Origin of the sequence: Pseudoalteromonas sp. NFXS39 (assembly GCF_040148775.1) — a bacterium.
GTDB lineage: Bacteria > Pseudomonadota > Gammaproteobacteria > Enterobacterales > Alteromonadaceae > Pseudoalteromonas > Pseudoalteromonas apostichopi.
In genome coordinates this window covers 57672-288357 of sequence record NZ_JAGDEC010000005.1, presented here as the reverse complement: position 1 = coordinate 288357, position 230686 = coordinate 57672, and the positions used below count along the sequence as shown (strand labels likewise).

The window sequence follows — 230686 nt, the reverse complement described above, 5'->3', positions numbered from 1 at the left end:
TTGTGCATTGCCTTGCATGTAACTTCTTTGATCAACACTCAACATAAGTACGTTGTTCAGCTGTTTATGCAAAGCGTCGCTTGTACTTTCAGTCATCATTAACCCATTTGATAGGTGCTTTATTATCTGTGGTAACTGACCAACAGGCGATGCAATAACGAGTACCCCGTGTGCCATAGCTTCTAATGCCACCATAGGTAGACCTTCAGCCCGAGAGCAGATCACCAATACATCAAGTTGTTGCCATATTTTTCGTTGGTCACACTGGCCATGATAACTCACCGCTGACATATCAAGCTCATTGACCATAGGGCCATCACCAAACATATGAAATTTTAAGTTAGGTGTGTTGAATCGTTTGGCTGTTTCAATAAAAATGTCAGGGCCTTTTTCATGGGATAAACGACCAACAAATCCAACGTTTAATTGATCATTATTTTTTATACCTAAAACTTTAGTATGCTCATTTACTGGAATAAAATTTTCAAGTAATTCAGCATTGTAAAGCTCTTCGGTGAGTTTGCTAGAAACAGCAAAGTTAAGTGAAAAGTAACTTAGCAGTTTGTCGAGCTTATTGTAAAAATAAACCTTCCCCGTGCCTGCTTCACCGGCATGATAGGTTGAAATACAAGGGCGGTTTTGCCAACGACACACTAACTTGCCCATGATACTTGCCTTGTACCCATGGGTGTGGAGTAACGCTGAGCGAGGAAACATTTTTAGTATTTCGTTCAAGCTTTTTAAATTTCCGCCAGCAAAACCGAAAGTGATATTTGCATTTTCTAAGCGCTTATATAATTCACGGTTATTATGATCTTGATAAAATAGTACCGAGCTCATAATATTATATCGTTCTAACAGCTTACTCATGGCAATCAAATGGCTTTCGATGCCACCAATTAAGCTTGAATCTACGAATAAAATAACACTATATTTCATATTCACTCCAAGGTGAGACCATGATAGATACTGCGACCTATACGCAATTACAACAGGATGTTGGTGACGACCTAGCAAAACAACTTTTGCAGGTATATATCACTGAGTCCCGCCAAATCGTTGCTGATCTTGCTGACGCAACGAAACAGTCTGAAATCGAAATAAATGCCCACAGTTTAAAAAGCAGTAGCCGTAGTTACGGGGCATTAGCCGTAGGCGGCCTTGCAGAACAAATTGAGCAAAAAGCGAAGGCATCACAATTTGACGATGAACTACAAAGCTTAATAGCCTTACTGCAAGACCAATTTGCACAAACGCTAACTCACGCGCAAAGTTTGATTGCTACTGACTAGTTCCTCAGCTTCTAGGCTTAACGGCATTTTTAATATTTCGCCAAATACATTACTTAGCTGCTCAATGTCGTGCTGCTGGTTTGGCGATTTAACAACATCGTCAAAGTGAGACACAATTTCACTAAGCGCATCTAAAGAGATACTCATGTCACAAAACCGGTAACCAAGCATGCCTTCGAGCCAATCAACCGGTTGCATATCGAGCGATTTAATTACGCTGGCTTCTTTGGCAATATTTTCGATAAACAATCGGCATGCTGATGTTTGTTGCACCGCTTTAGCTATGTCTTCAACTAACATGGCAGGCATTACACTGGTAATTAAACTTCCAGGGCCAATTATTAGCATATCGGCGTTTTCAATAGCTTTAACCACACCAGGAGCAGCATTCACATCTTGTGAGAGCGTTAAATAGTCTGGGAGCTCTTCTTGTGAATCAATATCGCATTCACCAAATACTTTGATGCCTGATGACATAACCGCTAGTAAATCAGTCGGTTCGTCTGACATGGGTAGAATCGTTTCTGAATTACCCAACATAGCATTGAACCATGCAACCGCTTGAGTTGCTGAGTTAGTTTGTTGGGTTAAGCTTAATAAGGCTAAATTACCTAGGCTGTGGCCATTGAGTTCACCACCATCAAAACGGTGGTGAAAAACTTGATGGATTAATGAGTCACTATCAGCTAATTGCAAACAACAACGTCTAATATCACCAAGGGCAACTACATCTTGGCTTTGACGTAATTTACCTGTGCTTCCGCCGTTGTCTGTGGTTGCAACGATAGCTGTCAGTTCGGCGCAGTGAGGTCTAATTGCACTTAACATATGGGATAAACCGTGTCCGCCGCCTATGCATACTATTTTCATAACACTCGCCTTAATTAAGCTTATTTAATATTTAGGAAGCATGGCCCGTACCAAGTGTTCGGATTTATATAACACAATGAAATTTAAATAATTTATTTTGATATTTTTATGGCTAAACTGAGAACTGTTTTCTATATTTGCAATATGCGATGCAATATTAACTAGGAATGGCAATGGCAGAGTTAAACTTAGAGCAATTACAACTTGAGCTAACGGCATTTCATGGCATAAATGATAGCCGTGCATTAAAAGCTCAACTTGAAAAAGTGCTTCTGCCATATTTTTCGTTTAAAGAGTTTTGCTTAATAAACTTCGAAGATTCAAAAGCATCCCTCGAAATGCGTACTATTAAGTACATTGAATTTGACGAAACAATATTAAAGTCAAAGTTACAACAAGCGCAGTCACAGTGGTTATTTAATGAAGATAACTCACTGTTTTATAGTAATGAGTTCGTAAATAACCTAATATTTCATGTTGATATTTCTGAACACACAACGCAGTGCTTGGTCTTTTTCGATATAAAAGAGCAGGCTAGTTTTAATGATAAATCACAAACCGCAATCAAAATCTTATTACAGCAAGTAGCGGTTCAATTAGCTGCGCAAACAAGACTTAACCGGCAAAAGTTTCACTCAACCTCTTTACTAACAAGACTTGGAGAGTTATCAGAACTATTCAGAGACTTCGCCAGCGAATGGTTTTGGCGTACTAATAAAGATGAGCACTTTATTAATGTTTTAACTACCGCCAGCCATAGTAACTTATACAAACGCCATTTTTTACATAAAAATTTTGATGCCATTATCACTGAGCAGGAACAAAATCAGTTAAAAAAATGGTCACACTTTAAACACTTGCTGGCAGATCATGCTGAGTTTTTAGATTTTGAATTTGAAGTTAATTCGTCGCCTCCGGCCTGGGTCTCTTTGAGTGGTAAGCCACAATTTGATTCAAGTGGGAAATTTCGCGGCTATTTAGGCATCGCAAAAGATATCACGGTTAACAAAGAGCGTGAGCAAGCACTACAATTAGCAAAAGAAAAAGCAGAAGAAGCAAACCAAGCAAAGTCACAGTTTTTAACTGTGATGTCCCATGAGATCAGAACTCCTATGAACGCCATTGTCGGCATGTTGGAGTTGTTAGCCGATTCAGAACTTAATGACAAACAAACTCGTTGGCTTGATTACGCAAACTCAAGCGCTGACTTATTGCTTGATTTGATCAGTGATGTACTGGATTTTTCAAAAATTGAAAGTGGCTCGATGGAGCTTGATGTTAAAGCAACAGATATAAATGCGCTGGTTAAAAATATTACTGCACAGTTTCAAGAAACCACTCAAGGCTCTAATGTCTTGTTTACCACAGAGATAAGCGATGGCTTACCCAACAAAATTAATATTGATGGGGTCCGGGTCGGGCAAATTCTGTTTAATATTTTAGATAATGCCTTCAAGTTTACCAAAGTAGGCACAGTTAATTTTAACGCTGACTTCAATGATACCCATTTGTTATTTGAGATAGCAGATACTGGGCAGGGGATCTCTCAATCTCAAATAGCCAGCATTTACGACGCCTTTAAACAGCATGACTATGGTGTTAATCGACAAGTAGAAGGGATTGGCCTTGGGCTTAGCATTACCAAAAGCCTTGTTGATTTAATGAAAGGCGAGATTAGAGTAGCTAGTGCAATCAATATAGGCACTAAGTTTACTATTTATATTCCATATTCTGTTGTTGCCGATGATCAGCAATCAATAGAGCATGAGCAAACTCTTGAACCAATGGCTATTCTTGTTACAGAAGATAACAAAACCAACCAAGTGCTAATCAAAACCTTTTTAGAAAAGCTCAATCACCACGTTACCCTTGCAGATAATGGCCAACAAGCGATCGATAAGGTACAACAGCAACACTTTGATTTAGTTCTTATGGATATGATGATGCCAGTGATGGATGGTATTACCGCAACTAAATACATGCGTGAAGAATTAAAAATGACTTTACCCATTGTTGCCTTAACAGCTAATGCATCACATCAAGATAAAGCCACTTGCCTTGAGGCTGGTATGAACAAAGTGCTGACCAAACCCATTCGCTTTCATGATCTAAACCGCGCACTACGCATTTTGTTTAGCCAATAAAGAAGCCCCAAAATAATGGGGCTTCTTTATTTTACAACACCATTGCCGCAACCCAGCCAGCAACAAGTAGCGGAATATTAAAATGGATGAAAGTGGGCACCACTGAATCCCAAATATGGTCGTGTTGACCATCTGCATTTAGACCGGATGTTGGGCCAAGTGTTGAGTCAGAAGCAGGGGAGCCTGCATCACCTAGTGCTCCAGCAGTACCAACCAGTGCAGCTGTAGCCATTACCGAAAAATTTAGTTCCATGCATAATGGTACAAATAGAGTCGCGATAATTGGCACCGTCGAAAACGAGCTGCCTATGCCCATGGTTATTAGTAATCCAACGAGTAAAATCAATGCAGCCGCAAGAGGTTTATTACCTTCAATGATACCTGCTGCAGAGCTAACTAATGAGGCTACATCACCCGTTGCTTGCATAACTGAAGCAAAGCCCTGTGCAGAAATCATAATAAAGCCAATCATCGCCATCATAGCAATGCCTTTACTAAAAACATCACCATTTTGTTCAAGTTTTACAACACCAAACAAGGTAAATATGGCCACACCAACAAGACCACCAAGGATCATTGAATCACTGATATTTTGTGCGACTAAAGAGCAAAGTACGGCTGTTATGCCCACAACTAATACCTTTTTAGGTTGTTTTATCACAACTTCATTTTGTTGTTCTGTTAAAGTATGCGAGTCGTAACTACGGCGTTTTCGATAAGTGATAAACACCGCAACGAATAAACCAAACAACATTCCAATAGCTGGAATGATCATTGCCATCGGTACTTGTGTATTCACAATTTCTAAGCCATTTTCAGTGAGGTTTTTGTGTAGTATCGAGTATAGGTAAATGCCACCAAAACCATAAGGTAGCACCATATAAGAGGTAGCTAAGCCGAAGGTTAAAATACACGCAATGGCACGTCTATCAAGGCGTAACTTGTTAAACACCACAAGTAATGGCGGAATTAGAATGGGTATAAAAGCAATATGTACGGGTATCAAATTTTGCGACGAAATCGCACACAGCAAAATAATACTTAATATAAGATAACTAAGTGTAGTTTCGCCTTTATGGCTATTGTCGTTTACTTGCTTTAGTAACTTAGACGCTAAAATGCGTGTTAAACCCGACTTCGAGATTGCGACTGCAAACGCACCTAACATCGCATAGCTAAGCGCTATTTCAGCGCCACCCGATAAACCATCATTAAATGCATTAACGGTTTCAGATAAACCTAGGCCTGCGGTCAAACCCGCAACAATAGCGCTTACTGTCATCGCTACAATGACATTAATTCGACAAAGTGTCAGGATCAGCATCAACATAACGCCGACAATTACTGCATTCATATTGTTCTCTATTTGGCTGTTTTGAGAGAGTTTAACAGAACTCGCACGCGGTTTTTGCGGTTTTGGTTATATGAATGCTGTTGATAACGTACTTCGATGATTATTTGCTCAAACTCGCTTAGGTATGCCTCTGATCTAGGCTTTTGCTGTTTAATTAAAGCAATATTTTGTAGTGGCGTGTTAGTGTCTAGAGGCTCTATACCTTGCTTTTTTGCCCACTGATAAAGCTTAGTGATGTCATCAACCAACGGTTCACTACTTCGAATAGGGCGTTTGTTATATAAGAAATACCCAGTAAAGCTCAGTAATAACGTACCTAATACAATTAATGGTGTTAGCCATGCAGACTTATTACCAAACAGTGAATCAAACAAACTTTGCTGAGATTCTTGGTCAAACGTAAGCACCCAGTTAGTCCATTTATAGTCGAGCTCTTCAAGGTGAATTCGCAGCCAGTTTATTGCTTTAAAATGACTCCAACGTTTTAGACCAAAGTTAAGATTGTCGTTAAAGCTTTCGTTTAAATCTCCCAGTTGTGATAACGAACCGTTTAAACGTTCAGGAGCAACAACAGCGGTAGCATCAAAAATATGCCATTTTTCATCAAAGAACACTTCAACCCATGCATGGGCATCATATTGGTAAATGTTAAGCGTAGCGGCTTTAGTTTGTTCTCCACCTAAATAACCTGACACAACACGGGCAGGGTAACCGGCAACACGAAACATAAATGCAGCGGTGCTCGCATAGTGCCCACAAAAGCCACGTTTGGTATCAAATACAAACTGGTCTAGCGTATTATCACCATACATTGGTGTAGGCGTTAATGTGTAAGCAAACTGCTGCTGATTAAAGTAATCAAGTAGCGCGTTAAAGTAACCTTGCGCATTTTCATGCTCAGCAGACAACTGTTTTGCCAGTGCCGTTGTTTGTGGATTGGTTGTTTTAGGTAAGCGAGTGTATAAGCGTTTTTCAAAGTTATTTAGGCTCAGCATAGCCTCACTACTGGTTACCGCGTATTTAATGTTTTTGTTTAAGTTACCTTTGCGTTTTAACAAACCATTGTAGGTTGAGTGCACATCTGAATTAGCACTTTGTGCAAAGCCAAGTGCAAATAGCCAATTTGAAGATGAAGGCTCTGCAATAATCTGATAATTTACGCTATTACTTTGAGTAACTGTACGGCGAATTTGGTTAAATTGTTGAGATTTCAAAATGTCCGATATTAACCATTCACTGCCATTAAACTCATCATGAATAAGGCTGCGCCAGTAATAGGGGGCCTGTAAGGCTTGCCCAGGCTGTTGTTCTACCCGAAAAACCAAGTCATCTGACTCAGCTAATTTCGCAATAGAAAAGGGGTTAACTTGCTCTGATAAACCCGTTTTCGCAAGCTTTGGCCCCGGTAATTGCCAAAACGCCGGTATTTTCGGTAAAAACAAAATCAAAAATGCCGCTATGGGTAAGGCTAGTAATATCGTTTTAAAACTTTGCTTATTAGCAGCCTTAAAGCTTTGCGGGCTGGTCAAATAGCCAAGAACAGCAAAGTTAACAATATAAAGTGCACTCACAATCAAGGTTTCAAATAATCCTTGATGGAATAAATATACCGTCGAAAGATTAAAAAACACCAGTAAACAAACGGTTTGATACTGTTTGACGGTTTTCGCTTGGAGCAATTTAAAGCTACTAGCAAGTAGCATCATCGATACAAATAGCTTTACTGTATCGCCCACGCCAACCAGAACAAATAAGGCAACTAAGCAAATTGCTGCCAACATATTCGCGACCAATCCATTTAGTTTTTTATAAAATTTACCTAAAAACAGGTTTAAAAAACTGAGGCCAGCCAATATGGCTAGAAATGGAGTAGGTACTTCAGTAAACAAAAAACCACTAATAACAATAAACAGAAGTGATAAAACGGTATTAATAAGCGGCGTATTCATGCTTAAAACTCCGCTAAAGCTTTCAGGCAAGTTTCTTGATGACTTCGCCCTAAACCTTTTGTGATATGTTTATTGGGTAAAGTTAACGAAAAAGCGATTTGTTGATCGGTTAACTGGTTTACTAAAAAACATAATTGGCTTAATCGATGCTCGTTATTTCCTGTTAACGTATTGTAATTAAGAGCTAATTCCTGTGATGCATCACTGGTAAACTCTTTCGTTAATAGCTGCTGAGTTTTAGCGTAGTGTTTCCACGACACCTTATTAAGTGCAGTGCCTTGCACAAAAGAAGTGAGTTGATAAAAGTCATCATTACCGGCTTTGATTTGTGCATTATCGCCATCATGTTCGTCATTGTCATGAAGTTGTGTATCAAGCTTTTCTGTGGGTATTGGCTTTGGATAAACATAAACTGTATCTATGGGCTCTATGTAGCTCCAAACCGACACTAAGCCAAAAGGGAAATGACTAATAATTTTCACTCTGTCAAAACCATAAGCACCACGTTCGCTACATTTAAGTGCTATTTCAACCGAGTTTTTCTCGTTGCTTTGTAGTGAAACAGCTTCAGATTCGATGTTATTATTGATTAGTTTTACTAATTCGCAGCGTGATTTTGCTTGTAGTTCAAAGCGTGCTACGGGCGCTTTTGGTGCATAATCTTCCTTCACTGAAAGATATTTAACCAATAAACCTCTGACATTTTTATAGCCAGTTAGTATCGCAAATACCATAACAACAACCATTAAATAAGCCATCGCTAATATAAGGTTATTTTGATAGTTAATACCCATCACAAAGTTAAGTAGGGCAATTATTAGAAACTGCCCACCAAGTTTAGAAGGAAGCACATAAATAGTTTTATGTTGGAGTTCTATTTCGTTTTTTTTATGTTTGTTTTTTAATAACTTATTAAAAACTAATTGACGAAATTGTTTAACAAAAGCAGGGCGCTTTAACATGTTTACAAGCTTACAGGCACATGTTTAAGTGCATAACCACTGTCGCCAGAATTTAACCCCAATCGGTGATCAGTCACGCTAGGAAAAACCGCTTGTACATCTTCAGGCAAAACAAAATCACGACCTTCGATATACGCCCATGACTTTGCAGCACGAGCAAGTGCAATACTTGCTCTTGGTGATAATGGGTTTACAAAATGACTATCTTGGCGAGTAAAAGCGACTAGTTCGAGTATGTAGTCAACAACCGTATGACTTATTGTTACAGTATTAATTTCTTTTTGAATAACAGCGAGTTGTTCTGAGTTAATGCGAACAGGTAAATCATCATAGTTACGGTTGTTTAGACCTAAAATAAGGTTTTTCTCGGCTTGTTTATCAGGAAAACCTAAACTGATACGCATGAAAAATCGGTCTAATTGTGACTCTGGTAACGGATAAGTTCCAGATTGGTGCACTGGGTTTTGAGTTGCAATAACAAAAAATGGTGATGGTAGGGCGTGTTTAACCGAATCCACCGTCACTTGTTTTTCTTCCATTGCCTCTAAAAGCGCACTTTGTGTTTTAGGACCAGCACGATTAATTTCATCACCTAAAACAACTTGGCTAAATACAGGGCCTTGATGAAAAGAAAAACTATGTTCTTTAGCATCAAAAATGTTTGTACCAAGAATATCAGAAGGTAATAAATCACTTGTGAATTGAATACGTTGATACGACAATCCAAGAACTGCTGCAAGTGCATGAGATAAAGTGGTTTTTCCCATACCAGGCAAATCCTCAATGAGCAAATGACCTTCACTAAATAAGCATGCTAAAGCAAGTTTAATTTGTTGTTGTTTACCAAAAATGACCGTAGACAGATCATCAATTATGAGTTGGATTGTCGAATTCATAAACTACTTAATTTGTTATGGTTTCCATCAATTCTAGACGTTTCATAACAGAGTCGACTTTTTTTGAGTTAAAAGGTTTAGCAATAAAACCTCGGGCGCCTAATTCCCAAGTGTTTTGAACATTCTCAAGACTGTTATGACCTGAACACATAACAACGTGAGTATGGGGATGTCGGTCATTCAAATATTCAAGAATTTCCTCACCGTCAGTGTTAGGTAGCTCAATATCAAGAAAGATAACGTTTGGTGACTTTTCTTCAATTAGAGTTTTGGCTGATTCAAAATCTCGACTTTCTAAAATATCGTCAAAACCAAGACCAGTTAAAATTTGATTTAGATAGTCGCGAATATCTTGCATATCGTCGATTATCAGAATAGGTTCTAACGGTTTCACAAATTCCATATCGTTTACATCTTATCGTTACATCTTAAGTTGATAGTTTTAATATATGTCATGCGATAAGTAAGCTCAAGAAACTCAGACTAATAAAATAGATAATATGACAAAACACCATCATTATGTCCGATACCATCTAGTATTGGACTTAGCGTATATAGAGAATAGGTACCAGGATATACCACTGGGTTACTTCCTATAATTTATATTATGTTAAATAGCGTATTTGTCTTTATAAGTAGGTTCATTAGTCGTTAGATTTTAAGGTTTTTTAGCCCCTTTTTTGCTTAATTTGGGTTTTCACGGTTTTATAGTTTTTTATAAACTGCTCATTTTTACTTTGTAAATTTTCAACCAAACTTACTTCATTCCAATAAGACTACAACGATGACTTTTTACAAACCTAGATTTGAAATGCCTTTCTTGTACGGCTTCCCAAAAATATAAAAGCAATTTTTCACTGCCTGTAACCGTAATGGCTTTAAGTTCATTGACTATGATTTACTGTTCGTTATAACCAAAGCCACTTAGATGCCCTACAAATTCAAATTGGGCAGCTGTACGATTTGATTTAAGTAAGTTAGACGCTGAATATCATTGGTAATGAATTAATCAAAATGAGTGATCAACTTCTCTGTAAGAATTTACAATTTCTGAATATAAAAATGATTTATTAATTTTAGACTTTCAAAAATTCCCAGTTACATTAATACGTAGCCAACTACGTACCAGCCAATTGGCCAAAACGCTAACAAACTATATGTGATTAGGTTTGCATTCCTAACTTTAGTCTTAATGTCATTTTTATTGAGTCCGGTATCTGCAAGCATTTTCTTTGAAACTAAAAATTCAGACCACCATGATACAAAATAAAATGGAATAAGTAGGAATAACCCTGCAAATAAAATCATCCAATGTAAGTCAGATTCATAAGGGATTAACCAAGGTGCTTGCCACGTTACTGCTAACATTTTGCCGACAAATGTATCCACGCCATACGCTCCGCCACCACCTGTCAGCATTTGTATTAAAACAAGAATTACCCAAGTTAGAGGAACCCCAACAATTGTAGATACTAAGTTTGAAACAAATGCCGTTTTTGCCGATAGTGCTTTGGTTAAATATAAGCTATTTCGAAGGTATATTGCTTCAATAGCAATTATTGGTAACAAAGAGATCGAATACACAGGCACTGCAAGCATAATCATAGGTAGTCCTGCGTTTGCTGAGGCACCAAAAGAGATAATAACGAGGGGCAATAAAAAGAGAAAAATTATGAATTTATTCAAAACTATCCTTAGTGTTCTGTTCTTCCTTATACTTAACTGTCAATTTAACTTAATGTTATTTCCAAATCAAAGTCTACTCAAACTATCAGTTTCTCTATTAATTTAAGATAGTCATTGGGTTTAGCTTCACAAGCGTTACTCGGTCTTACGAACTTTAAATATGTCTCAGATAGCAATATTTATACTGTAGTTTCGTTATATCTTCACCATATTTTCAATTACGCGCTTTATCGAAGTAATGTCTGTTTTCACTTTGGCAACAGTGGCGAACGCGCCACCAATTTGCACAATGACAATGAAAAGTAAGTTTATTGAGTTTGTATTTGCTGTCATGCCCTACTCTATGTCTAATGCCAAAACTAACTGATTAAACTCAGCCAATGAGTAAAGTATTAAGCTTATTGGCCAAGACATTGCGCGTGAAGTGGTGGGTGTTGTTGTAGCTAACATTAAAAGTAATGGTGCAATTATCCGCTCTATACGTGGCGCTGCTTAGTTGTTAAGTAGTTGAGATTCGTGTAAAAAGGATTCTTTAAGCGAGGGAATGTAATGACTGAAAATAAACCTGAATATTCAGCAAATGTGATGAGGATGTTTGGCTATGGAATAATTGTATTTTTCATATTGATTATTCTTTTTGTACTATTTAAATTTACGGAAGATTTCCCAATATTCACTTGGGATATCAATGATAGAACACCAGAGCAAGTGTTAAATAACTGGAAAGATACATCTTCAATATTGAATAGTCTCCTGTCACCAATACTTCTATTTTTTAGCGTTGTACTTCTTTGGTTAACATGGAGAACAAGCAGAACTGAATTAAGCCTGACGCGAAATATTATCAAAGAACAATTATCTAATCAGAGGAGAAAAGACGACTTAGATATTTTAAGTAGGCAGTCACTTTATCTAAATGAAAAGATGAATGAAAAGCTTAAAGTCTTTGATCTTTTTTATAATAGTTCAGCAAATGTTGAGCTTTTTAATTTTTTAGATGGGCTATACAAAAACTCTAATCCGAGACTCCTTGAGTTTTACAAGTCAATTGGTTTTGACTATGAAGCACAATCCTCAAAAAATGATTTTTCTAATGAACTTTATTTAAAGCTATATCAAATTGAGCAATCTCAAAAAGAACTCATTATCAGAGGAACACACATAAGTGTATGCTATGGACTCAATTTTAATAAATGCAAATACTTAAACAAATTTATTGGACTTGAAGCATATAAAGTTCAGAATATCTTTTTTGATGTCTATTCTGCCATCTACATGGAAAACCTTCTAATTAATCAATATGTTAAATCCACAATGCTACTTTTAAGAAAAATTCACAACACTGAAAGTGTGTACAAAAAAGAGTTAATTCAAGAATTTATGCTTATTTACGATTTAGAAATCGCAAAACGTCTAATCCAATTCAGCGACGATATCCCCGATAATTTTTTTGAATAAAGAATTTATCAGGGATATTAAATAACCACTTAGAGACATCGGCTTACAAAGACGTTTATGAACTTTAAAACTAAACATTCAGAAAAAAAACAACCCCGTATTCCCTTGGGTTTACTTACCGTAATTAGTGCTGCTATTGCATGCTCACTTATAGGGATAGAGTTTTTTAGGCGCTTTTCATTTAATAATAACGCACCTATTGAAAACTGGATTACAACAGCAACATACCTTAACAATGCCATTTCACCTATTTTATTGTTTGCTTCAGTATTATTACTATATAGAACATGGAGTGATTCAAAAAAAGCATTGGAGGTTCAAAAGCAAGAGTTAGAGGCAACAAAAGTAGTACTAAAAGAACAAACTGACACTCAAAACTTTAGCGTGTTCAAGGAAGCCTTATTCGAAATAACAGATTCAATAGATATTCTTTTAGAAAAGAAAGTATTATTTAAGCGGACAGAAGGTGATTCCAGACTTTATACTGAAGGTAGCTGGGGTTTTAAAACAGAATTAAAAGAGTTTCCTGATGATGAACGTTTCATGACACATCTTGATTTTTTATCGGACTATTTTTTTGAAATAAGGAGCATCCAAGTAAAGAATGGTACAGCCAGTGAAAGCTTTAAAAAGCTGATATTTACGGACACTTACCAATATATTGAAAAAATAAAAACCATTGCTTTGCTTTTTTATAAGCAAGAAATGAATGTACATCGCGATACGCTTGAACTGATAATATTCCACCGTCTCCATATTTTTGTTTGGTTAATGTTCTTGGAAATTGCTTACAAGTTATATAGAGAAGAAACAAAAGAAAATTCTCATGAGTCTGCAGAGCTTGTGTTTGAAGTAATAGCTGGTTTAACATGTAGGCAACTAAAAGAAATTTACTGGTTAAAGGCGTTATCACCAGAGCTTGACCGAGAACTTAGAGCTCGCAACCTCCTTTAACGATGTAAACCCCTTTCCAGCCGAAAGCTAATCCCTTAAATTTTATACTCGTTACCAGTGTTTTACTTAAACCCTGGTAACAATGACAGTTCCAATTCCCTTACCCAAACACCCTAAACGCTCTAACTTTAAGTTAGTGCCGAATAGTCAAGTGCATTTAAACAAAGCAAATAACGCCACTGAGGGGTATGATCTTGAAGGTATTTAGGGAATTTCACTTCGCCCAATTAAACGCCCTAGCAACACCTAGCCCAATTTCATGCAGCACTACAAACCCCGCGCCGTAGAGAGTGGCCCAAGCTGGGATAATGATAAAGTCGAGGGTTGAGGTGGATGATGAAACAGCGACTTCTTGGTAATTAGTAAGCCATGGGTAAAAACCTACGCTGTAGAGAATAACAATAGGTGCGGCAAAGAGTACTAAACGTAGTTTTCGTGCTTTAAAAAACGGTATAAATGAAGCTCCTAGCATCAATAATAACGGCACAAACACGTAGACTACAGAGGTAAAATCATTGAGCGTCATGCCTAAACCAACAGTTACAATCAGCATGAATAAAGCAATAAAAATGCGGTAAGCGGCTGTAAAATTCATTGTCATTCCTTGTAATAAACCTACAACCACCCTAGCATGGTAATTTTTAAATGTATATTTTATATGACAATTATCTTATTGCACTCGATACTTTCTACGAAATACTTATCATGGCTTACTACTATAAACCCACCTTTAAAGTCTTGTAATGATTTTGCTAATAACTGTTTTGATTCAAGGTCTAGGTGATTATCAGGCTCATCTAATAACAAGAATGCAGTGCTTTCAATATTACTAACAATACACATGGCTAGTTTCATTTTCTCGCCACCACTCAAAAATGCGGCGTGTTTAAATACAGCATCCTTTCTAAAGCCAATACTTGCAAGTAAAGTTCGCGCGGTGCTCTGGCTTAAATCTTTACAGTAAGTCATGAGATTTTCAAGCATGGTTAGCTCGTTGTTTATGAGTGTAAAATGTTGGTCTAAATAATAAAGAGCTTGGTTGCAATATAACTCCCCTACTTTAGCTGGTATCTCTCCTATAAGAGTTTTAAGTAAGGTTGATTTTCCGGCGCCATTAGCGCCAGCTAAATGAACTTTATCATCACTGTACACCTGAAAAGTTAGCGACTTTTGGGCACCATATGCTAATACTACATCATCCAGGCTGAGTACTTTGTGATGCTTAGCCTCACCTGTTTGCGATAAATAAAATTGTTGGGCTTTCACTTGTTCAAGCTGACTTAAAAATTGTTGTTTATTGCTATTTAGCTTACCTTCTCGCTTAGCGGTATTTTTACTTTGCGAAGATAAATTTGCACTGGCTTTATCTTTTTTCGCATCCATTAACACTTTAGGTTGGCTACCAGACTTTCTAAGTGCTGCGCCCTGAGCTGCTCGCTTAAGTGTTTTTTGCTGTTGTAATTGCTCTGCTGCTTTGAGTATAGTTTGCTGTTTAACAACGTGGTTTAGTTTGTTTGCAAGCGCAGCAACTTGCTTGTGCTTTTGACTTTGGTATTGTGAAAAACACGTACCATATTGTGTTAAACCAAGGGTTGTTAGTTCCCATATTTCATGTGCTTGTTCTAATAATTCTTGGTCGTGACTAATCAGTAATATTTGTCCTTTGAATTTGTTAATTTGCTCTATAAGCCAGCGCTTACCGTGTGCATCTAGGTGGTTTGAAGGTTCATCGAGTATTAAAATATCGTGATTAAAGAAGTTAAATAGCGCCCAGAGCTTTAATTGACTAAACTGGCCGCCGCTTAAATATTTGCTTAATGAGTTAGGGGTTTTGCTTTTTATACCTAACCTCAAAAGCTCTGCCTTAAAGCGCTCTGGTAAGTCCCAATTGTCTTCTAGTAAAGTTAAATTTTGCTCTGTAACTTGCCCTTGGTTTATCGCTTCAAGGGCATTAAACATAGACTCTAAGCCAATAGCCTCTGCAATTGTTAGATTATCAGCCTGATTTACATCGTCTATTTGCTCATAAAAGCCAAGGGTTGAATTACAAACAACCGTGCCAGAGATTGGCTCTCTTTGCTTAGTAAGTATTGACGCTAATATAGATTTACCGCAGCCGTTCCTGCCAACTAACGCAGTAACTTTTGCAGTGAGAGAAAATGAAAGGTCGTTAAATACAACATCGCCATTGCCATGTTGATAACATAAATTGAAAGCTTGAAGTTGTGGCATAGTGCCTCCTGTATTACAGGGGCAGTGATACCAATCCACAATAATACTTAATCATTTTGAGGGATAAAACCTGCCGCTACCTTCTTTAAAAATATCTCATTAAGAACAACTTAATAACGAAATTTTTGCCTTGTTATCGACGATGTTTTATTGCCTCAAAATAGACCACTTAATTAAGAGAATTGGTATTAGGCATTTGATCACACGAGAAGGAATATAATGTAAGTGATAGTGAGCAACGCCTACTAACCCTGTTGGTCCAAAAAGATAAATTGAAATTGGATAACAGGTTTAGATGTTCATGTTGGCGGCTACTCCTAAAAATTGAGCTCTCATAATAACCATCCACTGCCTAAATGGCAACGAGTTATGTTACTCTTAAGCCACTGAACATTTAAAGGAATCTATTTTGAATTTAGTTGAAAGCCAGCATGCCTCACAAAACCCTATTCAAGTTAAGCTGCAAATTGCTGAACATAAGCGTGTTTTTGTCATTGGCGATTTAGATGCAGATTTAGCTAAATTTGAACAGGCGCTCTGCTCTGTCAATTTTAATCCAAGCACGGATATTCTTTTTTCACTCGGCGATGTAATAGACCGGGGTGATAACAGCATTGCTTTATTAAGACGTTTTAAAGAGTTGGGTGTAAACATGTGTTTAGGTAACCACGAGCACATGCTACTTGAATCATTATTAGCAAATAATGAAGATTATTATCGCTTATGGGTTGAAAATGGCGGCCATTGGCACACCCAAGCAACCGATGAAGAGCTTAAATTTGTCTTTCAGCAACTTCTTAAGTGCCCTCTTTCTTATTTTGTTGAATACGCTGGTATAAAAATCGGCCTCTCGCATACCACGTGCGCTGATTGGGATTGGAATAATCCAACAAAAGATAAAGAAAAAGCTATTAGTTTACTACTTTGGGATAGAGCTTTAACCAAAGCAAAGAAGCCAGTAATAAACCCAAGTATCGATTTTTCAGTGCACGGTCATAACACCACTAAAGAGCCTTATTGGCTAGGTAATAGCTATCATCTTGACACTAATTACCTCAGTGGTAAGCCTACTATAGTTGAGCTTAAAACACTGATAAACCAGTTTTCATCAATGTAAGCTTGCCAGTCGTTCGACAGTTTGATCATCAAGGTATTTTTTATAGGTGAGCCGTGCATGCCACAGCTGCTCATCGTTTTCTTGAATGTAAATAATTGGGCCAGCAACTTTATTCGCTAAGCTAGTTAATTTACTGTATTCACGGGTATCAATTATGCCATCGCTGAAGTAGCTTCGTGCCGTATTTAAAAATTGCTCTTCTTTATAGATATCGCTATGCCAAATTAACGAACGATACATACTTGCTGTTATTTCGGATGGCTTGTCATTCGAACGAAAGAGTTTCACTTCTGTATAAATTGAATTACCGGTGATTACAATCCCTATTAACGACAACGTCGTAAGAGTCATCATCCATTTCATGCTCTATTCCTCAAAATTAGGTACTAACCTAACTATAGGTGATGAAGATGAATGTATGCTGTTTATTTAATTAATTAGGATTGGTAAAACTATTTTCAAGATACTTAATTCTTGTTTTAAATGTTGTTTAATGTATTAGGCAAACTAGCCTAATACATTAACATCACTACTAGTGAAGTGCCGCTGTAAATGGAATATTTTTACAGATTTCAGCTTCTGCTATCAAAATTTCTTCAAGGCGAGCATCAACTTCTTGCTTATCGAAATACTCGTAGGCAAGTTCAACGAATAAGTTTTTATGTTTTTCTTCTGATTTAGCAATCGCGACATAAAACTCTTTTTCTTTACCTGCTGGTAAGGCTTCAGCGACAAGCGAAAAACGCTCATGTCCGCGAGCTTCTATAACTCCTGCGACTAATAAGCGGTCCATTAAAAATTCATCACGACCATTTCTGAAAACCGCGCGAATTTGTTTGATGTAAGGATCTTTTTGATCATTACCAAGTGAAACATCACGTTCCATTAGTAATTTTAAAACTTGCTTAAAATGAATCATTTCTTCTAACGCTAAATCAGTCATAGCTTTAACGAGCTTACGACGATCTGGGTAGTGTGAAAGCATAGACATAGCCATACCAGAGGCTTTTTTTTCTGCTGCAGCATGATCTTGTAAAAAGGTATTGAAGTCAGCCAAGACTCCTTCTGTCCATTCAAATGGCGTGTGGTATTTTAATTCAAACATAATAAGGAACAACTTAACTTATAATGGCGGCGATTTTAGCGTATTTTACTTATGATTATAACCAAGAGATTTATCAATTTTACCACTTCGGGTTGATGACACTTTATCTGGGTGTTTTATGTCATTCCAAGCTGTGACCTTGCCCCCAATATTAAGCTGTTTAAAGCTGATTGGTTGTTCCGTGCTTAAAAAATGCTGCAATAGTTGCGGGCTATTAGGGTCAGCAACATTAAGTGTTAGTAATTGATGTTCACAGCCTTTAAAGTAATCTGCTATTTGCTGTTGATGGCGCTGATAACAGGCTGTTAAATACTCATCAGATTCTAAATCTGCCAAACTATAGTGGCCAAACACATCAAGATAACAGCGTTTTAAGTGGATATTAAAGCCACCGTCTGGGCGCATTAAATTAGTGTGCATACGTGTTAATAGCTGCCTGATTGATGGTAGCCATTTAGCTAAGTCGCGCTCAAGATTTATAAAGCGGCTGTTTGCAAAGTGTTTATCGAGAAAAACATATTCACTAAATACAGGGGTGTCGGCAATAACGTCTGCGTTGGTAATTGCTTGTTGGGTATAGGCTGTGTGCGAGGTTTTATAGCCAAGTTCTAAAAAGCTGTTACATATACTGGTTGTGCCGGTTCGTGGTAAACCGATTATAAAAATTTTTGAGCTCATGGCACCTTATCAATAGATAACCACAGCGACTTATCTTCTACTGGGGTTAACCTTGGTAATTCGTTATTGTTCAATTCTATAATAATCTTGTCATGAACGTGGGCATTTTTAATGAAATCACGATTATATTTAAAGAATAGCTCGTCAAATTCACCGTTTTTACGCATAACTTTTAAACCCTCATTCACCGCTTTTGCAATTTCAGGCTTATCTTTGTTAAAAAAGAAATAAATAGGGCTTTTATATTTAAGCATTAGTTGCGGAAGAACAACCAAGTCGATTTTTTTCTCGAAATTAGCCTTTTCCTCCTCTATTTCGAGTATAGAGCGTGGAAATAACTGCCCTCTTCCTTTATCAAGCATAACGAACAATGACTCAAAATCTTGAGAAGTAGCCACAGTTAAATTGTTGCCTTTTAAAATATCTGTGTCAGGCCAGTGCTGGCCTTGTATAAATATAATATTTTTGAGATCGTCGTATGTCTTGATTTGGCTTAGATAAGGTAATTGCCTTTTAGTTGTAAACATTAAACGCCACCCGAACAGTCCTTTAAAAATAGGAATTCTCAATGGCAATAACATTTTTTCACGTTCAGTATTGGTCATACTCCAATACACATTAATACCAGTTCCAGTTGCTATTTCTCTAAGAACTCTGTTTTGTCCTAATAGTCTTGGTGACGGTGTTAAAGTAAAATTATAACCACTTCTCTCAAGTGCGGTACGAAGCAATATAAGAGGATAAAGTAAACTTTCATCAAGGTTTGGCAAAGTCTTAGGGTAAATTACCCTAAGAGTTTCAGGTGGAATAGCAACCGCTTTTTTTGCATTGATTGTTTTTACATTTGCCGAACAAATATTTATTAAAAACAGTAAGGTAAGAGTAAAAACAACTTTCTGCATATTAGAATACCTGTGTAACTAATAACATCACTGCACTGATCAAAATAGTTAAGAAGGTGAGTATCATTCCTAACGCTCGTAATTTCATTATATTATCAACGAGTGCATAACTATGACAAAAACGGCCTGCAACAAGCATTGAACCTAAAATATAGCAGAAATGACTAGGAAGACCCTGATACTCTAATAAAAATAGCAGAATCAATGAAAATGGCACATATTCAATAAAATTAGCATGGGTACGTATAGCTGCTTGTAGGCTTGCATCACCACCATCGCCTAGTGAAATACGTTTTGCTTTACGAAGTTTAATTACACGAAAGCTAAGTTGGATGTATAAAATGGCCAAAATGGCAGCAAAAGTTGAAACAATCACAGTTTTTCCAATTTTTATTTAAAGTTAGACGCTTAGCACTGTTTATTGCTAGGCTGTTAAGTAAGTAGTTAGGTTAGCTCAGTATGATATTTAATGTCTAACAGTTCTTAAGGAAGTGCATGTTTACGCCAAGAAAAATTGCCGATAATTACCGTGAAATGGTAAGTAGTATCGGTTTTTACCCTTCAATGCTCTCTGTCATGTTTTTGATTTTCGGATTAATTAGCATTGCAGTAGAGTACTCTTCACTATCAATGGAGTTTAAAAAGCTGATTGGCGTGTTGTTGGTCGACAGCGAAGAAAACGCCCGAACTATCCTCAGTACGCTTGCAGGAAGCATTATCTCGTTAACGGTTTTTAGCTTTTCTATGGTTATGGTAGTGCTAAACAGCGCCAGTGCTAGCCTTTCTCCTCGAGTATTACCTGGACTAATTACCCGTAAATCGCACCAATTAGTGCTTGGCTTTTATCTTGGTAGTATTATCTACACTATATTAATGTTGATAAACATACGTACCATTGGTGATGGAGATATGGGAATTCCATCTTTGGGTATCTTCTTTTCTTTGGTTTTTGGTTTGATTTCGCTGGGATTTTTTGTGTTTTTTATTCACTCAATTTCTAAAGCGATTCAGGTCGATAATGTGTTAAACGATCTATTTAAAAATACCAAAGGCGAGCTTAAATGCATTATTAATATGCAACAAGAAAACCCAGTTGAGCATTTTCCTGACTTTGATGACTGGCTTAGCATAAAAAGTAAAACAGAAGGCTACTTTAAAGGCGCACATAGCGATAAATTGTGTGCATTGTGCCAACAGCACGGTATAAAAATTTATATCTCGGTTAAGCAAGGCTTCTTTACGGTTAAAGGTTATCCGTTTTTAAAATGTGATACTGACTTATCTGACAACCCAGAGCTTGTAGAGCAACTACTAAACTGTTTTATCTTTTATATCGAAGAGTATATCAGCGACCATTACCGCTACGGTATGACACAAATCTCAGAAATTGCAGTAAAAGCCATGAGTCCGGGGATTAATGATCCTGGCACTGCGGTAAAAGCCATTGATATGCTGAGTATCTTATTGATTTTACGTTTAGATATTTATGATGTTAATTACTCGCTTAAACGATGCGAGAACAATCAACCACACCTTTATATACACGAAACATCATTCGATGAGCTACTGCACGATAACTTTACGCCTATTCGTAACTACGCAAAAAATGACGCCTATGTCATGGTTAACGTACTTGAAGCTTTTAAAAATATATTGTTTAGAGCATCTGATAACCAAAAAGCAACAGATAGTTTGTTTGTTTATTTAGGGGCGATTATTGAAGATATCGATACGCATATTAGTAATGAGTATGACCGAGAACAAATTACTAATATGCTTAAAGCCATAGCCCGTATTTCAGAGCAACAAGGTGAAAAATTGCTGGCAAGCTTCACCAGCAATCAATAGACTAATTTTCTATTAAGTAAACGGCATAGCTACTAGCTGTGATCGTAAGCTCGCCACCGTTGTATGCATCAGGTACATAGTTATCTGGTGCAGCTTCAGCCATAACCATTTTACTTGCACGCATATAAGGCTGGTTTCCTGTTTCTAGTGGGCTATTAGAAGCGGTATAAAGACCTTTAAGCTCTACCCCGTAATCACTGGCAAACTCTTTTGCGGCATCACGCGCATCTTTAATTGCCAGTTTTTGAGCTTGCTTTTGTAACTCTTCATAACGGCTAGATATAAACTGCGTTTGATTAATTTCATTTATGCCCGCGTTCACCAATTGCTGAAGCATAATTGGGTACTTTTTAATATCAGTTAAAGTAACAGATAGACTGCGCGTTACTCTATAGCCGACAAAGTTTTGCTTGCCTGTTTCACGGTTGTATTCTGTTTGGCGGTGTATAGAGATATTAGACGCATAAATGCCCTTTTCATTCACACCTTGGCTTTTAGCAAGCTTAATAGCTTTTGCCATGGTTGCATCGGCTTTGTTTTTAGCGGCAATTAAATCTTTATCTACTTCAACAATACCCACTGTTAGTTTAACGTTATCAGGGATAGCTTTGATAGTTGCGTTGCCTTGAATGTAAATATGCGGTGCATCAGGTGTAGCTTGTGCTAACGCATTAAAGCTTAGCGCGGTGGCCATCGCGGTGAAAATTAACTTACGCATAATACTGTTCCTTAATTATTAACTCCGTTCATTATCACCTTAAAGAGTTAATTGAATATGAACAAGGCCTTTTAAAACAATATAAAAAAACAGGCATTAAAGCCTGTTTTTTCAATAACTCAACGTGTTATAGCTTAGATACTACGACGCTTATAGTTACGGTACTCTGGAAGCCAATAGTTTTTCTCAATTGCAGCCCATAGCGCTTCATCGCTCAGCTCAAGTGCCACACCTTCTTCCATGGCTTTTTTAGCTACCGCAAACGCAATACGTTTACTTAATGATTGGATTTCAGTAAGTGCTGGTAATAAGCTACCTTTACCTGTGTTAGCACGTGGCGAAGACTCTGCCAGAGTTTCACTTGATACAATCAGCATCGCATCTGTAATTCGTGTTGCTTTAGCAGCAATAACACCTAAACCAATACCCGGGAAAATGTAGCTGTTGTTACATTGCGGTATTGGGAAAGTTTGGCCGTTATACTCAACCGGATCAAATGGGCTACCAGAGGCAACAATCGCTTGACCGTCTGTCCACTCAATTACGTCTGAAGGAAGTGCTTCAACTTGCTTAGACGGATTACTTAACGGGAAGATAATCGGTTGTGGGCAAGAAGCGTGCATTGCACGAATAACTTGTTCTGTGAATAAACCAGGTTGGCCAGATACACCAATTAGGATGTCTGGTTGCGCACAGTGCATTACATCTAATAAAGATGCGTACTCACCACTGTATGTCCACTCGCTCAAACCGTCTTTAGATTGGCAAAGGGCTTGTTGGAAGTCACGTAAGCCTTCCATGCCTTCAGTAAGTAAACCAAAACGGTCAACCATGAAGATTTGAGAACGAGCTTGCTCATCACTGATACCTTCAGCAACCATAGTACTGATAATTTGCTCAGCAATACCACAGCCAGCAGAACCTGCTCCGACAAACACGACTTTTTGCTCTGAAAGTTTCGAGCCTTTAACACGACATGCAGCTAATAAAGAACCTACTGTTACTGCAGCAGTACCTTGAATGTCATCGTTAAAGCTACAGATTTCATCACGGTAGCGTTTTAATAATGGCATTGCATTTGGTTGTGCAAAGTCTTCGAACTGAAGTAACACACTTGGCCAACGACGTTTAACAGCTTTGATGAATAGATCTAAGAATTCGTCATACTCTTCTTGCGAAATACGTTTATGACGAGCACCCATGTACATAGTGTCGTTTAGCAGTTTTTCGTTATTCGTACCAACATCAATCATTACTGGTAACGTGTAAGCTGGGCTAATACCACCACACGCTGTGTATAGTGATAATTTACCAATTGGAATACCCATACCACCTATACCTTGGTCACCTAGACCAAGAATACGCTCACCGTCAGTTACAACGATAACTTTTACTTTGCCTTTAGTGGCGTTACGTAAAATATCATCAATTTGGAAACGATCTTCGTAAGAGATAAATAGACCACGGGCACTGCGGTAAATGTCTGAGAACTTCTCACAGGCATCACCTACTGTTGGTGTATAGATAATTGGCATCATTTCTTCAAGATGATCACGCACTAAACGGTAGTAAAGTGTTTCGTTGTTATCTTGAATAGCACGAAGGTAAATGTGCTTGTTTAAATTATCGCTAAAGCTTGAATACTGCTGGTAACAACGCTCAACTTGTTCTTCGATCGTTTCATAACGCGGTGGCAGTAAACCGGCTAAGTTGAAATTTTCCCTTTCTTTTTGTGAAAAAGCACTGCCTTTATTTAATAGTGGCGTTTCGATCAGACCTGGGCCTGAATAAGGAATATAAAGATAATTTGGATCGGTATTTGTAGTCATATTTCCAAGCTTTGATGCGTCATAATTATGATCTGACATTATTACTCTTGAAGGCGAAATTGCAATGACAATTCACCTTGTCAGACCATTGAAGAAAATGAATTTTATGCTCTAAAGAGCTTACTAGATAGTATACATGAAAACTCAGCAGCTTTAAGGCTGCTGAGCTTGTTTTTAGTGGCTTTTATCACTTAAAGCGATGCCTTCACGGCGAGGATCGGCTGCGCCATAAAGCTTACCGTCTTTTACTTCAACAGCATGTAAACCAGAGTTTAAATCTAAGATACGAACTGTATGTCCACGATTAACAAATTCGGCTTCAGCGTTGGCAAGTTCAGTGCCCTTTTCTAGGCTTGTGTAATTATTACGATTAGTAATGCGCGGTAAGTTAATTGCAGTTTGCGCATCTAAGTTCCAATCAAGCACACCCACAACCACTTGAGCAACGTAATCAATAATGCGGCTACCACCCGGTGAACCGACTACCAAGCGTAAGCTGCCATCTTTGTTAAACACCATTACTGGCGACATTGAACTACGCGGACGTTTACCTGCTTCAACACGATTGGCTAACGGCTTACCATTTTTTGTTGGTGATAAAGCAAAGTCAGTTAGCTGATTGTTCAAAATATACCCGTTCACCATTACTGTTGAACCAAATGCCATTTCGATAGAACTTGTCATTGACACTGCATTACCTTGGCTATCCACAATCGATACATGGGTGGTTGATGGTAATTCGTAAGCATCATCCTGTGCATAAGCAAGTGAGTTTGGTGGTGTGCCTGCTTCAGCGTGGGCATCTTTTTCAGAGATAAGCTTTGCTCGACCTGCAAGGTAATCTTTATCAAGTAAACCTTGTGTAGGGATTGGCATAAAATCAGGGTCGCCCATATACACGTTACGATCTGCAAACGCTAAACGCGATGCTTGTGTAAAGTAATGCAGAGCTTGAACTGAATTTGGTTGAAGCTTAGCCATATCTTTGTGTTCAAGTAAGGCCAGAATCTGTAATACAGCTACACCACCACTACTTGGTGGAGCCATTGAACAAACCTCATACTGGCGATAATCAACACATACAGGTGCTCGTTCTTTGCTTTTGTAATTAGCTAAGTCTTCAACACTCAAAGTACCCGGTGCTACCGCTGAGTTTTGCACTGCATTGACAAGTTCTTTTGCATTTTCACCTTTATAAAAAGCATCAATACCTTGTTTAGCAATATCTTTATAAAGTGCGGCAAGCTCTGGGTTCTTCTTAACAGCGCCAACTGCAAGCGGTTTACCATCTGGGAAGAAATAATCACGAATAACAGGTAGCTTTGTAACCCCTGGGTTTAACTCTTTAGCGAGTAACTGATGTAAACGCGGTGATACAATAAAGCCTTTATCAGCCAATTCAATAGCAGGGCCAAACAAGGTTTGCCAGTCTAACTTTCCGTAACGCTTATGAGCAGTGGCAAAGGCATCTAAAATACCAGGTACACCTACAGAGCGACCGCCTACCACCGCTTCAATCCATTTCACAGCTTTACCGTGTTTATCTAAAAAGAGTGTTTCGTCAGCGTTACTTGGTGCAGTTTCTCGACCGTCAAAACTAGTAAGGCTTTTTGTTTTATTATCAAAGTACATCATAAATGTACCACCACCGATCCCCGACGATTGCGGTTCTACCAGTGTTAAAACAAGTTGAGTTGCAATTGCAGCATCAACTGCAGAGCCACCTAGTTCAAGCATTTTTTGGCCAGCTTTAACTGCATAAGGGTTTGCGGCAGCGACCATGTACTTATCGCCTTCAACAACCTGTTTATGAGCAAAGCCTGTTGCGGCTTCAGGTTCGCGAGTCTCAACTTTTGCAGGGGTAGCAAAAATAGCAGTTGAATAAATTAATGAAGTGGACAGAGCTAACAGCGCTTTGGTTTTGAATAACATAAATAAACTTAATCCCGTAGTGTATTTGGCATCTTAAAATTAAACGTGCACAATAGGCGACAATCTCAGATACAATAAAAATAACATGATAAACCTGCCCCTGAAACTAGAATATATTCTGCCTCCTTTGTGTTTAGTACTACTTAGTTCGTTGTTTGCAACTTTCAACTTAAATGAATATCTTGAATTTAACCGTGATTTAGTTGCAAATGGTGAATTTTGGCGTATTTTCACCAGCCAATTTGTACACGCAAATTGGCCCCATTTAGGCCTGAATTGTGCCGGGATTTTATTAATTTGGGCCTTGCATGCTGAGCATACAAGCCCTGCTCGCTATGCGTTTAATATTACTATTCTTGCATTATGGTGTGGATTAGGTGTCTGGCTATTTTGCCCAGATATCGAAATTTACACCGGATTAAGTGCCCTTCTGCATGGTGTGATTATTTGGGGTGCAGTTAAAGATGTACAAGCAGGCATGCTATCAGGCTGGTTATTGTTCGCTGGTACTTGGGCTAAAGTGATTTGGGAGCAAATAGCAGGCCCGAGTGATTCGGTGAGTCAGTTAATCGCCTCTAATGTTGCCATTGACGCCCACTTTATCGGCGCAATTGGCGGCACTCTACTCGCTTTGCCTGTCTTTATAAAAATAATAAGAAATCGCGAGTAACCTTACTCGCTTTCTTATTACAGCTCTTTATTAGCTAGAAAAAGGAACTTTAAATGAAAGAAAATAAAGGCCGCTTTTATCTAAGCCTCATCTTGCTTTGTCTTTATGGCCCATTGCTGCTTGGCTTTTTAAGCTCATATATTAATTTAAATTTTGTATCACCTAGGTATATGAGTGATGTTTCTCAGGTAACCAATGTAATAATACTTAGCTCATCTATTTTAGGCTTTACTTTATTGCTCATGAAATACCAAGAAGTTAGAACGCTTTTTAACAATAGAATATTCGCCAACACCTTAATTATAATAAGCTTTTTGTATGCTTGTTTGATGTTCATGGCAGTGTCCTTAGTTGTATTTTTGGATGCAACTTTCAGCTCAAATAAAGATTACATTTATCAAGAGCAAACTTTTAATAACCGTACTTTTTATGTTTATACAGCAGACCCAGGTGCTTTTGGAAAAGCGCACCATTATGTGTATTTAAAGTGCCCTGCTTCCTTTAATCGCTATGAATTGGAGTTAATAGCCAATCTATCATGGATGAGAGACTATGAAATGAGCCTAGAGGGGGATGATCTAATTTTTCAAAACGACTCAGAGGAAGGTAAAACTGTGCTCGATGTGAGTGAATTTTACTGCAAATAACCCCTTTTAGATAAATTCTATTACAAACAAAAACAGCCACTTAAAGTGGCTGTTTTTCATTTACGCTATTGGATTACAGGGTTTCTTTAAATAGCTTATGAATACGGCGGTATTCATCTAACCAGCTTGATGGTTGTACAAAACCATGTGGTTCAACTGGGAAGATAGCTGTTTCAAAGTTTTCTTTTTCAAGCTCAATTAAGCGCTGTACTAAACGTACTGAGTCTTGGAAGAATACATTGTCATCAACCATAGGCGCATTAATCAATAAATGGCTCTTAAGACCTTCAGCAAAATAAATTGGTGAGCTCTTTTCATAGGCAATTGGATCAACATCTGGGTGGTTTAAGATGTTAGACGTATAAGGACCATTGTAGTGAGCCCAATCAGTTACTGGACGAAGTGCAGCACCTGCTTTGAATAAATCAGGCTGTGTGAATAGCGCCATAAACGTCATGAAACCACCGTAAGAACCACCATAAGTACCTACAGCTTGTGTATCTACATTTGCGTTGTCTGCCATCCAGCTTACGCCATCTGCTAAATCTTGGATCTCAGGTGTACCCATTTGACGATAAATAGCTGTACGCCAATCACGGCCGTAACCTTTCGATGCACGATAGTCCATGTCCATTACTACGTAGCCTTCTGAAGCAAGTAGTGAGTGGAACATAAACTCACGGAAGTAACCAGACCAACCCATGTGTGAGTTTTGTAGGTAACCAGCACCGTGGTTAAAGATAACCGCTTTACGGTTTTTACCCGTTTCGCCTTCTTTATAATCAGCTGGGTAATATACTTTTGCGTAAATTGGCTGATCAGTGTGGCTTGAAGGCACAGCAACAATCTTAGGTGCGATTAGTTTCTTCGCTAAGAACTCATCAGAGACCGTGTGCGTTAACTGAGTTGCTTGGGTATTTGCTTTTGCATCAGCAACATAAAGCTCAGGTGGCGACATAATTTTTGAGTGAGTTAGCAATAGTTTGCTTTCATCTGGGCTTAACTGGTAGTCAGTCATACCATCGAGGTTGGTTACTTGCTCAGATTCACCGTTTGCAGGGTTTACACGATAGATTTCGTAAAGACCTGGGTGCTCAACGTTAGCTTTGTAGTAAATTGCTGAGTTATCATCCGTTAACGTTAAGTTAGAAACAACAAATTGGCCTTTAGTAAGCTGCGTTGCTTTACCGTTTAGTGGCTTTTTGTAAATGTGGCTGTAACCAGACTCTTCAGATAAATAGTAAAGGGTATCTGAGTTGTTCAACCAACCAAAATCATTGTATGCATAGTTTACCCACGCATCGTCATGTAGACGGTGTTGTGAAACAAGCTTGTTGTTTTGTGTATCAACAGTGGCTAACCAACGGTCTTTGTTGTCCCATGCTTCAAGCATAAGAGCCACTTGTGAACCGTCTGTGTTCCATTGGATAGCACTCTGGTCCCAACCCCAATCCATCATTAGGTTGATGGCACGTGGTGCTTTTTCAGACTTATAAGTTTTGCCATCACGAGCGTAGTTTTCTTTCTTAACAGCTGCAAGAACGTCTTCATCAAAACCAGGTAAAGTATCGAATGCTAGGGTTGTTTGCTCGCCTGATTTAAGGTCAATGTAAACAACGTCTGAGCTGATTGGTTTTTCATCAGCAACACGACGGCGTACTTTTTCTGCTTTTACGCGCGCATCATCGGCAATGTAATTAGGCATGATATCGCCTTCATCGCGCCATGAGCGGTTTTCTGTGGTTACTGCAACAAGTGCTTGGCCATTTGGTGAAAGCTGTACATCTGCTAAACGCTTACCTTTACCTAAATAAAACTGTGCATTAGCAATGCTGTCGTTTTGTTCGTTGATTTGTGCTTTACGCTCTTCACGATCTTTTTTGTTTTTATGAGTAAGCGCAATGTAATCAATTAGTTTGTGTTGCTCTTTTGCAATATAAGTGTCTGGCTCTTGTACACCTTTAGGTGCATCATCTAGGTGTAAGTTAACTAATTCAACTTGACGACCCGTTGCTAAATCAACTTTATAAAAAGCATTACCTTGGCGATAAGCAAGGCTACCATCAGTTAAAAACTGTGGTTTTGATTGCTTTGCGCTGTCGTGTGTAATTTGCGTAATTTGTCCAGTGCTTAAGTTTTTAATGAAGATATTACCTTCAAATGCATAAGCCTGTTGCTTTTTATCTGCTGAGTAAACTGCGTTTTTAGCGCCTACAGTGTGTAGTTTATTTAACGCTAATTGTGATGCAGATTGGCTATTTACCGCTTGAACGTATAAATCGCGTAACTCATTGCCTTGTTGCTTTTGTGCATAAACGATACTGTTAGAATCACCGTTCCAGAAAGCACGCTCAGGCTGACGACCTAACCAATCAGGATGAGCCATTGCTTGCTCTAACGTGATTTCAGCTGAACCTGTATCGGCAGGAGTAGCAACAACTGGGGCTACATTGGTAACTTGTTCTTCAGAAGGCGTTGAGGCGGTTGATTGACAACCTGCTAGCATGAAGCTAGATGCGACTGCGAGAGCCACTAACGTTTTATTAGCAGTGGTTTTGAATTTCATAGTGCTTCTTACGGGTTATTATAATTCGCCCTATTTAAGCAGAAGCACTGATGAAATAGCAATTTTTATAGGATAAACAGCCAAACTTTTCCGTTTAATAACAGCTTATTTTAAACTGATATCAAGCCATACCATACGGTGATCAGACGATGCGTTACGATCTTTAATTAAACGGAACAGTTCAGAGCTTTTCTGTGGCCAAAAAACTCCACCATCGTTAATCTCAATACCATAATTTGATGGTAATACGTAATCAGCACGAGCTTGCCAATAAGCGGTATAGTTTTTAGCGAAATCTTCTTTATACGACTCTTTAGCACCTTTGCTTGTTGGCGTAAAAGAGGTATTCACTAATGGGTTTTTTAAAATTTGGTCTGTGGTATTCGGGCGAGCCTTCCCCCCTTCTGGCGCAGCATTTAAATCACCCACAATCACAAAGCGGCTTTTCGCTTTTAAGCCCCCTTTTTGGCCTTTATCATCATAAATATAGTTAGCATTATTGATGTAGTCTGCAATCAGGCGTACTTCATCATGATTACGCTTACCGTTACGGTCTTCATCACCATCAAAAACCGGCGGCGTTGGATGCGAAGCAAGCAAATGAAGCGTTTTTCCTTTTACATCAATTGGTAAATCCCAAAATGATTTAGAGCTTAGGTGAATTGCTTGCCATTCCTCCGCAGAGTACCAGTCTTTACCTGTTTTAGGGTCTATAGGCATTTGTGCATTTGGCATGTCTTTGTATTTGAATGTTTGTAGTGTGCGCGCTTTATCTAAATCGATTGGATAGCGAGACAATACAGCCATTGCATAATGCCCTTCAAAGAAGCCAAAACCTTGAGCATCACCTTTGTAATGCCCCTTTACACCATCGTTATCTAGGTCAAACTCGGTAGCTAAACCGGTGTTAACGGGTGCAATAAAGTAATACGGGTAATCGATAGCAACCTGCTTATTTTGTGATACTTGCAGGTAGTTTTTACGAAATACGTTGATGCCTTTGTCTGCATCAATATAATCAAACTCATTAAGTAAAATAACATCCGGTCTTACACGCTGAATTATTTCGGCAATGTTGCGTATTTGCTGGTGGTTGCTCGCTAAAGCTTTGCTTAAAGCATCTTTATCAATCGCTTCACCTTTTTTTGCATAGTTGGTTGCGTCCATACTTACGTTAAAGGTGGCAACTCGTAAATCAGCAGCCGATACATTGTTAGCAAATAAGCCTACAGTCAGTGCTATTGAAGAAGTTAATAAAGCGTTTTTCATGAAATAAATCCGTCTACAATAAGTAGTAAAATAATACTGCTGACAATGATCCATAAGATCATCGCCATGATAAAAGGTTTAATGCCCGCTTGTTTTAAGACCGAAATTGATAAACCACTTCCAATCAAAAATAAGGTTATTACCAAAACTTGTTTAGCGCCAACATTAAGTGCATGCCAGAGTGTTTGGTACTCAGGGAAGCTTGAGTTGATCAATGCAGCTGCTAAAAACCCAAATATAAACAATGGGATACTGGCTTTTTCATCTGATTTCCAAAAAACACCTGCGATACTAGTATACGGTATGATCCACATCGCTCTAGTGAGCTTGATAGTGGTGGCAATTGCAAGAGCTGATGCGCCATAAGCAGCTGAGGCCCCAACTACACTACTAGTATCGTGAATAGCCAGTGCCGCCCATACCCCAAATTGATGCTCAGTCAGGCCCAAATAATGACCAATCATTGGAAATAACACCAAGCCAAGTGCGTTAAGTAAAAAAACTACTGCTAAAGATATCGCGACTTCGTGATCTTTTGCCTTGATAACTGGCGCCATTGCTGCAATTGCGCTACCACCACAAATTGCGGTACCAAATGATATGAGTACACCGGTATTTTTATTTAACTTAAACAACTGAGATAAAATTTCGCCAAGACCAATAATCGCGGTAATACTGACAATAGTAAGTACAATTGAGCTGCGCCCTACTTCTATTACTTGACTAAAATCAACAGCAAAGCCTAAGCCAATAACAGCTAACTTTAGCATCCATTTACTAATTTTTTGTGACTGAATTGCAAATGGATTACCTAAAACCATAGCAAACAAAGCACCAACAACAAGTGCCGTAGCAGAGCCTACAAAAGGTAAGGCCGATGCTAAAAATAGTGCAATAAAAAGAAATTGTTTTGGGCGTTCGGCTATCACAACGGTGCTCTGATAAATTTATTGGTTAACTTATGAACCACAGGTGCGACTAAAATAACGGTAGGAAATGCGACACAAAAAGCAAAAGCCCATGCTTTAAGCCAAATGGCTGCAATGTTATCGATTAAACCAAGGTTAAAAATACTGATCACTAAAGACATAAATCCAGACATAAACAGCGCCATAAAAAACGCAAATACGACTGTTCTAAATCGAGGATGTAACATAACGAACTAATATTAATATAAAAATATTAGTCTATAGCAAGATGCTCCTGACGCAAGTGCTTTGAGACAAGAGGTACAAAATTAGCGAAGTTTGCGGGTAATACCAATTCGCTTAACTAAGTAGTCTATTTTGAGGCAAGAAAACCTTGTTGATAACAAGGCAAAAATTTCGTTATTTAGTTGTTCTAAATGAGAAATTTTTAACGCAGGTAGCGACAGGTTTAATCCCTCAAAATGATTAAGTATTATTGCGGATTGGTATAAGTTATAGAGATTAAAAAGCCGAGACAAACTCGGCTTTTAAGAATTTAAACTGATTAGTTTAAAATAAGTTGGGTGCTGGTAGCAGCTACACCTGGGTAGTCTTGCTCAGGCAAGATTTCGGCAAGTGCTGCTAAACGCTCACCTAATTGGTGAAGGTTATCAGCAGATACATTGATATGACCCATCTTACGACCCGGTTTAGCCGTTTTACCATACCAGTGACTAGTAACGTCTTGCGTTGCTAGTACTGAGTGTGGGATTGAAGGCTGACCTAATACATTAATCATTGCTGTTGGACGAAGTAACTTTGTACTACCTAATGGCAGACCTGCAACAGCGCGCATGTGGTTTTCAAACTGTGAGCAATGAGTGCCCTGCTGTGTCCAGTGACCAGAGTTATGAACGCGTGGCGCAATTTCGTTAACTAATAACGTACCTTGTACATCAAAAAACTCGATTGCTAATACACCTACATAGTCAAGCTCTTGCGCTAACTTGTTAAATGCCAGCTCGGCTTGTTCTTGAATCGCTGCTTTTTCTTTACCCGCAACTGAAAGCGTAAGCACACCATTGGTGTGTTGATTTTCAGTTAATGGGTAAATAACTGTGTTACCCGCTTTGTCGCGTGCACCAATGATAGATACTTCACGGTCAAATGGGATCATCTTCTCTGCGATAATAGAGTGCGGAGCACTCTCGGTGCCAGATGCAATGAAATCTGCCATTTCTGACCAGATTTGGTCAATTTGGTCATCTGACTTTAAACGCCATTGGCCTTTACCATCGTAACCCGCTTGGCAGGTTTTGATCACAAGCGGCTTGCCTAAGCGCTCTACAGCAGCGATAAGGTGCGCTTTTTCTGTAATTAATTGGTAAGGCGCACACTCAACATTTGTTTTATCAAGTAATGCTTTTTCAAGTGCGCGGTCGCCACCTGTTTTAATTGCCGCTTTACCCGGATAAAACTTATTGCTTTGACAGCACAGTGTTAGTACATCATCAGGAATGTGTTCAAACTCTGCGGTGATAGCGTCTGCGTTATCAATAGCTTGTTGTAATGTGCTGTTACGAACTTCACCAGTTAATGGGTGAATGATTTTTTTACTACCCACATCGTAGGCAACAACATTTAAATCAAGCGGTGCACCCGCTAAGCTCATCATACGAGCTAACTGGCCTGCACCTAAAATTAGAATATTCATATTACTCTGCAGGATTAGGGTTAGCTAAGATTGTGTCTGTTTGTTCTTTACGGAATGCTTCAACTTTTGCGAAGATTTCAGGCTGTTGGCAACCTAAAATTTGTGCCGCTAAAAGGCCAGCATTAGCAGCACCAGCTTCACCAATTGCAAGAGTACCTACCGCAACACCTTTAGGCATTTGGCAAATAGATAATAATGAATCTACACCATTTAGTGTTTTAGATTTAACTGGTACACCTAAAACTGGCAGTGATGTAAACGCCGCAGCCATACCAGGTAAGTGCGCTGCACCACCTGCACCAGCAATAATAATTTTAATACCGCGATCTGCAGCTGAGCTTGCATAGTCAGCAAGTAATTGAGGGGTACGGTGAGCAGAAACAACTTTAGTTTCGTATTCAATGCCGAATTTTTCTAGCATTAACGCCGCATGTTCCATCGTTGGCCAGTCTGATTTGGAACCCATAATAATGCCAACAGTCATAAATACACCTCAGTTAAATTGTTTTCTAAAAAGCGGACTTTTGTCCTTATTTTGTGGCGGGTATTATATACCTAACTCACATCAAGATGCGACTCTAGAAGCACAAAAAAGCCATGACATGCATGGCTTTTAATCACTCATCAGCTAATTAAGCTTCTTTGCTTGCTAGGTACTCAGTGTATGTACCTTTAAAGTCGATAACTTTGCCGTCTTTGATTTCCCAAATACGGTTAGCAAGCGATGATACAAATTGTCTATCGTGTGATACGAACAATAATGTCCCTTCGTATGCTTCAAGTGCTAAGTTAAGCGCTTCGATAGATTCCATGTCCATGTGGTTGGTTGGCTCATCCATTAATAAGATGTTTGGTTTATGCATCATAATTTTGCCAAACAGCATACGGCCTTGCTCACCACCTGAAATCACTTTTACTGACTTTTTGATGTCGTTTTGTGAAAACAGCATACGACCTAAGAAACTACGAACAACTTGCTCGTCGTCACCTTCTTGTTGCCATTGTTCCATCCACTCAAATAAGTTCATGTCTTGTTCGAACTCGTCAGCATGGTCTTGTGCGTAATACCCAATATTAGCGTTATCTGACCATTTAAATTCACCTTGTTTTGGTGCTAAACGACCAGCAAGAGTATTTAACAGTGTTGTTTTACCAACACCGTTCTCACCGATAATCGCAATACGCTCGCCTACTTCAACTAAGCCTTCAAGACCACTGAATAAGGTCTCTTCGAAACCTTGCGCTAAGTTTGTTAGCTCTAACGCATTACGGAATAACTGCTTCTCTTGCTCAAAGCGAATAAACGGACTTTGACGAGAAGATGCTTTAACTTCTTCAAGCTGAATTTTATCGATTTGTTTCGCACGTGATGTTGCTTGCTTTGCTTTTGAAGCGTTCGCAGAGAAGCGCGATACGAACTGTTGAAGTTCGGCAATTTGGCTTTTCTTCTTCGCGTTTTCGCTAAGTAGACGCTCACGAGCTTGCGTTGCAGCGAACATGTACTCATCGTAGTTACCAGGGTAAATACGAAGCTCGCCATAATCGATGTCAGCCATGTGTGTACATACAGAGTTTAAGAAGTGACGGTCGTGCGAAATGATGATCATGGTACAGTCACGCTGGTTTAACACGTCTTCTAACCACTTGATGGTGTATATGTCCAAGTTATTGGTAGGCTCATCGAGTAGCATGATATCTGGATCAGAAAACAGCACTTGTGCAAGTAACACACGCAGTTTAAAACCCGGTGCGATTTCAGACATAGGGCCGTAATGTTGCTCTGTACCAATACCTACACCAATTAGTAACTCACCTGCTTTAGCTTCTGCTGAGTAACCATCCATTTCGGCAAACTCAGTTTCAAGATCAGCCACTTTCATGCCGTCTTCTTCGCTCATCTCAGGTAGGCTGTAAATACGGTCACGCTCTTTTTTTACTTCCCACAGCTCTTTATGACCCATGATTACTGTGTCGATTACAGAAAACTCTTCGTAAGCAAACTGGTCTTGATTTAGTTTTGCAATACGTTCGTTTGGATCTGTGCTGACATTACCTGAAGATGGCTCAAGTTCACCACTTAGGATTTTCATGAAGGTTGATTTACCACAGCCATTCGCACCGATTAAACCGTAACGGTTACCATCGCCAAATTTTGCTGAAATATTTTCGAATAAAGGTTTAGCACCAAATTGCATGGTGATATTAGCTGTACTAATGATAGCGGTACCCTCCAGCGGGTAAAAAAGTAAAAACGAAACTGCGGGCAATTTTAAACTAAAGCCGCTTAGCACGCCATGAAAGTTTAATTAAATACTCCCGCTAATTTTACAAGCTCACACCTAGCGACTACCTTTAATGAGCGCGCTCACTTAACCATATGAGCACGCTCACTTTTAAAATAACCATTTATAAACAGTAGGTTAAGAATGAGCAAACATGCAGATACTCACCAACGTATTTTAGAGGCGGCTTGGAATCTTTTTACTGAGCAAGGGTTTAATGATACTTCAACGAGGCAAATTTCTGCAGCAAGCAACATAGCAGTGGGCACCTTGTTTAATCATTTCTCTGATAAAGTGGCTATTTTAGAAGCATGCCTTGATGATAAATTTAATGATGTGCTGGAACGCGCCAAAGAAACGGATATACACCGCCCTGCTCGCTTAAAGATTAATCATTACGCGCAATATTTTTATCAGTTTTATTGTTTACATCATCGCTTTTATAAAGTGCTTTTTAGCCAGCGATTGTTTTCACAGCCATTCCAGCAACAGCACATGGAGCTAATACAATCATTAGTTTTTGCCGACCAGCCGCAATTTAATAAAGTAAAAGCAGCTATATTACTCGACTGCTATTTTATGACATTGTTATATGGTCTAGGTGCCGAAACACCAAATACTAAATTAATGCTTAGAACGCTAAGCCAGAAAGTGTCTATTTTTTAGCCTTGGTAACTCATTGATAATTCAATATAGTGAACCTAAAATGAATAATTTTTCCTCAAAGACGCTTTGTTGCATGATAATTTTTCACTTTTTACCCTATTTTAGCTTTGATAATCTCCTACCTTTAACTAAATTATACCTATTAGGGACAATAATTAATCAAGGTACTTTATGAAAAGAACACACACTGCCTTATTTGTTGCAGGCATGATTGCCATACCGACAGCCAATGCCATCGAAATCTATAACGACCAAACCAATAGCGTTACTGTTGGTGGCTTTATCGATGCAAGAATTATTAATACGCAAGGCGAAACTGAGGTAGTAAACGGTGCATCACGCATTAATTTTGATTTTAAGCGCCAATTAAAAAACGGCTGGCAAGCTTTTGCTTTACTTGAATGGGGTGTTAACCCTGTTGGTAGCAGCGATATCGTATACAGCAATCGCTTTGAATCAATTCAAGATGAGTTTTTATATAACCGTTTAGGCTATGTTGGTCTTAAACATGACGATTACGGCCAAGTCACTTTAGGTAAACAATGGGGTGTATGGTACGACGTTGTTTACAACACCAACTACAGCTTAGTATGGGATGGTAATGCTGCAGGTGTTTATACCTACAATAAAGATGACGGTGCTGTAAATGGCACAGGTCGCGGCGATAAAGTACTGCAGTATCGCAATACCTGGGGTAATTTTCATTTAGCGCTTCAAGCACAACTGAAATCTGATGACTTTTATACCTGTGATATCGTTGATATATCAATGAGATCATGTGAGGTCCTTTGGAACCAAGGAAATAACGCCGCACAAAAAGTAGAATTTAATTCTACTTATGGCGCCGCACTCACCTACTCGGTTAGCCCTAATTTAAAAGTAACTGCGGGTGTTAACCGCGGTCAGTTTGATATCGTGTATGCAGGTGGGAGAAACCAATCTGTAAATGATTTAATTTATGGTATGGGCATTACCTATGGTGATTTTTATAAACCTGGTTGGTATGCATCAGCGAATATAAATAAAAACGAAAACCACGATACTGACAACTTAGGTCGCTTAATTAAAGATGCCGTTGGTTTGGAGTCTATCTTCAGCTATCGCTTTGATAATGACATTCGTACCTTTGTAGCTTATAACGTATTTGATGCCGGCGATGACTATGTTATTCAGCCAAACTTTAATGCCGATCCTGAAGATGTATTTAAGCGTCAATTTGCAGTAATTGGTGCGCACTACTTCATGGCAGAAGATACCATTTTATATATTGAAGCCCGTAAAGACTTTAGCGACTTTTCGAGTAATGACGCTGAGCAAGAAGCACAGATGTCACAAACAGAAGATGACGGTATTGCCATTGGTTTTAATTACACTTTGTAATCACGATTACCACTAAAGCCCACTTTTGTGGGCTTTAACTCACGATAAAAATACTGCATTACATTTTTCTTTTTTGTCGCAATATCAACCAACAAATGCTATTACTTAACAGTCATAAAACTAAAAAAATGAAAATAATTGAGGTTAATATGTCTAACAGGACCAAACTTATTCTTCTCTGTGCAATCTCTAGCGTTTCATTTCTGCTCTTTTACTGGCTAACACATGTCAGAGAATCGGATACTGTTTTAGGTGTTAGCTCCGATTTATCTGGTGGTTTAATTATGGGCTTTGCTATTGGTGTGATGCTAGTTACATTAAGTACATTTAAATTAAAAAAACATTAAGTGTATTTAAAAACAAAGGTTTAAACCTTTTCCTATCTGTCATTCATCAAGACAAAAAAGATGACCTTAAAGTTTGCAAGCCATTGATATTGCAAATATAGAAAGGAAAAAGATTTTTCATTTATGCATAAGGAATACTTGTGATTATTCCAAATCATTTCACGAGTATATTATTCGTACCCTATCACGCCCTCACCCTGTATATTAAAAAGCTTAAATTTTAGGTTATGCTGAGGTTGAAGTTAAACCAAATAGTGTATGATGTGTTCTTAATAAGACTACTATGTATCACAATGAATAATCACGTTCTACTTTAGCAATACGCGTTGTAAAGGCGTTGTACCATTTGTCTCTGCCGAGCTGTTGGGCGTTTAAGTGCTCAATGTTTTGTTTCCAGGCTTTTATCGCATCTAAGCTTTGCCAATACGATACCGTAATACCCAAACCATCACGAACAGACTCCATGCCTAAATACCCTGGTTGTTGCTCTGCAAGCTCAACCATTCTATTGGCCACTTCTTCATACCCATCGGTATCCTCAGATAAGACATTCGTAAAAATTACGGCGTAATAAGGCGGTTTAGGTGTATTCGCTATCATGGCTATTACTTCGCTCTACTTGGTTCAAAACCATCATAGCATGGTATTTCTGTGTCAAACGTATCCCAGTTTGCTTTAGAACTTACAAAGTTATGGCTGATCGGACGCTCGTTTATATCGCTATCTAACAAACCTAAGCGAATACGTAAACGGCTTGGGTCATCTTTATTCTCACTATAAACTGGTGATCCACAGCAGCTACAGAAATAACGAATTCTACCGGGTTTAAATTCAAAGGCACTCAGATGCTGCTTGCCCTCTGTAAGGTTAAAACCATCTCGTTGAATAAATCCATTGGTTGCGTAGGCTGTGCCTGAATTTTTACGACATAAAGAGCAATGACAATGAATAATTGAGTCTATACCACCAGCAATTGTTACTTTTACTTTGCTGCACAAACAACTTCCTTGATACATAGTCCCTCTCAGATTAAAGATTAATAGCCGCGATGCTTCCAAAAATCAGTGGCTGTACCTTCGGCTTCCTTTAATAAGTTAAAGGATTTATCGGCAATTATATGACCATTTAATTCAATAGTCATGCGCCAAATGCCAACTTTATTATCAACAGGTGCCCATATAGTATCACCTAAATAAAACTGCCAATCGTTTGTTTTAACGTACTGTTCGCCCTCAAATGGTGGCATGATCTCGCCATCTTCATCTGGGATATCTGGATGGTAAACGCAAAACTTTATTTTTTGTCCTTTGGCCTTTTTAATGTTAACAATAAAACCAAATTCAATATCTAACTGTGCCGGAACGTCTGTTGTAAACTCGGTGATTTGAGGCAGGTCTTTCTCTTTTGCATCCCAATGGCTGTAAATGCCGTAACTTTCAATACTGATAATTGGTTTGGCTTTTGCCATCGTTGCAAGCGCTCCTTTTTAAAATGAGACGCCATTTTATAGTAGCAACACTAGCAGAACAAGATTGTAATATTATAGTAATTAGTTAATGTACTTTATCCAGTGAGCTTCATGATTTTGAAAGCCGCATTTTTTTAACAGCTTAATACTTGCACTATTATTTGGATTAACTAAAGCCACCACACTGTTAAGCGGAGTCGCTACAAAGGTAGTCAGTTTTTCAAATAGCATTTCTAATACCTTTTGCATTATCCCCTTGCCAAAGAATTGCGATGACAATTCAAATCCCAACATACCTTGCCCGTTAATTATGTTAAATAGGCCAACACTGCCAATAACTTGCCCACTACTTCTTAAAACAATAACTAAACGAATGCCTTGTTGATTATAAAAACGTTCTATGTCGCCTTGAATAAAGTCATATACGTCACCTTTCGTTATTTCAGCGCTGTAATCATTAAACGATTGAACATGGGGATCTTTTAAAATACCCCAAATCGCTTGACAATCTTTATGACGAATGGGACGTAAGTCAAAGGCTAAGTCATCGTGGTTTGACACGTTAATTTCTTCTTTTTACTTTATGAGCTGGCATTATTGTCTTACTATAAATGCAATTTCAAGCAATTAGATTAAGTTCGATGAGTGAAGAATTTAAAGTAATTCAACCTACCACCACAGTCTACTGTAAAGAACGCGGCGAAGGCTGGACTTTAACAGGGATCACTAGTATTGATGAACACACTTCAGTGATGTTCGATGGTGTAAGATATACCTTACCGGCCCGTGAAATTGTTGAGGTTTTATTACCACAACAACTCGAGCGCGAGAAAAACCAACAATAAAAAAAGCCAGCATCAAGCTGGCTTTTTCGTCTTTACAATTAACGTAATGCGTTAATACGCTCATCAAGTGGTGGGTGCGATGAGAATAACTCGGCAACACCTTTACCGCTTGCAATACCAAACGCCATCATTGAACCTTCTAGTTGTGATGGGTGGTTTTGTTTTAAGCGCTCAAGGGCACTACGCATTTTGTCTGCACCTACAAGTCTTGCTGCACCGGCATCCGCAGAGAACTCGCGTTTACGGCTATAGTAAGCAACAATCACACTTGCTAGAACACCAAATAGCATTTGGAAAATCATATCGAACAAGAAGTAAGTCCAGCTACTACCGCCCTCTTCTTCATCACTATTTAAGAAGTTATCAACAATACCTGCTAATACTTTCGCCATAAAGATAACAAAGGTATTCACTACACCTTGAATAAGAGTAAGCGTTACCATGTCGCCATTTGCAATGTGTGATACCTCATGAGCCAATACAGCCTCAGCTTGATCTTGGTTCATGTTGTGTAATAAACCGGTGCTCACAGCCACCAGTGAGTTGTTCTTGCTTGGGCCAGTCGCAAATGCGTTCATTTCAGGGCTATCGTAAATAGCCACTTCTGGCATCGCGATACCTGCTTTTTTTGCTTGCGCCGCTACCGTCGAAACTAACCATTGTTCTGTTTCAGAACGTGGCTGTTCAATAACATGTGCACCGGTTGATTTTTTTGCCATCCATTTCGACATAAATAACGAAATAAACGAGCCACCAAAACCAAATACGGTTGAAATAACTAAAATGCCGCCTAGACTGCGATGGCTAATACCCAGTACGCTCATCACAATAGACAACACAATACCTAACACTAGCATTACCGCTAAGTTAGTCAGTAGAAACAAAAATACACGCTTCATAAAAACCTCAGAATAAACATACCAATTGTATTAACTAACGACATGGTTAAAAATCGTTAGTTAATAAAATTATCTGGGCTTACTTCCAACTTAGTTTAAGACATATGCAATTGGTCGCAAGGAACTAATTGCAACCAATTGTGACAGAGTATGTCAAAAGCAACAACTCAATTATTATGGGTTGATAGATAAAATTTCAAGTAAGGTTTTGTAAATTTTTAACTTAGGAGTGCCTTCTGTATAAGGACTAATCGCTAAAAGCGGGAAAGGTAATGTTGATTTTAAGGTTTCTAAATTTGCGTCTTGCTCACGCATATTAGGATCTACATGATTTGCAATCCAACCCACACAATTGACACCAAGTGCTTTAAAGTGACTAGCAGTTAATAAAGCATGATTAAGGCAGCCTAGCTTCAAGCCAACCACTAAAATAACATGAAGGTCTTGTGATTTAACCCAATCGCAGAGCAAATCAGTTTCGTTGATAGGCAAACACCAGCCACCAGCACCTTCTGTAAGAATATAATCAGTATTGAGTGCTTTTACATTCGCATAAGCAGCATCGAGCTTGTCAAATGTGAGTCTATCGCCTACTTGAGCAGCGGCAATATGCGGTGCAATGGGTGGCTCATAAGTAAAGGGGTTAACAATGTTATATTTAACCCCAATCGTTGAGCTTTCCATTAAAGTTAAAGCATCATCGTTAACTAGCTGACCAAATGCTTCTTCTGCACCTGCAGCAATAGGTTTAAAACCAACGGCACGCTGTTTATGTTGCGCCAGCAAGTTTAACAACAAACTGGTTACATGGGTTTTTCCAGCATCGGTGTCTGTACCAGTGATAAAAAATTCTTTCATTATTTAATTAATTCTATTTTTCTAGTTCTAAAAGGACAACTTGATAGCTCACTCTAGCATGCCCATCAACCAGAGGGTATGCCTTACAAACACTATTGAGGGCATGCCTCGTTAATAACCCTTGGCGTTTTTGCTTAGTTTGTAGTGATGTAGCGCCAATAGCTTTAATCGAACGCAGGGCTTCTAAGGGTGAATTATAGGTATCTATGTAACATCTATCGGCAGCAAAATTCAGTTTAAACCCCGCAGATTTTGCATACTCAATAACCTTATTAGCACAATGGAATTGATTAATATGACTTTGCTGATCTATGCAACTAAATGCTTGTTTAATTTCTTTAAGCGATCCATCTACAACGCAACTTAAATAGACTTTTCCGCCTATTTTTAAAGAACAAAAAAGGTTTTTAAGCACTTCTTTAAAATCAGCAGACCATTGCATTGCAAAATTACTAAATACACAATCAAGTGTATTTTGTTGTAAAGGTAAGTTATCCATATCAGCACACACTTTTAAACAACGCGGGCTTTGCTCTGTGCTTAGCATGGAATGACTTAAGTCCATTGCCAATACAGTATCAAAATGTGTTTTAAGCATTGCCGTGTTAACTAAAGGCCCTGCCCCTAAGTCAAGGCAAGTACCCTGCTGATGCTTATTTGCCATCATTTTAAATAAGTGTGTAGCAGCTTGTTTTTGAACATTGGCATGACTTGCATAATTTGCAGCGGCTCTAGAAAACTTAGTTTGTGTTGTTAGCTTATTACTTTGACAATTTGTAGCGGCTTGCAGTTGAACAATCATAAACACTCCACTAGCGAATCAACCAGCTGTTTTATATCGTCAGGTTGATGCGCGCTACTTAAGGTGATCCTAAGTCGTGCCGTATTATAAGGTACCGTGGGTGGTCGAATAGCAGTTAACCATACACCTTTTTCTTTGAGCTTATTCGCAACGGCAAGTGTATGTTCTGCATCACCTAGAACCAAAGGTTGTATAGCCGTTGTTGATTCCATTAATGCTAAGTTATGCTCTTTAGCAAGCACTCTAAAGTAGGCAATATTCTCTATAAGCTGAGAGCGTTTCTCATCAGCCTTAATTAACTTTTCAAGTCGCTCAAGGGTACAACTTGCCATCAATGGTGACATCGCTGTTGAATAGATGTATTCACGATTATACTGCAGCATGTAATCAACCATTTGTTTTGACGCAAGCAGGCAAGCACCACTACTTGCAAGTGCCTTTCCAAAGGTGATAATTAATAAATCTGGCTTGATTACCTCACAACTTCCTAAGCCTTGCTCACCCAATACGCCAAAGCCATGGGCGTCGTCAATCATGAGCCACGCATCGTATTGTTTAGCAAGTTTAAACAGTTCTTCAATGGGGGCTTTATCACCATCCATTGAAAACACCCCTTCACTCACAATGAGTTTATGCTTTGCTTTTGACTTTTGTAGCCGAGATTCTAAATGCTTTAGGTCGTTATGATTAAAACGCACCATAGCAGCGGCAGAATGAAGGCCGCCATCAATTAAGCTGGCATGATTGAGCTTATCTTGAAAAATTGCCGATGATTGCGCCACGCTTTTATCTTGAAACAATGCTTTTAATACGCTGCTATTTGCACTAAATCCGCTAGTAAATAACATCGCGCTTTCAAAGCCTAATAGCTTGCATAAACGCTGTTCAAGCTGTTGCTGCGCTTTATTATAGCCATTCACTAGAGCAGAACTGTGGCTACCTAGTTGCTGCGCTTGTATTTCGATAAAATCATCAGCAAAGCCAAGGTAGTCATTACTGGCAAAATTTAAATATTGTTTACCAGCAACTTTTATAAAACGCCCGCTTGATTGCTCAACAAGTTGACGCTGTCTCAGTAATGCATCTGCTTGACGCTCTTCAAGATGCTCGGCAATAAAATCGAAAGCCATTTAAATGTTACGCTTCGTAAAATAGTTCTGATGTTGCTTTATCGGCAACTTTTGAAGAAAGCGATGCTGCAACCGCTTCATCAGAATAATCTTCACGGGTTTCTGGGTTCATACCTAATTTTTTAATCAGCATCATATCAGCGTCTGCTTCAGGGTTTTCTGTAGTCAGTAACTTATCACCGTAGAAAATTGAATTAGCACCAGCAAAGAAACACATAGATTGCATTTGTTCATTCATCGCAGTACGGCCAGCTGATAAACGAACATAACTTTTAGGCATCATAATACGTGCAACTGCGATAGTACGAATGAACTCAAAATGATCTAAGTCTTCTACATCTTCAAGAGGTGTGCCTTTCACCTTAACTAACATGTTAATTGGCACACTCTCTGGCTGTTGCGGCAAGTTTGCTAATTGCATTAATAAACCAAAACGATCAGCAGCCTGCTCTCCCATACCGACTATACCACCTGAACACACTTTCATTCCGGCATCACGTACATTATCAATGGTATTTAAACGGTCTTGATAAGTACGTGTTGTAATGATCTGTTGATAATACTCTGGTGATGTATCAAGGTTATGGTTGTAGTAATCAAGACCGGCGTCTTTTAATGCATGAGCTTTTTCGTTATCTAGCATGCCAAGTGTCATACAAGTCTCAAGCCCAAGTTCTTTAACTTCTTTTACCATTTTAGAAATATATGGCATATCTCGCTCTTTAGGGTCAGACCAAGCAGCCCCCATACAAAAACGTGTTGCCCCTTTTTCTTTAGCAACACGCGCTTGTTCAACCACTTTTTCTACTTCCATAAGGCGCTCACGGTCTAGGTCTGTTTTATAATGACCTGACTGAGGACAATATTTGCAATCTTCTGGGCAAGCACCGGTTTTAATCGATAACAAAGTAGAAATTTGTACTTCATTTGGGTTGAAGTTTTCACGGTGAACACTGGCCGCTTTAAATAACAAATCATTGAATGGCATTTCGAATAATGCTTTTACTTCTTGGTGAGTCCAATCGTGACGGACAACTGCGTGCTCCATAATAGTCTCTTTTTTAAATTATTAGGACGGTTTGATTGGCTTAGTCTACGACTTGACGTAACATTGTCAACGAATTGAAGTGATACAAAGTTTACATATGATTAATAAACAACCAATAGATTTAGATTTTGATCGTGACCATATTTGGCACCCTTATACTTCTATGACTCAACCCCTTCCCGTGTATCCAGTAAGTCATGCAAATGCAAATCGTATTTTCTTAGAAACAGGTGAAAGCCTAATAGATGGTATGGCCTCTTGGTGGAGTGCAATTCATGGTTACTGCCACCCTGTTTTAAATGAGGCAATCACCAAGCAAGTTAGCAAAATGAGCCATGTTATGTTTGGTGGCTTAACTCATGAGCCCGCTGTTGAGCTGTGTAAAAAGTTGGTAAGTATGACACCTGCTTCACTTGATAAAGTATTCTTAGCCGATAGTGGCTCTGTGAGTGTTGAAGTCGCCATAAAAATGGCTTTGCAATACTGGTTAAGCCAAGGATACACCAGCAAGCAAAAGTTAATGACGCCGCTAAAGGGTTATCATGGCGACACCTTCGCAGCCATGAGCGTTTGCGATCCAATAAATTCAATGCACAGCATGTATTCAGGGTTTTTACCTGAACATGTTTTTGTGCCGGCTCCTATTTCTAAATTTAATGAAGAGTTTTGCCCTGCTGAAGCTGATACGCTTGAAAGCTATTTTGCAACTCATCATCAAGATGTGGCTGCTTTTATCATTGAACCCATTGTTCAAAATGCCGGAGGCATGAATTTTTATCATCCTGATTACTTAAAACACCTGCGCATTCTTTGCGATAAGTATGATGTTTTACTTATTTGTGATGAAATCGCCACAGGGTTTGGCCGCACCGGTACCCTGTTTGCTGTTGAACATGCCAATATCGAGCCAGATATTTTATGTATTGGCAAAGCATTAACAGGTGGCATGATGACGCTATCAGCAACATTAACCACCAGCAAAGTCGCTGTTGGCATTAGTGAAGGTGAAGCCGGCGTATTAATGCATGGCCCAACGTTTATGGGTAACCCGCTTGCCTGTGCAACAGCCTGCGCGAGTATTGATTTACTACTAGAGCAACCTTGGCAAGAACAAATTGAACACATAAATGACGTGCTAACATCCCAACTTACTAAATGTAAGCAACTCGATGCAGTCGTTGATGTGCGCACATTAGGCGCTATTGGTGTTGTAGAGCTTAATCAAAATGTTGATGTAGCTAAAATTCAACGCTTTTTTATAGAGCAAGGTGTTTGGATCCGCCCATTTGGCAAGTTAATTTATTTAATGCCGCCATATATAAGCAATGAACAAAGCCTAACGAAATTATGTGATGCTATTTTTGCAGCCATTAAACAACAGGCGTATTAGGGCATGTTGACCCTTTGTGATTAATTTTGCAGCAGTGTGTTTGGTATTTAGGCAAGGCAGAGCCAATGTAGTGTGGTTGTTCCACATAAATAGTTGTTCCACATAAATAGGCGATAACGCAGCATCAATGCCAAACACGCGCTGCCCTTAGGGTTCTTTCTAGGGGCGATTAACTCTTTGTTGCTCGATTTTTACTTAGCCCACTAGGTTACAAATCTCGCGCCCTGATTAAATCGCCCCTAGAGTGAACGAATTTTAATCCACAACGCTCAACACGCCCTAGTAAACTAGGCATTAAAAAAGGAAGCTGATGCTTCCTTTATGCTTCAAACTTTACCATTCAAACATATATGCCATTTTACTGATCATTCGAAGCGGTACTTTATGTTCACAGCGCTTGGCGTAAAGATGCTGCAATGATTTATCTTTAATTTCACCAACGATGACTTCTTTTACTTGATAACCCAATGCAGTGGCAGCTTGTGCGTAAGCGATAAATTCCCACTTTTTGATATTGGTGTTATCAACAATCACTAGCGGAATTTCTTCTGCTAAAGCATTAATAAAGCGCGCAAGGTTTAGATTATGATATTCAGGTAGCTTGTACTTATCAAATTGATATACACCTTCGCTATTGTAAAAATAATCATCTGTTGCGCACACTACATAGTCACTTTCATTACCTGCTACCAACTCATCAGCAAGGCTTTGTGCATAATATGATTTACCTGAACCTGGTAAGCCGCGAAGAATAAAAACTTGTTTCATAGCACCTGTTATACAAATTAATTAAAGACTAAAGGACAGTTATCCTGTTGAGAATTGTTAATAATGCCACAAAATAACCAATTAGCGCAGCGAGAATTTAAATAAACGCAAATTTTACGCAAAATATTGCTGCTATTTTATCCAATTGAAGAAAAACTACTAAAGAGTACGCCTGAATAGTTTTTTTATTTGATTTACGAAGGTAAGATAGTCGATTCAAGTGCAATGCACAGCATTATAATATTAGGCAACTTATATCATTGGAGTGAAGATGAGCCATTTAGCGATTTCAGAGCTATTAAAAGGCAAGGTTGCGGTAGACAGCCAAGTAACAGTAAAAGGCTGGATCCGTACACGCCGCGATTCAAAAGCAGGAATTTCATTTTTAGCCGTTCATGACGGTTCGTGTTTTGATCCTATTCAAGCGGTAGTACCTAATTCACTCAATAATTATGATGAAGTCACACGTTTAACTGCTGGTTGTTCAGTCTCTGTAACCGGTATCCTTGTTCCTTCAGCAGGCCAAGGTCAGTCTTTCGAGATTCAGGCTAACTCTGTTGAAGTATTAGGTTGGGTTGAGAACCCAGATACTTACCCTATGTCAGCTAAACGTCACAGCATTGAGTATTTACGTGAACATGCGCACCTTCGCCCTCGTACTAACATTATGGGCGCAGTAACTCGTGTACGTAACTGTTTAGCACAAGCGATTCACCGTTTTTATCACGAACAAGGTTTCTACTGGATCAGCACGCCTATTATCACTGCAAGTGACTGTGAAGGTGCAGGTGAAATGTTCCGTGTATCTACTTTAGATATGCAAAACTTGCCACGCACAGATAAAGGTGACATCGATTACAGCGAAGATTTCTTCGGTAAAGAAGCGTTCTTAACTGTATCTGGTCAGTTAAATGGTGAGACATACGCATCTGCAATGTCAAAAATCTATACCTTTGGCCCTACTTTCCGTGCTGAGAACTCAAACACATCGCGTCACTTAGCAGAGTTTTGGATGGTTGAACCTGAAGTTGCGTTCGCAGATTTAGAAGATATCGCAAAACTTGCTGAAGACATGCTGAAATATGTTTTCAATGCAGTATTAACTGAACGTCGTGATGACATGGAATTCTTTGCACAACGTGTAGAGAAAACAGCTATCTCTCGTTTAGAAGAGTTCGTTACAAAAGATTTCGCTCAAGTCGATTACACTGATGCTATCGAAATCTTAAAAGCATGCGGCAAGAAGTTCGAGTTCGCTGTTGAATGGGGTGTAGATTTACAATCTGAGCACGAGCGTTACCTTGCTGAAGAACACTTTAACGCACCAGTAGTTATCAAAAATTACCCGCGTGATATAAAAGCGTTCTACATGCGTCAAAACGAAGACGGCAAAACAGTGGCAGCGATGGATGTCGTTGCGCCGGGTATCGGTGAAATCATCGGCGGCTCTCAACGCGAGGAGCGCCTAGATGTACTAGACAAACGTTTAGAAGAAATGGGCTTAGATAAAGAAGACTACAGCTGGTACCGTGATCTGCGTAAATACGGTACTGTTCCACACTCTGGTTTTGGTTTAGGTTTTGAGCGCTTAGTTGCTTATGTAACAGGTATGGGCAACGTTCGTGACGTTATCGCCTTCCCTCGTACAAAAGGCAGCGCGACTTACTAATAAGTAACGCTAGATTATTTAAAAGCCGCTTTCGAGCGGCTTTTTTGTGTGTAAATCATTAAATATTTTAAAAAATTACAGTCTAAAGAATTAGCAAAGCCAGACATATTGCCTATATTGATAAGAAGCTAACTATTAAGGAGTTTGTGTCTACTATGCTATTTCGCTCTATGAAAGCCCTTTTGCTATCTACAACCCTTATCTCTGCACATAGTGCGTATGCAATTGAAGAAAATATTAATTCGAAACCAATTTTTATTGCAGGCTCAACCACAGTGGCAGAATTATTAGTCGATATAAAAGATGACTTAAGCCAAGAGTTTGGCAATAGCATACAAATTAGACCGATGGGCAGTGATAAAGGCATTAAAGCCATTGCCGAAAATGTTATCGATATCGGCACCAGCTCCCGTTATTTATCAAAAGAAGAGCAACAACGCTGGCCTTTTTTGCGGCAAATAATCATAGCCCAAGATGCAATCGCATTTTTTGTAAATAAAAACTTAAACATCACTGAACTTACCACTAAAAAGCTAAGCGATATCTACCAAGGTAAACTAAAGGCGTGGTCTGAGGTTTCACCTTATACACCTGAGCTTAGTGCAAAAAATGATGAGATCCTGCTTTTTAGTAAAGGCACTAACCATGGCAGCTTTGATGTATTTTTAGAATATCTAAATTTAGATTATATCCAAGAACCTGGCAGTAACTTTATACGCCTAAAAATAGCGGGTAACAGAGGTTTATTTTCAGATAAGAAAGTTGAGCTTTACGATCAGTTCAATCAAGCACTGGGGATAGTGCAACGTATACCAAATGCCATTGCCTATGATTCATATGGTGCTATCAGTAAATTAGAAAATGACAGACGCATTAATAAGGTTGCTTTACTACAGATTGATGGTGTTAGCCCTTCAGTCGAATCAATTCAAAATGGCGATTATGCCTTTGTTAGGCCTCTTGTGCTTATTGTTAATACACAATCACCACGCTCAAAAAAGATTGGTAATAGGCTCGATGTAATTGTTAAATCACACAAGATACAACAGAGGCTGCTTGAATTTGGTTACCTTCCGGTAAAACAGTAACCTGAAAATTAAAACGAAAAAAAGCTGCGCACCGAAAAGGTGAACAGCTTTTAACAACCAGAATCGTTATGGGTTACAGAGCGCTTTCTAGCTCTGGTAACACATCAAATAAATCCGCAACTAAACCGTAGTCAGCGACTTGGAAAATTGGTGCGTCAGGGTCTTTATTGATGGCAACAATCACTTTAGAATCTTTCATACCCGCTAGGTGTTGAATTGCACCACTGATACCCACAGCAATATATAGATCTGGGGCAACAATTTTACCTGTTTGACCCACTTGCATATCATTTGGTACAAAGCCCGCATCTACAGCGGCGCGTGAAGCACCAATGGCTGCGCCTAGTTTATCGGCAATACCATTTAACAACGCAAAGTTTTCACCATTTTGCATACCACGACCACCTGAAATAACCACAGGTGCAGCAGTCAGCTCTGGACGTTCTGATTCAGTTTGTTCTTCTGATACAAACTCGCTCAGACCAACTGAACCTTTACCTGTAACACTAGTTGCAGCGACGGGTGCTTGCTCTGGTGCAACATCAAAGCTACTTGCACGAACGGTAATAACCTTTTTGCTATCAAGTGATTTTACTGTCGCAATTGCATTACCAGCATAGATAGGACGCTTGAAGGTATCAGCATCAATCACATCAATGATTTCAGAGATTTGAGCGACATCAAGAAGTGCTGCAACACGCGGCATAAAGTTCTTACCCGTAGTTGTTGCGCTCGCGACAATGTGTGAATAGTTATCTGCTAAAGATAAAACCAGATCCGCGACGTTTTCAGCTAGTTGGTGTGCATAAGCTGCATCATCTGCAATTAAAACGTTGCTTACACCTGCAATTGACGCTGCTTGCTCACTCATTGCAGATAAGTTTTCACCTGCAAGTAATAAATCTACATCAAAGCCTAGTTTAACAGCAGCTGTAACCGTTTTATTGGTTTCAGGCTTTAGAACACCTTTGTCGTGTTCGGCTATCACTAATGTTTTCATTTAGATCACCTTCGCTTCTGTTTTTAACTTTTCTACTAATGTCGCTACATCTTCTACAACAATACCGCCGCTGCGCTTTTCTGGCTCGTTAACTTCAACCAATTGCACGCGAGGAGTAAGGTCTACACCGAGACTATCAGCGGCAATAACATCAAGCGGTTTACGCTTAGCCTTCATAATGTTTGGTAATGAAGCATAGCGTGGCTCATTTAAACGTAAGTCTGTGGTAACGATAGCTGGGAGTTTCAGCGCAACAGTTTGTAAACCGCCGTCTACTTCACGTGTTACATTAACCGTACCTGCTTGTACGTCCACTTTAGACGCAAAGGTACCCTGGCCACGACCAGTTAATGCAGCAAGCATTTGCCCAGTTTGATTGTTGTCAGAATCAATCGATTGCTTACCTAAAATAACTAGCTCAGGTGATTCTTGCTCTACAATCTTGCTAAGTAATTTAGCAACATGCAAAGACTCAAGCTTTTCTTCTGTTTCAATATGAATTGCTTTATCAGCACCAAGTGCTAACGCTGTACGTAATTGCTCTTGAGATGATTTATTACCAATAGTCACAGCAACAACCTCAGTGGCAGTTCCTGCTTCTTTTAAACGAATAGCTTCTTCAATTGCGATTTCACAAAACGGGTTCATCGCCATTTTCACATTAGCTAAATCAACATCCGTTTTATCGGCTTTAACGCGTGCTTTGACGTTGTAGTCAATTACTCTTTTAATTGGAACGAGGACTTTCATCGTGACTCCATCAATTGTGTGTTCTCAAAGTTAACCTTCGCGTCAACTTATTTATTTTATGAATTCAGACTACTTCCTGTTGACGTAAACGTCAACCTAAAATAACCTTAAAGTATTCACAGCCTGTAACGTTTCATTTGCAAGTATGAAATAAGGTTCTTTACAGCAGGTCCGTCACCGAGAAGAGGTTAATATGGTCGAACGCGAAACCATGGAATTTGATGTAGTCATCGTAGGCGCAGGCCCAGCAGGTTTATCAACTGCAATTAGATTGGCTCAACAAGCACAAGAAAAACAACAAGAATTAATGATCTGTGTGGTAGAAAAAGGCTCTGAGGTGGGCGCACACATTTTATCGGGTGCCGTTTTTGAGACTAAAGCACTCGATGAATTACTACCTGATTGGCAGTCATTAGGCGCTCCCGTTACTACTAAAGTAACTCAAGATGACATTTACTGGTTCAATAACAGTGAGAAAGCCACTAGCATCCCCCACTTTGCTAGTCCTAAAACTTTTCATAACGACGGTAATTACATAGTTTCTATGGGTAATGTGTGTCGCTTTTTAGCCGAGCAAGCTGAAAATTTAGGTGTAGAAATTTTCCCAGGGTTTAGCGCGCACTCTCTAATCATTGAAGAAGATACAGTTAAAGGCATTATTACCGGCGATATGGGTCTTGATAAAGACGGCAACGAAAAAGATGGTTATATGCCTGGTATGGAGCTTAGAGCTAAATACACCGTATTTGCTGAAGGCTGCCGCGGTCATTTAGGTAAAGAGCTAATCAAACACTTTGCCCTTGATAAAGATGCGTCACCACAGCATTACGGTTTAGGCTTCAAAGAAATTTGGCAAATCGATCCAAGTAAACACAAAGAAGGCACCGTAGTACATGGTACAGGTTGGCCGTTAACAGGTGATACCAGCGGTGGTGCGTTTATGTACCACAGCGACAACAACCAAGTTGTTGTTGGTTTAATTGTTGATCTGAACTATTCGAACCCGCATTTGAGTCCGTTTGATGAATTCCAACGTATGAAACATCACCCTATTTTTAAAGATGTTTTAGAAGGGGGCGAACGTATAGCTTATGGTGCTAGGGCTATTGCAAAAGGTGGGCTGCGCTCATTACCAAAAATGCACTTTCCGGGTGGTTTACTCGTGGGCTGTGATGCTGGCACATTAAATTTTGCCAAAATTAAAGGTAATCATACGGCAATGAAGTCTGGCATGGTCGCAGCTGATGTCATTTTAGAAGCCCTAGGTGATGGTAAAGAAAATGCTAATTTAGCTGAATATAAAACAGCCTTTGAACAAAGCTGGGCTTATAAAGAGCTATATCAATCGCGGAACTTTGGCCCTGTTATGCATAAACTAGGTAAGTTCTTAGGCGGTGCTTACAATACGCTTGATCAAAACCTATTCGGTGGCAGCTTACCGTTTAATTTTGAAGATAACATGCCAGACCATGCCACCTTAGTCACTGCTGATCAGGCTGAAAAAATCGACTACCCGAAAGCAGATGGCAAACTTAGCTTCGATAAACTTTCATCTGTGTTTTTATCAAATACCAATCATGAAGAATCGCAGCCATGTCATTTAAAGCTAAAAGATAACTCGATTCCCATCAAAGTGAATTTGGTACAATTTGATGAGCCTGCACAACGCTACTGCCCTGCTGGTGTTTACGAAGTTCAGGAAGTCGAAGGTGAGAAAGAGTTTGTTATCAATTCGCAAAACTGTGTTCACTGTAAAACCTGTGACATAAAAGACCCTAGTCAAAACATTACTTGGGTAACCCCTGAGGGAGCTGGTGGACCAAACTACCCTAACATGTAGTAACGCACGTTACTCATTTAATTAAAATTTATCCTAAATTGCAGGGGCTTCGGCCCCTTTTTTAGGCTATGCTGAAAATGTCGTGATTTATTATAAAAGTGAGTAAAGTATGCCGTCTTCAAGTGTAACCTTTCGTTTTTTAGCTGAACCTACCGATGTAAATTTTGGCGGTAAGGTTCATGGTGGTGTGGTAATGAAGTGGATTGACCAAGCTGGTTATGCCTGTGCTGCTGGTTGGAGTGGACATTACTGCGTTACAGTCTCTGTCGCAGGCGTGAAGTTTCAGCGCCCTATTTTGGTTGGCCAAATAGTCGAAGTGAAAGCAAGTATCGCCCACACTGGTAAAACCAGCATGCAAATCTTTATTCAAGTACGCTGTGGCGATCCAAAAACACAAAACCTGGTTGAAACCAATCATTGCGTTATTAGTTTTATTGCCATGGATGAAGCGGGTTACCCAATTGAAGTGCCTTCATATACAGCAGTAACAGATGAAGAGAAGAAAATCGAAAACTATGCGATTAAAATGAAAGAGATCGCGATTGAAACAGAAACCCTTTTGCAAAAAGCGTAAAAATACAAAACAACGCGAATTTAAAATCTGCACTTAGTAACTTCTACAGAGCACCCTGAAATTGTTACGACTGCCAAACTGAATGCCTGATTACAGTTTCAACAACCTGTTCAAAAAAACGCTTAATAAAGCCTAAAAACAATACTTTAGGCTTTATTTTTGCGTTGGCATTGTCATTGCAACACTCCTTGTGAATGACGCGAAACATTCGTTTATTTATTTTATAAAGGAGCTATTAAATGATTAAAGCAATTTCAATTTCTGCACTTTCTTTAGCACTACTGGGTTTTAACAATGCAGCACATGCAGATATTACCGAAATGGATTCTCCGCGTATTTATACCGGTATCGGCTATGGCCAATATTCTTTCGAGTTTGAAGATAGTGAAAATGACACTGACTTCGATGACGACTCGCAAATGCTAAAAGGTTATATTGGTACTCAGTTTAATAAGTATCTTAGCCTTGAACTTGCATACCAAAATTTTGATGAAGTAAGTGATATTGATTCTAAAGCTGAAATTGACGGTGTTTCTCTTGCGGCACGCTTAGCAGCACCAATTACTGATAACTTTTCTGTTTATGCTAAAGGTGGTTGGCTAGAGTGGGACGCTGAAATTGAGCAAGATCTAGGCGAGCTTGGCAGCATTAGTGCTGACACAGATGGCGGCGATGTATTTTATGGTGCAGGTATTGAGTATGCTTTTACAACAAACGTGCAAGTACGTTTAGAATATGAGCGCTATAAGTTAGAAGATGATATTGACCCAGATATGGATGTAGCGTCTGTATCATTCCAATACATGTTTTAATTTAGACTATACAGTCTAAATATTTAAAAGGCAGTCTCGACTGCCTTTTTTTGTGTTTGCATGTAAAATGTCGGCAGATTTTCATAACGACAATGCACAATGAGCGAATACCAATTAACCGCCGTCGGCCACATTCAATCTCCATACAAACAAAAGTTTGCTATACCTCGCCAACCTCGCTTAGTTCCTGAAGCTAAAGCAAAGCTAGTATTTAGTAGCGATTTTAATCGTGAAGAGTTTGTACGTGGTCTCGATGAATTCAGCCATATTTGGTTATTATTCAGATTTCATGAAACCGCTGATAAAGGCTACTCAGCAATGGTTAGACCCCCTCGCCTTGGCGGTAACGAACGAAAAGGCGTATTTGCAACACGTGCCACCTTCCGCCCAAATGCAATTGGTATGAGTGCTGTAAAACTTGAAGGTATCGAGTATAAAAATGGTCAGTTAAGCTTATTACTATCAGGTATTGATTTACTCGATGGCACACCAATTTTGGACATTAAGCCTTACCTGCCGTATTCAGATGCAATGACCGACGCCACCGCTGGTTTTGCCGATACCCGACCAGAAACAGATATGAGTGTCGAGTTTAGTGATGAAGCTCTTGCGTTTATCGAAAAACAAACCGAACAACCTGAATTAAAAGCCTTTATAGGCAATGTATTAAAGCAAGATCCTCGCCCTGCATACAAAAAGCAACGTGACTCAGAGCAAAGCTACGGTATGACCTTATATGATTTTAATATTAGGTGGCATGTTCAGGATAATCATAATACAGTGACCAGCATTGAAAAATGCTAGTTTTTTAACACTTTTTTTAACACATAGCGCTTCAGTGTCAGTGCTTCCACTGGTAAACTTAGCAGCTTGTTATTACTCAAACGTCTTGAGTAAACGATAATAATTTTAACACTACTTGGAATAGAGATGCGTACCAGTCAATATATACTCGCAACACTTAAAGAAACTCCGTCTGATGCAGAAATTGTTTCTCATCAATTAATGCTACGAGCAGGCATGATCCGCCGCGTTGCGTCGGGTTTGTATACATGGTTGCCCTCTGGACTACGCGTACTTAAAAAAGTAGAAAACATTGTACGTGAAGAAATGGATAAAGCCGGCGCTATCGAAATGTTAATGCCTATTATCCAACCTGCTGATCTTTGGGAAGAGTCTGGCCGTTGGGAACAGTTTGGACCTGAATTGCTACGCATTACTGATCGCCACAATCGTCCATTTGCGCTAGGTCCAACTCATGAAGAAGTGATCACAGATTTTGTTCGTAAAGAAGTCAGCTCTTATAAGCAATTACCGCTTACTCTTTACCAAGTACAAACAAAAGTACGTGACGAAGTTCGCCCTCGTTTTGGTGTAATGCGTGCTCGTGAATTTACAATGAAAGATGCTTACTCTTTCCACTTAAGTGATGAGTGTTTAGAGAAAACCTACCAAGTAATGCACAAAGCATACTGTAACATTTTTGAGCGTCTTGGTCTTGATTATCGCCCTGTTATTGCAGATACAGGTTCTATTGGTGGTAGCGTATCACACGAGTTCCATGTCCTTGCAGAGTCAGGCGAAGATGCAATCGCATTTAGTGATGCAAGTGATTACGCTGCAAATATCGAAAAAGCAGAAGCATTAGCACCGACTGAAGAGCGCCCAGCTGCAAGTAAAGAGTTAAAAGCGTTCCCAACGCCTGATGCAAAATCAATTGCTGAGCTTAAAGAGCACTATGGTGTTAAACCTCATCGAGGCGTTAAAACATTAATCGTGTATGGCGCACCAGATGAAAACGAACAACGTGGTTTAGTTGCCCTTGTATTACGTGGCGACCATGAATTAAACGAGTTAAAAGCTGAGAAACATCCGCTTGTAGACTCACCGCTTGAAATGGCAAAAGAAGAAGACATCGTTGCAGCGATTGGTGCAAAACCTGGCTCTTTAGGCCCTGTCGGTCTATCAATGCCAATTATTGTTGATCGCACAGCTAACGTAATGGCTGACTTTGTAGCTGGTGCTAATAAAGATGGTGAACATTTCAGTGGTATCAATTGGGATCGCGATGTAGAAAACTACGAAGTGGCTGATATCCGTAATATCGTTGAAGGCGACCCAAGCCCATGTGGTCAAGGTTCACTGCAAATCAAACGTGGTATTGAAGTAGGTCATATTTTCCAACTTGGTACTAAGTACTCAGAAGCAATGAAAGCAGGCGTTTTGAGTGAAACAGGTAAAAACCAAGTAATGACAATGGGTTGTTACGGTATTGGTGTATCACGTATCGTGGCTGCCGCTATTGAGCAAAACAACGACCAATACGGTATTAAATGGCCGCAACCTATCGCGCCATTTGATTTAGCTATCGTACCTATGAACATGCATAAGTCTCATCGTATTCCTGATATTGCAGATAACCTTTACAAAGGTTTGAAAGATGCCGGTTTAGATGTGTTATTTGATGACCGTAAAGAGCGCCCTGGTGTAATGTTCAACGACATGGAGTTACTAGGTGTGCCTTTCACATTAGTTATTGGTGAGCGTAACCTTGATGAAAACAAGGTTGAGCTTAAAAACCGCCATACTGGCGAAAAGCTAATGCTTGATTTAGATAGTGCCGCTTCCGAAATTGCAGCACTTGTTAAAGGCTAATTAAGTCAGCTCTACAAAATATAAAAAACCGCTTCGGCGGTTTTTTTGTTTTATTTTACCAATTCGCTTAATTAAGTATTATTGCGGGTTGGTATTAATTGTCATAGATATTTCGCTAAAGCGTCTTTTAACTGTCATTGATTCTACCTAGCATTTACTTTATTACACCATGAGTAAATGCCATGAATAACACCACTTGCAGTAGTAAAACCCACTATCCTGCCGTTTGGATTTCCGACGTTCACTTAGGTTATAAAGACTGCCAAGCGCAGTATTTACTAGACTTTTTAAATGCGATTGAATGCGATGTGTTGTATTTGGTCGGTGATATTGTCGATTTATGGTCAATGAAACGACAGTTTTTTTGGCATTCTAGTCATTATGATGTGTTAGCGCTTATTCAACAAAAAGCGAAAGATGGAACACGAGTGATCTATATACCGGGTAACCACGACGAAACATTTCGCCATTATGCTAATGATTCATTATTCGGTATAGAAGTACATAAACAATATATTCATACCACTAAAGCCAACAAACGGTTTTTACTTTTACATGGCGACGATTTTGACTCAGCAACTCGCTACAACAAATTAATAAGCATTGCAGGCGATGCAGGATACGACTTTTTACTATTTTTAAATCGCTGGACTAATCGCATTCGCCGTTTATTTGGCGGTAATTATTGGTCATTAGCCTCTTGGATCAAAGCACGAGTGCATAAAGCACGTGAAGCAATTGATGCATTTGAAAAAGCGGCCATCCACGAAGCAAAAAAACAAGTCGTCGATGGCATCATTTGCGGGCACATTCATCACCCAGCCGTTAAAGTGGTTGATGGAATTTTGTATTGCAATGATGGCGACTGGATTGAAAACTGCACTGCATTAGTAGAAAACAGCTCTGGGCGTATTGAATTACTGCACTGGAGTGAAACACAAAAAGTGATTCACTCTGCTGATATTAGTAAACTAACACCAAAAGCTGCGTTTAATAAAAACCAAGATGCAGCTTAAGACTTCAGCCACATTGATAGCTTTTTGCGCAATGTGGCTTGTTTAATTGGCTTGGTGATATAGTCATTCATGCCAACACTCAGGCATTTTTCTCTATCACCCGCCATTGCACTTGCTGTCATGGCAATGATCACGACATCTTGGTATTTATCACCTGTTTTGCCCTGTCTGATAGCTTTAGTACAGTCATAACCATTTAAGTTTGGCATTTGGCAATCCATTAAGATCAGGTCAAATTGAGTTTCGCTGTTATTCAATACCTCAATTGCTTCAAGACCATCGCTGGCTGATTCAATATGAACATGGCTATCTCTTAAAATGGCTTTGCTCACTTCTATATTAATCATGTTATCGTCGACGATAAGCACTGAACGAGATGTTAAATCAAGCTCAATAATTTCTTTAGTATCTGTATTTTTACGCTCAATAACAGAATCATTGTCATTAAATAAAACCGCGAGTTTATAGGCTAATTCATCAGGAGTGACAGGTTTTGCAATAACAGTACAATTGCTCGGTAATGTTTCTTTTTGTTTAAGTGATGTCATAACACCTAAAATTAATACACAGGTGTCGGGATAGCGATTTGCAAAACTCAACACATTGTTTAGTTCTGGATGTTTATGATCAATGATAAGTAAATCTAACTCATTAAAATCAGTTTCAGAAACATCAGTTAAATGCGTTATTTTATGACTCTGGCCTAGTGTCGCTAGTTGCAGCTCAACATTGTTAGCCAGTAATTCATAATGAATTGCACAGCCTACTTGTTTATCATTCAGTACATTGCTTTGATGCGGCACTTTTGATGACTCACTTATCGATACACAAATACTTGCCCAAAAGCGGCTGCCCTTTCCTTTTTCACTTTCAACGATAATATCACCACCCATCAACTGAGCGAGTTTTCGGCTTATTGAAAGCCCTAAACCACTCCCACCATAATGCCGTGTTGTACTTGAGTCCTCTTGGGTAAACACTTCAAACAATTTACTTTGGTTTGCTTTCGAAATACCAATACCTGTATCTTCAACAACGAAGCTTAGGCAAAGCGTATTGTCTGAATGCAGCTGTTCCTTAACCGTTAAGCTTACATGACCTTTATGTGTAAACTTAAATGCGTTACTGAGTAAATTATTGAGAATTTGTTTTAAGCGGTGGCTATCACCCATTACAGTACGCTTAGTAATAGCATGAGCATCGAACAGTATTTCAATGCCTTTTTTCTGACCTTGAACGGCCATCGATGTTATTAAATCACTGCACACTGAAACAACATCAAACTCATGACTATCTAAATCAAGTTTACCAGCTTCAATTTTAGAAAAATCGAGAATGTCATTGATCAGTGTCATCAATGAGTTGGCACTGGTATTTGCATAATGTAAGTATTGCATTTGCTGAGTAGATAAAGGCTCTTCTTCGAGCATTTCCAGCATACCAAGTACCCCATTCATCGGGGTGCGGATTTCATGTGAGATATTAGCTACAAATTCACTTTTAGCTTTACTTGCTGCAAGAGCTTCTTCGGTGGCTTTTTCAAGCTCTGCTGTGCGACTTTTCACTTTTTCTTCTAATGTAGTATTAAGCTTTTCAAGTTGATGTTGAGCACACTTAAGTGAATCAATATTACGAAGTATGGCCGCTATTTGATATTGTTGTTTTGCAGCATCATAGACAGGTGTCATTGTGATCGAAAAATAATGTGTGTTTTGTTCATTAATGTGCACAGCTTCAAACGTAGATCGTTGCCCTTTTTTTATCGCTTCGCCAACCCCTTGAAAATCTTCTTCATTATAATCAAACAATGTATCAAAGTGGGTTGAATGCTCGGTGATACCAAAATACGTTTTTGCTGTTTCATTGGCATTGCAAATAACTCCATTTGGCTGAACCATAATGATAGCATCTGTCGAGTTTTCTATGATTTTACTATTCTTTTCTTTTAGAAAACTCAGCTCAATTTTTCTATTAATATCGCGTTGATAGATAGTAAATAGTATTAATACAGAAATAATCATTAAACATAAAGTGCTTATAAACCTCATACGTTTTTGATTGATTTCTTGCAGGAGTATCTCGGTTTTTATAGAAACAGCCAGAGTCAATGGCTGCATGTGAATGTCATTTTCAAACTCAATAGTTTTCTGAGCATATAATTTTTCAGGAAGATTCATTACATCAAAAAAATCATTGGCATTCATTTGTTGATCGATACTGAATTCTTCAGACCAATAATGAGGGTCGTCCAACTCAAAACTAAAGCGATACGACTCCTTTGGGTGATAAATAAATTGCTGCTGAGCATTTAAAAGATACACAGATAGCTTTTTAGCAGTATTACTTGTTAACTTATTGATAAGGTCTTCGGCATTATAGTTTAGGATCAAAACAGCAAACGGCTTACCTTCAGTGTCTTTTACAAGTTTAGCAATCCTATATGTGCTAACGTAAGGCTGTTGTAATCGTCCATTTTCACGGTTGTAGTTAATTGGTGATATATAAACTTGACCATCTTCTAGCTCTGCAGCAACTCGCATATAATCACGATGGCCTTTATGCTGTAAGTTTTCTTCACTAATTCTAATAACCTGATCGTTGACATTATCAACACGAACAACTTCTTTGCCATTGTCTGCAATATAAATATATCGCGCCTGCGCTAATTCTTTATCTGTAGTCATAAAACCACTAAAGATTTTTGCGAGGCGGTATTTCCAAGCAGAAATAGGCGTGCCTAAAACCGGATCTACCTGTTTATCATTAGTGGAACGCATTATAGCGAGTACTGGTGGGGTGGAATCTAAGAAATTAAGGGCTGAAACATTCTCTCTTAGACTTGTTTTAAACACACTTTGTTTTCTATCTAGTTCTCGCTGCATCTGTTCAAGTGCGCGGCTAAATACCTCTTCTCGAAGATCATATTCATATTTTACTGTAACAATACTGCCCAATATCAAGAGTATACAAATTGCTAGTATTGGTAGTTTATTACGTTGGAAGAAATGCGCTGAATGTCCAGAATCCATTGAATCGAAAGCCTTCATTGCTACTCTGCTTTAGAGTATAGGAGAGAATGATAACTAAAGTGGAGTATACAGAAAAAATTTTAGTTAATAAGGATTAGTAAGGAGTTAGCCTGTTCTATATACAAATAAAGCACCAAATTGGTGCTTTATTATTAGGTAAAATCAATAAATTCTTATCTAAATAAGACATCTTCTTTATTAAACCATTTAACACAAAATGCTAATAGTGCCCCTGCCACAATGACTGTTGCTAGGAAAATTAAACCCACTAGTGTGTAATCGACTGTGCCTTTAATGATTTCTTTGATTGCCAAAGCTACATTTGTTACAGGAATAAAGGCTGATTTGCTCGTAAGCTCAACATTCGGCATCAACGCAATCATAATTGGAAAAATTACACCCATGCTTAGCGGAGCCATATAGTTCTGTGCTTCTTTAAAAGTTCGCGCATAAATTGAAATAGCCAATGCTAATGATGAGAAGATTGCAGCAATAGGCAATAACAACACAAAAATCAGCCCTAAATCTAACACAGTTAAAGAGCTAAATGCGTTTTTAACAACCGCTAAATCTACAAAAGCAATGGCCACCGATATCCACACACCCATACTAAGAACTGTAATAGTGGTTGTCGCAATTGAAGAAGCCAGCAAGGTTACAAACTTACCTAACACTAGCTGTGTGCGCGTGATTGGTGTAAGTAGAAGGGTTTCGAGTGTACCGCGCTCTTTTTCACCAGCCCCTAAATCAATAGCAGGGTACGTTGCGCCCATCAATACGAGAGGAATAAGTAGATAAGGAATAAACCCGCCAATTTTTTCACCCAGATTTTCACGTTTATCTGCAGTATCGACCTTAACAACTTTAATTGGCTCGATAATCGCGGCTTGTTGCTGCTCTGATACGCCAAAGCTTAACAGTTTAGTAGTACGCAGTTTATCACCATACTCTTTTGCAAGTTCTTTAACGCGGTCAAATAAGAAGTTAATCGCCTTAGCGTCGTTATACACAACTTGCCACTCACTTTGTTTAGCGTTATCGAGTGTTTGCTCAGCGTCTGAAGGTAAATAGATACCCATATCGATGGTACCCGCTTTAACCGCTTTAGTGAGATCTTCTACCGTATTAAAGGTTTCGTCGCCTTTATATAATGCAAAGCTCTTATGATAAAACACCTTATCTGTAAATTCTTGCGCGTAATTACCATTAATAATGGCGTAAGTATGCACTTCTTGCTCAGCTTCGAGTGCTGCTTGTGAACTAATAAATGCCATCACAGCAAATAAAAGAGGGAAAATAGCAACTGGCAGTGCGACAACGAATATCAATGTTTTACGGTCACGTAACAGCTCTTTTAATTCCTTTTTAAATACTTCAAACATCACGACTCTCCGTTAAAATATTCATAAACGCTTGATTTAATTCCTCACTTTGACCAGTTTGTTTAAACTGTTCTAATGTGCCATCAAAGCAACTAATACCTTGATTTATAACTGCAACGCGATCACAAAGTAATGCAACTTCATCTAGATGGTGAGTTGAAAAAATGACTGGAGTACCTTGCTCTTTAAGGCCACGAATAAAGCTAATTACAGTTTGCGTGGTCATAATGTCTAAACCTGTCGTTGGTTCATCGAGAATTACCACGTCAGGATGATGAACAACAGCGCGAGCAATATTGGCTTTTTGCTTCATACCTGTGGAAAGGTTTTCGGCACGCTTATCAATGAAGTTGTGCATATCAAGTAAGCTGAATAGTTCATCACAACGTGCCGCTACCGCCTTTTTACTCATGCCATGTAAACGGGCAAAATATTCTACGTTTTCTTTAACCGTTAAACGCCCATATAAGCCAGTGCTACCAGATAGAAAACCAATTGATTTGCGGCCAACTAATGGCTTTTTAACAATATCGTGACCAGAGATGGTGATACTGCCTTCATCTGGTTTTAATGCTGTTGAAATCATTCTAAGGGTCGTTGTTTTACCTGCACCATTTGGGCCGAGTAAGCCGAGCACTTCACCTTTATTACATTTAAAGCTGACGTCTCTTACAGAATGGAAAAACTCTTTATCTTCGCGGGGGTCTACATTGTCCGTTTTATTTTTTTTATGATCTTTTGTTAGCTTAAATTTCTTTTTAAGCCCTGCAACTTCAATCATGTGCGTTTCCTTCGTTTAGGTCTAAAGTAATCAGTGTTACTGTAAAATTCTGGATTTTCATTTTCAGTCCACCACCCTGGTACACCTAACAAGGGTAATGGAGATAAATTCTTATTATCACGTAAACAATCATCTACTTTAATCATCTCATAAAGACGTTGATCTAGATACGCATATTGCTCGCTTAAATCTTTACAAAATATGTCATTGGGTACAATTACAAATAATGCTTTCCCTGTTAAACCTATATAAGGCTGAGTGAGCATCTCGTAGTTAGCATGGCCGAACATGAACGGGCGAATATTTTTACCCCACTGCTCACGTTGTGTAACAAATGCTTGATGCCATTGATGATCGCGTAATTGTTGTTGCCAACTTTGTTCGGTAATTGCCAGTACTACACCACATTCGTCGAATAAGGTGAGAGCATTACGGTGTTTACTGCGCTCTTTTAGACCATGCAGTTTAATTTCTTCGATATGTTGATGATTTATCAGTGCTTTTGTTTTTGGAAATAAACACCAAATAAATCCACCAAAAAGGTCGTGCCAATTTTGTTGTCTTGTTGGTACTTGCCCTGTTTCATAAATAATTTGCTCATAATAACGAGTTTCGTCGGCAAATTTTTCATCCTCTACAAAGCTTATTACTGTGCCTTGTGTTGTTTTGGCATTTAAATATTGATTAAACCAGTCACAAGACGGCCAATTCGATAATTTGTCAATATTAAACAGCGTTGCTAGGTCACTAAATGCACCGGTTGTAAGGTATTGTGTTGACCATTGCTCTGGTGCGCTAAATCGTTTCATTGCTTATTTTTTAACTTCTTGATGTATTGTGGGTAGTTTACCGTAAAAACTGGTTCTCATTAATAGAACCTCATATACTAATGCCACCATAAAACAAAAAAAGAGCTATTATGAAACGCTATTTTCCAATGACAGTACTTGCAAGTACCATTCTTGCAGGCTGTGCTTCAACAAGTATCACATCAGGTGATGTAGAAAAAGCCTATCAAAGCATCAACTCAGAGCAACTAGCAGAGCACATTAAAGTGTTAGCTTCTGATGAATTCGGCGGCCGTGCACCATCATCGAAAGGTGAAGAGCTAACGCTTGCCTATTTAACTGACCAATTTAAAGCATTGGGTTTTGAGCCTGGTAACGGTGATAGCTTCTTACAAGAAGTACCGCTTGTTTCACTTGAAGCAGACTCAAACATGGTACTAACCATTGGCGGCAAAGATTATCAGTATAAAAAAGATATGGTAATGGGTAGTAGCCGTATTAGTGCTAAACAAAGCATTAAAGATTCTGAATTAGTATTTGTTGGTTATGGTGTAAATGCGCCAGAGTACAACTGGAACGACTACGAAGGCTTAGACGTAAAAGGCAAAACAGTTGTAATGCTAGTTAATGATCCAGGTTATGCGACTAAAAACCCAGATTTATTTACTGGCGATGCCATGACTTATTATGGTCGCTGGACATACAAATATGAAGAAGCAAGTCGTCAAGGTGCAGCTGGTGCAATTATTATCCACGAAACAGCACCAGCTTCTTACCCATGGTCAGTTGTTGAAAACTCTTGGAGCGGTGAGCAATTTGGTTTCCAAAAAGAAAATAACAACATGGATCGTGTTGCTGTTGAAGGCTGGGTAACAACTGATGTTGCCAAAGAGCTATTCACAAAAGCAGGTTTAGATTTCGATACTATGAAAGCAAATGCTGCAAAAGGTGCTTACCATATTGATATGGGCGACCTAACAGCTAGCGTTGAAGTAAATAACACGATTAAAAAGTCAATTTCATATAACTTCATTGCAACGTTACCTGGCAGCGAAAAGCCAGACGAGCACATCATTTACTCAGCTCATTGGGATCACCTTGGTACAGATAAAACACGTAAAGGTGACCAAATTTATAATGGTGCCCACGATAACGCGACAGGTACTGCAGGCTTAATTGAAGTTGCAGAAGCATTTGCTAGCCTTCCTGAGCACCCTAGCCGCTCAATGACTTTCTTAGCAGTAACCGCTGAAGAACAAGGTCTACTTGGATCAAAATATTACGCTGCAAACCCAGTGATCCCAGCTTCTCAAACTGTTGCAAACATCAACATGGATAGCTTAAATCTATTAGGTAAAGTGAAAGATATCAGTGTTGTTGGTATCGGCAAATCAGAAATGGATAGCTTGTTAGAAACAGCTGCTAAAGCACAAGGCCGAACTGTATCTGGCGATCCTAAACCGTCTTCGGGTGGTTACTATCGTTCTGATCACTTTGCATTTGCAAACATGGGTGTACCAGCAATGTATGCTGGCGGCGGCAGTGAAGCCCTTGATGAAGAAACTGCAAATTACCGTAAGCGTATGAGCTTAGTTCTTCGCGGTTGTTACCATCAGCCTTGCGATCGTTACCGTGATGAATGGGATTTATCAGGTGCCGTTCAGGATCTTCAGTTATTCTATCAAGTAGGTTTTGATATTTCAGAGCGTAAAGAATGGCCGACCTGGAATGCGAGCTCTGAGTTTCAACGCAAATAGATGCAAATGAGATTGATTTTCATTTAAATCGGTAATACAGTGTAACCTGATTAATTTTTAGGTTGCACTGTATGCTCTCATTAACACAAACGAGGTATTCCACCCATAAAGCGAGGTGTTATATTACGGACAATAAACGCTTATTTTTACCCCTATTATTGTTAATTTCTTTGGCAATACCAGCAAGCCGTGAGTTTACCCTCCAAGCGTTAAGTGATGCTTTTTTTCAAGTATCTGTGTTTGTTGCAGCCACTTTATTAATCTATTACTACTTGATTGATCGGCTACCTCAATTACAGCTCAGCTATTTACGAGCTAAATCAGGCATCCTAGAAATCGGTTTTGCGTCAATCTTAGGTGCTTTACCTGGCTGTGGAGGTGCCATTATTGTAGTTACCCAATTTACCAAAAAACAAGCTAGCTTTGGCTCTGTGGTCGCAGTATTAACAGCAACCATGGGGGATGCTGCATTTTTGTTATTAGCAACCCGCCCTCTTGATGGGTTATTAATGATGGTAATCGGTGTTAGTGTAGGCGTAATTAGCGGACAGGTGGTTAATACATTTCATAAATCAGATAAGTTTCAACCTACGCAGGCCAGTGACTTCAGCGAACAACCTCAATGCCAACCAAAAGCTTTAATATTTAGCCGCCCGGTTTGGAAATTTGCCTTAATGCCAAGCTTGATTGTTGCTATTGTTATTGCCACCAATACCGACCTTAGCGTATTTGGTAATGGTATTAATCATGGCATTACCTTATTTGGTTCAATCATGGCGCTATTTATTGTAGTTGTATGGGCTCTTTCATCTAAAGGCAGCAGTTATAAACAAGTGACCAGCGAAGAAGCTCCATGCAATCCACCTTCAAAGCTCACGAAAGTGTTAATGGACACGCACTTTGTTACAGCATGGGTTGTCGCCAGTTTCATGCTATTTGAAGTTTTAGTTAATTTGCTAGGTGTTGATTTAAAAGCATGGTTTTCTGAATATGCTTATCTTGCTCCCTTGGTAGCTGTAGCAATAGGTTTGTTACCAGGCTGTGGGCCGCAAATTGTCGTAATGACACTTTATATTCAAGGCATTATCCCATTTAGTGCGATGGCAGCAAATGCAATATCAAATGATGGCGATGCTCTCTTCCCAGCCATCGCATTAGCACCAAAAGCAGCTTTAATGGCGACAGTCTATTCAACAATACCTGCGCTGTTACTCGGTTATGGATTGTACTATTACGGTCTTTAAAATATAAATTAAATACTATAAAAAAAACCAGCCGAGGCTGGTTTTTTATTTATTAATAATGTTAGCTCATAGCCATCATCATTTTTGCAGGATCTTCTAAATAAGACTTCCACAAGTTATTGAAGCGGGCAATTGTTCCGCCATCAATCACTCGATGGTCGCCAGACCAGCTTACTTGCATAATGGCTGCTGAAACCACATTACCCTGTTCGTCAAAACGAGGTAAATGTTGTAACTTACCTAATGCAACAATGGCCACTTCTGGTTTATTGATGATCGGGGTTGCAATTGTGCCGCCAATAGCACCAATGTTAGAGATACTAATTGTACCTCCTTTTAAATCATCTGGTGATACACGTCCATCCCGTGCTGCTTCAGTTAAGCGCGTAACTTCATTTGCAACATCAACAATACTCTTTGACTGACATGCTTTAACATTTGGTACTAATAAGCCAATCTTAGAATCAACCGCCATACCAATGTTATGGTCGTCAAAATAAGTCAGCTCACTACAATCATCATTCACTTGTGAGTTAAGTACTGGGAACTGCTTCATTGCAAGCGATAGAGCCTTGATAAAGAATGGCATCATAGTTAACTTAACGCCCTGTTGCTTATACTGCTCTTTAAGTTCGCTTCGCATAGCAATCAATTTTGTCAGGTCAATTTCATCACAAAAAGTAAAATGAGGAATTGTCGATACTGACGCAACCATTTGCTTAGCCATTGCCGCTTTAATGCCTTTAATAGGCTCAACATGACTACCACCAGCCGTGGATGCTGCAGTTTTTACAGGCTCTGCCGCTTTAGGAGCAGCTTGTTGTGTTACTGCTTGGCTTGGTGATTCGTTCAAGAAATCTTCGATGTCTTGCTTGTAAATTCGGCCATTTTTACCAGAGCCTGGTACTTGCGTTAAATCTACATCAAGTTCACGTGCTTTACGACGAACAGCTGGTGAAGCAACTGCTTTCTTATTAAGTTGTTTAGTCTCATTTGATGCAGACACAGGCTTTTGTGCTGGCTTAGTCGCTGCATTTGTTTGCGCTTTAACTACCGCAGAGCTTACATCAGGCTCTGAGTTTTGGCCTACAATGCTCATTTGGAATAATGGACTGTGAACAGCGGCAATATCGCCTTTCTTATAATAAAGCTTTTCAACTTTACCTGTATATTTAGCCGGAATTTGAACCAATGCTTTGTCTGTCATTACATCACACACAGCTTGGTCTTCAACGATTTCATCACCTTCGCTGACTAACCACTCAACGATTTCACACTCAACAATACCTTCACCGATGTCAGGTAAAATGAAATCTTCTAAATGTTCACCAGATTCAGGTAGTGCGGCTGCTTCAACTGGAGCTTGAGCTTCTTCGTTTTGCGTAGCTGCTTCACCATCAACATCCATCGCAAATAATGGCGCATGTACTTTAGCAATATCACCTTTTGCATAATAAAGCTTACTGATCACACCATCATGGACAGCTGGAATTTGCACAAGCGCTTTGTCGGTCATGACGTCACAAATTGGCTGATCTTCTTTTACAGAATCGCCCTCTGCAACTAACCATTCAACAATTTCACATTCTACGATGCCTTCGCCGATATCTGGCAAGATAAAATCTTTAGACATACTGACTCCTAAAACTCTACAGATTGCTTAATCGCAGCAAGCACTTTAAGTGCATCTGGCACATATTCTTTTTCAAGTGCTAATGGGTATGGCGTATCTAAACCACACACTCGAGCAATTGGCGATTCAAGGTGTAAGAAACACTCTTGTTGAATTGTTGCAACGATTTCTGCACCAAAACCATTTGTGATTGGCGCTTCGTGGCTAACCACTAAACGACCGGTTTTGGTTACTGATTTAGCAATTGTCTCAACATCCCACGGTAAAATAGTTCGTAAGTCGATGACTTCACAACTAATTCCTTGCTCTGCTGCTTTTTTAGCGGCATCTTCAACGATTTCCATTTGTGCACCCCAAGCAAGCAAAGTAACATCAGTACCTTCTTGAATGACTTCTGCTTTACCAAGCTCGATGCTGTAATCCTCTTCTGGTACCTCACCTGTTGATGCACGGTATAAGCGTTTTGGCTCAAAGAAAATAACTGGGTTATCATCTTTAATTGATGCACGAAGCAAACCTTTTGCTTGATAAGGGTTACGTGGCACAACAAGTTTCAAACCCGGTGTATGAGCAAAATATGCTTCCGGTGATTGTGAATGATATAAACCACCCGCAATACCACCGCCATAAGGAGTACGAATTGTTAGGTTGCCTACATTAAATTCATTACCACTACGGTAACGGAATTTAGCAGATTCATTTACGATTTGGTCAAATGCAGGAAAAATATAATCTGCAAATTGAATTTCAGCTAAAGCAGGCGCACCAAAAGCAGCTAGACCATTAGCAAAACCTAAAATACCTTGCTCAGTTAATGGTGTATTAAACACACGGTGCTTACCATATTTTTCTTGTAAGCCAGATGTTGCACGGAATACACCACCAAAATAGCCAACGTCTTCACCAAAAATACATGCATTTGGATGCTCTGCCATGGTGATATCAAGGGCAGAGTTAATTGCATGAAGCATGTTCATTTTAGCCATTACTTTAATCTCCCTGCAGTTGTTGGATAAGCATCAGGATGCTGCAAAATGTGCTCTTTTAATTCTTCGTATTGTTTTTGCAGTGATGGAATTGGCTTATCATAAACATCAGAAATAAGGTCTTCTAATGCTGGTTTTGCAACTTTTTCAGCGCGTTTAAGAGCCGCTAAGATTTCTTCACGGATTGTTTCTTTATCTTTTGCGTCTTGCGCTTCGTCTAACCAACCTTGTTTTAATAACCACTTACGGAAACGCTCAATTGGACAGCCTTTATGTTTTGCTTCTTCGTCTTTTGTACGGTAGCCGCTAGGATCGTCACTGGTTGAGTGAGCACCTAAACGATAGGCAATCGATTCAATTAAAACTGGTTCACCTTTGGTAGTAGCAATTTCACGGGCTTTTTTCGTTGCAGCATAAACTGCAAGCGCATCAGCACCGTCAACACGAATTGTTTTAATGCCATAGCCAACACCGCGTGATGCAATACCATCACCTTTAAATTGTTCATCTGCAGGTGTTGATATCGCATAGCCATTATTACGTGCAAAGAAGATAACCGGTGCTTCATGAACTGCAGCCATATTTAAACCAGCATGAAAATCACCTTCAGATGCCGCACCTTCGCCAAAATAACAAATGGTGATGTTATCAATCGTACTGTTCAACTCACCTGTTTGGGCATCAATGTGACGAACTTTTTGACCATACGCATAACCTGTTGCTTGCGGAATTTGCGTACCAAGCGGAGATGAAATGGTCATATAGTTGAGTTCGCGTGAGCCGTAGTGAATTGGCATTTGGCGACCTTTACCCAAATCTTTTTCGTTTGAAAACATTTGGTTCATGAATTGGTCTAGGCTAAAACCACGATAGCGTAAAGCGGCTTGTTCACGGTACTGGGCCATGATCATGTCATTTTGGTCAAGCGCTGCAGCCGATGCCGTTACAGCAGCCTCTTCACCTAAACATTGCATGTAAAAGCTAACTCGACCTTGACGCTGTGCTGCTTGCATACGCTCATCAAGCGCTCTAATAAAACGCATTGTCTCGTATAAACGGATTGCTGTTGCTTTGTCGATATCGGGTGCGGTTGCACCTTCGTGGATGTCGCCTTCCTCATTAAGAATGCTTAATGTAGGGATCGTTAATGCGTGACCATCAATAAATGACAGTTCATGATTAATGTTTAGCGATACGTTATTTGGATTACTCATAACCTACCTTCTTTCGTTGTCAGAAACCTACGCCACTGCCCTTATTACTATTTTTATCAGCATGAGCTGTAAGGATAAAGTTTGCGTAATATTCAATCTAATTAAATTAAACTGCCGTCACTTTACGTTAACGTAAGTTGTTATTCAACTAATCATAGACGAATAGGTGATAAATGGCTAAAAACGCATGGAAAGTTAACTATACAACGAAATAAATTCTTTATTGTCATATAGTTAACCAAAAATCGGTGGGTGATAATGCAGAGATTTTAAATAAAGTTGCTATCAACTTGCATTGGTACAACTGTAAGTAAAGCACGTTGACCTAAGGCTACATCAGCATTTGGGAAGATAATAGCTTCGCCGTCCACTTCCGCTTCATATCTGGTCTGACCATCAGTTGCTAATAAATCCCCCTTTGCAAAACCGGTGAAATTTTCGACATCATCAGCAAATGGGAAACTAAAATCTTCGCAAGTACGGTTTATTGTTCTATAAACTGAAAACAACTCAAAATCCCCTGCATTAAATTCTTTGTAATTAACAGTTTCCTGACTAATTAATGCAATTAATGTTTGTTTGGTTTTCTCAAATCGTGACATATCATTTTCGCCAAATGGCTTTACTTGACCAAGCTCTACGGTAAATGAATCAGCACCATGTACAAACGATGAGTAGTAGCTAAAAGTTGTTGCCGCTGATTTCATCATTAATACAGTGTTTACACCACAGCTAAGTAAGAATTGCAGCTGTGATTTTTTCCACGGTTTACCATGTAAGAATGGATACACAGCGAACTTTTCATTTTTAGAGCCTCGAATTGCAGTATGCAGGTCATAATGAAAACGTTCACTACCTTGGTTGCCTCTTGCAAAGAAATCAGAAACTACATCTTCAAGTAGCTTTGCACGAACTCGCTCAGGATTTGAATCAACCCCCTCAACAGTGTGATGACCATTAAATAAACGATTTAAGTTTTCATCAACAAAGCGTTTACCGATATTTATCGATTTTGGATTACCAAAAATAAACAATACACGCTGTTTAAGTACAAGTTCTTGTGTAATGATTGCCTTGATTAATTGGTCACAGATTTCAATTGGTGCTGTTTCGTTACCGTGCACCGCACTCGAAAGTACAATATCTTTGTTTGTTTGCTCTTTTGGTTGAAACTCTATGATGCCAGTATCGTGAACTGTGACATCAGTGCCGTTTTCAAGGTTAAAAGCACAAGAATCTAGTGAAAATTCATTGTTTCGGGTTAGTGTTAAAAAGTCGCCAGTACTTTTTAATTTTTGGAGATATGAAGGAGTTGAATAGCTCATAGTTCTATCCTAAAAATACGTGAGAGTAGAATACAAAAACGGCTGAGAATCTCAGCCGTTTTAAAGGGTAAAAAAGAATTTAGCTAATTACTGAATCAACCAGCTTTTTCGCTTCTTTTTCTAATAATGCTAGATGCTCTTCACCTTTGAATGATTCAAGGTAAATTTTATAAATGTCTTCAGTGCCCGATGGACGAGCAGCGAACCAACCGTTTTCGGTAACAACCTTCAAACCACCAATAGCCGCATTATTACCCGGTGCATGGGTTAGCTTCTGTGTAATTGTATCGCCTGCTAACGTGTTTGCTTTTACATCGTCTGCTGATAACGCTTTTAAACGTGATTTTTGCTGCGCATCAGCGGGAGCATCAATACGCTTGTAAATAGGTGCACCGAACTCTTGTTCAAGCTCTTTATAAAGCTGTGACGGTGTTTTACCCGTTACCGCTAAAATCTCAGCAGCTAGTAAGCCTAAAATAAAGCCATCTTTATCAGTGTTCCACACGGTACCATCGAAGCGTAAAAAAGACGCCCCTGCACTTTCTTCACCACCAAAAGCGAGAGTACCTTTGCTTAGACCTTCAACAAACCATTTAAAGCCTACAGGTACTTCTTTTACTGCACGGTTATTTCGAGTAACCACTTTATCAATCATGCCGCTAGATACTAGGGTTTTGCCAATAGCAACATCTTTTGACCAGTTACGGTTATTTAATAAATAGTCAATTGCAACTGCTAAAAAGTGATTTGGGTTCATTAAACCATCAGGTGTCACTATACCGTGACGGTCATAATCTGGGTCATTTCCAATACCGATATCATAGTCATCTTTTAGCGCAATAAGGTTAGTCATTGCATAAGGAGATGAACAATCCATACGAATTTTGCCATCTTTATCTAAAGGCATGAACGAGAACGTTGGATCAACAGACTTATTTACGACCGTTATGTCTAAATTATATTTTTCTGCAATTACAGGCCAAAAATTGATACCTGAACCACCTAAAGGATCCACACCTATTTTGATTTTTGCATCGCTGATTGCTTTTAAATTAACGATGTTAACTAAATCATCTACGTATGGTGTAATTAAATCTTGGTACTTAATAAAGCCCGAGCGTGATGCTTTAGCATAAGGGAATAACTCTACTTCAACTAAATCTTCTAAAAGTAATTGATTCGCTCTGTCTTCAATCCATTTAGTCACATCAGTGTCAGCAGGGCCACCGTTTGGTGGGTTGTATTTAAAGCCACCGTCTTCTGGCGGGTTATGTGAAGGTGTTACAACAATCCCATCTGCTAATTCATTTGGGTTTTCTTTATTATGACAAACAACAGCATGACTGATTACAGGAGTTGGTGTGTAATCATCATTTTCTTGTGCGATGACTTGTACTTCGTTTGCAACAAGTACTTCAATTGCAGAGTTAAAAGCGGCTTCACTCAATGCATGGGTATCTTTACCAAGGAATAGTGGGCCAAAAATGTTATTTTCTTTACGGTAATCACAAATTGCTTGTGTGATCGCTAAAATATGCGATTCATTAAATTTTACATCGAACGAACAACCACGATGGCCAGAAGTACCAAAAGCAACACAGTGCTCTGGGTTTTGTTCCAGATCAGGTTCATTTAAGTAATAAGCCGAGATCAGTTTTGGTACATTCACTAAGCTTGATTGCGGTGCAGGTTTACCTGCATCAGGATGAATCGCCATATTATTTCCTTATGGATTATAAGTAATCACGAATTTTTTCTGCTTCATCCGCGCTATAGCCTAAGCACAGTGCCACTTCGTGAAGCATCATTTTTTTTCTGGTTGTATTTGAATTTGTCATCACCCAATACTCAGTATCAGTGATATTTTTTGGATTCATGCTGCTACCGCTTTCAAGAAGTGCTTCTTTGCTTGTAGCAAAATAAACACGGTCACGGCCTTTAATTTCAAGTACGTTAGCAAAATCTTTCTTATGCGTTCTGTATAAAGCAGCAAGTATAAATAAGAATCGACCAACAACACCTTTTTGCATTGCTAGCTCTTCTTTGTTTAATACATTAAACACATTACCTTTCACTTGTGTCGATGCTGTGACAGTTTCAGCAGCCTCGTCAACATTTTCGTCGCTTGGTTCGAGACTTGATTCTTGTTTTGCTTCTTCTTTTACTTCAACAACTGGGTGTTCTTGTTCAGTTTTAGTAGTTGTTTCAACTGGGGCATTGGCGCCATCAGAGAGGTTTAATAAACGACGTAAAATGGTTGATGCACTTTCACCAATACTTTGCGTGTTGCTTGCAATGTATTGATATAACTCGTCGTCTATGTCGATTTTTTTCATGTTATTCCTGTCTTTACGGGTCACATTTTAAAAGTTCTCAATGATTATACCTAAGCTCGCAGCAATTCTCTATGTTTTGCATTTTGTAATTTCACTAGGCAAAATACTGCCATTAAAATTAGGAGTTGAAAATGCTATTAAACTACCAACAATTGGGTCAAGGTTCAGACGTTGTATTGATCCATGGTTTGTTTGGCTCGCTTGAAAACCTCAATGTAATTGCAAAAGCCTTAGCTGAAAATTACCGGGTTACCAATATTGATTTACGTAACCACGGTAGATCTTTTCACAGTGATACAATGAATTATCACGCAATGGCTGATGATGTTAGTGAATTACTAAAACATTTAAATATAAGTAAGGCTCACATCATTGGGCATTCAATGGGTGGTAAAGTTGCCATGCAATTAGCACTTAATCATCCGTCGCTCATCGATAAACTTGTGGTGTTAGACATTTCTCCTGTTGCCAATGCCCCCCGTCATAGCGCTATTTTTTCAGGCCTCAATGAGGTGGCAGAGTCAAATGTAGCTGATAGAAAAGCCGCTGATGAGATTCTTGCAAAACACATTGATGAGATGGGTGTCCGTCAGTTTTTATTGAAAAGTTTTGCTAAGAATGACGAAGGCAAATACCAATGGCGCTTTAATTTAGCGGTTTTATATCAGCAGTATGAAAATATTTTAGCGCGAGTTGGTGAAAATGATTCTTGTTTATGTGATACTTTGTTCATCAAAGGTAATGATTCAGATTACATTTTAGCTGAGCATCGACCCGCAATTATGGCTTTATTTCCTAATGCTAAAGCAAAAATTATTCATGGTGCAGGTCATTGGCTACATGCGCAAAAACCACTTGCCGTTAATAAAGCAATCAGTGATTTTTTAGCACAATAATTGCGCTGATAAAATTCGCTGTTTTTGATCGTGCGCACTAAATTATTACAAAATTTTGTGCTATAGTACGCGCCGTTTAATTTAAAGGTTTATACGTTGATGGTCAGTCAGTTAATTAACGAATTTGATACCTTAGGGTTGTATTTTGGCTTAGCTGGTATTTTCTTTTTTATTGGAATGGCAATTCAAGATGTCCTTAAAAAAGGTGATGTACCACGATTTGGCCGATACATCGTTTGGTTAGTGCTATTTTTAGGCTGTTCTGGGTTTATAGCGAAAGGGCTTATACAAGTCTTCTGGCAAGGCGCAGGTGTGGGCTAGACATGGCAAAGTCAGAAACAGATAGAACAACACCCGATTTATTTGAATACGAAAAACGTCCAGGTAGACCTAAAACGAATCCCCTACCTCGTGACATGCAATTAAAAGTAAATAAACGTAATCAAATAAAGCGAGATAAAGCACGTGGTTTAAAGCGTGTAGAATTTAAGGTTTCATCACAGTTATATCAAGCATTAAGCGATATGGCAGATGCGCAGAATATTAGCCGTAGCGCGTTGATTGAAACAATTTTACAAGAAAGATTGGCTATTGATAGATAGAAGGTTTTAAATCCATGTCAAGCGTAGGTATTTTTTTCGGAAGTGACACAGGCAATACTGAACACGTAGCTAAAATGATTCAAAAGGAATTAGGTAAAAAGCTAGTTGCAGTTCATGACATTGCAAAAAGTTCAAAAGAAGAGATTGCTGAATTCGATTTATTGTTATTCGGTATTCCAACTTGGTACTACGGTGAAGCTCAATGTGACTGGGATGACTTCTTCCCTGAATTAGAAGAAGTTGACTTTGAAGGTAAACTAGTAGCTATCTTCGGCTGCGGTGACCAAGAAGACTATGCTGAATACTTCTTAGATGCAATGGGTATGATCAACGATATCGTAACTGAGCGTGGTGCAATCGTTGTTGGTCATTGGTCTACAGAAGGTTATGACTTTGAAGCATCAAAAGCTCTTATAGATGACAGCAATTTTGTTGGCTTAGGTATTGATGAAGACCGTCAACCAGAACTTACAGAAAAGCGTGTTAAAGACTGGTGTGCTCAGGTTTATGAAGAAATGTGTTTAGCAGAACTTGCTGATTAATAACAAGTACTACTCGCATTTACTAGCTGATGTAAAGATGCACAACCAGTTCATTTTTGTTCAAAAAAACTGCAACAAGACGAATTGTTCTTTGCACTTAGTAACTAGGCACGTTATTCTAACAGTTGCTAATGTGTCGTGTGCATCTTAATGATGCCTAGTAAAACTAAATAAAATTGAGACAGATTGAATGACTGATCACAACTTGGAATTAAAAAAAGCAGGGTTAAAAGTAACACTGCCTCGTATTAAAATTTTAGAGATTTTACAATCTCCAGACAACCAACACATCAGCGCTGAAGATGTCTATAAAATTCTTTTAGACAAAGGCGAAGAGATTGGTCTTGCAACTGTCTACCGTGTTCTAAATCAATTTGATGATGCAGGTATTGTATCTCGCCACCACTTCGAAGGCGGAAAATCAGTATTTGAATTATCGGGTAGCACTCACCATGATCATTTAGTTTGCCTTAAATGTGGTAAGGTTGTTGAGTTTGAAGACGACACTATCGAACGTCGTCAAGAAGAGATCGCCAAAGAGAATGGCATCAAACTAACAAACCACTCTCTTTACCTATACGGTGAATGTGAAGACACTGCTGCGTGTAAAGAATTCGCTGAATCAAATAGCTAATTGAGTATTAAATTCAGACATAAAAAAACCTGCTTAGAAGCAGGTTTTTTTATGTCTGAATAGCAACTCGTTTAATTAAGTAATCTATTTTGAGGCAACAAAAACATCGTTGATAACAGGCAAAAAAATCATTATTTAGTTGTTCTAAATGAGAAATTTTAACGCAGTTAGCGATAGATTTAACCCTTAAAATGACCAAGTATTATTACGAGTAGTATTAAAATCAATTAGATGATATCTAATAGCTCAACGTCAAAGATTAGCGTTGAGAAAGGAGCGATTGCCGCACCAGCACCGCGCTCACCGTAAGCAAGTTCGTGTGGTACGTATAAACGCCACTTAGAACCAGTACCCATCATTTGTACCGCTTCAGTCCAACCTTTGATTACACCGCCCACAGGGAACTCAGCTGGTTGACCACGCTCATATGAGCTATCAAATACTGTACCATTGATTAGTGTACCGTGGTAATGTGCACGGATAGTTGAATCTGCAGTTGGCTTTTCACCGTCGCCTGCAGTAAGTACTTCATATTGAAGACCTGACTCAGTTACTGTTACTTCAGGACGTTTTGCATTTTCTTCTAAGAATGCAATACCTTCAGCTGCAAGAACTTTAGCTTCTTCTTCACGACGAGCTTGGATCTCAGCGTTGATTTTCTCAAATGCTGCTTGAATTGCTGGGATTTCAACTTGGAAATCGTTACCAGTGTATGCGTCTTTCATACCTTCAAATACAGAGTTTAAGTTTAAACCTTCAAATGGATTCGCCTTTAATTGCTCACCCATTTGTAAACCAATACCGTAACTTGCTTTTTCAGCGTCTGTTGTAAAATTATCTGACATGTTTTAATTCACGTTTATTTAGTTAAAAGACGTGGTCATACTAACATAAAAAAACAACGAATATCGCCTAGTTTTACTGCGTTTGCTCAGTGTTTGCACTAATTCGCAGCTTTATTTTATCAATAACGAAAGTCGCAACTGGTAAAGTGGCGATCATCGATGCAATAAAAAAGCCACTCATTAAGCCCTCTTTGCCTAACATGATTAAAGGCACAACAATAAGCCCTATCGAAGAAATTACAAAGGCTGCGATAGTAGGCCAGTGTTTGTCGTATTTACCAATGAGATGACCAACTAATACATTAAAGCCTATTCCATAAGCTATTGAAGATAATAATCCATAATCAGGTTGTGCATCATGGGCCATGGCAACGAGTACGTTGATTCCGCTGTGATAAAAATAAGAAAAGATACACCAAAGTAAAACATGTTTTACAAAACGTATTGGTGTAAAAGAAGACTCGCTTGTTGACATTACTTATCTCCAGATAGCAAAAAACCGCCCTGTAGGCGGTTTTTCTAAATAATGGTGGAGAGATAGGGATTTGAACCCTAGAGGGGCTACAAACCCCTGCCGGTTTTCAAGACCGGTGCATTCGACCACTCTGCCATCTCTCCGTACGGCGCGCATAATAGTGTTTACTGCGTACGTTGTAAAGCCTTAATTGTAAAAAACTTTAAAAAACTAAAATCTATAACTATCAATAATACTGCTTCGGGCGTTTTGCAATTAAAGAACACACCAGACAAACAATTAGGCTGACAAGTGCAAAGCCAGAGCCTTGAACAATCACATCAATTTTATTGAGGTTATAACTAGGTATGATGACTAACACGAATGCCGGTAAACAAGTGAGCGTTAAAACATAACAACATATTTTAAAGGCGCGACCAAAATCGAAACGTTTAGTGCTTTGCATCCACCATGTAAGGAAGAGTAATACAACTACTGCAGACAAGCCTAGATAATGAGGTTGATTAGTCGCCATAGCAACAAAGAAAGTGACTACAGCACCAATTATGCCCCAAATTGACCAAGCGAACCAATTTTCTTTTTCACGTAAAAATAAGTTTCCCATTGTTCTCGTCTTCTTTATCGTTATTTTTTTAAGACCATCCATACGTTAACAAAAAATAACCGATTAAAAAACACACTGAAGAAGAATTATTTCGTTTTTTGCATCCGTGCGCTTCTTACAGCTAAGCTAAATCTGAAAAAACTAACATAAGTAAGCTTAATAGTGTCTGACTGCTTAACTGTATAAAAGTTCCTACTATTTATAAATTCTCAAAAAACGTCTCTGGCTTGTGTCTAATTGGCTTTTTGATATCTACTTCTGGCGTGCCCAAATATAGGTAACCAACAATTTCATCTTCTTCTTTACAGCCAAGTGCTGCTTTCACTGCTGGACTCTGTGCAAAATAGCCTGTGCGCCAAATACCTCCTAAACCTTGTGCAAACGCAGCTTGTTGCATTGCAAGAACACTACATCCTGCACTTTGCACTTGCTCAATCCGAGGCACTTTTGGGTTTTCTGCTACATCTGCAATAGCAATTATCATCATAGGTGAACGCAGCGGTAATTCTTTTGCTCGATCAATCGTTCTTTGATCCTGTTTTTCAGCAACAGCAGCTTGGTGATAGATTTCACCCAATTTATTCCGAGCATCCCCCTCTACAACAATAAACCGCCAAGGAGCAATACAGCCATGATCTGGGACTTTGATAGCTGCGCGCTTAATAATTTCAAGTTGATCTGCCGTAGGCCCTGGTGCTACAAGGCGAGGGTCTGATTGTCGAGTTTGTAATAGCGTTAAAGCGTCCATGAATGTTCCGTAAAAGCTTAAGACAAGGCCCCTATCAAGTAGAGGCAATATAACTCTAGCTTATCATTTATCTTTATTAGCAATAAAGCTATTCGGTACTTTTCTAGTTAACCAATAATCTAAACTAACGTAACGACCGCCACCTACAAAAAATAAACTTAACAGCATAACAAAGTAAATTGCGGAAAATTCAATCCCATTATTTAAGATCACAGGTTTCCCTTTTTCATAAAGGTATTCTGTATAACCATGAGTCTCTAGCAACTCGCGCATTTTAGTCAATCTCTCACTTGCTTCATCTGAATTAACCAAACTGGCTTCACTACCTGGTATTGAAAGCCAATTGAGAACTCTTGCTGGGCTAGTGCTTGCATCTGTGGGGGTTACAGCAAACCAGCCATTACTAGCGTGTACTGTAGTCGCTGCAACAACCATAGTGATCATCAAAGGAATTGCGGTTAAGCGGGTAAATAAACCTAATAAAAGAAATATCCCCCCTAAAAATTCTGTCCATGCCGCTAAAAATGCTAGTACGGAGGGCATTGGCAGGCCTAAGCCCCATTCGTTATTGCCAAACCATGCAACAATATCATTGGATGCTAAAAAGTATTGGTGGAAGTGAGTGACATCACCACTTAAGGCAAGTTTATTAAAACCTGCAATTATCATCACTGGAGCTAAAATTAAGCGAATTAAAAGGCTGGGTAGTCCATCTAAAAACTGAAAGTTGTTTAAGATGCGGTTGTATAAAGGTCGAAGGTGTGTGTTCAACATAGCGGTCTCGTGACTAATTTTATTAATCACACAGACCGCGAGTTTTCTAGTTTACTTTCAATTATATTTTACGAGCAACTTGTAATGCTTCAAAAATTGCACGTTTTGCATCAATGGCTGCAGCAAGCTTGGCTCCTCCAATTACGTGTACTTTGGCGTTTTCAGTTTCTTTTTCAAAAGTTTCAGTATTTGAAACCTGACCAATACAAGCAATCACGGTATCTACATCTAAGATTTGTTCTTCACCTTTAACAGTAATTTTTAAACCTTTTTCATCAAAGCTTATGTACTGACACTCAGCAATTTGTTTTACATCGTGCTGTTTAGCAACTTGACGATGGATCCAACCTGTCGTTTTACCAAGCTCACTACCAAAACGCCCTGCACTGCGCTTAAGCATGTATATTTGGCGGTTGTCTTTATCAGGTGCAGCTTCACATTCAATGCCCCATTGAGTTTTGAACTGCTCTATAGTTTGCCCTTTATGCTCACTTAAAAAGGCAACCATATCAAAGCCTATACCTCCGGCACCAAGAATAGCAATTTTCTCACCAAGTTCGACTTCACCACGAATAACTTCATCATAAGCAAATACGCGTTTCCCATCTCCACATTCGATTTTGGCTTCACGCGGACGTACACCCGTTGCAAACACCACATCATCGTATTGATTAAGCATATCATCAGTAAAGTCAGTACCAAGCTGCAAATCTACATTCAAGCGCTTTAATTCATTAGTGAAATAATTGAGTGTATGGTTAAAGTCTTCTTTACCTGGCACTTGCATTGCTAAGTTAAACTGACCACCCATTTGCTCTTTACGTTCAATTAAGGTCACCTTGTGACCTTTCTCTGCTAGGTAACAACTTGCAGCAAGGCCAGCGGGGCCTGCACCAACAACCAGGACTAATCGTGAAAATTTTGCTTTTTCTAAACTGTAATCTAATTCAAAAGCCGCTTGTGGATTAACCAAACAAGTTGCACGTTTGTTTTTAAACACATGGTCTAAACAGCCCTGATTACAACCGATACAAATATTGATTTGCTCAGCTTTATTATTAACGTACTTATTGAAAAAATCAGGGTCCGCTAATAAAGGACGTGCCATCGAAATTAAATCTGACTCACCCGCCGCTAAAATACCATTAGCAATTTCTGGTGTATTAATGCGGTTAACCGCGATAACAGGCACTGATACCGTATCTTTTAAGCGTTTTGATGCTTCTTTAAATGCCCCCGGTGGTACCATACTTGCGATGGTTGGTACACGGGCTTCATGCCAACCTATACCGGTATTAAAAATATCGACACCTGCTTGTTCAAGAGCTAAAGCCTGTTGTTTTACTTCATCGGGCGTTGATCCATTAGGAATTAAATCCATCACTGACAAGCGAAATACTATAATGAATTTTTGACTCACTTTAGCGCGCACCGCTTTAACTATATCCAAAGCTAAGCGCATTCGATTTTCTAAACTACCACCATACTTGTCTGTTCTTTTATTGGTGTGGCTAGCCATAAACTCATTAATTAAATAACCTTCAGAACCCATGATTTCAACACCATCATAGCCTGCTTTTTCAGCTAGTTTTGCTGAATGTGCAAAGTCTTTTATGGTCTTTTTAATTGACCCTAACGACATCTCTTTAGGTTTATAAGGATTAATAGGAGCTTGAATTGCACTTGGCGCTTGATTAAATGGATGATATGCGTAGCGACCTGCATGCAATAATTGTAAGCAAATTTTACCGCCATGTTGATGTACGGCTTCTGTATAAGCTTTGTGTTTAATCACATCATAAAATGAATTAAATGTTGATGCGAATGGTGAGAGCTTACCGCGTAAATTAGGGCTATAGCCCCCTGTAATTATCAAACCCGTGCCACCTTTGGCACGTGCTTCGTAAAATGCACGTAAGCGTTTACGGTTATGCCAGCCTTCTTCTAAGCCAGTGTGCATTGAGCCCATAACCAAACGATTACGAAGTTCGGTATGCGGTAATTGTAATTTTTGTTCTAACATTGTGTGCCCCGTTAACTGGTCGAACCTCTATTATAAATAGATTCTGCGGCAATAACTTAGAATAATCAACTTTTCGCTATTAATTAATCTGTAGCAAATTGTGGTTTTAAACACTCTGTTACTATTTAACAGTTAATTTTAAAGTTATTCTAAGCTAAGATAAGTTCACTACTAAGCTGTACTGAATTAAGGATTTATTTTGCTAGCAAAGATATTTAAAGGCATTTGGACCGGGATTAATTTTTCCCGCCGTTTGGTCCTAAACATATTATTTTTATTACTAGTAATTTTCTTCTTTGTTGCCATCACTGGTGAAGAAGACCAAGTAAAGGTAGCAGATGGAACCGTGCTACGCCTAAACTTAAACGGCCCAATTGTTGAAGAAAAAACCTATGTTGATCCTGTAGAAGCAGCTATCAACGATGCAACAATGGGCAAAGAAGCACCATCAGAGATCCTTCTTGATGATGTTGTTGAAGTGATCAACGAAGCGACCAAAGATGATCGCATCACTGTAATGCTACTTGACCTGCAAAAAATGCCTAGCGCGCACATCAATAAGCTAAAACAGATAACCAAAGCAATTGATGCATTTAAAGCTGCTGGAAAACAAGTTATTGCTACAGGTTACTACTACACACAAGCACAATATTATATTGCTGCCCATGCTAATGAAGTATCAATGCACCCATATGGCGGTGTTAGCATTGAAGGTTACGGCATGTTCCCGCTTTACTTCAAAGATGCCCTTGAGAAATTAAAAGTAACTCAACATATCTTCCGTGTTGGTACTTATAAATCAGCTGTAGAACCGTTTATTCGTAATGACATGTCAGATGCAGCAAAAGAAGCTAACCGTGTCTGGTTAACAGCTCTTTGGAACGAGTATAAAACTGATGTTTCAGCGAGTCGTCCATTCGATGAAAGCAATTTTGATGAGGATATGGAAGTATATCTAACAAAAATGCAAGCAGTTGACGGTAACTCAGGTCAGTATGCGTTAAATAATCAATGGGTTGATTCTTTAAAAACATCACAACAAATTCGCCAACAACTTATTGAGTTAGTGGGTGCAGAAGAAACGGGTAAAACTTTTAAACAGGTTAGCTTTCGTGAGTATTTATCACTTGTAAAACCACCCGTTGAGTTCGATAACCCAATCACTGAAAAAGTTGCCGTTGTTGTTGCTAAAGGAACGATTGTAGATGGCGAGCGCAAAGCCGGTGAAATTGGCGGTGATTCGACAGCTGCCCTACTTCGTAAAGCACGCCTAGATGACAAAGTAAAAGCTGTTGTACTTCGTATTGACTCAGGTGGTGGTAGCATGTTCGCCTCTGAAGTGATCCGCGCTGAAGTATTAGCTCTAAAAGCAGCAGGTAAACCAGTAATTGCATCAATGAGCTCAGTGGCAGCATCAGGTGGGTACTGGATTGCATCAGCAGCCAATGAAATTTGGGCTGCTCCTAGCACAATCACAGGTTCAATCGGTGTATTCGGTACTTTCATGACTTTTGAAAACACCATGGCTGAATTGGGTATTTATTCAGACGGCGTTGCAACAACGGACCTTGCTGGTTTTTCTATAGCTCGCCCTCTTGATGAGAAAATGTCAGATATCATTCAAATGAGCGTTGAAAATGCATACAAACGCTTTCTAAATGTGGTGGCTGAAGCACGTAACATGACCCCTGAACAAGTTGATAAAATTGCCCAAGGCCGTGTATGGATTGCAACTCAAGCAAAAGACCTTGGTTTAGTTGATAAGTTAGGTGATAAACAAGATGCAATTAAAGCAGCAGCTGAGCTTGCTAAGCTTAAGCATTATGATGTTAAAACCATCAAACAGTCATTAACACCACAAGAGCAGATGCTACAAGATATCTTAGGCACAGCGGCTATTCAGAGTTTCTTTGCTAAATCTGATTCATCTACATCAGTATTGGCTACGCAAGCTAACTTACAAAGCCTAATAAATCAGTTAAGTAGTGAAATTGATAACCTAAAAGATTATAACGATCCTCAAGGCGTTTACGCTCGTTGTTTAGTATGTAACGTAATTCAATAAGTTACTTAGCAAAGCAATTTTAGGTATACTAAGCCCAGTTGTTTAACTGGGCTTTTTTTATGAAACGTAAACGTATATATATCGCCTATACAGGTGGTACTATTGGTATGAAAAAATCGAGCCGAGGCTATGTTCCGGCAGAAGGTTTTTTAACAGAAACAGTGGTCAATAATGCAGAGTTTAATCGTGATGAAATGCCTTTGTTTGATATTCACGAATATTGCCCGCTTATTGATTCTTCTGATATGTCCCCTGCCCACTGGCAATTAATCGCTGACGATATCAAAAGTAAATACCAAGACTATGATGGTTTTGTAGTGCTACATGGTACCGATACCATGGCATATACTGCTTCGGCCCTGTCTTTTATGTTCGAAAACTTAACGAAACCTGTAATTGTGACTGGCTCGCAAATACCGCTCTCTCAACTGCGTTCTGATGGCCAAGTGAACTTACTAAATGCGATGTACTTAGCAGCTAATTATCCTATTGCAGAAGTAAGCCTATTTTTCAATAACCAATTGTTTCGTGGTAACCGTGCTACAAAAGCGCATGCCGATGGCTTTGATGCATTTGCTTCACCTAATCTTGAACCACTAGCACTTTCAGGAATCAATATTCAACTGATCAAAGGTCAACTTAGCCCATACGTAGATAATGAACTACAGGTATCAAATATCACACCTCAGCCAATTGGTGTGCTTTATCTATATCCCGGGATCAGTCCAAAAGTCGTGAAAAGTTTAGTTAATGACGACATTAAAGCACTTGTTTTATTAAGTTTTGGTGTGGGCAATGCCCCACAAGATCCAGCGTTTTTAGATATACTTAATGACGCAAGTAAACGCGGTATGGTAATAGTTAATTTAACACAGTGTTTAAAAGGCCAAGTAAATATGGGCGGTTATGCAACAGGTAATGCATTATTAAATTGTGGTGTCATCAGTGGCTACGATATGACATTAGAAGCCTGTTTGACTAAATTACATTACTTATTCAGCCAAAAGCTTGAGGTTGAAACTATTCGTCACTTGATGCAAGACAATTTACGTGGTGAGTTAAGCCGTTAAAATAAAATCATCAAATACAAAAAAGGCACCAATTGGTGCCTTTTTTACGCTTTTTGATAATTAACGAACTTTTTCGTCAATCTCAACTAAGTCTGTTAAATGGCATATCTCGCCACTATGCGTTTTAATACCATGTTCGCCAAAATAGTCACGTTGTGCTTGTACAAGGTGACCATTACTTGGTGTAGTTAACGTCGCGATGTAAGTTTGCGTTGCTGTTAACACAGGGAAAGCAAGACCCGAAGCAACTGCAGCACCTGTTACTTTTCGTAATGCTGCTGATTCACGCTGCATAGAATCAATAAACTCTACACCATCAGCTACATTATCTAAGTAATCAGCACGGATGATACAACCTGCACGCCATGTTTGTAGCGTTTTCGAAAGGTCAACTTTCCATTGATGAGCACGTGATGCACCTTTGATAAGTGCCAAGCCTTGACGATAAGCAAGTAAACTTGCCAGTGTGAATGCATCTTTTAACTCATCCAAATCTAAGTCAACTGAGTCAGTTGATTTAGCAGCGTAAGTCATTTCTTTAGCTGCATGTGTATCACAAGTATTTGTTAAGTGACGAGCTTGCACAGCTGCGACTAATGATGGTACTGCAATACCCAGTTCTAAAGCATTTTGTGCAGTCCATAGGCCTGTGCCTTTAGCGCCAACCTTATTGTCGATTAAATCAACTAGAGGTTCACCTTCAGTTGTTTCAAGGCTTAAGATATGGCTAGAGATTGACAGCAAGTAGCTATTTAAAGTTCCCTCTGACCATTCATTGAAAATATCAGCAACTTCTTTTGGTGAACGATTAGTACCTAAGCGAAGTAGTTGATACATTTCAGCGATTAATTGCATTAACGCATATTCGATACCGTTATGTACCATTTTCACAAAGTGGCCACTTGCAGATTGGCCTACTCGCGCAAAGCATGACTCACCTTTGTAGCTTGCAGCTACTTTTTCAAACCACGGCTCAACACGCTCCCAGCCGCCTTCTGAACCACTTGCCATCATAGCTGGACCATGACGTGCGCCCTCAGCACCACCAGAAATCCCCATAGTGGCAAATTCAAATTTGTTTTGATATTTAAGCTTACGGCTAATACCATCTTTATAGTTACTGTTGCCGCAATCTACGATAATGTCATCACAGTCAACGCCTGCCTCTGCAAGCTCTGTACATACTTTATCAACCAATTCACCAGCAGGAACTAAAAGTAGAATTGAACGAGGTGGCTCTAAGCGTCTTACCATATCATTTAAATCTGACACAATGTGTAAACGGTCTGCTAAACCGAGTGTTTTTGCACAGCTTAGTAACTCGGCACCCGCATCTGGGTTTTTATCATAAGCTACTAAAGTCAGCCCTTTTTCAATCAGGTTGAGGGCAAGATTTTTACCCATAACGCCTAACCCTACTAATGCAACTTGCATTTAGTGTCCTCCTCGGTAACAACTATTGGTTAGTTAATCAAAATAATTACGCGCGCATTATACCCAAGCAGCCCAAAAATGCGAGCTTGAGAGCCAACTTGAGAGAAATCTAAGAAATCATGAAGCGACGTTTCGCTCAGTATATCAAAATTACTAAGGCATCGGACCAGATTTTTATAATACCCTTTAAAAAGGTATGTGTATTGACGCTACCTGACACCGGTGTCATAATAACGTCATTCATACTTTGTAAACTTTAAAATTCATACAAAGAGCCAGATTCTCATAAGTAAAAACAATCATTTTTTACTTATGAGTTCTACATTGTGCTTATGTATAAGCCTATAATTAAGGTTTATAGCACGACATTTTAATAGATAACCATCAATTCGCTTAATATATTTGAGCGCACAGGAGAATTTGATGCTAAGACGCACAAAAATTGTTGCGACCCTTGGACCGGCAACTGATCGCGATAACAACCTAGAAAAAATTATTCGTGCAGGTGCAAATGTGGTTCGTTTGAACTTCTCACATGGCGTTGCACAAGATCATAAAGACCGCGCAGAAGCGGTACGCAGCATTGCTAAGCGTTTAGGCAAACACGTTGCTATCCTTGCTGACTTACAAGGCCCTAAGATTCGTGTATCTACGTTTAAAGACGGCAAAGTAAACCTAGAAGTTGGCGCAAAATTTACCCTTGATGCAAAAATGGAAAAGGGCCAAGGCGACGTTAATGCAGTAGGTATCGACTATAAAGAGTTACCTAACGATGTTAAAACAGGCGATTTATTGTTATTAAACGACGGTTTAATTCAATTAACTGTTGATAGCGTTGATGGTGACCTAGTTCACACGACTGTTACTGTAGGTGGCGTACTTTCAAACAATAAAGGTATCAACCGTCTAGGTGGTGGTTTAACAGCCCCAGCTTTTACCGAGAAAGACAAAGAAGATTTAATCACAGCGACTGAAATTGGTGTTGATTATATTGCTGTTTCATTTCCGCGTAGTGGCGATGATATGCGTTATGTTCGATCTTTGGCAGAAGCTGCAGGCTCAAACGCACAACTACTTGCAAAAATCGAGCGTGCAGAAGCGGTTGAAACCGTTGAAGCAATCGACGATATCGTACTTGCTTCAGACGCAGTTATGGTTGCTCGTGGTGATTTAGGTGTAGAAATTGGTGATGCAGCCCTTGTTGGTAAACAAAAGCTAATTATTAGCCGTGCGCGTTCACTAAACCGTACTGTGGTTACTGCAACTCAAATGATGGAATCAATGATCGATAACCCAATGCCAACACGTGCTGAGGTTATGGATGTTGCAAACGCAGTTTTAGATGGCACTGATGCAGTTATGTTATCTGCAGAAACAGCGGCTGGTGACTACCCTGAAGAAACAGTAGCTACAATGGCTCGTGTTTGTTTAGGCGCAGAATCACAAAAAGAAACTCACGTTTCTAAGCACCGTTTAGACAGCCGTTTTTCATCAAATGCTGAATCAATTGCGTTATCTGCTATGTATGCAGCTAACCACCTAGATTCTGTAAAAGCGATTGTGACACTAACTGAATCAGGTAGCACAGCTAAATTAATGTCGCGTATCAGCTCTGGTTTACCAATTTATTCACTATCACGTCATGCTAACACACTTGGTCAGACAGCGCTTTACCGTGGTGTTTACCCTGTATTCTTCGATTCAACAAAATGTGAAGATGACAGTATGGTTCGTGACGCACTAAATACGCTTGTTGAGCAAGGTGCTCTTGTAGCAGGTGATACTGTGATTTTAACTCACGGTGATGCGATGGAAACAATTGGTGCTACCAACACAATGAAGATTGTAACAGTTTAAACTTTTTAATGTTCATTAAAAAAGGCGCAATAGATTGCGCCTTTTTTGTTTGTATTTAATTAGTTAACTAGCAAGTGCTGCTTTAACTTTGTCGCGGTAGCTGCGGCTTACTTTTAATTCTTGACCGTTATCTAACACTAAAAGGTATTCTCCACTTACTTGAGTAACAAGCTTGCTAATTTGCTTTGTATTCACTATTGCACTGCGATGAACACGGACAAATAATTGCGGATCAAGCTCTTGTTCAAGCTCTTTCATTGTTTTGCGCAGTATGTGAGTTTGTCCATCTTGGCAATGTAAGCACATATAATCGCCTGCTGCATCAACCCATTGAATTGTAATTACTGGCACACGGACAATTTCGCCCTGCTCTTTTACAGCTAATGATTCTGGATAACGACGATCAGCAAGGCTATCGCCCGTTGCTAACTTCTTTAGAATTTCTTCGCAATTATTGCCTGTAATACCTGCAACAAAGCTCGCTAGTTTTTTCTTATGGGCGTTATCTTGTTGCGTTTTTAAATAGGTATGCACTTTTTCTACCGCCTGTTTTAGTCTGTTGTCATCGACTGGTTTAAGAATATAATCCAACGCATGAATCTCGAATGCTTTTACTGCAAACTGGTCAAAAGCTGTTACAAACACAATAGCTGGTAATGGATTTACGCTCTCGCTAAGTGCTCTTGCAACTTCAAAACCGTTCATATTTGGCATTTGAATATCTAAGAAAACCAATTGAATGTTGCCTGATAAGCATTCTTCAATTGCTTCTTGACCATTGCTACATAAACGAATGACTTCTAAATCGTCAAACTCAGAAAGTCGAACAGCTAGGCCTTTTCTTGCTAACGGTTCATCATCAACGATCAAAGTTCTAATTTTGCTCATTTCTTAACAGCCTTTTCAAACGGAACGCGCAGATTAACTTTTAACCCACTTGGCGTATTGTCAGAGAGAACAAACGAGTAGTTGTTCTCATAAAGTGTTTTTAAGCGGTCCTGTGTATTTGCTATGCCAACGCCATGTGAATTAACTAGTTGACCATTTTTTAGCTCAGTGCCAGGACCATTATCGCCTACTTCCAATAATAGTTCATTTGCAAAAACTTGTGCTTTAATATCAATCACACCGCCTTCATTTAATTGCGCTATCGCATACTTAATCGAGTTTTCGATTATAGGCTGAAGGATTAAGCTTGGTACCAAGGCTTCTTTTGCTTGCTCGCTTACATCAACATTTACTTGCAAGCGCTCATCGAAGCGAACTTTTTCGATTTCAAGGTACAGCATCAATGCATGAATTTCTTGTTCTAACGGCACCTTTTTAATGGGGTCGGTATTAAGTGTATAACGCAAGAAATCACTCAATTTAGACACCATTAAATTCGCATCTTTATTCTCTTTTACCAAAATCAACGTGGAGATTGCATTTAAGGTATTAAATAAAAAATGCGGGTTAAGTTGATAACGCAGCATTTTAAGCTGTGCTTCATGAGCCATAGTGGTTGCTTTTAAAGCTTTTTGACGCTCACTTTGCAATAGCTGATAATACTTAATCCCAAAATACAAACCACTCCAACAAAGAATGATATAAACCGAATCTAAACCTTGCTGAAAGTAATAAAACCACTCATTTGGGCGGTAACCGTGACGGTAGATTTCCCATAAATTGAATTTTTGTACTACAGCCCAAAGTGTCCCAGTAACATATGAAGCACCAAAAACCACGAGCATCAATACCCAAGGTGAAGCATTCCACACTTTACGGTACATATAACGCAAAGGTACTGTCATTAAACAGCCTGCATAGGCGTTTAACACAATAACAAATACGTAAATATCACGCATTTCAAAGACTTTTGAGCCGATATAATTAACTAACGCATACCCTATCCAGCCTGCAATTTGCAAAACCCAGAAAAAGCGTTGTCGATTATCAACTAATGATTGCCAATTCAAAATATAAGATTACCTTTCATAATTATTTTTATTATACCGATAGTCACGAGAACAAAGCACTGCCGCCTATCTTAATTTTTTATAGCCTTACCGCATTATTCAGACATTAAAAAAGCGAAGACCTTGTGAGCCTTCGCTTTTTAAACGCTTTATTTTTAAGCTAATTTATCTGAAGCAACTTTATAGTTTGGATCTTCAATTACATTAACTTCAACTAAGTCACGTGCTTTATGTAATAACTGAATACAGTCTGGGCTTAAGTGACGCAAGTGTAATTGTTTGCCTGCTTTAGCGTATTTATCAGCAAGACTATCAATTGCTTCAATTGCACTGTGATCAGCTACACGGCTGTGTTTGAATTCAATGATCACATCATCAGGGTCATTTTTAACATCAAATAACTCAGCAAAGTTCTTAACCGAGCCAAAGAATAATGGACCATGAAGCTCATACACTTTAGAGCCTTGTTCATCGATGTAGTTACTCGTGTAAATGTGTTTCGCATGCTGCCAGGCAAATACTAAAGCCGATACAATGACACCCACACATACTGCAATTGCAAGGTCTGTTACTACGGTTACACCTGATACAAGTACAATCACAAAGGCATCAGACTTAGGCACACGCTTCATCATTTTGAAGCTTGCCCACTCGAAAGTACCTAAAACAACCATAAACATAACACCAACAAGCGCAGCAAGTGGGATCATTTCAATTAAACTGGCTGCAAAAATGATGAATGCTAGCAGTATTAATGCTGCACTAATGCCAGATAAACGTGAGCGACCACCCGAATTAATATTGATCATAGATTGACCAATCATCGCACAGCCACCCATCGCTCCGAAGAAACCACAGGTAATATTTGCTGCACCTTGACCAATACACTCTTTATTACTGTGGCCACGAGTTTCAGTAATTTCATCAATCAAAGTTAATGTTAATAATGACTCAATTAAACCAATTGCCGCTAAAACTAACGCATAAGGGAAGATAATTTTTAATGTTTCAAGGTTAAATGGCACCATAGGAATATGGAACTCAGGTAAACCTCCGGCAATAGTAGCTTGCTCGTTGCCAGTCATCCCTTTTAAGAAATCAAGAACTGTACGTGCTTCTAAATCAAAGCCAATCACAATCGCGGTCACGGTTACAATCGCAGCTAACGATGAAGGAACTGCAGTGGTTAACTTAGGCAAGAAGTGAATGATAGTCATAGTTAACGCTACTAAACCAAGCATAATATATAGTGCTTGCCCTTCCATCCACTGTTGACCACCCATACCATCGGGTACTTTAAATTGACCTAGTTGGGCTAAGAAAATCACAATAGCAAGACCGTTTACAAAGCCCAGCATTACTGGATGCGGGACCATTCGAATAAACTTTCCAAGCTTAAAAATACCCGCGAGCACTTGCAGTATTCCCATCAATAAGACGGTTGCAAATAAATACTCTACGCCATGATCTAATACTAAACTTACCATTACAACGGCTAGTGCACCGGTAGCACCAGAAATCATACCTGGACGACCACCAAAAATAGCCGTAATTAAGCCAACAATAAATGCGGCATATAAACCAACTAATGGTTCTACATTAGCAACAAAAGCAAACGCAACCGCTTCTGGTACTAACGCCAACGCAACTGTCAGGCCTGATAGAATATCGTTTTTAGCAGAGCTTGGCGCTTTGCTGAGTAAGTTAAACATTAAGATCCTCTTTATAGTGAATGCATTTCGGCAAGGCGCAGAATTCTAGCAAAATCTGCAAAAGTTAACAATTATTAACAACAAAACGGCTAGTGCCTAAAAGCACTAACCGTTTTCGAAAAAATAAAACGTAGTAGAAAAAGACTAAAGAGGTAGAGACGTACTACGCTTAACACAAGTCATTGTTACGTTCGAGTGAACCTCTTGTACAAATTCAAGGTTTAATAAGTTATCACGTACGAACTGCTCGTAACCCTCTATGCCTTTAGAAATAATTCGAAGCATAAAGTCCATAGTACCTGCCATGCTGTAGCACTCAGTTACTTCATCATAGCTCATAATTAAACGCTCAAATTCAGCTAGATTTGTTCTACCGTGGTTAGATAAACGAACATGGGCGTAAACCAACATATCAAAGCCAAGCTTTTTCTCGTCAAGCAAAGCAACTTTACCTTTGATATAGCCATCTTGCTCAAGCTTAGCAATACGACGCCAACATGGAGATTGAGATAAACCAACTTTATCGGCAATTTCTGCCGTAGATAAGCTAGCATCCTGCTGTAATAATGCCAAAATTTGGCGATCTACTTGGTTCAGAGACATTTTATTTCTTTTTCTGTAAAAATACTGGTTAAATTATATAACTGATTTAAAAATCAGTCTGCCTATTTTCTACTATTTATGCAAAAAAATTGCAATTTTATACCAACCCATTTAATAAAGTACTTAGCAAATATTACGAGTTGGCATTAACCAAAACGTCCACTAATAAATGGATTTGTTTTTCGCTCATGCCCTACGGTGGTATTCGGACCGTGGCCTGGCAAAATAGCAACCTCATCTGAGAATGATAAGATCTCAGAATTAATTGATTCGATTAATTGCGCACTATCCCCTTTCGGAAAATCAGTACGACCAACAGAGCCTTGGAAAATCACATCACCCACTATCACTTGTTCTGAACCTTGGTGATAAAAAACAACATGACCAGGCGTATGCCCTGGGCAATGGCGTACTGATAATTCAAGTTCACCCACTGTGATTGTATCACCATGATTTAGCCACTTCGTTGGATAAAATGGCGAAATCGCCGTAAAACCAAACATTTGTGCTTGCATGGGTAAGGCATCAAACCAAAATTTATCATCTAAATGTGGGCCAATGATATCAACACTGAAGTGCTCTGCGAGTTGCTTTGCAGCACCCACATGGTCTAAGTGACCATGTGTTAAATAAATTGCCTCTAATTGACAATTTAAAGCTGAAAGTTCAGCTTGTAGCTTTTCTGCATCACCACCTGGGTCAACTAAAGCTGCTTTATTTGTCTGCTTACAAATAATAATTCGACAGTTTTGGGCAAAACCAGTGACAGGAACAGTTATGACTTTCATGTTATTGTCCTTTTTGTAACTGCTCAAACGTCATTAAAATTGGATATTTTAAATAGCCTTGATCATAAAATGGTGTACGCTCATAAAGCCAATGCAAACGAGCATCTGCATCTTTTGCAAAGTTTTTATCTTCACGAATTTTTTTGTCAAACTCTAAAGCTAGTGCTGGCTTATCTTTTAACATTTGTCGTGCATACGGCATTAAAGCGTAATTTTCCACATACTCGGTACGCTGAAAAATAGTATTGAACTCACCCCACGCAAAAAATGAATCAGGCGCTTCAGGATGTAACAAGTGCGTTGCCAGTTCAGAATAGGACTGATCCGTTGAGACTTTATACCAGCCTGTTATATCGATATTTTCAACTGTATTGTAATCAAATGTTGCCTCTACGCGAAAACGTCCTTCAAAAGGCGTTTTTGCAAATGAATAATCAGCAACGCTTGCTTGCGTTAATGGTTCAGAAATAGCTTCATTCAGTGTCGTTACGTCGATACCATGAAGTTTAAGCTTTGCAACCAATTGACTGTATGCAGGCGGAATATAAAACGCTGTAGGAACATTAACGGTCTTTTTAACGTCTTTTTGCCAAAAAATTGGTAATGCGTCATAGTTTTTAGCTTCACCTAAATATTTAACTTCAGGCTGCCCTGACAATGCACTTTCTGTTCTTGAATAAGCGATACCTTTAAATTCGATAGTATCTGGCTCTTTCGCATAACCACGCTCAACGACTAATTGCGTTGGCTTAAAATCAAGCTCTTTTTTAACAGCTTCATTAAGCGCTTTATCGTTTGCAGCTAAAGCATCAATCGTACCGTCAATAAAAACATAGGTACCTAAAACACGTTGCTTGTAGGGTTTTAATGAATGATTTTCAACTAAGATGGTTGGCAGTGAACGTAAATCCCCCCAGCCATTTGAAAAACGCGGAGTAGCGACCCAACCAGCTAAGCCTTTTTTAAACTCACGCTTATCCATAACGAAAACTAGCGGACCTGGAATATGGCCTGCTTTTTCAAGCTTTGCGTCTATTACTGGTTTAAAAAGGTTATCTAACGCTTCAGAAACGCTTGGTGACTCACTGGAAAAAACGGGGTTGTAACCGTAGGTCACATCATATTGATAATCAGCGCCGTCGGTTACATGGATATCCACATATAAATCGGGTTTAAATTGATTAATTGCTTTCATCACGCCACGTACTTCTGGCGTATCAAGCTTTGTGTAATCTCGATTCAAGTTTAAATTTAGAGCATTTGTCCGAAAACCCATTTCTATAGGACCACGCTGATTTATACGGTTATATTTGCTTCTACGTTCATGACCGTCAACGTTTAAAATAGGGATAAACAGAATATTTACTTTGCTCAAAATATCGCGGCGTTTACCTGTCGCAATATCGCGTAAAAGCATAAACATGGCATCTTTGCCATCAATTTCACCGCTGTGAATACCTGCTTGAATCAAAATGGTTGGTTTTGTATCTGCTACGAGTTGTTTCGCATCAAATAAGCCTTGCTCATTCGCCACTAACATCTTGACCGCACGGTCAGAGCTACTCTTTGCAATAGTCGTGACTTTGAACTGTGTTGGATTTGCTGCAACAAGGCGATCAACAAATGCCATAGTGTCAGCATAATTTGGTGATAAAGTGCCTTCACTTAATTCAAAATCTGTGGTCAATGGCCCTTTTTCTTGCATCAAAGACACACTGTCACCTTGCCATGGTAACAATGGGGGTAAGTGGCTGTCTAAAGTTACTGCAGCAGATAAAAACACTAAACTCGCAAACATATCACTCTCAAGTGCGGTACTTATTCTTTGTGGAAATTATAACAACTAATCTGAAGGGATTGCGTAAACTGCGGTGATTCAACAAAAAAATGGAGCAAACGACATACGCTATGCAGAATCGATGTTACTTATGAATATTATTTAATACCAACCCGCAATAATACTTAATCATTTTGAGGGATTAAACCTGTCGCTAACTGCGTTAAAAATTTCTCATTTAGAACAACTAAATAACGAAATTTTCGCCTTGTTATCAACGAGGTTTTATTGCCTCAAAATAGACTACTTAATTAAGCGGATTGGAATAAGATCAAAAAAAGGAGCACTAGGCTCCTTTTTAAACTTTATGAAAAGCGAAATTAAGCCGCTAGGCCTTCTTTTGCTTTTGCAACAAGCGCTGCGAATGCAACTTGGTCATAAACAGCGATATCTGCAAGAATCTTACGATCGATTTCTACAGAAGTCTTTTTAAGACCATTGATAAAACGGCTGTATGAAAGACCGTTTTGACGAGCAGCTGCATTGATACGTGCAATCCAAAGTTGACGGAAAGTACGTTTCTTAGCACGACGGTCACGGTAAGCGTATTGACCCGCTTTAGTAACTGCCTGGAAAGCTACGCGGTAAACACGTGAACGTGCTCCGTAGTAACCTTTAGCTTGCTTTAAAACTTTTTTGTGACGTGCACGTGCGATAACACCGCGTTTAACTCTTGCCATTTCTGAAGACTCCTATTAAGCGAATGGTAACATACGTGAAACTAGACCATGGTCATTCTTATGAACCATCATCTTAGGACGTAAGTGTAATTTACGCTTAGAAGTTTTCTTAGTCAGAATGTGACGAAGATGCGCTTGTTTACGCTTGAAACCGCCAGAAGCAGTTTTCTTGAAACGCTTAGCAGCGCCTCTGTGAGTTTTTAGCTTATAAGCCATTGCAATAACTCCAAATGTATTGCTTAAACATTAGCAAGCAGGCGAGAGATATAAAATAGCTCTTCTTTAAAGGCCTAACTTACTGCCATAGTCCGGTGAAGGTTCACTACAAAAGCAGTGCAACCTTACTTAAACCGGTTATTTCAGGTGAACAGAAAACTGTTACTTGCAGACCTGAAATAAAATCGGTGCGTAATATACCGCGTTTATTGCTTTTTAGCAACAGGCGCCATCATCATAACCATCTGGCGACCTTCAACACGATTTGGGAAAGACTCTACTTGTGCAACATCTTCCAAATCAGCTTTAACACGGTTTAATAATTCAATACCAATTTCTTGGTGAGCCATTTCACGACCACGGAAACGGATAGTAATTTTAGCTTTGTCACCCGCTTCTAAGAACTTGCGTAAGTTGCGAAGCTTAACCTGGTAATCACCTTCATCCGTACCCGGACGGAATTTGATTTCTTTAACCTGGATCTGCTTTTGCTTTTTCTTTTGTTCTTTTAGTTCTTTGCTTTTTTCAAAGATGAACTTACCGTAGTCCATAACCTTACAAACAGGTGGCTCAGCATTAGGACTGATTTCTACAAGATCTACACCCGCATCATCAGCCATAGCTTGTGCTTCTTTTAATGACACGATGCCAGCTTGTTCACCGTCAATGCCAATTAAACGAACTTCTTTAGCTGTAATATCTTCGTTGATACGATTTTTTTGAGCTGTTTGTTGCCCTTTCTTGCCGCCTCTAATGGTACGATCCTCCAAGAATATAAAATAAAAAGCGTGTAGTTGGCTGTTTGTTATGCCCTACACGCTCATGATTTATTGTCGATTTTTAATTTCTTCGCTTACTTTAGCGATAAAATCATCAACACTAAATTTGCCTAGGTCTTCACCTGTGCGAGTACGTACTGCCACCTCTTGCTGTTCAACTTCTTTATCGCCAACAACAAGTAAGTAAGGAATACGCTTTAACGTATGTTCACGGATTTTAAAGCCAATCTTCTCATTTCTCAAGTCAGCAGCGGCTCTAATTCCAAGTTTATTTAATTTTTGTACAATTTCTTGCACATAATCAGCTTGTTTATCCGTGATATTCATGATCACTACTTGCTTAGGAGCAAGCCATGTTGGGAACAATCCAGCATATTCTTCAGTTAAAATACCGATGAAACGCTCAATTGAACCTAAAATAGCACGGTGGATCATTACAGGTGTACGACGTTCATTGTTTTCTGCAACATAAGTTGCACCTAAACGACCCGGTAATGCAAAGTCTAGCTGCACTGTACCACATTGCCAAGCACGATCTAAACAGTCATAAAGTGTAAACTCAATCTTAGGACCGTAGAATGCACCTTCACCTGGTAGGTAATCAAACTCAATGTCGTTTGCTTTAAGTGCTTCAGCAAGCGCAAGCTCTGCTTTATCCCACATTTCGTCTTCACCGATACGCTTTTCTGGACGAGTAGAAAGTTTTACAACAATCTTCTCAAAGCCAAACGTTTCGTATGTGTCATAAACCATTTTAATACATGCAGAAACTTCATCCATGATTTGCTCTTCTGTACAGAAGATATGCGCATCATCTTGTGTAAATCCTCGCACACGCATTAAGCCGTGAAGTGCTCCTGATGGTTCGTTACGGTGACAACAACCAAACTCAGCCATACGTAATGGTAAATCACGGTATGATTTTAAACCTTGATTAAAGATTTGTACGTGACCTGGGCAGTTCATAGGTTTGATTGCATACTCACGCTTTTCAGATTCAGTTGTGAACATCGCATCTGCGTATTTGTCCCAATGACCTGATTTTTCCCATAAACCACGGTCCATCATTAACGGGCCTTTTACTTCTTCGTAATCGTACTCACGTAGCTTTTCACGAACGAAGTCTTCTAGTTCACGGTAAATACTCCAGCCATCATTGTGCCAAAACACCATACCTGGAGCTTCTTCTTGCCAGTGCCATAAATCAAGTGCTTTACCAATACGACGGTGGTCACGCTTTTCAGCTTCTTCTAAGCGTTTTAAATATGCTTTAAGTTGCTTTTTATCTGCCCATGCTGTGCCGTAGATACGTTGCAGCATTTTGTTTTCTGAATCACCACGCCAATAAGCACCTGCCACTTTCATAATTTTAAAGTGTTGGCAGAATTTCATATTTGGTACGTGTGGACCACGACACATGTCGATGTATTCTTCGTGATGGTATAAACCCGGACGGTCATCTTTTGCAATGTTCTCGTCTAAAATTTCCATCTTATATGTTTCACCACGCGCTTCAAAAGTATCGCGTGCTTCTTGCCAGCTTACGGTCTTTTTAACAACGTCGTAGTTTGTTTTTGCAAGCTCAAGCATACGCTTTTCGATAGCATCTAAATCATCTTGGCTTAAAGAATGTTCCATATCGATATCGTAATAAAAACCATTATCGATGGTCGGACCGATTGCCATTTTTGCTTCAGGGAAAAGCTGCTTAACCGCATGACCAATAAGGTGCGCACACGAGTGACGGATGATCTCTAAACCATCATCATCTTTTGCTGTGATAATTTCTAATCGCGCATCGTCGGTGATTAAGTCACATGCATCAACACGGCTACCATTAACTCGACCTGCAATGGTTGCTTTGGCAAGTCCGGGACCGATATCGCTTGCTACGTCATATGTGCTTACTGGGTTTTCAAAACTACGCTGACTGCCGTCAGGGAGGGTAATAACTGGCATTATACATCCTTAATACAGTGGTGATGCCTACAATGCATCACATGTAATATTTTAAAATTAATTTTATGTAACTCTGCAACGCTTTTACGAATAAGCATTGCTAATTAAGCTCGTATTTACTGAGTCTTCGCAAATACAAGCGACCATTGTCGCCGCTCACGTACTCAAATACAAGTAATTAGAAGACTAAATTGACAATTAGTTAACTCATTTCATACTTAATGAGTTAATACTTTTAAGGTAATCAAGATGTCAAACTCGCGTTCTTTCAAGTTTGCAACGTTTAACTTATTAAATTATACCGCGCCCCCCTACTCGTTTTATCAATTGCATGAGCGGTATAACAAAACTCAGTGGCAACAAAAACAATTGTTTGTTGCTAATTTTTTGAGTGAATCAAGCCCGGATGTGGTGGCATTTCAAGAAGTGTTTAGTCAACATGCCTTAGAAGTTCAATGTAAAGAAGCTGGCTATGACTACTTTAAAACAGTCGATAACCCATCTCATGATGCGTTGTACCCGCAAGTATTGTTCAACCCTGTGGTTGCAATTGCAAGTAAATACCCATTTAAATCAGTTGAAGCACTAGCACCTTGCCCCGAATTACTTGAGTATTTAAATAATCAAAACGAGTTCAAATTTAATCGCACACCTATTAAGTGTTTAATTGACCTTCCTGAATTTGGTGAAGTTTGCTTTTATGTGGTTCATTTTAAATCACAACGAGTGCAGTCAATGGCGCACATACTTAATATACATAACCTTGAAGATCCACTTTTGCAGTTGCTACACCAGACAGTTGGCACCATGCAATCACAAATTTCACGATCACTAGAAGCATCGATTGTTTATTATGACGCCCTTAAAACCCAGCGAGAAAAACAGTGTGCAACATTAGTTATGGGTGATTTTAATGATGTACTTACCAGTCCGACATTGTCATTTATGACTCAAGGTTTTCACCCAACTCGTTGTGAACCCTGCATAGAACATAACGAACCCGTTGTTGGTTTAACAGACAGCTTTGAGTTTAGCCGCTGTTTTAATGAGAATAAATCAAAACCCTTCAGCCATTATTACCAAGGGAAAGGTAATGTGCTTGATTACATTCTCGCCTCAGCGCATTTTAACCCTGATTGCCAAGTTTCTAAGGTTAAAACGCTCGACTATGAAAGTTATGACAAACATATTTCACCGACACAATTAATCGAAGATATCAGTGTCAGTGACCACAGTATTATTGCTATAAAAATTCATTTTTAAAGCAACTGTTTTTCATAACGTTACTTGCTATAATTGCGCAAATTAAGTTATTTAGAGAATGACCATGAGAACATGCGGTGTAGAAATCACAGGTAGTGACGTACTACTTTGTATTTTAACCAAAGACAATGATGTATTTGATATCCGTGACATCAGACAAACACGCTTTACTTTAGCAAATGGTAATGACACTGAGGTTATGCGTAAATTTCAGTTTGATTTTAGAAAGCTAATGCAAGATTATCAAATTGACTCTGTTGCGATTAAAGAGCGTCAGCCAAAAGGTAAGTTCGCCGGAAGCGCGAAAGGCTTTAAAATGGAAACAGCTATTCAGCTGATTGACGAATTGGATGTACAGATTTTTTCTGCAACGACAATTAAAGAGCAGCTAAAACGTAACCCCTTACCTATCGATTTCGAAGATACAGGCCTTAAGAAGTTCCAGGAAAATGCCTTTATCAGTGCCTATGTATACCTAATGCGTAAGACATATAAGCAAGACGAACAATAACCTAACAATAAAACGTGCTTCGGCACGTTTTTTATACCCACGATTCCATTTACTTTTCTGTAATCTCAAAATCCCTCTGTACATTAGTCTTATATAGCTTTCATTTGTCGACAATCTATGTTTAGTTAATTAGGTACGCATGTTTTGAAAATCACCCACAATGTTTTTCAATTCTTTTGCATCAAGTCCACGACAACAAATTAACCGGACACGGAGATAACAATGCAGACAAAGAACACACAAAGTAATGCGCTTCCACTTTCTCATAGTTATTATAAAGGTTGCACAGACAGTCCTTTGATAGATAAAACAATCGGGCAGTATCTTGATGATATTGTCGACAATTATCCAGAACACCCCGCTATAGTGGTTCATCATCAACAGATCCGTTTAACTTATAAACAATATCAACATCAGATTAATCAGCTTGCCATGGGGTTGTTAGCTATCGGTGTTAAACCTGGTGACCGTGTAGGCATTTGGTCACCTAATAATATTGAATGGTGCTTAACCCAATTTGCCACAGCCAAGATTGGGGCAATAATGGTATGTATTAACCCTGCATACCGACCAAACGAGTTAAAATACGCTCTGAACAGTGTTGAATGTTCAACACTTATCACAGCAAGTGAGTTTAAAGCGAGTAATTATATTAGCATGCTCAATGAACTAGCGCCTGAGCTTAGTAATTCAGAACCTGGTGAATTAAATTTAAGCGCTCTACCACATTTAAAAAACATAATTCGAATTGGTAACGAGCCAGCACCTGGGATGTTTAGTTTTAGCGATATTATGCAACGCGCTACAGATGCCCATAAGCTAGAGCTTGATGCAATTGCTGCCACTTTGCATTGTGACCAAGATATCAATATTCAATTTACTTCTGGTACCACAGGTAATCCAAAAGGAGCTACTTTATCGCATAAAAACATCTTGAATAATGGTTTTTTAATGGCACAAGCGATGAAACTTACTCATATGGATAAACTTTGTATACCTGTGCCCCTTTATCATTGCTTTGGTATGGTGCTTGGTAATTTAGTATGTATAAGTAAAGGTGCCACCGCGGTTTTTCCTGGTGATTCATTTGATCCTAAAACAACCCTTGAAGTGGTTGAAAAAGAACGTTGCACTGGTTTACATGGTGTACCGACTATGTTTATTGCCGAGTTAGAACTCAAAGAATTCGCAAACTACGATTTATCTAGCCTACGTACAGGTGTTATGGCCGGTTCTACGTGTCCTGAACAAGTAATGCGTAAAGTTCATACTTTGATGCATATGACAGAAGTGGTAATTGGCTATGGTCAAACTGAATGTAGCCCTATCAATAATGTTACAGAAACCGATTCACCGCTAGAAAAACAAGTGACCACGGTAGGCCGTGCATTAGCACATACTGAAGTTAAAATCATCGACGAATTAGGCGACGTACAAAAAGTAGGTATACCCGGTGAAGTATGTAGCCGTGGCGCAGGCATTATGCGTTGTTATTGGAACGACGAAGAAAAAACTAACGCAACTATCGATAAAGAAGGCTGGTTACATTCTGGTGATCTAGGTGTAATGGATAAAGATGGATTTGTTGCAATAGTTGGTCGTATCAAAGACATGATTATCCGCGGTGGCGAAAACATATACCCAAGAGAAATTGAAGAGGTTCTGTATACCTACCCCGGCATTCAAGATGCAGCAATTTTTGGTATTAGCGATGAAAAATATGGTGAAGAAGTCTGCGCTTGGATACAACCCAAAGATGATGCAGTGCTTGATGAAAATGCCATTCGCGAATTTTTAAAAGACAAACTTGCCTATTTCAAAGTACCAAAATACATTCGCTTTGTTGAAGAATACCCAATGACAGTGACTGGTAAACTACAAAAATTCAAAATGCGCGAACAAATGCAAGAACTCCTCAGCGAAAAAGCTTTTTCGTAATCATTTGCTTGCAAAATACAACCTAATTTCAGCCAAGCTCAGCAACGCCTGAGCTTTTTAAATTTATTAGGACTCCCATGTTATGAAAAGATATTTAGACACCCATTTTAATTCTAAAGAGGAAACTCAACTCTATTTCTAAAGAATAAATTTAAAAAAGACACCCAACTTAATATTTCTCACTTCTCAAAATTATGACTAAACTTAAAATGTTCAACTCATGGAGGAGAAGAGCATGGCAACACCACGGAAGAACTTAATTAGCCTTTCAAACACACCTTATTACCACTGTATTTCACGTTGCGTTCGCCGCGCTTATTTATGTGGAAAAGACCCACTTACTGGTCGCTCTTATGAGCACCGGCGCGATTGGGTTGAAACGAAATTACTTCAGCTTGGCAATATATTTTGTATTGATATTTGTGCTTATGCTGTTATGAGCAATCATACTCATTTGGTACTCCATGTTAATTTAAAAAAATCTAAGCGATTAAATAATAAAGCTATTCTTATAAGATGGCACAAGTTGTTTAAAAGCTCTTTTTTATGTCAACGGTATTTAAGTGGTGAATTACTTACACAGGCGGAGCTCGCAGCTTTAAATGCTCGAATTAATATTTATCGAGAAAGGCTAAGTAGTATTAGTTGGTTTATGCGAGTTCTTAATGAAGGTATTGCTCGAAAGGCCAACAAAGAAGATGGCTGCAAAGGGCGATTTTGGGAAGGCCGTTTCAAATCACAAGCTTTGCTAGATGAAGCTGCGCTTGCTGCTTGTCTTGCTTATGTTGACTTAAACCCGATTAGAGCCAAAGCAGCTGATTTACCAGAAAAGTCCGACTACACAAGTATTAAAATGCGAATTCAATCATCTGAAACAGGTAAGCAACCGAAAGCACTCATGCGCTTTGCTGGTGAGCAACATAAACGTACACCTAAAGGTCTGCCATTTGACCTAAAAACATACCTGCAACTCGTTGATTGGACTGGCCGCTCTATACGAAATAATAAACCAGGTAAAATACTTGATGAAGCGGCCCCAATTATAGAAAGGTTAAATATAAGTGCTAGCAACTGGCTTTCACTCACGACCTCATTTACACGTTCATTTAAAAATGCAGCTGGTAAAGAGCAAGCAATTACAGCTCATGCAATACACATGCAAAGAAAACGAAGAAGCTCAATAGCTAATAGCCAAGCTTTGTTTTGCTAAATTCTAAAACTATACAATCACTTCTTTTATTTCTCTATTTTTATAAATCGTAAATGTCTACGTTTTGAATTTTATTTTAGCTAGAATTAATAACTAATACTTAAATTCAAATAGTAAAAAAGAACTAAACATCATTTGTATATAAAATGTGCTCAAACAAATGCTGTGACAACCTACTTTTTACATAAGTAAAAGTGGGTGTCTTTTTATATTTCATTTTATATTACTAAAAAGAATATTTTTTAATTATGAAGCATTACACAACACCTTGTTTTAACATTGCATCTGCAACTCTTTCAAACCCCGCTATATTCGCACCAAGTACAAGGTCGTATTCGTTAGAATACTGTTTAGCTGTCGATGAAATAGTATCAAAAATTGACTTCATAACTTGCTGAAGCTTCTCATCAACTTGTTTCGGCCGCCATTTTTGCATACTTGCATTTTGAGCCATCTCAAATTGGCTCGTGGCAACACCGCCCGCATTTGCTGCTTTGCTTGGTCCTAAAAAGACATTGTGCTTTTTAAATACTTTAAGCGCATCGACTGTGGTTGGCATGTTTGCGCCCTCACACACGATCAAACAGTTATTTTCTACAAGTGTTAAAGCATCTTTTTCGGTAATTTCATTTTGTGTTGCACACGGAAGTGCAATGTCGGCTTCATATTGCCATACTTGATGACCTTCACTAGGGTATTGATTAACAGGCGTAAATTCAGCATCTTTATGCTTGTTCAAATAATCCCTAAGCTCAGCTCCTTTTTCTTTCTTTAAATGCTTAACTAATTTCACGTCAAGTCCATCCTTGCAATACAGTGTACCTTTTGAATCGCTACAACTTAGTATTATTGCATCATATTCATCGAGTTTTTCCATCAGATATAGCGCAACATTACCAGCTCCAGACACTAAACACCTCTTCCCCCTTAAGGACTCACCTTTAGCATCTAGCATTGCACTCAAGAAATAAACGATACCATAGCCAGTTGCTTCTGTTCTTAAAGCTGAACCACCCATAATTTCTGATTTTCCGGTAAGTACACCTTGAAATTGATTAGTGATGCGTTTGTATTGACCAAATAAGTAACCTATTTCTTTAGTGCCAACACCAATATCGCCGGCAGGAACATCTGTATTTGCACCAATGTGACGATAAAGCTCTGTCATGTATGACTGGCAAAAACGCATAATTTCATTATCACTTTTACCTTTTGGATCAAAGTCAGCACCACCTTTGGCTCCTCCTAAAGGTAAATCTGTCAGTGAATTCTTTAAAACTTGCTCAAAGCCTAAAAATTTAACCACACTTTGATTAACACTCGGATGGAAACGCAAGCCACCTTTATATGGACCTAGGGTCGAGCTAAATTCAATTCTAAAACCACGGTTAACGTGGACTTTGCCATTGTCATCAAGCCAAGGTACCCTAAAAACTACCTGTCTTTCAGGCTCAACTAATCGCTCTAATATAGCATGTTCTCGATATTCACTATTAGCTTCAACTACCTGACTAATTGATGTCAACACTTCTTCAACAGCTTGATAAAACTCTTGTTCGTTTGGGTTAGACTCTTTTACAGTTTGCAGTACCTCTTCTATATATTGCATATCAAAATCCTATTTTAAGCTGTTGAAAATAATCGGTCTCTTAAAATTAAACTTAAAAAAACATAATATCGATCACTTATTTTAGCGAATACTAAACACGGATGGTTGCCTATCATCATACTGCCAATAAAAACGTAGAGGCTCATTTTGAGAGTCATAAAACCACACTTCAGCCACCAGCTGTATCGCATTGTTTGCAAGCATCACACTAGATAACAATTTGCTTTGTTTTAATGGAGCACGCAGTAAGCACTGGCTGTAATCTGCTCTATTATCATCACCTTTTAGACAAATATTTACATACGCTCTGCTATCACCCATGTTTAAATCAACATCTACGCTTAGTTCCATTTTGCTACTTAAATCAAATTCCGGTTCAATCATTAAGTCCGCCATTGTCTCTGTTTCTTCACTTATATCTGTTCCAGTTGTTTCAGTAGCTGTACTTGTGGTGGGTGTCTGTATAGCACTTTCAGTCTTAATTGATGAGTTGCTTTCGCCACCACCACATGCTGACAACATTAGGCTAAAAGTTATTAAAGTATAATATTTCATGATTATTCTCCTCGTAAAATAACATTTGCCAGCTTTGCACTATTAAACCAAAGTGTGCTTTCACGCCCAGATGACTCTGCAAATATTTTGAATTCGCTGTAAGCTAATGTTATATCAACTTTCTCTTTTGGATGTGCCCACTCAGCTCCAACCTCAATAGCCCAAGGTAAACCGGTAGGTGATTGAAAGTAATATCCAAATAGGTTATTTGATGCATCATCACTTTCAGGGTAATTAAAAAAGCTTTGGTCAAACTTTTCTGTCGGTGCTTGATTTTTTAAATGAACTTCCCAACTTCTTGGGTCTTTTCCACTTAAAAATTGCCCATGGCTGAAACCAGCTGCTCCAAATATAAAAGGATCTAAAGTGTATTTCGGTGCATTTACTGAAGAAACACCGGTATTTAAAGAAACGCTCAAAGTAAAACCAACTTTACTACTGGTATAGCAACCATTCTCAGTACGAAAGAAACTGCACCCGCTTTGGCTGCTTACATACGACCAAGTATCTGGCATTATAATGAGAATGGCATCATCAACACCTTCTTCTAACACGGTGTGTGTCTGCACTTCATTATTAATAATTAAACTAATCTCGCTCTCATTTACTTGGTTTCGTAATATTCGCTTTAAACTTCCACCTGAGGACTGAGCTAATCTAACAGCAAAACCGTTATGGTAACTTGCGCCTATTCCTACTAATTCTCCTTCAATCTTATAACCAAGCGCTTGGCCATCTTTCTCTATTAACTTTGTACGATAATTAACAACTAAATCATTAAAATCATAATCACCGGCAAATGGCCATTGATCTTCATAAGCAAGGGTTACCCAGCCATTTTCACTTGGGTATACTAAGCTACCATATGTTGTTACTGGATAATCTTCTACCTCGCCACCTGTTACCCCACCACTGGCTGTAATTGGGCTTAACTCACTGCCATCGGTCACACGAAAACGAGCCCATGTAGCCCCCATTACAGCATCACTAGGTACATCGACTAGTACACTATTATCACCTTGATTTAAGCGATATTTACTCACTGTAATTTCATCAGAGTCAAACTGGAAGTTTTGATCCCAATCAAACCAAGCATATAAATAACCATTATCATTAGGGGCTGTTACTATTACCTGACTAGTAGAGCCAGCAACGAAATCAGTTACAAACTTAACGCCATCATCAGAGCTATCGACCGGAGATGCCTGTAAATCGGCTTCTATGTTGATATTTTCACCATCAACATATGCGCCTAGATAAACTAAATTTGATTGGTCTTCATTAGGGTCAAACAAATGACGGGCACCACTATCAGCAAGTACTGTTTTATATGGCATGGGTGCATCACCAAAGTCTATTGAATTATCAGTTACTTTTACTTCTGCAATAGCGCAGCGTGCACCATCATTTTGGTTTGAAGTAGGCCCCAAAGTAAATACTGAAGCGGTCGGTGTATAACCATCTACAGGGCTTTTACCTAAATCTACTTTATGGATTTTACCACTGCGGTTATTACTAAAATAAAACTGACCTTGTACATCAAAATAACTGGCACCATTTGCACCGGTATCGCCGGCTATGTCGAGGTTTGCGACAAAAGTGGGTGTCTTATTATCTAAATCTATCTCATATAAGTCGCCATTTGACTCAACCGCATATAAAAGATTGCTATGAGGATGAAACGCAAAATCATAAATAGCTAACCCCCAATTAGCTGAGTCCGCTACTAATTCTGCTTGATACGCATCAGATGGTTCTGCTAAATCTATACCAAACAAGCCAAATTTTGGGTGATATAGATAATAAATAGCCTGATTAGTTTCACTATTTACCTGAATATCACCAACATAAAAGTTGGTGTCTGGTAGTCCATTTACATTTAACCGCTCTAATATGTATTCGTCACCAATTCGCACAACACTTTTCGGGGATTGTTTACTAAAGCCATACATATATTGGTCTTTATAATTAAAGCCAACCGCATTGACACTTTCGTTGTTAGCTTCTGAAGTAAAATTGAGTGTTGCAGCTAGCACTGTAGATTTAGCAGATACTAGGTCAACGCCAAACATTTGCGCGGGTTTTCCCTGAATCAAAAATGCTTTACTTGGGCACTGCTGAAATGGTGCTGCACTTACGAAGCCCGTTGCAAGTGCGAATAGTAGATAAGCGGGTATGTTACTTTTCATAATGACACTCTCCTGTGGATGTGTAATTATTTAAAGCAGCAACTATTCCAAAAAATAAATAGCTTTATAACAATACCTTATGAACGAGCAATCCAAATTACTTGCAAGATGCGAGAAGGATAATTGCAAAATGCAACTCTTTTTGGTCACATAAGCGAATCATCCCCACTTAAAAGAATGGCATGCTAAACTAATGCGGAATAAATTTATAATAAACCGCACTATGAAACTTAAAACCTCTTACCTTCTGTTTTGTATCTTATACCTCAGCAGTGCTTTTGCATCAACGCTGCAAAGCAACATTGATGAAGCCATTACAATCAGCGACTATCAAAAACGTTATGAGTATTTAATAAGTATTGATAAGCACCTTATCGAAACTGCCAGCCTTGCAGAGCAAATAAGCTTTAATGTTAGATTGATACACGTTTATATACACTTAGGAAAGTTTCAACAAGCGCAAACTATTTTTGATGAACTTGAATCCATGCCCCAATACAAAAACGACTCCCCTATTTATAGCGAGTTGTATCTAGCTAAAGCGCGATTGGCATACAGACAAAATGACTTAGAGACCGCTATTCAACTGTCTCAACAAAATGTTGCCCTTTTTCAGCGTTTGCAATTTACTGATTATGAGATTGATGCCGTGGCGAGCCTTGTTAGTGCTTATCATAATTCTGGAAAGTACCAAGCAGCCTTAACCCTTTTAGAGACGTACATTCACAACGATAAACGCGAATTAACATTAAAACAAAAAGAGATACTATACCAAGGTTACTCTCGTAACCTTGAACAGTTAGATCGTTTGACCCTTGCTCTGGAATATAAATTAAAACGTCGAGAAGTAATTCAGAAAATGTCGCCGTCTATTTCACTGCAAGCTGGTATAAGTTATTCAATTGCGCAAAGTTATTTAGATTTAGAACAATTCGAAAAAGCAAAAGGCGAATTTAACACAGCCTTATATTTTGATAAGCAAACTGGAGCTCTTTCTGATATCGGACATAGTCTTGTTAAGCTATCACAATGTGAATATGGGCTAAAAAACTACACTTCAGCACTGGATTACGCTAAACAAGCACAACAAGTGTTTGCGAGTTATAACAGCACTCGAAATTCTGCCTGGGCAAACCATAATATTGCTATAAATTTGCTAAAAATGGATAACCTAGAACAAGCATTAGCAATTGAAGAACAAGTGATCACTGAGCTCAAACATGACGATCACTTATATATAGATGTGTTACTCACATTAGCAAAACTATATATTGGCTCTACTGAACTTAAACAAGCTAAACATTATGCAGAGCAAGCCTACCAATTAAGTAAAACCAAGAATAAACAACAAAAACAAATCATTGCCCTTGAGCATCTGACAACAGTGGCAGAAAAACAAACAGATTATCAACAGGCATTTTTATATCAAAAAACGATTACTGAGCTTGAAAAAGGTTTTTCCCGTAACAACTACAATCAACGTTTAGCTGAGCTGCAAAACTCCATTGCTATGCGCGACCGCGACTTGGCTATTCAAGATTTAAAGCTCCAAGATAATGAAAAAAGCCAAGCTATTGCCTCTCAGCGCCAAACTATCCTATATAGTATTTTAATATTTAGCTTGCTTTTAGCTGTAATGGGCATCGCATTATTAAGAGTGAGACAGAGAAAACAACTCATTGAACAGCGTCGAAATTATCTAGATAAACAAATTAGTCAACGTAGTAAGTTATTATCACAAGTTGCTCACGAGCTAAGTGATCCACTAACGGGTTTACGCTTACACCTTGAAACCCTTCAAGCAGGCCTAACTCAATTTAATGAGCTCACTTACGAAAAGCTCAACCAAAAAATCACCGACATGGCTACTTTAGTCAGTGATTTAAATAAAATATCACTACTTGAACAAAATAGCTTTCAGCTCAACCTAACAAAAATTAATGCTGCAGAGTATTTCCAAAGCTTACACGCAGATATGATTATTCAACTTGATAAGTTTGAAGTTGGGTTCACACAAAATATAACGGATGAATTAACACTAGAATGTGATGCAACAAGGCTTTCACAATTATTTGCAAACTTAATCAGTAATTCGATTAAGTACACGCAGCAGCCTGGGAAAATTAATTTTACGATTAGCCAAAACCAAACACGGTTATTAATCTGCTATGAAGATTCAGCCCCTGGCGTCAGCGACGAGAGTTTAGCAAAGATTTTTGACCATCTTTATAGAGTGCCAGACTTAAAAACAGTGAAACAATCAGGTTCAGGAATTGGGCTTGCGATTGTAAAACAAATTGTCGAAGCCCATAACTGGCGTATTATGGCAGCTCATAGCGAACTGGGTGGTGTTCGCTATGACTTAACTATTCCTATTTAGTTATTTGTTTGGCCATTCGAATGCGCCAACATCACCAGGAAATACAACCGGTGATTCAATACCATCTTTGTTCACAGCAGCAACACCAAAATAGTAGTTATCTATCACGACATTTTTCAGTGTTGCTTCTGTTACTTTGCCAACATCACGGCTAAATTGCCATTGTGGTTCGCTGGTATAACGCCAATAGATTTTATAACTAACCACCGTTGGATCATCACTTTCATCCCACGCTAAGGTTGTACTTGGCTTTACAGCACCTGAAATACTAACGCCCGTTGGCGGTGCTGGAGCCCACGCTATTGAAGCCATAGTCACCGCATTTAGTGAAGTTAATTTCGCTGCATAGGCAAAATCAACATGGTCAATGGTGTCACCATAGGTAATACCATTTTCAGTACGTAAGTCTTGATGCTGTTGGTTGTAGTTTTCGTTGGTTTCCATAATACGCACAGCCGCAAAGCCAACATCGTTAAATGGACGATGATGCCCTCCTCGACCAAAACGATCGAGTCGATATATCAACATGGTATCCAGATTCTCAATGTAGCGGTCTGCGATTGTATCTATGTAACGCGCAAGGTTACGACTTGCAGAGTCAACTTCCCCCCCCGTAAAACGGCGTTTATGGGCTTGCTCTTTTGTTTCTATAACGCGAGTACCTTCAGAGAAGATACGTGCAGTTGTGTTATCTGTTACCCCATTAATGCCCGTTGAGTTACCAATCATGTCGTTGTTTAAAACACCATGAACACGCCAATTATGATCTTGAGCGTATTTAGCTAAAATTTTGCCGCCAAACAAGCCTTGCTCTTCACCAGATAAAGCTGCATAAACAATTGATCCATTAAATTTATACTTTGATAAAACTCGCGCCGATTCCAGCACGCCAGCCACACCAGATGCATTATCGTTAGCCCCTGGCGCATCTGAGGTATAGTCCATTACATCAGAGGCTCTCGAATCAATATCACCCGACATCATAACCATGCGATTAGCATCAACTTGACCGCGCTGAATAGCCACAATATTGACAACTTCAACCGGGTTTGGAATACGCTTTTCACCGGAAATAGTGTCTTTTACTTCAATGATTTCTAGGCAGTTACCACAAGCTTTAGAAATCGCCTCAAACTCAGACTTGATCCAACGTCTTGCAGCACCAATACCACGCGTATCTGATTTCGTCTCAGAGAGAGTATGGCGAGTGCCAAAGTCAACCAGCGTTTGAATATCTTGCTCTATACGTGTTTTAGAAACGGCACTTGCAATTTCATGCAAAGCTTGTTGTTCTTTATATTGAGGTGTTGTGGCATGAGCCGCCGCTACCAATAACAGTGATGAGCTAAAAAAAGCACTATTAGTTATTATTTTACGCTTAAACATAGTTTCACTCCTTCAATGAATCATTCAAGGCTAACTAATATTTCATTTCGTGCAATAGTTATGAGTTAGAAAACAAATTATTAGGTTGAAACCATATACCTGCTGTAGTTTATGATACGCTAACCTGTGTTTTTAGCGCCGGGTAACTTTATTCCATCATTATAAAAAACCATACGATTCCCCCCTTCATTCTTTGCTTTGTACATGGCTTTATCGGCACACTGAATTAAATATTCAGCATCACCATAATGTTCAGGAAACAGCACGGCACCAATACTGGGTGAGTAGGTAAGCTCCGCATCATTGTAAACTAAAGGCTGACATATCTCCGCTATTAGCTCATCAACGATTTTAATAACATCACTTTTGTGTTTAATGCTATTGAGAATAACCACAAACTCATCGCCGCCTAAGCGCCCTACACTGTCTTCCTTTCTCAAAACATGACGAATGCGCATTGCAATCGTTTTTAATAGTTTGTCGCCAGCGCCATGGCCATGAACATCATTAACTTGCTTAAAACCATCTATATCGATAAAAAGTACTGCAATCACTGTTGAAATAGTATTTGCAATTGATAATGACTCTTCAAGTTGGGTAGTTAAATAACTACGATTAGGAAGATCGGTGAGGGGGTCGTGTCCCGCCATATATATCAGTTTTTGTTCGAGATTTTTTTGCTCTGTTATGTCATAAGCGATAGCCACTCTGACTTGTTTTTCTTTTGACCAATAGACAGACCACAATACATGAACCACTCTGCCATCTTTCCTTACCCAACGATTTTCAAATCGTGGATGCTGATCATTGACCACAATTTGGTTTATGGCATTAATAGTTTTGGCCCTGTCCTCTGGGTAAACAAAGTCCAGCATATTCCTATCTATAGCTTCTTCTGGTGTGTATCCGAAGATTGTTTCAAAGGCAGGATTAGTAAACAATAACGTACCTTTGGCATCAACTACGCATACAGCATCGAGTAATAGATCAATAATATCTGACAAATAATCTGAGGTATCTCTGTTCATACGCAACTTTTAGGCTTGGTCTACACTGATTATAGACGAAACCAAGCAAGTTACTGAAAGTTTAGCTCTTAGTTGGATATAACTTTTTGCAAAGCCAAGCTGAAATAGCACTGAATACTGCGATACCCGCAAAGTCAGCAATTAAATCGATAAAATCTAATGTTCTCGATTCGACAAAATACTGGCTTAGCTCTTCTAAAATCACAAACGTACTAACAATCAACACAGCTAAATAGATAGGTCGTCCCCCTACAGCCATTGTCTTAAATTTAAAGGCAAGGTTGATGAATAACGTGAGTAGACCAAATAAGCAAAAATGCCCCAACTTATCACCGTAAGGAATGACTGCAACGAGATCAAAAAATACCGACTTTTGTCCGGTATTAGCAAGGTAAATAACCCAACCTATAAAACCAAAAAAGCCTATGGCAATTAACACAAGAATACGTTGAAACATCCTTTATGGCGCCATATGAGAGGTTAAAAATAAAAATTGATAGGCAATTACTTTATTCCAATAGTGCCAGTCATGAATGCCTGGGCGTTCAATATAATCATGGCGAATACGCAGGTCTAACATAGCTTGATGTAGTGCTCTGTTTTGCTCTATAAAAAAATCACCTACACCAATATCAAGCATAATCGGTAAGGTATCAGCCCCCTTTTTCCATGCCGTATTGCCTGCAGCAATTTTATGAAGGTTATTAATAATGGCTATGCTATCCCATTTTTCTTTGTTTTCAGCGTAACTGCCGAGTACTTTTGCAAGGTCAAACTCTGCACTAAACGGCCTAACATCGACCCCCGCAGACATCCCTGATACTGCAGCAAACCGTGCTTGGTTATTGATAGCAATATGCAACGCGCCAAACCCTCCCATCGATAAGCCTGTGATTGCACGCCCACTTTTAGACCGATTGGTCGAATAGGTTGAGTCTATATAATTGACTAAATCTTCAGCGATGTAAGTCTCGTATTGCGAACTTTTGTCGATATCTGAATCTAGATACCAAGAGCCATAGTTACCATCAGGATTAACAATGATAACATCATATTGATCTGCTAGTTTTTCTATATCTGTAAGCTTTGTCCAATCACTATGATTGCCACTGTAGCCATGTAAGACATATATAACATTGTATTTTTTTGATTCTTGATAGCCATCCGGTATCGTCACCGTCACAGGTTTTTCTATGGCTGTTTTTTTACCTTTAAACGTATAGGTGTCGGTTTGATAAGCATAAAGCGGTAAGCTGAAAATGATCGATAACGTACAGAGAAACTTTTTCATCATAATTCCTTTTTCTTATTATATTTTCATTTATACGACTAGATGTAAATAATTGAATAGTGATAGATTTTAATATTAGTTTTTAAATTAAATGAACTGCTAAAAATACACTCAAATGGTATAGTAAGGTTACTTTGATTATTAAAAAGCGTCGTCTATGTATCGTTTATTTGAGCGGATGACCAATCCGTTTCCGAAAGAGCAACCTTCTCAACCACCTAATAGCTTATTCGCCTTTTGTCGTCATTATACACGAGGCATGGAACTCTCATTGCTATTAATGTCTTTAAGCGCAGCTGCACTCGCGATTCTAGAAGTCTCGCTTTTTAGCTATATGGGGCAATTAGTTGATTGGCTCGGTCAATACACCCCAGATACCTTATTTATTGAGCAGCAGGCTGAGCTTACAAAAATGGCAATTGTGCTGCTGGTAGTATTGCCCATAGTTGTATTTTTTCACTCAGCAGTGTTACATCAAGCGCTACTGGGTAACTACCCTATGTCTATCCGTTGGCTAGCGCACCGTTATTTGCTTCGTCAAAGTGTTAGCTTTTATCAAAACGAATTTGCTGGTCGTATTGCGACAAAAGTCATGCAGACCTCATTAGCTGTTCGTGAGTCAGTGATGAAACTGCTCGATGTACTAATGTATATCGTAGTCTACTTTGGTGCCATGGTATTTTTAGTCGCTGAATCTGACTGGCGTTTGATGCTGCCATTGTTAGTTTGGTTAGTCCTTTATGCTGCAATTCAGTTGTATTTTGTGCCCAAACTCAAAAAAGTAGCCAGCTCGCAGGCAGATGCGCGTTCGGAAATGACCGGACGTGTGGTTGATAGTTATACTAACATTTCAACAATCAAATTATTCTCGTATACGCAGCGTGAAGAGCAATACGCAAAAGACAGCATGGATGTGTTTTTACAGCCGGTATATAAGCAGATGCGTTTAGTTACCAGCTTGAACTTTTCTATCAATACTCTTAATTATTTGCTGGTATTTAGCATTGCCGCTTTGTCATTGTATCTGTGGTCTATTAGTGCCATCAGTGTTGGGGCTATCGCTATTGCAGTGAGTTTATCTCTTAGATTAAACGGTATGGCACAATGGATCATGTGGGAGATCAGTAGCCTGTTTGAAAACATTGGTACTGTTGCTGATGGTATGAAAACCCTATCAACGCCGATTGAAGTAGATGATAAAACAAATGCGAGCACCCTTAACGTTGATAAAGGGTCGATAAGCTTTGAGAATGTGCAATTTAACTATGGTAAAGCGGCTAACGAAACCCATCGCGGCCCTGTTATCAATGGCTTAAACCTTGATATAAAACCAGGTGAAAAAATTGGTTTAGTTGGTCGTTCTGGCGCTGGTAAGTCGACCCTAGTGAACTTATTACTGCGCTTTTATGATGTTGACTCGGGCACTATCCGTATTGATGGTCAAAACATCGCTGATGTAAGCCAAGAAAGTTTACGTAAACATATTGCGATGGTGACGCAAGATACCTCGCTGTTACATCGCTCTGTAAAAGACAACATTCTTTATGGCAGGCCAGATGCAACGGAAGAAGAAATGCTCGCTGCTGCAAAGCAAGCTAAGGCACTCGAGTTCATCGAAGACTTAGAAGATAGCAAAGGTAATAAAGGCTTTGCTGCACAAGTCGGTGAGCGAGGTGTGAAGCTTTCAGGTGGTCAGCGACAGCGTATTGCTATTGCCCGTGTACTGTTAAAAGATGCTCCAATTTTGATATTAGATGAAGCAACTAGTGCCCTTGATTCAGAGGTAGAAGCGGCAATTCAAACCAGCTTAGACGATTTAATGACGGGTAAAACGGTTATAGCAATTGCGCATCGCTTATCAACTATTGCACAAATGGATAGACTCATTGTGCTTGATGAAGGTGGCGTGGTTGAACAAGGTTCTCACCAACAATTAATTTCACAAGGTGGCATCTACGCTGCCCTGTGGTCACATCAAACCGGTGGTTTTATTGGTGTTGAGTAATTAAGTTTTTGTTGTATTTAACTAGCTAACTGGTACTTGTATCTTCAAGCTAGTTATTTACAGTTTCAAATATAATTCAACCAGTTGTATGTAAATTAACAATTACGCTGCTTGATTCCACTAATACTAAACGCTAGTATCGACCCTAATATAAACACAAGAAATTAAATTATGAAAAAGTATATTTTGCTTTTACTATTTGCAGCTAGTTTTCAGACTAAGGCAGATACGTACTATCTAGGTGCTGACTATATGCTCAGCGATATTGAAATTAGTAGTGAAAGTGCCAAACCAACTGCTACCTTCTTAAGAGCAGGTGCCAGCAACAATAATATGGCATTTGAGGCACAGTACTTAATATCAAGTGATGACGACAACATTTACAATTTAGAGTTTGAACTTGAAAAAAGCGCCGCCCTCTTTTTTGTTATGCAATCTGATGTGGTTAACGGCTTTGGGCTTGATATTTCATTAGGCTATGCAAAAAACGAAATGATCGTTAATTCAGCATCTGAAAAGCTCCCCACAAATTATAATTATGATGGCTTTGCATGGGGAGTGGCAGTTCACCAGCAGATACCTTATATCAAAAATACACAAGTGAGATTAGCCTACCAATCTTTATTCAAAGGAGACGACGTAGAAATCAGTGGTGTAACACTTGGCCTTACTTACCATTTTTAAATAGCTAATCGAAAGGATTTTCATGAACACGCAGTTGAACGTATCAAAACTTTTCAGTATCTCATTAATTGTTAGCGCTATTTTGGGTTGCGGATCTGAAACTGACTCAACTCAGTTAGCAAAAGAAGTTGAACTTGAAAAGTTACGCCAAGAAGGCACTATCATTGAGTCACTTAGTATTGAAAACTACCAAGTTCGTTTAAAAGAAGGTGACACCCATCAATTGAAAGTAACGGGTATAGATTCAAATGGTGAGTCTAGAGACGTAACCAATGAAATAACCTGGCAAACAAGTGACGAGAGTATTGCTAAAATCAATAGTAATGGCTTGTTAACAGCTCTAAAAAATTCGCCATCTAGCCAAGGGTTAATTACTATATCCGCGACGACTATAAATGATATTAGTGATGAAAAACAAATATCTATTGCAGATGTGGCGGCAGAATCAATTAAATTAAAACAAGTCATTCCTGCAACAGACTCTATCAATACATGCACGCCTGCGAGAGTATCGGCCGATATAACCTACGTTGATGGATATACTGCATTAAATAGCTTGAGAGATATAAACCTAAGTGTCGATGAAAATACTACTGCCAAAATCAATCAGCAAGGCTTTGTATATACATCTGCTGCAGCTGTTGAAAGCACTGTAATTACAGCTGCAATTGGCAATGTTACCGATCAATTATCTGTTGTTGCAGATCCTAGCAATTTAAAAGAAATTAATGTTTCGTTTAATTCGGAACAAGACAGTGAGTTAAACATCAGCGTTGGAGATCGAATCCAACTTGCTGCCAAAGCGGTATATCAAAATGGCAATTCAGAGCAAACAGAAGACATTAGCTCAAGTATCAAGTGGTCTGCAATCAACAGTAACTTTATTGGTTTAACACCAAAAAGTATTGACGATAGTGATTCGACAGCTAGTTTTCTTGCCCTTAAGCCCGGGACCACACAACTATTAGCTGAATGTGGTAATAAGCAAAAGATTACAACAGTACAGATTGAAGGTGACGCTGAACTTGATTCTTTAGAAATTAACGATGGCGCTAGCGAGTATTCAATATCTCCTTTAGGCACTATTGAACTCAAATTGTTCGCGAACTATAGCTCAAATCCAACATCTTTAAATGTAACTGAGTTTGCTAATTGGAGTATTAATAACAGTAACCTAGTAACGACTAAAATAGTAAATGCGGGAACAGCTCAAGCCGCCTACAAGGTTACAAGTACCTCAAATACATTGGGAACAGTATTGATCACAGTTCAATATGACACAGAAATTAGCAGTGTTTTAATGAATATCGAATAGTTACTTTTTCAATTTAAACAACATCAGGTGAGGCATTTAATCTCAATACCTCACCGACCTTTTAGAGTAAACGTAAGCCTATTAACCCCAACATCACCATGTTAGCCATTGCAGCAATTAAAAAGAAATAGCTTCGAGGGCTCGGGTTCTTTTCGGTTGCTATCATATAATACAAAAGCATATGGATAATTCTGGCGATCACATACACCCATATACAAAGCGCAAATGCACTACTATTCAAGTTTAGAAAAAAACCCAGAAATACTGTCGCTAAGAACAACGGACTATTTTCTAAAGTATTCATAAATGTTCGATGCGAGCGAAACACAAAGCTATCATGACTCAAAGAATTATCTATCTTACCGGGCACTGCGTTTGGCTGCTTTGCTTTACTGACAGCCGCGATTATCCACTGAATAGTCAGCATAATTAGATAAACATACACAGCAAAATAGGCTGAAAAAGTAAGTACAGGCATTTCTTATATCCTTTTATTCAACAACAAGTAAGCCTATATCTTGCAAAAACCCGACCAAAATAACCTATTGATTTATAGATACAATTTTTATCAACTTCAAATGTATTACACCATTACTTCGTAAACTGTATAAATTTTACAATTTCAACGTGCTCTTATGTTCTGATGATATCTACAAAGATAATCATCTCTTTTACTTTACCCTAACCTTGAGTCTCTATACCCTTAAGATCTTTTTCTAAAACGTTAGCTGTTTTTCATCTTATTGTTAAAACACTAAACAAATAATAATAAAAGGTTTTATCATGCGTTTAGGTCCCGGACTTCTAGTCACCGCCGCTTTTATTGGCCCAGGAACCATCACTACTGCAAGTGTTGCAGGTGCCAATTTTGGCTTTGCTCTTATTTGGACGTTATTGTTTTCTGTCATAGCAACTATTTTGTTGCAATCAATGGCTGCCCGTCTCGGCGTAGCTACTGGGCAAGATTTAGCGTCTGCACTTAGGACAACCATTCAAACACCTATTTTTAAAGCACTCGCAGCGATATTAGTGATCAGTGCCATTGGTATTGGTAGTGCTGCCTATGAAGCGGGCAATCTGACTGGTGCAAGTTTAGGGCTGCAAGAAATTATGCCATCTGTCAGCCCAATGTTATGGACACCACTTATTGCAGTATTAAGTGCAGTGCTTTTGTACACTGGCAAGCACAAAGTAATTGAAGGTGCGTTAATTGTTTTAGTGGTGTTGATGAGCTTAGTGTTTATATCAACGCTCGTTATGGCCGCTCCACCTCTTAATCAGATATTAAAGGGCTTTATACCGAGCTTACCAAATGATTCAATTACCACGGTACTGGCCTTGATAGGCACAACAATTGTGCCCTATAACCTGTTTTTACATTCAGGAGTACTTGCTGAAAAACACGATAGTTCTAAAAACATTAACAAAGTAATTAAAGAAACGAACCTTGATACCAGTATCTCAATTACTTTAGGAGGTATAATAACCTTAGCCATTCTATCAACGGCATCAGTGGCGTTTTATGGTAGCGATGCAGGAAAAATATCAGCGGCTAATATGGCCGTGCAACTAGAGCCTCTCCTAGGTGGTATGGCACATTATTTCTTTGCTATCGGTTTATGTGCAGCTGGCCTAACTAGCGCAATTACTGCCCCACTTGCTGGTGCTTATGCTGTTTGCGGTATGCTTGGCTGGTCAACACAAATGAGTGATATGCGGTTTAAACTTGTCGCCATTATTATCCTCGTTTTTGGCTCACTTGTCGCATCACTTGGACTTGATCCTGTTGCGGTCATCATCTTTGCGCAAGCGGCTAATGGTTTATTACTCCCAATCGTTACCTGTTACCTTGTTTGGTTAGTTAATCAAAAATCTATCATGAAAGAACACACCAACTCCTTGCTTGTTAACCTTGTAGTCGCCCCGGTACTACTACTTATATTTGGCCTTAGCCTTTATAAACTCAGCAATCTAATTTTTTAAATTTTACTATTACGACATATGCATTAAAAAGGCCGCAAATGTGCGGCCTTTTTGATATCTAAAGCGCTTATTTTGTGTAAGCGCGTGGCATCGCTGAGTCAGTTGTATAACGATCGCGTAGTTTATCTTGACGCGCTTCTGTTGAAACCTCTTCACCGTTGATCCACATTTTGCTTACGTGTGAGTTAAGCTCAAATGGATCTGCCGACCACATAACTAGATTTGCACGTTTACCTTTAGCAATTGCGCCTGAGTTTAAACCAAAAACATCAGCAATGTTGCTGGTTACTGCACTAAGTGCTCCTTGTTGGCTCATACCATAAGACACTGCATTACCCGCATCAAAACGTAATTGGTAAACATTATGGCTTGAGTCACCGGCAACACCAATAATGACTTTTACACCCGCTTTTTCAAGCTTACCTGCGTTAGCAAGGTTTGCATGTAATGAATCAAAGCTACCCGGTAAGTTTGCCATTGAGCTAATAATCACAGGTACATCAGCTTTTGCTAGCGTATCAGCAACCACGACAGCATCGTCACCACCATGAATCACTAAGTTAATGCCATAGTTTTCTTTTAATTTAACAAGTTCATAAATGTCGGATGCACGCTGAACACTCGCAATCAGAGGCATATCACCAGCAAGTACAGATGCTAGGACTTTTTGCTCTGTTGATGGCTCTTTTTTGTCATCTTTTTTAGCTGACTTTTCGCTTTCAAGCTTGTCGATAAGTGTTTTCATCGACATAGCACGTGAGCCTTTGCTCTTTTCGCCTAGGTGAACAACAAGTGCAACTTGTTTTTTATTTACACTTTCGAAGCTACCAGATAAATCAACTACAGATGCAAGACCAGCAAATATACTTTCACCGCCGTTTGGTACAATCACATCTTGAGTAATGCCGCCTTTGCGTGCATAAGGGATCAAGCTACTACGTGGGTTGAATGCAAGGCTTGGATCAAAATCGATACCTGCTTTGTCGTCACCACCATCACGTGAACCTGCAACAGCCCCCACTTCTACTAGACCTAATTGGTTCATAGTGCCGATAAAGCCAGCAGTCACGATTTGGCCTTTTGCATCAATGGTTGTATCAGCGTTGATAGATGCCGGGTTAATAGCAACAATTTTGCCATCTTCAATAACAACACTTGCGCCTTCTAACACACCTTGCTCTGTTGAAGTGTGTAGTGTTGCATTTACAATCGCTACCGATGCAGCACTTGCTGTCGCAGAAAATAAGCCAGCAGCAACAAGTGACAGCTTTAATGATTTAGTTAATTTTGTCATCAATGTTACTCCTATTTTTGACCTAGCATGAAATCACTTTGTGCTTGGTATTTATCATCATTACGATCATAAACTTTGGCACCATCGATAAATACTTGCTCTGCTTTAGCATAAACACTGAAAGGATTTTGGTTCCAAATAACCACATCAGCTTGCTTACCTGCCTCAAGTGAACCAGTCTTATCATCAATACCCAGCGATTTAGCCGCGTTTGAGGTGATCCATTTGATTGCGTGTTGCTCAGAGATGTCATAACCAACATCATTCGCACGGTACATAACTTTACCAGCTTCTTGGTTTAAACGTTGGATTGTTGTATCTGAGTCTGAGTGAACCACTGCACATGAATTTTTAACTGCATCAACAATTGCTACGTTCTCTTGAACCATGTCGTAGGCTTCCATTTTAAAGCCCCACCAATCTGGCCAAAGTGCCGCACAGTTACCATTTTCAGCAAGTAAATCAGCAATTTTGTATGCTTCAACACCGTGATGGAAAGTGCCTGAGTGATAACCGAACTCTTTACCAAGGTCGATCATCATGGCCATTTCTTCTGCTTTATAACAGTGGTTATGAATTAAAATGTCACCTTCTAACACACCAGCTAAAGTATCTAGCTTAATGTCGCGATGAGGTGCAGCAGGGTTTTTACCCGCGGCATAATCACTTTCGTATTTATCCCACTCGCGTTTGTACTCTGTTGCTTCAATCCATGCTGTGCGATACCCAGCCATGTTCCCCATACGGGTTGATGGTAAAACGCCTTTACGGCCATAAACACGTTTAGGGTTTTCACCACACGCCATTTTTAAACCATATGGTGCATCAGGGAATTTCATACCCTGCATTGTGTGCGAAGGAATATTCTTAAGTGTTACACCACGACCACCAATTAGGTTAGCTGAGCCAGGTAGAATTTGTAATGACGTAATACCACCTTCACGAGCACGGTTGAAACCAGGATCTTGTGGCCATACTGAATGCTCAACCCATACTTCTGCAGTAACTGGGCTGGTCATTTCGTTGCCGTCTTGGTGAGATGCCACTGATGGGGTTGGGTATGCACCTAAATGTGAGTGCACATCAATAATTCCAGGTGTTACCCATTTGCCTTCTGCATCAATCGTTTTGTCAGCTTGTACAGAAAGGTCTTTACCTACTTGCTGTACTTTGCCATCAACAAAGAAAACATCTGCGTTATCTAAACGTTCACCAGTACCTGTTAAAACAGTTGCATTAGTGATTAAAGTACTTTGTGATGCAAGTGGCTGATAGGTGCTAGGGTATGGATTTTTATTAATTGAGACTTTTGGATCTTGTGGGCCATTGTCTTGGCAGCCCGCTAAAGCGACACCAAGCGCCATAACCAACAAGGATGGTGCAAATTTTTGCATTCTTACGTTCCTCTTTTTTATTATTAGATTACTTTAACTAATTGTTAACTTTAATGCGACTAAACGAGGCCAGTCACCAATATTCAAGACGAATAACCAGCCTCACAGGACACTATTTCTTTATGTAGTTGTTATATAGCTGCTCTAACGCACCTTCAGTAGTTAAACTAGGATCTTTGTTGATAAAATGTTTCACAGTCCGAGTTACGAAGTCAGAGTTTTGTTTATGCTGCTTCGCAAAGCTTTTGATTAGAGAATCAGCGTCATTAGCTGCTGTAACCTTTTCGTGCCTATGCCGGTATTGGCTTAAAGCACGATTAAAATCACCATTATAATCCTCAACCACTAGCTTATAAAATTCAGTACGATCTACATTCAAATCATTAATGCAATAATTGAGCGCGTCTTTAAAGTCATAAAAGACTTTGCCTTGCACATCAAATTCAGCACGCTTTTCGCGAATTGTTACGTTGGCATCTTCGGTTGCATAACTATAACCTTGGAATGCAATTCGCTCTGCAGCCTCAGCGCCTAACTTCATACCAGCTTTTATGCTGTGCACAAATTCATCACTCATATCGTGAAGTTCGCTTTCATGCCACATGTGATAAATTCTTAATGCTTTAGCGTATTTTGCTGAAAGTTTCTTTTTTAGTTTTGTAACTCGCCCATCAATGGTCAATACACGCTCGTTATGCAGTAATGCAAAGCATTCATAACAAGTTGGAATTGATATAAATTCAGCCTCTTCGCCCAAATCTATAATGCTTTGCAGCATATGTAGTGGCGGACAAAAATCTCGCTCAGTTGCTTCACAACCACAATAAAAACATTGATTAAAGTGTTTTGATTCAGATGCATAGGCTTGTTGATAATAGCCTGCTAATTTTGTGGTCACTCATGCTCCTTATACTCTGATTTGCCTTTTTAAGAAAAGGTAGAGTTAATACTTAAATGTAACAGCCACGTAAAAATTAAGCCTTTAATACGAGCTAAAACACGTTTTAATAAAATAAATGAAAAAGATTTCAGCCTATTTGTGTCAAAATTCACACTTTAAAATAGCACTTATCAAGCGGTTAGTTTTGCTTGTTCACATCTACATACTTACTTACATCTTGTCGATTTTCATTAACAGCAATTGTTCTTGTTTAGCGTAATACTTTAAACGTGCCCAGCAAACAGGAAGTGTGAAGTATCCATAAAAGCGAGGTTGCACATACTAAACGTAATACGGACAACAACTGGAGAGAAAGATGAATACGTTAACTACAGCACTAGGTACAGCATTAATTTTAGGTTCTTCACTAGCAGCAACTGATGCAAGTGCAGCACAATTTGTCGCCGCAGATGACTCAGTTGGCACGCAAGCCTGTATGGCCATTGCCTCTAACAAACCATTAAACGTATCAAGCACAATGCGCGATCTACGCTTGAGCAAACGCGTAATGACAGAAAAGCTACTTTGCAATGATATGTCGACAGATAAGTTTGCAAGCACTTATGGTTTTCATAACTCAGCAAAATACTTAAATTTTGAAACAGCTACAAAAACAACTATCCAGGATATCGCTAAAGTATCTGATGACACAGTGATTGTTGTTGCTGGTTCAAAATAATGATTAATTCACTGTAGCAGGTCTTTAAAGGCCTGCTACAAGCTTCTTCATTATACTAGCGCAGCGATTAGGCCAAATAAGCCACCAAACACCCCACCCCAAATCACTAACCAACCTAAATGTTCTTTGATCATGGTTTGAATGATATCTTTTACCATTGTTGGCGTAAGCTCATTCAAACGCTCATCAACTAAACGCTCAACTGTACTATGTAAAGAGCCACCAAGATGAGAGTTGGCAAATAGCTTTTCATCAAGAATCATTTTAAATTCGTCGCTTTTTGAAATATCAATCACCGCTGCTTTCATTTTATCAATGAAAGGTTCACGCATTGGCTCTAGCGCATCACGCCCACCGAACATTGAAAGCATGCCGCCAAATTGTGAGTTTTCGATGACCTCAATTAAAGAATCATAAGCCGGACTGAGGTTAACTTCACTAATCACAGGCTCTAAATCAATGTTTGGTTTTGCTAAAGCCATCACCTGATCGATTTTCTCTTCAGCGAAGAATTCTGTCATCACCAAGTTGCGGATAGCGACTTTAAAAGAGGCAAACTTTAATGTTATGACCCCTGAGCCATATAAAAATGGTACTTTTTCGAATAGCATGTGTATAGCAAGCCAGTTTGTTACTGCGCCTGATAACGCAAATAAACCAACAGAAAGTACTATTGCTTGTTCAAATAAAAACCCGACTAATACTAATGCAAACGCCACTAAATTAGTAATGAGACTTTTATTCATCTGACCCCTCATAAATACTTCGATAAACTTTAATAATATTAACGCTATGGGTTTGTTAATTCATCGTCTTTTTGCCATAGTTTAACTATATGGTTAAAAGGCGAACAAAATTATGTGGAATTCAGTGAATGAACAGATTAGCCAAGCGATGCATTTTGATTTTAAGCATACCTTTAAACGCCAATTAAAATCGCCAAATAACGACAGATACTTCCAAATTGGTGATGATTTACATCACTTCTTTGTGAAAGTAGCTCATTTGAGTGATCTTGAGCGCTTAGAATGCGAAGCCTTGAACCTTAAGCTTTTAACTCAAGAAAGCCTATATATGATCCCAGATTGCATAACAACAGGTTGCAACATAGAGTTTTCATTTATGGTGCTTGAATGGTTAGAGCTTGATAAACAGCCTCATAATAATACTAATTGGCATGAAATGGGTGAGTATCTTGCCAATTTGCACCAAAAACATACTCAAGCCATGTTCGGCTTCGATAACGACAACTTTCTTGGCTCAACTCTACAACCTAATCGCTGGCACAAAAAATGGGATGTATTTTTTGCTGAAGAACGAATAGGTTGGCAATTACAGCTATTACAAGAAAAAGGCATAGAGCTTGTCGATCAAGATACCTTTATTGCCTTTGTTAAAGATGCTCTGCATAGCCATGTTGTTGAGCCTTCATTATTACACGGTGATTTTTGGCGCCGGAATATGGGCTTTTATAATAATGTACCTAGTGTGTTTGACCCTGCTTGTTATTATGGTGATCGGGAATGCGATATTGCAACGAGCGAGCTTTATGCCCCACTCCCCGATAGCTTTTATGATGCCTATAACGATATCTACCCACTGCAGGTAGGTTACGAGCATCGTAGAGCTATTTACCAACTATACCCAATGCTCAATAATGCCAACATATTTGCCGGGCACTATCTTACTGAAGCAAAACAACATATTCAGCAGCTACTAAAATAACCGCGAAATCACTGTAAAATGGATGTCATAAACTACTAAACGTGACTATATTTATCTTATAAGGCGTATAAACAAAGATGCTAGCCGTTTGTTGTAGCACTACGCTTATAAACAATTCGGTTAGTGAGTTATACCAATCTGATTAAATCTACATTCATTTTTTATGTTTTAGAGTTTAATTCAGATTGCAATTTAACGAACTCAGGCATGCCTGATTAAGGTAAAAGCTGATGAAAGACCATTACACACAACGGATTTCATGCCCTCATTGTGGTCACCACATTCATGTGGCACTTGATGCTAGCGACGGTGACCAAGACTATTATGAAGATTGCAGTGCATGCTGCAACCCTATCCATTTGAATATGCATATAGATTACGCACACAATAAACTTGAGTTACATGTCGATAGCGATGACGAGCAAATTTTTTAATTTGCTCGTTTTATATATCTATACTTATTTTGCTTGTTGCTCTAGATAATTTTCGACCGTATTAATAATGGTATAAGTTTGCTGATCGACTTCAATATTTAACTTATCGCCTTCGCAATAGTTATCTAGATTGGTAATAGCCAGTGTTTCTGGGATCAAGTGCAGCCAAAAGCCCAGCTCATCTACTTCACCTACGGTGAGGCTTGCACCGTTAACACTCACAAATCCCTTATACAACACGTATTTTTGCCACTCTTTTGCTAATGATAATTGCATTTTACAGTTATCTTGAAGGTGGTTAATTGACAGTATTTCGGCCATACAATGAATGTGGCCCGACACGATATGGCCTCCCAGTTCAGTACCAAAGGTCACTGAGCGCTCAAAATTCACCGTATCATTTAAAGTTAACATACCTAGGTTGGTCAACTTTAATGTTTCATCAATCACATCAAAATCAATAACACAGCTACCAAGGGAGTCAGAGTCAAACTTAACGACGGTTAAACAGCAGCCATTAACGGCAATGCTTGCACCAATATTCAGATTTTTAGCAAATTGCTGCCCTACTTTTAATGATAGCCTTAGCACACCACCTTGATTATTAGCCTTAACCACAACAGCTTGCGTTTGCACAATTCCAGTGAACATCGCTTTCTCTTTTCTTCATTAAATAGATAACTGCGATTTTTATTGATCTATGAATAGATTACAATGGCTGCCTGTTTATTTAGTCGTGTAAATTATGTCTTTTTGTAGTTGGGAAGCCAAAAGGTTAATTTCGTTAGCCATTCCAGTATTTTTGGCACAAGTAACGCTTATTTTAATGACGGTTGTTGATACCGTGATGGCAGGCCAAGTAAGTGCAACGGACTTGGCGGCGCTCTCTATTGCAACGGGTATTTGGAATCCGTTAATGCTCGCACTGCAGGGCATTTTATTGGCTTTAACTGGCATTATTGCGCAGTTTGCTGGCTCAAATGATAAACAAGGTATTAGCCACTACTTTCAACAAGGATTATATCTTGCCCTAATACTCGCTATTATTGGTTTAGGGCTAGCAAGCCTTGCTGATACCGTGCTTGTTCAACTTGATACCTCACAGTCTATTACCCATTTAGCCGAGCAATATATTCATTTTGTTAAATGGGGGATTTTCGGTTTTTTACTTTTCAGTGTATATCGCAATATTACTGAAGGTATGGGTATGACCAAACCTGCTTTTTACATTAGCTTAATTGGTTTAGCGGTAAATATTCCAGCAAATTACGTGTTTATACATGGTAAGTTAGGTTTTCAAGCCTATGGTGGCGCTGGCTGTGGTATTGCCACCGCACTAGTATTTACAGCAATGGCGCTAACTCAGGTTGTTTATTGTCACTTTAGTAAAAAGGTTGATGCCAAAGCATTGTTAGCAAATTTTACCGGACCTAAACCTGCGACTTTATGGACCATAACCAAAGTAGGTATCCCAATTTCTTTGGCCACGTTTTTTGAAGTAACCTTATTCGCTTGTATTCCGCTGTTTATAGCGCATCTGGGAGCAGTTGCCGTTGCGGGTCATCAAATTGCAGCAAGTGTTACTACATTACTGTTTATGATGCCGTTGAGCCTCTCAATTGCAATTAGCATACGAATAGGTAACCTATTTGGCCAACAACATTATCAACAGTTAAGAAATGCTGTTAATACCAGTTATATTTTAGCGGCGATAATCGCTTTTATGCTGGCAAGTGTGACCTTCTTTGCGCGAGATATTATTAGCCAATTGTATTCTGACAACCCTGAAGTATTGGCTCTTGCTTCTTCAATAATGGTGTTAGCTTGCATCTATCAATTACCTGATGCATTGCAAGTTTCTGCCAATGGTATTTTACGAGGGTTAAAATACACGGCACCAATTGGTTATATCACCTTTGTATCGTATTGGTTGATCGGCTTTGCGCTTGGCTTCGTACTTGCTCGTACAGATTTAATTGTTCCAGCGATGGGCCCTCATGGCTTTTGGATAGGTATTATTGTGGGTTTAAGTGCCGCTGCAATTATGTTGATGTTCACTGTTCATAGGCGATTTAAACATGCACCTTTTTTGCAAAACCAATAGCCTTGTAAATTCTATTATCGCAATAGCGTGCACGGCACTTATTGCCTGCACACCCTCTTCGGGCGATGTAAATCACACCTACGCACAAAGATTAGAAAACGTGCTCAAAACTGATAGTTTTAAGCTATCTAAACCGAGTACACTGAACGTTAAGCATTTCGCTTATGATAACGATGAAAAAGCAACTATTGGCATGCTCGAGCTTGCACAGTTACGACAGTGTAAGCTATCTACACTCATCGCTGAGCATAATAACCAGCTTGGTAAAACGGCAACACCCGCTAATATTCTAAGTTATCAGATTAAATTTTTACAAAGCGCAAATGAGTGTTTAGAAAGCTTTGAAAAACAAGATGAATTGTTTGAAAAAATAAAACTTACTGCCGCACAAAAACAAGCAAACCTTCCTAACTACTTTAAAGCTATGCTGCTAAACGAAAGCGAATTTAAACAAAGCTGGCAGCTAAGTTCGACATACATCGATGAAAACTCAGCAGGTTTTAGTGAAACCGTGAGCGCGATGGAGCAGATTGCTAAATTAAACAATAAAATTAATACCGGTAGAATAAACGATATAGACCCAGAGCAAATCATTAGCCAATTAGAAGTGTTAAACCGTTTTAAATATAACAAGTTGTTAATATCGGCGGCACGCGCGCAAACACATTACAATCAGCAATTAACACAACAACTTATGCAGTACTCAAAAGATGATCTCTGCCCTGCCAATAAGAATAAACAAAAGGCACAAACGCTAAGTAATGTATTTAAAAAATTCTATTTAGAGCAATTACAACCTTATCAATCATTCTTGGTGGGTAGATTAGAAACCCTACAACCGCTTTATCATCAAATATGGCGTGACACTGAAATGGACCATTTTGTGGATAGCGAAAGTAATGACGCAATTTTACACCGCCTTAAACAATCTGCTAAAAGCCATGTTGCTTGGTGGCAAGATTTCTATCGAGCGTGCGAAATTAGTCCGTTATGAATAAAAAACCAGCACTTAGCACAAAAATAGCTAAAGCTGCTTGATTCACACAACTAGTCGCTATATATTAGCCTCCGTTGTTTAGCCACGCTAACAACTATTCAAATCAAAATACAACCGTAGCTCAGTTGGTTAGAGCACTACCTTGACATGGTAGGGGTCGGTGGTTCGAATCCACTCGGTTGTACCATGATTTAGGTATAACTAAAGGAAAGAGCACTACCACTCTTAATGGCCCTGTCCAAAGGTCGGTGGTTCGAATCCACTCGGTTGTACCAATCTTGATTTTTATTTCAGTACGACCGTAGCTCAGTTGGTTAGAGCGCTACCTTGACATGGTAGAGGTCGGTGGTTCGAATCCACTCGGTCGTACCAATTCTATTTTTCCTTATTTAAAATATTCCGTAACTCAGTTGGTTAGCGCACTACCGCTCTCTATGGCCCGGTCCAAAGGTCAATAGTTCAAATCTACTCGGTTGTAGCAATCTTGATTTTTATTTCAGTACGACCGTAGCTCAGTTGGTTAGAGCGCTACCGCTCTCTACGACCCGCTCCAAATTCGGTGGTTCGAATCCACTCGGTCGTACCAATTCTATTTTTCCTTATTTAAAATATCCCGTAGCTCAGTTGATTAGAGCACTACCACTCTCTATGACCCGGTCCAAAGGTCGGTGGTTCGAATCCACTCGGTTGTACCAATTCTAATTTCCTTAGTTTAAATATTCTGTAACTCAGTTAGTTAGCGCACTACCACTCTTAATGGCCCGGTCCAAGGGTCGGTAGTTCGAATCCACTCGGTTGTACCAATTCTATTTTTTCTTATTTAAAATATCCTGTAGCTCAGTTTATTAGCGCATCCCTGCTCTCTGTGACCCACGTCTAATTTAACAAGGCAAATAGAGGTATAAAAAAGCGAGCAACCTGCTCGCTTTTCTATACTTGGCTTTTTTCATCACCTATAAACTTACATTTAGCGACCAATTATCAGTGCGCCACCTTGGGCTAATAAGTTTAAGCTCAACTTACCACTGTTACTCACTTTTACTTTCTTGATACCAGCACTGCCATCTTTTTTATCAAACAACATGGTGATTTTTTTGCCCGCTAACATAGGCAAATCGATATCTAATGTTTTGGCTTTATTTTCACCATTCACAGCTGCTACCCACCATGTTTGCTGATGACGCCTTGCGATAGTTGCATCTTGACCTGGCTGGCCAGCGATATAACGTGTTTCATCCCATACCGTTGGCATCGCCTTTAAAGTATCAATAACAAATTGAGGTTGTTCTGCAAGGTTATTTGGCGTCAGGCCAAAATGTTGCACAGGTGATTGATAAAGCACACCTGTTGCCAGTTCAAATGTATCTGTGGTTTTACGAATAGTGCCGACTGTTTGATCTTGAGATAAGCGCTTGTTTAAAAACACTGGGGCAAAATCCATAGCGCCAATAGCATTACGGGTGAACGGTAAAATTGTCGCGTTATAGGCATGTAAATCTAACGAATTTTGATGAAAAACAAGGTTCTCCGATGCTAGAACTGCTTCAGATGTGACGAAGTTAGGATACATTCTTTCCCAACCACGCGGAATGGTACTGCCGTGAAAAGTGATCACTAAACCGTACTGATTAGCATCCGTTAAAATATTTTCATAAAGTTTGATAGTTTCTTGTTTGTCGCCACCAAAAAAGTCAACTTTAAGGCCTTTAACGCCAATGCTTTGTAGCCAAGCCATTTCATTTCTTCTTATAGGCGCGGTATTCATTCTATTCTTTGGTGTTTGTGGTGCATCATTCCACCAGCCATTTGAGTTGTACCACAATATAACATCAACGCCTTTACTATTGGCGTATTCGACTAATTTAGCCATTCTGTCACGACCAATGTTTTGATCCCAACCACTATCGATTAATACATATTCAAAATTTAGAGATGCAGCGAGATCTATAAATTTTACTTGGTCGTCATAGTTAATACTTGGATCTTGCCATACGATCCAGCTCCATGTTGAGCGCCCCATAGTATATTCTTGATTTGCTTGATAAAGCGGTTTAACCAGATCAAATGCGACTGTTGACTCAACAATAGGCTTTAAACTGGTCCCTAAAGTAATAGTACGCCAAGGAGTCATTGCAGGCATAGACATAGCTGCGTAGGTTGCTCCAATACCATTATTCTCACCGGCTTGAGGAAATGAAACTCGATAAATACCGTCTTTCGTGCCTTCGCTCAATTTTGAGCCTACATAATGGCTATCTACACCAGTTTCAGAAATTAAAAGCCAACCTTTATCGCTATTTTTAAATAAAGCAGGAAAGGTATACCCCACGCCATTCGCTGACGGTGTACCAAGAGCTTCATTAAAGGTGTAAGGCTCTTCGTAACTTGGTTTTGTTTGCATCCAGCCTGTTTCAGGTAAGGCTTGCGGGCTAATAAATGTAGTTGCATCGTCGGGTAAATTAAAAGCACTATATTCAGATAGCACCTTGATTCGGGTATCTGTTTCAACACCCGTGACTTGGTAACGAAATGCAACATCGTGATCAGAAACATTAAACTGCACACCAAGCACTCTACCATCTTTGTTTTCAAACTGTACTTTTAAGGTGTTCGCGGTGTAGTTTATTTCACTCGCCTTTGCATTATGCAGCTTATAACTCTCTTTTATAGAAGCCGTTGTATGGCTCTTATATTTTAAACTTTGTGAAAGGTCGCCAAGGTTAGTATTTAAACCAAGCTGAGATGGTTCCAAAAATACTTGCTTGCCATAAGTTACACTATAAACAATTTGGTTTTGCTGTTCTTCAAGCTTGACTGTTAATTGTCCATCAGGACTTGTAAGACTAAGCGGTAGTTGTGCGTGAGCAAGCAAAGAGCTTACTAGCAGTGAAATATAGATACTTGATTTTATCATTATTGTTGTCCTTAAGCTGCAAAAAACCCTGTAGATAATATCATAATACAAATTGATTGTTTTGTCATTCTAGCCCATTTATGTGTGCAGTGATCGTAAAACGCACTAGCCTAGTAAATAATGTTACAGTTAATTGGTTGTATATTTACTACAAAAGACTAAGCTTTATTTAAATAACAAAAACTTAGACAATTTATGAAACTACTGACCGTATTTTTATTATTTGCTTCATTTCAAGCCTTTGCAGGCCTAACGGCTGTCAGCTTTCAAAAAAATGGCGAAATAGCGACTGAAGAAGCTGTTCGTTTTAACGGTGGTTATGGTTATAACCTAGATGCAAATCATGTTTTAAAACTAGTAACCTTAGATTGGCCTCCCTATATTGATGAAAACCTATGTAACAAAGGTTGGTTATTCCAATTCACAGTGGGCTCCCTATTAGAGAAAGGCTATGGCGTACATATTAGTTTTTACCCTTGGGCACGTGCTGTTAGAGAGGCGGAATTAGGCCGAGCTGACATTCTCTTTCCGGAATACTTCATCGAAGACAATGTGGTATCTGATAATTTTCTCAACAAAACCCGCAACGATTTACTCGCTTTGAGTCATGCTATTCCTGGAGGTTATTTATCATTCGTTGCATTAAAAGGAAATCAAATTCCATTTAATGGTGATTTAAATTCAGTAAAAGACCTACCTATTGGTGTGGTCCGTTCATATAAAAACACCAAAGAATTAGATGCCATGATTGATAATAAAGAGATCGATACAATCGTCGCAAATAATGAATACCAGTTAATCCACCTCTTACTAAGTAATCGAGTCAGCTTGATTGTGGCAGACCTTGAGGTACTAAAAGCAAGCATATATAAGTCTGAATTATCAATGAGTGGTAAACAGCAAATGCTAGAATCACTCGTAGCGCTAGAACCTAAACTTGAATACAAACCACTGTATTATTCTGTCAGTAAATCAACACCACACTGGCAAAAGGTTTTAAAAGACTTAAATGATGAAATTGAGTTGATGCAAGCCAGCGGCAAGTTTGACGAGTTTATACAAGGTATGAAACAACAATGCTACGCAAACGATAAAGCGGCGTAAACGCCGCTTTATTTTGAAAGTATTGTGCTCTATTGCGGCACTCTAACCCACCCTTCCATAAGCACTCGAGCACTTCGACTCATACTTGCTTTGGTAACTTGCCAATTACCATCAACAAGTGTTGCAGCAGCACCCACTTTTAATGTGCCAGAAGGGTGACCAAAGTTTACCTCCTGACGCTCACCACCACCTGCAGCAAGGTTCACCAAGGTACCAGGAATGGCAGCAGCGGTACCTATTGCAACAGCAGCCGTGCCCATCATGGCATGGTGCAATTTACCCATCGACATAGCGCGTACCACTAAATCAATATCAGTATCACTGACAACTTTACCGCTTGATGCATGATAGGTTTTTGCCGGTGCAACCCATGCTACTTTTGGTGTATGTTGGCGAGCTTTAGCTTCATCAAGATGAGAAATTAGCCCCATTTTCAACGCCCCGTAGGCGCGAATCGTTTCTAACTTTTCAAGTGCCGATGCATCACCGTTTATTGCTTCTTGCAGCTCTGTACCATCATAGCCAACTTCACTGGCGTTGATGAACACAGTTGGGATACCCGCATTGATCATCGTCGCAGACAACATACCAATACCCGGAACTTCAAGTTCATCAACTAAATTACCTGTTGGAAATAATGCGCCTTCACCGTCTGCTGGGTCCATAAATTCAAGTTTTACTTCTGCAGCAGGAAATGTCACGCCATCAAGCTCAAAATCACCGGTTTCTTGCACTTCGCCATTGGTAATTGGCACATGTACTATTATGGTTTTACTTATATTGACTTGCCATACTTTAACTTCAACAATGCCATTTTCAAGAATTTTACTGGCATCTACAAGACCATTAGATACTGCAAAAGCCCCTACTGCTGAGGTTAAATTACCGCAGTTACCACTCCAATCAACGAACGCTCTATCGATAGCAACTTGACCAAATAAATAATCAACATCGTGGTTAGGTTTATCACTTTTCGATAAAATTACAGTTTTGCTCGTACTTGAGGTTGCACCACCCATACCGTCAGTTTGTTTTTGGTAAGGATCAGGGCTACCAATCACACGTAATAACAAGTTGTCGCGTGCTTCACCTGCCACTTGGGCAGGCTCAGGTAAATCAGTTAAGTTAAAGAACACCCCTTTACTGGTACCGCCACGCATATAGGTTGCTGGCACCTTTATTTGTGGTTTAAACGTCATAGTTTAGTGCTCCTCAGATTCTAAGAAATCTTGCGCGAAACGTTGCAGCACGCCCCCTGCTGAATAGATTGATACTTCTTCAGCGGTATCTAAACGACAAGTCATAGGTACTTCTTCAGTTTCACCGTTAGCACGTGTAATAACAAGTGTAAGCGTAGCTCCAGGTGTTGGCTCACCTTTCACGCTAAAGGTCTCACTACCATCAATACCTAATGTAGTTCGTGTCGTGCCGGCTTTAAATTCTAGCGGTAATACGCCCATACCAATCAGGTTAGTGCGGTGAATACGTTCAAAACCTTCGGCTGCAATAACTTGAACACCTGCAAGGCGTACACCTTTAGCTGCCCAGTCACGTGATGAGCCTTGGCCATAATCGGCACCTGCCACAATGATAAGCGGTTGTTTACGCTGCATGTAGGTTTCGATTGCTTCCCACATACGAGTCACTTTACCTTCTGGTTCAATGCGAGCGTATGAACCTTGCTTTACTTCACCATTCTCTTTAACCATTTCATTCAGTAACTTAGGGTTGGCGAATGTAGCGCGTTGCGCTGTTAAATGGTCGCCTCGGTGAGTAGCATACGAGTTAAAATCTTCTTCAGGAAGGCCCATTTTAGCTAGGTACTCACCAGCAGCACTTGACGCTAAAATCGCATTTGAAGGCGATAAGTGGTCAGTGGTGATGTTGTCGCCTAGTACGGCTAATGCACGCATATCAGTAAGAGAACGCTCACCTGCTAACGCCCCCTCCCAATATGGTGGTCGACGAATATAAGTACTTTGTGGACGCCATTGATAAAGCGGATCGTTGTCTTCGCCATAATCAACACTTAAGTCGAACATTGGCTCATAGACCTTTTTAAACTGCTCAGGTTTAACACTTTGTTTGATCACTGCATCAATTTCTTCATCGCTTGGCCATAAATCCATTAGGCGAATTTCGTTACCTTCCTGATCATGCCCTAATACATCTTTTTCGATATCAAAACGAATAGTACCAGCAATGGCATAAGCAACAACCAGTGGCGGTGAAGCTAAGAATGCTTGTTTTGCATATGGATGAATACGACCATCAAAATTACGGTTACCCGAAAGTACAGCTGTTGCGTATAAGTCACGGTCAATTACTTCTTGCTGAATTTTTGGATCTAGCGCACCGCTCATGCCGTTACACGTCGTACATGCAAAGGCAACAATACCAAAGCCAAGTTGTTCAAGCTCAGGTAACAAATTAGCTTCTTCTAGGTAAGATTTCACCGCTTTAGAGCCCGGTGCCAGTGATGTTTTAACCCATGGCTTACGGGTTAAACCTTTGGCGTTGGCATTACGTGCAAGTAAACCTGCAGCAATAACGTTGCGTGGGTTACTTGTATTTGTACAGCTTGTAATTGCTGCGATAATACACGCGCCATCAGGCATTAAGCCTTCTTCATTTTCAACAACACCAGTAATACCCGCTTTATCAAGTTCGCTGGTTGCAACACGGCGATGTGGATTAGATGGACCCGCAATATTTCGACCTACAGATGACAAATCAAAGGTTAATACACGCTCATATTCTGCCGTTTTTAGACTATCACTCCAAAGACCAGTTTCTTTTGCATAGATTTCGACTAGCTTAACTTGCTCTTCTTCACGGCCAGTCAAACGTAGGTAATCAAGCGTATTGTCATCGATGTAGAACATCGCAGCAGTTGCACCAAACTCTGGTGTCATATTTGAGATAGTTGCTCTATCACCCAGTGTCAGTGCCTCGGCACCTTCACCATAAAATTCAAGATAGGTCGAAACGACTTTTTCATTGCGTAAAAATTCGGTGATCGCTAATACAATATCGGTTGCAGTAATACCCGGTTGTGGTTTACCTGTCAGCTCAACCCCCACAATATCAGGTAAACGCATGTAAGATGCGCGGCCAAGCATCACGCTTTCAGCTTCAAGACCACCTACACCAACTGCAATAACACCTAGTGCATCCACCATTGGTGTATGGCTATCTGTACCAACCAGTGTATCTGGGAAAGCCACACCGTCACGTTTTTGGATCACAGGCGACATTTTCTCTAAATTAATTTGATGCATAATGCCGTTACCCGGCGGTATCACATCAATATTTTTAAATGCTGTTTTCGTCCAATTAATAAAGTGGAATCGGTCATCGTTCCGACGGTCTTCAATAGCACGGTTTTTTTCGAAGGCATCTGGCTCAAAACCTGCGTGTTCAACAGCTAATGAATGATCAACAATTAACTGAGTTGGTACCACAGGATTTACTTTTGCAGGATCTCCCCCTTTTGCAGCAATCGCATCACGAAGGCCGGCTAAATCAACTAACGCTGTTTGACCTAAGATATCGTGACATACTACGCGTGCAGGAAACCATGGAAAGTCTAAATCACGTTTTCTTTCAATCAATTGCGAAAGTGCATCATTAAGCATTTCAGGTTCACAACGACGCACTAAGTTTTCGGCAAGGACACGTGATGTATAAGGAAGTGTGGCATAGCTGCCCGGTTTAATTGCATCAACAGCAGCGCGAGTATCAAAATAATCGACCCCAGTGCCTGCTAATGGTTTTCTAAAATTTGTATTCATGATGATTCTACTTGTACTTGGTGACGGTGAATAAAGGTGGGCTGATTATTTTTATTATTCTTACGCCCCTTCATAAAGGGGCAGCTAAGCTACCCCTATCACTGATTTAATTAACGATTAGCGCTCTGAAATTGGCGTATAGCTTCGCGCTTCTGGTCCCGTATAATCAGCACTTGGGCGAATAATACGGTTATTAGCACGTTGCTCTTTCACGTGTGCAGTCCAACCAGTTACACGACTCATCACGAAAATTGGCGTAAATAACTTAGTTGGAATACCCATGAAGTGATACGCAGATGCATGGAAGAAATCAGCATTACAGAATAATTTCTTTTCACGCCACATAACTTCTTCACAGCGAACAGAGACAGGATAGAGAACATCATCACCCACTTCGGCAGCCAGTTTTTCAGACCATTTTTTGATGATCACGTTACGTGGATCTGATTCACGGTAAATAGCGTGACCAAAGCCCATAATCTTGTCTTTACGTTCAAGCATACCCATTAGCGCCTCTTCAGCTTGATCTGCACTTGTAAAGCCTTCAATCATATCCATAGCCGCTTCGTTAGCACCACCATGTAATGGACCACGTAAGCTACCAATAGCCCCCGTTACACAAGAGTGAATATCTGACAATGTTGATGCACATACACGCGCTGTAAATGTCGATGCATTGAACTCATGCTCTGCGTATAGAATTAATGAGACATTCATTACTTGCTCAAATAATGCCGATGGCGCTTTATCGTGCAATAAATTTAAGAAATGTGCGCCTACCGAATCATCATCAGTCTCAGTTTCAATCCGAACGCCGTCATGGCTAAAGCGATACCAATAACAAATAATACTTGGGAATACGGCAACTAGGCGGTCAATCGCATCATTCGCCTCAGAGAAATCATGCTCCATTTCTAGGTTACCTAGCATTGAACAACCAGTACGCATTACATCCATTGGGTGCGCGTCTTTAGGAATGTTCTCAAGCACTGTTTTTAGTGCATCTGGTAAACCACGTAGTGATTTTAGCTTTGCTTTATATTCTGTAAGCTCAGACTCTGTTGGTAATTCACCACGCGACAATAAAAAAGATACTTCTTCAAACTGTGCTTTCTCTGCTAATTCGCTAATATCATAACCACAATATGTTAAACCTGAACCTGATTTACCTACTGTACACAGTGCTGTTTCACCTGCTACTTGACCACGTAAACCTGCGCCGCCTAATGCTTTATCTACCATGAGTGTTCTCCTTATATGTTGTCGTTATGATTTTTTAGCTGAGAAAAGATTATCTAGTGTGTTTTCATATGAGTGATAATCTAAAAACTCATATAATTCCGCACGTGTTTGCATGTTGTCTACTTGGCTTTGTTGCGAGCCTTCGCTAAGAATAGACGAATACACATTAAGTGCAGCTTTGTTCATAGCTCTAAATGCACTTAGTGGATAAAGTACAATTTCAACACCCACTTCGCTTAATTGCTCAGCTGTATATAGCGGTGTCTGGCCAAACTCAGTGATGTTCGCAAGAATTGGAACATTTAACGCTTTAGCAAATGCTTGGTAGTCGGCTAAATCATGCACAGCTTCTGCAAAGATTGCGTCGGCACCTGCTTCAACACATGCAGCAGCGCGGTCAATGGCCGCATTTAAACCTTCTTTTTGGAATGCATCAGTACGTGCCATGATGTAAAAATCGCTATCAGTTTTCGCATCTACCGCAGCTTTAATACGGTCAACCATTTCATCTTTTGACACGATTTCTTTATTAGGGCGATGACCACAACGTTTTTGTGCAACTTGGTCTTCAATATGGAAACCTGCAGCACCTGCCTTAGTCATTTCTTTCACTGTGCGTGCAATATTAAATGCACCACCCCAGCCTGTATCAGCATCAACTAGAAGTGGTAAGTCGGTAGCGCTGGTAATTCGACGAATATCTTCAAGTACGTTATCTAAGCTTGTCATACCTAAATCTGGCATGCCGTATGATGCGTTAGCAACACCTGCACCTGAGAGGTAAAGTGCTTGGTGACCTGTTTTTTCTGCCATCATTGCGCAGTACGCATTGACGGTGCCAACCACTTGTAGTGGCTTATTGTTTGCGATTGCCTGTTTGAACTTTAATCCTGCTGACATTGGATAACTCCTATCTTTGAACGGTTTCAGCTCTTTGGCTGAATCTAATTTTTAAATCTAAATTATGACTGTTTAACGACTGCACTACTGTTTTTTTGCTGCTAGTAAGTCAAACTTAGTCTGAATATTTGCCTGAGACGCACTTATGTGGCGCTTCATAAGCATTTCTGCTAATTCCCCGTCATGGTTTTCAATAGCATTGATAATTGCCAAGTGTTCATCAAATGCTTTTGATACACGTGGCCCAACCATACCCATTTGTACACGGTACATACGAATTAACTGGTACAACTCATTACATAAAAGATGAATTAGGTGCGCGTTTTTAGAGCCTTTAATAATGCGATAATGAAAATCAAGGTCGCCCGCTTCTTGGTAGTATGATTCACCTTCTTTTACACGCTGTGTTTGTAAATGCTGGTTCAATAACTGCTTTAAACCCTGCACTTCTTCAGGTTCCATGTTGTCGGCAGCTAACCGACAAGCCAGCCCTTCTAGAGCACTACGTACCTGATATACTTCGATTAAACGCTCAGCAGTCAGTGCTACAACACGACAACCGACATTCGCTTTACGCTCTACCAAATAACAGCTTTCTAAACGATTTAATGCCTCTCTTAAGGTGGCACGACTTACACCATAGCGTTTCGCTAATTCTGGCTCAGAAATTTTGCTACCCTGCTCAATGGTGCCTTGTACAATTTCACGACGCATGTCGACAAACACTTGGTCTGATGCAGTTGTGATCGTGATATCGTTGTAGTTATCGTTGGCTTTTTGCTCTGTCATAAATAAGTCTATCAAAGTACTAAATTAGGATTGTCGACAATTTGTAAGTTCACTATGCGCTCTAACATGAAAAGTGTCAACCTCGAGATCAGCAAAATAGACTAAAAAACCACCAAAATGTCGACATAAAATGATATTTGTCAAAAATAATGGCTATAAACAACATTTATATTGCCAATTTGTCGACACTTCAACATTAACCTGAACAAGCTAAAAATATCCCATGAAAGCGCTATAAATGGTATGATCTACCAATTATTACGTGACGTGAGAGCCATTTAGTGGACGCTAATACTTATATCCCTGACTCATTTATTGATGATGTTAAAAGCTACCTTCCTGAACATTTATCATTAGACGACTTTATTGCAGCCTGTCGACGCCCACTTAGACGATCTGTTCGCGTAAATACATTAAAAATGTCAGTCGCAGAATTTCAGCATCAATGTGCCAATAAAGGATGGGAGTTAACAGCGATCCCATGGTGCGAAGAAGGCTTCTGGCTAACACGTCCAAGTGACGAAGAAGCGGCCCTTGCAATCGGTAATACCGATTTACACTTAAGTGGCGCTATGTATGTGCAAGAAGCCAGCTCAATGCTGCCGCCGGTTGCACTGAGAGCCGAAGTTAAACAAAGCGATGCTGTACTTGATATGGCTTCAGCTCCGGGCTCGAAAACATCACAAATCGCTGCCATGATGGATAATAATGGCGTGTTAGTGGCCAATGAGTTGTCATCGTCACGCTTAAAAGTATTAGCAGCAACCCTCAAACGTATGGGCGTAGGTAATTGTGCTTTATCACATTTTGACGGTGTCATATTCGGGGATTACATGTATGAGTGCTTCGACAGTATTTTGCTAGACGCCCCGTGTTCAGGTGAAGGCACGGTTCGTAAAGATGCAGATGCCCTAAAGAATTGGTCAATCGAGTCTAATATTGATATTGCTGCTGTACAAAAAGCCCTTATCAAAAGTGCCTTTTATGCCTTAAAACCTGGCGGCACATTAGTTTATTCGACCTGCACTTTAACACCACTTGAAAACCAACAAGTGTGCGAGTATTTATTAGCAGAATTTCCTGATTGCATCGAAGTACAATCGCTTGATAGCCTTTTTGATGGTGCAGAGAAAGCAACAACCAGCGAAGGTTATTTGCATGTTTGGCCGCAAACTTACGACAGTGAAGGTTTCTTCATCGCTAAATTTAAGAAAATAGCGTCAAGCGATAACCCAAATCAAAAAGTTAAAAAAGGCGCATTTCCGTTTGCTGAGTTTGATAAAAAACAAAGCCAAGCGTTTATGCAAACAATTAAAAAACAGTTCGGTCTAAAATCACTACCAGGGAATTTAATGCAACGTGATAAAGAGCTTTGGTTATTCCCTGATCGCTTTAATGAACTGCAAGATAAAATTAAATACTCCCGATTAGGGATCCAGCTTGGTGTTATTCACAAAGGCGGAGTTCGCTTAGCTCATGAATTTGCCACTGTATTTGGACAAAAATGCGATAAAAACACCTTTGAGATGACACAAGCACAAGCAAACGATTACTTTAACGGTAAAGATATTCGACTCGAAAAACCAACCCAAGATAATGGTGAAGTGATCTTAATGTTATGTGGATGCCCTGTAGGCCTTGGCAAGTGGCAAAAGAATAAAATTAAAAACTCACTACCTCGTGATTTAGTCCAAAATGCTCAGTTGATAACTTGGGTATAAGTTGCGCATAATGACTGTATAAATAAGGTACTAATTTAGGTAAAAAGCCGTAACAGACTGATTTTAAACTAGTATAAAATTTGTACATTTACCGTGCAATTTCCTGCTGATTAACTACACTTAAAAGTACTTTCTACTTCTCCCTACTGAATTTAGAAGGTGTTTTTTTATAGTTAGCGCAGGCTCGCACGAGCCACCCCCTAAGCCCAGAACAATGCGGATTCGTTCTGGGCGTTTTTTATTCAAAAGTCGCATAGTAAAGCATCACCCTTTTTGATTTCATTGTAAAAACAATGATAAAGGATTGATTATGCTTAAACCCCTGTGCGTCGTACTACCACTTTTAATAAGCAGCCAAACTCTGGCAAAAAGCAATGACTACCTAGGCTTTGACTACCCTAATAAGGCTAAAAATGCCGTCAGTATCACTTTTGATGATGCAAGACATAGCCAAGTCGATACCGGTTTAGCGCTTTTAAACAAGTACCAAGTAAAAGCGACATTTTATGTATCTCCTTTTAACGTAAAAGAACGTGTTGAAAAGTGGCAAATGGCAGTTAAAACAGGTCACGAAATTGCTAATCATACGGCAAGCCATTTGTGTACGGGTAACTTTGAATGGCTTCGTGAACTCGGCGTATCACTTGAACAAGTTACATTAAAAGAAATGGAGCAAGATATCCTTAAAGGACAGGATTACATAAAAGCCACACTTAACGTGACACCAACCGCTTTTGCATACCCTTGTGGAAATACTTTTGTTGGGCGTGGTGCCAATACAAGAAGCTATGTCCCATTAATAGCCAAGCATTTTAAAACCGGTAGAACTTGGCTTGATGAAACAGCGAATAATCCAAACTTTACTGACTTTTCGCAGTTAACTAGTTTACCCATTGATGGGCAAACATTCGCTGAGATCAAAAAAACCATAGAGCAACACCGAAGCAACAATAGCTGGATCATTCTTGCAGGCCACAATATAGGTAAGCGAGATCAGTACACCACCGACAGTAAAGTACTAGAGCAGCTTATTGTTTATCTACAAGACCCTAAAAATGGTTTTTGGTTAGATACGGTAAGTAATGTTGCCGACTATGTTGAGGCGAACCGCAAAGCATTCGATTAATTATCGTTTAAATCGAATTCAGTAATTTGGTTGTCAGCGTGGATCAGTTCATATTTAGCGAGTAAACCATCGTTGAGCTCAATTAAGCTGATAGCCGCATTACTGACCAAATACTTTTGCCCTTCTCCTATGGTTTGATGTTTATCAACTTCCATCTGCCAACGTTTAGTAAAAAAGTTAAGTGGGCTTTTCGGGGCATACAAAATTGAGTCTAGCTTATCGAGGATATTAATAAGCTTACGAGGGAATTCATTTTTAATGCCACTGGCAGTCAACTGCCAAATACGGTTTTTATGTTTACCAAAGCGCTTTTGCACTGAAAAGCAAAATGAGTAATGTACATCACCAGAGAGGATCAGGGTTTCCTTTGGTGTGTCTTCACGGCGAAATGTATCGAGCAATTTTTTTGCCGATCCTTCGTGAGCCATCCAGTTTTCAACATCAACCAACAATGGCTGCCCGCAAAAATTAAAAATCGCTTGGATTGCTTCAATTGATTTCACACCGAATACCGGAGCTGGAGATACGATAATCACTTTATCGTGAGACAATAAGCTTTCTTCTAATTCAGTGAGCCTTTCCCAATCAAGTAAACCTGATGGCTCATTGAAATTTTGTTCATTACGCCATCGGTGCGTTCGGGTATCGAGTACTACAACTTTAGGAATGGTATTAAGCTCGTAATGCCAATGGTTAAAATTGAGTATTAGCTTATCAAAGTCTTTAAAATTCCAGCTCTGTTGCTGCAGGCTTTGTTTAAAACTGGGTAATAATGACAGCGAGTTATCACCTGCGTCATTACCAATCCCCTGCATTAACCAATAACTAATTAGGCCATTATTTACAATGCGACGGCTAGATGGGTGCTGATAAATAGCTTGCTCCCAACCCGCGGTTAAGTTCCAATCATCGGTGACATCATGATCGTCAAACATCATTAATGTCGACACATTGGCGAATAACCTTTCAACGCTTTGAAGACCCTTTGCAAAGCCAACCAGTGCGTCCTTTTCGAGTTTAAAAAGATTTGCGTATTTAGGGGCTAATGCTGGGCATTCAATTGATTCAAAATCAATTAGCTGCCAAGTAACAGCGCTGAAGTTTAATAAATAAAGCGCTATAAATTCTTGAAAATGAATTAAGTGGTTTTCAGCTTTTAAGCTTGAGAAGTGTGGCTCATCTTTTTTAAGCCAATAACCAACACCAAATTTACTCCGTTTCTGCCAAGGTACTTTGGGTAAGTGTAAATGGCGCTGGTAAAGTTGCTGCTCAAATCCTGCTGGTAAATCTAAATCAAGCGCTGGCTCTTGAAACACACCAAATAGGCTAATTACTTTTTCGATCGCGAGCAGCATTGGCCCGGCTACATCATCCGCATATATTTGGTCGCCAGATAACAATAATAGGTCAGCACCTGCATTAAGTGACTGGCGCTGATCATTTTGCCAATTATCTGCAGCAACAAGGCTGTCTTTTGCAGGGTGATGAGGGTTACGACACGAGCCATGCAGAATTCTATCGAGTCTATTTGGGATCACAAATGCAGGAGATTCTGCTCGTTCATAGCAGTAAGACGACAAATCAAGGCTTTTATCTTCATCATGTAACGAATAGTAGATCAGTGAATCAACTGCAAACTGGCCGCTGGCGGGCATTACATTGATAAAATTTAAGTGAAGATGGAGCCCTAATTGGATTGACTCTAAATTCGAGAATGTCTCAACACCGCTAAACTCTATTCGGTATTGGCAAGGCCTAGATGTAACAAATTGAAAGCACACTCGCCCTGCATCTGCTCGGCGTACCATTGGCCCCATTACTAACTGAGGTAAATTCGATACGCCGTACACTATTACGCCCTTTTAGCTTGATTGAACAACGAGTAAAAGTTGTTGGTTGTTGCTTCAGCTAATTCGTTAAAAGTAAGCCCTTTTAACTCGGCAATGTAGTAAGCGACATCTTCAACATAGGCTGGTTGATTTGTTTTACCACGATATGGCACAGGTGCTAAATACGGTGAGTCTGTTTCGATTAGTAAGCGATCTAGCGGAATTTGCTTTACAACGTCTTTTAACTCTACGGCATTTTTAAATGTAACAATGCCCGAAATCGAAATATAAAAGCCCATATCGATGGCTTTTTTGGCCATTTCCCAGTTTTCTGTAAAGCAATGCAATACACCACCACAGTTTTCCGCATTGTGAGCGCGCATTAAATTGATGGTGTCTTCTCTGGCATCACGAGTATGGATAATTAGTGGCTTATTAAGCTCATTAGCAACGTCAATATGACCAACAAAACTTTCTTGCTGAACAATATGTGTGTCTTTTGAGTAATAGTAATCAAGCCCAGTTTCACCAATTGCTACTACTTTGTCGTGACTAGCTAGGTCGATGAGCTTTTGTTTATCCAGTGCGTCTTTTTGATCAAGTGGATGAACACCACATGATGCAGAAACATCTGGATAGTTTTGTATTTTATCCAGCATACTTGGGAATTGATCTAAGGTCACACTGACACACAAGAAGTGTTCAACTTTCTTTGCGCGGGCGTTATCAAGTACTTGGTCTAAGTTTAGGTCGAGTTTATCGAAATCTAGGCGATCTAAATGGCAATGAGAATCTACAATCATGGTACTACTTTTATTACATGGTATAGGTCGGATTGCCTGAGTTTAACATAGTACCGAGTAGTTTTTCGATTTTAGCATTCAAATTGGTTTTATCATCGATAAAGTTAACACCAATACCTGGTGGGTTTGAGCTTTGTGCACCTTGTGGTGTTATCCAAGCAACTTTCCCCGTTACTACATCATCTTCTAGTGCATCTGGTAAGGTGACTTTTAGAGCTAATGAATGGCCCATTTCAAAACGCATATTAGTGCGAACAAATAAACCACCATTTTTTAAATAAGGCATGTAACAGCGATATAATTCTTCTAAGTCTTCAATATCTACTAATAATTCTTGCACGATACTTCCTAATTTTGGCTTTCCCGTAAAGTAAACGCTAGTTGCGAAATGGCTAGTTCCATATTCAAGCCAAGCACATGTGAGCTATTATAAAGAAACTCTGAGATTGCAGATTGTGCTTTCTGATAATTGAAAAAGTCCATTCCTAACACCAATTGCGTCTTGAGATGCTCTGTTAAAAACAACGCAAATACATTAACCAAGCTATGGTCTTTATTAAGGATGTCGACTAACGCACTGAAATTATGGCTGTCTTTTATCTCAGTTGCAAATTTAAAAAGTGAATCGATTGCCTCAAGTTGATTATCATTTTGCCACTGCTCAACAAGCAGTGGTTGCCTAGCGAATAATTCTAACCATGAATAATTAGGGATATTTAAAAGAGCTAACCATTGTGTTGTATATTCTGGGTTAACTTTTATTTCATGAACTGCACAGCGACTTAAAATAGTTGCTGGTAATAATGCCGTTTGCTCACACGTTAATAATAAATAGCGGCGTAGACTAGGCTCTTCAAGAGTTTTTAATAAGGCGTTAGCCGCTGCAGTGGTCATTTTGTGACATTGTTCAAGTACCACAACTTTATTACCGTTTTGAGCGGCTGAATGATTGATAAAGTCACTTATTAAACGAATTTCATCAACCCCTATCGTCTGCCCCTCTACTTTAACAACACGTTTATCTGGATGGGTACCCGCTTGATTCAGTTGACAACTTTTGCAATTACCACAGGCTTTTAAGTTTATAGGTGACGCACATAGTAAGCCATCGGCAAGCGAATCGACTAAACGTTGTTTGCCTACACCTTTATCACCATTAAATAATTGTGCATGATGAAAGCGTTGCTGTGCAAAGCTTTGCGCTAGCTGCTTAAAAAGGCCTTCAAGCCATGGCAAATGCATATTAGCTTAAACCTGCAAAAAAGTTATCAAGCACCTTTGTAATTGCCGCATGCACTTCAGGCATTGTTTTATTAGCATCCACTGTTTTGATGCTGTTGTCAGTGCTTGCAATTTCAAGGTAACGTTCTCGCGTGCGCTCAAAAAAGCCTAATGCTTCTTGTTCAATACGATCAAGCTCACCACGCCCTTTTGCACGGGCAAGACCTACAGCAGGATCAATATCCAAATAAATAGTTAAATCTGGTTTTAAACCTTTTAGTACCATATCCGCTAGAAAAGATAATTTAGTCTGTTCAATACCGCGACCACCACCTTGATATGCTTGTGATGAGAGATCATGGCGATCACCTAACACCCAAGTTCCCTTATCAAGTGCTGGATTTATAACATTAGCAATCAATTGCGAGCGTGCTGCATACATGATTAATAACTCAGTTTCGCCTGTAACCGTTTCTTGATGAGCCTGTTTGACGATACTACGTAGCTCTTCAGCCATTGCTGTGCCGCCAGGCTCACGTACATTTATAAAATCGACTTTCTTATTTTCTAAATAAGCTTGGCATACGGCAATAGCCGTTGATTTCCCAGCCCCTTCAAGGCCCTCAATCACAATAAATTTTGCTGTCATATGACTCAATTCTGGTTGTTAGTTTAATTGGTACTGCTTTACCGCACGATTATGTTCTTGTAATGTTTTCGAAAATTGATGACTACCATCCCCTTTCGCAACAAAATATATAAATTCAGACTGTGGTGGATTAACCGCTGCAAGCAACGCCGCTTTCGAAGGCATAGCAATCGGTGTTGGCGGCAAGCCTTTTATTTTATAAGTGTTATACGGTGTATACGTCGTTAAATCTTTGCGTTTGATATCACCATCAAAATCAGCACCAATGCCATAGATAACGGTGGGATCTGTTTGTAAGCGCATATTTGTTTTTAAACGATTGGTAAAAACTGCAGAAATTAATGGCCGTTCACTGGCTAAACCGGTTTCTTTTTCAATTATAGAAGCAAGAATTAGAGCTTCATAAGGTGAGCTTAACACTAAATCTGATGCTCTATTTTGCCACGCAGATTCTAGTTCCTGCTGCATTTTACTATAAGCACGTTTTAATAAGCCGCTGGCACTATCTCCACTGTGGTAGTGATAGGTATCAGGGAACAACCAGCCTTCTAAATTTTTTTGCGTGTTACTTATCTGCGTCGCTAAATTTTTTGTATCTAAGTCATGTGTTAAATGCACTTGCTTTTGGATATTGGCAACGACGTCACGAAGTGGCTGTCCTTCAATAATTGTGAAGCTAAAGCTTACTTGTGCACCTTGATTAATGCGGCGGATATTATCAATCACAGCACTTGTATCAAGTTCATAAAGACCCGCTTTTAGATCAGTAAGCGTAGGATCTAATTTAGCGAGCACCTGAAATTTAAAGCAGCTATCAACCCACTGTTTTGCTTGCCATGCTTGGCAAAGTTGATTGAACCCAGTACCACGTTCTACTTTAAATAAAGTACTGTTTTCAACCTTTAACGGCATTTTCATTGCTGATTGAAGCTGTTGATAGCCAATACCACAGCATAGCAATGCTAATAACAGCACGCTAACAATGACTTTTATCACACATTCTCCTTGGCAAACTGCGCCGTTAATAGCGCTTTACTGCGTTCAATATCAAATTCTGTATCAGTAATCCGTGCAACGGGAACCACGCCCATTAAACTATTACACATAAATACGGCATCCATAGCTAAAAGCTCATCTAGTTGGATTGCTTTAAATTCAATGGCTAACTTATCACATAAAGCGCTTAGATAAACCCCAGTGATACCGCAGCGGTTTAACTTAGGTGACATAACTTGACCGTCTTTAATGGCAAAAATATTTGCAGCCGAGCACTCAATCACATTGTTATCATAATCAAGTACAACAACGTCATCACACTCAAGGGGGTTCATTTGTCTTTTGATAAGTACTTGCTCTAAACGGTTCAATGTTTTTAAGCCTGCAAGTAAAGGTTGATGTGCAAGTTTAACGTTGCTAACTGCTAGGCTTACGCCCTGCTGCTGCCAACTTTTATAGTGTGAAACTGCAGGCATTACACTGATCAGCACTTGGATACTTGGTGTATCTGGTAAGCCATAACCACGCCCACCTGCACCTCGGGTGATAACTACTTTTAAAATACCCGCTTGCGTTTCACTGATTACGTGGTTAACCCTACGCTCGATTGCAGGTAAATCTAACTCGGGGAAAAATAGCCTTTGCGCGCATTCTTCTAATCGTGCTTTGTGTAAGTCCCAGTGCTCAACGACAGAATTCACCACAGAGGCTGTGGTAAAAAAGCCGTCACCATAATTTAAGCCACGATCTTGCGTGCTTATACTGGTATCTGGTGTGGTTATTTTTATTGTTTGTTTTAATTTATTCATACAAAAAAGCCCAGTTAAACAACTGGGCTCTTCTTTTTAGTCCGTTGTTAAAAAGAATTATACCTTTTTAAACAGCAACGAGCCATTAGTACCACCAAAACCAAATGAATTACATAGAGCGTAATCCAATTTAGCGTCACGTGCAGTGTGCGGTACATAGTCTAAATCACAGCCTTCATCTGGGTTATCAAGGTTGATTGTAGGGCTTACTTTCTGATCAACAAGTGACAAGATAGTAATGATCGACTCTACAGAGCCTGCAGCACCTAACAAGTGACCCATCATTGATTTCGATGAACTTACCATCACATCTTTCGCCGCATCACCAAAAATAGTTTTAACGGCCGATGTTTCTGCCTTATCGCCTGCATTAGTCGATGTTCCGTGAGCATTAATGTAGCCAACTTGGTCTGCATTAACTTGTGCATCGTTTAGGGCATTTTCCATCGCCAGTGCTGCGCCTGCACCGTCTTCAGGTGGAGATGTCATGTGATATGCATCACCACTCATACCAAAACCAACGAGCTCAGCGTAGATTTTCGCGCCACGTGCTTTAGCATGCTCATATTCTTCCAGTACGATAACACCTGCACCATCAGCAAGAACAAAACCGTCACGGTCTTTATCCCATGGGCGTGATGCTGCTTGTGGATCATCGTTACGGGTTGATAATGCACGTGCTGCATTAAAGCCACCCATACCAATTGGTGTCGATGCTTTTTCAGCACCACCGGCTACCATTGCATCTGCATCGCCGTATGCAATCATACGCGCAGCATGACCAATGTTATGTAGACCTGTAGTACAGGCTGTAACGATTGAAATATTTGGACCACGTAAGCCGTGCATAATCGATAAATGACCAGAGATCATATTGATAATGGTCGAAGGCACATAGAACGGAGAAAGCTTACGCGGACCGCTATTTAATAGTTTAATGTGGTTTTCTTCAATTAAAGTTAAACCACCGATGCCAGAACCCACTGCTACACCAACACGGGTGGCGTTTTCTTCAGTGATCTCTAGACCAGAATCTTGTAGTGCTTGTACACCCGCTGCAATGCCATATTGGATAAACAAATCCATTTTCTTTGCATCTTTCGGTGACATGTATGCTGATGCATCAAAGTCATTCAGCAAACCTGCGAATTTGGTGCCGAAACTTGAGGTATCGAAATGCGTGATAGTTTGAATACCACTTTTACCGTTTAACAAACCTTGCCAAGTAGATTCAACATCATTACCTAGCGGTGTCAACATTCCTAAGCCAGTTACGACGACTCGACGTTTAGCCACGGGTTGCCTCCAATAAGGAAATTATTTTAGGTGGGGTGTATACCAAATTTATTAGTATCATTCTTCAGATAGACTAAGGGCAGCTTAATGCTGCCCTTAAAATCAAAATGCGTAAAATTACTCAGCGTGAGCTGTAACGTAATCGATTGCAGCTTGAACTGTAGTGATCTTTTCAGCTTCTTCGTCTGGGATCTCAGTGTCGAATTCTTCTTCAAGAGCCATTACTAGTTCTACTGTGTCAAGTGAATCAGCACCTAGGTCATCAACGAAAGAAGCTTCATGTTTTACTTCTTCTTCTTTAACACCTAGTTGCTCAATGATAATTTTCTTTACGCGTTCTTGGATGTCGCTCATTCTTCTTTCCTTTATTAAAAACGCCAATGCGTTATTTTCAGATTGCGGCGTAGTTTACGCCGCATAATTCTGTGATTCAAGGATTTGCTGATAATTACTTATCTGGTCAAACCTCTCGAATAGTATTTGTTCATTTATCGCTTATTTTCATAGCGAATTCAAGTATGTTTAAAGCAAGATCACAAAAAATTCAACAATTTTCGATAATCTTTCGTTAGCAAATTTCTGCCAACTTTCATTAGACCATGTACATCGCGCCATTTACGTGCAATGTTTCGCCTGAAACATACGCAGCAGCGTCAGATGCTAAATAACATACCGCAGCAGCAATTTCATCAGGTTGACCTAAACGTCCTGCTGGTACATTTGCAAGCGTAGCCGCTTTTTGGTCTTCAGTCAGCTCATCTGTCATATCTGTTTGGATAAAACCAGGTGCAACAACGTTTACAGTGATGCCACGTGATGCAACTTCGCGTGCTAATGACTTAGTAAAACCAATTACACCCGCTTTCGCTGCAGCATAGTTAGCTTGCCCCGCATTACCCATAGTGCCCACTACAGAACCGATATTAATGATACGGCCATTTTTCTTTTTCATCATAGGGCGTAAAACAGCCTTAGATAAACGGAAAATTGAGCTTAGGTTAGTGTCGATGATGTCATCCCACTCACCGTCTTTCATACGCATTAATAAGTTATCGCGAGTGATACCTGCATTGTTAACTAATACATCGATATCACCTAAATCAGCCTTGATCGCAGCAAGTGTCGCCTCAATCGATTCAGGATCTGTAACGTTAAGAGCATAACCTTTACCGTTGTCACCTAGGTATTCACTGATTTTAGCAGCACCTGATTCACTTGTTGCTGTACCCGCTACTTTTGCACCTTGTGCAACTAGCGTGTTTGCAATCGCTTTACCAATACCACGGCTTGCACCAGTGATTAGGACAACCTTGCCCTCAAGAGAAAATAAATTTGTCATTCTATTCCTACTTATTTCGCTTCATCAATAGCAGCTTGCGTATTAACCGCAGCACATACCATTGCTTTATCAATTCGTTTTGCAAGACCCGTTAGTACTTTACCAGGGCCAAACTCATAGCTTTGTGTGATACCTTGCGCAACTAATGCTTGTACTGTTTCAGTCCAGCGAACTGGGCTGTATAGTTGACGTACTAATGCATCTTTAATTGCTTCACTTGATTGCTCTGCTTTTACATCAACGTTGTTGATTACATCACACTTAGGTGTATTAAATGTTAAAGCAGCTAAATCAGCAGCTAATTTCTCAGCAGCTGGTTTCATTAGTTCACAGTGAGAAGGTACGCTTACTGCAAGTGGTAAAGCACGTTTAGCACCTGCTTCTTTACATGCTTCTGATGCACGCTCAACTGCCGCTTTATGGCCGGCAATAACAACCTGGCCTGGTGAGTTGTAGTTTACTGGTGAAACAACTTCGCCATTTGCTGATGCTTCACACGCTGCTTTAATTTCGTCGTCACCTAAGCCGATGATTGCAGCCATAGAACCAACACCCGCAGGTACTGCTTCTTGCATGTATAAACCACGATTTTCAACTAGTTTAACGGCTTCGCTTAAGCTTACAACGCCAGCACAAACTAATGCTGAATACTCACCTAAACTGTGACCGGCCATCACAACATCGGCTTCAGGGTTTGCGTCTAACCATTGACGGTAAATAGCTACACTAGCAGTTAAAAGTGCTGGTTGTGTACGATGGGTTTGATTTAATTCTTCTTCTGGACCATTTAGTACAAGTGCAGCTAGATCATAGCCAAGAGCTTCAGATGCTTCAGCGAATGTTGCTTTAGCAATCTGTGAATCAGCTAATAGTTCAGATAACATGCCCACAGTTTGTGAGCCTTGACCTGGAAATACGAGTGCAATTTTATGTGCCATACTTTGCTCTTATAATTAAACAAAAAAATATTCTGTAGCAGGCAGCATAACAAGTTTTAGATATGCTGCACTACTTTGTTGTTGGATGTGTTTGCTCAAAAATCGCAGCGATTTTTTCAGGGAGTTGGCGTTCGACTTCCCGCGCGGCTTCATCAATAGCTGCATGAAACGCCTTCGGTGAGGCATTGCCATGGCTTTTAACAACAATACCGCGCAATCCTACCAGACTTGCGCCGTTATACTGGTCGGGGTTCACCCGCTTGTAGAGTTTTTTTATCACCGGACGTAATAAAAACGCTAAACTTTTGTATAAGAAATGTTTGTGTAAGGCTTTGGTGAGTTTGTGCATGATCAGCTTGGCAATACCTTCACAGGTTTTTAATGCCACATTACCTACAAATCCTTCGCACACAATAACATCGGCTTTTCCGCTGAAAATATCACTACCTTCACTGTAACCAGTGTAGTTGAGATATTCACACTGCTGCATTAACTGTGCAGCTTGTTTTATTCCTTCATGCCCTTTGATGTCTTCAGAGCCAATATTCAATAAACTAACTCTTGGGTTATCACAGCCAAGAGCCTGCCCTGCTACTACAGAACCCATAATGCCAAATTGATAAAGAGTTTGTGCATCACAATGCACATTAGCACCTAAATCAAGTAAATAGACTGGGTTTTTACGTTCGGTTGGAACGGCAGAGATTAATGCAGGACGTTTTACGCCTGGAAGCATCTTTAATACGTAATGCGCCATAAAAAATAACGCGCCTGTATTTCCAGAACTTACACACGCTTGCGCTTCACCCGACTTGACTAAATCGAGGGCAACTCGCATTGATGAATCTTTTTTAGAACGAACCGCTGAAGCAGGTTCACACGCATTTGTCACGACTTCGCTACAATGACGAATAATTAAACGAGGGTGCGAAACAGAATCGAGTGCTTCGAGTTCTTTTAGAATAACTTGCTGATTACCACATAAGATGAGTCTTAAGTTGGTATTAGCATTTACCGCTTGCACGGCAGCGGGGATAGATGAACGGGGGCCGTAATCGCCCCCCATCATATCTAACGCTATGGTTAGATTGGTCAGCATATAGCAATCTCTTAGTTAGAAATTACTTTAACGCCTTTGTAGTAACCGTCAGCAGTTACGTGGTGACGACGGTGAGTCTCACCAGAAACTTGATCTACAGTTAAAGTTGGACCACTGATCGCATCGTGTGAACGGCGCATGCCGCGTCTTGCACGAGACTTTTTGCTTTTTTGTACAGCCATTAGTCTTCTCCTAAGAATCTTTCTTAAGTTGTTTCAAAATATCAAATGGATTTGGTTTGTCATCTTTTGCTGCTAATTTACCAAAGCTAGTAGGCTCTGATGAATAACTGCACGAAGCTTCGTTGTGTGTAGGCACTATTGGAATCGCTAAAATCAATTCGTCTTCGATTAACTCAAATACGTTGATTTCACCGTTTTCGTCCAGTTCTACTTCATCGTAGCCTTCAGGAAGATGATCTGACTCTGCATCCAAACCAACTGGCGAATACACAAAGTCTTGATCCAAATCCAACCCTAATTCACCATTACAGCGTTGACAAGTTACAGTTACATGTGTTGATAAGTTTCCACTTATTACCACTAAACCTTGCTCATCAATTTTGCAATGAATCTTTACCGCTATTTCACCTACTTCTTCCTGCACAACTTGCTCTAAACGAGAAAGTTTTTCAAGCGGGACAATACCGTCATACGTTAAACGATGTTGAGCTGCTTTGCTGGGATGAAGAGTGATGGGAATTTTCACCTTTTGCATAGGGGCTGCATCATATAGATAGTTAGTAAGTTAGTCAAAGTAAAAAACCAATTTTGATAGGTTTTTAACGATCTTCTGCTTTGTTTTCGGATTCATTGTGGCTTATCCTTGGCAAAATACAATTTTTATCCAGAATTTATTATGAAACCAACACTTATATTAGCGTCCAGCTCACCTTTTAGACAGCAATTATTAACTAAGTTTAACTTACCTTTTCAAAGTTTTTCACCAGATATAGATGAATCCCCTATTGCAGCTGAAACGCCAGAACAATTAGTTGCACGTTTAAGCGAGCAAAAAGCCCGAGTTGCCAAACAACATTTTAGTGAGGGTTTAGTTATCGGTTCTGATCAAGTAGCGGTATTCAACGATACAATTTTAGGTAAACCTCATACTAAAGAGAATGCTATTAAGCAGCTATCATCGTTTAGTGGCCATACAGTGACCTTTTTAACCGGTTTGAGTGTATTTGATATACAAAGTGATAAAGCAATTACCACAGTAGTGCCATTTGATGTGACATTTAAAACACTCACACTTGAGCAGATCAATGCTTATTGCGATGCAGAGCAGCCATACAACTGCGCAGGCAGCTTTAAAAGTGAAGGGTTAGGCATCTGTTTATTTGAAAAGCTCAGTGGCGATGACCCTAATACATTGATAGGTCTGCCACTGATCACATTAACTAAAGTGCTGGCTGAGTTTGGTGTTGATATATTGATGCTTCAAGGGAAGTAGTTAAAACTTGCAATAGCTGTTGATATGAATCAACAACACATAACGGCGTGTGTTGTAGTAACTGCGCCGGGCTATGAGCACCAAAACTCACACCAATACAAGCAATACCTGCGGCATTAGCCATTGCCATATCGAGTTGGCTATCGCCAACCATCACAGCATCACGTTTAGCTATGCCCTGCTCTTGTAAAATTTGCTCAAGCATATCCGGTGATGGCTTAGACTTAGCATCATCTGAGCATTTTACAGTGGCAAAGTACTTACCAAGGCCTGACTCGTTAAGTAGTCTATCGATGCCTTCACGACCTTTACCGGTAGCCACTGCCAATTGCATACCTGCGTCGCTTAGCTGCTTTAGTACAGTTTCTACATCAGCAAATAAAGGCGTGGGTGTGACATCTAATTCACGATACTGCGCTTTGTAAGCTGCAACTAGTTCATCGTTTAAATGTAAATGGGCAGGAAAAAGCGCCTCAGTAGCCTTTGCTAGCGACAAACCAATCACATCTTTTGCTTGCTGAACTGTTGGTACAGCAATACCGAGCTGTCTTGCTGTATTTTGCAAACAAGTAACGATTTTTGGCACAGAGTCCATCACTGTGCCGTCCCAATCGAAAATAACCAGCTTAAACTTGTTCATTATCTGCACGTAGCTTTTTAATGCAGTTTTTAAGTGCATTGTCTAATGGTGCCTCAACATGCATGGTTGTTTCGTTTTTAGGGTGCATAAAACGTAAATCATGAGCATGTAAAAACAAACGATTTAAACCAGTTAGCTTGTTCACGTATTGATCAAACTCTGCAACACCGTATTTATCATCACAAGCAATCGGGTGACCTTTACATTGTGTATGCACACGAATTTGGTGAGTACGCCCTGTTACCGGCGACGCTTGCACTAGTGAGCACTCAGCATATCGCTCAAGCACACGAAAACGTGTATGTGATGGTTTACCTTCAGTATTATCAACGCGAACAACACGCTCACCTGACTTCAACGTGTTTTTACGAAGTCCTTCGGTAACATTTTTTGTTTTAGAGTCCCATTGGCCATCGACTAACGCCCAATAGTTCTTTTCCATGGTTTTTTCACGTAACTGCTTATGCAAATCAGTCAACACAGAACGACGCTTTGATATTAGCAAGCAACCTGATGTGTCACGGTCTAAACGGTGAACAAGCTCTAAGCTACGCTCCTCTGGACGAAGTACTCGAAGTGCTTCAATTAATCCATAACTTAAGCCACTGCCGCCATGCACAGCCATGCCCGAAGGCTTGTTGATCACCATTAAATACTTGTCTTCAAACAAAATGGCGTCTTCAAGCTGTTTTACCTTATCGAGTTTTTTTGGCACAAACTCTTCTTTTTCAGCCACTTTAATAGGTGGAATACGAACTACATCATTTAGTTGTAGTTTGTAGACAGGTTTTATGCGTTTTTTATTTACTCGCACTTCGCCCTTACGAAGGATTTTATAAACTGCACTTTTAGGCACACCTTTTAGGTGAGTAATAAGAAAGTTATCAATACGTTGACCGAGATGGTCTTCACCTATGGTAACAAACGAAACTTGTAAGCCGGTTTTTTCTGACATTGCCTAATCACTGATTTAAGTAAATAATTTAGTTGCTAACGCGACGGTAATAGTGGGATAATCACCGTCGCGAACAAAAAGTTTGCAAGTAACAACGGTGCTTTTATCACATTAATACATTCGTGAAGCATATTCTGGGTTGCCGATCATACAGATCCGCGCTAAGTTTTCCAAAGCTTTTATAATTACCCAGCCAACACGAGCGTTCAATTATCGGCGATGCGCGTAATATATTGCCTGAATAATTTGAGCACGAATGTTGATTAATGAACATAAAAAGCAATTGAACAAGATAAATTGACTGATAGTGACGACGTAGCAACGTCATTCAGATACAGCTGTTGTAGCAAGACATTGAATAAAAATTTGAACATGGTCGACTTCGGGACAGAACTCGTAAATTAAAACCGCAGAATTGGCGGCAGTTTTGACACCAAAAAGAATTTAATAACGTGACAACATGTTATTGTCAGCCACACTTAGTGATGCTCAATGTAAGCAAACAACCTCAGGTTTTGACTTTAACCAGTCGTGAGACTGCACAAAAACAACCGTCAGAAACCACTGAACAGACGAGTTTATATCGTCATGTCAGCGACAGAATTAGTAGAGTAACAATATGAAACGTATGCTAATCAATGCGACGCAGCAAGAAGAAATGCGCGTTGCACTGGTTGATGGCCAGCGCCTGTATGATTTAGACATAGAGAGCCCAGGTCACGAACAAAAAAAAGCAAATATTTACAAGGGTAAAATTACCCGTATCGAACCGTCACTAGAAGCAGCCTTTGTTGATTATGGTGCTGAAAGACACGGTTTCCTTCCTCTTAAAGAAATAGCTCGCACCTACTTCCCACAAGGCTATACATTCCAAGGTCGTCCAAATATCCGTGACGTGATCAAAGAAGGCCAAGAAGTAATCGTGCAAGTTGATAAAGAAGAACGTGGCCAAAAAGGCGCAGCGTTAACGACTTTTATCAGTGTTGCAGGTAGCTATTTAGTACTTATGCCTAACAACCCTCGTGCGGGTGGTATTTCCCGCCGTATTGAAGGTGATGAGCGTACTGAACTTAAAGAAGCACTAAGCCGTTTAGAGTTACCTAAAGGCATGGGCTTAATTGTTCGTACTGCTGGTGTTGGTAAATCATTTGAAGAACTTGATTACGACTTAAAAGCACTATTAGTGCATTGGCAAGCAATTCAGCAAGCAGCTGATAGCGGCCCTGCTCCGTTCCTAATTCACCAAGAAAGTAACGTAATTTTCCGCGCAATCCGTGACTATTTACGTCGTGATATTGGTGAAATTTTAATTGATAAAGCACGTGTATTTGAAGAAGCGAAAGCGCATATTGAGCGTTTCCGTCCAGATTTCATGAGTCGTGTTAAGCTTTATCAGGGCGATGTACCACTATTCACTCACTACCAAATTGAAAGCCAAATTGAGTCTGCTTTCCAACGTGAAGTTCGCTTACCATCAGGTGGTTCAATTGTAATCGACCCAACTGAAGCGCTAACGTCTATCGATATCAACTCATCAAAAGCCACTAAAGGCGGTGATATTGAAGAAACAGCACTTAATACCAACTTAGAAGCTGCAGACGAAATTGCCCGTCAATTACGTTTACGTGACTTAGGTGGCCTTATTGTTATCGACTTTATCGATATGACACCACCACGCCATCAACGTGAAGTTGAAAACCGTTTAAAAGACGCTGCTCGCCCTGACCGTGCCCGTGTACAGATTGGTAAGATCTCACGCTTTGGCCTGCTTGAAATGTCGCGTCAACGTCTGCGCCCTTCATTAGGTGAAGCAAGCCAAGGCCCATGTCCTCGTTGTAATGGTCAAGGTACGATTCGTTCTAACGAGTCAATTGCATTGTCTATCCTTCGTTTAATCGAAGAAGAAGCAATCAAAGACAACACATCTCAAGTAAATGCACAAGTGCCTGTTGCTGTTGCCGCTTACCTATTAAACGAAAAACGTCGTAGTGTTCAGCGCATCGAAAAGCGCCATAACGTTGATGTTGTGATCATTCCTAATCAACACATGGAAACACCTCATTACGAAGTAGTTCGCTTACGTAAAGACGAAACAATCGAAACAGTAAGCTACGAGCAAGTTGTTGCTCCTGAGCCAGAAGCATTTGAAATGGCTAAAGCGCCTTCAGCACCAGTTCGTGAAGAGCCGGTTCTAAAAGGTGTAGTAATGCCTACAACACCTGCTCCTCAAGCTGCGCCTAAAGTTGAACAAGCCACTCCTGCGGCTAAAAAGTCTGAAGGTGGTTTATTTGCTGCAATTGGTAAATTCTTCAAATCATTATTCAGTAATGCCGAAGAGGAAGCTGAAAAAGAGCAAGAAGAGAAAAAGGCAGCACAAAGACGTAGCAATAATCGTCGCAACAACGACAACCGTCGCCGTAGCAACAATCAACGTCGTCGTAATTCGCGCAATAAGCGTCCTGATGATGCACAAGCTAAAGAAGAAAACACAAACACTTCTAATAAGCCTGAGCAAAAAGAAGGTAACGAGAATCGCAACAAACGTCGTCGTAATTCTAACAACAGAAAACGTAATGAAAAACGTAATGATGATGTAGAGCAAACGACAAAAGATACTGCACAAGAAACGCAAGCTGAGCAACCGAAGGAAACTAAACCTAAGGTTCGTCGTCAACGTCGTAACTTACGCAAAAAAGTTCGCGTACAAGATGAAAATGCAGATGATGCGAATACAGTAAAAACAACTGAAACAGTTGAGCAAGCCGCAAAAGCTGAGAAACCAGCTAAGCCTGCAAAAGAAACAGTAGCTGTTGAGACTGAACAAGCAGAACAAGCAGATTCTGAAAAGAAAGTTCAAGCTAAACCAGTTAAAACAGAAGCTGAACCTAAACAAACAGAGCAAATTGAATCTGTTGAAGCATCAACAGACGAAGAGCAAGCGCAACCTCGCACTCGTTCTCGTCGTTCACCACGTCACTTACGTGCTGCTGGTCAACGTCGTCGTCGCCCTGAGCAAGACGAGAAGTCGAGTGATGACAAAACTGATGCTCCTGCATTCATTCCGGTTGCTGATCAAGCTGCTGCTGAATATGAAGCTGAGCTAAAAGCTAAACAAGCTCAAGCTGGAGAGCCAGTAAAAGCTGAAAAACCAGTAAAAGCTGAAGAACCAGTAAAAGCTGAAGAACCAGTAAAAGCTGAAGAACCAGTAAAAGCTGAAGAACCAGTAAAAGCTGAAGAACCAGTAAAAGCTGAAGAACCAGTAAAAGCTGAAGAACCAGTACAAGCTGAAGAACCAGTACAAGCTGAAGAACCAGTACAAGCTGAAGAACCAGTAAAAGCTGAAGAACCAGTACAAGCTGAAGAACCAGTACAAGCTGAAGAACCAGTACAAGCTGAAGAACCAGTACAAGCTGAAGAGCCAGTACAAGCTGAAGAGCCAGTAAAAGCTGAAGAGCCAGTACAAGCTGAAGAGCCAGTACAAGCTGAAGAGCCAGTACAAGCTGAAGAGCCAGTACAAGCTGAAGAGCCAGTAAAAGCTGAAGAGCCAGTACAAGCTGAAGAGCCAGTACAAACTGAAGAGCCAGTACAAGCTGAAGAGCCAGTACAAGCTGAAGAGCCAGTACAAGCTGAAGAACCAGTAAAAGTTGAAGCACCTGCTAAAAATGAGAAAACAGTTTTAGTAAAAGGTTCAGCAAGCGCTGCAATGGCAAAACCTACGCCTGTAACTGACAGTGAGCCAGAGCCAACGCCAGCGGCTATGGCGCATGACAAACGTGTAGCTATTCCAGATAGCGGCCTTCGTGCAGGTTCAATTAAACCTGCTGGCAGAGCCAGTGCTGATATGGCAAAAACCTTAGCGGCTGATTAATTTAGTCGCTTAACTAAAAAAGCCGCGTTTTATAACGCGGCTTTTTTGTGTGTAATGTTTTTAAATAATACCAATTCGCTTAATTAAGTGATCTATTTTGAGGCAAGGAAACCTCGTTGATAGCAAGGCAAAAATTTCGTTATTTAGTTGTTCTAAATCAGAAATTTTTAACGCAGGTAGCGACAGGTTTAATCCCTCAAAATGATTAAGTATTATTGTTGATTGGTATAACAATACCTTGTGTACCTAGGTGAGTTGCATAGCCGCCCACAAGAACCTTATAAACACCCTGCTCGTTCGAATAAACACTGGCTGAAATGTGTGAACTGCACCCCATTGCTCGGCCTTGTTCAAACTTAAAATGATTTTCTTGCTGTACAAATACATGCTTTGATAAGTAGCATGCAAGCGCACCACTGGCGCTACCGGTTGCTGACTCTTCGGGTATACCAACCAAAGGCGCAAAGTTACGGCAACTTGCGGTCAGCTCACTTTGTTCTTCACATAATTCAAAGGCATGAACACCAATTACATTATGCTGTTGGCAGAACTCGCTAAGCGCAGCTTCATCGATATTGATTTTATCTAAGTAACTATTGGGCACTGCGATAATAATATCCGGTAAACCTGTAGTTATTACATCTATTGGCAAGCCTGTTTCTGCGAATGTTGTTTCACAAAGCCCTAGTAAGTTTGCAAAGTCACCATAAGCTAAGTTGCCAAGATATTTTGGCAAGGCTTGCTCCATGGTAATTTGCCCGTCTTCGGCAATTGTTACACCTAACAAACCCGCTTTTGTTCGCTGAGTGTAATTACCTGCGTTTAAAATACCTTGGTCATATAAGGTAGCAAACACCGCAAGTGTTGCGTGTCCACAAAAATCAACTTCTTCGGTTGTAGTAAAAAATGATACAGCAAAGTCAACTTCATGATCTTGCTCTACAAAAGCCGTTTCTGAAAAGCCAACTTCTTTTGCAATCTTCAATTTTTCTGTATCTGAAAGATTGTCAGCATTTAATACCACGCCTGCAGGGTTACCACCAGCTCCCTCTGCTGTAAATGAGTTAACTAAAAATGCAGTTACTGTCATTATTTTTTCCATACTTAAGTTAAAAACTAGGTATTGCACTTGCGCCATAATATATCGATATGTCTGCAGTGCTATAAAAGTTGAGATCTAAATTGGCTGTTTTATACAAGGAATATAATTCTTACGATTCTAAATCTAACACCTAAGCTGACGTTACACCCATACATCATTAACCGCGGTCAATTGACCACCTGCATTACCTGTATTTACAACCCCTTTAGGTTCAACAAGCATTATTTTACATTCTGTGTCTGCCTTTGGTTTATGTTCAACGCCCTTAGGAATTACAAATAATTCACCAGCTTCTAAAGTCACTACGCCATCCCTAAACTCAATTTCAAGCATGCCTTCAATAACAATGAATACTTCATCAGTATCAGGGTGGTCATGCCAAACAAATTCACCTTCAACTTTAGCGAGTTTAAATTGATAGTCATTCATTTCAGCAATGACCCTTGGCGACCAATGCTCTGTGAATTTAGAAAACTTGTCTTTAAAGTTAACTGGTTTGTAAGTCATATTTATTCATCTCCGAAACGATCTTTGTGTAAGTCAAATTCATAAAATAACATTCCATTTTCCTTTGAAGCTTGTTCTTCAAAAGCCAATTTTTTTAAAAGCTTAATCGATGGTGTATTTAACTCATCAACACCAGCAATAAGCTTACGCCAGTATGAATGAGTACAAGCGAGGTTTATAAAGCCCTGCAATAACTCAAGTGCAAGACCCTGCCCCCAATACTGCTCAGCTAACAAATAACCGATATGAGCATCATGCTTTTCGGTATATACAAATAAAAGCCCAATAACTTCTTGATGTTGAGATTGCAGCATTAATAGACAGCACTCGTTAAGCATGTTAACCAGCCACTTTTCAGCTGCAGCTATAGAATCTACCCCCTGAAAATAACTAGGTAAGTTTGCAACTACAGCAGGTGTTAATATCGCAGGTAAAGCGTTAACTAAAGTAGTTCGCTCTGACTTAGTGTCATTCGAGTTTAATTCAATAACGTTTAGTCTCTGTGTATTAAATGAAAGATTCATTTAATCTCTTAAATCTTCAGCTGTAAAATTACTTTTAAATGTAAAAGCATAAGGTGTGTCACCGTTTGTACGAAGATATTGCAACTTTTCTAATGCTTCTTGAGGGGTTGGAATATGCTTATCTTCAATCCACCATAAAACATAACTATCTTCAGCTAAGCGATGAAACCATTCAGCTTTTCTACGCATGAAATCTCTGTGATGAGTGCGAAACATAAAATTTTTAAGATCTTCAACGCTTTCCCACACAGACATATTGATAATCATATTCGGATCATCAAATAACTTAATATTGGTAGCATCACCTGATTCGTCTTTTAATCGCCATACAAATCCAGCACTGTTTTCAGCAACGCCATTTATTAAATCGAGATTGTCTACAAAATCTTTTATTTCTGGCGCATCCAATGGGTATTTGGCAAGAGCTATATTTAGCTGAGCAAGTTTCATCTTATGACTCTCCATAGCCATAGGGATGTTTGTACCTTTAGTGTATTAAAATTAAGCTATATATCAATAACAAAGTTATTGAAAATCAAACCTAACTTATCTAATGTTTTTGTTCATTAATAAAAAGCCCAGCTAGTGCTGGGCTAAAAAGTGTTATCTATCTTCATATTAAAGTTGAGTCAAATTAACTCTCTTCCTGCTCCATAAAACGCTGTAGCTGGTCTTTAAGGTTAGGTGGAATACCTTTGATCACAAGTGTATCCGTAGCCTCGTTGTACATTACACGCTCACCTAAGTGTTTACGTTCAAAGCTCACGCTGACACCACCGCCCATGCCTGAGAACTTCACCATACTAGTGACTGTTTTCTTATCAACAGGGAAAGACTCTTCTAAGTCGTAACTTTGCTCTTGGCAAAAGCTGTCAAATGGACTGTCTTCATTTTTCGATAAGGTTGCAGAAAGTTCTTTAACGTTGGCATCTTCACCTGTTGTCACGCAATCATTACAGTAATCAAATACTTGCTTGCGTAGCTCGTCTTTCTCTGACTTATCGTATTGTTGCTCAGATAAGTAATCTTCTACAGCATTTAACATGACTTGGCTTTGCTGTTTAGGATCAATGCCCTCTTCGCAGCCTAAAAAGTCTAAAAAGAAGTCAGCAACTTTACGACCCGCACGCCCTTTAATAAACGACACATAGCGGTTATCCTCTGGTTGTGTATCCCACGCAGTTAAATCTACACGTGCAGCTAGTTGCATACGCGAAATATCTAAGTGGCGTGATGATGCTAGATCAAGCTCAGAAGTAATTGAATAATGCTCTTTAATATTGATCATCGCAATTAACAAGAAGTCACTTGCCACATATTGATAATGGCAAAAAACTAAATAACCCGTTTCGTTAAAAGCATACTTATTTAACTCTTCTTTAAGCACATTCGTTGCTTGCTCTGTCATGTGCCAAAAGCCTAGTTCATTGTTACGGTAACTTTGCATTGCTGAAGCAACAATGCTGTTTTTCTCGCCGCTGAATGCACAGTAGCCTTTACCTGGCTTACCATTATATGCATGGTGTAGCTGCTCAATAAAAACGGCTACTTTATCGTTAACAACCATCTCATCATTGCGTAAATGAATATCTGTATCGTCATCTTTTTTGTCTACATAATGAACGACTAATTTTTTAACATCTATTGTCATCTTTGTTTTTCACGCCTCTGGTGTTAAAATACGGGAATATAACTCTTTTTATCGAACCAACTGATGCCTATCATATCAAAATATTCTAATGAGCAAGTAGAACAAATCGTTGATCAGCTGATTGATGTACTAACAGAGCACAAAGCGCCTGTTGATTTAAGCCTTATGTGTTTAGGAAATTCTATCACGCATATTTTAAAAGAGCATGTACCATCAGAGAAAAGACAAGCTGTTGCCGACAACTTTGCCAAAGCATTAGCACAGTCGGTTAAATAAGATTTATGAATTTATCGCAACAAAGTCAGTTTTCTTCAAAAGTAAGTCAGCTTTTAAGTTGGGGCCATTGGTTCACTTTTGCTAACATAGGTTTAGTGCTATTTATTAGCTTAAGCTACTTAGTCGCAGACAGTGCACCAACCACTTTTATAGGCTATGTTTACATGCTCGTGACTTGGTTAAGTCACACGAGCTTTATTACTTTTATTGCCTTTGTTTTAACGATATTTCCATTAAGCTTAGTGTTTCCATACCCTCGGCATATTAGAGGGATGGCAGCAATTATCGCAACACTTGGGGCATCATTCTTAACGCTTGATGCCTATGTGTATTTCAACTTGGGTTATCACCTCAATACTTCTGCCCTACCAGAGATAGTTTCTTTATTGTGGCACCGTTTAACAAGCTCACCCGCATTAACAACGATTCTTGCAGGCGGTATTGTTCTGCTAATTTTAGCGTTTCAATTATTAGTCAGTAACTATACTTGGCACCATTTGGCGCGTTTAAAGCAATATAAATTCCCACGCTATGCAACCAGCACTATCTTAGTGTGCTTTGCATTAAGCCACAGTATTCATATTTGGGCTGACGCTAACTTAAAATTTGATATTACTAAGCAAGATAATGTATTGCCATTGTCATACCCAACAACAGCAAAAAGCTTATTAGCAAAAAATGATTTACTTGATATCGAAAGCTATAAAGAAGCTCACGATGTTAGGCTAGACCCACATAATATTAATTACTTAGCACCGGCCCCACTTGCCGAGTGTAAGGCTGAGTCGAGTGCTACTATCGATATTTTAGTATTTGAAAACAATACTGAACTTGAGAAATATGTTGCCACTGAGCCGGCACTGCGTAAAACCGATTTGTTCTTACAGCCTGTTGAAGCCGAAGATACTTTATTTAGTTTAGTGTATGGCCTGCCAGCATTTTACAAAGCACCTATTCTAGACAAGCAGCAACTACCTGTGTGGCTTACTGATAATCGCTCAATTCAAATTAATGGTTTTGAACAATTCGAATTTATTAATAACGACGATCAAAACCCTGCGGTACGTTTAGTACGTGCAGATGCTGCAACACAAACTCGCGAGTCTGCCAATGCCGTATTTGCTTTTAGCCTTGCTAAAGAAAGCAATGGAATTGTCACAGCCTCACGTCTATACAGCTCAGATAAAAAAGTTGTACAAACCGATGGGCTTATTCAACCAAGCGATATTATCGCCACCAGCGTTGGTCACTATCTTGGCTGCAAAACATTAGCTAAACAAACCATGTTAGGTAGTAACCTATATAAACGTCATGATGACACTGGCGTAAACTACTCGCAAAATGTATTTATCGCATTTAAAAAAGACCGAATCACGCTGATTGATTCTGATGGTAATTTTAAAAATATTTCAGCAGCACAAGGCTTTGCAATTGAACAAGGATTAGATATTCCATTCTTAGTGCAAAGTATTAAAAAACTGAAGCGATATACGCCTTAGAACTTATTGATAAATCAATAATATGAACTAGCTTTAGATATTAGACACCTTATTTGATTAGGAGACACGGATGTCATGAAAGCCATAATCATTTACCTTATATCAATAGCCCTACTGTGTTTTTCATACAACTCAATGGCTGCCACCACTGAATACTATAAATGTGTTACAGACAGAGGCACAATATTTAGTGAATTTCCCTGCGGTAGCCGCGCAATAAAACATAAGATCCAAGTAACCGACCCAGACTTACAAGCTCCGAAAAACTTTGTTAAAGAGCTTAATGAGCTCGAACGCCAGCAAATTATCAGGAATATTGAGGCTGAAATTCGCAGTTATAAGTATCGTTTAGATATTTTAAGCCGCAACCGAGATAGAGCTCAGTATCAACAAGAACAACGCCTAAATCGTATTTTGTCTGATAAAGAAGCTAAGCAGATTAGTAAAGACATCAAAAAGCAACTGAAAGCAATTAACAAGCAATATGGGCGCGACGTGAAAAGTGTTAATAAAAAACTCGCAAAACTTGAGAAAAAACTAGCTCGCTATAATTAAATACACTTTACTATTGGGTTTAAAGAATAAATAACATATTCTTAACACCTATAGAGTTATTGCTCTATGTTGGTATAAGACCAACTCGCTTAATTAAGTGAACTATTTTGATGCAATAAAACCTTGTTGATAACAAGGCAAAAATGTCGTTATTTAGTTGTTCTAAATTAGAGATTTTTAACGCAGTTAGCGACAACTTTAATCCTTCAAAATGATTAAGTATTATTGCGGGTTAGTATGATTGTTAGAAGGAGTTTATATGCAGCCACAACACATTGCAGAGTTAATTTTATCTGGGTTTCGCAATCACTATAAACTCTTTCAAGCGATCACTGCCAAAGCGCCACTCGCGTTTGCAAACCGCGATTGGCAAAAAATAAATGAGATAAGCAAACTCAGAATTAGCCATTACGATGATCGGGTTAACGAAACCATTGCTAAGCTCAAATCGCTTAATGAACAGCAAATTATTACCTTAAACCAAACCTGCTGGCTTGAAACTAAACAACTCTATCAACAATTTTTGCGCTTTCACCCTCAAGCAGAACTCGCCGAAACCTTTTACAACTCGGTGTTTTGCCGCTTATTTCATCGCCGTTATTTTAATAATGACTTTATCTTTGTTAAAGCAACTTTAGCGGATGCTCCAGCATTACCGATGGAAGTAGAGTACCGAAGTTACCACCCTGTTGTTGATGGCCTAAGACCCACGATACGCAAAATTATTAACCAGTTTGATTTTAAAGCGCCCTTTGTCGATTTAGAACGCGATATCCGCTTGCTGGTAAAGGCCTTTTATAAGCAAGCACCCGACACACATCACCAAGCATGGCAAATGCGCTTTGATATACTGCAAGCCCCGTTTTACCGAAACAAAGCTGCTTATATTGTTGGCCGTGTGGTATCAGAAAGTGGCGTACAGCCATTTATTATTGCGGTGTTGCATCATGAAGACAAAGGTCTATACCTCGATGCCCTACTTACCAAATCATCGCAAATGCGGGTTATTTTTGGTTTTGCGCGTGCTTATTTTATGGTTGAAACCCATGCGCCATCTGCGTTAGTACGCTTTTTAAATCAGCTTATGCCGAACAAAACTCTGGCAGAGCTTTACAATGCAATAGGTTTTCATAAACAAGGTAAGACCGAGTTTTACCGAGAGTTTTTAAGTCATTTAGAGCATTCAAACGATCAGCTCGTTATTGCCCCTGGTACACCCGGGATGGTGATGATGGTATTTACCCTGCCTTCGTTTGGTTATGTATTTAAAGTCATTAAAGACACCTTTGGTGAAAGCAAGCCCTTTGGCCGCGATACCGTACTAAAACGCTACCAATTAGTAAAAAGCCATGACCGTGTTGGCCGCATGGCCGACACCATAGAGTATTCGAACGTCGTATTTCCACTGGCTCGATTTGATAGTAAATTACTTGAAGAGTTACATAAAACCATTGGTTCTTCGATGATAATTGAAGGCGAATGGTTAATCATCAAGCATTTGTATATTGAAAGACGGATGACACCGTTAAACCTGTATCTTGAAAATGCCAGTGAACAACAAGCGTTTGAAGCAATAGAAGAATATGGTCAAGCTTTAAAAGAAATGATCGCCGTAAATATTTTCCCAGGCGACATGCTGTTGAAAAACTTTGGGGTGAGTAAACATAATCGCATTATTTTTTACGACTATGATGAAGTTCAGTACCTAACAGACATGAACTTTCGCGCCTTACCAAAAGCAAAGTCGTACGATGATTACTTAACCAATGAGCAAAGCTACTCTGTGGCACCACAAGATGTGTTTCCAGAGCAATTATGTACCTTTGTTACGGCAAACCCGGTGTATAAGCAATATTTATTAAGTACACACCCTGAGCTTGAAGATCCAGCCTATTGGCGACAAGCACAATACAATTATAAGCAAGGTGTAGTTAGCCACATTTATCCATACCCTGCTGCACAACGATTTATCCATTATTGGTAAACACCAAGGACACGCAATGAATATAAGTAAAATAGATTTAAACTTACTTGTTTACCTAGATACCTTACTAAGGGAGTGTAATGTAACTAAAGCTGCTAACCAGCTGAGCATTACCCAACCTGCCATGAGTAATGGCCTAAAAAGACTCCGTAATTTATTTAACGACCCTATTTTAGTGCGTACCAGTGAAGGTATGGTACCAACTGAGCGTGCAAAAGAATTACAGCCGGTGATCCGCGGCATTTTAATGACTCTTGAAGAAACACTTGCACCAAACCGCGAATTTGAAGCATCACAAAGTAAGCGTGTATTTCGTATCATGGCCAGTGACTATGCAGCAAGTACCCTTGCCCCACGCTTATTGAGCAAATTACACGAAGAAGCGCCCGATACCACACTCGATATTTTGACTCCAAGTGATGTAACCTTCCACGACGTTGAAAACGGTAAAGTAGATATGGCTATCAACCGTTTCGAAAACTTACCGCAATCGTTTCACTATAAACAAATTTGGAAAGACAGCTTTTGTTGCTTAGTAAAAGCAGATAACCCAATTATCAAAGACTTCAGCCTCGACAGCTATTTAAAAGCCCGTCATATCTGGGTAAGTAAAACAGGCTTTGGTGTAGGTGTTGGGATGGACCCTAAAGATGTGCAAAAGCTAGGTTGGGTAGATGAAGCGCTCGCTCACTTTGGTAAACACCGAAATATTGCCACCTTTACTCGTAACTACCACGTTGCCATTCACTTAGCGAAAGAACAAAACTTAGTAGCAACTTTACCATCCAAAGCGGCAAATATTTATTTAGACGATCCGGGCCTTACAATTCTAGAGCCGCCATTCCCTATTCCACCATTTGAGCTAGATATGATTTGGAGCCCGCTGCTACACCGCGATGCAAGCCATATTTGGTTACGCCAAAAAGTTGCAGAAGTAGCCGACGAGCTTAAGTAAGATTTTACCACTGAATTTGTAATTATTGCTGATAAGCAACGTGTTAGCTTAGCTTATCAGCAATCCCCCTCCTATAAAAAACCTACAACCACTTGAAATACAATAACTTTATATTTAAGTGATGAACTGGAATATGCTTTGCAAGTATCTAATTACATTGTTTTTAATATTCAAAAAGAGGTCATTATGAATACTCATCAAGGACAAGACGTTCATCATATTGCAGATATCATTCAAGTTATGAATAGCGGTATCGATTTTTATGAAAAAGCACAGGAAAAAGTAACCGACCCAAGCATTATTGCCTTATTTCAACGCATGATAGATGCGCGTAAAGTAAGTGTTGAGCGCTTACAACCTTATGCCATTAACGAAAATGGCGAGCGTGAAAATGGCTCTGACTTTGCTGTAGAAGCACGTAAAGCTTATACATCTTTAATAACTAAACTTGGTGCAGACAAAAACGCCACGTACGTTAGCGAGCTTGAAGAAGTTGAAGATAAAACACTAGCTGAAATCAAACACGCGCTTAAAAAACCACAACCACATGACTGTGAAGCCGCATTATCTAAAACCCTGCTGACAATTCAAAGTTGTCATGCTGAAATGAGTAAGATGAAAAAGCATTAAATTGTGAGAGTGCAAAGCCCAGTAACGCTGGGCTTTTATCTGTTTAGATATAGATAAGCGGTGTGTATCTCACCTGAGAGTTTAGCTGATAGGTTTAAACATCTATTGAGAGACAGCAACAGCTTAATTCACCATCCGAAGTGCGAGCTTTTCCTAAGTTCCGCTAAGTTCCAATTTCTGACCATCAAGCTTGACTCGTTAATGCCCCAAAATAATTCAGAACAAAAGATCTTGATTAATTCGAACCTCGTAATTTCTCCTATCAAAAGTTATCCGAAGGAGTTTGAGTAGCAATATTTCCTGAAATTATCAGGTATCATGCGATCTAACCTATGCTTCTATGAGTGTGTTGAGATAATGTTTAACAATAAAAAGCTGATTTCATTTTTCATATTTATTCTGCTAGTTAACTTTAATGTTGCTGCTAATAGCAGATTAGAAAGTCTTCAGCTCACCCAAATATTAAAGGATGATTATAACGGTGTTGATGGCTTAGGTAATCCTAGAAGCGTAAAAATTCTTATGGATAATTCTAAGGTTTTTGTGTCTAGCGGAGATGATAATGCTTTTGCCATTTTCAATGTCGACAATAATTTTAACCTAGCTTTAAGTCAAATATTTAAAAATTCCTCAACCAACATAAATGGACTAGAGGGGGCTTCAGGTGTTGCCTATTTGGAGCAAGGTGATCAGGTAGTTGTAACAGGCTTTTATGATGGAGCTTTAACCCAATTTTCTAAAAATAAAAACAGTTATCGATTTAATAAAACTATTAGTGACGGTCTTCATTATGAGCGAATATTTAAGAGTGATGTGTCCGTTGGTAAATTAGATACTCTGGGACTGCTTGGCGCTTGGGATGTAATTAAGACACACAACGAAAAGCAACTCTTAGTTGCAAGCTATATGAGCAATGCTGTAGCGATTTTTGATATTACATCCGATGGTCGGATTCTTTTTAATAGAGCAATAAAAGACGCGAGACCACTTGAAAATAGCTTAGGTAAACCAGTTAGTTTAGCCTTGTCTTCATTGAATGATGAATTATATGTGCTGGGTTTTGATAACCATCAATTAACTATCTTTGATCGAAAAGACGGGGGGGAGTTATTGGTAAAACAAGTAATAAAAAATGGCGTCGCTGGCGTGGAACAATTTGTTAATCCTCAAAAGATCGTCGTTTCACCTGAAGGGAAGTATTTATATGTCGCCTGTTCAGGTAGCAACGCGATTGTTGTTTTTCAAAAGAAAGAAACTGGACAATATGCTTTTGTGCAGGCAGTCAATAATTCTGACGTTGGTGGTTCAGGCCTAGAAGGCGCCAGTAGTTTAGCAATATTGGCTGACGGCTCGAAAATTTATGCTGCTGGAGAGGCGGGACACGGCTTGTATTTGTTTAGTGCGGGCGTTGATGGGCGACTTAGCTTTAAGAGTAAACTGTTAAGTGTTCATGATAACGAATTAATGAAAATATCATCGATTACTCTTACTAGTGATAATCAACATCTGTTGGTGGCTACTGGTAAAGGTAATTCATTATTTGTCTTTAAAATAAAAAAACTATAGGCATCACGGAACAAGAACAGTTGGTTAGGTTTCGCTTAAGTGTGCGTTACAGGGCGTCAGCTCTTATAAGGTAAGAACTGTTGATGCTTAGGTAACCGAACGACTCTTGCTGGTATAGAACCGCCCACGACTCTAACTCATAACTGTCCAAAAACGAGTTTACCCGACAGTCTGCTATTGACTCATACACACCTGCCAGGTTTATTAATTCCTTTTAATCAAACCTGACACATACACTTAAGACTTATTGACCCGTCAAACGCTTTGCAAATGAAATCGCATAAGCTGTTGAGCGTAATTTAAGTACTTTGTCATCACTTGGCATAAAGCCTTTAGACAAAAGATTTGGGTCATAATTAGTGAGGTCACAACCTGATTCACCTGTGGATTCTATGGTGAGCTTTCCTAAATTAATTGTTTTGCGATCAGCGGGCCAACGAACCGAAGGATCCGTTAACGCATCACCGGGCTCGGCTAGTTCAGCTTGAAAACGATAATGAACCTTGCCTTTCGCTAAATCCTCTTCAAGTCGCTTAGCCAGAAATGATTTTGGTAAGGTTTTCATTTGCTCTTCTGTTAGCACCTGTTCTGGCTCTTCTGGCACCATAGTCCATCTAAAGGCATGCTTAGCGCCCTTTTCATCAACCATGTAAAAGGTATGCACACCAAAATACCGCGAAGACACATACGACGCTGGCGGGTTATGGCTTTGTAGCCAATTAAACTGCCCTAACGTACTCGGGTTTTGCTCTCTGTATGCTTTCACTTTCGCAAAATCGATTTTCCCTGTTTTCTCGTCAGGTAATAAGGTACTTAGCAAACCAAAAAATGCTTCTGGGCTATTACCTGCAAATACAGGCGTAGTTAGCCCTGCAATATTGTGCACATCACCATTTTCTAGTACAAACTGCACCCCCATTCCTCGCGGCGAGCGTGATGTTTCATCAGCATGAGGGTTACCACCTCCCATAGAAAAGCGAATATTTGCTTTTGATGGTGCGTTAAATAAAGGGCTGATTGAATACTGTTTTGCTGCTTGATTAGGTGTAAATGTGCCGACAGCGCACACACCTTTGGCGTGACCTTTCCTAATACCAGGCTGCTTACCTGAAAGCTTCTCAAATAAATTAATAAAATCTTGCCCGTTTACTGGTTGCTCAGCAAAACTTGCTGTTGGTAAAACAAGGCACATGGCACAAACTAAAGACTTAATTTTTAGCATTTATCCATCCTTTAAACTTAGTTCCAACACAGATGACCTGACTAACTTCATAATGATTTCATCAAAGTTAATAAAGATTTTTACCTACATAAACGTTACAAACATTTAATAAACTTAGAATATTTATTTAACTACAGTATTTTTAAAAGCTGCTAACTTTAAATTTAGGATCCTAAAAACTGCTGTGGCGCCCAGCATTTTAAAAATAATCCGTGTTCTTAGCACGACTATGGCTAATCCACTTAATTGTAAATTTTGTGGCTTGGTCTAAAACAACAAGGACCTAATTATGGTGAAGCAACATAAAAAAACCACTGCAAACGCTGATGTAGATATGACTCCTATGCTCGATATTGTGTTTATCTTGCTAATATTTTTTATCGTAACAACCTCGTTTGTTAAAGAGCGCGCTATCGAAGTCAATCGCCCTTTAGCAAAACCAAGTCTTGATAATCCCAAAAAACAAGCGCAATTTACTATCACTGAAAACGACAGTATTTATTTTGCAAATAGACTTATAACACCAGAGCAAATAATCGCTAACCTTGCGTTATTTGCCGCTCAGTTTGAAATGACAAATGTACAAGTAACAGCAAGTGAGCAAAGTAGCCACAAAACCTTGGTTACTTTGCTTGATAAAATAAAACAATATCAAGATGTTCCTATATCGATAAGCACATCTTTATAACTAAAAAAGGGCCTAACGGCCCTTTGCAAAGTTAAATAATAAAGGAATCTAAAGGGAGTTTAGAACTTGTACTCTGCACCTACGTAGTAGTACGCACCGTTAAAACCAAATGGTGCAGAACGACGTGAGTAAGTGAAGACACCCGGACTTGAAACAATGGTGTTGCCACTTGCATCAACAATCGTACCCGAGCGTGAATTACCAATAGTGTTCTTATCTGGGTAAACATCAAATAAGTTATTTGCACCAATGTTAAATGACAGGTTTTCGTTAAAGAAGTAGTTAACTTTTACATCAGTTAAGATTTCAGCACCGTATGTTTGACGACCACCATCTTCAACTGTGTATTCGCCGTAACGATTTAGAGATAGGTTTACAGTCCAATCTTCTAAACGGTAAAGCGCGCTTAAGTTAATGCGGTCTTCTGGTTGCCATTCTTCGATAATTGATGTTTCTTGTGCAGAAAATACATCTTCTACCGGAATAGTCTCAAGACCACTGCCTGATGGCGTGAATAAATCAACTACATCTGTTTTAGTGAAGTTAGCAGCAAAGGTGAAATCTAGCGTACCGCCAAGGCCTTCTGTGTTCCATGTGGCAACTAAATCAACACCTTCGGTTTCAGTATCGGCACCATTTAAGAAGAACTGACCCGCACCTGCGCCTGAACTTACAAGTGCAGCATCTAGCGTATCTGATAAACCTTTACCTAAACGGTTAGAGATAACGATACGGTCGTCGATATCAATCGAGTAGTAGTCAATGGTTAAATTGATATTGTCAGTTACGTTATACACAATACCTAAACTACGGTTTTGTGATTTCTCTTCTTTTAACTTAGGAATACCAATTGATTGCGCTAAGGTACTGTCGTTTCTGAATGTACCTACTTGCTCAGCAACTAAGCTGCCATCATCGCCTACAACAAACTGTGTACTTACGTTATTAAAGTAAAGTTGTTGCATAGAAGGCGCTCTAAATCCTGTACTTAATGCACCACGTAAAGACACATCTTCAGTCACAGACCAGTTACCCGCTAACTTAAAGTTTACGGTATCACCAAAGCCTTTGTAGTTATCGTAACGTACCGCACCTGAGATAATCACATCATCAATAACATAGGTTTCTGCATCCATATAGAATGAGATCACATCGCGTGACTCATCAACAGATGATGCCGGATCTGAACCACCAAAACCTTGCGTACCACTTGCAGCATCAACACTACCTACCCCACCATTTAAACCTGAGTAGATGCTCATACCATCAACAGTGTCGTAATCACGGTATGCGTATTCGCTACCTTCAAGAATACGGAACTCATCAGTACGAAGCTCTGCACCCAGTGCTAATGAGAAATTATCGTAGTCTTTGGTGTAATCAAGGTTAAGTGTTTGAAGTGATAATTCAAGGCCGTATGCATATGCTGAACGGGGGATAGTGGCACGAATTTCTGCCGCGCTTAAACCTTGGTTATAACGAAGGTAGTTAGCGTATGAGCCATTGATAGTGTCACTTGTTGTGTAATCAATGCTGTTTTCGCCATAGGTGTACGATAAATCAATGCTTGAATCATTATCGAACGACTTTTTAAAGCCAACATTGTAAGACACGTCATCAATAACGGTATTAATTTTCGGTAAGAATCCCATAGGAATGGTTGCATCACCATCTTGTAATACAGGGTTACCATTGGCATTTGCGTTGTGACGGAAAAACGCAGCTGATTCATTTTCACGATTTGAATAGGTGATAAAACCATATAACTCACCACCAGCAAGTTCATAGCCAGTGTTGATAGTTAAAGCAAATTGCTGTGAATCTGCATCACCAATTCTAAACGTATCACGAGGTGCGGTTAATTCACGCGGGTCGCCTGCTAATAGCGTCCCGTCATCAAGTTCAGTACAGCCGTAAAATTGACATGAGCCATGAAGACCTGCACGGTTTGTTGGCGCACGATCACGGTAGTTAATTGTGGTATTTAAATACCCATTATCACCTAGTGCAAAACCTTTATTGAAATCAACATTTACTGTTTCACCATCACCTTCTGAATACTCACCGTAGTTGATGGCCGCTTTACCGCCCTCTTCAGCGTCTTTTAATACGATATTAATAACACCTGCAATGGCATCTGAACCATATTGCGCAGCAGCACCATCACGTAATACTTCAATGCGTTTAATAGAAGCCGCAGGGATAGCATTCATGTCAGTCCCTGCCGTACCACGACCCACAGAGGTATTAATGTGAATAAGGCTTGCTTGGTGGCGGCGCTTGCCATTGATAAGAACTAAGGTTTGATCGGGCCCTAAACCGCGTAATGTTGCAGGGCGAAGTGCATCAGTACCATCACTGATAGACGAGCTTGAAAAGTTAAAAGACGGTGCAATAGCCTGAAGCATACGGCCTACTTCTGTTTGGCCTGTATTCTCTAGTGCTTCGGCACTTAAAATATCAACCGGAACCGGTAAATCTTCAACCGAGCGTCCTGCTACACGGCTACCGACAACGGCAATTTTTTCGATGTTTTTTTCTGCTGATTGATCTTCTGCTAACGCTTGCGTATTGGCGGCAAGCAGTAATGGCACGACTGCAGCGCTGACCCCTGATACTTTGATCATGTTATTATCTATCCTATCTACTTGTTTGAGTTTTATACTCAGCAAGCCTTGATGATCAACAACCGCATCGAGCTCAGTGCCTTCGAGCATCGCATTGAGTGCATCAAGTTTGGTGTAAAAACCAAACACAGATTGCGCTTGATATTGCTTCGCTAGTTCGAAAGAAAAAATGACGGTTTGATCTGTTTGCTTTGCAAATTCGATTAACGCCAAATCAGCTCGTTGCGCTTTGATGTCAAATTGCAGCATTTGTTTTTCAGCCGCTATTGCTACTTGGCCTGTAGTGAGGCCATAAATAACAAAAGAGGCAGGTAACAACCGCAATTGCTTACTGCGCAATTTAAACAAACAAGTGAGGAAGAAAAATCCGCTATGTAAATTTAACTTTTTTTTAATTAATTTTTTGTGACGAGAAGGTGGCGCATAATTAACATCATTATAATTGCGTATTCTCATAGGCAGAACTAACCTTTTGCAGCGATCGTTAAGCTAACACGATGTTCACCTAAACGTTGATGTTCTACACCTAAGTTGGCCTGTAATGAGTCAAGCAAACCTTTAATGTCGCCTGTTTTAAACACCCCAGCTACTTTCAAAGAGGCAAGTTCTGGGTCATTTAGCTCAAAACGCGTGGCTGTATAACGACTCACCTCTTGCAGAGCTTCGTCTAAAGACTCACCATTAAAAATTAACATTTCTTGTTGCCATGCCAAGTCGCGTTGGACGTCATCAACAGATAACTGCTTAATTGGCGCTGTTTTACTTTGTTTTATTAGTGCCTTCTCGCCTGATACAACCACATTCGCTTTAAGTGCTTTTATATCTGCGCTGTTATCTGAAGCATCTTTTAAACGATTAAAATCACTGGCATCAACCTGAGTACTCGGATCAGTAATCATCACTTTGCCCTCAGTCACAACTAACTCTAAGTCTGAGGCAGAATTTCGCTGAACATTAAATACTGTGCCAAGTGCAGTAAAAGATTTATCACCAGCAATTACGGTAAACGGACGACTAGGATCTTTAGCAACATTAAAACGCCCTTCACCACGGCTCAGGATCAACTGACGACGATCGCCCGAGTAAGCAACTTCAAGTTTAGTGTTGGTATTGAGCTGCACAATAGTGCTGTCTGGCAGAACAAATTCAGCTTGCTCGCCGACTTTAGTGCGATAAATTTTGGTAAATTTAGCATAGTCGTTTTCTTCACTTTGCCAGTAGCTTGAATAGATAAGCATAATACAACCAAGCAGCATCACTACTAAAAAGCTCGCAGCAGTTGCCATACCAAACACTGCAGGTTGTTTTTGCGGTGCTTTATAAGGGAACATACTACTTAACTCATTGAGCACGCTCATTTCATCCCATAAAGTCGCAAGTTCAAACAATGCTTCTTGATGAGCTGTGCTTTGATGAGCCCACATGTGCAATTGTCTCACTTCATCTTTAGATAAACCGCGATCAATTGCACTTATCCATTGACTCGCCTGCTCTTGAATCATTTCTTTTGATGAAAATGGATGGACATTACTCATTTGTTCACCTCTTTTGCAGTGAACTCAGTGGTTGGGTTAAATGTCTGGGGTTGTACGTCGTGTGATTTCATTGCTCGGTGAACATGTAATAAGCCTTTGGCTATATGTTTTTCAACAGTACTTTCGCTGAGTTCCATTTTAGCTGCAATTTCCTTTTGGCTTAAGCCATAGACTTTTTTTAAGATAAAACATTTTTTAATTTGAGGGCTTAATTCGTTAGTCACTCGGCAAAAAAACAAAAAACGTTCTTTTGAGGTCACTTCATCTTCAAGTGCCATTGAACGCATGTGATGCTCAACCTGTTGTTGTTCATCTAACGATTCTTTGTATTTATTGTCCCATTTAGCAATGTGATTTAGTGCCAAATGTTTAGCCGTTTTCAGCATGTAACTGTGAGTATATTCGATATTTTGTTTAAGATCAGCTTCATAACTTTTTATAAACGTCTCTTGCACAATATCTTCTACATCATCAGGGCTGACAATACGTGATACAAAGCGCCTAAGTTTGCTCGATATCTCAGTAAAAGCGGTGATAACCCCAGTTTGATCTGTCATCCTTAACTCACCTTTATTATATTTTTATTGCTTTAGGGTACGAGATTTCATTTTAATTACAAGCCATTTGTTAATTTTTTGTACCCTTGGTAAACAAAGATTTTATAAACTCATTAAAATCTTCTGTTTTAAGCGTCATAAGCTTGCTCTACTGTTTCAAAAATCACGCTACTTCATCCACCTCGACTCACTATTTGGCTATATTTTTTATTAACTTCCACCTACTAAATCGGTTTTTAGTTTGAATACATTAAGCGACTTAGTGACGGGCTAAATTAAGTCATCTTTTGGTTTTAAATAAAAAGTAAACTACAGGGTGTACCTTTTTCTTTTTTGGGTATAAACTAAACGACAAATGAATATGCATAATTTCGTCTTTCGTGTTTGTTTGACTATTTCTATGCATACCTACTTAACAATTGGACTGTGGAGTAAACATGCGTCTGCCTTTCGCACCTGCCAAATTATCATTATCTGCGTTGTTACTTGTGTCTGCACCCTTGCTACTGCAAGGTTGTTCTGAAGCGCCAGAGCAGCAACAGGGTCAAATGCACCCAGCAGCTGTCGCTACTATGACTATGGAAACACACGATGCACCTTTTACTATTGAGCTGCCAGCAACGCTGTCTGGTTCAAAAGAAGTTGAAGTTCGAGCCCGTGTTACCGGAATCCTTGAATCACGTAACTTTGAAGAAGGTCAGCGTGTCGAACAAGGCCAATCTCTGTTTACTATTGATCTTGAACCTTACCAACTTGCGGTTGATCGTGCGCAAGCTGCACTTGATGGTGCAAAAGCAGCGCTTGTTCAAGCTGATCGTGACGTTAAACGATTAGCTAAACTACGTGCCGAAAAATCTGTTTCACAACGCGATTACGATAACGCTAGTTCAGCTAATGATATTGCAAAAACTGATTTAGCCGCTGCAAAGGTTGCGTTAAAAGAAGCCCAGCTTAATCTTGAATATGCGCAAGTGAAAGCCCCTGTCGCAGGTGTAATGGGACGTGAGTTTGTCTCGGAAGGAACCTATGTTTCTGGCCCAGATTTACTACTGACTCAAATGACTCAGTTTGACCCTATTCGTATTCGTTTTGGCTTATCTGAGCGTGAACAACTGCAAATGCGTCAAGATGTTAAAAATGGCTCACTGACGTTACCTGAGCAAGGCCACTGGAAAACACAAATTAAACTCCAAGACGGCTCTTTATACGGACAAACCGGTGAAGTTAACTTCTCTGATGTGCGTATTAATCCAAACACAGGTACCAGTGAGTTTCAGGCAATTATTCCTAACCCAGATTTTCAACTTCGCCCGGGCCAATTCGTTCGCGTTGAGTTAAGTGGTGCAGTACGTAAAAACGCTTTCATCGTTCCGCAACGTGCAGTGCTCGATAACGGCACGGGTAAGTTCGTTTATGTTGTAAGTAAAAACGAGCAAGGTATGGATGTCGCGTTACCTGCCCCTGTCACTGTGGGTGAATGGATCAAAAAACCAGAAAACGAGCAATACCAAAACTTTTGGTTAATTCGCAGTGGGTTAAAAGAAGGCGACCAAGTTATTGTTGATGGCATGGCGCGTATTTTCTTCCCGGGTATGCCAGTAAATGTTGGCAAGCCAGCCGCTAACTCAAGCCACGCAGAATAAGCACAGGGAGTCTTATGTTTTCTCGTTACTTTATAGACAGACCCATTTTTGCGTTTGTTATATCTATTGTTATTGTGCTTGCGGGCCTTGCTGCGATGCGCAGTTTACCTGTAGCGCAATATCCTGAAATTGCGCCTCCGGTTGTACAAGTGACCGCAGCCTATCCGGGTGCATCCGCCAGTGTACTTGAGCAAACGGTTGCCACACCGATAGAAAATGCCATTACTGGTGTTGAAGGTATGATGTACATGTCATCGACTTCAACGAGTGCAGGCTCGACCACCATCGAAGTAACCTTTGAAATTGGTACTGATGTGGACCAAGCAGCTGTAAACGTGAATAACCGTGTAAAGCAGGTTGAAGCGCGTTTACCTGAAGAAACTCGTCGCCAAGGTGTGGTTGTCCAAAAAGGCTCTTCTAGCTTTTTACAAGTGCATGCCTTTTACTCTCCTGACGGTACACGCTCGAGTTTATGGACTTCAAACTATGTCACCATGAACGTGCTTGACCGTGTTAAACGTATTCCGGGCACCACCAGTGTGCAAATTTTTGGTGCTAAAGATTACGCGATGCGTATTTGGCTACGCCCAGATGTAATGAGCCAGCTAGGGGTTACTGTTGAAGAAATAGCAGGGGCAATCCGAGTACAAAACTCGCAATACGCTGCAGGTAAAATTGGTGCGACACCAACTACTCAATCTCCACAAGAGCTCGTTTACAGTGTGACTGCACAAGGTCGTTTGTCTGAGCCTGAACAGTTTGAAAATATCATTATTCGTTCAAATACCGATGGCAGTAGTTTACGCTTAAAAGACGTAGCACGCGTTGAGCTAGGTTCGAAAGATTATAACTTCAAAGGGACAATTAACGGTAAAGAAGCAGTACTATTAGGTATCTTCTTGCAACCGGGTGCCAATGCTCTTGATGTAGCTGAAGAAGTAAATAGTGTTATCGAAGAAATGAAAAGCCAATTCCCTACTGGACTTGCACATTTAACTTCGTACGACACAACCCGTTTTGTTGAAGTATCAATTCGTGAAGTAGTAAAAACACTGCTTGAAGCCATGGTATTGGTATTCTTAGTGGTGTATTTATTCTTACAAAACTGGCGCGCTACCCTAATACCTACCCTTGCAGTGCCAGTATCGCTACTTGGCACGTTTGCCGGCATGTATATGCTGGGATATTCAATTAACTCACTCACCTTATTCGGCATGGTGTTGTCGATTGGTATTGTTGTTGATGATGCCATCGTGGTACTTGAAAACGTTGAACGTATTATGCATGAAGAAGGACTCGGTGCCAGAGACGCAGCTGTCAAAGCTATGAGTGAAGTAAGTGGCCCTGTTGTAGCTATCGTTCTGGTTCTGTGTTCTGTGTTTGTGCCAATTGCGTTTTTAGGTGGCTTAACAGGTGAGTTATTCCGTCAGTTCGCTATTACTATTTCGATTGCTGTGAGTTTATCGGGCGTGGTCGCCCTAACGATGACGCCTGCTCTTTGTGTACTTATTTTGAAACAAGAACACAAGCAAACAGCCCGCTTCTTCTTATGGTTTAACGCTATGTTTACCAAGATAACTGGCCGTTATGTGGGGGCTGTTGGTTTTATGGTGCGCCGCGGTCTTTTAGGTGTAATCTTAATGACGGGTATGATTGCTGCAACGATTGGCCTTTGGCAAAACACCCCAGGCTCGCTTGTACCCGATGAAGACCAAGGTTATTACATCTCTGCAATCTTTTTACCTGACGGTTCATCACTTGAGCGTACCGAGGAAGTAACGCAACAAGTTGTAAAAGCAGTACAATCAAACCCAGCTAACGAAAACGTTGTTGCGTTTACAGGCTTTGATTTTATCGGCGGTGGTTACAAAAATAGTGCTGCGACTTTATTCGTGACACAAAAGCATTGGGATGAACGCGAAGTTGATACCAAAGCACTTGTGCAAGAGCTATTCATGAAAACGGCGGGTATTAAAGAAGCACTCGTACTTGCCTTTAATCCACCTGCTATCTTTGGTTTAGGTAACACTGGTGGTTTTGAATTTTACATTCAAAACAAAGGCGATAGCGACCCAGACAAACTTCAACAAGCGATGCAGTTAATGACAGCAGAAGCGCAAAAGAGCCCAATCATCAGCGGCCTGCAAACTCTTTGGCGCCCTGATGCACCGCAACTTCGTGTTGATGTTGACCGAGAACAAGCGCGTGCCATGGGTGTAGAAATTGATGATGCGTTCACCGCCCTTGCAGGTAACTTAGGTACTTATTACGTCAACGACTTCAATAAATTTGGCCGCGCATGGCAAGTCCTAATGTCTGCAGATGCTGAATTTAGAATGAAACCTGATGACATTGGCCGTATCTATGTTAAAAACAACCAAGGTACTATGGTGCCGCTTTCAGCCTTTACCACTATCGAGTATAGCCGTGGCCCTGAAAACTTAAACCGTTATAACAACTTACCAGCAGTTAAACTAATGGGTAATGCAGCACCTGGTTTCAGTTCGGGTCAAGCTATCGCTGAAGTTGAACGTATTGCAGAAGCTGTCTTACCGCCAAATATGACCTACGAATGGACGGGCTCTGCATTCCAAGAAAAGCGCAGTTCGGGTACCACAGGGATTGCCTTAGGACTTGCAGTGATCATGGTGTTTTTGATTTTAGCAGCCCTTTACGAGCGTTGGTCATTACCACTGTCTGTAATGCTTGCCCTGCCATTTGGTACCTTTGGTGCACTAATAGCCGTTTGGGTGGTTGGCATGACAAACGATGTGTATTTCCAAATTGGCCTTGTCACCCTACTCGGTCTTGCCAGTAAAAACGCGATTCTTATCGTTGAATACGCCTTAATGAAACATCAACAAGGCTGGAGCGCTAGTACTGCTGCACTTGAGGCTGCACGTTTACGTTTTAGACCAATCATCATGACTTCACTTGCTTTCATTTTAGGCGTTGTACCTTTAGTACTTAGCTCTGGTGCAGGCGCTGGTGCCCGTCATAGTGTTGGTACAGGTGTTATGGGCGGTATGATGGCAGCCACATTCTTAGCTGTATTCTTTGTACCTCTGTTCTTTTATTGGTTAACGGCACGTAAGTTAACTGAAAAACGCTCAAGACAAGAGCTTGCTGATGAAATAGCACACCATCACCAACAAGAACATGTCAAAACCCAAGAGGGTAATCTGTAAAAAATGAAGGGCAAACAATGAGTTTGCCCTTTTTTTGCTTATTTGATTACTAGCAATTTGCAGCTTCGAACGCTAGTATTAGGGAAAAATGTGTGGAGTGCAGCATGAATAATCAAAAATTAGCCGAATTTGAACAATTTTTTCAAATTAACGAGAGCAACCGTGTCAATTTGTACCCGGTTGAACCAAGTGCTGTGCCAAAAACCAATGCTGAGCTCGAGGCCGATATTCCTGCTTTATTCAAACTTGCCAACGAAGTAAATGAGCTTGAGCAAACGAGCTTACGACCACTACGTAATCTAGGTGATGTTGCACAAGAATTAGCAGCGTTTTTACAGGCGCAGTCTCGTAAAATCGATTTAATCATGAGTCATATCTTAGCCTCTGAGCAACCAGACGATAACGCAAACTATTGCGACAGTTACGGTGGTGGTGGTGTAAAGCTTACCTCATCTGAGGTCTATGAATTAGGTCAAACATTTCGCACTAAGTTGTTTTTACAACATGAGGCGTCTGCTATTTATTGCTACACCGAATTAGTGGCGATTGAAAAATGCGATGATGATAAATATCAATACACGTTATTGTTTACTGCTATTCGTGATGCTGACCAAGATTTAGTCGTTCGAGCGGCCTTACACGCACAAACACGCCAACTAAAAAAACGTCAACAAGAAAACAATCCGCAAGATAGTTAAAAATCGCGCTTTATCGCGCACAAAAAGCTGACATCTATGGCTAAAATGCTAAACTAGCCCCACCTTAGTTTGTTTATTACCTTCATGAAATTTAGACTTTTACCTGAATGGGCTGAGCAAGATGCCGTTATGCTCACTTGGCCTCATCTAGACACTGATTGGGCAGCAAATTTAACCGCTGTTGAGCCTGTGTATGTAGCGCTTTGCCAAGCAATTAGCCAACAACAAGATGTTGTTATCGTGGCCCATGATAATGCCCTAAAAACACATATTGCAGCTTTACTTGCAAAAGCTGATGTCGATGCAAGTCGCATTCACTTTGTGGTGACACCGTGTAACGATACCTGGGCACGTGACCATGGCCCATTGACCTGCGCGAATATTGATGACGCAAGCCAATTAAAAGTGATGGATTTTATTTTTAATGGCTGGGGCAATAAATTTGCAAGTGATCTCGATAACCAAATTAATCAAGTGCTTGTAAAGCAAGTCGCTAATCCTAAAAATGCTTATCAGCAAAGTGAGCTGGTTCTTGAAGGCGGCGGCGTTGAAATTAATGAACACGGCGTGCTACTCACAACCAGCGAATGCTTATTAAACCCAAATCGTAACCCAGAACTTACAAAAGCGGATATAGAACAAACGCTTGTTGAGCAACTAGGGGCTACTTCTTTCCTTTGGGTTGATCACGGTTATCTTGCTGGTGATGATACCGATAGCCATATTGATACGCTGGTACGTTTTGCACCAAACAACACCCTAGTTTATGTGCAGTGTGATGATAAAAATGATGAACATTTTGCTGCCCTTGATGCCATGGAAAAGCAACTGCAATTATTTAAAACCGCTAACGGTGAAAGCTATGAGCTTATTGCCTTACCTTGGCCAAAAGCGGTATTCAATGAAGACGGTGACCGACTACCTGCCACATACGCTAATTATTTAATCATCAATAAAACCGTTTTAGTGCCAATTTATGGTGACGAACACGACCAACTTGCACTTGGTCAGGTTGCCAAAGCATACCCAGACCACACTGTTGTTGGTATTAATTGCCTGCCAATTATTCACCAATTTGGCAGCTTACACTGTATTACAATGCAATTACCGCGCGGCTTTTTAGCAGGAACAAACAATGACTAAACCAACGCATTTAAAGGTTGCTCTTGTTCAGCAATCAAACACCGATAATGCTCAAGACAATATGGCAAAATCGATTGCAGGTATACGCGATGCAGCAAGCCAAGGCGCTAAGCTTATTGTTCTTCAAGAGCTACACCGTAGTTTATATTTTTGCCAAACCGAAGATGTAGACGTTTTTGATTTAGCAGAAACAATTCCGGGCCCAAGTACAGATACCTTAGGCGCACTTGCCAAAGAGTTGAATGTGGTGATTGTGTCATCGTTATTCGAAAAACGTGCGACAGGTCTTTACCACAATACCGCTGTGGTACTTGAAACTGACGGCAGCATTGCCGGTAAATACCGCAAAATGCATATTCCTGATGATCCTGGCTTTTACGAGAAATTTTACTTCACACCCGGTGATTTAGGTTTTCAGCCTATTCAAACGTCTGTTGGTAAATTAGGCGTATTAGTGTGCTGGGATCAATGGTTCCCTGAAGCCGCACGATTAATGGCAATGTCGGGGGCTGAGATTTTAATTTACCCAACTGCGATTGGCTGGGACCCTCGCGATGAGAAAGACGAACAAACACGTCAAAAAGACGCTTGGGTTATTTCACAACGCGCTCATGCCGTTGCCAATGGCGTGCCTGTGATCAGCTGTAACCGTGTTGGCCACGAAAGTGATCCAAGCGGCCAAAGCGAAGGTATTCAGTTTTGGGGTAACTCTTTTATCGCGGGCCCACAGGGTGAGATTCTAGCCGAGGCTAACAACAGCGATGAGCAATTGTTAGTTGTTGAATTAGACCAAGCACGTAGTGAAAACATACGTCGAATTTGGCCTTACCTTCGTGATCGTCGTATCGACCACTATCAAGACCTAACTAAGATTTATCGAGACTAAGCAGTAAAAACAGTTTAAAGGAGTAGTAAATGGCGTTTGCGCAATGGGCAGCATTGCCTTGGGTAAAATCTGAGAAAGATAAAATTCAATGGGGACAACTTACTGGTAGCGGACTTAGCATCGCCATCGCAGAAGGTGTAAAACAACACAACGAGCTGGTTGTGATAGTCACCCCAGATACGCCAAGCGCCCTACGCCTTGAAACTGAGTTAGAATTTCTATTGCCTGAAAACCCAGTCATGGTCTTTCCTGACTGGGAAACGCTGCCTTATGATCATTTTTCACCACACCAAGATATTATTTCTGCACGCTTAGCCACGTTAAACACATTAAAAAAAGAACAACAAAGTGTTTTAATCGTACCTGTATCAACTTTGATGCTTCGTACAGCGCCAGCATCATTTATTTATGGGTCAACCCTTAACTTTAAAGTGGGTGATACCTTAGATACGCACACTCTACGTGAAAATCTTGAACAAGCAGGCTATTTGCATGTACAACAAGTGATGGAGCATGGTGAATATGCTATCCGTGGCTCTATCGTTGACTTGTATCCTATGGGTAGCCCTCACCCATTCCGTTTAGACTTTTTTGATGATGAGCTCGACAGCATTCGTTTATTTGATGTTGAAAGCCAGCGTTCAGATGAAAAAGTAGATAAAATTGAGCTGTTGCCAGCTCATGAGTTTCCAACTAATGACTCTGACATTGAGCGTTTTCGTATCAATTATCGTGAGCAATTTGGCGCAAGCTCTGAACAAGACTCAATTTATATGCAGGTCACCAAAGGTACGTGGCCTGCCGGTATAGAATATTATATGCCTCTGTTCTTTGATGAATTGGCAACTATATTCGATTACTTACCTAGCAATACGACGTTTATGCATTTTGGCGATATTGAACATGCTGCTGATCAATTTTGGCATGATGTAAATGTTCGCTATGAAAACCGCCGTGTTGATCCACTTAGACCATTACTTGAACCTGTAAAGCTATATCAAAGCGTTAATGAACTCTTTGGTGAGTTTGGTAAATACGCACGTATTCGTTTATCTCAAGCGAAACTAGGCACTAAAGCAGGCCATACAAACCTTGCCAGTAAAGAGCTACCAAACGTACGTATAGATCATAAGCTACATGAGCCTTACCAAGGTTTAATTAACTATGTTGCTAGTGAGAAAAAACAAAAAGGCCGCATACTGCTGTCGGTTGAATCTGACGGACGCCGCGAATCTTTACTGACACTATTAAAACCAAGTGGTTTAAAGCTCAAAGAATTCGAGTCTTTCAGCGATTTTACAAATAGTGCTAGTGATGTTGGCTTAATAGTATCGCCACTTGAACAAAGTGTAGTGTTAGACGGTAAACCCCGTTTAACCATTATCACTGAACAAGAATTATTAGGCATTAAAGTATCGCAACGTAGACGTCGTAAACATAAATACGAAGCCAGCCAAGATGCACTTATTCGTAATCTTGCTGAACTGCGTGAAGGCCAGCCAATTGTTCACCTTGATCATGGTGTAGGCCGCTACCAAGGGCTTGAAACAATTGATGCTGCCGGTGTGATTACTGAGTTTGTTACGATCATCTACGCCAACGAGGCAAAACTATACGTACCTGTTTCTGCGTTACATATGCTTAGCCGTTATTCTGGTGGCGAAGAGGCCTCTGCCCCGCTCCATAAATTGGGCTCCGATGCATGGGAAAAAGCCAAGAAACGTGCCGCTGAAAAAGTTCGTGATGTCGCCGCAGAATTATTAGACATTTACGCTAAACGCCAAGCTAAACCAGGTAATAAGTTTAAGCTTGATGGCAGTGCTTACCGTCAGTTTAGCGACAGCTTCCCATTTGAAGAAACCGATGATCAACGTAATGCCATTGAATCTGTGCTTGGAGATATGCAAAGTAAACAGGCAATGGATCGTTTAGTATGTGGTGACGTAGGCTTTGGTAAAACAGAAGTGGCCATGCGGGCTGCTTTTGTTGCCGTAAATGATAACAAGCAAGTTGCTGTACTTGTGCCAACGACACTGCTTGCTCAGCAACATTATGAAAACTTTAAAGACCGTTTTGCCGATTTACCTATTGAAGTTGGCGTTTTATCACGCTTCAACTCAACAAAAGAGCAAAAAGACACGCTTGAAAAAATGGCTGAGGGCAAATTAGATATTGTTATTGGTACTCATAAACTGATCCAACAAGATATTCAATTTAAAGATCTTGGTTTATTGATTGTTGATGAAGAGCACCGTTTTGGTGTGCGTCAAAAAGAGAAAATCAAAGCATTACGTGCCGATGTCGATATTTTAACACTCACTGCGACCCCTATTCCACGTACATTAAACATGGCGATGAGTGGCATGCGTGACCTGTCAATCATAGCCACACCGCCTGCGAAACGTTTAGCGGTTAAAACCTTTGTTAGACAAAGAGATGCAGAACTTATTCGCGAAGCAATTCTGCGTGAAATTAAACGCGGTGGTCAGGTGTATTTCTTACATAATAATGTTGAAACTATCGACCGAGTTGCTGAAGAAATAAGTGAATGGGTTCCTGAAGCTAGCGTAACAACAGCACATGGCCAAATGCGCGAGCGTGAGCTTGAGCAAATTATGAGTGATTTTTATCACCAAAAATATAACGTGATTGTATGTACCACCATTATCGAAACAGGTATCGATGTACCGACAGCCAACACCATTATTATGGATAGAGCAGATAAGCTTGGCCTTGCGCAGCTGCATCAATTACGTGGTCGTGTTGGCCGTAGCCATCACCAAGCGTATGCCTATCTTCTCACTGGTAACCCTAAATCACTCAGTAAAGATGCCGTTAAACGCCTTGAAGCAATTGAATCACTTGAAGACCTTGGAGCCGGTTTTGCTCTAGCAACCCATGACTTAGAAATTCGTGGTGCCGGTGAGCTGCTAGGTGACGATCAATCAGGTCAAATGCAAACCATTGGCTTTAGCTTGTATATGGAGATGCTTGAGCAAGCTGTAAACTCGCTAAAAGAAGGCAAAGAGCCAACCCTAGAGAACTTACTTGGCCAGCAAACTGAAGTTGACTTAAAGCTACCTGCATTATTACCCGATGATTATATTCATGATGTAAATGCGCGATTAGGTATCTATAAACGCATTGCAAGCTGTGCTAATCTCAATGACATGGACGAATTACAAGTAGAGTTGATTGACCGTTTTGGCCTACTGCCTGATGCTACGAAAAACTTATTCAGTTTGCAGCAATTAAAACTACAAGCAAGTAATCTTGGCATTAAGAAGATTGAAGCAAACCCGAAAGGTGGCTATTTTGAGTTTAGCCAGCATACAAAGGTTAACCCTAGCTTCATCATTGGTTTGATACAAAGTGCACCGCAGGTGTATAAAATGGATGGCGCAAACAAACTGCGCTTTGCAATTAGCGAAGCCAACGCTCGTGAACGCTTAAAAATGGTCACTGCAATGATTGCAGATTTTGAGAAAAAGGTTAGCCATTAATGTTGTTTAGAAATAGTTTAATATTGCTTTGTTGCTTATTTACAAGCTCATCATATGCAACACGTTGGTTTGAAATTGAAGTTCTTATTTATAAACAGCGCCCAGCTCCTTACTTACAAGAAGATTTCAGTCTAAAACACGATGAAATCAAGGCTAAGCGTAGCAAAGATATATTATCTCCTGCGTACACAGCACAAGCGAAACAGGCTTGTATTGAAGGTGATAACCGCTTTCGCTCTGATTCGTTTACCGACTCTTTAGTCAATACCAACCCTCATTCTAATGTGTGTGATGACAGTGTTGATTTTTTAGCTAGTTATAATCAACTGCCTGTTACACCCGTTGTTGAACCGCGTGAAGATACTGACGAAATATATCTAATTGCACCAGAGCAATTACAGTTTGTTGATCAAAAAGACCAGCTTGATAAAAAGGGCTTATCTCCTATTTTGCATACAGGATGGCGTTTTCCTGAAATGAGTGAAAGAAGTGCACCAAGCATCCGCTTATTTGCTGGAGAACACTTAGCAAAAAACACAAGATCACTTGAAAATGAAAATAACGATTTTATCAGTTTGATCGATCCTACTGAACGTTTTATTCCCGACCAGCTACAAAACGTGCCTGAGTGGGAATTAGACGGTTTAATGAAAATTTATGTTCGTCACTACCTATTTATAAATGCAGATTTTGATATTAGTCAGCGTCTAGAAAACGGTGATTATGAAAAAGCACGTTTTTCACAATTTAAACGTGTGATCAGTAACGAGATACATTATTTTGATCACCCTCGTATGGGTATGATCTTGCAAATAAGACGCTACAACCATTAATGGATACAATTATGAAAAAATATATGGCAATTGCAGCAGCTGCTGCGGCACTTACTTTAGCTGGCTGTTCAAAAGTAAGTCTAGAAAACTACGAAAAAATTGAAATTGGCATGGATAAAACTGAAGTTGAAGCTATTTTAGGCTCTGCTGATAAGTGTGAAGAAAAAACACTACACACTAACTGTATTTGGGGTAACAAAGACAAAAACATTGAAATTACCCTAGTGTCAGACAAAGTATCGCTTTACAGCAAAACAGGTTTAGACGCTAAATAAACCCTAGTGGGTGGCCAAGGCCACCCTTTTTCATCATTCATCATTTATCTTTTCTTTCAGAATATCTGTTTGCGAGTAAATCCGCTCAATATTGACAATCTTGCTGCGATTTAACGTAATCTTGTAACGCTGATACAAAGTCTCGTCTTCGCTCTGGGTAAACACTAATACAACATTTAATTGATAACGCCTCTCTACCGCTTTCTTAGAGATTTTATTGCTATCAAGATGATAGAGCTTACCTTCGCCTCGCTTTAAGTAGCGAGCAAACGGTGCCAAGCTAAATTGCATGGTTTGTTGAAGCGTATCATATCCGGGTAAAAACGCCTTGGCACTGACATGTGTTTCACTTGCAAAATGTAGCCACTGTGCAGCCTGTTTATTTTGATGCCGGCGCTTAGAAAAGATTTTTCTCACAGCTTTCGGAATACATTTAAAGCTTGTGTATTCAAGCCAAATGTATTGGCTTGCGATCTTCTCTTTAGTAATACTGTTTTTAAACTGAAAGCGCCACTTTGGTCGGCCTCTAACAATCGCTCGCCAGATCACCCGTGTAATATCTTCTTTGAATATTTCACGAAGGCCATAAATCACACCTAAGATTAAAATCAACGTCGCTGTTACTTCGGTAAAATTTGAACGCGCATTTAATACAACTAACATCACAAATGCCATGATCACAGCAGTTACGGTACCCTTTACCATACGTTTTAAATAACTGTTTAAATGACGGGTGCTACGAGTAAGCACTACCCCATGCTCAATTAAACGTTGTAATAAACGCATTTTATTAGTGATACGATTTGCATCTTCAAGTGTTGATTGCGAGTTATACTCTTGTTCTTCTCGGTAACTGTTTTCTGCTTTACAAAACTCTAAAAGCTCGCTGCGCTCTTTTGCAAAATCACTACTGCGCGGCCCTTCATCTAGTAGTTTCAAAAATGACTGCTCTACATGCCAACTTAAGTAGTTATCGGCGTTTTTATAAAACGGCAGTAGCTTTTCATCATCTGGGGTATAGCGCCTTAGCTTTTTCAACAAGCCTTTGGTTTGCTCGCACAATTCGATAGCGGCAGGATAAAACTCTTCGGCTTCTTGGTGTTTTAGGGTGTCTTTAATATCGGCATTCAGCGCTAGTCGAACTTGATAACAATACAAGTTTAAGTTTTGCCGATAATCTTGCTGTTCACCTTTGTTTTTACTAACAAAGCGACTTCTCACTAAGGGTAAGTGAATGTTGTTAGCGTTATACGCAAGATGCGATTTAAAATTGTTATTAAAGAATGATTCTTCACTCAGTGTTTGTGGATTAACACTCATTTCATTCGGAATGGAGAAATATAGGTCGAGTCGTTGCTCTGTGCGTGGTTTAAGCTCAGGCTCGATAATAAAAGATAAGTTTTCGTCTTGTTTAAGCAATATCGCCTCGTTTGTTAAAAGTACCCTTATAGTTTACGCGTTGATATACTTTCAGACAATAAAAAAGGCCCAGTAAAAACTGGGCCTTAGTAATCATTTCAAACTAGATTAGAACTTAACGTTCATACCAGCGAAGAAACGACGACCTAGTACATCGTATGTGTACGGGTCAGTGTTTGAGTCATTGTTACCTGAGTAGTAAGGTGCTTGCTTATCGAATAAGTTGTTAACACCTGCAGAGAATGACACTGTGTCGTTCAGGATGTATGAACCACTGATGTCGTGGTATACAACAGTACCAACACTTGGTACTAGACATTCGCTATCGTCAGCAAGACATGCATAGCTGTCTAAGCCGTCGATCATACGTGCTTGGTATTGTGCATCCCAGTTGTCGCCAGACGCGTTAAGAGTGAAGTTAGACTTAACTTTCGCGTAGCTACCGATACCTGAAGTTACAAGACCTGTGTAATCGATTGTGCTTGTGCCTGAATCAACGATGTACTCATCAAGGATAGTTACATCAAGACCTGTGCGCCAGTTAAGACCTGCAGCTTCAAATGCATACTTGAAGTTTACGTCGTAACCTTTAGTAGATTCGTTACCAATGTTTTGTAATTGGTTATTGAAGCTAATGCGACCAGTGCTTTGGTTGAAGTTGATTGCAGAAGACTGACATAGTGCAGTATCTTGGTTCTTGTATGCGCCCGTAGAAGCATCAAGACAGTTTTCAACGATGTATTGGTTGTTTACGCTTGAAATTGAGTTTTCGATTTCAATTTCGTAGTAGTCAACAGTCATTGAGAAACCATCTAACCACTCTGGAGCGTATACGAAACCAGCTGTTACTGTATCAGCAAGCTCTGGAGTTAATTGGTCGTTACCACCAACAGTTACTTCAGCTTGGTCTTGTGCACCAGGGAAGTTTACTTGTTCGAATGAAGGTGATTTACCTTGGTAAAGCTCAGATACTGTAGGTGCACGGAATGCAGTTGAACGAACTGCACGTAGCATTAGTTCGTCATTTACACGCCATGTTAGACCTAGTTTCCAAGTCTCATCTGAACCAAATGTGCTGTAATCGAATGCACGAACAGCAGCGCTTAAGTCAACCATTTGTGCAAATGGTGCATCAGCTAGAAGTGGAACAGCGAATTCTACGTAAGCTTCGTTTACGTCAAAACGACCACCAGTTGGCTCAACACGTGGGTCATTTGCAAGACCTTGTGAAGTTAGTGAATCTGGAACATACCATGCTTTTTCTTCACGACGCTCGATACCAGCAGCGAAACCAACGTAACCAGCAGGAAGTTCCATTACTTCACCGTTAAGGCCAGCAGAAAGAACTAATAATTGGCTACCACCTGAATTGTTTTCAGTGTAGTTGTACTGTGCAAGGTTGCTACCTGACCAATCAGCTTGATCAAGTGGGTTAAAGTCACCCTCTTCGATTGCGTCTTGGATTGAACCCATGTTTAGTAGGTTAGTTGCGCGGTCAACTGAGTCGTTACGACCGAATACTACTGAAGTATCCCAGCCCCAACCATTGTCGAATGCACCGTCAAGACCGATTACTGCGCGAACTGTGTCAACAACTTGCTCATAACCACGAGGACCAACATCAGTCATACGACGACCGTAAGAGATGTCTTCACCGTCAGCTACACCGTGAGAAAGAAGTGAATCACCCATTGTTTCTGCATCATAAGTGAAGTCAAACCATACTGGCTGTGGAGCCATTTGTTGAGTTGACCAACGCTTAGAGTAAGTGAACTCAGAAACTAAACGCGTTTCATCAGTTACGTCAAAGTGGCCGATACCTGTTAGGTTTAAACGACGCATTGGCGTGTAAAGGTAGCTTGTTGCTGAGTAGTTGTAAGCATCACCTGCTGAAGTGAAGTCATGCCACTCGCCATCTGCTTGACCTTGTAAGCTTGCATTTTCAGCCCAAACGTGACCGAAAGGCGTGTAAGAAGAACCACCACAGTAGAAGCTACCGTTATCGTAATCTTCTTCGATTGGACAATCAGAGAAATCACGGTCTGCTTGAGAAGCATCGCCACGGTCAGTGTATTGTAAACCAATTACAACGTTACCACGGTCAAAGCTTGAACCCATTGTGATATCGAAAGACGTTTCGTCCGCATCGCCTTCACCAGTGATAGCACCGTTAAGGTTCATGTCTAGACCTTCGAAGTCGTCTTTTAAGATGATGTTAACAACACCAGCTACCGCGTCAGTACCGTATACAGCAGATGCGCCGTCTTTTAGTACTTCAACTTGCTTAATCATTGATACTGGGATTGTGTTTAAGTCAACAGTAGATGCTGCACCAGTACCAGAGTTGATCATACGACGACCATTAACTAGTACTAGAGTACGTTGTGCGCCTAAACCACGTAGGTCAACACGTGCGTTACCGCCTGAACCGTTGTTAACAGCAGGGTTAGTCATCGCACCGCTTGCTGCAGTCATTTTTTGTAGAACGCCATCGATGCTTGATGCACCCATTGCTTTGATGTCATCTGCGCCGATTAAAGTTACAGGACTAGACGTCTCCATATCGGTACGCTTAATGCGAGAACCTGTAACTTGAATTTTTTCAATAGACTCTGCTGCATCATCAGCAGCTAAAACTTGCATGCTTGAAAACATTGGGATTGCTGAAACAACAGCTAAACCAAGAATTGATTTTTTCATGTGAAAACCCTACTTGTTGGAAATTTACCTTTAATCAGGTAGCGCTCGTTATTATTAGAATCACGAGTCAGCGGAGGGCAACTTAGGCTCAGTTAACTGAACGAAAACTGAATGGAAGATTAAATAAAAAACACCACAAAAATGACGGACCCATTTCAGGTAATAAGGTTTCATGATGTATCAATGTTAACAGAAAAAAACACTTCTATATCAGAAAGGTAAGATTCTTTAGTAGCAAAAAAAACATGATTGAAATCAATTGCACGCACTTTGTAATCAAGTGTAACTAAAGCCCAATTAGTGCTACAAATGAAATTTTTACAAGTTGATCACACCACGTTATAAAAACCGTAAAAGCTTGGTAAGACTGCTAACCATACTTATTCACTAAAATTAACTAAATAGACAAAGTTAGCCTGTTAAACAGTGAATTAGAGGATGATTTTTTACTTTTGTTCCATCAGTTTGAAACTAACGTATAAAAATACGTTTAATGAAGAGCATTAAAGTATAAATAAATGACAAGGTAATGACGTTACTCACAGCTTCAGCGAAATTCGAAGCTGTGAGTAATAAAAATAGCGGTTGGTGTTAGCGAGTTTGAATTGAATCGAAATAATAAAACAAAGTACGAGGCTGATTATCAGCAGTGTTATAAGTAAGCGTCATTTTCCAAGTCATGACAGGTTCAGAACACGCTCCGACCATAGTGTCAGCAACCCAAACCTGCCCTTTGCGTTTAAACTGTAGTGGGATGAATCCCATATACATAGTGATACCTTCAAGTTTTGCAGCTAGATTTTTGGCCCCGTTTGGCAGCTTTAGGTTAATTGCAAAGGGCGTTTCCGGGCTGATGTCTGGGTTACTCAGCCAAGCTTCTGCATTATTTGGGTAATAACAATGACGATTGTTCTCACAACTTGTACTTGTTCTGTCCTCTTCTATACTTTGGCTATCACATGCAGCTAAAAATACACTAAAAAGGAACACGGTGAATAAACTAGTTCGCACTCTATTTGCCTGTATAAAATAAAAGCGGATACTAATTAGCTACCCGCGAAAAGACAACCATGCTAGATGGAATAAGCTAATAAAAATACAAACTCTGACAAAAAATAACCAACAAAGCGCTAAAATTTGATTGATGTCATAATTTTATGCAATTGACCTATCTTTTTAAGGTCAAAAATTTTATCATTTCCATCGCAAAAATAAGGGTTTCTCGAGTTTGTTTTCTGAAGCTAGCACCTCTAAGTTGGCTTTAGGTAACACGCTTGTGAAGTAATAGTAGGCCCCACTTTTAATAAAGTGGGTAATTCATTTCTAAAACGCATTAATTGCAGCGGAAGCCAGAAAATGAGCCAAACAGTAGCATCACAAACTGAGTACAATTATAAAGTTGTACGCCAATTCGCTATTATGACAGTGATTTGGGGCATCGTTGGCATGAGTGTTGGGGTTCTGATTGCTGCCCAATTAGCTTGGCCAGCACTTAACTTTGATACACCATGGTTAACTTACTCTCGACTACGTCCGTTACACACGAACGCAGTAATTTTCGCATTTGGTACAAGTGCACTTTTTGCGACGTCTTATTACGTCGTACAACGTACATGTCAAACGCGCCTTTTCTCAGATAAACTAGCAGCCTTCACCTTCTGGGGTTGGCAACTTGTTATCGTACTAGCAGCGATTACCTTACCATTAGGTATCACAAGCTCTAAAGAATACGCAGAACTTGAATGGCCAATCGATATTCTTATCGCCGTTGTTTGGGTGACTTACGCAGTTGTATTCTTTGGTACGTTAATCAAGCGTAAAGTATCGCACATCTATGTTGCGAACTGGTTCTACGCTGGTTTCATCATTACTGTTGCCGTTTTACACATTGTAAACAGCATGGCAATTCCAGTTTCACTAACTAAATCATACTCTATCTACGCAGGTGCTGTAGATGCAATGGTTCAGTGGTGGTACGGTCACAACGCTGTTGGTTTCTTATTAACTGCTGGTTTCTTAGGTATGATGTACTACTTCGTACCAAAACAAGCAGGCCGCCCTGTTTATTCATACCGTCTATCGGTAGTTCACTTCTGGGCTCTTGTTTCTTTGTACATCTGGGCAGGTCCTCACCACCTACATTACACTGCGCTTCCAGATTGGACGCAAAGCTTAGGTATGGTTATGTCAGTTATCCTATTCGTTCCATCTTGGGGTGGTATGATCAACGGTATCATGACGTTATCAGGTGCATGGCATAAACTACGTACTGACCCAGTACTACGTTTCTTAGTTGTTTCTCTATCTTTCTACGGTATGTCTACGTTCGAAGGCCCAATGATGGCTATCAAGTCAGTAAACGCGCTTTCTCACTACACTGACTGGACTGTAGGTCACGTACACTCAGGTGCACTAGGTTGGGTTGCAATGATTTCTATCGGTGCTATCTATCACCTAATCCCTGCACTATTCTCACAAGGCCGTATGTACAGTGTTAAACTAGTTAACACGCACTTCTGGTTACACACTGTTGGTGTTGTTTTATACATCGTAGCAATGTGGATCTCAGGTGTTATGCAAGGTCTAATGTGGCGTGCAGTAAACTCAGACGGTACGTTAATGTACAGCTTTGTACAGTCATTAGAAGCTTCGTATCCGTTCTATGTAATGCGTTTCCTAGGCGGTGTATTCATCGTAACAGGTATGCTAATTATGGCTTACAACGTTTATCGTACTATTGCTGCGAAGAAAGATTCGCTTCAACTAGACGCTGACGCACAATTGGCATAATGGAGTAGCACGATGAGCAATAATAATTCACAAAACAAACACGAAATAGTCGAAAAGAACGTTGGCCTTATGGCTATCTTGACTGTCTTTGCAATCAGCTTTGGTGCACTAGTTGAGATTACTCCACTAATGTTCCAAGACGATACGACTAAACCTGTTGATGGCCTACGCCCTCTTACAGCATTAGAAATGGAAGGCCGTGACATCTACGTGCGTGAAGGTTGTTACAACTGTCACTCACAAATGATTCGCCCTTTCCGTGACGAGGTTGAGCGTTATGGTCACTACTCTGTAGCTGGTGAGTCAGTATGGGATCACCCATTCCAATGGGGTTCTAAACGTACTGGTCCTGACCTAGCTCGTGTTGGTGAGCGTTACTCAGACGATTGGCACCATGCTCACTTAATGGATCCACGTGCAGTGGTTCCTGAGTCAAACATGCCAGCGTTTCCTTGGTTAGACGAAAACAGAGTCGATACGACCCATACACTTAAAAAGCTTCAAATATTCCGTGATAGCTTCGGAATTGACAAAGCTAGCGACCGTTACGACGGTAAAGGTTATGGTAGTGACGAAGAGCTACAAGCTGACATTGCGAAAATCGAAGCCATGAACGATGGTAAAGGCGCAACTGAAATGCAAGCTCTAATCGCTTACTTACAACAGCTTGGCACACACTTGAAGTAATTATTATGGATTACGGAACATACAGAGGCATTTTGACTCTGGTAATTTTAGTACTGTTTATTGTGATTGTTGTATGGGCATACAGCAAGCGTAGCAAAAGCCGATTTGATGACGCTGCTAATGCCATATTTGAAGATGAAAAAAAACACAACAACACAATCTCTAACGAGGAAAAGGAGTCTGAGAAATGACTAGCTTTTGGAGTATATGGGTTATTGTATTAACCCTAGCGTGTCTTGCTATCATCTTCGGCCTACTTCTGTGGAACTTGAAAAACTACACAGGTGTTAAAGAAGGCGAAAGCTGTGGTCACGAGTTTGACGGCATTGAAGAACTAAATAACCCACTTCCAAAATGGTGGACTTACATGTTCTTCGCAACATTTATTTGGTCTGTATACTATCTTGCAGCCTACCCTGGTTTAGGTAACTGGGAAGGTTTAGGTAAATGGACAAGTTCTAACCAAGGTATTACTTCTCTAGCTGAGTCTAAAGAAGCGACTGAACAAGCATTAGCTAATGGTGAGAACGTTCAATTAGACCAAGAATTTATTGCCGCTGATGAGCGTTTTGGCCCAATCTTTGAGTCATTTGCAAAACAAGATATTGAAACACTAGTTAAAGATGAAAAAGCGCTTGAGATTGGTCAACGTTTGTTCTCACAAAACTGTGCACAATGTCATGGTTCAGATGCACGTGGTGGTCAAGGCTTCCCTAACCTAACGGATAACGATTGGTTATATGGTGGCACACCAGACAAAATCAAAGAAACACTTCTTTATGGTCGTGTAGCTGCGATGCCACCATGGGGTGATGCGCTTGGCGAGCAAGGCATTAAAGAAATGACTGCTCACGTACTTAGCCTTTCAGGCCGTACTGTTAACCAAAAAGACGCTGCTGCAGGTGCTGCTAAGTTTGCAATGTGTGCTGCGTGTCACGGTGCTGACGGTAAAGGTTCGGTTGCGCACAACTTACCATTTGGTGCACCTAATCTAACAGATAACATCTGGTTATATGGTGGTTCAAAACGTGCTGTTGAAGAAACACTAACCAATGGCCGCGCAGGTGTAATGCCAGCATGGAAAGACATTTTAGGTGAAGATAAAGTACACCTACTAACTGCTTACGTTTACAGCTTATCGCAAGATAAATAACCACGCGGTTAAAAAAATGTATAAACAATTAATCATTTAATTCAATAGATTAATTAAGATCAAAAAAGCCTCTATCTAGAGGCTTTTTTTTAGTCTTTTGCTTTTAAATCCGATAAAATGCTTACAACGTTTTTAAAGGTATAAGTACTATGAAACCCACTCCTTGGTATAAAAACTTTTGGCCATGGTTTTTAATCTCTTTTCCTCTTGCAGCGATCATTGGCTGCGCTGGTCTTATTTATATGGCAATTGGTAACGGCCCAGATATGGTTGTTGATGATTACTATAAAAAAGGTAAAGCAATTAACCTTGAACTCAGCAAATTTAATAAAGCAAAAGCGCTTTATTTACATGGCGATTTAAATGTTACTAACGACAAAGTTGCATTCACCTTCACTAAAGGTGATGCAAGCAATGTCCACTCTTTAAAAATGTCATTTTATCACCGCACCATTAAGGCAAATGACTTTGATGTGAGCTTAATGAAAAACGCCCATGGCGATTTTACAGCCCTACTCGACGCTCATGTTGACGGCGCATATACAGTGTTTATTGAACCAATAGATAACAGTTGGAAACTCAAAGAAGACATCATTTTACCAACTGATAAAACAATTTCGATTAGCCCTGAATATAAGTAGTAAACTCTAATGTCCGATAATTGCTTTCATTGTCTTGAAAGTGTGCCAAAAGGCTTTAATGCGACTGTCGAAATAGACGGTAAGGCACAACCCATGTGTTGTATTGGTTGCCAAACGGTTGCAGAAAATATCGTCGCCCAAGGCATGACCGATTACTATAAATTTAGAACCGTACGCTCTGGTAAAGTTGAACAACTTGTTCCAGAGCAACTCGAGTTGATCAAAAGTTACGATAACGAAGATATTCAAGACGAGTTTATTTCTGCCTCTAATAATTTATCCGAGGTGCTACTAACGGTTGAAGGCATAACCTGTGCTGCTTGTGCGTGGTTAATCGAAAAACAATTACTCAATCTAAAAGCGATAAAACGCGTTGATGTAAATACATCGACCAACCGTGCCATGATCCAATGGGATAAATCGGTTACTCCGCTTAGCCAAATTATTACCTCATTACACGAAATCGGCTATAAAGCTTATCCGTTTCAGGCAGACCTTGAGGCCAGCCAAAAACAGCAAGCTGCTAAAGCCTATATCCGCCGTTTAGGTGTTGCGGGTCTAATGACCATGCAAGTAATGATGTTCGCTTTTGCCATGTATTTTGGCATGTTCTCGGGCATGGAAGAAAACTTCGAACAGTATTTCCGCTGGATAAGCCTTGTGCTTGCTTCACCGGTAATTCTCTATAGTGCCCTACCATTCTTAACTAATGCGATTAATGGTTTAAAAGCAAAACAGCTAAATATGGACCTACCCGTATCTTTAGCAATTTTTGGTGCTTATGGGGCAAGTTGTTATGCCACTTTAATGTCTGTTGGCGAAGTTTATTTTGAATCTATCTGTATGTTTACCTTTTTATTATTACTAGGTAAATATTTAGAATTTAGAGCTCGCTTAAAAGCCAGTGAGTTTACTGCTAACTTGCAAAAGTTACTGCCCCTTACAGCCCGTATCATCGATGAAAACAATCAAGAATCAATTATCGCAGCTAAAAAGCTAAGACTAGGTGATGTTGTATTAATTAAAGCAGGCGAAACAATTCCTGCTGACGGTATCGTTATACAAGGTCAAACAACTGTTGATGAAGCCATGATGACAGGTGAGCATCAGCCAGTTAATAAGTTTATTAACCATCAAGTATACGCAGGGACTATTAACCACGATGGTGTGATCCGTATTGAGATCAACAAAATCGGTCAAAATACCTTACTTAATCAAATTATAAAGTTACAACACACAGCTTTAACTAAACGCCCAAGATTAGTTGAAATAACTGATAAGGTGGCTCAGTGGTTTGTAGCGTGTTTATTAGTGTTTGCGTCAATTACAGCGATTGGCTGGTATCAAATAGACCCTGAGCATGCTTTTTGGATTACTATTTCGGTGCTTGTTGCAACCTGCCCTTGCGCACTGAGCTTAGCGATTCCTACCGCCCTTACGTGTGCAGTAGCAAGCCTGACAAAGCGTGGAATTTTAATTAAACAAGCCCATGTATTAGAAACGCTACCGCAACTAACCGATATTGCCTTTGATAAAACAGGCACCCTTACCCAAGGTCGTTTCACTATAGAGCGAGTTGAACTAGTAAACAGCCAGTATAGTGAAGCTGACGCATTACGACTAGCAGCGCAACTTGAAAGTTTCTCTGAGCACCCGATTGCTAATGCATTCGCTGGTTTCAACGATACAGTGAACCCAATTGAGAATGTTACAATCGAACCGGGTAAAGGCATTACAGCAGAACTTAATAATCAGCACTATGCGATAGGTAAAAGTGGCTGGTTCGATACTGATAAAGCAGATGCTCAAGCAACCTTGTATATCAATAAACAAGTAGTTGCGCGCTTTTACCTAGCCGATAGCTTACGTAACAACGCAGAAAAATTGATTACTAAACTGCATTCACAGCAGCTCAAGTGTCATATGTTAACTGGTGATGCTTCAAACAGTGGTGAGCAAATTGCAAAGCAGTTAAATTTAGATACTGTACATGCAGCATGTAGCCCTCGTGACAAACAAACCCATGTTGAAGCATTGGCTAGCAAAGGTGCCATTGTTGCTATGGTTGGTGATGGTGTGAATGATAGCCCGGTATTTGCAAGTGCCCATTTATCTATTGCGATGGAAACTGGCGCCGATATTTCCAAAAATAGTGCCGATGTGGTATTACTCAATAGTGATCTAACCGCCATTGAACATTTGCTTACTGTCTCGAAGAAGACTCGCCGTATTGTTAAGCAAAACTTGGCATTATCACTTATTTACAATGGTTCGATTTTACCACTTGCAGCACTAGGACTTGTAGCTCCTTGGATGGCCGTTATTGGTATGTCTGCAAGCTCCATTTTGGTTATTACCAACTCATTAAGGTTATTAAAACTATGAGTATCATCTACATCCTCATCCCAATTGCCATTTTATTTGTGCTAATTGCTATTGGTGTGTTCTTTTGGGCTGTAAAAAGCGAACAATTTTCTGATTTAAACAAACAGGGCCACAGTATCCTGTTTGAAGACGATAAAGAGCAGCACAACAAAAGTAATGATTGATCCGCTGTTTATTAGTGCATTTGTAATGGGCTTGTTAGGCAGTGGTCACTGTCTGGCTATGTGTGGTGGTATTTCCAGTAGTTTACAACTTGCCGCTAGCAAAAATCGTGCAGTTCGCTTTTCTGTTGCTTATAACCTTGGCAGAGCGCTCAGTTACATGCTTGCCGGTGCTCTAGTAGCCGGTATTAGTAGTCGCTTCGCTGCACAAAATACCTCTATCTCAGTAGGTTTATCGTTTCTAAGTGGTATTTTTATGCTACTTGTTGGGATTTATATCATGCGCCTAGCGCCCACCCTACAGTGGCTAGAAAAATTAGGAAAAACGCTAGTATGGCAGCATTTATCTAAACTGAATCGTTATTTACTACCTGTCGATACAACGCCAAAGGCCCTGTTGTATGGCGCTTTATGGGGATGGCTGCCGTGTGGATTAGTTTATTCGGCACTAACTTGGGCACTTACCAGCCCTTCTGCCCTTCACGGTGCTGGGGTAATGTTATTTTTTGCCTTAGGGACATTTCCTGCAATGATTAGTATTGGTCTAGTCAGTCAAAAAATAAACACTATTTTCAACCATGTTTGGATTAGGGTTATTCTAGGCAGCGTAATAATATGGTACGGTATATACTTATTAATTATAGCAACCGATAAGCTAATTCATTAATCTTAGCGGTTGTTAACTTATTTGAATGGATTTGATGTATGGACTTCTCACAAAACAAGTCAAAAGGCTTATGCACAATTAGCTGTAATAATTGCAGTATCAGCCAGCTATGTTTACCATTTTCATTAAACGGTCAAGAAATGGATCGTCTAGATGAAATCATCGAACGTAAAAAACCACTGCATAAAGGTGATTATTTATTTGAATCTGGTGAAAGCTTAAATGCCATTTATGCTGTGCGCTCAGGTTCGTTTAAATCTTACACTCTATCTGAACAAGGTGACGAGCAAATTACCGGTTTCCATTTAGCTGGCGATTTAGTCGGTTTCGATGCAATCAACAAAATGGCACATCAAAGTTTTTCTCAAGCCCTTGAAACATCTATGGTGTGTGAAATTCCATTCGATACGCTTGATGAATTAGCCGGTAAATTACCAAAATTGCGCCAACAAATTATGCGTTTAATGAGTAATGAAATTAACTACGACCAAGAAATGCTGTTGTTACTCAACAAAAAATCAGCTGAAGAGCGCCTTGCAAGTTTTATTTACAACTTGGCTGAACGCTTTGGTGAGCGTGGTTTTTCACGTAAAGAATTCCGTTTAACTATGACGCGTGGTGAAATCGGTAACTACTTGGGCCTAACTGTTGAAACAATTAGCCGCCTTTTAAGTCGCTTTCAAAAGGCTGGTTTTATTAAGGTTGAGGGCAAGTTTATCACCATTTTGGACCAGCAGGCACTTGCTACAACAGCGGCAATTAAATGTAAATAGAGTTTGATTTAACGCAACTTTATACTGTTTACCCCTTTAACTGTTCTAAATTTAGGTTACACTCAAAGTACTACTTTTTGCGGAACAGTTAAGGAGCAGCACATGGACGCAATTAAACGAATTTTAGCAGTTATAGACCCAACTAAAGAGCAGCAACACAGTTTAAGCCGCTCAATCGATCTAGCCAAAAAATCTGGCGCGACCATCACCGCTTTCCTCAGTATCTACGACTTCTCTTATGAAATGACAACTATGCTTTCAGCTGATGAGCGTGAAGCAATGCGAGAAGCCGTGATAAAAGACCGCCAAGAATGGTTAAATGAACAAATTGCACTTTATCCAGAACTCACTATTGATAGTTGTGTGGTTTGGCATAACCGTCCTTACGAAGCTATTATTAACACCGTGATCAACGATGGCTTTGATCTTGTTGTTAAAGGCACTCATCAACACGACACACTAAAATCGGTTATTTTCACACCTACCGACTGGCACCTTATTCGTAAGTGCCCTGCTCCAGTGTTACTTGTTAAAGAAAAAGAATGGCCAGCTCAGGGGAATATTCTAGCAGCTGTGAACGCGGTGAGTGAAAATGAGCAACACCTTGAACTTAACAAGCGTATTATTAATGATGCCCGCTTCATTTGTGACTTAGCCAATGCCACGCTTAATATTGTAAATGCGTACCCAGCAACACCGGTTAATATTGCAATAGAAATCCCAGAGTTTAATCCTGGCGTTTATAACGAATCAGTTAAAAAACATCACTTTGAATCAACGCTCTCTTTAGCTAAAGGGTTTGATATTGACCAAGCTCAATGCTACATAGAGGAAGGTTTACCAGAAGATGTCATTCCAGATGTTGCTGCACGCCTTAACAGCGAGTTAGTAGTGATTGGTACTGTTGGTCGCACTGGCTTGAGTGCTGCGCTAGTTGGTAATACTGCAGAGCACGTTATTGATAGTCTTGATTGCGATGTCTTAGCCCTAAAACCAGATGGCTATGTGAGCCCTCTCGCTAAGTAACAACCAGGATATGTATTAAAAAAGCCCCAGTTTGGGGCTTTTTTTATATATTTGTTACATCAATGAACAGTGATTCATCAATGTTTGTTGATGAGACCACCGCCTCGCTAAAGTCATAGCTTTCACGATTGCCTTCTCTATCAAGTGGTAAGTTTTCAAAATCAAACAAGTTTCTATCAGCAAGCTGGCTTGGGCTGACATTCTGTAAAGACTTAAAGATACTCTCAACGCGACCTGGAGTTTTCTTATCCCACTCTGTCAGCATCGCTTTAATTGATTGACGCTGTAGATTTTCTTGAGAACCGCATAGGTTACATGGAATGATCGGGAAATCTTTGTGCTCAGCGTATTTAATTAAATCTTTTTCACGACAATATGATAACGGACGAATAACTACGTTACGTTCATCATCTGAACGTAATTTTGGTGGCATCGCTTTTAATCGTGAACCATGGAACATATTTAAAAACATAGTTTCGACGATGTCATCCAAGTGATGACCTAGTGCTAGTTTGGTCGCACCAATTTTTTCTGCAAATGAGTAAAGTGTACCGCGACGAAGTCGTGAACACAGACCGCAGGTTGTTTTGCCCTCTGGTACTTTTTCTTTTACTACTGAGTAAGTATCTTTATCAACGATGTAATACGGGATATTTAGCGTTTCAAAGTAATCAGGCAAAATATGCTCAGGAAAACCAGGCTGCTTTTGATCAAGGTTTACGGCAATCACTTCAAATTTAATTGGCGCAGCTTTTTGTAAATTAAGCAAAATATCAAGCATTGCGAATGAATCTTTACCACCACTGATACATGCCATAACAACATCGCCGTCTTCAATCATGTTGTAATCAGTAATCGCATTACCAACATGCCTTCTTAGACGCTTTTGAAGTTTATTAAATTCAAGAGTTTCTTTTCTAGTATCAGTTTGATTCATTTGCTCTGCTCATACAGGCTTTACTAAGCCATGTTTCATAGTAAAAAGTTCGGCGTGGATTATACGGACTTTTTGAGCCAGTTGAAATGATTAGCGTGGGATAATTAAAAAGCATAACTCGTGAAGATATTACGTAAACTAAGGCTCTTTATGAATAGCATTAAAGGATCATCAATTTACAGGCTTATTTTAGGGTTTTCTGACTTCAATAAGCTAACTTCATTTTACTGTGCATTTATAACGCGAAGCTGTACAAGCAAGATCAGGCCAATCATCTCTGCCCCAGCAGTATTTATCATTTCTAAGTGGTTTTAGGTGCCAAACTACAGGTTTACCTTTTTTATCTAAGCGAGTTTCATTTTCAAGCTGCACTCGAATTAAATTTTTCTCTGTCGATAAAATAGTATAAACAAAGGTTTTTCTTGCTTCAGTCTCAGAAATATAGCCCTGCTCGTCATAAGAGATTTCTAATATTTTGTTTTTAAAAGCTATAGTATGAAAATTAGCTTCACAAACTGGGCTATTTGTAGACTGCCATGAGCCTTGTAACTTAGTTTGCATTTCTTGTTTGATAGGTGAATAACTGCTACAAGCTGAACATAGCAGTAAAATAACAAAAAATGCCGGTATAATTTTCATAAGTATGCTTTTAAGTCCCTGAAAAGTTGACGTTTAGCATAACGAGAATCGTAAAAATGTCCAGCAATAAGCTTAATACAAAAACAAAGGGCACATGAGCCATGCGCCCCTTGTTAACCTTAAGTGTTTTTAGTTTTTGTCTTATTTTTTGCCATTCGTTTGGCACGTTTTATTGCCGATTTTTTAGAAGCATTTTTCTGCGCTATTTTTAACACTTTAGCTTCTTTTAACTGCTTTTTGGCTTCTTTCAACCGCTTTTTAGCATTTTTAGCCAGGCTCTCTGCTTCGCTGGCACACTCTACAGCGGCTTGTGCTTTAAGTGCTGCATCTTTTGCAATTTCAGAGGTTCTGGCCACCTCTTTTTTACTTTTTTCGAGAACTTTTTCGAGCTTTGCAAGGCGCTTTTCAAATATTGACTCTGAATTTTTCATTGTATTCTCCTTTACTGACGCGTAGACATGCGGGTAGGTTCAGTGACAATAAGCGGGTCAACCCGATTGACTATATCCTGATCTTTTTCTGGGTAGTCCAAACAACTTAAGAAATGACGCATACAGTTGATACGACCCCGTTTTTTATCATCAGAGCGAATTTGTGTCCAAGGCGCATCTTTTGTATGGGTATGAAACATCATCGCATCTTTCGCGTCACTATAATCATGCCATTTAGCCAATGATGCCATATCAACCGGACTCAGCTTCCATTGCTTAAGCGGGTCGTTTTGACGTGATTTAAAGCGTCTGAATTGCTCTTCTCTACTGACCGAAAACCAATATTTAAATAGCTTAATACCGCTATTCACCAACATACGTTCAAGTTGTGGTGTTTGACGCATAAACTCTAAATATTCGTGATCATCACAAAAGCCCATTACCTTCTCTACACCGGCTCGGTTATACCAAGAGCGATCAAATAGTATAATTTCACCTTTGCTTGGCAGGTGATTAATGTAACGCTGAAAGTACCATTGTTCTCGCTCTCTTGAAGTTGGTTTTTCTAAAGCCACTACGTGCGCACCACGCGGATTTAAATGCTCCATAAAGCGTTTAATAGTGCCTCCTTTACCCGCCGCATCTCGACCTTCAAATAAAACCACTATTTGTTGATTGGTCTCTTTTACCCAACCTTGCATTTTCAAAAGTTCAATTTGCAGTTCGTGTTTATGGCGCTCGTATTCAACCAGGTCCATTTTGCGTTTATATGGATATTTACCGTCTGCATTCCACTTTAGGCTTGGGTTTTTAACATTTAAATCAAAAATTACATTCTGTTTCGCATTGGCTTCGGCTAATTTCTGTTTTTTAACTGATACAGGTTCGACATTGACTATCTGCATAACGACTCCTTTTAAACTATAAGTACCTATATTGAGATCTTTATAGTTTTACTTTAAGCCAGTTATTGCTAAGTAACTTGATCTAAATCTATATTTTTATTTCTTGAAAAATCATTAAAAAATATAAAGTTAGCACTTTATAGCTAATTAAAAATAAGCCTATAAAAGTAAAATCAAGCCCTTTTTCTATAGTAAAAAACAATCAGATAAAACCTATATCTTCATACCGTTTTCATATCTAAATACAAGCTGTTACTTAAACTGCGCTGCAATACAAGTAATTAGAAAAAATATTAAATGAGGGAATAAACTAGACAAGAGAAGCTGTTATATAAATTGCTTTATTTATATTGAATTTTCAATTTTGATACTAAACCAAAGTAACGAGATAAACTTTTAAAAAAAGAGACACAAGAACTATCTTCTCAACATTGAAAAAGGGACCTTAATAAGATCCCTTTTGTCGATATTTAAACGATTTTAGCCGATGTATAGTGGTTATTTAACGATCCAAGGCGTGGCGCTAATAAGCTTAGCATGACTGCTTAATACCGTTTCATCATCTTGCCAGTCATCAGAAACCTTAATTGAGCAACGTTGCTCCTTACAGCTAACACCGTTTGCCGAGATAGCATCTTGGCCGTTAAATTTTAGTACAACACCTTGTTGTTCAGGCAGCAAAAACCACATTAATTTGCTAACGAAAAAGCCCGACAAATCAGATAGTAGCTCGTCAAATTCTTCATTTAACGTATACAAGTTTGCTTTACTAAGCTCAAAATCAGCCAGATCAGTTGCTTCAATTTGCAACCTTAATTGACAATCATGTTTTGGATTTTCTGGCTGAACAACAATAACGGCTTTATCTGTATCTAGCTGCTTATCAAAAGGTAAAAGCAATTGAGCTTTATCTGTATAAGTTAAGTCAAACTCTTGTTTCTCTGTAATTATTTTACCTGATTTGATTGTACATACTTCGTTAGTAGCAATATCAGACAAATAAAAATTAACTTGAGCGTATTGAAATTCGCCTTTATTAACGACTTTCAAACGATCATAAAAACCATCGTATGCAACAACAAATTCAGTAGCAGCGGCCTTAGAGGCAACTGCACCTAGTGCAACCGCAATGGTTGTAAATTTTAACCACGGAAGGAATTTATTCATCAAAGTAAGCTCTGTTTTGATTTATCATTTTATTTAATTCTTCAATGTACGCTTCACCGCGCTCAGAATACGACAACAAGCCCTGTGTTAGCTTAGTAGCATCAATTGGCTTTTGCTGGCGACGTAAATCGGCTCGAATTGATCGTAAATCTTTATACGCTGCGTGAGTATTAATATTTTTAAAATATGAGCTTACAGCAGCACGTACCGATTTAAAAGCAGTCACTTCATGAGCGGCTTCGTTGGCTCGACGACGTGGTACCATGCCACAGCCTTTTTTATAACACCACTGACCGAAAAAGTTTAAGCCAATTCGAGCAAAACGTGACGTACCCCATGCTGATTCGTTAGCCGCCTGCATAAGCGCAAGTTCTTTTGGAATGATATCTACACGGCGCAGAGCTTGGGTCAGTGATAAGGTATCAATAGTGGTTGGTAACTTGTAGCTGGTCAGTATTTTCTTAATATCTGATTGCTGTTTACTACTTAGCGGCTCATTATACTCAAGCATCATGCGTGCAATTTCTATGAGCGCACGTTGTTGTAGGATCTTTTTATTCTCAGCCTCAACATGAGGACGGATAAAGTCAAAAAATGCATGTTTCTTTTCTTTCACATCAGTAAACGCTGCAAAATCAGGCAGTTTTACATTATGTAATGGCTTTTCTTTTTTGATTACGCGCTGAGTGCCAATAGGTGTTGTCTGTGACTGTTCATCCCCCTCATCCAGAGTATCTTTATCCATAAATGGCGACAACAACGCCCATGCAAAAAAAGCGGCCAGTAAAGCTCTAAAAACGTAATTCAGCATGTATTCTCTCAAATAAACTTTTACTAATATGCGGTAACTTCACGCACACACAATGGCGAAGTATACCAAAGCAGACATTTTTTGGCGAATTAGCCCTGAGATAGTTCCTTAAAGTATAACTAAAGAAGCGTTATGAACCGCCAATTTACTCGCAATTTTCAAGCGCTTGCGTATACTTAAATGCAACCAAACGAGAAATAGGAAGGTTATTTTTATGTGCCAATCTTGGCAAGCTCGCATTATTGATCAGCAAAAATATCGTCCCAACGATAACCGCTCAGCTTGGCAAGTTGACCGTTCTCGTATCATACATGCTGCAGCATTTAGGCGTCTGCAGGCTAAAACCCAAATTATGGGTATTGGCTTAAATGATTTTTACCGAACTCGCCTTACCCATTCTTTAGAAGTTGCACAAATTGGTAGTGGATTATTACGCCACTTAAAAAAGCAACACCCTGAATTTACGAATTTTCCGAGTGGTAGTTTACTTGAAACCTTATGTCTTGCTCATGATATCGGTCATCCACCTTTCGGTCATGGTGGTGAAATAGCATTAAACTACATGATGCGCGATCATGGTGGTTTTGAAGGTAATGCCCAAACTCTGAGAATTGTTTCTAAACTTGAGCCTTATTCTAATGGATATGGCATGAATCTAACCAGACGCACCTTGCTTGGCTTTATTAAATACCCAGCCTTTATTGATGACTTGTGGCACACCATTCCACCAAAAAGTGAACAGCGTAGCTTTATCAAAGCCGACCATTGGCGACCAGCTAAAGGTCTGTATCAAGATGATAAAGATATTTTCGATTGGATTATTGACCCACTGTCGAATAATGATAAACAACTGCTGAGTAGTCACTATAAGGTTGATGAATTTAGAGCTAAAACTCACTATAAATCAATAGATTCAGCAATTATGGAATTGGCTGACGATATTGCTTATGCCGTACACGATTTAGAAGACGCCATAGCCACTGAAGTTTTAACCCTTGCAGATTGGCAAAACCATGCCTTAGTACAATTACAAGAGTTAGACTCTGCTTGGTTAACAACACACTTAAGTTCGATTACAGCTAGACTGTTTTCCCATCATGAATATGAAAGAAAGGACGCCATTGGTGAGTTGGTTAACACCTTTATAATTAATGCCAAATTAATTGTACAAAATGCTGATTTTGAATCTGAAATATTACAGTACACTGTAAGTTTACCTGATGAATTTGCTGAAATTCTCAACGTGCTAAAGCATTTTGTTTTTAAACGGTTAATTCGCGAGCCAAAAATGCAGCAAGTTGAGTTTAAAGGGCAAAATCTGCTAATTGAATTATTTAGTGCCTTTGCTAGTGACCCCATGCGTTTATTACCTGAAACAACCCAAGACATGTGGCTTAACGCTCATCAGCAAGAAGATAATGCTATGCGTATAATTTGTGATTACTTGGCTGGGATGAGTGATGAATATGCCTATAAAACATATCAGAGGTTGTTTTTACCTACTTCTTGACTAGTTTTTGAATACAGCTGAAAACTGTTCTAAAATTAAACAGGTTATTAGAAAATAACCACTCCTCTTTGGATGCATTCTATTTAACAGGGATTGAAATGATGCTCAAAAAACACCTACTTTTAAGCGCTATAATGGTAAGTACATTTACCTGCTATAGCGCAGAACAACTTCCTGATCCGTTACTTGAAGAGCGAAATTTAATAATTAAAGATGCTTCTCGATTTGATTGGATACGACTAAACTCTGGTGAGTGGCTTAAAGGTGAACTTGTCTCAATGTATGATAAAGAGATCGAGTTCGATAGTGATGTGCTCGACACATTAATAATCGATCGTGAAGATGTCTACATGATTATCTCTGACCGCCACCATACAGTTCGTTTTAACGATGGGAAGGAGCTCAGCGGTGCACTTAATATATCCGGTGGTTTTATCAAAGTGGGTGAACAACCTGCTAAGTACCGTTATCGCGATTTAGTCTCTATTGCTCCTTCAGTAGAAAGTGAACTTAGTGCATGGACTATAAAATTGTCGATGGGTGCAGATTTAGCTCGCGGTAATACTGACCAAACTGAGTATTCTGTTAAAGCTGATATCAAACGCCGTACTGCATCTAGCCGTTTTTTATCTGAAATTTTGGGCTACCGGACTACCAGCGATAATCAAGTTACTAAAAACAACATTCGTGCTAACGGCACTTATGACTGGTTTTATACACAAAAAATGTATTACCGCCCTATTTTCTTTGAGCACTATCGTGATCCGTTCCAAAATATCGCTAATAAATACACTGTGGGCGCAGGTGTTGGTTACTATGTAATGGATACAGATAAAACAGAATGGGATTTTACAGCAGGGCCAGCATACCAAAAAACGCAATTTGACACTGTTGCTGAAGGCGAAGATAAAAGCAACTCATCAATGTCTTGGTTCATATCTACAAATTATGAATTAGAAGTAACCAAGAAAATTGATTTTTCACTTAATTATCGTTATTTGACGGCTAATAGTGACGCCGGGGGTGATTCACAATATGCAATGGCTGCGTTTGAATTTGAGATCACAGATGATATCGATTTTGACATGTCATTAGTATGGGATTACTTAGCCGACCCTATTGCCGATGAAAACGGTGTGGTACCAGAAAAAGAAGATTACAAAATGATTTTCGCACTGGGAATAGATTTATAAAAGTTAATTTGATGGATATATAAACGCCGAGCTTAAGCTCGGCGTTTTCAATGTTCGTTAAGCAAACACTTCCTTATAGCGATTTAATACCCATGTTATAGAGGGTAAAACCATAAATATCAGCATATTGGTCGATGATCTTACTTGTTGGCGTACCTGCACCATGCCCAGCATTTGTTTCAATGCGAATAAGATATGGGTTTTGTTTCGCACCTTTTTCTTGCAGTTCAGCAGCAAACTTAAATGAATGCGCAGGCACTACACGGTCATCATGGTCCCCTGTTGTCACTAAGGTTGCTGGGTAGCTAACACCCGCTTTAACATTGTGCACAGGCGAGTAGCCTTTTAAGTACTCGAACATTTCTTTACTTTGCTCACTGGTGCCGTAATCATATGCCCAACCAGCGCCGGCAGTAAAGGTGTGGTAACGCAGCATATCTAATACACCTACAGCAGGTAACGCGACTTTAAATAACTCAGGGCGCTGTGTCATAACCGCACCAACTAACAAGCCACCATTAGAGCCACCACGTACCGCCAGATAATCAGGTGAGCTGTATTGTTTTTTGTTTAAATACTCAGCCGCCGCAATAAAGTCATCAAATACATTTTGCTTCTTAAGCTGTGTACCATTTACATGCCAATCTTTACCGTATTCGCCACCACCACGAATATTAGCAACAGCATAAACACCACCATGCTCAAGCCATGCAGCAACTGTCGGGCTGTAACTTGGCGTTAAACTTACATTAAAGCCACCGTAGCCATATAAGATAGTTGGATTTTTACCATTAAGCTCAGTGCCTTTCTTGTACGAAATAATCATCGGAACTTTAGTGCCATCTTTCGATGTGTAGAACACTTGTTCTGAAGTATATTCTTCGCTGTTAAATTTAGCGCCTGACTTGCGATACACATCAGACTCGCCAGACTCAACATTAAACGAGTAAATGTTGCCTGGTGTGGTGTAATTAGTGAATGAATAATACAGTGTTGGTGCATCATGTTTACCGCTAAAGCCATATGCGGTACCCACACCTGGTAAGCTGATATCACGTACAAGTTTACCTGATTTATCGTATTGCTTTACTTGTGATATAGCATCAACCATATACTTAGCAAAGAAGTAATTACCGCCCTTTGAAATGCTCAATACATTCTCAGTTTCAGGGATTAAATCTTGCCAGTTGTCAGGACTTGGATCAGCAGCATCCACAGTAACAACACGCTTATTTGGTGCGTTTAAGTTAGTCACTAAATAAAGCTTTGTACCGTCATTATCTATAATTGATGTATCTGAGTCTGTATTATCTAAAATTGTCACTAACTTGCTATCAGGCTTAGTTAAATCTTTGATAAATAACTTATTACCTGATGTCGAAGTGCTTGCAGCAATAATTAAATAGCGATTGTCACGAGTAACCTCAGCACCAATATAGCGATGTTTCTGTGCTTCTGTGCCACCATAAATTAATTGGTCATCAGCTTGCGCTGTGCCTAATTTGTGATAATAAACTTTATGTTGATCCGTTTTTGCAGAAAGCTCACTTCCTTTTGGCTTATCGTAGCTTGAGTAATAGAAGCCTTCATTACCAAACCAAGAGATACCGCTGAATTTAACATCGACTAATGCCTCTTCAATAGGCTGTTTTGTTGCCGTATCAATAATAATGATTTTACGCCAGTCACTACCACCTTCAGAAATTTGATAGGCAGCTAAGGTGCCGTCTTCTGTAAAGGTTAAGCCCGACATTGATGTTGTTCCATCAGCACTGAAGGTATTAGGATCTAAGAAAATTTCAGCTTCTGAGTCACCTTTTTTACGATACACCACGTACTGATTTTGCAGGCCATCGTTTTTATAAAAATAAGTGTACTCACCTTCTTTAAATGGGGCTGTCACTTTTTCATAATTCATTAACTTTTCGAGTGTAGTTTTAAGTTCATCGCGATAAGGAATATTTTTTAGATAAGAAAAAGTAACGTCATTTTCGGCTTTTACCCACTGTGCAGTTTCGTCGCTCATATCGTCTTCTAACCAACGATATGGATCGGCTACTTTCTCACCGAAGTATTCGTCGACAACATTGCCTTTTTTAGTTTCTGGATAATTCACAGCAGCTTTAACCTCTGCAGTTTTTACTGTTTGTTCTGTTTTTGTAGGGGTAGATTCACCGCAACCCGCCAATGCAACAACAATTGCACATGCTAATGTTTTCTTGATCATAATCACTTTACTTTTAGTTATTGTTAATGAAATGAAAGTAAAATTAATACATTAGAATGTCTAGTTATTTGCGGTTAATCACGAAATGCGCTGTAAACCAATGTAAAAAAAAAAAGCCACGCATTGGCGTGGCTCTTATAAACTTACACAAGTAAACACTCTTGAGATTATACTTTTGTTAACCAACCATGTGTATCTGCTGATTTACCCCATTGAATATCATTCAGTGCTTGACGTAATTTAGCGACTTTCTCACCCGGCTCACCCGAACCTACTTTAAACTCTTGGTCGTTATGAATAAGCGTACCAACCGAAGTAAGTACCGCAGCAGTACCCGATAACGCTGCTTCAGTTCCTGGCTTAGCAGCTCTTTCAAGCAACTCAGAAACGGTAAAATTACGCTCAGATACCGTCATACCTAAATCTTTCGCAATCGTTAAAATACTATTACGCGTCACGCCGTGTAAGAATGTGCTATCAAGCGCTTTTGTGATGATTTCATCACCATCAATTAGAATAAAGTTTGCAGCACCAGTCTCTTGAACATCGCCACCTGGGCAGAACAAAATTTGGTCTGCTTGATGTTCTGAACGAGCCTCTAAGATTGGGCCTAATGCACTTGCGTAGTTACCACCACTTTTAACCATACCCATGTGTGGAGCACAGCGCATGCCGTCTTCTTCAAGTAATACGCGTAATGCCGTTGCACCACCTGAAAAATAATCACCCACTGGCGAAAGTAATACATAAAGAAGTGAGCTCATTGACGGTGCAGCGGCTTTACCAATTGCTGCTTCTGTACCAATGTGAGTTGGGCGAATATACATAGAACCCGGAGGTGTTGGTGTTTCGTCTGCGTACTCTTTTACAATGTCTTTGATCATTTGCTCGAGCATGCTTTCTTCAAAGTCAGGTAAGTTTAGTAACTTAGAGCTTTGTTTCATACGAGCAATGTTAGCATCCATACGAAAGATATAGACCGAGCCATCTTCGTGACGAAATGCTTTTAATCCTTCAAAACAGGTGCTTGAGTAATGTAATACGTGAGCACCCGCATGTAATTCGATTTTATCAGATGGGACCAGCGCGCTTTCACTCCATGAGTTATCAGCAAAACGTGCTTGGATCATTTGTGGCATAAATACAGTACCAAATGCGGCCATTGTTATTCTCTCTTGTTTGGACTACTTTTACCCCATTGTAAGCTAATCTATCCCCGTTTAACCATAGCAAACTAGTGCCTTTTATAGATTATAGTGATAATAATTCGACCGTTTGGTACAAAAAATGTGCAAGCCATGTTGCACATTGTTTACTGAGAATCATTTACTAATAAATAATAGCGAATTATCGGTAATTCATTTTTGCCGTTAGCCGATTAAAGAAGCTCGGAAAGAAGCGTTTAATGGTCGGTGCTAAACCACTTATGCCTTCACCAATTACAACCTCATCTTTTTCAGCTTCAATGGCTTTAATCATTTTTGCAGCGGCTTTAGCGACATCCATGCCGTTCTCAATTGAATGCTCTGGCTTATTTTGTGGCTTACCTTGGCCATCTAATGAGTTATGTGCAATGGCTGTTTTAATTGAACCTGGGCAAATGGTCAGGCAATTAATGTTTTTATCAGCTAATTCTGCTCTTAAGCAATCCATGAAGCCGACTACCGCATACTTAGAGCCCGAATAACCAGTTCTAAACTTCGAACCAACTTTACCTGCGACACTGCTAATTGAAACCACCATCCCCATACCTTGCTTCACCATTTGCGGTACGACCGCCTTAGTTAAGGCAATTAAACCAAAGTAATTCACTTCCATCAGTTGGCGATAAACCGTAAATTCATTTTCTAAAAATAAGCTACGCTGCGACACCCCACCGTTATTGATAAGCACATCAACTTGGCCAAGTCGCTCTATCACCGCAGGCATATCTTCAAGTAAGGCTTCGGGTTTTGCCAAATCAAGGGGGACTACGTGATGATTACCACCGAGTCGTTTATTCAGCTTATTGAGTTTATCTTCATTGCGGGCAGACAATATTAGCGTTGCCCCTTTTGCCGCCAGTTGCTCACAAAGTGCTTCACCAATTCCAGAAGATGCCCCAGTTACCCAAACTGTTTTACCATTTAATTGCATATGTGTTCCTTATTATTGTTGTTATGCTTTGTTAGGCCCAGCATGTTGTTCGATATAATCAGCAATATCTTTATAAAAACCAAGCATAATCAAGAACTCGGCTAATACAAATAAAGGCCCTATTACCAAACCAATTAAATCGTCAACAAAGGCTGGCTTTTTACCTTCAAAATAATGACCAATAAACTGAAAAACCCAACCAACAACGAAACTGCCAATACTTACGGCTAGCCATAATTGTGTTGAAAGTGACACCACAGGCTCAGCAGCAATGCTTAACACACTTAAGCATACAGCCATAATTAACCCCATCGATAAACTAAGCATTAAGTAATAGAGACAGGTGAGTCCAATCACCACGGTTGCTAAAGAGATGACAACAGGCTCAGAGATAAGCGTGACGCGTTGCAATAAACAAATAATTGCAAACACAATTAATGGAATGCCAATAAAGTGGGTGTAAATATTGCGTTTAGAACGGTGATAAAGGGCGTAATTTGTCAGTTGTTGTTTTAATGTTTTCATTATATTTTCCTGCCAAAACTGTGTTCAAAACTCAGATTAGCAGATAATTTACTAGCAAGAATGTCAACTATCCGACATTTTAACTAGCTCTATTAAACTCGCATATCAAATCAGCGCATCAATTATCTTGCCTTTGTCGGCCTCTGGCTGCATATCCATGCGTTCGCGTCCTTTTTGATACTCTTCATCAAGCATCGCTTGCAGCTCATTCATTTTTTCTTGCAGTGCTTTGGTGTCGGCACCTTGTTGCTGCATTTGTTCCGCTAGTTTTTCTATTTGCGCTTTTATTTCGTCAATTTTCTCTTTATCAACACCGAGTCGCTGATAAACCAAGGCTTCTTGCGCCTGTGCTAGAAAAGAGCTGGGCTGTGAGTGCTTTTGCAACAGTTGTTGTGCTGAAGATGCAGGCGTATGCATGGCCTTCACACCCTCAGGGCGGGCCGTTTGCGAAAGCTTAGTAGCAGCCGAAGTATGATGAGGGTTATATTGATTATGAAACGTAATTGCCACAAGTTGTCTTCCGTTTAAGCTTGATTACAGCTTTGTAGCAATTTTAGTTCCAAACTAGCATTGAGATTGCAATTTATCGATATCAATTATTTCAATCGTTTGATATTTAAGATTAATAATTGAATCAGCTTGCAGGGATTGCAAAATTTGATTAACAGTTTGCCGTGTTAGATAGGTCATATCGGCAAGTTGTTGCTGGGTAAGCGGCAAACAGTTTTGCAGTGATGACTGATAAAGCATGTATAAGCGCTTAATCACCTTTTGCTTTGCAGTTAGTAATGCGTGATCTTCTAATGAATCAAACAGATTTCGCACTTTGTTAGTAAGCAACAGCCCAAAATCATGCCAATAAGCGGGATGATCTTGTAATAACTGAGTTAATGCCCGTTCTGATACGTGTAAAAGCCTTACCGTAGTTTGTGCATACACATCGTGGGTGCGTTGACCACCATCAAACAAAGCAACTTCACCAAACCACATTGCACTGGTTACAAAACTGAGTACAGCTTCTTTGCCTTGGTTATTAACGCCAGAAACTCTAAGCACGCCATTAATAACACAATACAGACCATTATTTTCATCACCACGCAAAAACAATGCATCACCGGCATTTAAGGTGATTAATTTAGCATTTTTTACTAGCTTGTCCCTAAATAATTGTGTTCGATTTTTAAACCATTTATCTTGGTTAATAACCGAAAGGTCTTGTTCATTCAAGTGTTTATCCTTTACATTAGTGTAGTGTGCATATATCCAAGCCACCTCAAAATGCAGAATTCAGCGTTTCACAGGTGCTTAATATCAAGGCGTTACTTTGCAAGAATGGCATTCCCTTTTAAGAAGTAACAACGATGAGAGTAAGTGCCTGCGAAGCGCCCAAAGGATTGGTTTAAAAGCGATTTATACTGCGTTATTGATTTTAACAATAGAACATCTATTACTTGCAATCAATGCCTTGCCTAAACCGCTTTTATTTCCAACTGAAACTCGTATTTTGAGGTTGTTTGGATTTCTAAATAATAAAAGGATACGGGATGTTAAACAAACTACTTTCGACCAGCCTACTTCTCAGTGCTATTTCTACCCCTGCATTTGCTAGTGATATTAATACTGAACTTAAATCTGCAAATAAAAGCGTCAGCGAAAAAGTCATTAAATGGCGCCGTCATTTACACCAAAACCCAGAACTTAGTAACCGTGAGTTTGAAACTGCCAAATACGTAGCTAAGCATTTACGCTCTTTAGGCCTTGAAGTGCAAACAGGTGTTGCTCATACAGGTGTCGTTGCCAAACTGAAAGGTGGTAAAAAAGGTCCGCTTATTGCGCTGCGTGCTGATATGGATGCATTACCTGTTAAAGAGCAAGTAGATTTACCATTCGCGTCAACTCAAACGGCTGAATACAAAGGTAATACAGTTGGCGTAATGCATGCCTGCGGTCATGATAACCATGTGGCTATTTTAATGGCGGCAGCGGAGTCTTTAGTTAAAATTAAAGACCAACTAGCAGGTGATATTCTATTTGTCTTCCAACCTGCTGAAGAAGGTGCTCCAGAGGGCGAAGAAGGCGGTGCTGAGCTTATGCTTAAAGAAGGCTTATTTAAAGAAAAGCCAGAAGCCGTATTTGGTTTACACGTAACCAGCTCACTTAATACCGGACAAATTGGTTTTCGTGAAGGACCGTTAATGGCCAGCGCCGATAAATTTACAATCACAGTAAAAGGCCGCCAAACTCACGGTTCTCGTCCTTGGAATGGTGTTGACCCAATTGTAGCTTCATCACAAATTATTATGGCAACTCAAACCATTGCTTCACGCCAAGTTGATGTAACCAAAGCGCCTTCAGTGGTTTCATTTGGTGCCATTAATGGTGGTATACGTAACAACATCATCCCAGATCAAGTTGAAATGGTTGGCACAATTCGTACCTTTGACCAAGAAATGCGTGCTGACATTAAAAAACGTTTAGCTAAAACCGCTGAGATGGTGGCTGAATCTGGTGGCGCAGAAGCGCATGTTCACATTGACCATGGTTACCCAGTAACAGTGAACGATGTTGAACTTACCAAGAAAATGGCCCCAACACTTGCAGGTGTGGTTGGCAAAGAAAACCTGATCACAACCCCACTTATCACAGGTGCAGAAGACTTTAGTTACTACGCCTTAGAAACACCAGGAATGTTCTTTTTCTTAGGTGTAACACCAAAAGGTCAAGATGCTGTTACAGCGCCAAGTAATCATTCACCACACTTTTTTGCAGACGAGAAAGCTTTACAGCTTGGAGTAAATGCAATGACGCAATTAGTGATTGATTACCTTAAATAATCAATACTCTCATACCTGCGGGTAACATCATTACCCGCCCTATTTTCTTGTCTGTTCAGCATCAATAAAGTTCATTTTGCTAAGGTTAACTTACTATCAAATAGGTAAGGAAGCCTCATGACATCAGAATACTTTCACTTTTTAAGCATTATCGGTGTAGCATTTTTTGCAATCTCTGGCACCTTACTGGGTCATGAAAAAAGTGTCGGTGGTTTTGGTGTGGTGGTGGTTGCCACGGTAACAGCAATAGGAGGTGGAACATTACGCGATATTTTGCTCAATAAGCCGGTCTTTTGGATAGCCCAACCAGATTATTTATATGCTACTTACATTGCCATTTTTGCCTCCATTTTATCGATTCGTCATTTACCCGATTTAAGTAACACCACCATGTTGTTAATGGATGCCGTAGGTATGGCAATTTTCAATATTATCGGTATAGAAAAGGCACTAATAGAAGGAGCTGATATGGTTGTTGCAATTACTATGGGCATGACCACCGGTATTTTTGGTGGCTTGATGCGCGATGTAATTTGCCGAGAAGTGCCTCTAGTTATGGGTGAAGAGCTTTATTCAACCGCTTGCTTATCGGGAGGGTTAACCTATGCTGCCTTATTCACCCTTGAGGTAAGCTATATTTGGTGCATTATTGGCGCATTTGCTGTGACGGTATTTTTAAGATTAGGCGCCATCCATTTTGGTTGGCAACCTAACCTGTTTCGTAAAAGCAGCTTTAAACGCTCTTAGCAGGTCATATAAATACACCCGTCGAGTGGCATGTCAGCTGGGTACTGGGTTTGTATAAAACCCAGTTTCTCATAGGCCGTTTTAGCAAGGGTATTGTGGGTATACACAAACAAAGACAAGCTATCGCACTGCAACTGCTGTTTACCCTGCTCTCCCAGTAAATTTATCAGCACTTTTGCAAGACCTTTGCCACGCTCGCTTGGCGCGATAACTAACCGCCCTAAATGACAACGCCCTTCACGTAAATAGTATTGACCAAACCCAAGCATCTGGCCATCGCCATTAACCAGCGCGTAGGAATTCAGCGCATCTAGGTTTAAATCTTTTTTAAAGCTTTGTGTATCAAATGGATATTTAAAAAATGGCCCTGACCAAATACGCAGTTCTGCCTCTGTGTTAAACCAACCCATTAACTGGTTAAGTTGGATGTCGGTTACTTTAACGAGCTTCATGTTTTAACCTATCGTATAAACCTGATGCACGAGTAACAGATTTATTCATGGCCATTAGCAATACATTTTTATCGGCCACCAGCTCAAATGTGGTTTTCGCGCGGGTGATCCCCGTGTAAACCAACTGTCTGTTAATCCCCTGATTAGCCTGTTTAATTGGCGGTAAAATCATCGCGGTGTAAGCAAACTCTGAGCCTTGCGACTTATGAATAGTCATTGCATATACTTTATCGTGAGCGGGTAAACGTGCTGGTGAAAAGGCACGAATGTTTTCTTGTTCATCAATAAACATGGCTTTTAACTGACCTTGCTCATCATACATTAAAATACCTATGTCGCCATTAAACAGTTTTAACTGATAGTCGTTTTGGCTGATCATTATTGGCATACCCACATAGTGCCTTTGATATGGCGCAATTAAGCCTTGTTGAGTAAGTGCTTTTTCAATACGCTGATTAAGGCTATTTACTCCATAATCTCCCTCTCTGACGGCAGCTAGTAACTGATAATGCGCAAATGCTTTATGCACACTGGCTACACTTGCCCCTTGCTGGATAAGATGCAAATAATCGTGGTATTGCAAAGCCGCTTGCTGCACAAAATACTCAATCGGTTTACTGATTACACTGTAATTAAGTTTAAGGTCTTTAAAACCGCCTTGATTAATCGTTTGCTCAACGTAGCCCAGTAAGCCACTATTATTGGTATTTACAGCTTGTGCTAATTGACCAATACCGCTGCTGCCGTCAAAACGATAACTTTGCTGTAAAAACGCAATACAATCGTTAAGTACAAAATGGCTGCTCGCCGCGGGTATAGCGCTCTGATTATTAAAACAAACGCGATTAAGCTGCGCAGCTCTTTCACTGCTGTAATCAGGCATTTTGCCAAGCTCTAACCCTTGGCATAGGTCACTAAGAATACTGCCCGTATCAACCGAAGCTAATTGGTCTTTATCGCCAAGTAAAATAAGCCTTGCATGACTAGGTAGTGCTTCGATTAGTTTTGCCATAAGCGACAAATCAACCATCGATGCTTCATCAATAATCAGAACATCTAAATGCAGCGGGTTACGCTTGTTATGGCGAAACTTATTAGTATGCGGAATAACGCCAAGTAAGCGGTGAATCGTTTGCGCACTGTCTGGAATAAGTGGCGCGATATTCTCAGGGATCATACTGAGCTTTTGCTTCGCCCCTAAAATCGACTCGGTTAAACGAGCTGCCGCTTTACCTGTCGGTGCAACCAGCTTTATTTTTAGCGGTGCACTGGCATACAAAGATTGTAATATGGCTAGTAGCTTAGTTACCGTGGTGGTTTTACCGGTACCCGGGCCGCCAGTGATCACACTAAAGCCTTTTGTTGCAGCTATCGCACAGGCTACTTTTTGCCAGTTTAATGTTTTAACAGGATCGCTTGGGTTGGTTGTATGCTCACTGTTTGGAAAATACACCTCAAGTAATGCCTTTAATGCAGCTTCATCAAGGGTGAGCTCTTTCGTTGCTAAATGATGTAAACGCGATGCCAGTGTGGTTTCGTACTCTGCCAAACGGGCAAAGTAAAGTTTATTAGCAAACAATAGCAGTGGCTTGTCGTCCCCTACGCACTCAGCATTCATTAGTCTATTAACGGCCTCAGTAAGACCAAATTCCATATCAAACGGCGTTAAAACCTCAGGGGCTGCGATACTGGCATCAGCTAAGCTTTGCTGTTTAATTTCAAACGGATTTTGCCAGTTTATATTAGCCAGCTCTAAACAGCTGTGCTGACTTTGCTGCGCTGCCGCAAGCAATAAAATCAGGTAAAAAACCTCACTGTGCGCTGTATCGTTATTCTCTATCAATGTTTGTGAACCGGTTAAAAGCTCTGCGAGCTTAACATCAACCAAGCGAATACGTTTTGCCTCAAGCAAATAACTCAATAGAGGCTGAGTTTTAACTTCTATAGCAGGCAACGCTGAATCGTTTTCAACATGTTTCGTTGATTGTTCTGCTTGTTGATTTTTACTAGCCTGTTCATTACTGTTTGATTGCTTATTCATAGGCTCGTGGGGTTCATGATCATCAAAGCCGAATGTCATTTGACTCATAGCATGGCTCCTTGTGCGAATAAGCTATCAAGCTCAGATATTTGCTGTTTCGTTAGCTGATTAAAGTACACCCCTTGCCCTTCGCTCATACCACGTAAGAAGGTGTAGTAAACACCGCCTAAATGCATGTCGCTATCGTAATCTTGAATACGTTGCTGTAATAAACGGTGTAGTGCCACGGTATAAATTAAATACTGCAAATGATACTGATGACTGGTCATAGCTTGCTCTAGTTGCTCATGTTGGTAGTCAGCCGCACTATTACCTAAAAAGTTCGATTTATAATCAAGAATATAATACTTACCCTGCCAGCAAAATATTAAATCTATAAAGCCTTTTAGTAAGCCTTGCACCTCACTAAAATCAAGCTGTCCTGGTAATTTAAAATGTTGCACCAACACTTGGTTAAGCTTATCGCTTGAAAGCGATAACAACGGTAAATTAAATTCCATTTCGACCAAACACGTATCAGGTTCAAGTACTGATAAACTAAGCCCTTTATCGTTTAATGGGCAGTTCAATGCTGCTAGGATCCACTGCTCTGTCATTTCCTGCCAGCTATCATCAATATGGTATTTTTCAAATAATTTTTTGATCACTTTATCAAGTGCATGGTCGTCTTGCTCAGTGGCTGGACGCTTTAACGCATAAGGGTCGGTAAAGTCCAATTGCTCAAATATTTCATGTAAACAACTACCCGGCTTTGCGCCTTTAGGAAAGCTGTAAGATGTTATAGCATTTGCATTTTGGGCTAAAAACTCATCTTTTGCGTGGTCTTCATCACTGCGCCCAAGTTCAATGTGGTCAGTATGCTTTTTCAGCGTTAAGCTACTAAAGCTGGTTGAGCGCCAATCACGCTGGATCTCTGCTTTTACAGTATTTACTTTATAGACTTGTTCTCTGTCAGAACTGCCTAATCTTAGCTTTTCAAGCTCATCTGCTTGGGTAAATACCTCATAGTGCATGTGCGCTGAACCATTACAAAATTCTTGTAACAATGCTCGCCATTCATCGCCCGATTTAACATCTAACCCTGCAAATAATACGTGGCCAATGCTAGTACTTTGAATGCCCGGACGAGCACTGCGACCTTGCGCAATGTTATACATCCCCACTGAGCAAAAATGCACGGCACGAGTCAGCGCCACATAGAGCAATCGTAAATCTTCGGCCAAGCGCTCTTGCTCTGCTTTTTGCATTGCATCATCACTTTTAGCAAGATCATAAATCAACTTACCGTCTTTATGATAAAGGGCTTCTTTGCTTTCGCGATAACCACAGGCAAACGGCATGAATACAATCGGGTACTCTAAGCCTTTTGAGGCGTGCATGGTGACAATTTTCACCAAATTAGCATCGCTTTCTAGGCGTACTTGCACCGCTTCACCATCTTGTTGGCTGACTTTTTGCGCAAACCAACGCAGCAATCTATGGGTTCCCTCAAGCTCAATTTGCTTTTGCTGTAAAATTTCCCCTAAATGGCGGAAATCGGTAAGCCAGCGTTCAACATTGTAACCTAAGCCTTGCCAACGCGCTGCGAGTTGATTATGGCTTAATAAACGCTCGAGCATCGCCATGGCGCCTTGTTTATGCCAAATATGGGCAAGCTGAGCAAAAAAGTTTAAATGCTCTTGCCATGCACTTTCATTTTCGTGAAGTTCATAAATGCGGTTGTAGCTTAAGCAAAACAATGGCCCGGCAAGAACACCACGCAGTAATGACTCATCATACTGACCATGTAATGCTGTTAAAAAGTTAAGTAAATGGTGACTAAGCTCTTGGTTAAACACACTATCACGCGACAAATACACGCTGGCAATGGTAGCTTCTGCAAGTGCGGCTTTCATCAGCTGTGCTTCGTTTCGATCTCGCACTAACACACAGATATCGGCAGCAGTAAGTGGTTTTCCTGCAATAGTCGCATCGCCTGCATCAGCTTGCTTGAGTAGCTCAGTGATTTTTTTCGTATACTGCAAAGCTAATGCCTGTTGAGCCCCCCCTTTGCTAGTTGGCTTGTTGTTCGCTTCTGCGTATTCATCAACAAAAACCGAAAATTCAAACGCACTGGGCATTTCACCGTTTATTAAAAACGCTTTGTCTTGCTGTTTTCCTTTTGCATTAACCTTTTGAAATGGGATTGCGTCGTTGTAAATAAAGCTATTGCCATTTTTAGCAAATAAGCGGTTTACGCTATCAACAACCCCTTCACTTGAGCGGTAGTTGGTATCGAGGGTGTATTGTTTGTCATCTGAAACGGCTTGTTTTGCGCCAATATAAGTAAAAATATCTGCACCACGGAAACCGTAAATAGCCTGTTTTGGGTCACCTATCATGGCAAGCGTGGTGTTTTTAATGCCATAAATGCGGCTAAAAATACCATATTGAACGGGGTCAGTATCTTGGAATTCGTCTATCATGGCAACCGGAAACAAGGCGGCAATTTTTTCACTTAACGCTTTGCCTTGCTCACTTAAAAGCGCCTGATGCAAGTTACTTAATAAGTCATCAGGGGTGATCACGCCTTGCTCTTGCTTACGTTTAACTAATGCATTTGCCACCCATTTAGCAGCATATTGCACTATCGCAATATTCAATCCGTTGTTGATAAGGCTACTCAGTTTGGCCATTTCATCAAACTGAGCCACCATTGCATGACTAAGCAAACTACCGTTTTTCTTGTAATTTGCAGGATCGTTTAAACTCTCTGAGCCCCATACTTCAAACGAGTATTTACTGGTACCAAATACAAAAAACAACTCATCATTGTTTAGGTATTCTTCAAGCGCTGCAAGGCTGTTTTTTCGACCTGGGGTTTTTGAGCCACTTAAATCAGATGCTTTTACAGCATTAATAAACTCACTCTCACGGCACGCCTTTTTAAATGCCGGTACTTTTGCCACAAAGTTGTCGCGCGCTTGCCATATATCGTCAAGGTCATACTCAGGGGTGATTGTTGCCCCTTGCTTGTTGAGTAAACTCACTACCTGTGAATACAGTGATGCAGGCACTGGGAAAATATCGGTAATTGCTTGCGTGCGCTCTTTTGATTGTGGGTAGACAAAGGCACGCCAAAAGTCATTGAGAGTTTCTTGAATAAGCTCACGCTCATCTAAAATAAACTCTAAGTTAAACGCCACACCTGATTCAAAAGCATGTTGTTTCAGCATTCGTTGACAAAAGCCATGAATAGTGAATATAGCGGCTTCATCCATCGACTTTGCCGCGGCGTCTAACAAATCAAATGCCGCGTGTTTATCAGTCACCTCATTAATTACTTGCTCAATCAGCTCATCATCGGGCTTTTTACCAAGTAGAGCATCTCTGGCATTGATTATGCGCGCCCGCACGCGGTCTTTAATTTCTTGCGTTGCGGCCTCTGTGAAGGTCACCACCAGTATTTGCTCAACACTAAGCGGCGTATTCAATTGTTCATTTTCACCGGTCGCTTTTTGTAAGCCCAACAAATACCGTAAATACAAACCAGTGATGGTGTAAGTTTTACCCGTACCCGCACTGGCTTCAATAAGGCTTTGCCCACACAGCGCCATACTCATTGGATTAAGCGTTTGCATGATCTGCCTCCTGTGCTAATTCAACTAGTGGCGATAACAGCAGCTCGCTCCATTTAATAAACTCTTCTTCACAGTCTTTTAGGCTCTTTATGGTTAAACGAATATACGGGTTTTCGCCTTCACCCTTGCCTATGTATTGCGGCGCGAATTTATTGTTTGCTTTGACCATATCTTTATCTGTTTTTATATACTCGTAGCCACTGACTGGGAAAAACGCCACTGGGCGAGTTAAAAGTGTTTCATAGAGCGAGAACCAATCGTTTAAATACTTGCGGGCATCGTCTTCTGACAAAGGTGAAAAACTAATTTGCTTGTCTAAACCAAGAATGAGGGTTTCAACTGACTGGCCCATTATTTGCGCCGCTAAATGATGCACAAAGCCCCTAATAACATCTTTTGCTTTAATACTGGCGGTGCGATAAAACACCTGTTTTTGACCATATATATGATTTAACCAACCTTCTAATCTGGTGTTGGCAATTTTAATATTTACTTCAACGGGTAATGCTTCATCACCTTGAATATGCGCTTTTACTTGCCCTGCAAGAGCATCGACTCGGTGCTGCATACTTTCGAACACTAAGTCACCAACGTGTGCTTGCGGTAATTCACCACGCTGCATAATTTGCGCTTGGTTTAGAGGCATTTCTTGAATACTGGCTTCGAGAATTTCGTCTAGATAAAAGTAGCGACGTAACGCGTCTAAGCTAAACGGCTCTTCATCTTTAGCAATATCGTTAAATTGCGGCAAGCGTAAACCCAAGCTTTGCTGATAAAAGCTCTCGTGAGGCTGGCAAATACTGCGAATAAACTGACTTAACTCAACGCTACTTTCTGGCTGAACATTAAGCGCTTGCTGAGGCTCAGGATTGACACTTTGAGTTGGCATCCAAACAGGATTATAGCTATGTAATTGTGTTGCTAATGGTTTGTCTGCTTTTTGCTTATCATCACTTTTCTCTGTCAGATAATAGGCTGGGTTGAATGGCTGTAAGTGCTGATAATTAATCAGCGCCTCTGGAAGCTTTAAGTCTGTTTCTTGATCTGCAAATTCAAAACTACGTGCTATATATTCTAGCAGTTCGCTCACTAAGGTTG

Annotated in this window: 207 protein-coding genes and 4 tRNA genes (2 of these 211 only partly in view); 82 read left to right on the top strand and 129 right to left on the bottom strand. The window is 39.7% G+C overall.

Annotation, left to right across the window (positions count from 1 at the left end):
* Positions 1-939, bottom strand: partial view of a glycosyltransferase family 4 protein gene (locus J3455_RS11670; protein WP_256854391.1) — the 5' portion only. Its footprint begins 96 nt before the window's first position; the window shows 939 of its 1035 coding nt (coding positions 1-939); it begins with the start codon at positions 937-939; the stop codon falls past the left edge of the window.
* Between the two features lie 20 nt (positions 940-959).
* On the opposite strand from J3455_RS11670, the gene J3455_RS11665 reads away from it, so the two are divergent.
* A complete protein-coding gene (locus tag J3455_RS11665) occupies positions 960-1292 on the top strand; it encodes an Hpt domain-containing protein (RefSeq protein WP_054561483.1) in 333 nt (110 codons plus the stop codon).
* Here J3455_RS11665 and J3455_RS11660 read toward each other — a convergent pair.
* Positions 1257-2162 carry a gluconeogenesis factor YvcK family protein gene (locus J3455_RS11660; RefSeq protein ID WP_178926969.1) on the bottom strand — a complete coding sequence of 302 codons (906 nt, stop codon included), beginning with the start codon at positions 2160-2162 and terminating at the stop codon, positions 1257-1259. The genes J3455_RS11665 and J3455_RS11660 overlap by 36 nt on opposite strands.
* A 173-nt stretch (positions 2163-2335) precedes the next feature.
* Between J3455_RS11660 and J3455_RS11655 the strand changes: the two genes are divergently transcribed.
* Positions 2336-4306 carry a response regulator gene (locus tag J3455_RS11655; RefSeq protein WP_178926968.1) on the top strand — a complete coding sequence of 657 codons (1971 nt, stop codon included), beginning with the start codon at positions 2336-2338 and terminating at the stop codon, positions 4304-4306.
* 31 nt (positions 4307-4337) lie between these two features.
* Here J3455_RS11655 and J3455_RS11650 read toward each other — a convergent pair whose 3' ends face one another.
* From J3455_RS11650 to J3455_RS11620, 7 genes are all read right to left on the bottom strand, one after another.
* Entirely contained in the window at positions 4338-5660 is a 1323-nt protein-coding gene (locus J3455_RS11650) for a Na+/H+ antiporter family protein (RefSeq protein WP_178926967.1), read from the bottom strand.
* 8 nt (positions 5661-5668) lie between these two features.
* Positions 5669-7609, bottom strand: coding sequence for a transglutaminase TgpA family protein (locus J3455_RS11645; RefSeq protein ID WP_178926966.1), 1941 nt, complete (start codon positions 7607-7609; stop codon positions 5669-5671).
* Between the two features lie 2 nt (positions 7610-7611).
* Positions 7612-8571, bottom strand: coding sequence for a DUF58 domain-containing protein (locus tag J3455_RS11640; RefSeq protein ID WP_167657666.1), 960 nt, complete (start codon positions 8569-8571; stop codon positions 7612-7614).
* Between the two features lie 2 nt (positions 8572-8573).
* Positions 8574-9467 (bottom strand): AAA family ATPase, encoded by an 894-nt coding sequence (locus tag J3455_RS11635; protein WP_239977074.1) that lies wholly within the window; start codon positions 9465-9467, stop codon positions 8574-8576.
* 7 nt (positions 9468-9474) lie between these two features.
* Positions 9475-9870 carry a response regulator gene (locus J3455_RS11630; protein ID WP_130051501.1) on the bottom strand — a complete coding sequence of 132 codons (396 nt, stop codon included), beginning with the start codon at positions 9868-9870 and terminating at the stop codon, positions 9475-9477.
* Between the two features lie 695 nt (positions 9871-10565).
* Positions 10566-11153, bottom strand: a complete 588-nt coding sequence (locus J3455_RS11625) for a hypothetical protein (RefSeq protein ID WP_167657667.1) — start codon at positions 11151-11153, stop codon at positions 10566-10568.
* Between the two features lie 195 nt (positions 11154-11348).
* Positions 11349-11486, bottom strand: coding sequence for a hypothetical protein (locus tag J3455_RS11620; protein WP_167657668.1), 138 nt, complete (start codon positions 11484-11486; stop codon positions 11349-11351).
* A gap of 216 nt (positions 11487-11702) precedes the next feature.
* On the opposite strand from J3455_RS11620, the gene J3455_RS11615 reads away from it, so the two are divergent.
* Both J3455_RS11615 and J3455_RS11610 read left to right on the top strand, forming a co-directional pair.
* Positions 11703-12611, top strand: a complete 909-nt coding sequence (locus J3455_RS11615) for a hypothetical protein (protein ID WP_349561771.1) — start codon at positions 11703-11705, stop codon at positions 12609-12611.
* A gap of 57 nt (positions 12612-12668) precedes the next feature.
* Positions 12669-13565: a hypothetical protein gene (locus J3455_RS11610; protein ID WP_167657670.1), complete on the top strand. Its 897-nt coding sequence runs from the start codon at positions 12669-12671 to the stop codon at positions 13563-13565.
* A 214-nt stretch (positions 13566-13779) separates the two neighbouring features.
* Here the strand turns inward: J3455_RS11610 and J3455_RS11605 are convergent, their stop codons facing one another.
* Both J3455_RS11605 and J3455_RS11600 read right to left on the bottom strand, forming a co-directional pair.
* On the bottom strand, positions 13780-14160 hold the full coding sequence (locus J3455_RS11605; protein ID WP_349561770.1) for a hypothetical protein: 381 nt from the start codon (positions 14158-14160) through the stop codon (positions 13780-13782).
* Between the two features lie 59 nt (positions 14161-14219).
* Entirely contained in the window at positions 14220-15797 is a 1578-nt protein-coding gene (locus J3455_RS11600) for an ATP-binding cassette domain-containing protein (RefSeq protein WP_349561769.1), read from the bottom strand.
* Positions 15798-16206: 409 nt separating this feature from the next.
* On the opposite strand from J3455_RS11600, the gene J3455_RS11595 reads away from it, so the two are divergent.
* A complete protein-coding gene (locus tag J3455_RS11595) occupies positions 16207-16914 on the top strand; it encodes a metallophosphoesterase (protein ID WP_167657673.1) in 708 nt (235 codons plus the stop codon).
* Here the strand turns inward: J3455_RS11595 and J3455_RS11590 are convergent.
* The 5 genes from J3455_RS11590 to J3455_RS11570 all read right to left on the bottom strand — a co-directional run bounded on the left by J3455_RS11590 (position 16906) and on the right by J3455_RS11570 (position 19975).
* Complete coding sequence (locus tag J3455_RS11590; RefSeq protein ID WP_130051506.1) at positions 16906-17277, bottom strand: hypothetical protein; 372 nt, start codon at positions 17275-17277, stop codon at positions 16906-16908. The genes J3455_RS11595 and J3455_RS11590 overlap by 9 nt on opposite strands.
* Before the next feature lie 169 nt (positions 17278-17446).
* On the bottom strand, positions 17447-18019 hold the full coding sequence (locus tag J3455_RS11585) for a MiaE family protein (protein WP_130051507.1): 573 nt from the start codon (positions 18017-18019) through the stop codon (positions 17447-17449).
* Positions 18020-18064: 45 nt separating this feature from the next.
* Positions 18065-18697, bottom strand: a complete 633-nt coding sequence (locus J3455_RS11580) for a sulfotransferase (protein WP_349561767.1) — start codon at positions 18695-18697, stop codon at positions 18065-18067.
* A complete protein-coding gene (locus J3455_RS11575) occupies positions 18694-19599 on the bottom strand; it encodes a substrate-binding periplasmic protein (RefSeq protein WP_349561765.1) in 906 nt (301 codons plus the stop codon). The genes J3455_RS11580 and J3455_RS11575 overlap by 4 nt, the downstream gene beginning before the upstream one ends.
* A gap of 1 nt (position 19600) precedes the next feature.
* The gene (locus tag J3455_RS11570; protein WP_130051510.1) at positions 19601-19975 is read right to left on the bottom strand and encodes an MAPEG family protein; all 375 of its coding nucleotides are present in this window, start codon (positions 19973-19975) and stop codon (positions 19601-19603) included.
* Positions 19976-20094: 119 nt separating this feature from the next.
* Between J3455_RS11570 and J3455_RS11565 the strand changes: the two genes are divergently transcribed.
* Complete coding sequence (locus tag J3455_RS11565; protein ID WP_349561764.1) at positions 20095-21447, top strand: DUF2254 domain-containing protein; 1353 nt, start codon at positions 20095-20097, stop codon at positions 21445-21447.
* Position 21448: 1 nt separating this feature from the next.
* Here J3455_RS11565 and J3455_RS11560 read toward each other — a convergent pair whose 3' ends face one another.
* From J3455_RS11560 to ggt, 3 genes are all read right to left on the bottom strand, one after another.
* Positions 21449-22165: an SIMPL domain-containing protein gene (locus J3455_RS11560; RefSeq protein ID WP_130051512.1), complete on the bottom strand. Its 717-nt coding sequence runs from the start codon at positions 22163-22165 to the stop codon at positions 21449-21451.
* 134 nt (positions 22166-22299) lie between these two features.
* Positions 22300-23994, bottom strand: a complete 1695-nt coding sequence (locus J3455_RS11555; protein WP_349561825.1) for an NAD-dependent malic enzyme — start codon at positions 23992-23994, stop codon at positions 22300-22302.
* A 174-nt stretch (positions 23995-24168) separates the two neighbouring features.
* Positions 24169-25926 carry a gamma-glutamyltransferase gene (gene ggt, locus J3455_RS11550; RefSeq protein WP_349561763.1) on the bottom strand — a complete coding sequence of 586 codons (1758 nt, stop codon included), beginning with the start codon at positions 25924-25926 and terminating at the stop codon, positions 24169-24171.
* Positions 25927-26011: 85 nt separating this feature from the next.
* On the opposite strand from ggt, the gene rrtA reads away from it, so the two are divergent.
* Positions 26012-26596 (top strand): rhombosortase, encoded by a 585-nt coding sequence (gene rrtA / locus J3455_RS11545; protein ID WP_349561762.1) that lies wholly within the window; start codon positions 26012-26014, stop codon positions 26594-26596.
* Positions 26597-26649: 53 nt separating this feature from the next.
* Positions 26650-27243, top strand: a complete 594-nt coding sequence (locus tag J3455_RS11540) for a hypothetical protein (RefSeq protein WP_286258348.1) — start codon at positions 26650-26652, stop codon at positions 27241-27243.
* Positions 27244-27316: 73 nt separating this feature from the next.
* On the opposite strand, the gene J3455_RS11535 is transcribed toward J3455_RS11540, so the two are convergent.
* The 7 genes from J3455_RS11535 to J3455_RS11505 form a co-directional block, all read right to left on the bottom strand.
* Positions 27317-29809: a prolyl oligopeptidase family serine peptidase gene (locus J3455_RS11535; protein WP_178926952.1), complete on the bottom strand. Its 2493-nt coding sequence runs from the start codon at positions 29807-29809 to the stop codon at positions 27317-27319.
* A 105-nt stretch (positions 29810-29914) separates the two neighbouring features.
* A complete protein-coding gene (locus J3455_RS11530; protein ID WP_130051517.1) occupies positions 29915-31078 on the bottom strand; it encodes an endonuclease/exonuclease/phosphatase family protein in 1164 nt (387 codons plus the stop codon).
* The gene (locus tag J3455_RS11525) at positions 31075-32007 is read right to left on the bottom strand and encodes a YeiH family protein (RefSeq protein WP_349561760.1); all 933 of its coding nucleotides are present in this window, start codon (positions 32005-32007) and stop codon (positions 31075-31077) included. The genes J3455_RS11530 and J3455_RS11525 overlap by 4 nt, the downstream gene beginning before the upstream one ends.
* Positions 32004-32234 (bottom strand): DUF2798 domain-containing protein, encoded by a 231-nt coding sequence (locus J3455_RS11520; protein WP_130051519.1) that lies wholly within the window; start codon positions 32232-32234, stop codon positions 32004-32006. The genes J3455_RS11525 and J3455_RS11520 overlap by 4 nt, the downstream gene beginning before the upstream one ends.
* A gap of 317 nt (positions 32235-32551) precedes the next feature.
* Positions 32552-33700, bottom strand: a complete 1149-nt coding sequence (locus tag J3455_RS11515; protein ID WP_349561759.1) for a 5-(carboxyamino)imidazole ribonucleotide synthase — start codon at positions 33698-33700, stop codon at positions 32552-32554.
* Position 33701: 1 nt separating this feature from the next.
* Positions 33702-34184: a 5-(carboxyamino)imidazole ribonucleotide mutase gene (gene purE / locus J3455_RS11510; protein WP_054553887.1), complete on the bottom strand. Its 483-nt coding sequence runs from the start codon at positions 34182-34184 to the stop codon at positions 33702-33704.
* A gap of 148 nt (positions 34185-34332) precedes the next feature.
* Entirely contained in the window at positions 34333-35919 is a 1587-nt protein-coding gene (locus J3455_RS11505) for an ABC-F family ATPase (protein ID WP_130052292.1), read from the bottom strand.
* Positions 35920-36126: 207 nt separating this feature from the next.
* Here J3455_RS11505 and J3455_RS11500 point away from each other — a divergent pair, with 207 nt between their 5' ends.
* Both J3455_RS11500 and J3455_RS11495 read left to right on the top strand, forming a co-directional pair.
* On the top strand, positions 36127-36648 hold the full coding sequence (locus J3455_RS11500) for a TetR/AcrR family transcriptional regulator (RefSeq protein ID WP_167657685.1): 522 nt from the start codon (positions 36127-36129) through the stop codon (positions 36646-36648).
* Between the two features lie 171 nt (positions 36649-36819).
* Positions 36820-38028 (top strand): porin, encoded by a 1209-nt coding sequence (locus J3455_RS11495; RefSeq protein ID WP_130051523.1) that lies wholly within the window; start codon positions 36820-36822, stop codon positions 38026-38028.
* A gap of 635 nt (positions 38029-38663) precedes the next feature.
* Here the strand turns inward: J3455_RS11495 and J3455_RS11490 are convergent.
* From J3455_RS11490 to J3455_RS11475, 4 genes are all read right to left on the bottom strand, one after another.
* On the bottom strand, positions 38664-38975 hold the full coding sequence (locus J3455_RS11490) for an antibiotic biosynthesis monooxygenase family protein (protein WP_349561757.1): 312 nt from the start codon (positions 38973-38975) through the stop codon (positions 38664-38666).
* A gap of 5 nt (positions 38976-38980) precedes the next feature.
* Entirely contained in the window at positions 38981-39391 is a 411-nt protein-coding gene (locus J3455_RS11485) for a GFA family protein (RefSeq protein ID WP_256854417.1), read from the bottom strand.
* Between the two features lie 20 nt (positions 39392-39411).
* Positions 39412-39843 carry a DUF3859 domain-containing protein gene (locus J3455_RS11480; protein WP_130051526.1) on the bottom strand — a complete coding sequence of 144 codons (432 nt, stop codon included), beginning with the start codon at positions 39841-39843 and terminating at the stop codon, positions 39412-39414.
* 81 nt (positions 39844-39924) lie between these two features.
* On the bottom strand, positions 39925-40404 hold the full coding sequence (locus J3455_RS11475) for a GNAT family N-acetyltransferase (protein WP_349561755.1): 480 nt from the start codon (positions 40402-40404) through the stop codon (positions 39925-39927).
* Positions 40405-40484: 80 nt separating this feature from the next.
* On the opposite strand from J3455_RS11475, the gene J3455_RS11470 reads away from it, so the two are divergent.
* The gene (locus tag J3455_RS11470) at positions 40485-40688 is read left to right on the top strand and encodes a hypothetical protein (RefSeq protein ID WP_054561447.1); all 204 of its coding nucleotides are present in this window, start codon (positions 40485-40487) and stop codon (positions 40686-40688) included.
* A gap of 38 nt (positions 40689-40726) precedes the next feature.
* Here J3455_RS11470 and htpX read toward each other — a convergent pair whose 3' ends face one another.
* The 5 genes from htpX to bioB all read right to left on the bottom strand — a co-directional run bounded on the left by htpX (position 40727) and on the right by bioB (position 45425).
* Positions 40727-41587 (bottom strand): protease HtpX, encoded by an 861-nt coding sequence (gene htpX, locus J3455_RS11465; RefSeq protein ID WP_167657693.1) that lies wholly within the window; start codon positions 41585-41587, stop codon positions 40727-40729.
* Positions 41588-41761: 174 nt separating this feature from the next.
* Positions 41762-42445, bottom strand: coding sequence for a dethiobiotin synthase (gene bioD, locus J3455_RS11460; protein WP_349561753.1), 684 nt, complete (start codon positions 42443-42445; stop codon positions 41762-41764).
* Positions 42446-42458: 13 nt separating this feature from the next.
* Positions 42459-43247 (bottom strand): methyltransferase domain-containing protein, encoded by a 789-nt coding sequence (locus tag J3455_RS11455; RefSeq protein WP_349561752.1) that lies wholly within the window; start codon positions 43245-43247, stop codon positions 42459-42461.
* Positions 43244-44377, bottom strand: coding sequence for an aminotransferase class I/II-fold pyridoxal phosphate-dependent enzyme (locus J3455_RS11450; protein ID WP_349561751.1), 1134 nt, complete (start codon positions 44375-44377; stop codon positions 43244-43246). Before J3455_RS11450 ends, J3455_RS11455 begins: the two co-directional genes overlap by 4 nt.
* A gap of 7 nt (positions 44378-44384) precedes the next feature.
* Positions 44385-45425, bottom strand: coding sequence for a biotin synthase BioB (gene bioB / locus J3455_RS11445; RefSeq protein ID WP_054553903.1), 1041 nt, complete (start codon positions 45423-45425; stop codon positions 44385-44387).
* A gap of 97 nt (positions 45426-45522) precedes the next feature.
* Here bioB and bioA point away from each other — a divergent pair, with 97 nt between their 5' ends.
* Positions 45523-46815, top strand: coding sequence for an adenosylmethionine--8-amino-7-oxononanoate transaminase (gene bioA / locus J3455_RS11440; protein ID WP_349561750.1), 1293 nt, complete (start codon positions 45523-45525; stop codon positions 46813-46815).
* Positions 46816-47148: 333 nt separating this feature from the next.
* Here bioA and J3455_RS11435 read toward each other — a convergent pair whose 3' ends face one another.
* Complete coding sequence (locus tag J3455_RS11435; RefSeq protein WP_130051532.1) at positions 47149-47583, bottom strand: AAA family ATPase; 435 nt, start codon at positions 47581-47583, stop codon at positions 47149-47151.
* Between the two features lie 271 nt (positions 47584-47854).
* Between J3455_RS11435 and asnS the strand changes: the two genes are divergently transcribed.
* Together asnS and J3455_RS11425 are read left to right on the top strand one after the other, a co-directional pair.
* Positions 47855-49252, top strand: coding sequence for an asparagine--tRNA ligase (gene asnS, locus J3455_RS11430; RefSeq protein WP_130051533.1), 1398 nt, complete (start codon positions 47855-47857; stop codon positions 49250-49252).
* A 155-nt stretch (positions 49253-49407) separates the two neighbouring features.
* Positions 49408-50340 carry a substrate-binding domain-containing protein gene (locus J3455_RS11425; RefSeq protein ID WP_239977799.1) on the top strand — a complete coding sequence of 311 codons (933 nt, stop codon included), beginning with the start codon at positions 49408-49410 and terminating at the stop codon, positions 50338-50340.
* A 73-nt stretch (positions 50341-50413) separates the two neighbouring features.
* On the opposite strand, the gene J3455_RS11420 is transcribed toward J3455_RS11425, so the two are convergent.
* Entirely contained in the window at positions 50414-51340 is a 927-nt protein-coding gene (locus tag J3455_RS11420) for an FAD-binding protein (RefSeq protein ID WP_130051535.1), read from the bottom strand.
* Positions 51341-52090: an electron transfer flavoprotein subunit beta/FixA family protein gene (locus tag J3455_RS11415; RefSeq protein WP_130051536.1), complete on the bottom strand. Its 750-nt coding sequence runs from the start codon at positions 52088-52090 to the stop codon at positions 51341-51343.
* A gap of 193 nt (positions 52091-52283) precedes the next feature.
* Here J3455_RS11415 and J3455_RS11410 point away from each other — a divergent pair, with 193 nt between their 5' ends.
* The 6 genes from J3455_RS11410 (at position 52284) to J3455_RS11385 (ending at position 58987) form a co-directional block, all read left to right on the top strand.
* Positions 52284-53930 (top strand): electron transfer flavoprotein-ubiquinone oxidoreductase, encoded by a 1647-nt coding sequence (locus J3455_RS11410; RefSeq protein WP_178926941.1) that lies wholly within the window; start codon positions 52284-52286, stop codon positions 53928-53930.
* A gap of 109 nt (positions 53931-54039) precedes the next feature.
* Positions 54040-54504, top strand: a complete 465-nt coding sequence (locus J3455_RS11405) for an acyl-CoA thioesterase (protein WP_054561436.1) — start codon at positions 54040-54042, stop codon at positions 54502-54504.
* A 239-nt stretch (positions 54505-54743) separates the two neighbouring features.
* A complete protein-coding gene (locus tag J3455_RS11400; protein WP_130051538.1) occupies positions 54744-55316 on the top strand; it encodes an outer membrane beta-barrel protein in 573 nt (190 codons plus the stop codon).
* Positions 55317-55415: 99 nt separating this feature from the next.
* Positions 55416-56120 carry a tRNA (N6-threonylcarbamoyladenosine(37)-N6)-methyltransferase TrmO gene (tsaA, locus tag J3455_RS11395; protein WP_286258297.1) on the top strand — a complete coding sequence of 235 codons (705 nt, stop codon included), beginning with the start codon at positions 55416-55418 and terminating at the stop codon, positions 56118-56120.
* A gap of 126 nt (positions 56121-56246) precedes the next feature.
* Entirely contained in the window at positions 56247-57971 is a 1725-nt protein-coding gene (locus J3455_RS11390) for a proline--tRNA ligase (protein WP_130051540.1), read from the top strand.
* A 182-nt stretch (positions 57972-58153) separates the two neighbouring features.
* Entirely contained in the window at positions 58154-58987 is an 834-nt protein-coding gene (locus J3455_RS11385) for a UDP-2,3-diacylglucosamine diphosphatase (RefSeq protein WP_286258295.1), read from the top strand.
* On the opposite strand, the gene J3455_RS11380 is transcribed toward J3455_RS11385, so the two are convergent.
* The 4 genes from J3455_RS11380 to J3455_RS11365 form a co-directional block, all read right to left on the bottom strand.
* Complete coding sequence (locus J3455_RS11380; RefSeq protein WP_349561747.1) at positions 58984-62034, bottom strand: ATP-binding protein; 3051 nt, start codon at positions 62032-62034, stop codon at positions 58984-58986. The genes J3455_RS11385 and J3455_RS11380 overlap by 4 nt on opposite strands.
* Positions 62035-62189: 155 nt before the next feature.
* Entirely contained in the window at positions 62190-63398 is a 1209-nt protein-coding gene (locus tag J3455_RS11375; protein WP_349561746.1) for an ABC transporter permease subunit, read from the bottom strand.
* Positions 63391-64179 (bottom strand): ABC transporter ATP-binding protein, encoded by a 789-nt coding sequence (locus J3455_RS11370; protein WP_130051543.1) that lies wholly within the window; start codon positions 64177-64179, stop codon positions 63391-63393. The genes J3455_RS11375 and J3455_RS11370 overlap by 8 nt, the downstream gene beginning before the upstream one ends.
* On the bottom strand, positions 64176-64988 hold the full coding sequence (locus tag J3455_RS11365; RefSeq protein ID WP_130051544.1) for a DUF3025 domain-containing protein: 813 nt from the start codon (positions 64986-64988) through the stop codon (positions 64176-64178). Before J3455_RS11365 ends, J3455_RS11370 begins: the two co-directional genes overlap by 4 nt.
* 110 nt (positions 64989-65098) lie before the next feature.
* Here J3455_RS11365 and J3455_RS11360 point away from each other — a divergent pair, with 110 nt between their 5' ends.
* The gene (locus J3455_RS11360; RefSeq protein ID WP_239978073.1) at positions 65099-66724 is read left to right on the top strand and encodes a M28 family metallopeptidase; all 1626 of its coding nucleotides are present in this window, start codon (positions 65099-65101) and stop codon (positions 66722-66724) included.
* 71 nt (positions 66725-66795) lie between these two features.
* Positions 66796-67968 carry a putative manganese transporter gene (locus tag J3455_RS11355; protein ID WP_167657702.1) on the top strand — a complete coding sequence of 391 codons (1173 nt, stop codon included), beginning with the start codon at positions 66796-66798 and terminating at the stop codon, positions 67966-67968.
* 61 nt (positions 67969-68029) lie between these two features.
* Here J3455_RS11355 and J3455_RS11350 read toward each other — a convergent pair whose 3' ends face one another.
* From J3455_RS11350 to seqA, 6 genes are all read right to left on the bottom strand, one after another.
* Complete coding sequence (locus J3455_RS11350) at positions 68030-69601, bottom strand: dihydrolipoyllysine-residue acetyltransferase (RefSeq protein ID WP_294087231.1); 1572 nt, start codon at positions 69599-69601, stop codon at positions 68030-68032.
* Positions 69602-69609: 8 nt separating this feature from the next.
* On the bottom strand, positions 69610-70587 hold the full coding sequence (locus J3455_RS11345; RefSeq protein WP_130051548.1) for an alpha-ketoacid dehydrogenase subunit beta: 978 nt from the start codon (positions 70585-70587) through the stop codon (positions 69610-69612).
* Positions 70587-71801 (bottom strand): thiamine pyrophosphate-dependent dehydrogenase E1 component subunit alpha, encoded by a 1215-nt coding sequence (locus J3455_RS11340; protein WP_239978104.1) that lies wholly within the window; start codon positions 71799-71801, stop codon positions 70587-70589. The genes J3455_RS11345 and J3455_RS11340 overlap by 1 nt, the downstream gene beginning before the upstream one ends.
* A gap of 269 nt (positions 71802-72070) precedes the next feature.
* The gene (gene astE / locus J3455_RS11335; protein WP_167657705.1) at positions 72071-73126 is read right to left on the bottom strand and encodes a succinylglutamate desuccinylase; all 1056 of its coding nucleotides are present in this window, start codon (positions 73124-73126) and stop codon (positions 72071-72073) included.
* A gap of 79 nt (positions 73127-73205) precedes the next feature.
* Positions 73206-74843: a phosphoglucomutase (alpha-D-glucose-1,6-bisphosphate-dependent) gene (gene pgm / locus J3455_RS11330; protein ID WP_167657706.1), complete on the bottom strand. Its 1638-nt coding sequence runs from the start codon at positions 74841-74843 to the stop codon at positions 73206-73208.
* A 16-nt stretch (positions 74844-74859) separates the two neighbouring features.
* Positions 74860-75462 carry a replication initiation negative regulator SeqA gene (seqA, locus tag J3455_RS11325; protein WP_167657707.1) on the bottom strand — a complete coding sequence of 201 codons (603 nt, stop codon included), beginning with the start codon at positions 75460-75462 and terminating at the stop codon, positions 74860-74862.
* Positions 75463-75593: 131 nt separating this feature from the next.
* Here seqA and J3455_RS11320 point away from each other — a divergent pair, with 131 nt between their 5' ends.
* From J3455_RS11320 to fur, 5 genes are all read left to right on the top strand, one after another.
* Entirely contained in the window at positions 75594-76358 is a 765-nt protein-coding gene (locus J3455_RS11320) for an alpha/beta fold hydrolase (RefSeq protein ID WP_349561744.1), read from the top strand.
* A gap of 99 nt (positions 76359-76457) precedes the next feature.
* Positions 76458-76679, top strand: coding sequence for a DUF2788 domain-containing protein (locus J3455_RS11315; protein ID WP_036968243.1), 222 nt, complete (start codon positions 76458-76460; stop codon positions 76677-76679).
* Between the two features lie 2 nt (positions 76680-76681).
* The gene (ybfE, locus tag J3455_RS11310) at positions 76682-76960 is read left to right on the top strand and encodes a LexA regulated protein (protein ID WP_004586673.1); all 279 of its coding nucleotides are present in this window, start codon (positions 76682-76684) and stop codon (positions 76958-76960) included.
* A gap of 14 nt (positions 76961-76974) precedes the next feature.
* Positions 76975-77502 carry a flavodoxin FldA gene (gene fldA, locus J3455_RS11305; protein WP_130051554.1) on the top strand — a complete coding sequence of 176 codons (528 nt, stop codon included), beginning with the start codon at positions 76975-76977 and terminating at the stop codon, positions 77500-77502.
* A gap of 190 nt (positions 77503-77692) precedes the next feature.
* Positions 77693-78136, top strand: coding sequence for a ferric iron uptake transcriptional regulator (fur, locus tag J3455_RS11300; RefSeq protein WP_130051555.1), 444 nt, complete (start codon positions 77693-77695; stop codon positions 78134-78136).
* Between the two features lie 227 nt (positions 78137-78363).
* Here the strand turns inward: fur and bamJ are convergent, their stop codons facing one another.
* The 7 genes from bamJ to J3455_RS11265 form a co-directional block, all read right to left on the bottom strand.
* The gene (gene bamJ, locus J3455_RS11295; RefSeq protein WP_130051556.1) at positions 78364-78981 is read right to left on the bottom strand and encodes a BamJ family beta-barrel-assembly machinery protein; all 618 of its coding nucleotides are present in this window, start codon (positions 78979-78981) and stop codon (positions 78364-78366) included.
* 73 nt (positions 78982-79054) lie between these two features.
* On the bottom strand, positions 79055-79456 hold the full coding sequence (locus J3455_RS11290) for a hypothetical protein (RefSeq protein WP_130051557.1): 402 nt from the start codon (positions 79454-79456) through the stop codon (positions 79055-79057).
* 52 nt (positions 79457-79508) lie between these two features.
* Positions 79509-79599: transfer RNA gene (locus J3455_RS11285), tRNA-Ser, on the bottom strand.
* 83 nt (positions 79600-79682) lie between these two features.
* Positions 79683-80060, bottom strand: coding sequence for a hypothetical protein (locus J3455_RS11280; RefSeq protein WP_130051558.1), 378 nt, complete (start codon positions 80058-80060; stop codon positions 79683-79685).
* A 199-nt stretch (positions 80061-80259) separates the two neighbouring features.
* Positions 80260-80808 carry an NAD(P)H nitroreductase gene (locus tag J3455_RS11275; RefSeq protein ID WP_349561742.1) on the bottom strand — a complete coding sequence of 183 codons (549 nt, stop codon included), beginning with the start codon at positions 80806-80808 and terminating at the stop codon, positions 80260-80262.
* 63 nt (positions 80809-80871) lie between these two features.
* On the bottom strand, positions 80872-81579 hold the full coding sequence (locus J3455_RS11270) for an HvfX family Cu-binding RiPP maturation protein (RefSeq protein ID WP_372799654.1): 708 nt from the start codon (positions 81577-81579) through the stop codon (positions 80872-80874).
* A 64-nt stretch (positions 81580-81643) separates the two neighbouring features.
* Positions 81644-83605, bottom strand: coding sequence for an oxidoreductase (locus J3455_RS11265; protein ID WP_349561741.1), 1962 nt, complete (start codon positions 83603-83605; stop codon positions 81644-81646).
* Between the two features lie 199 nt (positions 83606-83804).
* On the opposite strand from J3455_RS11265, the gene sppA reads away from it, so the two are divergent.
* Positions 83805-85670 carry a signal peptide peptidase SppA gene (gene sppA / locus J3455_RS11260; protein WP_286258273.1) on the top strand — a complete coding sequence of 622 codons (1866 nt, stop codon included), beginning with the start codon at positions 83805-83807 and terminating at the stop codon, positions 85668-85670.
* Positions 85671-85729: 59 nt separating this feature from the next.
* On the top strand, positions 85730-86740 hold the full coding sequence (ansA, locus tag J3455_RS11255) for an asparaginase (protein ID WP_054561413.1): 1011 nt from the start codon (positions 85730-85732) through the stop codon (positions 86738-86740).
* 60 nt (positions 86741-86800) lie between these two features.
* Here the strand turns inward: ansA and gnd are convergent, their stop codons facing one another.
* Complete coding sequence (gnd, locus tag J3455_RS11250) at positions 86801-88174, bottom strand: NADP-dependent phosphogluconate dehydrogenase (RefSeq protein WP_130051563.1); 1374 nt, start codon at positions 88172-88174, stop codon at positions 86801-86803.
* A 423-nt stretch (positions 88175-88597) separates the two neighbouring features.
* On the opposite strand from gnd, the gene pyk reads away from it, so the two are divergent.
* Complete coding sequence (pyk, locus tag J3455_RS11245; RefSeq protein ID WP_130051564.1) at positions 88598-90031, top strand: pyruvate kinase; 1434 nt, start codon at positions 88598-88600, stop codon at positions 90029-90031.
* A 63-nt stretch (positions 90032-90094) separates the two neighbouring features.
* Here the strand turns inward: pyk and J3455_RS11240 are convergent, their stop codons facing one another.
* From J3455_RS11240 to thrS, 10 genes are all read right to left on the bottom strand, one after another.
* Positions 90095-90919 (bottom strand): LytR/AlgR family response regulator transcription factor, encoded by an 825-nt coding sequence (locus tag J3455_RS11240; RefSeq protein WP_130051565.1) that lies wholly within the window; start codon positions 90917-90919, stop codon positions 90095-90097.
* Positions 90916-91989 (bottom strand): sensor histidine kinase, encoded by a 1074-nt coding sequence (locus J3455_RS11235; protein WP_130051566.1) that lies wholly within the window; start codon positions 91987-91989, stop codon positions 90916-90918. The genes J3455_RS11240 and J3455_RS11235 overlap by 4 nt, the downstream gene beginning before the upstream one ends.
* Positions 91990-92144: 155 nt before the next feature.
* Positions 92145-93701, bottom strand: coding sequence for a SulP family inorganic anion transporter (locus J3455_RS11230; protein ID WP_349561739.1), 1557 nt, complete (start codon positions 93699-93701; stop codon positions 92145-92147).
* A gap of 144 nt (positions 93702-93845) precedes the next feature.
* Positions 93846-94304, bottom strand: coding sequence for an Lrp/AsnC family transcriptional regulator (locus J3455_RS11225; RefSeq protein ID WP_036968198.1), 459 nt, complete (start codon positions 94302-94304; stop codon positions 93846-93848).
* Between the two features lie 146 nt (positions 94305-94450).
* The gene (locus tag J3455_RS11220) at positions 94451-95092 is read right to left on the bottom strand and encodes an MBL fold metallo-hydrolase (RefSeq protein ID WP_349561738.1); all 642 of its coding nucleotides are present in this window, start codon (positions 95090-95092) and stop codon (positions 94451-94453) included.
* Position 95093: 1 nt separating this feature from the next.
* The gene (locus J3455_RS11215) at positions 95094-96890 is read right to left on the bottom strand and encodes a M14 family metallopeptidase (protein WP_130051569.1); all 1797 of its coding nucleotides are present in this window, start codon (positions 96888-96890) and stop codon (positions 95094-95096) included.
* Positions 96891-97249: 359 nt separating this feature from the next.
* Positions 97250-97609 carry a 50S ribosomal protein L20 gene (rplT, locus tag J3455_RS11210; protein ID WP_036968189.1) on the bottom strand — a complete coding sequence of 120 codons (360 nt, stop codon included), beginning with the start codon at positions 97607-97609 and terminating at the stop codon, positions 97250-97252.
* Positions 97610-97624: 15 nt separating this feature from the next.
* On the bottom strand, positions 97625-97825 hold the full coding sequence (gene rpmI / locus J3455_RS11205) for a 50S ribosomal protein L35 (RefSeq protein WP_054554888.1): 201 nt from the start codon (positions 97823-97825) through the stop codon (positions 97625-97627).
* A 206-nt stretch (positions 97826-98031) separates the two neighbouring features.
* Positions 98032-98595: a translation initiation factor IF-3 gene (infC, locus tag J3455_RS11200; RefSeq protein WP_130051570.1), complete on the bottom strand. Its 564-nt coding sequence runs from the start codon at positions 98593-98595 to the stop codon at positions 98032-98034.
* Positions 98596-98652: 57 nt separating this feature from the next.
* Positions 98653-100563: a threonine--tRNA ligase gene (thrS, locus tag J3455_RS11195; protein ID WP_130051571.1), complete on the bottom strand. Its 1911-nt coding sequence runs from the start codon at positions 100561-100563 to the stop codon at positions 98653-98655.
* Between the two features lie 249 nt (positions 100564-100812).
* Between thrS and J3455_RS11190 the strand changes: the two genes are divergently transcribed.
* The 4 genes from J3455_RS11190 (at position 100813) to J3455_RS11175 (ending at position 105485) form a co-directional block, all read left to right on the top strand.
* Positions 100813-101826, top strand: a complete 1014-nt coding sequence (locus J3455_RS11190; protein WP_239978120.1) for an endonuclease/exonuclease/phosphatase family protein — start codon at positions 100813-100815, stop codon at positions 101824-101826.
* 64 nt (positions 101827-101890) lie between these two features.
* Positions 101891-102337 carry a DUF3010 family protein gene (locus J3455_RS11185; protein WP_130052294.1) on the top strand — a complete coding sequence of 149 codons (447 nt, stop codon included), beginning with the start codon at positions 101891-101893 and terminating at the stop codon, positions 102335-102337.
* A 222-nt stretch (positions 102338-102559) separates the two neighbouring features.
* Positions 102560-104275, top strand: coding sequence for an AMP-binding protein (locus tag J3455_RS11180; RefSeq protein ID WP_349561737.1), 1716 nt, complete (start codon positions 102560-102562; stop codon positions 104273-104275).
* Between the two features lie 235 nt (positions 104276-104510).
* Complete coding sequence (locus tag J3455_RS11175) at positions 104511-105485, top strand: transposase (protein WP_349561736.1); 975 nt, start codon at positions 104511-104513, stop codon at positions 105483-105485.
* A 256-nt stretch (positions 105486-105741) separates the two neighbouring features.
* Here the strand turns inward: J3455_RS11175 and gdhA are convergent, their stop codons facing one another.
* From gdhA to J3455_RS11160, 3 genes are all read right to left on the bottom strand, one after another.
* Entirely contained in the window at positions 105742-107094 is a 1353-nt protein-coding gene (gdhA, locus tag J3455_RS11170) for an NADP-specific glutamate dehydrogenase (protein ID WP_130051575.1), read from the bottom strand.
* Positions 107095-107175: 81 nt separating this feature from the next.
* Positions 107176-107649: a hypothetical protein gene (locus tag J3455_RS11165; RefSeq protein ID WP_130051576.1), complete on the bottom strand. Its 474-nt coding sequence runs from the start codon at positions 107647-107649 to the stop codon at positions 107176-107178.
* Between the two features lie 2 nt (positions 107650-107651).
* A complete protein-coding gene (locus tag J3455_RS11160) occupies positions 107652-109838 on the bottom strand; it encodes an LruC domain-containing protein (protein ID WP_349561735.1) in 2187 nt (728 codons plus the stop codon).
* Positions 109839-110061: 223 nt separating this feature from the next.
* Here J3455_RS11160 and J3455_RS11155 point away from each other — a divergent pair, with 223 nt between their 5' ends.
* Positions 110062-112218 carry an ATP-binding protein gene (locus tag J3455_RS11155; RefSeq protein ID WP_349561734.1) on the top strand — a complete coding sequence of 719 codons (2157 nt, stop codon included), beginning with the start codon at positions 110062-110064 and terminating at the stop codon, positions 112216-112218.
* On the opposite strand, the gene J3455_RS11150 is transcribed toward J3455_RS11155, so the two are convergent.
* The 4 genes from J3455_RS11150 to J3455_RS11135 form a co-directional block, all read right to left on the bottom strand.
* On the bottom strand, positions 112219-113604 hold the full coding sequence (locus tag J3455_RS11150; protein WP_130051579.1) for a M28 family peptidase: 1386 nt from the start codon (positions 113602-113604) through the stop codon (positions 112219-112221).
* A gap of 119 nt (positions 113605-113723) precedes the next feature.
* Complete coding sequence (locus tag J3455_RS11145; protein ID WP_130051580.1) at positions 113724-114632, bottom strand: diguanylate cyclase domain-containing protein; 909 nt, start codon at positions 114630-114632, stop codon at positions 113724-113726.
* 61 nt (positions 114633-114693) lie between these two features.
* The gene (locus J3455_RS11140) at positions 114694-115089 is read right to left on the bottom strand and encodes a VanZ family protein (RefSeq protein WP_130051581.1); all 396 of its coding nucleotides are present in this window, start codon (positions 115087-115089) and stop codon (positions 114694-114696) included.
* A 3-nt stretch (positions 115090-115092) separates the two neighbouring features.
* Positions 115093-115923, bottom strand: a complete 831-nt coding sequence (locus J3455_RS11135; RefSeq protein ID WP_256854441.1) for an alpha/beta hydrolase — start codon at positions 115921-115923, stop codon at positions 115093-115095.
* A 157-nt stretch (positions 115924-116080) separates the two neighbouring features.
* On the opposite strand from J3455_RS11135, the gene J3455_RS11130 reads away from it, so the two are divergent.
* From J3455_RS11130 to J3455_RS11120, 3 genes are all read left to right on the top strand, one after another.
* A complete protein-coding gene (locus J3455_RS11130) occupies positions 116081-117928 on the top strand; it encodes an ABC transporter ATP-binding protein (protein WP_349561733.1) in 1848 nt (615 codons plus the stop codon).
* A 171-nt stretch (positions 117929-118099) separates the two neighbouring features.
* On the top strand, positions 118100-118612 hold the full coding sequence (locus J3455_RS11125; protein ID WP_178926917.1) for a putative outer membrane beta-barrel protein: 513 nt from the start codon (positions 118100-118102) through the stop codon (positions 118610-118612).
* Positions 118613-118634: 22 nt separating this feature from the next.
* A complete protein-coding gene (locus tag J3455_RS11120; RefSeq protein WP_130051585.1) occupies positions 118635-119927 on the top strand; it encodes an Ig-like domain-containing protein in 1293 nt (430 codons plus the stop codon).
* A 61-nt stretch (positions 119928-119988) separates the two neighbouring features.
* Here the strand turns inward: J3455_RS11120 and J3455_RS11115 are convergent, their stop codons facing one another.
* Positions 119989-120405 (bottom strand): MAPEG family protein, encoded by a 417-nt coding sequence (locus J3455_RS11115; RefSeq protein WP_178926916.1) that lies wholly within the window; start codon positions 120403-120405, stop codon positions 119989-119991.
* A gap of 305 nt (positions 120406-120710) precedes the next feature.
* Between J3455_RS11115 and J3455_RS11110 the strand changes: the two genes are divergently transcribed.
* Positions 120711-121910: an Nramp family divalent metal transporter gene (locus J3455_RS11110; RefSeq protein WP_130051587.1), complete on the top strand. Its 1200-nt coding sequence runs from the start codon at positions 120711-120713 to the stop codon at positions 121908-121910.
* 67 nt (positions 121911-121977) lie between these two features.
* Here the strand turns inward: J3455_RS11110 and J3455_RS11105 are convergent, their stop codons facing one another.
* The 3 genes from J3455_RS11105 to J3455_RS11095 all read right to left on the bottom strand — a co-directional run bounded on the left by J3455_RS11105 (position 121978) and on the right by J3455_RS11095 (position 125496).
* Entirely contained in the window at positions 121978-123204 is a 1227-nt protein-coding gene (locus J3455_RS11105; protein ID WP_349561730.1) for an amidohydrolase family protein, read from the bottom strand.
* An 11-nt stretch (positions 123205-123215) separates the two neighbouring features.
* On the bottom strand, positions 123216-124598 hold the full coding sequence (locus J3455_RS11100; RefSeq protein WP_130051589.1) for an amidohydrolase: 1383 nt from the start codon (positions 124596-124598) through the stop codon (positions 123216-123218).
* A 112-nt stretch (positions 124599-124710) separates the two neighbouring features.
* Positions 124711-125496: a hypothetical protein gene (locus J3455_RS11095; RefSeq protein ID WP_167657727.1), complete on the bottom strand. Its 786-nt coding sequence runs from the start codon at positions 125494-125496 to the stop codon at positions 124711-124713.
* Between the two features lie 358 nt (positions 125497-125854).
* Between J3455_RS11095 and J3455_RS11090 the strand changes: the two genes are divergently transcribed.
* Positions 125855-126217 (top strand): DUF3718 domain-containing protein, encoded by a 363-nt coding sequence (locus tag J3455_RS11090; protein ID WP_167657728.1) that lies wholly within the window; start codon positions 125855-125857, stop codon positions 126215-126217.
* A 50-nt stretch (positions 126218-126267) separates the two neighbouring features.
* Here J3455_RS11090 and J3455_RS11085 read toward each other — a convergent pair whose 3' ends face one another.
* Positions 126268-126963: a DUF445 domain-containing protein gene (locus J3455_RS11085; protein WP_167657729.1), complete on the bottom strand. Its 696-nt coding sequence runs from the start codon at positions 126961-126963 to the stop codon at positions 126268-126270.
* 112 nt (positions 126964-127075) lie between these two features.
* On the opposite strand from J3455_RS11085, the gene J3455_RS11080 reads away from it, so the two are divergent.
* The gene (locus J3455_RS11080; RefSeq protein ID WP_349561728.1) at positions 127076-127942 is read left to right on the top strand and encodes a fructosamine kinase family protein; all 867 of its coding nucleotides are present in this window, start codon (positions 127076-127078) and stop codon (positions 127940-127942) included.
* Between the two features lie 230 nt (positions 127943-128172).
* Complete coding sequence (locus J3455_RS11075; RefSeq protein ID WP_130051594.1) at positions 128173-128376, top strand: CPXCG motif-containing cysteine-rich protein; 204 nt, start codon at positions 128173-128175, stop codon at positions 128374-128376.
* Positions 128377-128400: 24 nt separating this feature from the next.
* On the opposite strand, the gene J3455_RS11070 is transcribed toward J3455_RS11075, so the two are convergent.
* Positions 128401-129027, bottom strand: coding sequence for a riboflavin synthase subunit alpha (locus J3455_RS11070; RefSeq protein ID WP_349561727.1), 627 nt, complete (start codon positions 129025-129027; stop codon positions 128401-128403).
* Positions 129028-129121: 94 nt separating this feature from the next.
* Here J3455_RS11070 and J3455_RS11065 point away from each other — a divergent pair, with 94 nt between their 5' ends.
* The 5 genes from J3455_RS11065 (at position 129122) to J3455_RS11045 (ending at position 132063) form a co-directional block, all read left to right on the top strand.
* Complete coding sequence (locus J3455_RS11065; protein ID WP_167657732.1) at positions 129122-130480, top strand: MATE family efflux transporter; 1359 nt, start codon at positions 129122-129124, stop codon at positions 130478-130480.
* Entirely contained in the window at positions 130455-131474 is a 1020-nt protein-coding gene (locus J3455_RS11060) for a DUF3080 family protein (protein WP_256854447.1), read from the top strand. Before J3455_RS11065 ends, J3455_RS11060 begins: the two co-directional genes overlap by 26 nt.
* A gap of 113 nt (positions 131475-131587) precedes the next feature.
* Positions 131588-131664 (top strand) — tRNA-Val (locus J3455_RS11055).
* 108 nt (positions 131665-131772) lie between these two features.
* Positions 131773-131849 (top strand) — tRNA-Val (locus J3455_RS11050).
* Positions 131850-131978: 129 nt separating this feature from the next.
* A tRNA-OTHER gene (locus J3455_RS11045) sits at positions 131979-132063 on the top strand.
* A 381-nt stretch (positions 132064-132444) separates the two neighbouring features.
* Here the strand turns inward: J3455_RS11045 and J3455_RS11040 are convergent.
* On the bottom strand, positions 132445-134391 hold the full coding sequence (locus J3455_RS11040) for a glycoside hydrolase family 97 protein (protein ID WP_349561725.1): 1947 nt from the start codon (positions 134389-134391) through the stop codon (positions 132445-132447).
* Between the two features lie 195 nt (positions 134392-134586).
* Between J3455_RS11040 and J3455_RS11035 the strand changes: the two genes are divergently transcribed.
* Complete coding sequence (locus J3455_RS11035) at positions 134587-135495, top strand: substrate-binding periplasmic protein (RefSeq protein ID WP_349561724.1); 909 nt, start codon at positions 134587-134589, stop codon at positions 135493-135495.
* Positions 135496-135524: 29 nt separating this feature from the next.
* Here the strand turns inward: J3455_RS11035 and prpF are convergent, their stop codons facing one another.
* From prpF to J3455_RS11010, 5 genes are all read right to left on the bottom strand, one after another.
* Positions 135525-136694, bottom strand: coding sequence for a 2-methylaconitate cis-trans isomerase PrpF (gene prpF / locus J3455_RS11030; protein WP_349561723.1), 1170 nt, complete (start codon positions 136692-136694; stop codon positions 135525-135527).
* Between the two features lie 3 nt (positions 136695-136697).
* Complete coding sequence (gene acnD / locus J3455_RS11025) at positions 136698-139289, bottom strand: Fe/S-dependent 2-methylisocitrate dehydratase AcnD (protein ID WP_239977270.1); 2592 nt, start codon at positions 139287-139289, stop codon at positions 136698-136700.
* A 117-nt stretch (positions 139290-139406) separates the two neighbouring features.
* On the bottom strand, positions 139407-140531 hold the full coding sequence (gene prpC, locus J3455_RS11020; RefSeq protein ID WP_130051602.1) for a bifunctional 2-methylcitrate synthase/citrate synthase: 1125 nt from the start codon (positions 140529-140531) through the stop codon (positions 139407-139409).
* Between the two features lie 24 nt (positions 140532-140555).
* Complete coding sequence (gene prpB, locus J3455_RS11015) at positions 140556-141431, bottom strand: methylisocitrate lyase (RefSeq protein WP_130051603.1); 876 nt, start codon at positions 141429-141431, stop codon at positions 140556-140558.
* Positions 141432-141515: 84 nt separating this feature from the next.
* Positions 141516-142220 (bottom strand): GntR family transcriptional regulator, encoded by a 705-nt coding sequence (locus J3455_RS11010; protein WP_130051604.1) that lies wholly within the window; start codon positions 142218-142220, stop codon positions 141516-141518.
* A 281-nt stretch (positions 142221-142501) separates the two neighbouring features.
* Between J3455_RS11010 and rsmF the strand changes: the two genes are divergently transcribed.
* Together rsmF and J3455_RS11000 are read left to right on the top strand one after the other, a co-directional pair.
* Positions 142502-143941 (top strand): 16S rRNA (cytosine(1407)-C(5))-methyltransferase RsmF, encoded by a 1440-nt coding sequence (rsmF, locus tag J3455_RS11005; RefSeq protein WP_130051605.1) that lies wholly within the window; start codon positions 142502-142504, stop codon positions 143939-143941.
* Positions 143942-144251: 310 nt separating this feature from the next.
* Positions 144252-145067 carry a polysaccharide deacetylase family protein gene (locus J3455_RS11000; RefSeq protein ID WP_167657737.1) on the top strand — a complete coding sequence of 272 codons (816 nt, stop codon included), beginning with the start codon at positions 144252-144254 and terminating at the stop codon, positions 145065-145067.
* Here J3455_RS11000 and J3455_RS10995 read toward each other — a convergent pair.
* From J3455_RS10995 to yceD, 14 genes are all read right to left on the bottom strand, one after another.
* Complete coding sequence (locus tag J3455_RS10995; protein WP_178927471.1) at positions 145064-146884, bottom strand: alkaline phosphatase D family protein; 1821 nt, start codon at positions 146882-146884, stop codon at positions 145064-145066. The two genes, J3455_RS11000 and J3455_RS10995, sit on opposite strands and share 4 nt — an antisense overlap.
* A 35-nt stretch (positions 146885-146919) precedes the next feature.
* Positions 146920-147699: a TatD family hydrolase gene (locus J3455_RS10990; RefSeq protein WP_130051607.1), complete on the bottom strand. Its 780-nt coding sequence runs from the start codon at positions 147697-147699 to the stop codon at positions 146920-146922.
* A 13-nt stretch (positions 147700-147712) separates the two neighbouring features.
* Positions 147713-148039, bottom strand: a complete 327-nt coding sequence (locus J3455_RS10985) for a PilZ domain-containing protein (protein ID WP_054554720.1) — start codon at positions 148037-148039, stop codon at positions 147713-147715.
* Positions 148040-148047: 8 nt separating this feature from the next.
* Complete coding sequence (locus tag J3455_RS10980; protein WP_349561721.1) at positions 148048-148941, bottom strand: DNA polymerase III subunit; 894 nt, start codon at positions 148939-148941, stop codon at positions 148048-148050.
* 1 nt (position 148942) lies between these two features.
* The gene (gene tmk / locus J3455_RS10975) at positions 148943-149569 is read right to left on the bottom strand and encodes a dTMP kinase (protein ID WP_349561720.1); all 627 of its coding nucleotides are present in this window, start codon (positions 149567-149569) and stop codon (positions 148943-148945) included.
* 18 nt (positions 149570-149587) lie between these two features.
* Positions 149588-150565 carry an endolytic transglycosylase MltG gene (gene mltG / locus J3455_RS10970; RefSeq protein ID WP_130051610.1) on the bottom strand — a complete coding sequence of 326 codons (978 nt, stop codon included), beginning with the start codon at positions 150563-150565 and terminating at the stop codon, positions 149588-149590.
* On the bottom strand, positions 150562-151374 hold the full coding sequence (gene pabC / locus J3455_RS10965; RefSeq protein WP_178926904.1) for an aminodeoxychorismate lyase: 813 nt from the start codon (positions 151372-151374) through the stop codon (positions 150562-150564). The genes mltG and pabC overlap by 4 nt, the downstream gene beginning before the upstream one ends.
* 57 nt (positions 151375-151431) lie before the next feature.
* On the bottom strand, positions 151432-152670 hold the full coding sequence (gene fabF, locus J3455_RS10960) for a beta-ketoacyl-ACP synthase II (RefSeq protein ID WP_054554715.1): 1239 nt from the start codon (positions 152668-152670) through the stop codon (positions 151432-151434).
* 117 nt (positions 152671-152787) lie between these two features.
* Positions 152788-153024 carry an acyl carrier protein gene (acpP, locus tag J3455_RS10955; protein ID WP_016707440.1) on the bottom strand — a complete coding sequence of 79 codons (237 nt, stop codon included), beginning with the start codon at positions 153022-153024 and terminating at the stop codon, positions 152788-152790.
* A 238-nt stretch (positions 153025-153262) separates the two neighbouring features.
* On the bottom strand, positions 153263-154009 hold the full coding sequence (gene fabG, locus J3455_RS10950) for a 3-oxoacyl-ACP reductase FabG (RefSeq protein ID WP_130051612.1): 747 nt from the start codon (positions 154007-154009) through the stop codon (positions 153263-153265).
* 11 nt (positions 154010-154020) lie between these two features.
* Positions 154021-154947: an ACP S-malonyltransferase gene (gene fabD / locus J3455_RS10945; RefSeq protein WP_178926903.1), complete on the bottom strand. Its 927-nt coding sequence runs from the start codon at positions 154945-154947 to the stop codon at positions 154021-154023.
* A 70-nt stretch (positions 154948-155017) separates the two neighbouring features.
* A complete protein-coding gene (plsX, locus tag J3455_RS10940; protein WP_054554712.1) occupies positions 155018-156046 on the bottom strand; it encodes a phosphate acyltransferase PlsX in 1029 nt (342 codons plus the stop codon).
* A gap of 11 nt (positions 156047-156057) precedes the next feature.
* The gene (gene rpmF / locus J3455_RS10935; RefSeq protein WP_036967969.1) at positions 156058-156228 is read right to left on the bottom strand and encodes a 50S ribosomal protein L32; all 171 of its coding nucleotides are present in this window, start codon (positions 156226-156228) and stop codon (positions 156058-156060) included.
* 10 nt (positions 156229-156238) lie between these two features.
* Positions 156239-156763 carry a 23S rRNA accumulation protein YceD gene (yceD, locus tag J3455_RS10930; RefSeq protein ID WP_130051614.1) on the bottom strand — a complete coding sequence of 175 codons (525 nt, stop codon included), beginning with the start codon at positions 156761-156763 and terminating at the stop codon, positions 156239-156241.
* A 141-nt stretch (positions 156764-156904) separates the two neighbouring features.
* Here yceD and J3455_RS10925 point away from each other — a divergent pair, with 141 nt between their 5' ends.
* Positions 156905-157501 (top strand): Maf family protein, encoded by a 597-nt coding sequence (locus J3455_RS10925; RefSeq protein WP_272981955.1) that lies wholly within the window; start codon positions 156905-156907, stop codon positions 157499-157501.
* Here J3455_RS10925 and J3455_RS10920 read toward each other — a convergent pair.
* Both J3455_RS10920 and rluC read right to left on the bottom strand, forming a co-directional pair.
* Positions 157449-158141: an HAD family hydrolase gene (locus tag J3455_RS10920; RefSeq protein ID WP_130051616.1), complete on the bottom strand. Its 693-nt coding sequence runs from the start codon at positions 158139-158141 to the stop codon at positions 157449-157451. The genes J3455_RS10925 and J3455_RS10920 overlap by 53 nt on opposite strands.
* Entirely contained in the window at positions 158128-159096 is a 969-nt protein-coding gene (rluC, locus tag J3455_RS10915) for a 23S rRNA pseudouridine(955/2504/2580) synthase RluC (protein WP_130051617.1), read from the bottom strand. The genes J3455_RS10920 and rluC overlap by 14 nt, the downstream gene beginning before the upstream one ends.
* Positions 159097-159715: 619 nt before the next feature.
* On the opposite strand from rluC, the gene rne reads away from it, so the two are divergent.
* Positions 159716-162964 (top strand): ribonuclease E, encoded by a 3249-nt coding sequence (gene rne / locus J3455_RS10910; RefSeq protein WP_349561719.1) that lies wholly within the window; start codon positions 159716-159718, stop codon positions 162962-162964.
* 205 nt (positions 162965-163169) lie between these two features.
* Here the strand turns inward: rne and J3455_RS10905 are convergent, their stop codons facing one another.
* The 5 genes from J3455_RS10905 to yejK all read right to left on the bottom strand — a co-directional run bounded on the left by J3455_RS10905 (position 163170) and on the right by yejK (position 166748).
* Positions 163170-164054: a PhzF family phenazine biosynthesis protein gene (locus tag J3455_RS10905; RefSeq protein WP_349561718.1), complete on the bottom strand. Its 885-nt coding sequence runs from the start codon at positions 164052-164054 to the stop codon at positions 163170-163172.
* A 153-nt stretch (positions 164055-164207) separates the two neighbouring features.
* Complete coding sequence (locus J3455_RS10900) at positions 164208-164573, bottom strand: cupin domain-containing protein (RefSeq protein WP_130051620.1); 366 nt, start codon at positions 164571-164573, stop codon at positions 164208-164210.
* Between the two features lie 2 nt (positions 164574-164575).
* On the bottom strand, positions 164576-165097 hold the full coding sequence (locus tag J3455_RS10895; protein ID WP_178926899.1) for a GNAT family N-acetyltransferase: 522 nt from the start codon (positions 165095-165097) through the stop codon (positions 164576-164578).
* Complete coding sequence (locus tag J3455_RS10890) at positions 165098-165547, bottom strand: DUF3291 domain-containing protein (RefSeq protein ID WP_130051622.1); 450 nt, start codon at positions 165545-165547, stop codon at positions 165098-165100.
* A gap of 184 nt (positions 165548-165731) precedes the next feature.
* Positions 165732-166748: a nucleoid-associated protein YejK gene (gene yejK, locus J3455_RS10885; protein WP_130051623.1), complete on the bottom strand. Its 1017-nt coding sequence runs from the start codon at positions 166746-166748 to the stop codon at positions 165732-165734.
* Between the two features lie 63 nt (positions 166749-166811).
* On the opposite strand from yejK, the gene J3455_RS10880 reads away from it, so the two are divergent.
* The 7 genes from J3455_RS10880 to J3455_RS10850 all read left to right on the top strand — a co-directional run bounded on the left by J3455_RS10880 (position 166812) and on the right by J3455_RS10850 (position 174213).
* Complete coding sequence (locus J3455_RS10880) at positions 166812-167024, top strand: YejL family protein (protein WP_036967930.1); 213 nt, start codon at positions 166812-166814, stop codon at positions 167022-167024.
* Between the two features lie 5 nt (positions 167025-167029).
* On the top strand, positions 167030-168523 hold the full coding sequence (locus J3455_RS10875) for a DUF3413 domain-containing protein (protein WP_130051624.1): 1494 nt from the start codon (positions 167030-167032) through the stop codon (positions 168521-168523).
* 75 nt (positions 168524-168598) lie between these two features.
* On the top strand, positions 168599-169078 hold the full coding sequence (locus J3455_RS10870; RefSeq protein ID WP_130051625.1) for a DUF4124 domain-containing protein: 480 nt from the start codon (positions 168599-168601) through the stop codon (positions 169076-169078).
* A gap of 259 nt (positions 169079-169337) precedes the next feature.
* On the top strand, positions 169338-171062 hold the full coding sequence (gene aceK / locus J3455_RS10865) for a bifunctional isocitrate dehydrogenase kinase/phosphatase (RefSeq protein WP_130051626.1): 1725 nt from the start codon (positions 169338-169340) through the stop codon (positions 171060-171062).
* Positions 171063-171078: 16 nt separating this feature from the next.
* On the top strand, positions 171079-172017 hold the full coding sequence (locus J3455_RS10860; protein ID WP_130051627.1) for a LysR family transcriptional regulator: 939 nt from the start codon (positions 171079-171081) through the stop codon (positions 172015-172017).
* 186 nt (positions 172018-172203) lie between these two features.
* Positions 172204-172647: a ferritin-like domain-containing protein gene (locus J3455_RS10855; RefSeq protein WP_054554697.1), complete on the top strand. Its 444-nt coding sequence runs from the start codon at positions 172204-172206 to the stop codon at positions 172645-172647.
* A gap of 357 nt (positions 172648-173004) precedes the next feature.
* Entirely contained in the window at positions 173005-174213 is a 1209-nt protein-coding gene (locus tag J3455_RS10850) for a beta-propeller fold lactonase family protein (protein WP_349561716.1), read from the top strand.
* Between the two features lie 244 nt (positions 174214-174457).
* Here the strand turns inward: J3455_RS10850 and J3455_RS10845 are convergent, their stop codons facing one another.
* A complete protein-coding gene (locus J3455_RS10845; protein ID WP_178926889.1) occupies positions 174458-175435 on the bottom strand; it encodes a catalase family peroxidase in 978 nt (325 codons plus the stop codon).
* 289 nt (positions 175436-175724) lie between these two features.
* Here J3455_RS10845 and J3455_RS10840 point away from each other — a divergent pair, with 289 nt between their 5' ends.
* Positions 175725-176123 carry an ExbD/TolR family protein gene (locus J3455_RS10840; protein ID WP_294091347.1) on the top strand — a complete coding sequence of 133 codons (399 nt, stop codon included), beginning with the start codon at positions 175725-175727 and terminating at the stop codon, positions 176121-176123.
* Between the two features lie 59 nt (positions 176124-176182).
* Here the strand turns inward: J3455_RS10840 and J3455_RS10835 are convergent, their stop codons facing one another.
* The 3 genes from J3455_RS10835 to J3455_RS10825 form a co-directional block, all read right to left on the bottom strand.
* Positions 176183-179089 carry a TonB-dependent receptor plug domain-containing protein gene (locus tag J3455_RS10835; protein WP_502935098.1) on the bottom strand — a complete coding sequence of 969 codons (2907 nt, stop codon included), beginning with the start codon at positions 179087-179089 and terminating at the stop codon, positions 176183-176185.
* Positions 179090-179214: 125 nt separating this feature from the next.
* The gene (locus tag J3455_RS10830; protein ID WP_130051632.1) at positions 179215-180285 is read right to left on the bottom strand and encodes a FecR family protein; all 1071 of its coding nucleotides are present in this window, start codon (positions 180283-180285) and stop codon (positions 179215-179217) included.
* Entirely contained in the window at positions 180282-180842 is a 561-nt protein-coding gene (locus tag J3455_RS10825; protein WP_130051633.1) for an RNA polymerase sigma factor, read from the bottom strand. The genes J3455_RS10830 and J3455_RS10825 overlap by 4 nt, the downstream gene beginning before the upstream one ends.
* Positions 180843-181279: 437 nt before the next feature.
* Here J3455_RS10825 and J3455_RS10820 point away from each other — a divergent pair, with 437 nt between their 5' ends.
* From J3455_RS10820 to J3455_RS10785, 8 genes are all read left to right on the top strand, one after another.
* Positions 181280-182485: an efflux RND transporter periplasmic adaptor subunit gene (locus J3455_RS10820; RefSeq protein ID WP_130051634.1), complete on the top strand. Its 1206-nt coding sequence runs from the start codon at positions 181280-181282 to the stop codon at positions 182483-182485.
* Positions 182486-182499: 14 nt separating this feature from the next.
* Positions 182500-185673 (top strand): efflux RND transporter permease subunit, encoded by a 3174-nt coding sequence (locus J3455_RS10815; RefSeq protein WP_130051635.1) that lies wholly within the window; start codon positions 182500-182502, stop codon positions 185671-185673.
* A gap of 104 nt (positions 185674-185777) precedes the next feature.
* Positions 185778-186371, top strand: a complete 594-nt coding sequence (locus J3455_RS10810) for a PilZ domain-containing protein (RefSeq protein ID WP_130051636.1) — start codon at positions 185778-185780, stop codon at positions 186369-186371.
* An 84-nt stretch (positions 186372-186455) separates the two neighbouring features.
* On the top strand, positions 186456-187514 hold the full coding sequence (locus tag J3455_RS10805) for an agmatine deiminase family protein (RefSeq protein WP_349561713.1): 1059 nt from the start codon (positions 186456-186458) through the stop codon (positions 187512-187514).
* Positions 187507-188400, top strand: coding sequence for a carbon-nitrogen hydrolase (locus tag J3455_RS10800; protein WP_130051638.1), 894 nt, complete (start codon positions 187507-187509; stop codon positions 188398-188400). The genes J3455_RS10805 and J3455_RS10800 overlap by 8 nt, the downstream gene beginning before the upstream one ends.
* Before the next feature lie 29 nt (positions 188401-188429).
* The gene (gene mfd, locus J3455_RS10795; RefSeq protein WP_256854465.1) at positions 188430-191903 is read left to right on the top strand and encodes a transcription-repair coupling factor; all 3474 of its coding nucleotides are present in this window, start codon (positions 188430-188432) and stop codon (positions 191901-191903) included.
* Positions 191903-192736 carry a CsiV family protein gene (locus J3455_RS10790; RefSeq protein ID WP_130051640.1) on the top strand — a complete coding sequence of 278 codons (834 nt, stop codon included), beginning with the start codon at positions 191903-191905 and terminating at the stop codon, positions 192734-192736. Before mfd ends, J3455_RS10790 begins: the two co-directional genes overlap by 1 nt.
* A gap of 11 nt (positions 192737-192747) precedes the next feature.
* Complete coding sequence (locus tag J3455_RS10785; protein ID WP_130051641.1) at positions 192748-193011, top strand: DUF3862 domain-containing protein; 264 nt, start codon at positions 192748-192750, stop codon at positions 193009-193011.
* Between the two features lie 33 nt (positions 193012-193044).
* Here the strand turns inward: J3455_RS10785 and J3455_RS10780 are convergent, their stop codons facing one another.
* The 3 genes from J3455_RS10780 to J3455_RS10770 all read right to left on the bottom strand — a co-directional run bounded on the left by J3455_RS10780 (position 193045) and on the right by J3455_RS10770 (position 198141).
* On the bottom strand, positions 193045-194430 hold the full coding sequence (locus tag J3455_RS10780; protein ID WP_349561712.1) for a hypothetical protein: 1386 nt from the start codon (positions 194428-194430) through the stop codon (positions 193045-193047).
* Between the two features lie 108 nt (positions 194431-194538).
* On the bottom strand, positions 194539-197130 hold the full coding sequence (locus J3455_RS10775; protein WP_130051643.1) for a TonB-dependent receptor plug domain-containing protein: 2592 nt from the start codon (positions 197128-197130) through the stop codon (positions 194539-194541).
* 591 nt (positions 197131-197721) lie between these two features.
* The gene (locus J3455_RS10770; protein WP_349561711.1) at positions 197722-198141 is read right to left on the bottom strand and encodes a hypothetical protein; all 420 of its coding nucleotides are present in this window, start codon (positions 198139-198141) and stop codon (positions 197722-197724) included.
* 345 nt (positions 198142-198486) lie between these two features.
* On the opposite strand from J3455_RS10770, the gene ccoN reads away from it, so the two are divergent.
* The 10 genes from ccoN (at position 198487) to uspE (ending at position 207413) form a co-directional block, all read left to right on the top strand.
* On the top strand, positions 198487-199920 hold the full coding sequence (ccoN, locus tag J3455_RS10765) for a cytochrome-c oxidase, cbb3-type subunit I (protein ID WP_130051645.1): 1434 nt from the start codon (positions 198487-198489) through the stop codon (positions 199918-199920).
* Between the two features lie 12 nt (positions 199921-199932).
* Positions 199933-200607 (top strand): cytochrome-c oxidase, cbb3-type subunit II, encoded by a 675-nt coding sequence (ccoO, locus tag J3455_RS10760; protein WP_130051646.1) that lies wholly within the window; start codon positions 199933-199935, stop codon positions 200605-200607.
* Positions 200608-200612: 5 nt separating this feature from the next.
* A complete protein-coding gene (locus J3455_RS10755; protein ID WP_062569269.1) occupies positions 200613-200798 on the top strand; it encodes a cbb3-type cytochrome oxidase subunit 3 in 186 nt (61 codons plus the stop codon).
* The gene (gene ccoP, locus J3455_RS10750; RefSeq protein ID WP_130051647.1) at positions 200795-201760 is read left to right on the top strand and encodes a cytochrome-c oxidase, cbb3-type subunit III; all 966 of its coding nucleotides are present in this window, start codon (positions 200795-200797) and stop codon (positions 201758-201760) included. The genes J3455_RS10755 and ccoP overlap by 4 nt, the downstream gene beginning before the upstream one ends.
* Before the next feature lie 149 nt (positions 201761-201909).
* A complete protein-coding gene (locus J3455_RS10745; protein ID WP_130051648.1) occupies positions 201910-202401 on the top strand; it encodes a FixH family protein in 492 nt (163 codons plus the stop codon).
* 9 nt (positions 202402-202410) lie between these two features.
* Complete coding sequence (locus J3455_RS10740) at positions 202411-204786, top strand: heavy metal translocating P-type ATPase (protein WP_130051649.1); 2376 nt, start codon at positions 202411-202413, stop codon at positions 204784-204786.
* Positions 204783-204950, top strand: a complete 168-nt coding sequence (gene ccoS, locus J3455_RS10735) for a cbb3-type cytochrome oxidase assembly protein CcoS (protein WP_058551123.1) — start codon at positions 204783-204785, stop codon at positions 204948-204950. The genes J3455_RS10740 and ccoS overlap by 4 nt, the downstream gene beginning before the upstream one ends.
* A complete protein-coding gene (locus tag J3455_RS10730) occupies positions 204943-205614 on the top strand; it encodes a sulfite exporter TauE/SafE family protein (RefSeq protein WP_250661937.1) in 672 nt (223 codons plus the stop codon). Before ccoS ends, J3455_RS10730 begins: the two co-directional genes overlap by 8 nt.
* A 38-nt stretch (positions 205615-205652) precedes the next feature.
* Positions 205653-206387 (top strand): FNR family transcription factor, encoded by a 735-nt coding sequence (locus J3455_RS10725; protein WP_130051651.1) that lies wholly within the window; start codon positions 205653-205655, stop codon positions 206385-206387.
* Positions 206388-206489: 102 nt separating this feature from the next.
* Positions 206490-207413 carry a universal stress protein UspE gene (gene uspE, locus J3455_RS10720; RefSeq protein WP_130051652.1) on the top strand — a complete coding sequence of 308 codons (924 nt, stop codon included), beginning with the start codon at positions 206490-206492 and terminating at the stop codon, positions 207411-207413.
* A 43-nt stretch (positions 207414-207456) separates the two neighbouring features.
* Here uspE and ttcA read toward each other — a convergent pair whose 3' ends face one another.
* From ttcA to J3455_RS10690, 6 genes are all read right to left on the bottom strand, one after another.
* Positions 207457-208350, bottom strand: a complete 894-nt coding sequence (gene ttcA / locus J3455_RS10715) for a tRNA 2-thiocytidine(32) synthetase TtcA (protein WP_130051653.1) — start codon at positions 208348-208350, stop codon at positions 207457-207459.
* A gap of 219 nt (positions 208351-208569) precedes the next feature.
* The gene (locus tag J3455_RS10710) at positions 208570-208989 is read right to left on the bottom strand and encodes a hypothetical protein (RefSeq protein ID WP_130051654.1); all 420 of its coding nucleotides are present in this window, start codon (positions 208987-208989) and stop codon (positions 208570-208572) included.
* A 119-nt stretch (positions 208990-209108) separates the two neighbouring features.
* Positions 209109-209420, bottom strand: coding sequence for a hypothetical protein (locus J3455_RS10705; protein WP_130051655.1), 312 nt, complete (start codon positions 209418-209420; stop codon positions 209109-209111).
* A gap of 11 nt (positions 209421-209431) precedes the next feature.
* A complete protein-coding gene (gene ppk2 / locus J3455_RS10700) occupies positions 209432-210325 on the bottom strand; it encodes a polyphosphate kinase 2 (RefSeq protein ID WP_130051656.1) in 894 nt (297 codons plus the stop codon).
* A 498-nt stretch (positions 210326-210823) separates the two neighbouring features.
* On the bottom strand, positions 210824-211492 hold the full coding sequence (locus J3455_RS10695) for a DUF2987 domain-containing protein (protein ID WP_130051657.1): 669 nt from the start codon (positions 211490-211492) through the stop codon (positions 210824-210826).
* Positions 211485-212303: a glucosaminidase domain-containing protein gene (locus tag J3455_RS10690; protein WP_130051658.1), complete on the bottom strand. Its 819-nt coding sequence runs from the start codon at positions 212301-212303 to the stop codon at positions 211485-211487. The genes J3455_RS10695 and J3455_RS10690 overlap by 8 nt, the downstream gene beginning before the upstream one ends.
* Before the next feature lie 214 nt (positions 212304-212517).
* Between J3455_RS10690 and J3455_RS10685 the strand changes: the two genes are divergently transcribed.
* Positions 212518-213813, top strand: a complete 1296-nt coding sequence (locus tag J3455_RS10685; protein WP_167658837.1) for an anti-phage deoxyguanosine triphosphatase — start codon at positions 212518-212520, stop codon at positions 213811-213813.
* A gap of 134 nt (positions 213814-213947) precedes the next feature.
* The gene (locus tag J3455_RS10680; protein WP_349561710.1) at positions 213948-215006 is read left to right on the top strand and encodes a DUF481 domain-containing protein; all 1059 of its coding nucleotides are present in this window, start codon (positions 213948-213950) and stop codon (positions 215004-215006) included.
* Between the two features lie 73 nt (positions 215007-215079).
* On the opposite strand, the gene J3455_RS10675 is transcribed toward J3455_RS10680, so the two are convergent.
* From J3455_RS10675 to J3455_RS10650, 6 genes are all read right to left on the bottom strand, one after another.
* Entirely contained in the window at positions 215080-217233 is a 2154-nt protein-coding gene (locus J3455_RS10675; protein ID WP_130051681.1) for a prolyl oligopeptidase family serine peptidase, read from the bottom strand.
* Between the two features lie 167 nt (positions 217234-217400).
* Positions 217401-218402, bottom strand: coding sequence for a branched-chain amino acid aminotransferase (locus J3455_RS10670; protein ID WP_256854557.1), 1002 nt, complete (start codon positions 218400-218402; stop codon positions 217401-217403).
* 178 nt (positions 218403-218580) lie between these two features.
* Positions 218581-219369, bottom strand: a complete 789-nt coding sequence (locus J3455_RS10665; protein ID WP_256854476.1) for an SDR family oxidoreductase — start codon at positions 219367-219369, stop codon at positions 218581-218583.
* A gap of 21 nt (positions 219370-219390) precedes the next feature.
* A complete protein-coding gene (locus J3455_RS10660; RefSeq protein WP_130051684.1) occupies positions 219391-219894 on the bottom strand; it encodes an Mpo1 family 2-hydroxy fatty acid dioxygenase in 504 nt (167 codons plus the stop codon).
* Positions 219895-219999: 105 nt separating this feature from the next.
* Positions 220000-220404 (bottom strand): hypothetical protein, encoded by a 405-nt coding sequence (locus J3455_RS10655; protein ID WP_349561709.1) that lies wholly within the window; start codon positions 220402-220404, stop codon positions 220000-220002.
* Between the two features lie 54 nt (positions 220405-220458).
* A complete protein-coding gene (locus tag J3455_RS10650) occupies positions 220459-221121 on the bottom strand; it encodes a Crp/Fnr family transcriptional regulator (protein ID WP_167658843.1) in 663 nt (220 codons plus the stop codon).
* Positions 221122-221438: 317 nt separating this feature from the next.
* On the opposite strand from J3455_RS10650, the gene J3455_RS10645 reads away from it, so the two are divergent.
* On the top strand, positions 221439-222728 hold the full coding sequence (locus tag J3455_RS10645) for an amidohydrolase (RefSeq protein WP_130051688.1): 1290 nt from the start codon (positions 221439-221441) through the stop codon (positions 222726-222728).
* Between the two features lie 117 nt (positions 222729-222845).
* Positions 222846-223475: a trimeric intracellular cation channel family protein gene (locus tag J3455_RS10640; protein WP_130051689.1), complete on the top strand. Its 630-nt coding sequence runs from the start codon at positions 222846-222848 to the stop codon at positions 223473-223475.
* Here J3455_RS10640 and J3455_RS10635 read toward each other — a convergent pair.
* The 4 genes in view from J3455_RS10635 to recC are tightly spaced (at most 5 nt apart) and all read right to left on the bottom strand, a layout consistent with a single transcriptional unit that may run on beyond the window.
* Entirely contained in the window at positions 223472-223927 is a 456-nt protein-coding gene (locus J3455_RS10635) for a GNAT family N-acetyltransferase (protein ID WP_256854479.1), read from the bottom strand. The two genes, J3455_RS10640 and J3455_RS10635, sit on opposite strands and share 4 nt — an antisense overlap.
* Positions 223914-226007 carry an exodeoxyribonuclease V subunit alpha gene (gene recD, locus J3455_RS10630; protein ID WP_502935100.1) on the bottom strand — a complete coding sequence of 698 codons (2094 nt, stop codon included), beginning with the start codon at positions 226005-226007 and terminating at the stop codon, positions 223914-223916. Before recD ends, J3455_RS10635 begins: the two co-directional genes overlap by 14 nt.
* 5 nt (positions 226008-226012) lie before the next feature.
* Positions 226013-229588, bottom strand: a complete 3576-nt coding sequence (recB, locus tag J3455_RS10625) for an exodeoxyribonuclease V subunit beta (RefSeq protein ID WP_349561707.1) — start codon at positions 229586-229588, stop codon at positions 226013-226015.
* Positions 229575-230686: the 3' portion of an exodeoxyribonuclease V subunit gamma gene (gene recC, locus J3455_RS10620; RefSeq protein ID WP_349561706.1), read on the bottom strand. The gene runs 2212 nt beyond the window's last position; the window shows 1112 of its 3324 coding nt (coding positions 2213-3324); its start codon lies off the right edge, out of view; the stop codon is at positions 229575-229577. The genes recB and recC overlap by 14 nt, the downstream gene beginning before the upstream one ends.

What these genes read in the sequence shown, in the direction of transcription:
- J3455_RS11665 (WP_054561483.1), top strand. Translation starts at nt 960, where the DNA reads ATGATAGATACTGCGACCTATACGCAATTACAACAGGATGTTGGTGAC.
- J3455_RS11660 (WP_178926969.1), bottom strand. Translation starts at nt 2,162, where the DNA reads ATGAAAATAGTATGCATAGGCGGCGGACACGGTTTATCCCATATGTTA.
- J3455_RS11655 (WP_178926968.1), top strand. Translation starts at nt 2,336, where the DNA reads ATGGCAGAGTTAAACTTAGAGCAATTACAACTTGAGCTAACGGCATTT.
- J3455_RS11650 (WP_178926967.1), bottom strand. Translation starts at nt 5,660, where the DNA reads ATGAATGCAGTAATTGTCGGCGTTATGTTGATGCTGATCCTGACACTT.
- J3455_RS11645 (WP_178926966.1), bottom strand. Translation starts at nt 7,609, where the DNA reads ATGAATACGCCGCTTATTAATACCGTTTTATCACTTCTGTTTATTGTT.
- J3455_RS11640 (WP_167657666.1), bottom strand. Translation starts at nt 8,571, where the DNA reads ATGTTAAAGCGCCCTGCTTTTGTTAAACAATTTCGTCAATTAGTTTTT.
- J3455_RS11635 (WP_239977074.1), bottom strand. Translation starts at nt 9,467, where the DNA reads ATGAATTCGACAATCCAACTCATAATTGATGATCTGTCTACGGTCATT.
- J3455_RS11630 (WP_130051501.1), bottom strand. Translation starts at nt 9,870, where the DNA reads ATGGAATTTGTGAAACCGTTAGAACCTATTCTGATAATCGACGATATG.
- J3455_RS11620 (WP_167657668.1), bottom strand. Translation starts at nt 11,486, where the DNA reads ATGACAGCAAATACAAACTCAATAAACTTACTTTTCATTGTCATTGTG.
- J3455_RS11615 (WP_349561771.1), top strand. Translation starts at nt 11,703, where the DNA reads ATGACTGAAAATAAACCTGAATATTCAGCAAATGTGATGAGGATGTTT.
- J3455_RS11610 (WP_167657670.1), top strand. Translation starts at nt 12,669, where the DNA reads ATGAACTTTAAAACTAAACATTCAGAAAAAAAACAACCCCGTATTCCC.
- J3455_RS11605 (WP_349561770.1), bottom strand. Translation starts at nt 14,160, where the DNA reads ATGAATTTTACAGCCGCTTACCGCATTTTTATTGCTTTATTCATGCTG.
- J3455_RS11600 (WP_349561769.1), bottom strand. Translation starts at nt 15,797, where the DNA reads ATGCCACAACTTCAAGCTTTCAATTTATGTTATCAACATGGCAATGGC.
- J3455_RS11590 (WP_130051506.1), bottom strand. Translation starts at nt 17,277, where the DNA reads ATGAAATGGATGATGACTCTTACGACGTTGTCGTTAATAGGGATTGTA.
- J3455_RS11585 (WP_130051507.1), bottom strand. Translation starts at nt 18,019, where the DNA reads ATGTTTGAATTAAAATACCACACGCCATTTGAATGGACAGAAGGAGTC.
- J3455_RS11580 (WP_349561767.1), bottom strand. Translation starts at nt 18,697, where the DNA reads ATGAGCTCAAAAATTTTTATAATCGGTTTACCACGAACCGGCACAACC.
- J3455_RS11575 (WP_349561765.1), bottom strand. Translation starts at nt 19,599, where the DNA reads ATGCAGAAAGTTGTTTTTACTCTTACCTTACTGTTTTTAATAAATATT.
- J3455_RS11565 (WP_349561764.1), top strand. Translation starts at nt 20,095, where the DNA reads ATGTTTACGCCAAGAAAAATTGCCGATAATTACCGTGAAATGGTAAGT.
- J3455_RS11560 (WP_130051512.1), bottom strand. Translation starts at nt 22,165, where the DNA reads ATGCGTAAGTTAATTTTCACCGCGATGGCCACCGCGCTAAGCTTTAAT.
- J3455_RS11555 (WP_349561825.1), bottom strand. Translation starts at nt 23,994, where the DNA reads ATGACTACAAATACCGATCCAAATTATCTTTATATTCCTTATTCAGGC.
- ggt (WP_349561763.1), bottom strand. Translation starts at nt 25,926, where the DNA reads ATGTTATTCAAAACCAAAGCGCTGTTAGCTCTGTCCACTTCATTAATT.
- rrtA (WP_349561762.1), top strand. Translation starts at nt 26,012, where the DNA reads ATGATAAACCTGCCCCTGAAACTAGAATATATTCTGCCTCCTTTGTGT.
- J3455_RS11540 (WP_286258348.1), top strand. Translation starts at nt 26,650, where the DNA reads ATGAAAGAAAATAAAGGCCGCTTTTATCTAAGCCTCATCTTGCTTTGT.
- J3455_RS11535 (WP_178926952.1), bottom strand. Translation starts at nt 29,809, where the DNA reads ATGAAATTCAAAACCACTGCTAATAAAACGTTAGTGGCTCTCGCAGTC.
- J3455_RS11530 (WP_130051517.1), bottom strand. Translation starts at nt 31,078, where the DNA reads ATGAAAAACGCTTTATTAACTTCTTCAATAGCACTGACTGTAGGCTTA.
- J3455_RS11520 (WP_130051519.1), bottom strand. Translation starts at nt 32,234, where the DNA reads ATGTTACATCCTCGATTTAGAACAGTCGTATTTGCGTTTTTTATGGCG.
- J3455_RS11515 (WP_349561759.1), bottom strand. Translation starts at nt 33,700, where the DNA reads ATGAATATTCTAATTTTAGGTGCAGGCCAGTTAGCTCGTATGATGAGC.
- purE (WP_054553887.1), bottom strand. Translation starts at nt 34,184, where the DNA reads ATGACTGTTGGCATTATTATGGGTTCCAAATCAGACTGGCCAACGATG.
- J3455_RS11500 (WP_167657685.1), top strand. Translation starts at nt 36,127, where the DNA reads ATGAGCAAACATGCAGATACTCACCAACGTATTTTAGAGGCGGCTTGG.
- J3455_RS11495 (WP_130051523.1), top strand. Translation starts at nt 36,820, where the DNA reads ATGAAAAGAACACACACTGCCTTATTTGTTGCAGGCATGATTGCCATA.
- J3455_RS11490 (WP_349561757.1), bottom strand. Translation starts at nt 38,975, where the DNA reads ATGATAGCGAATACACCTAAACCGCCTTATTACGCCGTAATTTTTACG.
- J3455_RS11485 (WP_256854417.1), bottom strand. Translation starts at nt 39,391, where the DNA reads ATGTATCAAGGAAGTTGTTTGTGCAGCAAAGTAAAAGTAACAATTGCT.
- J3455_RS11480 (WP_130051526.1), bottom strand. Translation starts at nt 39,843, where the DNA reads ATGGCAAAAGCCAAACCAATTATCAGTATTGAAAGTTACGGCATTTAC.
- J3455_RS11470 (WP_054561447.1), top strand. Translation starts at nt 40,485, where the DNA reads ATGAGTGAAGAATTTAAAGTAATTCAACCTACCACCACAGTCTACTGT.
- htpX (WP_167657693.1), bottom strand. Translation starts at nt 41,587, where the DNA reads ATGAAGCGTGTATTTTTGTTTCTACTGACTAACTTAGCGGTAATGCTA.
- bioD (WP_349561753.1), bottom strand. Translation starts at nt 42,445, where the DNA reads ATGAAAGAATTTTTTATCACTGGTACAGACACCGATGCTGGAAAAACC.
- J3455_RS11455 (WP_349561752.1), bottom strand. Translation starts at nt 43,247, where the DNA reads ATGATTGTTCAACTGCAAGCCGCTACAAATTGTCAAAGTAATAAGCTA.
- J3455_RS11450 (WP_349561751.1), bottom strand. Translation starts at nt 44,377, where the DNA reads ATGGCTTTCGATTTTATTGCCGAGCATCTTGAAGAGCGTCAAGCAGAT.
- bioB (WP_054553903.1), bottom strand. Translation starts at nt 45,425, where the DNA reads ATGGAGCACGCAGTTGTCCGTCACGATTGGACTCACCAAGAAGTAAAA.
- bioA (WP_349561750.1), top strand. Translation starts at nt 45,523, where the DNA reads ATGATTAATAAACAACCAATAGATTTAGATTTTGATCGTGACCATATT.
- J3455_RS11435 (WP_130051532.1), bottom strand. Translation starts at nt 47,583, where the DNA reads ATGAAACAAGTTTTTATTCTTCGCGGCTTACCAGGTTCAGGTAAATCA.
- asnS (WP_130051533.1), top strand. Translation starts at nt 47,855, where the DNA reads ATGAGCCATTTAGCGATTTCAGAGCTATTAAAAGGCAAGGTTGCGGTA.
- J3455_RS11425 (WP_239977799.1), top strand. Translation starts at nt 49,408, where the DNA reads ATGCTATTTCGCTCTATGAAAGCCCTTTTGCTATCTACAACCCTTATC.
- J3455_RS11420 (WP_130051535.1), bottom strand. Translation starts at nt 51,340, where the DNA reads ATGAAAACATTAGTGATAGCCGAACACGACAAAGGTGTTCTAAAGCCT.
- J3455_RS11415 (WP_130051536.1), bottom strand. Translation starts at nt 52,090, where the DNA reads ATGAAAGTCCTCGTTCCAATTAAAAGAGTAATTGACTACAACGTCAAA.
- J3455_RS11410 (WP_178926941.1), top strand. Translation starts at nt 52,284, where the DNA reads ATGGTCGAACGCGAAACCATGGAATTTGATGTAGTCATCGTAGGCGCA.
- J3455_RS11405 (WP_054561436.1), top strand. Translation starts at nt 54,040, where the DNA reads ATGCCGTCTTCAAGTGTAACCTTTCGTTTTTTAGCTGAACCTACCGAT.
- J3455_RS11400 (WP_130051538.1), top strand. Translation starts at nt 54,744, where the DNA reads ATGATTAAAGCAATTTCAATTTCTGCACTTTCTTTAGCACTACTGGGT.
- tsaA (WP_286258297.1), top strand. Translation starts at nt 55,416, where the DNA reads ATGAGCGAATACCAATTAACCGCCGTCGGCCACATTCAATCTCCATAC.
- J3455_RS11390 (WP_130051540.1), top strand. Translation starts at nt 56,247, where the DNA reads ATGCGTACCAGTCAATATATACTCGCAACACTTAAAGAAACTCCGTCT.
- J3455_RS11385 (WP_286258295.1), top strand. Translation starts at nt 58,154, where the DNA reads ATGAATAACACCACTTGCAGTAGTAAAACCCACTATCCTGCCGTTTGG.
- J3455_RS11380 (WP_349561747.1), bottom strand. Translation starts at nt 62,034, where the DNA reads ATGAAGGCTTTCGATTCAATGGATTCTGGACATTCAGCGCATTTCTTC.
- J3455_RS11375 (WP_349561746.1), bottom strand. Translation starts at nt 63,398, where the DNA reads ATGTTTGAAGTATTTAAAAAGGAATTAAAAGAGCTGTTACGTGACCGT.
- J3455_RS11370 (WP_130051543.1), bottom strand. Translation starts at nt 64,179, where the DNA reads ATGATTGAAGTTGCAGGGCTTAAAAAGAAATTTAAGCTAACAAAAGAT.
- J3455_RS11365 (WP_130051544.1), bottom strand. Translation starts at nt 64,988, where the DNA reads ATGAAACGATTTAGCGCACCAGAGCAATGGTCAACACAATACCTTACA.
- J3455_RS11360 (WP_239978073.1), top strand. Translation starts at nt 65,099, where the DNA reads ATGAAACGCTATTTTCCAATGACAGTACTTGCAAGTACCATTCTTGCA.
- J3455_RS11355 (WP_167657702.1), top strand. Translation starts at nt 66,796, where the DNA reads ATGCTCTCATTAACACAAACGAGGTATTCCACCCATAAAGCGAGGTGT.
- J3455_RS11350 (WP_294087231.1), bottom strand. Translation starts at nt 69,601, where the DNA reads ATGTCTAAAGATTTTATCTTGCCAGATATCGGCGAAGGCATCGTAGAA.
- J3455_RS11345 (WP_130051548.1), bottom strand. Translation starts at nt 70,587, where the DNA reads ATGGCTAAAATGAACATGCTTCATGCAATTAACTCTGCCCTTGATATC.
- J3455_RS11340 (WP_239978104.1), bottom strand. Translation starts at nt 71,801, where the DNA reads ATGAGTAATCCAAATAACGTATCGCTAAACATTAATCATGAACTGTCA.
- astE (WP_167657705.1), bottom strand. Translation starts at nt 73,126, where the DNA reads ATGAGCTATTCAACTCCTTCATATCTCCAAAAATTAAAAAGTACTGGC.
- pgm (WP_167657706.1), bottom strand. Translation starts at nt 74,843, where the DNA reads ATGGCGATTCATCCTGATGCAGGTAAACCTGCACCGCAATCAAGCTTA.
- seqA (WP_167657707.1), bottom strand. Translation starts at nt 75,462, where the DNA reads ATGAAAAAAATCGACATAGACGACGAGTTATATCAATACATTGCAAGC.
- J3455_RS11320 (WP_349561744.1), top strand. Translation starts at nt 75,594, where the DNA reads ATGCTATTAAACTACCAACAATTGGGTCAAGGTTCAGACGTTGTATTG.
- J3455_RS11315 (WP_036968243.1), top strand. Translation starts at nt 76,458, where the DNA reads ATGGTCAGTCAGTTAATTAACGAATTTGATACCTTAGGGTTGTATTTT.
- ybfE (WP_004586673.1), top strand. Translation starts at nt 76,682, where the DNA reads ATGGCAAAGTCAGAAACAGATAGAACAACACCCGATTTATTTGAATAC.
- fldA (WP_130051554.1), top strand. Translation starts at nt 76,975, where the DNA reads ATGTCAAGCGTAGGTATTTTTTTCGGAAGTGACACAGGCAATACTGAA.
- fur (WP_130051555.1), top strand. Translation starts at nt 77,693, where the DNA reads ATGACTGATCACAACTTGGAATTAAAAAAAGCAGGGTTAAAAGTAACA.
- bamJ (WP_130051556.1), bottom strand. Translation starts at nt 78,981, where the DNA reads ATGTCAGATAATTTTACAACAGACGCTGAAAAAGCAAGTTACGGTATT.
- J3455_RS11290 (WP_130051557.1), bottom strand. Translation starts at nt 79,456, where the DNA reads ATGTCAACAAGCGAGTCTTCTTTTACACCAATACGTTTTGTAAAACAT.
- J3455_RS11280 (WP_130051558.1), bottom strand. Translation starts at nt 80,060, where the DNA reads ATGGGAAACTTATTTTTACGTGAAAAAGAAAATTGGTTCGCTTGGTCA.
- J3455_RS11275 (WP_349561742.1), bottom strand. Translation starts at nt 80,808, where the DNA reads ATGGACGCTTTAACGCTATTACAAACTCGACAATCAGACCCTCGCCTT.
- J3455_RS11265 (WP_349561741.1), bottom strand. Translation starts at nt 83,605, where the DNA reads ATGTTAGAACAAAAATTACAATTACCGCATACCGAACTTCGTAATCGT.
- ansA (WP_054561413.1), top strand. Translation starts at nt 85,730, where the DNA reads ATGAAACGTAAACGTATATATATCGCCTATACAGGTGGTACTATTGGT.
- gnd (WP_130051563.1), bottom strand. Translation starts at nt 88,174, where the DNA reads ATGCAAGTTGCATTAGTAGGGTTAGGCGTTATGGGTAAAAATCTTGCC.
- pyk (WP_130051564.1), top strand. Translation starts at nt 88,598, where the DNA reads ATGCTAAGACGCACAAAAATTGTTGCGACCCTTGGACCGGCAACTGAT.
- J3455_RS11240 (WP_130051565.1), bottom strand. Translation starts at nt 90,919, where the DNA reads ATGAGCAAAATTAGAACTTTGATCGTTGATGATGAACCGTTAGCAAGA.
- J3455_RS11230 (WP_349561739.1), bottom strand. Translation starts at nt 93,701, where the DNA reads ATGTTTAACTTACTCAGCAAAGCGCCAAGCTCTGCTAAAAACGATATT.
- J3455_RS11225 (WP_036968198.1), bottom strand. Translation starts at nt 94,304, where the DNA reads ATGTCTCTGAACCAAGTAGATCGCCAAATTTTGGCATTATTACAGCAG.
- J3455_RS11220 (WP_349561738.1), bottom strand. Translation starts at nt 95,092, where the DNA reads ATGAAAGTCATAACTGTTCCTGTCACTGGTTTTGCCCAAAACTGTCGA.
- J3455_RS11215 (WP_130051569.1), bottom strand. Translation starts at nt 96,890, where the DNA reads ATGTTTGCGAGTTTAGTGTTTTTATCTGCTGCAGTAACTTTAGACAGC.
- rplT (WP_036968189.1), bottom strand. Translation starts at nt 97,609, where the DNA reads ATGGCAAGAGTTAAACGCGGTGTTATCGCACGTGCACGTCACAAAAAA.
- rpmI (WP_054554888.1), bottom strand. Translation starts at nt 97,825, where the DNA reads ATGGCTTATAAGCTAAAAACTCACAGAGGCGCTGCTAAGCGTTTCAAG.
- thrS (WP_130051571.1), bottom strand. Translation starts at nt 100,563, where the DNA reads ATGCCAGTTATTACCCTCCCTGACGGCAGTCAGCGTAGTTTTGAAAAC.
- J3455_RS11190 (WP_239978120.1), top strand. Translation starts at nt 100,813, where the DNA reads ATGTCAAACTCGCGTTCTTTCAAGTTTGCAACGTTTAACTTATTAAAT.
- J3455_RS11185 (WP_130052294.1), top strand. Translation starts at nt 101,891, where the DNA reads ATGAGAACATGCGGTGTAGAAATCACAGGTAGTGACGTACTACTTTGT.
- J3455_RS11180 (WP_349561737.1), top strand. Translation starts at nt 102,560, where the DNA reads ATGCAGACAAAGAACACACAAAGTAATGCGCTTCCACTTTCTCATAGT.
- J3455_RS11175 (WP_349561736.1), top strand. Translation starts at nt 104,511, where the DNA reads ATGGCAACACCACGGAAGAACTTAATTAGCCTTTCAAACACACCTTAT.
- gdhA (WP_130051575.1), bottom strand. Translation starts at nt 107,094, where the DNA reads ATGCAATATATAGAAGAGGTACTGCAAACTGTAAAAGAGTCTAACCCA.
- J3455_RS11165 (WP_130051576.1), bottom strand. Translation starts at nt 107,649, where the DNA reads ATGAAATATTATACTTTAATAACTTTTAGCCTAATGTTGTCAGCATGT.
- J3455_RS11160 (WP_349561735.1), bottom strand. Translation starts at nt 109,838, where the DNA reads ATGAAAAGTAACATACCCGCTTATCTACTATTCGCACTTGCAACGGGC.
- J3455_RS11155 (WP_349561734.1), top strand. Translation starts at nt 110,062, where the DNA reads ATGAAACTTAAAACCTCTTACCTTCTGTTTTGTATCTTATACCTCAGC.
- J3455_RS11150 (WP_130051579.1), bottom strand. Translation starts at nt 113,604, where the DNA reads ATGTTTAAGCGTAAAATAATAACTAATAGTGCTTTTTTTAGCTCATCA.
- J3455_RS11145 (WP_130051580.1), bottom strand. Translation starts at nt 114,632, where the DNA reads ATGAACAGAGATACCTCAGATTATTTGTCAGATATTATTGATCTATTA.
- J3455_RS11140 (WP_130051581.1), bottom strand. Translation starts at nt 115,089, where the DNA reads ATGTTTCAACGTATTCTTGTGTTAATTGCCATAGGCTTTTTTGGTTTT.
- J3455_RS11135 (WP_256854441.1), bottom strand. Translation starts at nt 115,923, where the DNA reads ATGAAAAAGTTTCTCTGTACGTTATCGATCATTTTCAGCTTACCGCTT.
- J3455_RS11130 (WP_349561733.1), top strand. Translation starts at nt 116,081, where the DNA reads ATGTATCGTTTATTTGAGCGGATGACCAATCCGTTTCCGAAAGAGCAA.
- J3455_RS11125 (WP_178926917.1), top strand. Translation starts at nt 118,100, where the DNA reads ATGAAAAAGTATATTTTGCTTTTACTATTTGCAGCTAGTTTTCAGACT.
- J3455_RS11120 (WP_130051585.1), top strand. Translation starts at nt 118,635, where the DNA reads ATGAACACGCAGTTGAACGTATCAAAACTTTTCAGTATCTCATTAATT.
- J3455_RS11115 (WP_178926916.1), bottom strand. Translation starts at nt 120,405, where the DNA reads ATGCCTGTACTTACTTTTTCAGCCTATTTTGCTGTGTATGTTTATCTA.
- J3455_RS11110 (WP_130051587.1), top strand. Translation starts at nt 120,711, where the DNA reads ATGCGTTTAGGTCCCGGACTTCTAGTCACCGCCGCTTTTATTGGCCCA.
- J3455_RS11105 (WP_349561730.1), bottom strand. Translation starts at nt 123,204, where the DNA reads ATGACAAAATTAACTAAATCATTAAAGCTGTCACTTGTTGCTGCTGGC.
- J3455_RS11100 (WP_130051589.1), bottom strand. Translation starts at nt 124,598, where the DNA reads ATGCAAAAATTTGCACCATCCTTGTTGGTTATGGCGCTTGGTGTCGCT.
- J3455_RS11090 (WP_167657728.1), top strand. Translation starts at nt 125,855, where the DNA reads ATGAATACGTTAACTACAGCACTAGGTACAGCATTAATTTTAGGTTCT.
- J3455_RS11085 (WP_167657729.1), bottom strand. Translation starts at nt 126,963, where the DNA reads ATGAATAAAAGTCTCATTACTAATTTAGTGGCGTTTGCATTAGTATTA.
- J3455_RS11080 (WP_349561728.1), top strand. Translation starts at nt 127,076, where the DNA reads ATGTGGAATTCAGTGAATGAACAGATTAGCCAAGCGATGCATTTTGAT.
- J3455_RS11075 (WP_130051594.1), top strand. Translation starts at nt 128,173, where the DNA reads ATGAAAGACCATTACACACAACGGATTTCATGCCCTCATTGTGGTCAC.
- J3455_RS11070 (WP_349561727.1), bottom strand. Translation starts at nt 129,027, where the DNA reads ATGTTCACTGGAATTGTGCAAACGCAAGCTGTTGTGGTTAAGGCTAAT.
- J3455_RS11065 (WP_167657732.1), top strand. Translation starts at nt 129,122, where the DNA reads ATGTCTTTTTGTAGTTGGGAAGCCAAAAGGTTAATTTCGTTAGCCATT.
- J3455_RS11060 (WP_256854447.1), top strand. Translation starts at nt 130,455, where the DNA reads ATGCACCTTTTTTGCAAAACCAATAGCCTTGTAAATTCTATTATCGCA.
- J3455_RS11040 (WP_349561725.1), bottom strand. Translation starts at nt 134,391, where the DNA reads ATGATAAAATCAAGTATCTATATTTCACTGCTAGTAAGCTCTTTGCTT.
- J3455_RS11035 (WP_349561724.1), top strand. Translation starts at nt 134,587, where the DNA reads ATGAAACTACTGACCGTATTTTTATTATTTGCTTCATTTCAAGCCTTT.
- prpF (WP_349561723.1), bottom strand. Translation starts at nt 136,694, where the DNA reads ATGACGTTTAAACCACAAATAAAGGTGCCAGCAACCTATATGCGTGGC.
- acnD (WP_239977270.1), bottom strand. Translation starts at nt 139,289, where the DNA reads ATGAATACAAATTTTAGAAAACCATTAGCAGGCACTGGGGTCGATTAT.
- prpC (WP_130051602.1), bottom strand. Translation starts at nt 140,531, where the DNA reads ATGGTAGATAAAGCATTAGGCGGCGCAGGTTTACGTGGTCAAGTAGCA.
- prpB (WP_130051603.1), bottom strand. Translation starts at nt 141,431, where the DNA reads ATGTCAGCAGGATTAAAGTTCAAACAGGCAATCGCAAACAATAAGCCA.
- J3455_RS11010 (WP_130051604.1), bottom strand. Translation starts at nt 142,220, where the DNA reads ATGACAGAGCAAAAAGCCAACGATAACTACAACGATATCACGATCACA.
- J3455_RS11000 (WP_167657737.1), top strand. Translation starts at nt 144,252, where the DNA reads ATGCTTAAACCCCTGTGCGTCGTACTACCACTTTTAATAAGCAGCCAA.
- J3455_RS10995 (WP_178927471.1), bottom strand. Translation starts at nt 146,884, where the DNA reads ATGGGGCCAATGGTACGCCGAGCAGATGCAGGGCGAGTGTGCTTTCAA.
- J3455_RS10990 (WP_130051607.1), bottom strand. Translation starts at nt 147,699, where the DNA reads ATGATTGTAGATTCTCATTGCCATTTAGATCGCCTAGATTTCGATAAA.
- J3455_RS10980 (WP_349561721.1), bottom strand. Translation starts at nt 148,941, where the DNA reads ATGCATTTGCCATGGCTTGAAGGCCTTTTTAAGCAGCTAGCGCAAAGC.
- tmk (WP_349561720.1), bottom strand. Translation starts at nt 149,569, where the DNA reads ATGACAGCAAAATTTATTGTGATTGAGGGCCTTGAAGGGGCTGGGAAA.
- pabC (WP_178926904.1), bottom strand. Translation starts at nt 151,374, where the DNA reads ATGAATAAATTAAAACAAACAATAAAAATAACCACACCAGATACCAGT.
- acpP (WP_016707440.1), bottom strand. Translation starts at nt 153,024, where the DNA reads ATGAGCGACATCCAAGAACGCGTAAAGAAAATTATCATTGAGCAACTA.
- fabG (WP_130051612.1), bottom strand. Translation starts at nt 154,009, where the DNA reads ATGACAAATTTATTTTCTCTTGAGGGCAAGGTTGTCCTAATCACTGGT.
- fabD (WP_178926903.1), bottom strand. Translation starts at nt 154,947, where the DNA reads ATGGCACATAAAATTGCACTCGTATTTCCAGGTCAAGGCTCACAAACT.
- plsX (WP_054554712.1), bottom strand. Translation starts at nt 156,046, where the DNA reads ATGCTGACCAATCTAACCATAGCGTTAGATATGATGGGGGGCGATTAC.
- rpmF (WP_036967969.1), bottom strand. Translation starts at nt 156,228, where the DNA reads ATGGCTGTACAAAAAAGCAAAAAGTCTCGTGCAAGACGCGGCATGCGC.
- yceD (WP_130051614.1), bottom strand. Translation starts at nt 156,763, where the DNA reads ATGCAAAAGGTGAAAATTCCCATCACTCTTCATCCCAGCAAAGCAGCT.
- J3455_RS10925 (WP_272981955.1), top strand. Translation starts at nt 156,905, where the DNA reads ATGAAACCAACACTTATATTAGCGTCCAGCTCACCTTTTAGACAGCAA.
- J3455_RS10920 (WP_130051616.1), bottom strand. Translation starts at nt 158,141, where the DNA reads ATGAACAAGTTTAAGCTGGTTATTTTCGATTGGGACGGCACAGTGATG.
- rluC (WP_130051617.1), bottom strand. Translation starts at nt 159,096, where the DNA reads ATGTCAGAAAAAACCGGCTTACAAGTTTCGTTTGTTACCATAGGTGAA.
- rne (WP_349561719.1), top strand. Translation starts at nt 159,716, where the DNA reads ATGAAACGTATGCTAATCAATGCGACGCAGCAAGAAGAAATGCGCGTT.
- J3455_RS10905 (WP_349561718.1), bottom strand. Translation starts at nt 164,054, where the DNA reads ATGACAGTAACTGCATTTTTAGTTAACTCATTTACAGCAGAGGGAGCT.
- J3455_RS10900 (WP_130051620.1), bottom strand. Translation starts at nt 164,573, where the DNA reads ATGACTTACAAACCAGTTAACTTTAAAGACAAGTTTTCTAAATTCACA.
- J3455_RS10895 (WP_178926899.1), bottom strand. Translation starts at nt 165,097, where the DNA reads ATGAATCTTTCATTTAATACACAGAGACTAAACGTTATTGAATTAAAC.
- J3455_RS10890 (WP_130051622.1), bottom strand. Translation starts at nt 165,547, where the DNA reads ATGAAACTTGCTCAGCTAAATATAGCTCTTGCCAAATACCCATTGGAT.
- yejK (WP_130051623.1), bottom strand. Translation starts at nt 166,748, where the DNA reads ATGACAATAGATGTTAAAAAATTAGTCGTTCATTATGTAGACAAAAAA.
- J3455_RS10880 (WP_036967930.1), top strand. Translation starts at nt 166,812, where the DNA reads ATGCCTATCATATCAAAATATTCTAATGAGCAAGTAGAACAAATCGTT.
- J3455_RS10875 (WP_130051624.1), top strand. Translation starts at nt 167,030, where the DNA reads ATGAATTTATCGCAACAAAGTCAGTTTTCTTCAAAAGTAAGTCAGCTT.
- J3455_RS10870 (WP_130051625.1), top strand. Translation starts at nt 168,599, where the DNA reads ATGAAAGCCATAATCATTTACCTTATATCAATAGCCCTACTGTGTTTT.
- aceK (WP_130051626.1), top strand. Translation starts at nt 169,338, where the DNA reads ATGCAGCCACAACACATTGCAGAGTTAATTTTATCTGGGTTTCGCAAT.
- J3455_RS10860 (WP_130051627.1), top strand. Translation starts at nt 171,079, where the DNA reads ATGAATATAAGTAAAATAGATTTAAACTTACTTGTTTACCTAGATACC.
- J3455_RS10855 (WP_054554697.1), top strand. Translation starts at nt 172,204, where the DNA reads ATGAATACTCATCAAGGACAAGACGTTCATCATATTGCAGATATCATT.
- J3455_RS10850 (WP_349561716.1), top strand. Translation starts at nt 173,005, where the DNA reads ATGTTTAACAATAAAAAGCTGATTTCATTTTTCATATTTATTCTGCTA.
- J3455_RS10845 (WP_178926889.1), bottom strand. Translation starts at nt 175,435, where the DNA reads ATGCTAAAAATTAAGTCTTTAGTTTGTGCCATGTGCCTTGTTTTACCA.
- J3455_RS10840 (WP_294091347.1), top strand. Translation starts at nt 175,725, where the DNA reads ATGGTGAAGCAACATAAAAAAACCACTGCAAACGCTGATGTAGATATG.
- J3455_RS10830 (WP_130051632.1), bottom strand. Translation starts at nt 180,285, where the DNA reads ATGAGTAATGTCCATCCATTTTCATCAAAAGAAATGATTCAAGAGCAG.
- J3455_RS10825 (WP_130051633.1), bottom strand. Translation starts at nt 180,842, where the DNA reads ATGACAGATCAAACTGGGGTTATCACCGCTTTTACTGAGATATCGAGC.
- J3455_RS10820 (WP_130051634.1), top strand. Translation starts at nt 181,280, where the DNA reads ATGCGTCTGCCTTTCGCACCTGCCAAATTATCATTATCTGCGTTGTTA.
- J3455_RS10815 (WP_130051635.1), top strand. Translation starts at nt 182,500, where the DNA reads ATGTTTTCTCGTTACTTTATAGACAGACCCATTTTTGCGTTTGTTATA.
- J3455_RS10810 (WP_130051636.1), top strand. Translation starts at nt 185,778, where the DNA reads ATGAATAATCAAAAATTAGCCGAATTTGAACAATTTTTTCAAATTAAC.
- J3455_RS10805 (WP_349561713.1), top strand. Translation starts at nt 186,456, where the DNA reads ATGAAATTTAGACTTTTACCTGAATGGGCTGAGCAAGATGCCGTTATG.
- J3455_RS10800 (WP_130051638.1), top strand. Translation starts at nt 187,507, where the DNA reads ATGACTAAACCAACGCATTTAAAGGTTGCTCTTGTTCAGCAATCAAAC.
- mfd (WP_256854465.1), top strand. Translation starts at nt 188,430, where the DNA reads ATGGCGTTTGCGCAATGGGCAGCATTGCCTTGGGTAAAATCTGAGAAA.
- J3455_RS10790 (WP_130051640.1), top strand. Translation starts at nt 191,903, where the DNA reads ATGTTGTTTAGAAATAGTTTAATATTGCTTTGTTGCTTATTTACAAGC.
- J3455_RS10785 (WP_130051641.1), top strand. Translation starts at nt 192,748, where the DNA reads ATGAAAAAATATATGGCAATTGCAGCAGCTGCTGCGGCACTTACTTTA.
- J3455_RS10775 (WP_130051643.1), bottom strand. Translation starts at nt 197,130, where the DNA reads ATGAAAAAATCAATTCTTGGTTTAGCTGTTGTTTCAGCAATCCCAATG.
- ccoN (WP_130051645.1), top strand. Translation starts at nt 198,487, where the DNA reads ATGAGCCAAACAGTAGCATCACAAACTGAGTACAATTATAAAGTTGTA.
- ccoO (WP_130051646.1), top strand. Translation starts at nt 199,933, where the DNA reads ATGAGCAATAATAATTCACAAAACAAACACGAAATAGTCGAAAAGAAC.
- J3455_RS10755 (WP_062569269.1), top strand. Translation starts at nt 200,613, where the DNA reads ATGGATTACGGAACATACAGAGGCATTTTGACTCTGGTAATTTTAGTA.
- ccoP (WP_130051647.1), top strand. Translation starts at nt 200,795, where the DNA reads ATGACTAGCTTTTGGAGTATATGGGTTATTGTATTAACCCTAGCGTGT.
- J3455_RS10745 (WP_130051648.1), top strand. Translation starts at nt 201,910, where the DNA reads ATGAAACCCACTCCTTGGTATAAAAACTTTTGGCCATGGTTTTTAATC.
- J3455_RS10740 (WP_130051649.1), top strand. Translation starts at nt 202,411, where the DNA reads ATGTCCGATAATTGCTTTCATTGTCTTGAAAGTGTGCCAAAAGGCTTT.
- ccoS (WP_058551123.1), top strand. Translation starts at nt 204,783, where the DNA reads ATGAGTATCATCTACATCCTCATCCCAATTGCCATTTTATTTGTGCTA.
- J3455_RS10730 (WP_250661937.1), top strand. Translation starts at nt 204,943, where the DNA reads ATGATTGATCCGCTGTTTATTAGTGCATTTGTAATGGGCTTGTTAGGC.
- J3455_RS10725 (WP_130051651.1), top strand. Translation starts at nt 205,653, where the DNA reads ATGGACTTCTCACAAAACAAGTCAAAAGGCTTATGCACAATTAGCTGT.
- uspE (WP_130051652.1), top strand. Translation starts at nt 206,490, where the DNA reads ATGGACGCAATTAAACGAATTTTAGCAGTTATAGACCCAACTAAAGAG.
- ttcA (WP_130051653.1), bottom strand. Translation starts at nt 208,350, where the DNA reads ATGAATCAAACTGATACTAGAAAAGAAACTCTTGAATTTAATAAACTT.
- J3455_RS10710 (WP_130051654.1), bottom strand. Translation starts at nt 208,989, where the DNA reads ATGAAAATTATACCGGCATTTTTTGTTATTTTACTGCTATGTTCAGCT.
- J3455_RS10705 (WP_130051655.1), bottom strand. Translation starts at nt 209,420, where the DNA reads ATGAAAAATTCAGAGTCAATATTTGAAAAGCGCCTTGCAAAGCTCGAA.
- ppk2 (WP_130051656.1), bottom strand. Translation starts at nt 210,325, where the DNA reads ATGCAGATAGTCAATGTCGAACCTGTATCAGTTAAAAAACAGAAATTA.
- J3455_RS10695 (WP_130051657.1), bottom strand. Translation starts at nt 211,492, where the DNA reads ATGAATAAATTCCTTCCGTGGTTAAAATTTACAACCATTGCGGTTGCA.
- J3455_RS10690 (WP_130051658.1), bottom strand. Translation starts at nt 212,303, where the DNA reads ATGCTGAATTACGTTTTTAGAGCTTTACTGGCCGCTTTTTTTGCATGG.
- J3455_RS10685 (WP_167658837.1), top strand. Translation starts at nt 212,518, where the DNA reads ATGTGCCAATCTTGGCAAGCTCGCATTATTGATCAGCAAAAATATCGT.
- J3455_RS10680 (WP_349561710.1), top strand. Translation starts at nt 213,948, where the DNA reads ATGGTAAGTACATTTACCTGCTATAGCGCAGAACAACTTCCTGATCCG.
- J3455_RS10675 (WP_130051681.1), bottom strand. Translation starts at nt 217,233, where the DNA reads ATGATCAAGAAAACATTAGCATGTGCAATTGTTGTTGCATTGGCGGGT.
- J3455_RS10665 (WP_256854476.1), bottom strand. Translation starts at nt 219,369, where the DNA reads ATGCAATTAAATGGTAAAACAGTTTGGGTAACTGGGGCATCTTCTGGA.
- J3455_RS10660 (WP_130051684.1), bottom strand. Translation starts at nt 219,894, where the DNA reads ATGAAAACATTAAAACAACAACTGACAAATTACGCCCTTTATCACCGT.
- J3455_RS10645 (WP_130051688.1), top strand. Translation starts at nt 221,439, where the DNA reads ATGTTAAACAAACTACTTTCGACCAGCCTACTTCTCAGTGCTATTTCT.
- J3455_RS10640 (WP_130051689.1), top strand. Translation starts at nt 222,846, where the DNA reads ATGACATCAGAATACTTTCACTTTTTAAGCATTATCGGTGTAGCATTT.
- J3455_RS10635 (WP_256854479.1), bottom strand. Translation starts at nt 223,927, where the DNA reads ATGAAGCTCGTTAAAGTAACCGACATCCAACTTAACCAGTTAATGGGT.
- recD (WP_502935100.1), bottom strand. Translation starts at nt 226,007, where the DNA reads ATGACATTCGGCTTTGATGATCATGAACCCCACGAGCCTATGAATAAG.
- recB (WP_349561707.1), bottom strand. Translation starts at nt 229,588, where the DNA reads ATGCAAACGCTTAATCCAATGAGTATGGCGCTGTGTGGGCAAAGCCTT.